The 228311-nt window shown below is 70.8% G+C and carries 201 protein-coding genes and 4 pseudogenes (2 of these 205 cut by a window edge); 89 read left to right on the forward strand and 116 right to left on the reverse strand.

The features are described from left to right. Together OIE74_RS00795 and OIE74_RS00800 are read right to left on the reverse strand one after the other, a co-directional pair. On the reverse strand, window positions 1-744 hold the 5' portion of the coding sequence (locus OIE74_RS00795) for a tetratricopeptide repeat protein (protein ID WP_329377282.1). It extends 96 nt beyond the left edge of the window; 744 of the gene's 840 nt are visible here — the first part of the coding sequence; it begins with the start codon at window positions 742-744; its stop codon lies beyond the left edge, outside the window. Between the two features lie 22 nt (window positions 745-766). Continuing rightward, entirely contained in the window at window positions 767-2323 is a 1557-nt protein-coding gene (locus OIE74_RS00800) for a carboxylesterase/lipase family protein (protein WP_329392120.1), read from the reverse strand. A gap of 558 nt (window positions 2324-2881) precedes the next feature. Between OIE74_RS00800 and OIE74_RS00805 the strand changes: the two genes are divergently transcribed. Continuing rightward, the gene (locus tag OIE74_RS00805) at window positions 2882-3793 is read left to right on the forward strand and encodes a MerR family transcriptional regulator (protein ID WP_329377284.1); all 912 of its coding nucleotides are present in this window, start codon (window positions 2882-2884) and stop codon (window positions 3791-3793) included. Here OIE74_RS00805 and OIE74_RS00810 read toward each other — a convergent pair. From OIE74_RS00810 to OIE74_RS00820, 3 genes are all read right to left on the reverse strand, one after another. Next, window positions 3715-4245: a MarR family winged helix-turn-helix transcriptional regulator gene (locus OIE74_RS00810; protein ID WP_329377286.1), complete on the reverse strand. Its 531-nt coding sequence runs from the start codon at window positions 4243-4245 to the stop codon at window positions 3715-3717. The genes OIE74_RS00805 and OIE74_RS00810 overlap by 79 nt on opposite strands. Before the next feature lie 148 nt (window positions 4246-4393). Continuing rightward, window positions 4394-4954: a 3'-5' exonuclease gene (locus OIE74_RS00815; RefSeq protein WP_329377288.1), complete on the reverse strand. Its 561-nt coding sequence runs from the start codon at window positions 4952-4954 to the stop codon at window positions 4394-4396. Next, on the reverse strand, window positions 4951-5511 hold the full coding sequence (locus tag OIE74_RS00820; RefSeq protein ID WP_329377289.1) for a DinB family protein: 561 nt from the start codon (window positions 5509-5511) through the stop codon (window positions 4951-4953). Before OIE74_RS00820 ends, OIE74_RS00815 begins: the two co-directional genes overlap by 4 nt. A 155-nt stretch (window positions 5512-5666) precedes the next feature. On the opposite strand from OIE74_RS00820, the gene OIE74_RS00825 reads away from it, so the two are divergent. Continuing rightward, the gene (locus OIE74_RS00825) at window positions 5667-6296 is read left to right on the forward strand and encodes a DUF998 domain-containing protein (protein ID WP_329377292.1); all 630 of its coding nucleotides are present in this window, start codon (window positions 5667-5669) and stop codon (window positions 6294-6296) included. A gap of 206 nt (window positions 6297-6502) precedes the next feature. Here OIE74_RS00825 and OIE74_RS00830 read toward each other — a convergent pair whose 3' ends face one another. The 3 genes and pseudogenes from OIE74_RS00830 to OIE74_RS00840 all read right to left on the reverse strand — a co-directional run bounded on the left by OIE74_RS00830 (window position 6503) and on the right by OIE74_RS00840 (window position 8889). Next, complete coding sequence (locus tag OIE74_RS00830) at window positions 6503-7645, reverse strand: AI-2E family transporter (RefSeq protein ID WP_329377294.1); 1143 nt, start codon at window positions 7643-7645, stop codon at window positions 6503-6505. Window positions 7646-7695: 50 nt separating this feature from the next. Next, a pseudogene (locus OIE74_RS00835) lies at window positions 7696-8052 on the reverse strand (aminoglycoside phosphotransferase family protein); the annotation flags it as partial. Window positions 8053-8196: 144 nt separating this feature from the next. Continuing rightward, window positions 8197-8889, reverse strand: a complete 693-nt coding sequence (locus tag OIE74_RS00840; protein WP_329377296.1) for a haloacid dehalogenase type II — start codon at window positions 8887-8889, stop codon at window positions 8197-8199. 99 nt (window positions 8890-8988) lie between these two features. On the opposite strand from OIE74_RS00840, the gene OIE74_RS00845 reads away from it, so the two are divergent. Next, the gene (locus tag OIE74_RS00845; protein WP_329377298.1) at window positions 8989-9561 is read left to right on the forward strand and encodes a CGNR zinc finger domain-containing protein; all 573 of its coding nucleotides are present in this window, start codon (window positions 8989-8991) and stop codon (window positions 9559-9561) included. On the opposite strand, the gene OIE74_RS00850 is transcribed toward OIE74_RS00845, so the two are convergent. From OIE74_RS00850 to OIE74_RS00875, 6 genes are all read right to left on the reverse strand, one after another. Next, a complete protein-coding gene (locus OIE74_RS00850; protein ID WP_329377300.1) occupies window positions 9498-10046 on the reverse strand; it encodes an AAA family ATPase in 549 nt (182 codons plus the stop codon). The two genes, OIE74_RS00845 and OIE74_RS00850, sit on opposite strands and share 64 nt — an antisense overlap. 28 nt (window positions 10047-10074) lie before the next feature. Continuing rightward, window positions 10075-11292 carry a cysteine desulfurase-like protein gene (locus OIE74_RS00855; RefSeq protein WP_329377302.1) on the reverse strand — a complete coding sequence of 406 codons (1218 nt, stop codon included), beginning with the start codon at window positions 11290-11292 and terminating at the stop codon, window positions 10075-10077. Between the two features lie 98 nt (window positions 11293-11390). Further along, window positions 11391-12269, reverse strand: coding sequence for an amidohydrolase family protein (locus OIE74_RS00860; RefSeq protein WP_329377304.1), 879 nt, complete (start codon window positions 12267-12269; stop codon window positions 11391-11393). Between the two features lie 110 nt (window positions 12270-12379). Beyond that, the gene (locus OIE74_RS00865) at window positions 12380-12619 is read right to left on the reverse strand and encodes a DUF2630 family protein (protein ID WP_329377306.1); all 240 of its coding nucleotides are present in this window, start codon (window positions 12617-12619) and stop codon (window positions 12380-12382) included. Between the two features lie 85 nt (window positions 12620-12704). Continuing rightward, a complete protein-coding gene (locus OIE74_RS00870) occupies window positions 12705-13556 on the reverse strand; it encodes an aldo/keto reductase (RefSeq protein WP_329377308.1) in 852 nt (283 codons plus the stop codon). 118 nt (window positions 13557-13674) lie between these two features. Beyond that, on the reverse strand, window positions 13675-14187 hold the full coding sequence (locus OIE74_RS00875) for a MarR family winged helix-turn-helix transcriptional regulator (RefSeq protein WP_329377310.1): 513 nt from the start codon (window positions 14185-14187) through the stop codon (window positions 13675-13677). 85 nt (window positions 14188-14272) lie between these two features. Here OIE74_RS00875 and OIE74_RS00880 point away from each other — a divergent pair, with 85 nt between their 5' ends. Next, the gene (locus OIE74_RS00880; protein WP_329377313.1) at window positions 14273-14839 is read left to right on the forward strand and encodes an NADPH-dependent FMN reductase; all 567 of its coding nucleotides are present in this window, start codon (window positions 14273-14275) and stop codon (window positions 14837-14839) included. Window positions 14840-14954: 115 nt separating this feature from the next. Here OIE74_RS00880 and OIE74_RS00885 read toward each other — a convergent pair whose 3' ends face one another. Further along, window positions 14955-16007, reverse strand: coding sequence for an aldo/keto reductase (locus OIE74_RS00885; RefSeq protein ID WP_329377315.1), 1053 nt, complete (start codon window positions 16005-16007; stop codon window positions 14955-14957). A 265-nt stretch (window positions 16008-16272) separates the two neighbouring features. Then, the gene (locus tag OIE74_RS00890; protein ID WP_329377317.1) at window positions 16273-17370 is read right to left on the reverse strand and encodes a peptidoglycan recognition protein family protein; all 1098 of its coding nucleotides are present in this window, start codon (window positions 17368-17370) and stop codon (window positions 16273-16275) included. Window positions 17371-17844: 474 nt separating this feature from the next. Between OIE74_RS00890 and OIE74_RS00895 the strand changes: the two genes are divergently transcribed. Beyond that, window positions 17845-18777 carry a hypothetical protein gene (locus OIE74_RS00895; RefSeq protein ID WP_443076334.1) on the forward strand — a complete coding sequence of 311 codons (933 nt, stop codon included), beginning with the start codon at window positions 17845-17847 and terminating at the stop codon, window positions 18775-18777. Between the two features lie 164 nt (window positions 18778-18941). Further along, entirely contained in the window at window positions 18942-20117 is a 1176-nt protein-coding gene (locus tag OIE74_RS00900; protein ID WP_329392121.1) for a lactonase family protein, read from the forward strand. Window positions 20118-20214: 97 nt separating this feature from the next. Here OIE74_RS00900 and OIE74_RS00905 read toward each other — a convergent pair whose 3' ends face one another. Next, window positions 20215-21315 (reverse strand): alkene reductase, encoded by a 1101-nt coding sequence (locus OIE74_RS00905; protein ID WP_329377321.1) that lies wholly within the window; start codon window positions 21313-21315, stop codon window positions 20215-20217. An 82-nt stretch (window positions 21316-21397) separates the two neighbouring features. On the opposite strand from OIE74_RS00905, the gene OIE74_RS00910 reads away from it, so the two are divergent. Further along, window positions 21398-21814, forward strand: a complete 417-nt coding sequence (locus OIE74_RS00910) for a MerR family transcriptional regulator (RefSeq protein ID WP_329377323.1) — start codon at window positions 21398-21400, stop codon at window positions 21812-21814. Here OIE74_RS00910 and OIE74_RS00915 read toward each other — a convergent pair. Beyond that, window positions 21811-23184, reverse strand: a complete 1374-nt coding sequence (locus OIE74_RS00915; protein WP_329377325.1) for an FUSC family protein — start codon at window positions 23182-23184, stop codon at window positions 21811-21813. The two genes, OIE74_RS00910 and OIE74_RS00915, sit on opposite strands and share 4 nt — an antisense overlap. 10 nt (window positions 23185-23194) lie before the next feature. Beyond that, window positions 23195-23668: an RrF2 family transcriptional regulator gene (locus tag OIE74_RS00920; protein WP_329377327.1), complete on the reverse strand. Its 474-nt coding sequence runs from the start codon at window positions 23666-23668 to the stop codon at window positions 23195-23197. A gap of 103 nt (window positions 23669-23771) precedes the next feature. Here OIE74_RS00920 and OIE74_RS00925 point away from each other — a divergent pair, with 103 nt between their 5' ends. After that, window positions 23772-24515, forward strand: a complete 744-nt coding sequence (locus tag OIE74_RS00925) for an SDR family oxidoreductase (protein ID WP_329377329.1) — start codon at window positions 23772-23774, stop codon at window positions 24513-24515. Between the two features lie 36 nt (window positions 24516-24551). On the opposite strand, the gene OIE74_RS00930 is transcribed toward OIE74_RS00925, so the two are convergent. Together OIE74_RS00930 and OIE74_RS00935 are read right to left on the reverse strand one after the other, a co-directional pair. Further along, entirely contained in the window at window positions 24552-25967 is a 1416-nt protein-coding gene (locus OIE74_RS00930; protein WP_443075990.1) for an MFS transporter, read from the reverse strand. Then, window positions 25964-26650 (reverse strand): winged helix-turn-helix domain-containing protein, encoded by a 687-nt coding sequence (locus OIE74_RS00935; protein WP_329377331.1) that lies wholly within the window; start codon window positions 26648-26650, stop codon window positions 25964-25966. The genes OIE74_RS00930 and OIE74_RS00935 overlap by 4 nt, the downstream gene beginning before the upstream one ends. Before the next feature lie 183 nt (window positions 26651-26833). On the opposite strand from OIE74_RS00935, the gene OIE74_RS00940 reads away from it, so the two are divergent. Continuing rightward, the gene (locus tag OIE74_RS00940; protein WP_329377333.1) at window positions 26834-27133 is read left to right on the forward strand and encodes a hypothetical protein; all 300 of its coding nucleotides are present in this window, start codon (window positions 26834-26836) and stop codon (window positions 27131-27133) included. Between the two features lie 65 nt (window positions 27134-27198). On the opposite strand, the gene OIE74_RS00945 is transcribed toward OIE74_RS00940, so the two are convergent. Then, window positions 27199-27732, reverse strand: coding sequence for a MarR family winged helix-turn-helix transcriptional regulator (locus tag OIE74_RS00945; protein WP_329377335.1), 534 nt, complete (start codon window positions 27730-27732; stop codon window positions 27199-27201). 40 nt (window positions 27733-27772) lie between these two features. On the opposite strand from OIE74_RS00945, the gene OIE74_RS00950 reads away from it, so the two are divergent. After that, entirely contained in the window at window positions 27773-28711 is a 939-nt protein-coding gene (locus OIE74_RS00950) for an EamA family transporter (RefSeq protein WP_329377337.1), read from the forward strand. A 51-nt stretch (window positions 28712-28762) separates the two neighbouring features. On the opposite strand, the gene OIE74_RS00955 is transcribed toward OIE74_RS00950, so the two are convergent. After that, window positions 28763-29542: an SDR family NAD(P)-dependent oxidoreductase gene (locus OIE74_RS00955; RefSeq protein WP_329377339.1), complete on the reverse strand. Its 780-nt coding sequence runs from the start codon at window positions 29540-29542 to the stop codon at window positions 28763-28765. Window positions 29543-29737: 195 nt separating this feature from the next. Here OIE74_RS00955 and OIE74_RS00960 point away from each other — a divergent pair, with 195 nt between their 5' ends. Continuing rightward, window positions 29738-30748 carry a LacI family DNA-binding transcriptional regulator gene (locus tag OIE74_RS00960; protein WP_329377341.1) on the forward strand — a complete coding sequence of 337 codons (1011 nt, stop codon included), beginning with the start codon at window positions 29738-29740 and terminating at the stop codon, window positions 30746-30748. Next, on the forward strand, window positions 30745-31566 hold the full coding sequence (locus OIE74_RS00965) for an MFS transporter (RefSeq protein ID WP_329392123.1): 822 nt from the start codon (window positions 30745-30747) through the stop codon (window positions 31564-31566). Before OIE74_RS00960 ends, OIE74_RS00965 begins: the two co-directional genes overlap by 4 nt. Before the next feature lie 28 nt (window positions 31567-31594). On the opposite strand, the gene OIE74_RS00970 is transcribed toward OIE74_RS00965, so the two are convergent. Both OIE74_RS00970 and OIE74_RS00975 read right to left on the reverse strand, forming a co-directional pair. Then, window positions 31595-31966 carry a VOC family protein gene (locus OIE74_RS00970; protein ID WP_329377343.1) on the reverse strand — a complete coding sequence of 124 codons (372 nt, stop codon included), beginning with the start codon at window positions 31964-31966 and terminating at the stop codon, window positions 31595-31597. Window positions 31967-32140: 174 nt separating this feature from the next. Continuing rightward, window positions 32141-32398, reverse strand: a complete 258-nt coding sequence (locus OIE74_RS00975; RefSeq protein ID WP_329377345.1) for a type B 50S ribosomal protein L31 — start codon at window positions 32396-32398, stop codon at window positions 32141-32143. A gap of 176 nt (window positions 32399-32574) precedes the next feature. Here OIE74_RS00975 and OIE74_RS00980 point away from each other — a divergent pair, with 176 nt between their 5' ends. Then, on the forward strand, window positions 32575-33168 hold the full coding sequence (locus OIE74_RS00980; RefSeq protein ID WP_329377347.1) for a GNAT family N-acetyltransferase: 594 nt from the start codon (window positions 32575-32577) through the stop codon (window positions 33166-33168). A gap of 597 nt (window positions 33169-33765) precedes the next feature. On the opposite strand, the gene OIE74_RS00985 is transcribed toward OIE74_RS00980, so the two are convergent. The 4 genes from OIE74_RS00985 to OIE74_RS01000 form a co-directional block, all read right to left on the reverse strand. Next, window positions 33766-34509 (reverse strand): 3-oxoacyl-ACP reductase family protein, encoded by a 744-nt coding sequence (locus tag OIE74_RS00985; protein WP_329377350.1) that lies wholly within the window; start codon window positions 34507-34509, stop codon window positions 33766-33768. Beyond that, window positions 34510-35460 carry an NmrA/HSCARG family protein gene (locus OIE74_RS00990; protein ID WP_329377352.1) on the reverse strand — a complete coding sequence of 317 codons (951 nt, stop codon included), beginning with the start codon at window positions 35458-35460 and terminating at the stop codon, window positions 34510-34512. It lies immediately after the preceding gene. Window positions 35461-36055: 595 nt separating this feature from the next. After that, the gene (locus OIE74_RS00995) at window positions 36056-36868 is read right to left on the reverse strand and encodes a polysaccharide deacetylase family protein (protein WP_329377355.1); all 813 of its coding nucleotides are present in this window, start codon (window positions 36866-36868) and stop codon (window positions 36056-36058) included. 178 nt (window positions 36869-37046) lie between these two features. Next, window positions 37047-37862 carry an SDR family NAD(P)-dependent oxidoreductase gene (locus OIE74_RS01000; RefSeq protein ID WP_329377356.1) on the reverse strand — a complete coding sequence of 272 codons (816 nt, stop codon included), beginning with the start codon at window positions 37860-37862 and terminating at the stop codon, window positions 37047-37049. 252 nt (window positions 37863-38114) lie between these two features. Here OIE74_RS01000 and OIE74_RS01005 point away from each other — a divergent pair, with 252 nt between their 5' ends. Both OIE74_RS01005 and OIE74_RS01010 read left to right on the forward strand, forming a co-directional pair. Then, a complete protein-coding gene (locus OIE74_RS01005) occupies window positions 38115-39230 on the forward strand; it encodes an MGDG synthase family glycosyltransferase (RefSeq protein ID WP_329377358.1) in 1116 nt (371 codons plus the stop codon). 190 nt (window positions 39231-39420) lie between these two features. Further along, window positions 39421-40551 carry a lectin gene (locus OIE74_RS01010; protein WP_329377360.1) on the forward strand — a complete coding sequence of 377 codons (1131 nt, stop codon included), beginning with the start codon at window positions 39421-39423 and terminating at the stop codon, window positions 40549-40551. 89 nt (window positions 40552-40640) lie between these two features. Here the strand turns inward: OIE74_RS01010 and OIE74_RS01015 are convergent, their stop codons facing one another. Next, on the reverse strand, window positions 40641-43928 hold the full coding sequence (locus OIE74_RS01015) for a LamG-like jellyroll fold domain-containing protein (protein ID WP_329377362.1): 3288 nt from the start codon (window positions 43926-43928) through the stop codon (window positions 40641-40643). Window positions 43929-44206: 278 nt separating this feature from the next. On the opposite strand from OIE74_RS01015, the gene thrS reads away from it, so the two are divergent. The 3 genes from thrS (at window position 44207) to nhaA (ending at window position 48478) form a co-directional block, all read left to right on the forward strand. After that, a complete protein-coding gene (gene thrS / locus OIE74_RS01020; protein ID WP_443076335.1) occupies window positions 44207-45574 on the forward strand; it encodes a threonine--tRNA ligase in 1368 nt (455 codons plus the stop codon). Between the two features lie 171 nt (window positions 45575-45745). Further along, window positions 45746-46477: a 2OG-Fe(II) oxygenase gene (locus OIE74_RS01025; protein WP_329377365.1), complete on the forward strand. Its 732-nt coding sequence runs from the start codon at window positions 45746-45748 to the stop codon at window positions 46475-46477. Window positions 46478-46582: 105 nt separating this feature from the next. Next, window positions 46583-48478 carry a Na+/H+ antiporter NhaA gene (gene nhaA / locus OIE74_RS01030; RefSeq protein WP_329377367.1) on the forward strand — a complete coding sequence of 632 codons (1896 nt, stop codon included), beginning with the start codon at window positions 46583-46585 and terminating at the stop codon, window positions 48476-48478. A 55-nt stretch (window positions 48479-48533) separates the two neighbouring features. On the opposite strand, the gene OIE74_RS01035 is transcribed toward nhaA, so the two are convergent. The 4 genes from OIE74_RS01035 to OIE74_RS01050 all read right to left on the reverse strand — a co-directional run bounded on the left by OIE74_RS01035 (window position 48534) and on the right by OIE74_RS01050 (window position 51074). Then, window positions 48534-48917: a pyridoxal-phosphate dependent enzyme gene (locus tag OIE74_RS01035; protein WP_329377369.1), complete on the reverse strand. Its 384-nt coding sequence runs from the start codon at window positions 48915-48917 to the stop codon at window positions 48534-48536. A gap of 177 nt (window positions 48918-49094) precedes the next feature. Next, entirely contained in the window at window positions 49095-49721 is a 627-nt protein-coding gene (locus OIE74_RS01040; protein ID WP_329377371.1) for a pyridoxal-phosphate dependent enzyme, read from the reverse strand. 4 nt (window positions 49722-49725) lie between these two features. Continuing rightward, complete coding sequence (locus tag OIE74_RS01045; RefSeq protein ID WP_329377373.1) at window positions 49726-50220, reverse strand: DNA-binding protein; 495 nt, start codon at window positions 50218-50220, stop codon at window positions 49726-49728. Window positions 50221-50297: 77 nt separating this feature from the next. Beyond that, window positions 50298-51074: a polysaccharide deacetylase family protein gene (locus OIE74_RS01050; RefSeq protein ID WP_329392125.1), complete on the reverse strand. Its 777-nt coding sequence runs from the start codon at window positions 51072-51074 to the stop codon at window positions 50298-50300. Between the two features lie 379 nt (window positions 51075-51453). On the opposite strand from OIE74_RS01050, the gene OIE74_RS01055 reads away from it, so the two are divergent. After that, window positions 51454-51768, forward strand: a complete 315-nt coding sequence (locus tag OIE74_RS01055) for a YkvA family protein (protein WP_329377375.1) — start codon at window positions 51454-51456, stop codon at window positions 51766-51768. 54 nt (window positions 51769-51822) lie between these two features. Continuing rightward, on the forward strand, window positions 51823-52587 hold the full coding sequence (locus OIE74_RS01060; RefSeq protein WP_329377377.1) for a YqjF family protein: 765 nt from the start codon (window positions 51823-51825) through the stop codon (window positions 52585-52587). A 124-nt stretch (window positions 52588-52711) separates the two neighbouring features. On the opposite strand, the gene OIE74_RS01065 is transcribed toward OIE74_RS01060, so the two are convergent. The 13 genes from OIE74_RS01065 to OIE74_RS01125 all read right to left on the reverse strand — a co-directional run bounded on the left by OIE74_RS01065 (window position 52712) and on the right by OIE74_RS01125 (window position 66950). Then, window positions 52712-53464 (reverse strand): carbonic anhydrase, encoded by a 753-nt coding sequence (locus OIE74_RS01065; protein WP_329377379.1) that lies wholly within the window; start codon window positions 53462-53464, stop codon window positions 52712-52714. Between the two features lie 153 nt (window positions 53465-53617). Beyond that, window positions 53618-54259 carry an alpha-ketoglutarate-dependent dioxygenase AlkB gene (locus OIE74_RS01070; protein ID WP_329377381.1) on the reverse strand — a complete coding sequence of 214 codons (642 nt, stop codon included), beginning with the start codon at window positions 54257-54259 and terminating at the stop codon, window positions 53618-53620. A 72-nt stretch (window positions 54260-54331) separates the two neighbouring features. Continuing rightward, entirely contained in the window at window positions 54332-55273 is a 942-nt protein-coding gene (locus OIE74_RS01075) for an ADP-ribosylglycohydrolase family protein (protein WP_329377383.1), read from the reverse strand. 70 nt (window positions 55274-55343) lie between these two features. Further along, window positions 55344-56318: an esterase/lipase family protein gene (locus tag OIE74_RS01080; RefSeq protein WP_329377385.1), complete on the reverse strand. Its 975-nt coding sequence runs from the start codon at window positions 56316-56318 to the stop codon at window positions 55344-55346. Between the two features lie 186 nt (window positions 56319-56504). Beyond that, a complete protein-coding gene (locus OIE74_RS01085) occupies window positions 56505-57845 on the reverse strand; it encodes an acyl-CoA dehydrogenase (RefSeq protein ID WP_329377387.1) in 1341 nt (446 codons plus the stop codon). A 142-nt stretch (window positions 57846-57987) separates the two neighbouring features. Next, window positions 57988-58446, reverse strand: coding sequence for an RrF2 family transcriptional regulator (locus tag OIE74_RS01090; protein WP_329377389.1), 459 nt, complete (start codon window positions 58444-58446; stop codon window positions 57988-57990). A 71-nt stretch (window positions 58447-58517) separates the two neighbouring features. Next, complete coding sequence (locus OIE74_RS01095) at window positions 58518-59876, reverse strand: LLM class flavin-dependent oxidoreductase (RefSeq protein WP_329377391.1); 1359 nt, start codon at window positions 59874-59876, stop codon at window positions 58518-58520. A gap of 51 nt (window positions 59877-59927) precedes the next feature. After that, a complete protein-coding gene (locus OIE74_RS01100; RefSeq protein WP_443075991.1) occupies window positions 59928-60431 on the reverse strand; it encodes a flavin reductase family protein in 504 nt (167 codons plus the stop codon). Window positions 60432-60745: 314 nt separating this feature from the next. Continuing rightward, window positions 60746-61972: an ROK family transcriptional regulator gene (locus tag OIE74_RS01105; RefSeq protein ID WP_329377395.1), complete on the reverse strand. Its 1227-nt coding sequence runs from the start codon at window positions 61970-61972 to the stop codon at window positions 60746-60748. Window positions 61973-62174: 202 nt separating this feature from the next. Further along, entirely contained in the window at window positions 62175-62993 is an 819-nt protein-coding gene (locus tag OIE74_RS01110; RefSeq protein WP_329392126.1) for a nucleotidyltransferase domain-containing protein, read from the reverse strand. A gap of 85 nt (window positions 62994-63078) precedes the next feature. Beyond that, window positions 63079-64614 carry an SDR family oxidoreductase gene (locus OIE74_RS01115; protein ID WP_329377397.1) on the reverse strand — a complete coding sequence of 512 codons (1536 nt, stop codon included), beginning with the start codon at window positions 64612-64614 and terminating at the stop codon, window positions 63079-63081. A gap of 22 nt (window positions 64615-64636) precedes the next feature. Beyond that, window positions 64637-65791, reverse strand: a complete 1155-nt coding sequence (locus tag OIE74_RS01120; protein WP_329377398.1) for a DUF475 domain-containing protein — start codon at window positions 65789-65791, stop codon at window positions 64637-64639. 37 nt (window positions 65792-65828) lie between these two features. Then, the gene (locus tag OIE74_RS01125) at window positions 65829-66950 is read right to left on the reverse strand and encodes an ABC transporter permease (protein WP_329377400.1); all 1122 of its coding nucleotides are present in this window, start codon (window positions 66948-66950) and stop codon (window positions 65829-65831) included. 211 nt (window positions 66951-67161) lie between these two features. Here OIE74_RS01125 and OIE74_RS01130 point away from each other — a divergent pair, with 211 nt between their 5' ends. Then, the gene (locus tag OIE74_RS01130) at window positions 67162-70383 is read left to right on the forward strand and encodes an alpha-L-rhamnosidase (protein ID WP_329377402.1); all 3222 of its coding nucleotides are present in this window, start codon (window positions 67162-67164) and stop codon (window positions 70381-70383) included. An 80-nt stretch (window positions 70384-70463) separates the two neighbouring features. Here the strand turns inward: OIE74_RS01130 and OIE74_RS01135 are convergent, their stop codons facing one another. Together OIE74_RS01135 and OIE74_RS01140 are read right to left on the reverse strand one after the other, a co-directional pair. Beyond that, entirely contained in the window at window positions 70464-71825 is a 1362-nt protein-coding gene (locus tag OIE74_RS01135; RefSeq protein ID WP_329377405.1) for an NAD(P)/FAD-dependent oxidoreductase, read from the reverse strand. A 74-nt stretch (window positions 71826-71899) separates the two neighbouring features. Then, entirely contained in the window at window positions 71900-72973 is a 1074-nt protein-coding gene (locus OIE74_RS01140; RefSeq protein ID WP_329377407.1) for a LacI family DNA-binding transcriptional regulator, read from the reverse strand. 141 nt (window positions 72974-73114) lie between these two features. Between OIE74_RS01140 and OIE74_RS01145 the strand changes: the two genes are divergently transcribed. The 7 genes from OIE74_RS01145 (at window position 73115) to OIE74_RS01175 (ending at window position 81786) form a co-directional block, all read left to right on the forward strand. Continuing rightward, window positions 73115-74413: an ABC transporter substrate-binding protein gene (locus tag OIE74_RS01145; RefSeq protein ID WP_329377409.1), complete on the forward strand. Its 1299-nt coding sequence runs from the start codon at window positions 73115-73117 to the stop codon at window positions 74411-74413. Between the two features lie 82 nt (window positions 74414-74495). Continuing rightward, a complete protein-coding gene (locus tag OIE74_RS01150; RefSeq protein WP_329392127.1) occupies window positions 74496-75347 on the forward strand; it encodes a carbohydrate ABC transporter permease in 852 nt (283 codons plus the stop codon). Next, window positions 75347-76165 carry a carbohydrate ABC transporter permease gene (locus OIE74_RS01155; RefSeq protein ID WP_329377411.1) on the forward strand — a complete coding sequence of 273 codons (819 nt, stop codon included), beginning with the start codon at window positions 75347-75349 and terminating at the stop codon, window positions 76163-76165. Before OIE74_RS01150 ends, OIE74_RS01155 begins: the two co-directional genes overlap by 1 nt. Then, the gene (locus tag OIE74_RS01160) at window positions 76162-78537 is read left to right on the forward strand and encodes a glycoside hydrolase family 3 N-terminal domain-containing protein (RefSeq protein ID WP_443075992.1); all 2376 of its coding nucleotides are present in this window, start codon (window positions 76162-76164) and stop codon (window positions 78535-78537) included. Before OIE74_RS01155 ends, OIE74_RS01160 begins: the two co-directional genes overlap by 4 nt. Before the next feature lie 55 nt (window positions 78538-78592). Next, the gene (locus OIE74_RS01165) at window positions 78593-80215 is read left to right on the forward strand and encodes an alkaline phosphatase D family protein (RefSeq protein WP_329377413.1); all 1623 of its coding nucleotides are present in this window, start codon (window positions 78593-78595) and stop codon (window positions 80213-80215) included. A 323-nt stretch (window positions 80216-80538) separates the two neighbouring features. Further along, entirely contained in the window at window positions 80539-81405 is an 867-nt protein-coding gene (locus OIE74_RS01170; protein ID WP_329377415.1) for a helix-turn-helix domain-containing protein, read from the forward strand. 111 nt (window positions 81406-81516) lie between these two features. Beyond that, window positions 81517-81786: a DUF6296 family protein gene (locus tag OIE74_RS01175; RefSeq protein WP_329377417.1), complete on the forward strand. Its 270-nt coding sequence runs from the start codon at window positions 81517-81519 to the stop codon at window positions 81784-81786. A gap of 241 nt (window positions 81787-82027) precedes the next feature. On the opposite strand, the gene OIE74_RS01180 is transcribed toward OIE74_RS01175, so the two are convergent. Both OIE74_RS01180 and OIE74_RS01185 read right to left on the reverse strand, forming a co-directional pair. Then, window positions 82028-83038 (reverse strand): iron-containing redox enzyme family protein, encoded by a 1011-nt coding sequence (locus OIE74_RS01180; RefSeq protein WP_329377419.1) that lies wholly within the window; start codon window positions 83036-83038, stop codon window positions 82028-82030. Between the two features lie 297 nt (window positions 83039-83335). Then, window positions 83336-84352 (reverse strand): alpha/beta fold hydrolase, encoded by a 1017-nt coding sequence (locus OIE74_RS01185; RefSeq protein WP_329377421.1) that lies wholly within the window; start codon window positions 84350-84352, stop codon window positions 83336-83338. Window positions 84353-84542: 190 nt separating this feature from the next. Here OIE74_RS01185 and OIE74_RS01190 point away from each other — a divergent pair, with 190 nt between their 5' ends. After that, entirely contained in the window at window positions 84543-84734 is a 192-nt protein-coding gene (locus OIE74_RS01190) for a toxin-antitoxin system HicB family antitoxin (protein WP_229701224.1), read from the forward strand. After that, the gene (locus tag OIE74_RS01195) at window positions 84731-85027 is read left to right on the forward strand and encodes a hypothetical protein (protein WP_329377423.1); all 297 of its coding nucleotides are present in this window, start codon (window positions 84731-84733) and stop codon (window positions 85025-85027) included. The genes OIE74_RS01190 and OIE74_RS01195 overlap by 4 nt, the downstream gene beginning before the upstream one ends. A gap of 67 nt (window positions 85028-85094) precedes the next feature. On the opposite strand, the gene OIE74_RS01200 is transcribed toward OIE74_RS01195, so the two are convergent. Then, the gene (locus tag OIE74_RS01200; RefSeq protein WP_329377425.1) at window positions 85095-86996 is read right to left on the reverse strand and encodes an RICIN domain-containing protein; all 1902 of its coding nucleotides are present in this window, start codon (window positions 86994-86996) and stop codon (window positions 85095-85097) included. Window positions 86997-87200: 204 nt separating this feature from the next. Here OIE74_RS01200 and OIE74_RS01205 point away from each other — a divergent pair, with 204 nt between their 5' ends. Beyond that, window positions 87201-87857: a TetR family transcriptional regulator C-terminal domain-containing protein gene (locus OIE74_RS01205; RefSeq protein WP_443075993.1), complete on the forward strand. Its 657-nt coding sequence runs from the start codon at window positions 87201-87203 to the stop codon at window positions 87855-87857. Between the two features lie 23 nt (window positions 87858-87880). On the opposite strand, the gene OIE74_RS01210 is transcribed toward OIE74_RS01205, so the two are convergent. After that, window positions 87881-88471: a helix-turn-helix domain-containing protein gene (locus OIE74_RS01210; protein ID WP_329377427.1), complete on the reverse strand. Its 591-nt coding sequence runs from the start codon at window positions 88469-88471 to the stop codon at window positions 87881-87883. Window positions 88472-88553: 82 nt separating this feature from the next. Here OIE74_RS01210 and OIE74_RS01215 point away from each other — a divergent pair, with 82 nt between their 5' ends. Further along, window positions 88554-90230, forward strand: coding sequence for a bifunctional NAD(P)/FAD-dependent oxidoreductase/class I SAM-dependent methyltransferase (locus tag OIE74_RS01215; protein ID WP_329377429.1), 1677 nt, complete (start codon window positions 88554-88556; stop codon window positions 90228-90230). 28 nt (window positions 90231-90258) lie between these two features. On the opposite strand, the gene OIE74_RS01220 is transcribed toward OIE74_RS01215, so the two are convergent. Both OIE74_RS01220 and OIE74_RS01225 read right to left on the reverse strand, forming a co-directional pair. Then, a complete protein-coding gene (locus tag OIE74_RS01220; RefSeq protein ID WP_329377431.1) occupies window positions 90259-90906 on the reverse strand; it encodes an HAD-IA family hydrolase in 648 nt (215 codons plus the stop codon). After that, window positions 90903-91103 carry a hypothetical protein gene (locus OIE74_RS01225; protein WP_329377433.1) on the reverse strand — a complete coding sequence of 67 codons (201 nt, stop codon included), beginning with the start codon at window positions 91101-91103 and terminating at the stop codon, window positions 90903-90905. The genes OIE74_RS01220 and OIE74_RS01225 overlap by 4 nt, the downstream gene beginning before the upstream one ends. Window positions 91104-91411: 308 nt before the next feature. Here OIE74_RS01225 and OIE74_RS01230 point away from each other — a divergent pair, with 308 nt between their 5' ends. Both OIE74_RS01230 and OIE74_RS01235 read left to right on the forward strand, forming a co-directional pair. After that, a complete protein-coding gene (locus OIE74_RS01230; RefSeq protein ID WP_329377435.1) occupies window positions 91412-91900 on the forward strand; it encodes a MarR family winged helix-turn-helix transcriptional regulator in 489 nt (162 codons plus the stop codon). Next, a complete protein-coding gene (locus OIE74_RS01235) occupies window positions 91897-93195 on the forward strand; it encodes an MFS transporter (RefSeq protein WP_329377437.1) in 1299 nt (432 codons plus the stop codon). The genes OIE74_RS01230 and OIE74_RS01235 overlap by 4 nt, the downstream gene beginning before the upstream one ends. 31 nt (window positions 93196-93226) lie before the next feature. Here OIE74_RS01235 and tpg read toward each other — a convergent pair whose 3' ends face one another. The 6 genes from tpg to OIE74_RS01265 form a co-directional block, all read right to left on the reverse strand. Further along, window positions 93227-93784 carry a telomere-protecting terminal protein Tpg gene (gene tpg / locus OIE74_RS01240; RefSeq protein ID WP_329377439.1) on the reverse strand — a complete coding sequence of 186 codons (558 nt, stop codon included), beginning with the start codon at window positions 93782-93784 and terminating at the stop codon, window positions 93227-93229. 3 nt (window positions 93785-93787) lie between these two features. Beyond that, a complete protein-coding gene (tap, locus tag OIE74_RS01245) occupies window positions 93788-95944 on the reverse strand; it encodes a telomere-associated protein Tap (protein WP_329377441.1) in 2157 nt (718 codons plus the stop codon). A gap of 115 nt (window positions 95945-96059) precedes the next feature. After that, window positions 96060-97505, reverse strand: a complete 1446-nt coding sequence (locus OIE74_RS01250) for a GH1 family beta-glucosidase (protein ID WP_329377443.1) — start codon at window positions 97503-97505, stop codon at window positions 96060-96062. 146 nt (window positions 97506-97651) lie between these two features. Continuing rightward, entirely contained in the window at window positions 97652-98581 is a 930-nt protein-coding gene (locus OIE74_RS01255; protein WP_329377445.1) for a carbohydrate ABC transporter permease, read from the reverse strand. A gap of 18 nt (window positions 98582-98599) precedes the next feature. Next, window positions 98600-99670: a carbohydrate ABC transporter permease gene (locus OIE74_RS01260; protein ID WP_329377447.1), complete on the reverse strand. Its 1071-nt coding sequence runs from the start codon at window positions 99668-99670 to the stop codon at window positions 98600-98602. Window positions 99671-99786: 116 nt separating this feature from the next. Beyond that, window positions 99787-101151 carry an ABC transporter substrate-binding protein gene (locus OIE74_RS01265; RefSeq protein WP_329377449.1) on the reverse strand — a complete coding sequence of 455 codons (1365 nt, stop codon included), beginning with the start codon at window positions 101149-101151 and terminating at the stop codon, window positions 99787-99789. Window positions 101152-101423: 272 nt separating this feature from the next. On the opposite strand from OIE74_RS01265, the gene OIE74_RS01270 reads away from it, so the two are divergent. The 3 genes from OIE74_RS01270 (at window position 101424) to OIE74_RS01280 (ending at window position 104909) form a co-directional block, all read left to right on the forward strand. Further along, on the forward strand, window positions 101424-102452 hold the full coding sequence (locus OIE74_RS01270; RefSeq protein ID WP_329377451.1) for a LacI family DNA-binding transcriptional regulator: 1029 nt from the start codon (window positions 101424-101426) through the stop codon (window positions 102450-102452). 246 nt (window positions 102453-102698) lie between these two features. Further along, on the forward strand, window positions 102699-103940 hold the full coding sequence (gene manD / locus OIE74_RS01275) for a D-mannonate dehydratase ManD (protein WP_329377453.1): 1242 nt from the start codon (window positions 102699-102701) through the stop codon (window positions 103938-103940). A gap of 129 nt (window positions 103941-104069) precedes the next feature. Then, entirely contained in the window at window positions 104070-104909 is an 840-nt protein-coding gene (locus OIE74_RS01280) for an alpha/beta fold hydrolase (RefSeq protein ID WP_329377454.1), read from the forward strand. A gap of 34 nt (window positions 104910-104943) precedes the next feature. On the opposite strand, the gene OIE74_RS01285 is transcribed toward OIE74_RS01280, so the two are convergent. From OIE74_RS01285 to OIE74_RS01295, 3 genes are all read right to left on the reverse strand, one after another. Further along, entirely contained in the window at window positions 104944-105489 is a 546-nt protein-coding gene (locus tag OIE74_RS01285; RefSeq protein WP_329377456.1) for an AAA family ATPase, read from the reverse strand. Beyond that, on the reverse strand, window positions 105486-109901 hold the full coding sequence (locus OIE74_RS01290) for a HEAT repeat domain-containing protein (protein ID WP_329377458.1): 4416 nt from the start codon (window positions 109899-109901) through the stop codon (window positions 105486-105488). Before OIE74_RS01290 ends, OIE74_RS01285 begins: the two co-directional genes overlap by 4 nt. Before the next feature lie 129 nt (window positions 109902-110030). Further along, on the reverse strand, window positions 110031-110399 hold the full coding sequence (locus OIE74_RS01295) for a DUF952 domain-containing protein (RefSeq protein ID WP_329377460.1): 369 nt from the start codon (window positions 110397-110399) through the stop codon (window positions 110031-110033). A 668-nt stretch (window positions 110400-111067) separates the two neighbouring features. On the opposite strand from OIE74_RS01295, the gene OIE74_RS01300 reads away from it, so the two are divergent. The 3 genes from OIE74_RS01300 (at window position 111068) to OIE74_RS01310 (ending at window position 113956) form a co-directional block, all read left to right on the forward strand. Then, a complete protein-coding gene (locus OIE74_RS01300) occupies window positions 111068-112273 on the forward strand; it encodes a Cmx/CmrA family chloramphenicol efflux MFS transporter (protein WP_329377462.1) in 1206 nt (401 codons plus the stop codon). 29 nt (window positions 112274-112302) lie between these two features. After that, window positions 112303-112980, forward strand: coding sequence for a nucleotidyltransferase domain-containing protein (locus tag OIE74_RS01305; RefSeq protein ID WP_329377464.1), 678 nt, complete (start codon window positions 112303-112305; stop codon window positions 112978-112980). Between the two features lie 91 nt (window positions 112981-113071). After that, window positions 113072-113956: a sigma-70 family RNA polymerase sigma factor gene (locus OIE74_RS01310; protein ID WP_329377466.1), complete on the forward strand. Its 885-nt coding sequence runs from the start codon at window positions 113072-113074 to the stop codon at window positions 113954-113956. 38 nt (window positions 113957-113994) lie between these two features. Here OIE74_RS01310 and OIE74_RS01315 read toward each other — a convergent pair whose 3' ends face one another. Beyond that, window positions 113995-114585, reverse strand: coding sequence for a TetR/AcrR family transcriptional regulator (locus tag OIE74_RS01315; protein ID WP_329377468.1), 591 nt, complete (start codon window positions 114583-114585; stop codon window positions 113995-113997). Between the two features lie 115 nt (window positions 114586-114700). Between OIE74_RS01315 and OIE74_RS01320 the strand changes: the two genes are divergently transcribed. Both OIE74_RS01320 and OIE74_RS01325 read left to right on the forward strand, forming a co-directional pair. After that, window positions 114701-115477: an SDR family NAD(P)-dependent oxidoreductase gene (locus OIE74_RS01320; protein ID WP_329377470.1), complete on the forward strand. Its 777-nt coding sequence runs from the start codon at window positions 114701-114703 to the stop codon at window positions 115475-115477. Between the two features lie 158 nt (window positions 115478-115635). After that, window positions 115636-116358, forward strand: a complete 723-nt coding sequence (locus OIE74_RS01325) for a Clp protease N-terminal domain-containing protein (protein WP_329377472.1) — start codon at window positions 115636-115638, stop codon at window positions 116356-116358. 109 nt (window positions 116359-116467) lie between these two features. Here the strand turns inward: OIE74_RS01325 and OIE74_RS01330 are convergent, their stop codons facing one another. Continuing rightward, window positions 116468-117511 carry a glutathione S-transferase family protein gene (locus OIE74_RS01330; RefSeq protein WP_329377474.1) on the reverse strand — a complete coding sequence of 348 codons (1044 nt, stop codon included), beginning with the start codon at window positions 117509-117511 and terminating at the stop codon, window positions 116468-116470. A gap of 265 nt (window positions 117512-117776) precedes the next feature. Between OIE74_RS01330 and OIE74_RS01335 the strand changes: the two genes are divergently transcribed. From OIE74_RS01335 to OIE74_RS01345, 3 genes are all read left to right on the forward strand, one after another. Next, complete coding sequence (locus OIE74_RS01335) at window positions 117777-118940, forward strand: hypothetical protein (protein WP_329377476.1); 1164 nt, start codon at window positions 117777-117779, stop codon at window positions 118938-118940. Between the two features lie 352 nt (window positions 118941-119292). After that, on the forward strand, window positions 119293-119811 hold the full coding sequence (locus tag OIE74_RS01340) for a lytic polysaccharide monooxygenase auxiliary activity family 9 protein (RefSeq protein WP_329377478.1): 519 nt from the start codon (window positions 119293-119295) through the stop codon (window positions 119809-119811). A 217-nt stretch (window positions 119812-120028) separates the two neighbouring features. Then, window positions 120029-120751 (forward strand): chitinase, encoded by a 723-nt coding sequence (locus OIE74_RS01345; RefSeq protein WP_329377480.1) that lies wholly within the window; start codon window positions 120029-120031, stop codon window positions 120749-120751. A 77-nt stretch (window positions 120752-120828) separates the two neighbouring features. Here the strand turns inward: OIE74_RS01345 and OIE74_RS01350 are convergent, their stop codons facing one another. Next, entirely contained in the window at window positions 120829-121653 is an 825-nt protein-coding gene (locus OIE74_RS01350) for an NAD(P)H-dependent oxidoreductase (protein ID WP_329377482.1), read from the reverse strand. Between the two features lie 98 nt (window positions 121654-121751). Continuing rightward, a complete protein-coding gene (locus OIE74_RS01355; RefSeq protein WP_329377484.1) occupies window positions 121752-122162 on the reverse strand; it encodes a DUF3592 domain-containing protein in 411 nt (136 codons plus the stop codon). Between the two features lie 234 nt (window positions 122163-122396). Here OIE74_RS01355 and OIE74_RS01360 point away from each other — a divergent pair, with 234 nt between their 5' ends. Both OIE74_RS01360 and OIE74_RS01365 read left to right on the forward strand, forming a co-directional pair. Beyond that, complete coding sequence (locus tag OIE74_RS01360) at window positions 122397-123191, forward strand: ABC transporter ATP-binding protein (RefSeq protein WP_329377486.1); 795 nt, start codon at window positions 122397-122399, stop codon at window positions 123189-123191. Window positions 123192-123194: 3 nt separating this feature from the next. Continuing rightward, on the forward strand, window positions 123195-124532 hold the full coding sequence (locus OIE74_RS01365; protein WP_329377488.1) for an FtsX-like permease family protein: 1338 nt from the start codon (window positions 123195-123197) through the stop codon (window positions 124530-124532). A gap of 137 nt (window positions 124533-124669) precedes the next feature. On the opposite strand, the gene OIE74_RS01370 is transcribed toward OIE74_RS01365, so the two are convergent. Beyond that, window positions 124670-124993: a hypothetical protein gene (locus OIE74_RS01370; RefSeq protein ID WP_329377490.1), complete on the reverse strand. Its 324-nt coding sequence runs from the start codon at window positions 124991-124993 to the stop codon at window positions 124670-124672. Between the two features lie 101 nt (window positions 124994-125094). Here OIE74_RS01370 and OIE74_RS01375 point away from each other — a divergent pair, with 101 nt between their 5' ends. The 4 genes from OIE74_RS01375 to OIE74_RS01390 all read left to right on the forward strand — a co-directional run bounded on the left by OIE74_RS01375 (window position 125095) and on the right by OIE74_RS01390 (window position 129757). Further along, window positions 125095-125886 (forward strand): hypothetical protein, encoded by a 792-nt coding sequence (locus OIE74_RS01375; protein WP_329377492.1) that lies wholly within the window; start codon window positions 125095-125097, stop codon window positions 125884-125886. Further along, the gene (gene cseB, locus OIE74_RS01380; RefSeq protein WP_329377494.1) at window positions 125886-126638 is read left to right on the forward strand and encodes a two-component system response regulator CseB; all 753 of its coding nucleotides are present in this window, start codon (window positions 125886-125888) and stop codon (window positions 126636-126638) included. The genes OIE74_RS01375 and cseB overlap by 1 nt, the downstream gene beginning before the upstream one ends. Before the next feature lie 2 nt (window positions 126639-126640). Beyond that, entirely contained in the window at window positions 126641-127933 is a 1293-nt protein-coding gene (locus OIE74_RS01385) for a HAMP domain-containing sensor histidine kinase (protein WP_329377496.1), read from the forward strand. A 69-nt stretch (window positions 127934-128002) separates the two neighbouring features. Beyond that, entirely contained in the window at window positions 128003-129757 is a 1755-nt protein-coding gene (locus OIE74_RS01390; RefSeq protein ID WP_329377498.1) for a transglycosylase domain-containing protein, read from the forward strand. Window positions 129758-129850: 93 nt separating this feature from the next. Here the strand turns inward: OIE74_RS01390 and OIE74_RS01395 are convergent, their stop codons facing one another. The 7 genes from OIE74_RS01395 to OIE74_RS01425 all read right to left on the reverse strand — a co-directional run bounded on the left by OIE74_RS01395 (window position 129851) and on the right by OIE74_RS01425 (window position 138653). Next, window positions 129851-130312 carry a DUF5954 family protein gene (locus OIE74_RS01395; protein WP_329377500.1) on the reverse strand — a complete coding sequence of 154 codons (462 nt, stop codon included), beginning with the start codon at window positions 130310-130312 and terminating at the stop codon, window positions 129851-129853. Between the two features lie 84 nt (window positions 130313-130396). After that, window positions 130397-131248 carry an NmrA family NAD(P)-binding protein gene (locus tag OIE74_RS01400; protein WP_329377502.1) on the reverse strand — a complete coding sequence of 284 codons (852 nt, stop codon included), beginning with the start codon at window positions 131246-131248 and terminating at the stop codon, window positions 130397-130399. Between the two features lie 142 nt (window positions 131249-131390). Beyond that, window positions 131391-132881 carry a UDP-N-acetylmuramoyl-L-alanyl-D-glutamate--2,6-diaminopimelate ligase gene (locus tag OIE74_RS01405; RefSeq protein WP_329377504.1) on the reverse strand — a complete coding sequence of 497 codons (1491 nt, stop codon included), beginning with the start codon at window positions 132879-132881 and terminating at the stop codon, window positions 131391-131393. 526 nt (window positions 132882-133407) lie between these two features. Then, window positions 133408-134424 (reverse strand): DUF2510 domain-containing protein, encoded by a 1017-nt coding sequence (locus OIE74_RS01410; protein ID WP_329377506.1) that lies wholly within the window; start codon window positions 134422-134424, stop codon window positions 133408-133410. Window positions 134425-134487: 63 nt separating this feature from the next. Beyond that, window positions 134488-135864, reverse strand: a complete 1377-nt coding sequence (locus OIE74_RS01415) for a carboxyl transferase domain-containing protein (RefSeq protein WP_329377508.1) — start codon at window positions 135862-135864, stop codon at window positions 134488-134490. Beyond that, the gene (locus OIE74_RS01420) at window positions 135857-137323 is read right to left on the reverse strand and encodes an acyl-CoA synthetase (protein ID WP_329377510.1); all 1467 of its coding nucleotides are present in this window, start codon (window positions 137321-137323) and stop codon (window positions 135857-135859) included. Before OIE74_RS01420 ends, OIE74_RS01415 begins: the two co-directional genes overlap by 8 nt. A gap of 52 nt (window positions 137324-137375) precedes the next feature. Next, on the reverse strand, window positions 137376-138653 hold the full coding sequence (locus tag OIE74_RS01425; protein ID WP_329377512.1) for an SLC13 family permease: 1278 nt from the start codon (window positions 138651-138653) through the stop codon (window positions 137376-137378). A 171-nt stretch (window positions 138654-138824) separates the two neighbouring features. Between OIE74_RS01425 and OIE74_RS01430 the strand changes: the two genes are divergently transcribed. From OIE74_RS01430 to OIE74_RS01445, 4 genes are all read left to right on the forward strand, one after another. Next, window positions 138825-139532: a FadR/GntR family transcriptional regulator gene (locus tag OIE74_RS01430; RefSeq protein ID WP_329377514.1), complete on the forward strand. Its 708-nt coding sequence runs from the start codon at window positions 138825-138827 to the stop codon at window positions 139530-139532. Window positions 139533-139883: 351 nt separating this feature from the next. After that, entirely contained in the window at window positions 139884-140525 is a 642-nt protein-coding gene (locus tag OIE74_RS01435; protein WP_329377516.1) for a histidine phosphatase family protein, read from the forward strand. Between the two features lie 222 nt (window positions 140526-140747). Further along, on the forward strand, window positions 140748-141338 hold the full coding sequence (locus OIE74_RS01440; protein WP_329392130.1) for a hypothetical protein: 591 nt from the start codon (window positions 140748-140750) through the stop codon (window positions 141336-141338). A gap of 113 nt (window positions 141339-141451) precedes the next feature. Then, a complete protein-coding gene (locus OIE74_RS01445) occupies window positions 141452-142222 on the forward strand; it encodes a fibronectin type III domain-containing protein (RefSeq protein ID WP_329377517.1) in 771 nt (256 codons plus the stop codon). Here OIE74_RS01445 and OIE74_RS01450 read toward each other — a convergent pair. Beyond that, window positions 142194-143309, reverse strand: coding sequence for a fatty acid desaturase family protein (locus OIE74_RS01450; protein ID WP_329377519.1), 1116 nt, complete (start codon window positions 143307-143309; stop codon window positions 142194-142196). The two genes, OIE74_RS01445 and OIE74_RS01450, sit on opposite strands and share 29 nt — an antisense overlap. A gap of 439 nt (window positions 143310-143748) precedes the next feature. Between OIE74_RS01450 and OIE74_RS01455 the strand changes: the two genes are divergently transcribed. The 4 genes and pseudogenes from OIE74_RS01455 to OIE74_RS01470 form a co-directional block, all read left to right on the forward strand. Further along, window positions 143749-144510, forward strand: a complete 762-nt coding sequence (locus OIE74_RS01455) for a TetR family transcriptional regulator (RefSeq protein ID WP_329377521.1) — start codon at window positions 143749-143751, stop codon at window positions 144508-144510. Between the two features lie 49 nt (window positions 144511-144559). Further along, window positions 144560-146122, forward strand: a complete 1563-nt coding sequence (locus OIE74_RS01460) for an MDR family MFS transporter (RefSeq protein WP_443076336.1) — start codon at window positions 144560-144562, stop codon at window positions 146120-146122. Between the two features lie 197 nt (window positions 146123-146319). Beyond that, window positions 146320-147696: a cytochrome P450 gene (locus OIE74_RS01465; protein WP_329377526.1), complete on the forward strand. Its 1377-nt coding sequence runs from the start codon at window positions 146320-146322 to the stop codon at window positions 147694-147696. After that, a pseudogene (locus tag OIE74_RS01470) lies at window positions 147669-148016 on the forward strand (hotdog domain-containing protein); the annotation flags it as partial. The gene OIE74_RS01465 and the pseudogene OIE74_RS01470, both read left to right, overlap by 28 nt. 85 nt (window positions 148017-148101) lie before the next feature. On the opposite strand, the gene OIE74_RS01475 reads toward OIE74_RS01470, so the two are convergent. The 4 genes and pseudogenes from OIE74_RS01475 to OIE74_RS01490 all read right to left on the reverse strand — a co-directional run bounded on the left by OIE74_RS01475 (window position 148102) and on the right by OIE74_RS01490 (window position 156021). After that, window positions 148102-151605 (reverse strand): phosphodiester glycosidase family protein, encoded by a 3504-nt coding sequence (locus OIE74_RS01475; protein ID WP_329377528.1) that lies wholly within the window; start codon window positions 151603-151605, stop codon window positions 148102-148104. 372 nt (window positions 151606-151977) lie between these two features. Beyond that, a pseudogene (locus OIE74_RS01480) lies at window positions 151978-153594 on the reverse strand (SpoIIE family protein phosphatase); the annotation flags it as partial. Window positions 153595-153799: 205 nt separating this feature from the next. Beyond that, window positions 153800-154498 (reverse strand): TetR/AcrR family transcriptional regulator, encoded by a 699-nt coding sequence (locus tag OIE74_RS01485; protein WP_329377532.1) that lies wholly within the window; start codon window positions 154496-154498, stop codon window positions 153800-153802. Next, on the reverse strand, window positions 154495-156021 hold the full coding sequence (locus tag OIE74_RS01490) for an MFS transporter (protein ID WP_329377534.1): 1527 nt from the start codon (window positions 156019-156021) through the stop codon (window positions 154495-154497). The genes OIE74_RS01485 and OIE74_RS01490 overlap by 4 nt, the downstream gene beginning before the upstream one ends. Before the next feature lie 228 nt (window positions 156022-156249). On the opposite strand from OIE74_RS01490, the gene OIE74_RS01495 reads away from it, so the two are divergent. Then, a complete protein-coding gene (locus OIE74_RS01495; protein ID WP_329377536.1) occupies window positions 156250-156528 on the forward strand; it encodes a chaplin in 279 nt (92 codons plus the stop codon). 154 nt (window positions 156529-156682) lie between these two features. Here OIE74_RS01495 and OIE74_RS01500 read toward each other — a convergent pair whose 3' ends face one another. The 5 genes from OIE74_RS01500 to OIE74_RS01520 all read right to left on the reverse strand — a co-directional run bounded on the left by OIE74_RS01500 (window position 156683) and on the right by OIE74_RS01520 (window position 160783). Beyond that, complete coding sequence (locus OIE74_RS01500; RefSeq protein ID WP_329377538.1) at window positions 156683-157549, reverse strand: tyrosinase family protein; 867 nt, start codon at window positions 157547-157549, stop codon at window positions 156683-156685. A gap of 21 nt (window positions 157550-157570) precedes the next feature. Further along, window positions 157571-158152: a tyrosinase family oxidase copper chaperone gene (locus tag OIE74_RS01505; protein ID WP_443075995.1), complete on the reverse strand. Its 582-nt coding sequence runs from the start codon at window positions 158150-158152 to the stop codon at window positions 157571-157573. 166 nt (window positions 158153-158318) lie between these two features. Beyond that, window positions 158319-159170, reverse strand: a complete 852-nt coding sequence (locus OIE74_RS01510; protein WP_443076337.1) for a glycoside hydrolase family 19 protein — start codon at window positions 159168-159170, stop codon at window positions 158319-158321. Window positions 159171-159431: 261 nt separating this feature from the next. Beyond that, window positions 159432-159953 carry a GNAT family N-acetyltransferase gene (locus OIE74_RS01515; protein ID WP_329377541.1) on the reverse strand — a complete coding sequence of 174 codons (522 nt, stop codon included), beginning with the start codon at window positions 159951-159953 and terminating at the stop codon, window positions 159432-159434. Window positions 159954-159988: 35 nt separating this feature from the next. After that, complete coding sequence (locus OIE74_RS01520; RefSeq protein WP_329377543.1) at window positions 159989-160783, reverse strand: SDR family NAD(P)-dependent oxidoreductase; 795 nt, start codon at window positions 160781-160783, stop codon at window positions 159989-159991. 198 nt (window positions 160784-160981) lie between these two features. On the opposite strand from OIE74_RS01520, the gene OIE74_RS01525 reads away from it, so the two are divergent. After that, on the forward strand, window positions 160982-161965 hold the full coding sequence (locus OIE74_RS01525) for a fibronectin type III domain-containing protein (protein WP_329377545.1): 984 nt from the start codon (window positions 160982-160984) through the stop codon (window positions 161963-161965). 216 nt (window positions 161966-162181) lie between these two features. On the opposite strand, the gene OIE74_RS01530 is transcribed toward OIE74_RS01525, so the two are convergent. Together OIE74_RS01530 and OIE74_RS01535 are read right to left on the reverse strand one after the other, a co-directional pair. Next, entirely contained in the window at window positions 162182-163252 is a 1071-nt protein-coding gene (locus OIE74_RS01530) for a DUF6397 family protein (RefSeq protein WP_329377548.1), read from the reverse strand. A 150-nt stretch (window positions 163253-163402) separates the two neighbouring features. Further along, a complete protein-coding gene (locus OIE74_RS01535; RefSeq protein ID WP_329377549.1) occupies window positions 163403-163822 on the reverse strand; it encodes a roadblock/LC7 domain-containing protein in 420 nt (139 codons plus the stop codon). 574 nt (window positions 163823-164396) lie between these two features. Here OIE74_RS01535 and OIE74_RS01540 point away from each other — a divergent pair. Beyond that, entirely contained in the window at window positions 164397-166370 is a 1974-nt protein-coding gene (locus tag OIE74_RS01540) for an ABC transporter ATP-binding protein (protein WP_329377551.1), read from the forward strand. Between the two features lie 90 nt (window positions 166371-166460). Here the strand turns inward: OIE74_RS01540 and OIE74_RS01545 are convergent, their stop codons facing one another. After that, window positions 166461-167255 (reverse strand): SigB/SigF/SigG family RNA polymerase sigma factor, encoded by a 795-nt coding sequence (locus tag OIE74_RS01545; RefSeq protein ID WP_329377553.1) that lies wholly within the window; start codon window positions 167253-167255, stop codon window positions 166461-166463. A 158-nt stretch (window positions 167256-167413) separates the two neighbouring features. After that, complete coding sequence (locus OIE74_RS01550; RefSeq protein ID WP_329377555.1) at window positions 167414-168823, reverse strand: NADP-dependent succinic semialdehyde dehydrogenase; 1410 nt, start codon at window positions 168821-168823, stop codon at window positions 167414-167416. Between the two features lie 160 nt (window positions 168824-168983). Between OIE74_RS01550 and OIE74_RS01555 the strand changes: the two genes are divergently transcribed. From OIE74_RS01555 to OIE74_RS01565, 3 genes are all read left to right on the forward strand, one after another. Beyond that, the gene (locus OIE74_RS01555) at window positions 168984-169583 is read left to right on the forward strand and encodes a class I SAM-dependent methyltransferase (RefSeq protein WP_329377557.1); all 600 of its coding nucleotides are present in this window, start codon (window positions 168984-168986) and stop codon (window positions 169581-169583) included. Window positions 169584-169710: 127 nt separating this feature from the next. After that, window positions 169711-170016 carry a hypothetical protein gene (locus OIE74_RS01560; RefSeq protein ID WP_329377559.1) on the forward strand — a complete coding sequence of 102 codons (306 nt, stop codon included), beginning with the start codon at window positions 169711-169713 and terminating at the stop codon, window positions 170014-170016. 113 nt (window positions 170017-170129) lie between these two features. Next, the gene (locus tag OIE74_RS01565) at window positions 170130-171077 is read left to right on the forward strand and encodes a hypothetical protein (RefSeq protein ID WP_329377561.1); all 948 of its coding nucleotides are present in this window, start codon (window positions 170130-170132) and stop codon (window positions 171075-171077) included. A gap of 93 nt (window positions 171078-171170) precedes the next feature. Here OIE74_RS01565 and OIE74_RS01570 read toward each other — a convergent pair whose 3' ends face one another. Continuing rightward, window positions 171171-171353 carry a hypothetical protein gene (locus OIE74_RS01570; RefSeq protein ID WP_189107215.1) on the reverse strand — a complete coding sequence of 61 codons (183 nt, stop codon included), beginning with the start codon at window positions 171351-171353 and terminating at the stop codon, window positions 171171-171173. 125 nt (window positions 171354-171478) lie between these two features. After that, complete coding sequence (locus OIE74_RS01575; protein WP_329377564.1) at window positions 171479-172558, reverse strand: fatty acid desaturase family protein; 1080 nt, start codon at window positions 172556-172558, stop codon at window positions 171479-171481. A gap of 212 nt (window positions 172559-172770) precedes the next feature. Here OIE74_RS01575 and OIE74_RS01580 point away from each other — a divergent pair, with 212 nt between their 5' ends. The 3 genes from OIE74_RS01580 (at window position 172771) to OIE74_RS01590 (ending at window position 178753) form a co-directional block, all read left to right on the forward strand. Beyond that, window positions 172771-175827, forward strand: coding sequence for a DEAD/DEAH box helicase (locus OIE74_RS01580; RefSeq protein WP_443075996.1), 3057 nt, complete (start codon window positions 172771-172773; stop codon window positions 175825-175827). Continuing rightward, window positions 175824-177164: an SWIM zinc finger family protein gene (locus tag OIE74_RS01585; protein WP_329377566.1), complete on the forward strand. Its 1341-nt coding sequence runs from the start codon at window positions 175824-175826 to the stop codon at window positions 177162-177164. Before OIE74_RS01580 ends, OIE74_RS01585 begins: the two co-directional genes overlap by 4 nt. A gap of 119 nt (window positions 177165-177283) precedes the next feature. After that, on the forward strand, window positions 177284-178753 hold the full coding sequence (locus tag OIE74_RS01590) for an aldehyde dehydrogenase family protein (protein ID WP_329377568.1): 1470 nt from the start codon (window positions 177284-177286) through the stop codon (window positions 178751-178753). Window positions 178754-178782: 29 nt separating this feature from the next. Here the strand turns inward: OIE74_RS01590 and OIE74_RS01595 are convergent, their stop codons facing one another. Beyond that, window positions 178783-179931: an ROK family transcriptional regulator gene (locus tag OIE74_RS01595; protein WP_329392134.1), complete on the reverse strand. Its 1149-nt coding sequence runs from the start codon at window positions 179929-179931 to the stop codon at window positions 178783-178785. Between the two features lie 260 nt (window positions 179932-180191). Then, a pseudogene (locus OIE74_RS01600) lies at window positions 180192-181317 on the reverse strand (alpha-mannosidase); the annotation flags it as partial. Window positions 181318-181898: 581 nt separating this feature from the next. Here OIE74_RS01600 and OIE74_RS01605 point away from each other — a divergent pair. After that, window positions 181899-182825, forward strand: coding sequence for an RNA polymerase sigma-70 factor (locus OIE74_RS01605; RefSeq protein ID WP_329377571.1), 927 nt, complete (start codon window positions 181899-181901; stop codon window positions 182823-182825). A 30-nt stretch (window positions 182826-182855) separates the two neighbouring features. On the opposite strand, the gene OIE74_RS01610 is transcribed toward OIE74_RS01605, so the two are convergent. Beyond that, complete coding sequence (locus OIE74_RS01610; RefSeq protein ID WP_329377573.1) at window positions 182856-183755, reverse strand: bifunctional helix-turn-helix transcriptional regulator/GNAT family N-acetyltransferase; 900 nt, start codon at window positions 183753-183755, stop codon at window positions 182856-182858. Window positions 183756-184328: 573 nt separating this feature from the next. Between OIE74_RS01610 and OIE74_RS01615 the strand changes: the two genes are divergently transcribed. Genes OIE74_RS01615 through OIE74_RS01640 form a run of 6 tightly spaced genes read left to right on the forward strand, consistent with a single transcriptional unit; the run spans window position 184329 to window position 190184 of the window. Continuing rightward, complete coding sequence (locus OIE74_RS01615; protein WP_329377575.1) at window positions 184329-186167, forward strand: AMP-binding protein; 1839 nt, start codon at window positions 184329-184331, stop codon at window positions 186165-186167. Further along, entirely contained in the window at window positions 186164-187303 is a 1140-nt protein-coding gene (locus OIE74_RS01620; protein ID WP_329377577.1) for a beta-ketoacyl-[acyl-carrier-protein] synthase family protein, read from the forward strand. Before OIE74_RS01615 ends, OIE74_RS01620 begins: the two co-directional genes overlap by 4 nt. Further along, window positions 187300-188319: a beta-ketoacyl synthase N-terminal-like domain-containing protein gene (locus OIE74_RS01625; protein ID WP_329377579.1), complete on the forward strand. Its 1020-nt coding sequence runs from the start codon at window positions 187300-187302 to the stop codon at window positions 188317-188319. Before OIE74_RS01620 ends, OIE74_RS01625 begins: the two co-directional genes overlap by 4 nt. A gap of 14 nt (window positions 188320-188333) precedes the next feature. After that, complete coding sequence (locus OIE74_RS01630) at window positions 188334-188591, forward strand: acyl carrier protein (RefSeq protein WP_329377581.1); 258 nt, start codon at window positions 188334-188336, stop codon at window positions 188589-188591. Further along, window positions 188588-189328: a 3-oxoacyl-ACP reductase FabG gene (gene fabG, locus OIE74_RS01635; protein WP_329377583.1), complete on the forward strand. Its 741-nt coding sequence runs from the start codon at window positions 188588-188590 to the stop codon at window positions 189326-189328. Before OIE74_RS01630 ends, fabG begins: the two co-directional genes overlap by 4 nt. Before the next feature lie 58 nt (window positions 189329-189386). Further along, complete coding sequence (locus OIE74_RS01640; protein ID WP_329377585.1) at window positions 189387-190184, forward strand: thioesterase II family protein; 798 nt, start codon at window positions 189387-189389, stop codon at window positions 190182-190184. A gap of 61 nt (window positions 190185-190245) precedes the next feature. Here OIE74_RS01640 and OIE74_RS01645 read toward each other — a convergent pair whose 3' ends face one another. Beyond that, complete coding sequence (locus tag OIE74_RS01645; protein WP_329377587.1) at window positions 190246-191451, reverse strand: hypothetical protein; 1206 nt, start codon at window positions 191449-191451, stop codon at window positions 190246-190248. A 227-nt stretch (window positions 191452-191678) separates the two neighbouring features. Between OIE74_RS01645 and OIE74_RS01650 the strand changes: the two genes are divergently transcribed. After that, window positions 191679-192644, forward strand: a complete 966-nt coding sequence (locus OIE74_RS01650) for an alpha/beta hydrolase family protein (RefSeq protein ID WP_329377588.1) — start codon at window positions 191679-191681, stop codon at window positions 192642-192644. Between the two features lie 42 nt (window positions 192645-192686). Here the strand turns inward: OIE74_RS01650 and OIE74_RS01655 are convergent, their stop codons facing one another. The 3 genes from OIE74_RS01655 to OIE74_RS01665 are packed head-to-tail and all read right to left on the reverse strand — an operon-like array spanning window position 192687 to window position 196157. Continuing rightward, complete coding sequence (locus OIE74_RS01655) at window positions 192687-193592, reverse strand: geranyl diphosphate 2-C-methyltransferase (protein WP_329377590.1); 906 nt, start codon at window positions 193590-193592, stop codon at window positions 192687-192689. A gap of 5 nt (window positions 193593-193597) precedes the next feature. After that, window positions 193598-194821: a family 2 encapsulin nanocompartment cargo protein terpene cyclase gene (locus OIE74_RS01660; protein WP_329392135.1), complete on the reverse strand. Its 1224-nt coding sequence runs from the start codon at window positions 194819-194821 to the stop codon at window positions 193598-193600. Beyond that, window positions 194745-196157 carry a family 2B encapsulin nanocompartment shell protein gene (locus tag OIE74_RS01665; RefSeq protein WP_329377592.1) on the reverse strand — a complete coding sequence of 471 codons (1413 nt, stop codon included), beginning with the start codon at window positions 196155-196157 and terminating at the stop codon, window positions 194745-194747. The genes OIE74_RS01660 and OIE74_RS01665 overlap by 77 nt, the downstream gene beginning before the upstream one ends. A gap of 366 nt (window positions 196158-196523) precedes the next feature. Between OIE74_RS01665 and OIE74_RS01670 the strand changes: the two genes are divergently transcribed. Beyond that, the gene (locus OIE74_RS01670; RefSeq protein WP_329377594.1) at window positions 196524-196844 is read left to right on the forward strand and encodes a WhiB family transcriptional regulator; all 321 of its coding nucleotides are present in this window, start codon (window positions 196524-196526) and stop codon (window positions 196842-196844) included. Window positions 196845-197071: 227 nt separating this feature from the next. Here the strand turns inward: OIE74_RS01670 and OIE74_RS01675 are convergent, their stop codons facing one another. Together OIE74_RS01675 and OIE74_RS01680 are read right to left on the reverse strand one after the other, a co-directional pair. Beyond that, window positions 197072-200032 carry a tetratricopeptide repeat protein gene (locus tag OIE74_RS01675; protein ID WP_329377597.1) on the reverse strand — a complete coding sequence of 987 codons (2961 nt, stop codon included), beginning with the start codon at window positions 200030-200032 and terminating at the stop codon, window positions 197072-197074. Then, entirely contained in the window at window positions 200029-200517 is a 489-nt protein-coding gene (locus OIE74_RS01680) for a hypothetical protein (protein WP_329377599.1), read from the reverse strand. The genes OIE74_RS01675 and OIE74_RS01680 overlap by 4 nt, the downstream gene beginning before the upstream one ends. A gap of 124 nt (window positions 200518-200641) precedes the next feature. On the opposite strand from OIE74_RS01680, the gene OIE74_RS01685 reads away from it, so the two are divergent. Further along, window positions 200642-201967 (forward strand): hypothetical protein, encoded by a 1326-nt coding sequence (locus OIE74_RS01685; protein WP_329377601.1) that lies wholly within the window; start codon window positions 200642-200644, stop codon window positions 201965-201967. A gap of 14 nt (window positions 201968-201981) precedes the next feature. Here the strand turns inward: OIE74_RS01685 and OIE74_RS01690 are convergent, their stop codons facing one another. Then, window positions 201982-202929, reverse strand: a complete 948-nt coding sequence (locus tag OIE74_RS01690; RefSeq protein ID WP_329377603.1) for a LysR family transcriptional regulator — start codon at window positions 202927-202929, stop codon at window positions 201982-201984. Window positions 202930-203013: 84 nt separating this feature from the next. Here OIE74_RS01690 and OIE74_RS01695 point away from each other — a divergent pair, with 84 nt between their 5' ends. Continuing rightward, the gene (locus OIE74_RS01695; RefSeq protein WP_329377606.1) at window positions 203014-203793 is read left to right on the forward strand and encodes a sulfite exporter TauE/SafE family protein; all 780 of its coding nucleotides are present in this window, start codon (window positions 203014-203016) and stop codon (window positions 203791-203793) included. Window position 203794: 1 nt separating this feature from the next. Further along, entirely contained in the window at window positions 203795-204262 is a 468-nt protein-coding gene (locus OIE74_RS01700) for a hypothetical protein (protein WP_329377607.1), read from the forward strand. Between the two features lie 48 nt (window positions 204263-204310). Here OIE74_RS01700 and OIE74_RS01705 read toward each other — a convergent pair whose 3' ends face one another. Then, window positions 204311-205162, reverse strand: a complete 852-nt coding sequence (locus tag OIE74_RS01705) for an oxidoreductase (RefSeq protein WP_329377609.1) — start codon at window positions 205160-205162, stop codon at window positions 204311-204313. Between the two features lie 100 nt (window positions 205163-205262). On the opposite strand from OIE74_RS01705, the gene OIE74_RS01710 reads away from it, so the two are divergent. Then, the gene (locus tag OIE74_RS01710) at window positions 205263-205844 is read left to right on the forward strand and encodes a TetR family transcriptional regulator (protein ID WP_329377611.1); all 582 of its coding nucleotides are present in this window, start codon (window positions 205263-205265) and stop codon (window positions 205842-205844) included. A gap of 4 nt (window positions 205845-205848) precedes the next feature. Here OIE74_RS01710 and OIE74_RS01715 read toward each other — a convergent pair whose 3' ends face one another. From OIE74_RS01715 to OIE74_RS01735, 5 genes are all read right to left on the reverse strand, one after another. Then, window positions 205849-207024, reverse strand: a complete 1176-nt coding sequence (locus OIE74_RS01715) for a glycerate kinase family protein (RefSeq protein ID WP_329377614.1) — start codon at window positions 207022-207024, stop codon at window positions 205849-205851. After that, entirely contained in the window at window positions 207021-208457 is a 1437-nt protein-coding gene (locus OIE74_RS01720; RefSeq protein ID WP_329377616.1) for an SLC13 family permease, read from the reverse strand. The genes OIE74_RS01715 and OIE74_RS01720 overlap by 4 nt, the downstream gene beginning before the upstream one ends. Window positions 208458-208568: 111 nt before the next feature. Further along, window positions 208569-209228 carry a response regulator transcription factor gene (locus OIE74_RS01725; RefSeq protein WP_329377618.1) on the reverse strand — a complete coding sequence of 220 codons (660 nt, stop codon included), beginning with the start codon at window positions 209226-209228 and terminating at the stop codon, window positions 208569-208571. After that, window positions 209225-210649: a sensor histidine kinase gene (locus OIE74_RS01730; protein ID WP_329377620.1), complete on the reverse strand. Its 1425-nt coding sequence runs from the start codon at window positions 210647-210649 to the stop codon at window positions 209225-209227. Before OIE74_RS01730 ends, OIE74_RS01725 begins: the two co-directional genes overlap by 4 nt. Beyond that, the gene (locus tag OIE74_RS01735; RefSeq protein ID WP_329377622.1) at window positions 210639-210953 is read right to left on the reverse strand and encodes a small hydrophilic protein; all 315 of its coding nucleotides are present in this window, start codon (window positions 210951-210953) and stop codon (window positions 210639-210641) included. The genes OIE74_RS01730 and OIE74_RS01735 overlap by 11 nt, the downstream gene beginning before the upstream one ends. A 197-nt stretch (window positions 210954-211150) precedes the next feature. Here OIE74_RS01735 and OIE74_RS01740 point away from each other — a divergent pair, with 197 nt between their 5' ends. Further along, the gene (locus tag OIE74_RS01740; protein WP_329377624.1) at window positions 211151-211447 is read left to right on the forward strand and encodes a CDGSH iron-sulfur domain-containing protein; all 297 of its coding nucleotides are present in this window, start codon (window positions 211151-211153) and stop codon (window positions 211445-211447) included. Next, complete coding sequence (locus tag OIE74_RS01745; protein ID WP_329377626.1) at window positions 211431-212459, forward strand: iron-containing redox enzyme family protein; 1029 nt, start codon at window positions 211431-211433, stop codon at window positions 212457-212459. Before OIE74_RS01740 ends, OIE74_RS01745 begins: the two co-directional genes overlap by 17 nt. A gap of 43 nt (window positions 212460-212502) precedes the next feature. Here OIE74_RS01745 and OIE74_RS01750 read toward each other — a convergent pair whose 3' ends face one another. After that, the gene (locus OIE74_RS01750; protein ID WP_329377628.1) at window positions 212503-213579 is read right to left on the reverse strand and encodes an LLM class flavin-dependent oxidoreductase; all 1077 of its coding nucleotides are present in this window, start codon (window positions 213577-213579) and stop codon (window positions 212503-212505) included. A 243-nt stretch (window positions 213580-213822) separates the two neighbouring features. Continuing rightward, window positions 213823-214059 carry a putative leader peptide gene (locus tag OIE74_RS38530; protein ID WP_443075998.1) on the reverse strand — a complete coding sequence of 79 codons (237 nt, stop codon included), beginning with the start codon at window positions 214057-214059 and terminating at the stop codon, window positions 213823-213825. A 30-nt stretch (window positions 214060-214089) separates the two neighbouring features. On the opposite strand from OIE74_RS38530, the gene OIE74_RS01755 reads away from it, so the two are divergent. Both OIE74_RS01755 and OIE74_RS01760 read left to right on the forward strand, forming a co-directional pair. After that, complete coding sequence (locus OIE74_RS01755; protein ID WP_329377631.1) at window positions 214090-215934, forward strand: serine/threonine protein kinase; 1845 nt, start codon at window positions 214090-214092, stop codon at window positions 215932-215934. A gap of 139 nt (window positions 215935-216073) precedes the next feature. Then, complete coding sequence (locus tag OIE74_RS01760; RefSeq protein WP_329377633.1) at window positions 216074-216790, forward strand: YoaK family protein; 717 nt, start codon at window positions 216074-216076, stop codon at window positions 216788-216790. Window positions 216791-216832: 42 nt separating this feature from the next. Here the strand turns inward: OIE74_RS01760 and OIE74_RS01765 are convergent, their stop codons facing one another. Next, window positions 216833-218290 (reverse strand): MFS transporter, encoded by a 1458-nt coding sequence (locus OIE74_RS01765; protein ID WP_329377635.1) that lies wholly within the window; start codon window positions 218288-218290, stop codon window positions 216833-216835. Window positions 218291-218459: 169 nt separating this feature from the next. Between OIE74_RS01765 and OIE74_RS01770 the strand changes: the two genes are divergently transcribed. The 3 genes from OIE74_RS01770 to OIE74_RS01780 all read left to right on the forward strand — a co-directional run bounded on the left by OIE74_RS01770 (window position 218460) and on the right by OIE74_RS01780 (window position 220241). After that, entirely contained in the window at window positions 218460-218915 is a 456-nt protein-coding gene (locus OIE74_RS01770; RefSeq protein ID WP_329377637.1) for a MarR family winged helix-turn-helix transcriptional regulator, read from the forward strand. A gap of 230 nt (window positions 218916-219145) precedes the next feature. After that, complete coding sequence (locus OIE74_RS01775) at window positions 219146-219523, forward strand: DUF2255 family protein (protein ID WP_329377639.1); 378 nt, start codon at window positions 219146-219148, stop codon at window positions 219521-219523. Window positions 219524-219575: 52 nt separating this feature from the next. Then, window positions 219576-220241 carry an SDR family NAD(P)-dependent oxidoreductase gene (locus OIE74_RS01780; RefSeq protein WP_329377641.1) on the forward strand — a complete coding sequence of 222 codons (666 nt, stop codon included), beginning with the start codon at window positions 219576-219578 and terminating at the stop codon, window positions 220239-220241. A 57-nt stretch (window positions 220242-220298) separates the two neighbouring features. Here the strand turns inward: OIE74_RS01780 and OIE74_RS01785 are convergent, their stop codons facing one another. Next, window positions 220299-220979 (reverse strand): SDR family oxidoreductase, encoded by a 681-nt coding sequence (locus OIE74_RS01785; protein ID WP_329377643.1) that lies wholly within the window; start codon window positions 220977-220979, stop codon window positions 220299-220301. A gap of 138 nt (window positions 220980-221117) precedes the next feature. Here OIE74_RS01785 and OIE74_RS01790 point away from each other — a divergent pair, with 138 nt between their 5' ends. After that, the gene (locus OIE74_RS01790; RefSeq protein ID WP_329377646.1) at window positions 221118-221678 is read left to right on the forward strand and encodes a TetR family transcriptional regulator; all 561 of its coding nucleotides are present in this window, start codon (window positions 221118-221120) and stop codon (window positions 221676-221678) included. A gap of 52 nt (window positions 221679-221730) precedes the next feature. Here the strand turns inward: OIE74_RS01790 and OIE74_RS01795 are convergent, their stop codons facing one another. From OIE74_RS01795 to OIE74_RS01810, 4 genes are all read right to left on the reverse strand, one after another. Then, window positions 221731-223872 (reverse strand): golvesin C-terminal-like domain-containing protein, encoded by a 2142-nt coding sequence (locus tag OIE74_RS01795; RefSeq protein WP_329377648.1) that lies wholly within the window; start codon window positions 223870-223872, stop codon window positions 221731-221733. Window positions 223873-223947: 75 nt separating this feature from the next. Then, a complete protein-coding gene (locus OIE74_RS01800; protein WP_329377650.1) occupies window positions 223948-224898 on the reverse strand; it encodes a dihydrodipicolinate synthase family protein in 951 nt (316 codons plus the stop codon). After that, the gene (locus tag OIE74_RS01805) at window positions 224898-226511 is read right to left on the reverse strand and encodes an FAD-dependent oxidoreductase (protein ID WP_329377652.1); all 1614 of its coding nucleotides are present in this window, start codon (window positions 226509-226511) and stop codon (window positions 224898-224900) included. Before OIE74_RS01805 ends, OIE74_RS01800 begins: the two co-directional genes overlap by 1 nt. Then, window positions 226508-228311: the 3' portion of an MGH1-like glycoside hydrolase domain-containing protein gene (locus OIE74_RS01810; protein ID WP_329377654.1), read on the reverse strand. Its footprint extends 530 nt past the window's final position; 1804 of the gene's 2334 nt are visible here — the last part of the coding sequence; the start codon falls outside the window, past its right edge; it ends in the stop codon at window positions 226508-226510. Before OIE74_RS01810 ends, OIE74_RS01805 begins: the two co-directional genes overlap by 4 nt.

Consider the following 228311-nt stretch of genomic DNA (forward strand, 5'->3'; position numbering starts at 1 on the left):
CCGCACCATGTCCGCCAGCAGGTTCTCGTACGCTTCCAGGGCCCCGGCCACGTCACCGGCCTCCGCCCGCATGTCGGCCATCGTGAGCCGGGTGACCAGCACGACATCGTGGTCGGGGCCCCACGCCCGTAGGCGCTCCGTCAGCACGTGCTCGTACGCCTCCACGGCGCCGGCTTCGTCGCCCTGGCGCCAGCGCACCTGGGCCAGGTGCCGCATGACCGCCGTGTCGTGGGGCTCGTCGCGCAGCGCGTCCTCGCGGGCCCGGCCCTCCAGATCGTTCATCCTCGGCAGTGGCGGCGGTACCCAGTGCTTCGTCCTCCGCCAGTGCGCCAGGTTGCGCCGGACCCATGGGATCCGGGGGTGGTCCTCGCCGAGTACGCGCACCATGTCGGACAGCAGGTGCTCGTACGTCGTACCGGCCCCGGCCACATTACCGGCCTCCGCGCGCACGGCGGCCAGGCCGAGCCGGGTGTCCAGGACCAGGGGATGGTCCGCGCCCCACGCCCGCGCCCGGACCGCGACGAGTCGCTCGTACGGTTCCACGGCGTCGGCCGCGTTCCAGGTCCGTCTGCGCCACAGGGCCAGGTGCCGGAGTTCGCGGGAGTCGTTGTCCTGCTCCTCCTCGACCAGCAGCCAGTCACGGCCTGCCCGCACCCGCTCCGGGTGCTGTTTCAGCAGCCTGCCGACCTCGCGGCTGTCCGCGAGGACGCCCAGTCCTATCGCGATCCATCGTTTCACGTTCATGTTCGCGCCTCGCGTTCTCGCCTCACTCGTGACCCGGCCGACGGACCAGTGACAGAGCCGGGAACACATGGTCCTCCCAGAGCAGACGGGAGGGCTCCTCCGGGTACGGGGTTACGGCCAGTTGGGCGTCGAAGAGTTGGGTCAGGCGCTGCGTGCTGTCGTACGCGGGCCAGCCGGGGTCGCCGTGGGCGGCGAACGCGGTCCACGCGGCGCGCATGCGCGCCGACAGCGTCTCCGCCTCCGGCGACGGGCCGTCGCCGATCAGCCCGGCGGCTTGGCCGGCGTCCAGGTTGCCGAAGACGAGCGGCACGTCCAGGCCGTGGCAGGCGCGGAGCGCGCCGCCCATGCCGGGTGCGGGCCAGTTGAGTTCGTAGACGTGGGCGCGGCCACCGCCCGCGATCTGCGCGTCCGCGAGGTGGAGGGACGGCATGCGGAACAGCCAGTCCCCGTGGACCAGTTCGTACAGCTCGTTCGGGTCGGCCGACGGGAAAGCCTCGCGGTAGCGTCGTGGGCCGTCGGGGCCGGGGGCGTACATCTGAAGGGCGGCCGACGCCTGTTCCTCGGACACCTGGCCGAGCGTGCCGTCGATCAGGCCGAACAGGCGGTGTTCGTCGCGTGTGTGGCCCGCGACGAGTTCGATGTCCCGGCCTGCGCCGTCGGCCAGTGCCTGCCATGGGGTGACGGGGAGGACATCGCCGTCGACGACGGGCGCGAACGGGATCTGCCGGTGCGCGGCCTTCCCCCAACTCCCCACCCGTTGGGCGAGCTTGGCCGTGAGGACGTCGCCCGCGCCGGACAGCCGGACCGGGTCGACGGACGACAGGTCGGCCGTCGTGGGCTTCAGCCCCAGTTCCGAGGCGCAGGCGGCGGCGGCGTCGGAGGCGAGGTCCGGGGAGAAGAACGTGCCCGGCACGCTCTGCGCGACCGCCCGGTGGAACAGCCCCCGCGCACGCCCCATCGCCATCAGCGCGGCGACCGATCCGCCGCCTGCCGACTGGCCGAAGACCGTGACCCGGTCCGGGTCCCCGCCGAAGGCGCGGATGTTGTCGCGGACCCACTCCAGCGCGGCGACCTGGTCGAGCAGTCCCCGGTTGGCCGGTGCTCCCTCGATGTGGGCGAAACCCTCGATCCCCACGCGGTAGTTGAAGGTCACCAGAACGACGCCGCCTTCGCGCGCCAGGCGACCGCCGTCGTATTCGGGCAGCCCGGACATGCCGATCACGTACGCGCCGCCCTGGATCCACACCATCACCGGCAGGCCCGCGCCGGGGCCCGGGTCGGGCGACCAGACATTGGCCGTCAGCCAGTCGTGCCCTTCCGCGTCCCACGCGGGCCCGTCCATGCCGAAGAACCCGGCCTGCGGTGGGGGTGGTCCGAACGCGAGCGCGTCCCGTTCCCCGTCCCACCCGCGCACCGCGCGCGGCGCGGCGAACCGCCGTGCGCCGACGGGCGGTTCGGCGAACGGGATCCCCCGGAAGACCGCCAGGCTCCCCTCCCGGGAGCCGCGCACCCGCCCGGCCTCCGTGCGGACGACCGGATCGGACGGGGAGTTGGACGACTGGGACACGGCAACGGACATGCCGCGGATCGTCCCACTGAACCGGAGTGTGGGTGAACCGATTTTGTCGGTGGCGAGTCGTCCGACCGAGCCGAACCGCACCCACGCGTTGGTGGGCAGCAACTCCGCGGTCCTGCTGGACGACTTCAGCGTGGACCAGCGGCGTGCGCTCCTGAACTGCGTGGTGGAGGCAGCCGGTCGGATCAAGGCCCGCGGCGGCGTGTCCCGGGCCGAGGCCTCGACCTGGCCCGAGTTGGAGGAGAGCGCGACCAGCTTCCTGCGCGGTGCGGAGCACATCAGCCCGGCTCCGCTTGTCGAGCTGGCGGAGGCTCTGGTCGATCTGGCCGCCGGCACTCTCCCTCCCGCTCCGGCCGGTCGGCAGTGGTACTACGGAACGGTGGAGGGCCCTCAGCCTGCCGTCGTGCGGATGCCCCAGCAGGAAACGACGGCCATGCGGTCATTACGAAGGGCATATTTGCTGCCATTGGCGCGGAGCGGTGTGTACGGGGTTGCACCTTCCGCAGCGGCATGTGGTCCGGTGGACCTACGTCCCGGTCCCTTGAGGAAAGGTCCCCGCTCATGCATTCGTCTTTCATGCCACCCCGCCAGGTCAAGATCGGTGACGCGGCGGCCTTCGCCGGCAGCACGCCACGGGCGATTCGCCATTACCACGAGATCGGCCTGCTCCCCGAGCCTGAGCGGGGCGGCGATGACCGCCGCCGCTACGGGTACGAGGACATGATCCGCTTGCTGTGGATCCGCAAGATGGCCGACGCCGGGATCGCCCTGGACGACATCCGTGACGCCTTCACCACCGGCACGGCTTCCGCCGGTGCGGACAGCGGAGAAGGTATCGCGGGCATCCTGGAGCGGCTGGAGGAAACCCTCGCCGAGCAGGAGGCGGAATTGCGGCGGCAACGGACCGCCGTGCAGCGGATGCGCACCGAAGGCAGCCGGATGGGCCTGCTCTCCGACTTCGTCACCGAACGCCTCAAGAGCCTGCCCGAAGGCTCCCTGCGCCAGGCGGACCTGGACACTCTGCTGGTCACTGAGCGGATCTTCGGCCCGCTCGGCGCGGCCGTCCAGGCCACCCGCTTCATCGCCCTGGCCACGCATCCCACTCTGCGGGAGGACTCCGACCGCATCGATGACGCCGAGGAGGCACTCGATGACAGCGTCGCCGTCGATGATCCACGGGTGGCTCAAGTGGCCGTCGAGCGGCACGCCTTCGAAAGCGCCCTGCACGCCGTCATCGAGGAGTCCGGCCTGGATAAGGACGACGATGCCCTCTTCGACGCGTGGGACACTTTGTACCCTGCCACCGCCGATGACGGCGAGGACGAGGCAGACCTCAGCTCCGGCAAGCGCAAGGCTGACTCCATGAGCGTGTTCGAAGCCATCGGCAAGATGCCCTACGACTTCTCCCCAGCCCGCCTGCGCTGTATGGAACTGGCGGAAGAACTATCCGCCCAAGACTCACCCGCTACCTGAAACACGGCCTGGGCCCGCTGGTGGTGGTGCGTGAACAGTTGGGTGAGCAGGCGGGTCAGGGTCCGTCTGTCCTCGGCCGAGAGCGGTTCCAACAGGGCGTCCTGCACCTGGTCGAGCGCTCGGTCCAGGCGTCGCAGTTGCCGGTCGCCCGCCGCGGTGAGTGTCACCCTGTTGCGCCTTCGGTCGTCCGGGTCGGGGGTCCGCTCGACGTACTCCTGCTCGGACAGTTCGTTGATCGCCGCTACGACGTCGCTGCGGTCCATGTTGCAGCGGCGGCCGAGTTCGGCCTGGCTGGCCACCCCGAACTCGTCCAGCGCGGCCAGGATCCGGTAGTGGTAGCCGCGCGCGCCCACCTCGCCGAAGCCCTCGGACGCCAGCCGGTGGGCGTGCACCGCCACTTGAGTGAGCAGCCAGCTCGGCTTCGTGGTCAGGTGTGCGGGGGTCTCTTCCACGGCAGCCACCCTATATTGTTGGCGTCGCCAATGAACCTCCGTACGGTTGGCAACATAACCAGCGGGCTGCGGCCTGCCTGCGCCGTGGTGCGGACCGCGCTCGTATGGATGCGGGAGAAGTGGTCCTCGCCCAGGACCGGTGCGAGTCCTAGTCGACGGGCCAGTCTCCGCGGCCGGCCAGATCCAGTACCAGTGCGGCGATGTTCCACGCGTCGTCGTCGCCCCGGTGGTGGCGGCCTTCGAGCGGGAGGCCGGCCACCGTCAGCGCCTGGGCCATACCGGGGCGTCGCCGCAGGCCGTAGGAGGCGGTGAAGGTGACCTTCGCGTTGGTGTGACGGTGGCCGAAGGGGTACTCCGTACCCGTGCGCCGGCACTGGCGGGTGAACTGGTTGCGGTCGTAGTCGCCCCAACTCGCCCATGGCAGCAGGCCTGTTCGGTGCTGTGCGGCCAGCGTCCGGCACGCCTCGGCGAACGGCAGGCCCTCCTCCACCTCGGTCTGCGTCAGCCCGGTCAGCTCCGTGCAGAACGGGCTCACCTTCGACCGGGCCGGGCTGACCAGCAGCCGGTGCTTGGCGAGGCGTTCGCCCGCGCGCAGGTCCACCACCGTGAGTCCGATCTCGATGATCTCGCTCACCTGTCCGGGCGGCGGCTGTCCCTCCCAGCACGTCGCCTCGACATCGACCACGTTCAGCAGGCGCTCCCCCGTCATTGCCCCACTCGTCCGTCGATGCACTCCCGCAGCAGATCGGCGTGCCCGCAGTGGCGGGCGTACTCGTCGATCCTGTGCACCATCAGCTCCCGGACCGCGATGCCGTCCTTCCCCAGGCGTTCGCCCAGATCCGGGTGCTCGGCGAGTTCGGCATCGGTCGCCGCCTGTTCCCGCGCCAGAGCGGAGTACGCGGCTTCGACCTCGGCCTCCTCCGCGACCGCTCCGTGGAAGTCCGCGCCCCCGTCGCCGTAGATCTTCGGCGCCGGATCACCGTCGGTGATCCAGTTGCGCCAGTCCCGCTCCACCTCGGCGAGGTGGCGGAGCAGGCCGAGCAGCGACATCGTCGACGGCGGAACCGAGCGACGGGCGAGTTGCTCCGCGTCCAGGCCCTCGCACTTCATCCGCAGGGTCGTGCGATAGTCCGTCAGGAATTCCTGGAGCGTCGCGAGCTCGCCGTCCGGACTGACTCCTTCGCTGTTGCGGGGGTCGTCGTCCGGGTCGGTCCACATGTCGGGGTAGACGGTCGCCTTGGTCCATCGTGCGGGTTGGTCACTCATACGTTCCATGTTCGCCTGAGACGCCCTGGACCCGCGAGCGCTTTACGTTCTGGTCCTACAGGTGTGCTTGTACGGCTTCCGCCACGATAGGGACGTGTTGTCCGCCGAGTGTGTGTCATCGGGAGGAGGGGGCCAGTGGTGTTTACGGTGGGGCGATGCGACGTGCCCCCTGGTGGGTCCTGCTCTCCTCGGCAGGTGCCCCTGTTTTTCTGGTCGGCGGTTGGACGATTGCGCAACGGCTGCAAGGACCGGCGTACGACCCCGCGGGAGACACACTCAGCGTGCTGGCCTCCTACGGCGCCCGCGGGTACTGGTTGATGACAGGCGTACTGATCGTGCTGGGTGCGTCGTACCTGGCCACGGCACACGGGCTGCGGGAGGCGGCGTTCCTCGGGCGGCTCGCGCTGGCCGGCGGCGGGCTGTCCGCCATGGCTCTGACGTTGGTGCCAGCGCCCATCAGTGGTGGGGCGCTGAAGCACGGGCTGGTGGCCGGCACCGGCTTCGTGCTGCTCGCGGTCTGGCCCGCTCTGGCGGCAAAGCGAGCTGGAAAGGGTGGTGGGAAAGGCGGCGGGAGGAACGTGCCGTGGGCCCTGAATTTCAAGGTGTCGGTCGCCGCGAGCGTGCTGATGTGCGCGGGCGCCGCGTGGTTCGCGGTGGAGTTGCAGAACGGGCACGCGCCGGGGGTCGCGGAGCGGGTGGTGACGTTCGTTCAGGCCGTGTGGCCGCTGGTGGTGGCCGTCTCCTGCCGGGTGTGGCGCGACAGTCCCGTAACGGCAGGTCCGTGACGGCGGATTACGTAACGGCAGCTTCAGAGCCGCCGCTCCGTGACGAAGCGCGCGTCTTCGCCGATCCGGCAGGGCACCCGTTCTGTCTCGTCCGGAACTGACACAGAGCGAACAACACCGCCCCCCTCACGTCCATGTGTGGGGGCGGCGGCGGTGTCGGGGCTGAGTGGTAGCGGTGCGATCGGCCGGACGGTGGATCTCCGTCTCTACGGCGTCGGGACAGCGTCACCGGTCGTGGCCGGAGGAACCACGGGTGCGGGCTCGCCGGTTGCAGGATCCGCTGGTTCGTCGTCGGCGAGCTGCTCGCGTACGTATGCCCAGACCACCCCTATCAACGCCGCTGCCGGTACGGCCAGCAGGCTGCCCACGATGCCCGCCAGGCTCGCACCGAGCGTCACCGCCAGCAGGATCACCGCCGCGTGGAGGCCGAGCCCCCGGCTCTGGATCATGGGCTGGAACACATTGCCTTCGAGCTGCTGCACCACGATGATGATCCCCAGCACGATCAGCGCGTCCGTCGGGCCGTTCGACACCAGCGCGATGAGCACCGCGACCAGTCCGGCGAACAGGGCGCCGACGACGGGGACGAACGCGGAGATGAACGTCAGTACGGCCAGCGGGAGTACGAGTGGTACGCCCACGATCCACAGACCGAGGCCGATGAAGACACCGTCGAGCAGGCCGACGAACGCCTGGGAGCGCACGAACGCGCCGAGGGTGTCCCAACTGCGGGCGAACACCACCGGGATGTCGGTGGCGAGCCGGCCGGGCAGCTGACGGGTCAGCCACGGCAGGAAGTTCGGTCCGTCCTTGAGGAAGAAGAACATCAGGAAGAGCGCCAGGACGGCGGTGACGACACCGTTGACCACCGTGCTCACACCCGTGACGATGCCGTTGACCACGGTGCCGACACTGCCCTGGACACGGGCCGCCGCGCTGTCGAGGGCGCCGGTGATCTCATCCTCCCCGATGTTCAGCGGCGGCCCCGAGGCCCAGTCACGCACCTTCTCGATGCCGTCGCTCACGCCGCTCGTCAACTCGCCCGACTGGGAGGCCACGGGAACAGCGATCAGCGCCACGACACCTGCGGCGACCAGGAAGAACAGCAGCATCACCACTGAGGCGGCCAGGGCGGAATGCCACCCGTGCCGACGCAGAAAGCGGGCCGCGGGCCAGGTCAGCGTGGTCAGGAGCAGACCGACGATGAGCGGCCAGACGACCGACCACATCTGCCCCAGAACCCAGAGAGCGGCCGCGGCCATCACGAGGATGACCAGCAACTCGACGGAGATACGGGCCGACGCGCGGAGCGCGGCACGTGACTTTGCGGAACTCAACGTGGCAGACATGGGGATCACCCTATGGGCTTCCCCACCACCCCTTTGCCGCCCAGGGCAGCTCAGTTGGGGTGTGTGTCCGAAGCGAGACCGGTGCGTCCGAAGACTCGGGTCTCACCCGCGGTCAGCAGCTCCGCGAGGCGGTCGGCGAAGCCGGTGAGCCGGGTCAGTCCCGGGCCGCCGCAGGCGATACGGAAGCCATGGCGGCGGCCCCAGAACGCGGCCTGGACAGCGTGGAGTTGCGCCCAGCGCCGGACGCGGGCGCGATCGAGCCGCGCGGTCTCGGTGAATACGTCGAGGACACGGTGGGCGGCCCTGCCCAGGTCGTCGGCCGCGAGGAGTGCCAGGGCGCGTGACTTGAGCAGCGTGCCCGCGTCGTACGCGGGGTCACCCACGTACCCCCTGGGGTCGACGGCCAGCCCAACACCCCAGCAACTCGTCCACGATCCGGGGCAGTTCGGCGAGCCATGCCGCTCCCGGTGCGCCTTCGCGCTCGGCCGTGGTCCGCGCGAACGTGTCCGGTACCGCGATCATTCCCGCACCTTACCGGCCGGCCCGACGCCCTACCTCGCCTCCAGCGCGACGGCCAGGTCGTCCAGTGCCTCGAACCGTCCGTCGAAGGTGTCCGTGCTCGTCGGCGGATCGCCGACCGGGCGGTGCACGTACGCCGTCCGCATGCCGGTCGCCTGCGCGCCGCGGAGGTCCCAGGCGTGGGCCGCCACCATGAGCACGCGCTCCGGTCGGCATCCCGCGGTGTCGATGGCGAGTTGGTAGACATCGGCGGAGGGTTTGTAGGCCGAGGCGGCCTCGCCGGAGAGCGCCTGGTGCCAGCGCAGACCGGCGTGGGCGCTCAGGCGCAGCAGGGCGGTGCGGCCGGCGTTGGAGAGCCCGAGGACGGGCAGTTGACCCGCGAGTCGTTCGAGGCCGGAGACGGAGTCGCCCCAGGCGGGCAGGCGCTGCCCCGCCGTGGCCAGCCGCGCGATGGCCGCCGGATCGGCGAGTCCGGCCCGGTCGGCCACCCGTCGAGCGGCCTCCGCGTCGATGGTCTCGCTGTTGGCGTAGGGGCGTTCGCCCCGCGCGACGCGTTGCTGTTCGGCCTCCACATGTCGCTGCCACAGGGTGAGCAGTCCGTCGACGGCCGCATCGTCGGCCGCGGGCAGCGCCTCGCGGATCTCGGCGCGAAGCCCGCCGGGTTCGTCGACGAGTGTGCCGAGGACATCGAAGACGACGACCTCGATGTCGCGGATCTCGGTCATGCGGTCTCCCGTTCATGGCGTGGGTCATGAGTGGCCTGCGTCACCGGTTCAGCAGGTGACGACCTTGTCATCGGTCGCGTCACCGGTCAAGATGGTGACGTGGACTTCGCGTACGTGAGCGGCGACCCGGCCCTCGATCTGGCCGGCACCGTGGTTTCTCGCCGGGACATGCCCCTCGACGGTCTGGCCGCGCCCGGGGACCTGGAGCGGTGGGTGGCCGCATGTGACGGGCTCCCGGACCGTGTGACCGCCGACCCCGCAGCCTTCGAGTCCGCGCTGTCACTGCGCGAGGCGGCCTACCGGCTCGCTCTCGACCGCGTGCTCGGCCGGTCCTTCGATCCGGGCAGCCTCAAGATCGTCAACGGCATGGCCGCCGGACCGGTGCCCTCGATCACGCTCGGCGACGCGGGACTGCGTATGTCGGGAGACCTCCGCGCGGTCCTCTCCCACATCGCCAGAAGCGCCGTCGTCGTGCTCGCGGACCCCGACGCCCACCTCAAGGAGTGCGGTCGCGCCGTCTGCACCCGCATCTACCTGGACCGCTCCCGCGGCGCCCGCCGCACCTGGTGCGGGATGGACGAGTGCGGCAACCGGGTGAAGGCGGCGGCCTACCGAGCCCGCAGACGCACGTCGACAGCCGCCGAGATCCGCGCGCCCGGCTCAACCGCCTGACGGTCAGGAGGAGGCCGGTCGAAGAGGGCCAGTTCATCGTCCGTCGGGGCCTCGAACTGCTCCGCGTACTCTTCGAGCATGTCGCGGGTGACCGGGACCGCTCCCCACGTTCCCTCTGCCGTACGCGACTTGATCCGCTCACTCAGCTCGTCGAGCGAGGCCGTGAGGTAGTGCAGCTCGACCGGGACGCCGAATTCACGGGCGGCCAGGCGCTTCTCGTCCCGTTCCCGGCGCCCCCAGAAGCCGTATTCCAGGATCACGCTACGGCCGAGCCCCAGCAGTTCCTGAGCATGGCTCCACAGGCGCTTCTCAAGACGATCCCGCGCCGGTTCGTCGTACGGGTCCAGCCCTAGGTCGGTCATCCACTCGTCCGGACACAGCCGTACGGCGGGAACGAGTTCGGCGAGGCGCTTGGCCGATGTCGTCTTTCCGGAGCCGGGCAGCCCGCAGAGAAGGATCAGTGTCGGGTGCTCGGCCGAAGTCACAGCTCTCTTCTCTCGTCTTGCGAGCGGCTCAGGAGCGGAGGAACGCCGACAGGCCCGTCATCAGTCGGTCGACGTCGTCCGCGTTGTTGTACGGGGACAGGCCCACGCGCAGGCCGCCCGTGTCTCCCAGGCCGAGATGGCGGGATGCTTCCAGCGCGTAGAACGAGCCCGCGGGTGCGTGGACCTGGGAGCGGGCGAGGAAGTGGTAGGCGTCGGACGCGCTGCGGTCGTTGAAGGTGAGCAGCGTCGTGGGAGTTCGAAGCGTCGCGCGGGAGTGCCGTGTCACGCCGTCGAGTTGGGACAGCGCCTCCTCCATCCTCTCGCACAGCGCCGTCTCGTGAACCTCGATCGCCGCGTAGGCGGACCGCAGACGCTCGCGCCGGTCTCCGGCCGTGCCGGGGGCGAGATCCGCGAGGAAGTCCACGGCGGCGCGGGTGCCCGCGAGGGCTTCGTACGGGAGGGTGCCGAGCTCGAAGCGCTCCGGTATCGCGTCGGTCGACGGCGCGAGTTTGTCCGGTCGCAGGGTTTCCAGCAGGTGCGGGGAAGCGGCGAGCACGCCGTGGTGCGGGCCGAAGAACTTGTACGGCGAGCAGACGAAAAGGTCCGCGCCGAGCGCTTCGACGTCCACCAGGGCGTGCGCGGCGAAGTGCACCCCGTCGACGTACAGCAGCGCACCCGCCCCGTGGACCAGGCCGGCCATGGCCGCCACGTCCGGCCGTGTCCCGATCAGGTTCGAGGCGGCGGTCACCGCGACCAGCCGCGTGCGGTCGGTCAGCAGGTCGCCCACTGACGCCACGGGCAGCTCGCCCGTGGCCGGATCGAAGTCCGCCCAGCGCACCACCGCACCGGCCTGGTCGGCGGCCTGTACCCAGGGGCGGATGTTGGAGTCGTGGTCCAGCCGGCTCACCACCACCTCGTCGCCGGGCGCCCAACTCCGGGCCAGCACCCGGGAGAAGTCGTACGTCAGCTGGGTGGCGCTGCGCCCGACGACGACCCCCGTCTCCCGCGCGCCCAGGAGATCGGCCATCGCCCGCCGGAACTCGCGGACGATCGTCTCGGCGTTGATCTCTCCCGGCGCCACGGAGCCCCTGACCGACAGCGGGTTGCTCAGCGCGTCCGTGACGGCCTCGATGACCGGCGTGGGCATCTGCGTGCCGCCGGGGCCGTCGAAGTGCGCGATTCCCGCTCGAAGGGCGGGAAAGCGGGCACGTACCGCGTCCACGTCGTACGTCTCGGAATCCTTCACTGCTCCCCCTCCGGGCTCGCGCTCCGGGCCGATCATCGCAGACGCCTCTGACATCGCGCCCGAAACCGCCTCCCGAAACCGCCTCCCGGGCGCGACGCCTACGGCGTCAGGTCGACTCCGTAGAACCTTTCCGCGTTCCCCCGCCAGAACGCCTCCGCCTCCTCAGGAGAGAGGCCGGACACGAGGTGGTCCGTGAGGTCCACGACGTCCGGGTATTCGAGGCGCTGGCGGGAGACGGGCCAGTCGCTCCCGAACATCACACGGTCCGTCCCGAACGTCTCGAAGAGGAAGTCGACGTACGGCTGGAAGTCGTCGGCGTGCCAGACGGGGCCGACCTCGGTGAGCATGCCGGAGATCTTGCAGTAGGTGGCGGGGCGTTCGGCGCAGCGTGCCATCCATGTACGCCACGGTTCGTCGGCGTCCCACTCGTAGTGGGGCTTGGAGAGGTGGTCGATCACGACGGGCAGTTCCGGGACGGCGTCGATGGCTTCGCAGAGGGCCGGCAGGTGTTTCGGGCGGGTGAGCGCCTCGAAGCGGCGGCCGAGGTTGCTCAGTGTGCCGAGGCTGGTACGGACCTCCGGCCGGGTGACCCACCTCGGGTCCTCGATGTCGTGGAGCATCGGGCGCAGGGCGAGGAGGTTCTCGTCGGCGGCGAGGCTTTCGAGCGTGTCGGCGGCGTCCGGCCGCGCGAGGTCCGCCCACCCCGTCACGCCGAGTACGAAGGGGGTGGACCGCGCGATGTCGAGAAGGGCCAGGGTCTCTTCGAGATTGGCCGCCGCCTGGACGGCCACCGTGCCGCCCACGTCGGTGGCCCTGACGTGAGGTTCCAGACGCTCGGGAGAGTGGTCCTCGCGCAGCACACCCCTCGAAGGCATCCACGGGAAATGACCCCGGGCGATCTGGTCGAGGCTCCAGAAGTATTGGTGCGTGTCGAGCCGGGAGCTGACGGCCGGCCGGTCGTGGGTGCTGGCTGCCATGACGGGCCGCCCTTTCCTTTATGTCGTCGTCCGCGCCTGGCGGACGGTCGGCGGTTCCGCGGCCCCTCTCCCCCGGCCTGCGGCCGCCGCCCCCGACTCCCCGGGTGCGCTCATTGCTCGTACGACTCGACCTCGGCGACCGGGCGGGGTTCGACCCGCTCCGGGTCCTCGCCGGAATCCGCCCCGGCCCTCCGCCGCCGCAGCAGGTCCCAGCACTGGTCCAGCCGCTCCTCCAACACCTTCAGCCGTGCGCGTTCCTCCGGGGCGAGGCCCTTGCCGGGGGCCCGGTCACGGAGTTGGCGTTCCTCCGCGACCAGCGTGTCGATCGTCTGCAGAATGTCGTCGGCCATCACTACCTCCGTCGGTGTCCGGACCTCCGCCGCTGCCGGGACTGCCCGCCGCCTCGGTGTCCGCCGCCCTGGTGTCCGCCGCCGCTCACAGCATCTCCAGCGGCACCGGGCCCCGGGCCGGCGGGAAAGCTTCGTCGAGGTCGGTCAGGTCGTCGTCGGTCAGGTCGAGTGCGAGCGCGGCGTGGTTCTCGCGTACGTGATCCGGCCGGCCGGCCCGGGGGATCGCGATCATGTCGCTCCGGCGAAGGACCCAGGCCAGGGCCACCTGCGCCGGTGTGGCCCGACGGCGGTGGGCCACGGTTTCGAGCGCCGGGGCGGACAGCAGCCGTCCCTGCTCGACCGGCGAGTAGGCCATGACCGGGACGCCTCTTCCCTGGCAGCCGGGCAGCAGGTCGTACTCGATTCCGCGCCGGGTGAGGTTGTAGAGGACCTGGTTCGTGGCCATCGCGTCGCCGCCGGTCACCTCCGCGAGATCCCGCAGGTCCGCCGGGTCGAAGTTGCTGACTCCCCAGTGGCGGATCTTGCCCGCTTGCCGTAGTTCCTCGAAGGCGGCGATCGTCTCCTCCAGCGGCACGGAGCCCCGCCAGTGGAGCAGGTAGAGGTCGATGCGATCGGTCCGCAGGCGCTTCAGGCTGCGCTCACACGCGTCGGCGGTCTCCGTACGGCTCGCGTTGTACGGGAGCACCTTGCTCACCAGGAAGGCTTCGTCGCGACGGCCCGAAAGGGTCTCGCCCAGCAGTTCCTCCGCGGCGCCCTGCCCGTACATCTCGGCGGTGTCGACCAGCGTGAGGCCGAGGTCCAGTCCCAGCAGCAGGGACTCCTTCTCGGACGCGCGGCGCGCCGGGTCCTGTGCCCAGCCCCAGGTGCCCTGTCCGAGCACGGGGACATGTTCTCCCGAGGGGAGCGGGACGGTGCGGACGCCCGGTGTCGGTCCCATCGCGGTCCCCTCCTCGGGCAGTCGTCGCGCCTTACGGCCACGCGAACCGTTCGTCGTCCCGTGCCCCTTCAAGGCTCTCACCAGGGCGCCGCCTGTCAACCGCGGCGGAGTTGTCCGGTCACCCGGCGGTGCCGGGGCGGGGCGGCCAGGCGCAGGGCGAGCCCATCGAGTCGCGGATGGCGGCGGAGATCGTGCCGAGCGCGCGCAGCTGGTCCGCGTCGATCGGGTCGAGGACCAGCCTGCGGACGGCCTCCACATGCGCGGGCGCGGTGGCGACGATCTTGGCATAACCGGCGTCGGTGAGGGTCGCGACCGTGACGCGGCCGTTCTCCGGCGAGGGGCTGCGGCGGACCCAGCCGCGCTTCTCCAGCGTGGACACGGCGTGGGAGAGCCGCGACAGGGAGCCGTGCGCCAGGACCGCCAGGTCGCTCATGGGCAGGGTGCGCCCGGGGGCCTCCGAGAGGCCGGCCAGGACCAGATAGCCGAAGAAGCTGATCCTGGCGTCGCTCTGGAGCTGTGCGTCCAGCGCGCTGACCAGACCGAGGAGCATTCCGCTGAACGGCACCCACGACTCCCGCTCGGCCTCGGAGAGCCACGGCGTGTCGTCTGCCGGGGGGAGCTCGTCAGTCATGGGAGCATCGTAGCCGCTTGACTTGAGACTTCAAGCGTGAGCAGGATTGGCATCGTCAGTTGACGTATCAAGTTTGGAGCATCCCATGACGTTGAAGATCGCGGTCATTCTGGGCAGCACCCGTCCTGGCCGTAACGGCGAGGCCGTCGCCAAGTGGGCCCAGGAGATCGCCGTTCAGCGCGGCGACGCGGAGTTCGAGCTCGTCGACATCGCCGACTTCAAGCTGCCGCACCTGGACGAGGCCGTCCCGCCGTCCATGGGCCAGTACGCGAACGCCCACACCCTCGCGTGGGCCGAGAAGATCGCTTCCTTCGACGGCTATCTCTTCGTCACCCCCGAGTACAACCACTCGACCTCCGGCGCACTGAAGAACGCCATCGACTTCCTCTACGGCGAGTGGAACAACAAGGCCGCCGGCTTCGTCAGCTACGGCAGCGTCGGCGGTACGCGCGCCGTCGAGCACCTGCGTCTGATCATGTCCGAGCTCCAGGTGGCCACCGTGCGGGCGCAGGTCGCGCTCTCGCTCTTCGGCGACTTCGAGAACTTCTCCACGTTCAAGCCCGGCGACCACCAGAAGGCGGCCCTGGACACCACGCTCGACCAGCTCGTCAGCTGGTCCAAGGCGCTCAAGACGGTCCGTACCGACGCCTGACGACACCGCTCGGGAGGAAGTCCGGCAGACCTGCCCCCGTAGTCTGCCGGACTCATCGCTGCCGCGGCGCTCGTCAGGCGCTCGTCACTCCGCCGGCGGCCGGTGTCGAGGCGGGTCAGTAGGTCCGGGCCGGAGCTGCGGACCTGCGGCGCCGGGACGGGTCGGCGATCGACGGAGGTACGTAACCGGCGTCCCGTCCCGACAGGTTGGTGCCCGGCGGCACGATCTCGTCGATGCGGTCCAGCACATCACGGCTGAGGCGTACCTCGTCCGCTCGCAGCTGGCTCTCCAACTGCTCGTACGTCCGGGGCCCGATGATCGCCGAGGTGACCGCCGGGTGTTCGATGACGAAGGCGACCGCCAGTTCCACCAGGGTCAGCCCCGACTCCTCGGCCAGCAGCGCGAGGCTCTCGGTAGCGTCCAGCTTGGCCGCGTTCTCGGCGGAGTTGATGTCGAAGCGCTCCGTCTGCTGGGCCGAGCGGCTGGACTCGGGCTGTGCGACGCCCTTGCGGAAGCGGCCGGACAGCCAGCCACCGGCCAGCGGACCCCAGGACAGCACCCCGAGTCCGTACCGCTGTGCCACGGGAAGCATCTCGCGCTCGATGCCGCGTGCGAGCAGGGAGTACGGGGGCTGTTCGGTCGCGACCCGTTCCCTGCCGCGCCGCTCCGCGATCCACTGCCCCTCGACGATCGCCGACGGCTCGAACGTGGAGGTACCGATGTGGCGGATCTTGCCCTGGTGGACGAGATCGCTGAGCGCGCCCAGCGTCTCGTCGAAGTCGGTGTCCGGCTCGGGCCGGTGCACCTGGTAGAGGTCGATCCAGTCGGTGTTCAGCCTGCGCAGGCTGTTCTCGACCTCCTGGATGATCCAACGCCGTGAGTTGCCACGCTCGTTGGGGCCGTCCCCGAGGGCGCCGTGGAATTTCGTCGCGAGGACGACATCGTCCCTGCGACCGCCGGCCAGCGCCTTGCCGACGACGGTCTCCGACTCGCCCGCCGAGTAGACGTCGGCGGTGTCGACGAAGTTGATGCCCGAGTCGAGCGCCCGGTGGATGATCCGGACGCTGTCGTCGTGGTCCGTGTTGCCTCGGGCCCCGAACATCATCGTGCCGAGGCAGAGGGGGCTGACCTTCACACCCGTGCGGCCGAGGTTCCGGTACTCCGTCATCGTGCGCTCCCTGGCAGAAGTCGATCAGTGAAGTCGATCACTGATGCGGATCAGTGATGTGGATCAGAAGTGGATCAGCGGGCACAGTCTCCCCCGGACCGCCGAACGTCGGCGAGTTTGTCCGGGTTGGCAACAAGACAGACATCTGACGCCCCGTCACCTGTCGGCGCATCCGAAAGGGGCCCTTCGGCGGCAAGAAGTGACTCCTGCCGCCGAAGGGCCCCTGGCGTGCGGACGGTTGGGGCCGGCGATGGACCGCCGGTGATCAGGCCAGCAGCCGCTTCCAGTCCGTCGGGGTGAGTACGCCGGCCGAGTGAGCCCTGCCCGCGCCCGCGCGGTGCAGGGTGGCCACCGCCTTCGCGACGTCCGCGTTCTCACCCGCCCTGACCTTCGGAGTGATCAGCGGCCAGATGTCGGAGCCGAGGTAGCCGGTCTCGTCCGTGCCGCTCCGGACCATGGCCGCGCAGGTGTGCCTCTCGACGTTGTGCACGTCGGCCAGCTTGACGACCGCGCGCTTGGTGGCGGCCCCGAAGACCCCGTCGACCGGTACGTCCGAGAAGCCGCGGCCACGCAGGAGGTACTGCGCGGCGCGCACCTGGGGGCCGGCGGATCCCGGGCGCAGCAGCGGCCAGACGGAGGGCCGGTCGGCCGGTGCGACACCGAGGACGCCCGCGACCGCGTCGCGCAGCTCCTGCAGTCTGCCGTAGAGCACGCCGCCGGGGCATTCGGTGGAGTTGAAGTCGCGGTGGCCCATGATGTCGGTGACCGGCCGCCCGTACTGGGTGGCGATCCACGCGACGAGCGGGACGAGGGAGTCCCAGAGCGCGGCCGGTACGTCGACCTCCGTGTAGAGGCCTTCGTTCTCGATGCCGATGACCTCGCTGTTCCGGCCGCCCACGTTCGCGCCCTGCACGTGCTGCGTGCCGCCGCGTACGACGTCGAGGCTCTGGTGCCGGCCTTCGAGGACGTACCCGCCGCGCGAGTTGGTGAACTGCTGGCCGGAGTCGCCCCAACCCTGGCCGTCCATATGGAAGTTCTGGATCGACCGGCAGATCGCCATCGCGTGCTCCAGCGAGTAGTCCTCGCTGTTGCCGGGCTCCGCGGTGTGGTGCACGACGATGTACGTCGGCACCCGGTCGAGTACGACGATCTGCTGGTTCGGGGGCCGCGCGCCCCATTCCGCGGTGGTGTAGACGCGCGGCTCGGGGGCGGCGAGCGGCGAACCGGCCTTCGCACGGCTGTCCGTGCGCACCGGAGCCGCGTGGGCCGGTCCGTTCGCGGCGAGTCCGAGGGCGCCGACGGCCGTAGCGGTCAGACCGCCCCTCAGCAGCGTTCGACGGCCGGGTCCTGACTTGGCAACCATGTCGATCTCCTTGGGAAGTGGGGGGAACGATCTCCCGGGTTCAACGACAACAGGCGTGTCGCGCAACCGACTTACGCCAGTCCGGTGGGGCGGAGTTGACGCGCGTCGACTGTCATCGACGCACCAAGACAAGCAATCCCGCCATGTCCCCGACAACCCCGTCGGGCAACCTATTCGGCGGCTTTTCCGTCGGGTGAAACTACGCGGGTCCGCGAATCGCCCGCGAGGTGACCAATCACCCCCGACCGCCTTTGCTCGCACCAATGACGGAAGCCCCTGAGAGCCGGAAATCCCGAAGACGCGTTTCCGCTCGTGACTTCTGACGGGCCGTTAGGCAGTACGAGGGAAATCTTCGGGACCCTGTCTGATCGCGCATCTTGGGGCGGTCGGATCAGACGATGATCGCGTTTCATGGCGCAGAGAAACGCGTCGGACGAGGACGGACCGTCTGAAAGCACCCATGAAAGGCTCGCCATGCCCCTTCTCCCCCGCGCTCTCCATCTCGCGAGAGGCGCCCTGGCCCTCACCTCGCTCTGCACATGTCTCGTCATCGCCGGATGCGCCGAGCCGGGGCCCGCGCCCGGCGCCGAACAGCGGGCGGAGAGCCGGGCCGCGCGGGCGGGAGCCTCCCAGAGCGGGACCAAGGCGGACGGAACGAAAGAGGACGGAACCAAAGAGGGCGGGAGCAAGGAGGGCCCGGCCACGGAGAGCAAGTCGGCCGAAGGGGGCCGGCCGGAAGGCGCCCCTGGGCGACGGGGCTCGGCGAACGAAGCGGCCCGCGGGCTCGCAGGGCAGCCCGTGGAAGCGGCCCTCGTCCGTGAGATCCCCGGTCTCGGCCCGCTCACCCGCTCCCGCGTCCCCGTCGCCAGCCGTCAGGCGCTCGTGGTCAGCGGCGAGGGCCGGAACTCGCCGAAGTCCGGCGTCGTGCTGTACGAGCGGGACGCGGACACGGGCTGGGAGCCCGTCACCAACCGCTGGCCGGCGCACAACGCGCTGCGCGGCTGGACGCACAACCACCAGGCGGACGACCTGCGTTCGCCGATCGGCGTCTTCACACTCGGCGACGCCGGAGGCCGGCTCCCCGACCCGGGGGCCAGACTCCCGTACGACGAGAGCGAGGACTTCGAGTCCCCTGGGACCGGGTTCCTGGGCGAGTCGCTGGAAGGCTCCTTCGACTACGTCGTCGCCATCGACTACAACCGCGCATCGGGGAACACCCCGCTGGACCAGACCCGCCCCCTCGGGCCCACCAAGGGCGGCGGCGTCTGGATCCATGTCGACCACGAGGGCCCCACCCAGGCCTGCGTCTCGCTGTCGAGGACGCGGATGGTCGACCTCCTGCGCAAGCTGGACCCGGCGAAGCGGCCGGTGATCGTGATGGGCGACGCCCTGGCGCTCCGCGACTGACGCCGTCGATGGGGCTCTTGCCGACGGGGGCGGGATGGCGGAAGGGTGTCTGCCACAACACCGGCAAGCACTCCCCCCACGAGTCACACGAGGTGCCCGGCATGAGAAACGACCGCACAGGAACAGAATCAGAGACGGCGACCGGAGGAACCGCACCGGCCGCGATGCCGGCCGGCGGCCCGAGCCGCCGCCGGGTCGTCGGCATATTGGCGGCGGCCGTGGCGACGGTCTCGGTGCCCGCCGCCACGGCGACCGCGACGAACCGGACCCCGGGCCGGACCGCGACCCGCCCGCGGCGAGCCCTCGCCACGGGGCCGCTGTTCATCGGTACGTACACCTCCAGCGGCGGTCCGGGCATCGGGCTCGCCTCGTACGACACGGGTACGGGGCAGATCACCGCCACCGGCACGCTCCAGGGCGTCGGCGACCCCTCGTACCTCGCCGTCCACCCCGACGGCACGACCCTGTACGCGGTCAACGAGCGCCAGGACGGCGGCGTCACCGCGATCGCGCTGGGCGAGGACGGCGGCCACACGGTCCTCGGCACGCGTAGCACAGGCGGCTCCTCGCCCTGCCATCTGTCCGTGCACCCCGGCGGACGCTGGCTCCTCAGCGCGAACTACGGCTCCGGCAACGTCGCCGTCCACCCCATCGAGTCATCGGGCGCGCTGGGCGAGCGCACCGATCTGGTCACCCACTCCGAACCGGCCCCGGGGCCCGGCCAGAACGGCCCGCACGCGCACCAGATCGTCACAGCCCCGGACGGCGGCCATGTGCTCGCCGTCGACCTCGGCACCGACAGCGTCTACACCTACCGCATCGACGAGACGGCGGGCACGCTCACCCAGGTCAGTTACGCGACGCTCCCCGCGGGCGCAGGGCCGCGGCATCTCGTCTTCCACCCGTCGGGCCAATTCGCCTATCTGGCGAACGAGTTGAACAACACGATCGCCGTCTGCGGCTACGACGCGGACAGTGGGACCCTCACTCCCGGCGAACCGCTGCCCACCGGCGCCGGGGGCGCGGGGAGCAGCTTCCCGTCCCAGCCAGTGATCACGGCCGACGGAGCGTTCGTCTTCCTCGCCAACCGTGGCCACAACAGCCTGTCCCGCTTCGCTGTGGAGGAGAACGGCGCCGGCCTGCGGCTGTTGGACACGGTGCCTGTCGGCGGTGACTATCCGAGGCAGCTCGCCCTCTCCCCCGACGGGGCCCTGCTGTTCGCCGCCAACCAGCGGTCGAACGCCGTCTCGGTCTTCCACGTCGACCAGGCGAGCGGCCAACTGGCGCCGGCGGGAGACCCGTTCGCGTCTCCGGTCGCTCTCTGCGTGCTGCCGCTCTGAGGTACGGGCCCGCCGGGCCGGCCGGTCGGTTCCGGCGGGCCCGGCCGGTCTCGTGGTCTCCGTACGACCGCCGTCCCGCCGTCCGGATCCGCCGTCGTCAGCTGCCGGCGGAGCAGAGCTCCTGCGACAGCGCCGGGTAGTCGGTGTAGCCCTCGGCCCCGTGGGTGTAGAGGTGCCGCTCGTCGACGGTGTTGAGGGGTGCGCCGACGGCGAAGCGCTCTGGAAGGTCCGGGTTGGCGATGAAGGACCTGCCGTACGAGACGAGGTCGGCGAGCCCGTCGGCGAGCACCGCCTCGCCGCCTTCGCGGGTGGTCGGGTCGTGGTTCTCACCGATGTTGGCGACGAGCGGTCCGTGCCAGCGGGGGCGCAGATCGGCGAGCGCCGGGTAGGAGTCGTTGTCGGTGAGGTGGAGGTAGAGCAGACCGAGGCCGTCGACGGCGTCCAGGAGCGCGTGGTAGACGGGGGCCGGGTCGGCCTCGGCCATGCCGAACTGGGGATTGCCCGGGGAGAGCCGCAGCGCCGTCCGCCCGGCTCCGATCGCGTCGGCGACGGCGGTGACCAGTTCGACGGGGAGGCGGATCCGGCCCTCGGTCGTACCGCCGTAGCCGTCGTTACGCAGATTGGTGTTGTCGGCGAGGAACTGGTGGATCAAGTAGCTGTTGGCGCCGTGCAGTTCGACCCCGTCGAAGCCGGCCGCCATCGCGTTCCTGGCCGCCTGCGCGTGGTCCTCGACGGCCTGCCGGATGTCGTCGTGCGTCATCTCGCGCGGCGGGAGGGGGTCGGCCTTGCCGCCGTCGCGTACGTGTACGGGGCCCGGGACCCGTACGGAGGACGGGGCGCTCGGTATGTCGCCGTCGATCCGGGACAGCGGGTGTCCGTGCCGGCCGCCGTGCATCAGCTGGGCCATGATCCGGCCCCCGGCGGCGTGCACCGCCTCCGTCACGGCCCGCCAGCCCTCGATGTGCGCCGCCGTCTCCAGGCCGGGGAGCCGCCAGCCGCTCTGGCCCCGGCTGCTGGGCCAGATGCCTTCGGTGACGATGAGCCCCGCGCCGGCGCGCTGCGCGTAGTGGTCGGCGACGACCGGCAGGGGTGTGCCGTCCACGGCCGCGCGGTGGCGGGACATGGGGGCCATCACCATACGGTTGGGCAGGCGGAGGGGGCCGAGGGAATACGGGGCGAGGAGCGTCGTTTTCGTCATGGCGGGACCGTAGGACCTCACACTGGTGTCAGGTTCAATCCCCACCACCGTCCCGGCGACGGCGCGGACCCCGGGAGGAAGCGTGAAGATCGGCGAACTGGCGCGGCGGACGGCCGTCAGCGAACGCTCCCTGCGCTACTACGAGGAGCAGGGCCTGCTCGTCTCGGCTCGTACACCCTCGGGCCATCGCACGTATCCGGAGCGGGCGGTCGACCGGGTGATCCGTATCCAGGAGCTGTTCGCGGCCGGGCTGTGCAGCGGGAAGATCGCCGAGCTGCTGCCGTGCATGCGGGACGAGGACGGCGGTCCGTCGGAGGCGGCGACGCCGTGGCTCGTCGCCGACCTGACGCGGCAGCGGGCCAGGATCGACGCGCGGATCGCCGAACTCGTCCGTACGCGGGAGGTCCTGGACGACGTCATCGTGGCCGCGTCCGGCTCATCGGTCACGTCAGAGGCATCGGCGGCGTCCGGTTCGTCACCGTCATCGGGTGGGGCCTAGGACTTGTTCTTCCTGTCGCGCCTGCCGCGCCGGCTCAGCGTCCGCCGTTTGATCCTGGGCCAGTCGACGCCGCGCAGCCACGCGGCGAACGCCGTGAGTTGAGGGTGCCGCTCGCGCTGTTCCCGGGTTGATCTGTCCAGTTCCTCCAGCAGGCGCTGGGAGCGGTGGTCGGTGTCGAGTTCGTCGAGCAGTCTGTCGATCTCCGACAGCATCGCGCCGTGCAGCTGCCACTGGCGCGGGTGCCGCTGTACGCCTTCCAGCAGCAGATTCGCCGCTCTCTCGCGGGTCGCGACGGCGGCGCTCAGGTCCCCCGCGAGGCGGTCCTCCGCCGCCTCGGCGGCCTCGCTCGCCTGGGTGGTGACCAGCACGGCGAAGCTGACGAGCGCGTCGGCGACCAGCAACAGCAGTTCCTCCAGGGCGGCTCCCACCTCCGGCGCGAAGAGGTCTTCGTCCTGACGCTCCTTGGCGAGGTCCGTGATCGTGCGGGTGAGGACGCGCAGGACCACCGCGCAGATCTCCAGCGTGTCGAGGCCGGTACGGAGCACCACCCGGTGCAGCAGGCCTTCCTTGACCCGCGGATTGAGCCGCAGGCTGTCCTCGGCCTGGCGCAGTGCGGCGTCGACCCCCGCGACGCCGTGGTCGAGCCGCCGCGCCTCGTGCAGCCGGGCCGCGGCGCGCTCGACCGGGGTGGGGGTGGTCAGTTCTTCGCCTACGTCGCGCAGCAGCCTGCGCATCTGCCGGGCGAGGCCCTCGATGGACTCCCCGGCTGCGCCCACCCAGACCGGCGGCACGAACAGCACGTTGAACAGGAGCCCCACGACCGCGCCGATCAGCGTCTCCAGGATGCGGTCCCAGGCGGTGCCCGCCGCATGGGTGACGCCGAGTACGAGCATGGCGCTGATCGCGACCTCGGGCACGAACTCGTCGACGCGGACGAGCCGGCCGGCCAGGAGCGAGGCCAGGATGATCAGCCCCAGACTCCACCACGACAACCCCACGAGGATGCTGAACGCGACGGCGATGAGCACGCCCGCGACGACGGCGTTCACCCGTCGGACGCTGGTGGTGAGCGTGGAGTAGAGAGTCACCTGGACCACGAGCAGCGCGGTGAGGGGCGCGGTCAGCGGCGCGGGTTCGCTGCTCAGCCAGAGTGCGACGAGGTAGGCGAGCGTCGCGGCCGCCGTCGAGCGCAGGGTCTGGGTGAGGGTCGGGTCCTTCCGCAGATTCAGCAGATAGGTCAACGCCCCGTGCCCGGAGCCATCCTTGTCGTCTCTGTCCGCGGCCCGCAGTCTCATGAGCAGCACCCTGCCCACAGTCGGCGCGTGGAGTCCGTACGACACGCGGCACGCGGTGTTGACGCGAGCGCTCACCGGTCAGGCGTTACGGCGTTCCGGTCAGCCGGAGGCGGGTACGGGAGGGCGCGTACGCGGGCAGCGAGGCCAGGATGTCGGCCAGGGTGACCCCGGCGAGGCTGTCGCGCCACGCCTCGTGCGCGTCCGCCATCTTCTCGGCGAGGACGCAGGTACGACGGCAATCCTCCGCGGGCAGCGCGCCTCGTCCCTGCTGGCGGATCTCCCTGCACTCGTACGGCGGTGACGTGCCGTCGACGGCCTCCACCACCTGAAGCAGGGTGATCTCGGAGGCGGGCCGCGCGAGCCGGAATCCGCCCCGTGGCCCGGTGGTCGCGGTCAGCAGGCCGGCCCTGACGAGCGTCTTCAGCTGCTTGGCGAGATACGGGGCCGGCAGGTCGTAGTACTGCGCGAGCTGCGCGGTCGACGCTCCGGCGCCCGAATCGAGCTGCGCCAGGGACGTGGCGCAGTGCAGAACCCATTCGGTGCTCACAGGCAGCTTCACGACACCGAGCCTATCGCAGATATTACAGACCTTTTTCATCCATGATTCTGTTACTGTCCGGGGGCGGGATCGTGAGAAGGACTTCGAGAGAAGAGAGAGCACCATGCGGATCGCAGTGGCCGGCGCGACCGGGAACATCGGCACCCTCACCGTGGCCGCACTCGAACGCGGCGGCCACGAGATCGTACGTATCAGCCGCTCCCTGGGCGTGGACCTGTCGACGGGCGACGGACTCGACAACGCGCTGACCGGCGTCGAAGCGGTCGTGGACGTCACCAACAGCCCCCCGGCCGACCGGGCCGGGACGGTCTCGTTCTTCGGCACCGCCACGGGCAATCTGCTGGCCGCCGAGGCGCGGGCCGGGGTACGGCACCATGTGCTGCTCTCCATCGTGGGTGTCGATCGCGTCGAGGGCAACGCGCACTACGCGGGCAAGCGGGAGCAGGAGCGCCTGGTGACGGCCGGGCCGGTGCCGTGGACGATCGTCCCCGCGGCGCAGTTCCACGACTTCGCGGCGATGGTGGCGAGTTGGACGGAGCAGGACGGTGTCGCGATGGTCGCGCCGCTGCTCATGCAGCCCATCGCGCCCGCGGACGTGGCCGGCGTCCTCGCCGAGATCGTGGCGGGTGAGCCGCGGGGGCGGTACGCCGATGTCGTCGGGCCGGACCCGCAGGACCTGGTGGACATGGCGCGGCGTACCAACGACGCTCGCGGACATACGGTGAAGCTGGTGCCGACCTGGTCGGGCATCTTCGGTCCGGAGATGGCCGGCAACGTCATGCTGGCGGGCGACAACGCCCGTATCGCACCGACCAGCTTCGACGAGTGGCTGGCGGAACAGCGGTAGAGGGCGGGCGCTTGGCGTACCCGGCGGCAGGGCCTATCACTTGACGGTTCGTGTCAGCCGAGTGCCGGATTCCGGCTCCGGGCCCGAGCCGGGCGGCCGACGCGGTGTTGGTACGACCGGGTCGTCGGCCGCGCGGCCCTTGCCGCGCAGCCGGTCCATCTCCCGCCATTCCGGGCGCAGTCCGGTGAGATTCGTCGTGAGAAAGTACACCGCCCCTCCCACCAGCAGCACCGGCGCCAGTCCGGTCAGGGCCACCGCCGCGCCCCCGAGCAGCCCGCCGAGCGGCATCCCGGACCAGGAGAGCGCGCCGCTGAGCGCCTTGACCCGGCCGAGCAGACGGCGGGGTACGCGTTCGTAACTGACCGCCGCCAGAATGGGGTTGAGGAATCCGGCGCCGAAACCACCGACCGCGAAGACGACCACCACGACCCACAGCGGTGCGGGCGAGGCGAGGATCAGCCAGCGCGGCGCGCCCGCGAGCAGGAATCCGCCGAAGAACACCACGCGGCGCCGCATCCGGTGCGCGACGCCCGCCGCTATCAGGCTGCCGCCGATCGCGGCGAGTCCGCCCGCGCCCGCGCACAGTCCGATGGCGCTCGGTCCGTTGCCCGACTCCTTGGCCCAGACGGGGAGGAGGACGGCGCTGAACGCCGCGTCCAGGAAGTTGGTGACCATGACCATCACGACGATCGTGAGGAGCAGCGGCTCGCCGCGCAGGAAGGTGAAGCCCTGGCCGAACCGCCGCCAGTAGCCCGGCTCCGTGGGTGCGTCGGTGCCGTCCTGCGGCGACGGAGTGTGCGGGACCGGGCGGCCCATGCCACGCGGCAGCACCAGCCCGATGACCACCGAACCGAGCGCGAAACAGGCCGCGTTGACGGTGAGCCCGGTCAACGGCCCGAGGACCGCGATGAGGGCGCCGCCCGCCGCCGGGCCGATGGTGGAGGCGAGCCGTTCGGTCACACCGGCGAAGCCGGTGGCCCGCTCCAGAGGTACGCGGCCGTGGTCCGCCGCCTCGGGGACCATGACGTCCTTCGCGAGATCGCCCGGTCCCCGCGCCGCGCCGATCAACGCGACGAGCACGAGCAGCAGCGGGAACGAGAGCAGGTCAGCCGCGTGGAGTACGGGTACGGCGAGGGCGGCGGCGGAGCTGACCAGGTCGGTGGTCCAGGAGATGGTCCGTGGTCCGGCCCGGTCCACCAGCGGTCCGGTGAACGCCTTCACCAGCACGTACGGCGCCATCTCGCAGAAGGCCACCACCCCCGTCCGGGTGGCACTGCCGGTGGTGACGAGAACGAACCAGGGCAGCGCGATGGCCGAGACGCGCGTACCGGTCAACGAGACCGCCATCGCCGTGAGTACACCGACGAGCGGCAGCAGCGTACGCCGCTCCGGCGGTTCCGGCGCGCCGTTGGAGCCCTTCGTCCCCGGCTCGCGTCCCCCGGGCTTCCTCACGAGGTCTCCGTTCCCCGCCGCCGTTCGGGAGCGGGGTCGCCGTCGGGAGTCTCGTCGGAGGGGTCGAGGGTGTCGGGTACGTCCAGCTCCGGCAGGATCTGGGAGATGAGGGAGACACGCTCGGCGCCCTCCGGCGCCTCGGCCGCAGTCTCCGGGCTGTCCGGCCGGTAACGGGCAACGAGCGCGTGGAGCTCCTCCCGCAGCTTCACCGTCTCCTCGGGGGTCAGCCGCAACGGCCAGTCGCTGATGTCGAAGGTGCCGCGCCACCGGTCGGGCATCGTCTGGAGTTCGCTGAGCGCCCGTTGGGTGCGCAGGGTGTACGCGGCGGCGACCGACTGGAGATACGCCAGGGCCGCCTCGGGCTCCCGTTCCGCGAGGTCGGGCTCGCGGAACCAGGTCGACCGGTGAACCGCGCGCCACCAGCGTTCCCGCGCGTTGCCGCGCTCGGTGTCCTCCTCGACGAACCCGGCGTCGCCGAGCTGGCGCAGGTGATAGCTGGCCGTACCGGAGTTGACCCCCAGCCGCTCGGCCAGCCGGGTGGCCGTCGAGGGGCCGAACTTCCGCAGGAGCCCGACCAGTTGGACCCGTACCGGATGTGCCAGGGCACGCAGCCCCTTGGCGTCCAGGACGACCGTGTTCGACTCGTGCTTGGGGCCGTGCGGGGCGTCGTGCGAATCCGTCATGCCGAGCAGCCTAGACCGCGAACAACTCTTTGCGAAGACTCCTTCGCGAAGAAATCTTTGCGAAGGGATGTGCGCGGCGGATTCTTCATGCTGGCGCCGCCGACGCGGCGGCACCAGCTACTGCTGATGCGCGGCGCTCTCCCCCGTTGTTCCATGGACGGAGGGCTGAGGAGAGGGGACGTCATGGTCACAGTGGAACTGACGCGCTTCCGGGTGGACGCGGACAAGAACGAGCTTCTGCTGGCCACCCGCCCGGCGATGCTCGCGGACTTCCGCGCGGACAGGCGGGGATTCCTCGATGCCCGGCTGGTCAGGCTGCCGGACAACGAATGGCTGGACATCATCACCTGGGAGACGCCGGAGGACTTCGCCGCGTCGCGGGACAAGGGACCGAACCGGCCGGGGATCGCCGACTTCTTCTCGGCGATCGCCGAGCTGACCAGCGCGGAGGAAGGTTCCCTGGAACAGAGCGGTGTCGAATAACACCTGAGCTCGGCCCTTGCGAGGTACGGCGCCGGCGATCGAGCTTGGGCCACCAGGAGCCCCGGTCAGTCGCGCGGGCCCTCCGTCACGGACAGCCACTTGGCCAGCAGGGATTCGAGCTGCTCGGCCTCGTCCTCCGTCAGCGCGTCGAGCAGACGGCGCTCGTTGGCCATGTGCTCGGAGAAGGCGCGATCGATCAGCTCACGGCCTGCCGGGGTCAGCGCGACGACCCTGCCGCGCCCGTCGCTGTCACTCACCCGCCGCGAGACGAGCCCGGCCCGTTCGAGCCGGTCGACGCGTTTCGTCATCGCGCCCGTGGTGACCATCGTGTGCTCGGCCAGCTCGCCGGGGGCGCGTTCGTACGGCGCGCCCGCTCGCCGCAGGGCCGCGAGGACGTCGAAGTCACCCTCCCCCAGCCCGTACTTCCGGAACACGACGCACAACTCCTCGGTGAGATACACGCTGAGGCGGTGCAGCCGCCCGATCACACCCTGCGGGCGTACGTCGACATCGGGGCGTTCACGGGCCCATTCCCGCTGAATACGGGCCACGCGGTCAACAGTGCCGATGCGGTCAATGAGGTCAAGGGATTCGGCCATGCACAGAACAATACCTTCCTAGGAAGATATTATCGCCTTCATGGAATCCACCGCCCGTTGGTCACTGGTCACCGCCCTCGCGCCCATCGCGTGGGGCACGTCGTACTTCGTCACCCAGCGCTATCTGCCGGCCGACCATCCGCTGTACGGGGCGGTGTTCCGGGCCCTGCCCGCCGGGATCCTGCTGCTGGCGCTCAGCCGGCGGCTGCCGCACGGCGCGCTGTGGTGGAAGGCGCTGGTGCTGGGCACCCTGAACATGGGCGCGTTCTTCGCCCTCGTCTACATCGCCGCGCAACTCCTGCCGGTCAGCATCGCGTCAACGGTCATGGCGACCGCGCCGGTAGTGATGATGCTGCTGGCCTGGCCGCTGCTGGCGGAGCGCCCGCAGATACTGCCGGTCGTCGGCGCCGGCATCGGTATCGCGGGCGTCTGCGTCATGCTCCTCACGAACGCGACCGGGATCGATCCGCTCGGCGTGCTCGCCTCCGTCGCGGCCATGACGATGTCGTCGGCCGGCTTCATACTCACCAAGAAGTGGTGCCCGGACGTCGACGTACTCGCCCTGACCTCGTGGCAGCTGATCGCCGGAGGGGCCGTTCTCCTGCCCGTCGCGGTCGCCGTCGAAGGGGCACCGCCGGTCCTGAACGGGAGCGCGGCGCTCGGTTTCATCTATCTGTCCGGAGTGACGACCGCTCTCGCCTTCACCGCGTGGTTCAAGGGTCTGCGACATCTGAGCGCGGGGACGGTGGGGCTCATCGGCCTCCTCAACCCGGTCACCGGCGTTCTGCTCGGCACGCTCGTCGCCGGAGACACCCTCACCGCACGCCAGGGCGCCGGGCTGGTGCTGGTGTTCGCCGGCATCGTGCTGGGACAGCCGGGCGTGACGCGCGCGGTGCGTGCCCGGCGCGCCCGCCGGTCGATGGCGGAGGCCGGTGTCGCCGCACCACCCGAACATCCACGCCCGCGCCAACAGGCCTGATTCCGGGGGCGGTTGGAGCCCGGGTCTGAGCCACCCGCAAACCGACGCCCCTCAGTGCACGTGAAATCCGCCGTCCACGAAGACCGACTGCCCCGTGACGTACGAGGAGGCCCGGCTCGCCAGGAACACGGCCGCGCCCGCGAAGTCCTCCGCCACCCCGTTGCGCCCGGTCATCGTGCGCGCGGCGAGCGCGGCCACCCGCTCGGGGTCGGACGACAGCCGTTCGTTCAGCGGCGTCATCACGAAGCCCGGCACAAGCGCGTTGCAGGTGACCCCGTACGGCGACCAGGCCTCGGCCTGCGAGCGGGTCAGCGACTCCAACGCGCCCTTGGAGACCCCGTAGACACCGCTCTGGACGAAGGCCCGGTGCGCCTGCTGGGACGTGACATGGATGATCCGTCCGAAACCGCGCTCGGCCATGCCGGGTCCGAACCGCTGCCCCAGCAGATACGGCGCCTGAAGATTCACCGCCATCGTCGCGTCCCACACGTCGTCGCCGGTCTCCCCCAGCGGAGGCCGCAGGTTGATCCCGGCGCAGTTGACGAGGGTGTCGGGTTCGCCGAAGACCTCCGCCGCCTCGTCGGCCGCCGTACGTACACCCTCGCGCGTACCGAGGTCGCCCGCCACCCATGCCGCGCGGCAGCCACGGTCCGTCAACTCATCGACAGCGGCGACCAGTTCGGCCTTCCGGCGCGCCACGATGACGACGCTCGCCCCGGCGCGGGCAAGGGCTTCGGCGATGCCCTTGCCGATGCCGGAGCTTCCACCGGTGACCAGGGCCACGCGGCCTTCCAGAGAGAAGAGCTGGGAGAGGTACGCCTGCGATTCCATCCCCGCAGATTAGATGTCGCACCAGGCTCCCGGCCTGGTGGGGGGCGCGCCCGGAGCACGGGCCGAGCGGGGAAACGGATCGGTCGAACCCCTTGACGCGGCCGGGAAGAGCCTCCAGGATCCTGTCTCGGAAACGTTTCCATGGAAACGTTTCCAGATGTCCGCCCACACGTAATCGATCCACAAGAGGCACCCATGGACAACACCGTGACCATCAAGGACGTCGCCGCACTCGCCGGCGTGTCCGTGGGCACGACGTCCCGGGTGCTCTCCGGCAACCCCTCCACCTCCCCCGCCGCCCGTGAACGCGTCCACGCCGCCGTCGCCGAACTCGGCTACCGGCCAGACGCCCGTGCGCGCTCCCTGCGTTCGGCCCGTTCGCACACGGTGGGGCTGCTCATCTCCGACGTGCGCAACCCGTTCTTCGCGGACGTCGCGCACGGCGCCGAACAGGCGGCGCTGCGCTCGTCGTACGTCACCCTCCTCGCCAACGCCAACGAGGATCCGCGGCAGCAGGACACCTACCTGGAGTCCTTCCTCACCCAGCGGGTCGACGGCATCATCATCGCTCCGCAGGGCGCGGACAGCGCCCACCTCCGGACCCTCGCCACCACCGTGCCCCTCGTCTTCGTCGACCGGACCGTCGACGGGTTCGAGGTGCCCAGCGTCACCTCCGACAACGCGCTGGGCATCGACCAGGCCGTCGCCCATCTCGCCGACCGCGGCCACACCCGCGTCGGCTACATCGGCGGCCCCCGGTCCATCTCCACCGGCCGCGCGAGACACGACGCCTTCGTGCGCGCGGTCGCCCGGCACGGTCTCGACGGCGACCCGGAGCTGATCACCTCCGGCGACTTCCGCTCGGCCAGCGGCTCGACCGCCGCCGAACGGCTGCTGTCGGGCGAGCGCCCGCCGACCGCGCTGCTCGCGGCCGACAGTCCGATGGCGGTCGGCGCGCTCGGCGCGCTGCGCCGCCGCGGCCTGCGGATCGGATCGGACATCGATCTGGTGGCCTTCGACGACATCGAATGGTTCTCCGAACTCGACCCGCCGCTCACCGTCGTCGCGCACGACGCCCAGGCCATGGGGTCGACGGCGATGGGACTCCTTCTCGACGTCATCGAGGGCCGCACACCCGAATCGGTGGTGCTTCCGACGCGCCTGGTCGTCCGGGAGTCGTCGGGCGGGACCCCCCACCGGTCATAGGCCGGGCGGCGTACGCGGCCACACCCCAGCCGGCGCCCGCCGTCCCCGACTCCACCTCCACTGCCCCGAAGCTCACGGAGTCGCCGGAGTTCGAGGAGACCAAGGCGAGCGGCCAGACGGTCAGGAACCCGCTCGTCACGGTGCTGCGAAACGACTGGCGCAACATTCTGCGGATCATCGCGCTGCGCGTCGTCGAGTCCTGCGCGTACTACCTGACGGCGACGTATCTGCTGTCGTACATCACCGACCGCGACGAGGACGACCGCGGCATCGCACTCGCGGGCATCGTGATCGCGAGTCTGCTCGCGGTGGGCACGACGGTGCTGTCCGGGGCGCTGACCGACCGGATCGGCCGGCGGAAGCTGTATCTGGCCGGGTGCCTGCTGGCGGTCGCCTTCGGCTTCCCGATGTTCCTGATGGCCAACACGGGCAATCCCGTGCTCGTGGTGCTGATCTATCTGATCGCGATCGGTGTGATCCACGCGGCGCTGACCGGTACGCAGGCGGCGTGGTTCGCCGAGCTGTTCAAGACCAACACCCGTACGTCCGGCGCCTCGTTGGGCTATCAGGTCGCGGCGTCCGTGGCCGGGTTCGCGCCGTTCCTGGCCGTGTTGCTGGCGGAGTCGTTCGACTGGGCGGGGCCGGCCGGTTTCTACGTGGTCATCGGTCTGGTGGGCCTGCTCGGCGTCGCGACGACGCGGGAGACCTGGGGTCCGCGCGAGCGCGCGGCGGCGGAGGCCGCCGACAAGGCGGTCCCGCAGCCGCGCGCGAACAGGCCGACGGCGGCAGACTCGGAGGGAGCGGCGCGCCGCTCCTGACAGCGGCGGACGCCGGCGCGGCCGGGGCTCAGCCGTGACCCGTGTCGATGACGCAGAAGCGGTTGCCCTCGGTGTCGGCGAGGACGATGAAGTCGGCGTCGTCGGGATAGCTGTCCCAGTCGACGCGTTCGGCGCCGAGGGAGATCAGACGCTCCACTTCCGCGGCCTGCTCAGCGGCGTCGCGCGCGTAGAGATCGAGGTGGACGCGGGGGTGTTCCCGCACGGGCGTCACGCTGAGCCCGAGGGAGAGGCCGGGACCGTCCCCGCGCGCGGGGACGAGGACGACCCAGTCGTCCTCCACCTCGCCGTCGCGCGGTACGTAGTCCAGCGCCCGGGTCCAGAGGTCCGCGGCGCGGCGTACGTCGGCGGCGCCCATCACGATCGTCCCGATAGTGATCATCGGGCGATGGTGTCAGAATCCGCGGGCGGTGATCAATCCGATTCGGCCGTCGGCGGCGGCGGGAAACCGCACGAGTGAATGCGACGGCACAGAAGAACCCCGGAAGCTCGATCTTCCGATCTCGCTACCGGGGTTCAAGGTCTCCGTTGTCGCGCCGACGCTTCCCGGCGCTGCTCATCCGCGCTTCGCTGCGTCGCCGTAACGGCGCTCAAATCGCTCCACACGGCCCGCGGTGTCAAGAACCTGCGAGTTACCTGTGTAGAAGGGGTGGCTCGCCGATGATGTCTCGACGTCGATGACGGGGTACCTCTTCCCGTCCTCCCACTCGATGGTCTTGTCGGAGTCGGCGGTCGACCGCGTCAGAAACGCGAAGTCGGCGGCACGGTCCCGGAATACCACCGGACGGGACACGGGGTGTATCTGAGTCTTCATATGGGGTCCTCCTGTCGCCGACCACCTGGGGCCTCTTCTCCCGCAGGTACCTACTACAACGGCGTGCGGAGGCCGGGTATTCCAGCGAATTCCGGTGGGCCACCCATGGCCGAGGAAGAGGCAGTTGACCCGCATCACCCCCGACTGACCAGGGCTTCCGGTGATATTCTCGTTATATGGCTGACCGAATACATCGGGTCACTGTCGAAGGCTCCCGGATCACCACTCCCCGGTTGGTCCTTCGACCGTGGGCGCCGGGCGACGCCGAGGCGGCGCTGCCCGTGTACGGCGTTGACAAGGTGTCCCGATGGCTGGCTCCGGCTCTTGAGCCGGTGTCCGACCTGGCGGCCATGGAGCGCCTCATAGAACGCTGGATGGCCGAGTCGGCCACTCTCGAACCTCCTCAGGGCCGGTGGGCCATCTCGCTGCGCGAGACCAGCGAGCTGATCGGAGGTGTGGCCCTGCTGCCGCTCCCGCCCTTCGGCAGCGACCTGGAGATCGGGTGGCAGCTGGCGCCCGACCTGTGGGGTCAGGGCCTGGCGGCCGAGGCCGGGCACGCCGTGGCGCATCAGGCTTTCGAGTCGGAGGCGGGCGTGGAGGAGCTGTTCGCGGTGGTACGGCCCCGGAACAGCCGCGGCGCGGCGACGGCCCGGCGGGTCGGGATGGAGTGGGTCGGCGAGACGGAGAAGTACTACAACCTGTCATTGCAGGTCTACCGTCTGCGCAGAGGCGACCTCGACGCGGGCGGCCCTATCGAAATCATGCGCTAAGGGCTGTCCCGTAATCCCTGGCGGGCGCACGACGACAGCTACGGCACCTCGCCGCGTTGTCGGAACGCCCGAATACGCCCAGTATGAAGACGCCCCTCCGCCTTGCGATGCACCGCATCTGACGCCGCGCGCTGATCCACCAGGGATTACGGGACAGCCCTTAGCCTCGCCGTTTCGGTTGGGGTGATGGTACGTCGCTGATCGTCTGCTGCCAGGTGGGCGAGGTGACTCCGTTGCTTGAGCATGGCGGAGTCCCGGCGCGGGGGTCGGGTTCTCCAGGTCTTTCGGTTCGCCGAGATCCGCAGGCGCGGGCGGCGGCTGCGGCGGAGTGAGGCGAGCGGCGACGTGCAGGTGCGGCAATGCCGTGCAGATGCGGTATGCCCTCGTCCTGGTCGAACAGGGACAGCTGGGCGCCGGGGTGCGGTCGCTCGCGGCGCACGATGGTGCCACCTTGACGCCGGAATTGGCGCAGGCGTCAAGGTGGCAGGTCCTGGCTCGAAGCCCGGATGCGGATTGACGAAGGTGCCCCACGCGACGGCACCGCCGCATGGGGCACCAAAGCCAGGCCGGCGACCTCAGCCACGGCGGTCGCTGGTGTCAGACGGTGTAGCCGCCGTCGATGTTGATCGTCGCGCCCGTCACGTAGGTCGACTCGGAGCCGGCGAGGTAGACGATCAGGCCGGTCAACTCATCGGGAGACGCAAACCGATTGGCCGGGGTCAGTCCGGTCATCAGATCGGCGTGGGCCCCTTCGGACGGATTGCTGTCTGTCGCGATCGGGCCCGGCTGGATGTTGTTGACCGTGATCGCCCTCGGCCCCAGTTCCCGCGCCAGTGCTCGGGTGAAACCGCCGATGGCCGCTTTGGTGAGGGAGTACGTCGTGCCGTTCGGGATCGGCATCCGCTCGGCGAAGACGCTGCCGATTGAGATGATCCTGCCTCCGTCGCCCATGTGCCGCAGGGCTTCCTGTGTGGCCACCCACACCGAGCGTACGTTCACCGCGACCTCTCGGTCGAAGTCGTCGACGGTAAGTTCCCCGATCGGTGCGAGGTGGGCGCCTCCGGCGTTGTTCACCAGGATGTCCAAGCGGCCGAAGGCCTCCACGGTGCCGGTGACCGTCGCGCGGACGGATTCGGCGTCTCCCGAATCGGCCGCCAACGCCACCGCCCTGCCGCCTTCCGACGTGATCTCGGCGACGACCTTGTCGGCGTGGCCGGGTGACGAGTGGTAGGTGATGGCGACAGCCGCGCCCTCACGGGCGAGGCGACGCGCGATGGCCGCACCGATGCCACGGCTCGCGCCTGTGACCAAGGCGACCTTGCCGCTGAGTGTCGCGCTCATTCACTTCACCTCGATCTTCGAGGAGTTCTCGGCCAGCCAGGCGTCAAAGTCCTTCAGTGCCGGATTGATCTCGCGCAGCCGGTTCAGATCGCGGGCGCCGGTGAACTCCTGGTCGAAGTCGCCGTAATACTGGAACATGTTGGCGATCTCCGCAGCCGCCGGGATGTCCAGGGAGCGGAAGACGTCGTAGGGCACCGAGTTGAAGCGCACCGGTTCGCCGAGCGCGGCTCCCAGCTTCTCCGCGTACTGCGCACCGGTCAGGTGGTCGCCGGCCAGGCTGATGGTGCCGCCGACGAACTGCTCACCACCCTTGAGGATGGCGTGCGCGATGCGGCCGATGTCCGCCACGTCCACCCCGGCGAGGAGCTTGCCGTCCTCCAGCGGCAGAGTCAGGGTCAGTACGCCGTCCTCGGCGCGCTGAGGGCCCATGGCCTGCAGGAAGCCCTGAAAGAAGAAGGTGGTGTTCAGGAAGGTCGTCGGCACTCCAGCCTGTGTGAAGAGCTCATTGGCCTCACCCTTGGCGTCGAAGTGCGGCACGTTGTACTTGTCCTGCAGAACGGGCATCCGTTCGTCGTCCAGCGGCAGCAGTTCGCGCGTGTCCTCGAGCGTCGACCAGACCACATGACGCAGCCCCGTGGCCTTGGCAGCCCGGACCAGCACGTTTACTTCCTCGGTCTCCTTGGCCGCCGAGCCATGCGCCCAGAAGTTGGTCACGAGGAAGGCGCCGTAAGCACCCTCGAACGCTTGGTGCACGGTCGACTCGTCGTAGAAGTCCGCCTGGACAACCTCCGCCCCGAGCTCAGCAAGCTCCTTGGCCGCAGGCGAGTTGGGGTTCCGGGTCAGCGCGCGCACCGTGAAGCCCGAATCCGGGTCGGCGAGGATCGCCCGTGCGGTGCCACCACCCTGTGCGCCCGTCGCTCCGGCGACCGCGATGACCTTCTTGTCGCTCATACCAGTAACCCCTGTCCGAGTAGAGAACCATCTAGTTGAGGTATCAACTCAATCAGGATTACGTTGATGCATCAACCTTTACCAATGAGATTCAGCCAGGTAGCGAAGGCGACGGAACCGACCGGGTCATCCATGAACTCCTGCGCTGCCCTTAAAGGGCAATTCGTCTAGATCGGACACCCTCTTACAGTCCCGATCTTGGTAACCCTGCGGTGGCTCCGGATTGAACCCTTGCAAAGCGCGGGCCGTTGAGGCGGGTGAATCTGCTGACGCCCCGGGACGAGGTGGATGTGAAAGTACGCGGTGGTCCGACCGGCAGCCTCGGCAAGATCCGCCAGCAAACGTGCCCCGGCGTGCCCGACCACCCCTGAACCGTGAGCGGAGACAGGGAGCTTGGGACGCGACCCGATAGCCTGTACGCAGAAAGTGCCCCCCGCCTGGACCGACAGAACCCCTCGACAAGGTTCGTCGTCCCAGTTCAGAAGGCACTTTCGCGATCCCACCCGACCTTCTGCCTCACTCCGACCGAAACGGCGAGGCCAGGCGTGAGGGTGGCGTCGTAAGCCAGGGCCAACAGGCCCTGCGGCGGGGCAAGTTACTCCGCCGGGATTTCGCCGGGGTCGTCCGCGAAGCCCCAGTGTTCCACCAGCGGACCCACTTCCATGCCCTCCGACCGCCAGCCGCCGACAAGGCCGGGCAGTGCCTCCAGCGTGGACCGCCAGCAGCCCGGCGCCGATGTCTGGTCCGAGTCATGGAGAAGCACCGTGCCGCCGCCCCGCAGATCGTGCCGTACGTTCGCCAGCACCGAAGCGGCGGTCGCCTCGGCGGTCCAGTCCTTGCCCCACGCCGTCCAGAGAATCGGACGCAGCCCCGTCCGCCGGGCGGCGAGCAGACGGCCGCCGGTCAGGATTCCGTAGGGCGGCCTGTACCAGAGCGGTGACGCTCCGCAGATGGAGCGCACCGTCTGTGCGGCGCGCGCGAGATCATGAGTGTCCTGGGCGGGGGTGGGCAGCCAGGGGTGGTTGTGCGTCCACCCGTGCACCGCCACCTCATGTCCCCGGCGGGTGATCTCGCGGCCGAGTCGCGGATGGCGCAGGAGAGCCGTGCCGATCATGAAGAAGGTGGCGCGGGTGTGGAGTTCGTCGAGCAGGTCGAGAAAACGCGGTGTGGACCGCGGATCCGGACCGTCGTCGAAGGTGAGTGCCACATGGTCGGCGCGGCCGACGCCGGCCAGACCGGGAAAAAAGGCTCTGCGCGGTCCCGCGAGCCACGTGCCGGCCGGTGCTATGTGGGCGGCGGCGAGTGCCAGCGCGGGAGCGGTCGTCAGCAGACGCCGGCTCGGGGTGGCCGGCCCCGGAGAGCGCGGCGCACGGCGACGTTCCCGCACTGTCCCGGAATGAACGTCCATTCGGCCTCGTCCTCCGACAGGCCTCCAGGCCGTGTCTTCGAAGTCCCGCCTGGCCCTCGGCGCCTGGCAGGCGGACGACGCCACTTCGAAGACACGGCCTCGGCCGGCTTCCTCTCCCTCCCCAAGTGTCCCAAGCTCCGCGCCGGACGGCGACCCGCGAGCGGCGAGGACGGCGCGGTCAGCCGAAGCGGGAGGCGAGGCGCCGGAAAAGACCTGGCGCCATGCCCCGCAGGCGCCGGGGCAGGCCCAGCCAGCGCGGTACGAAGACCTCGTCCCGCCCGTGCGTGAGGGCGTCCCAGAGCGCTTCGGCGACGCGTTCGGGCGCAAGCGGCCGGGGCACGCCTCTGGTGTACGGGGTCCCGCGCCGTTCGAAGAACGGGGTGTCCACGGCGGCGGGTACGACATGCAGGACGCGGACACCTGTGTCGCGCAGTTCGTAGCGGAGTGAGTCGGCGAGCGCCTCGATGCCGGCCTTCGCGGCCGAGTAGACGACCTCCTGGCGCACGCCGTAGGTACCCGCCGTGGAACCGACCAGCACGATCTGCCCCCGTCCCACGGCGAGCATGCCCGGCAGGACCAGCCGGACAAGATGTGCCGCGGCTGTCAGGTTCACCGTGAGTACCTCGTCGACGGCGGCCTCCGGCATCGACGGAAGGGATCCGGCCCAGCCGACCCCGGCGGAGACAACGAGCACGTCGATGTGCCCGACGGCGTCGAGCGCACCCGTCACCAGGCGCTCGGCCCCGGCGGACGTGGCGAGGTCCGCCCGCAGGGGAACGGACGAGGTCAGGTCGGCGATCTCTTCCAGGCGCTGTTGGTCCCGGCCGCTGACCACGACCCGCCAGCCGGGCTCGGCGGCGATCCGCCGGGCGATCGCCGCCCCGATGCCGGACGAGGCGCCGGTGACCAGGGCCGTGCGCGGGGGCGGGTGTCCGGGGCCGGAAGGGTCGCGGGCGGTGCCGGCCTGCTCGGGGCCGGAAAGGCCGGGTGCCATGGCTGCCCCTGTTCCGACTTTCGACGCTGTGAGCGGGCCGCCGCCGCGATGTGCGACTGACCAGGACAGAAGATGCGTGGCCCATGAAGTGGACTCATCGACATATGACCCGTCCCGGGGCCGCACAACCCTTGATGAGCGACGTTCACGCCAAGGGTTTCGGCCGGTCCGGGCCGGTGGGGTGTCCCGTTTGAGATCGCGCGGAGCCCGGTACATCGGGATGAGCAACAGTGAACTCGATGCGGAGCCGACATGGATCCCTCGGCCGGGAACGACGGAACGACATCCGCGGGCAGGCGTTTCCTGATCGTGAGCGCCGGCATGGGGTCGGGCCACGCGGCGGTGGCGGCCGAGCTGATGCGGCGACTGGCAGCCGCCGGGCACACCGCCGCCGGGCTGGACGTCCTCCAGCTGCTGCCCCCGGGTGTCGGGCGTGGGGTGCGGGAGTTCTACCGGGTGGCCGTCTGCCGTGTGCCCGCCGTGTACGCGGCTGTGTACGCGGTGTTCCTGCGGCCCGGCAAGGGGCCGCGCCCCGGCAACGGACCGCTCGCCGCCCTGGCCGAGAAGCGGTTTCTCCGTCTGGTCGAGGAGTGGCGGCCTGATGTGATCGTTCCGGTGTTCCATCTCGCGGCCCAGCTCACCGGGAGGCTTCGGGCCCGGGGGAGCCTGGCCGTACCGAGCGCCGTGGTGATCACGGACTTCGCGGTCCACCGGCAGTGGCTGCATCCTGGCAACGACCTCAATCTGTGCCTCACGCCCGGAATCGCCCGGGAGGTACGAGGCTCGGCGGGGCGCTCCGCCGTCGTCTCGGGCCCCCTGGTGGCGCGGCGCTTCCGCGCACCTGCGGACGCCGGGGGCTGGACGGACATCCTCGGTGGTACGGAGCGGGGACCCGTACTGATCTCGACGGGAGCCTGGGGGGCCGGAAATCATGTGCTGGAGACGGCACGAGTCATCGCCGACGCGGGTTTTCTGCCGGTCGTCCTCTGCGGCAGGAACAGCCGGCTGCGCTCGCGGGTGTCCGGGACGCCCGGTGTGCCGGCCCTCGGCTGGGTGACGGACATGCCCGGTCTGCTGGCCGCCTCGCGCGCTCTTGTCGACAACGCCGCCGGACAGACGGCTCTGGAGGCGCTGGCCGCGGGGCTTCCGGTGATCGGCTACCGGCCGATTCCCGGGCACGGCAAGGACGGGGTGCGACGGATGGCCGAGGAGGGGCTCACAGCGCACGCGACCGGTCCGCGGTCATTGATCCGGGCGCTGGACGAGGTGACGGTGCCGGGTCCCGTACGCGAACGGCGCGCCGCCGAGGCCCGGCGTCTGTTCGGCGCCGATGCCCTGCCGCACCTGGAGGATCTGGCGGGGGCGTGAGCCGACCGGCGGCCGTACGTGTACGCGTGCGTGACCTGGTGCCAACTGGCTGACTTGGCCATGCACTTGACAAGGTCTAGACCTTCCAATTCAATCCAATCGACACACCTCCCGCACATCTCCTCCTTGGCCCTGTCGCGTCGTCGGCAGGGCTCTGTGCGCCGTTGGCGCGAAGGGAAAACATTCAGAGATGTTGAGCAAATCCGGCAGAGGCCTCTCCCTCCTGCGGTCCGCGATCCTTCTCGCGGTCGCGGCCCTCATCGCCACTCTCTTCACCGCCCCGGCCGCGCAGGCCGCGGACGGCCAGATCACCGGTCTGGGCGGTAAATGCGTCGACGTCGCCGGGGCGAGCAACGCCAACGGCACCCCCGTTCAGATCTACGACTGCAACGGCACCAACGCGCAGCGCTGGTCCAACCCGGGCGACGGCACGCTGCGCGCGCTCGGCAAGTGTCTGGACGTCTCGAACAACAGCACCGCCGACGGGGCGCTCGTCCATCTGTGGGACTGCACCGGCGGCGCGAACCAGCGCTGGGCCGTCTCCGGCGCGAACGACATCGTCAACCCCCAGGCGGACAAGTGCCTGGACATCCAGAACCGCAGCACGGCGAACGGCACCCGCCTCCAGATCTGGACCTGTACGGGCCAGTCGAACCAGAAGTGGAACGCGCCCAGCGGCGGTGGCGGAAACCCCTCGCCTGGTGGATTCGTCGTCAGCGAGTCGCAGTTCAACCAGATGTTCCCGGGCCGCAACGGCTTCTACAGCTACAGCGGTCTCACCGCCGCGCTGAGCGCCTACCCGGGATTCGCCAAGACGGGCAGCGACACGGTCCAGAAGCAGGAGGCCGCGGCGTTCCTCGCGAACGTGAGCCACGAGACCGGCGGCCTCGTGCATGTGGTGGAGCAGAACACGGCCAACTACCCGCACTACTGCGACGCTTCGCAGCCGTACGGCTGCCCGGCGGGCCAGGCCGCGTACTACGGCCGCGGTCCGATCCAGCTCAGCTGGAACTTCAACTACAAGGCGGCCGGTGACGCGCTGGGCATCAACCTGCTCGCCGACCCGTGGCGGGTCCAGAACGACTCGGCCGTCGCGTGGAAGACCGGTCTCTGGTACTGGAACACCCAGAACGGTCCCGGCTCGATGACCCCGCACAACGCGATGGTCAACCAGGCCGGCTTCGGCCAGACGATCCGCTCCATCAACGGCTCGCTGGAGTGCGACGGACGCAACCCCGCGCAGGTCCAGAGCAGGATCGACAACTACCAGCGCTTCACCCAGATCCTGGGTGTCTCGCCGGGCGGCAACCTGTACTGCTGATCCGTGTCGGCAGGACGATCACACCGTGTGGCCCCGGGGGCGCTCCCCCGGGACCACACGCGGTACGGGCGCCCGTGCGTTCGCCCGCGTCAGCGCGGCAGTTCCTCCTCGTGCAGTTCCTTGACCTGACTGTCCGTCAGAGCCTTGTCGTAGACGCGCACCTGGTCGACCGATCCGTTCCAGAAGTCGCCCTTCGCACCGTCGTACTTGGCGCGGCCGACCGCCAGCGGTCCGGTGCTCACGTCGGCCGGACCCGCCGCCACGGTCGCGACGGGCGCGCCGTCGACATACAGCGTGATGTCACCGGACACCGAGTCACGCACTCCGACGAGGTGGTACCAGCGGTCCAACTCGGGCTGGGTCACCAGGCGTGCGCGGTTGCCGCCGGGGGTGCTGAACGCGAACGCGCCCTGGCCGTACTGGAGATAGAACGGATTCTCCGTACGCCGGCCATCCTGGCTGACCGCCGTCGCGTAGTTGCCGGGGAGGGCGCCGAGAGTGACCCATGCCGAGACCGAGTAGCTCTTGGTGGTGTCGACGACCGGTCCTTCGGTCTGCGCGTACTGGCCCTTTCCGTCGAAGTCCAGTGCCGTGCCGTTGACGCCCGGTGTCCAGGCGGGGTCACCGACGAGGCTCAGCGGTTTGCCGTTGGGGCCGGTGTCCCGGGACGTGGTGCCCTTGCCCTCGTCCAGCGGCCAGTGCCCGCCGCCGCTCAGCTCGTCGCGCTTGCCGGCCTCGGCGCCGGCCTTGATGACCTTCAGGTTGATGGCCCGCACCCGCGCGGGGTCGACCTTGAGCTGCCGGCGGTCGTAGGTGTAGAAGCCGTTGAGCTCGTTCTCCAGGTCGCTGACCTGGGTGTAGACGGAGCCCGACAGCTCGGCGTTCGCCGCTTCGAGGTAGAAGTCGGTGGTGTTCTGCACGTACTTCGCGGTGAGCGCGTCCTTGTCCGCCACCCCGCTGTAGATCGCCGCGGGCGGGCCGGGCCACATGTGCCCGGGGGTACGGAGCGTGAAGCCGCCGTGCTCACCGTCCATCGCGGCGCGGTGGTCGGGGAACGGGGCGTCGTTGTTCACGTAGTCGTGGTGGTCGATGATCTCGCCCTTGCCCGAATCCCCCTTGGACGAGCAGCAGTTGACACCACTGTGCGCGTTGACGATCCGGGAGGGGTCGGTCTGCTTCACCGATTCGGCGATCCGGCCGGTCTCCTCACGGTTCCACTCGCCCCAGCCCTCGTTGAAGACGATCCAGCCGATGACGGAGGGCGAGTTGTGCAGCTGCCGCATCATCTGCTTGCCCTCGTCGACGAAGGTCCGCCGCCCCGCCTCGCTGGTGATGTCGCTGGAGACGAAGTCCTGCCAGACGAGCAGACCGAGCTTGTCGGCGTGGTGGTAGAAGCGGGCCGACTCGACCTTGATGTGCTTGCGTACGGCGTTGAAGCCCAGCTTCTTCTGGGCTTCGAGGTCGAAGGCGAGCGCCGCGTCGCTGGGCTGGGTGTAGAGGCCGTCGGGCCAGAATCCCTGGTCCAGCATGGCGAGGGAGAAGACCGGCTTCCCGTTGAGCACGAGCTTCTGGTAGCCGCCGACCTCCTCGACGCCGACGGACCGCATGCCGAAGTAGCTGTCGACGCTGTCGGTGGAACGGCCGTCGGTGAGGGTGACGTCGAGGTCGTAGAGATACGGGTCGTCGGGCGTCCAGAGCCGCTGGTTCTTGACCGGGAGGCGCAGTTCGGTGCCGGGCCGGCCGCTGACCGTCGAGACGATCCTGCCCTTGGCGTCGCGTGCGACGGCCCTGACCTTGGCGTCGGGTGAGGCCTTGGCGGAGTTGACGGTGACGGCCAGGGTGCGGGACTCGATGTCGGGCGTGGTGACGAGTTCGTCGACCGCCGCCGTGGCGACCGGCTCCATCCAGACCGTCTGCCAGATGCCCGACGACTGCGTGTAGACGATGCCGCCGGGGTCGGTGGACTGCTTGCCCATCGGCTGGTTGGGGCCGTTGGTGTCCGTGACGGCGACGACGATCTCCTGGGGACCCTTGCCGTCGTTCTTGAGGGCGTCGGTGATGTCGGCGCTGAACGCCGTGTAGCCGCCGGTGTGTTCGGTGACCTGGGTGCCGTTGACCCAGACGCGGGTCGCGTAGTCGACGGCGTCGAAGTTGAGCTTCAGGCGCTTGCCGCTGCCGACCTTCCAGTTCTTCGGGACGTCCACGAGCTTGCGGTAGAACATGTGGTCCTCGTGGCGTTCGAGACCGGAGAGCTGCGACTCGACCGGGAACGGCACGATGATCTTCTCGTCCAGGTCCTTGCCGAAGACGGGCAGTTCATCCTTCTCCGCGCCCGCGAACTGCCAAGGCCCGTTGAGGTTCTTCCAGTTGTCCCGCACCTGCTGCGGACGGGGGTACTCGGGCAGCGGGTTGTTCCGGTCCAGCTTGTCGCCCCACTCGGTGGTGAGCCGGTGCGTGGAGTCGTTGGCCGCCGTGCGCATGATCTCGGGCACGGTCTCGCCGCCGGCCTGGAGGCCGCCCTGACCGTCGTAACGGAAGCTGACCCGCTGGTCCTTCTGGACCGGCGCCTTCAGCGCGACGTCCAGGGAGTAGGGGTCTCCGGGGGTGCGGGCGACGGAGGAGAGCGGCATCGGGGTCGTGTCGACCTCGACCTTCAGATGGTCCTTGACGGCGGCGATCGTGCCGCCGACCTTGGACTCGAAGGTCGCGCGCAGCCGCCGGCCGTCCTTACCGACCGCCAGGGAGACCGGGTAGATCTCGAAGTCGGCCGGCGGGGTGAACGCCGACCCGGGGACGATCTGCTTCTGGATCCCGGCGCCCGACCAGCGCAGGAACATGTTCGCGCCGCCGGTGTCCTGGAACATCTCGACCCGGATCTCCTGCGGCTCACCGGCGGTGAGCGTCACCGGTTCGCTGGTCTGCTCCCTGTCCCAGTCCGGCTCCCAGTGGTCGATCACCGCCTTGCCGCCGATCCACACCCGGAAGCCGTTGTCGCCGATCGCGTAGAAGGTGTAGTCGCCGCTCGCGGGGGCCTCGATACTGCCGGTCCAGCGAGCGGTGGTGTGCTCCGTACGACCGGTCAGCGACTCGAACGTCGTTGCCAGGCCCGGGAATTCGATCTGCGGGTCGAGGGACACTCCCCCGAGGTCGGCGAAGTCGCGCGCACCGGGCGCGGACATGCTGAAGTACTCGCCCTTGAGGCCGTGCACCTCGTCCGCGGGCGCGACGGCGGACGGGACGTCGCTGGTACCGGCGGCGGTCGCGGCCGGCGTGAAGGCGCTCGTCGGCAGGAGGAGTGCAACGGCGAGCAGGAGCGAGCGCAGCAGGGGGCGGGAGCGGAGCGGTGGGCGTGAACGGGTGGCGGGCTTGCGTCTCATGGAAGTCCTCGATGTTCTCGCGCGGACGGGGGCGGAAGGGTTTCGTCCCGGGGCATTACAACGTTGGAAAGAGTCCGCAGCGGAATGACAGCACGCGCGCTCGGCGGGTGTCCAGAGTTACGACAGAAGGTGTTCGCGGTACGCGGGTGGCGCGAGAGGGCCCGTGGTGACACGTGGTGGAGAAATCACGTTGCCGCGGGCGGGGTTTCGCCTCTACCGTCGGTCCCATGAAGCGTGCCGCCATGACGACGACGCCGGAGAGTGTCCCGGCGCGCTGACTGCTGATCCAGTTCGAAGCCCCGGGGCGGCGAGTACCCGGGGCTTCGTCACGTGGTCACTCGCTCCGCACCAGCGAGGAGACCACGATGCACGACCACCGCAGACTCGGCCGCGAATTGGGCCTGTTCGACACCGATCCGCTGATCGGCGCCGGGCTGCCGTACTGGCTGCCCGACGGCGCGACCGTACGGCACGTCCTGGAGGAGTACATCCGCGGCATGGAGCGGCGCGCCGGCTACCGGCATGTGTACTCGCCGGTGCTGGGAAAACGGGAGTTGTACGAGATCTCCGGGCACTGGGCGCACTACAAGGACGACATGTTCCCGCCGATGGATCTGGGCGGTGAAGAGTTCGTCCTGCGGCCGAGCCTCTGTCCGCACCATGCGCTGATCTACCGGTCCCGCGCCCACAGCTACCGCGAACTGCCGCTCCGGATGGCCGAGTTGGGCGGCATGTACCGCTCCGAGCTGTCCGGGGTGCTGGGCGGTCTCACCCGCGTACGGTCGATCCAGCTCAACGACGCGCACGTCTTCTGCACCCCGGACCAGGTGGCCGGAGAAGCGGGCGCCGCGCTGGAGCTGATCCGGCGGGCGTACGACGCGCTCGGCATCCGCCCGGCGCGCTTCCGGCTCTCGCTGCCGGGCCCCGGCGGGAAGTACGTGGCCGATCCGGCGCTGTGGGAGCGGTCCGCGGCGCTGCTGACCGGGGTCCTCGACGGCTCGGGCGTCGCGTACGAGGCAGTGGAGGGCGAGGCCGCGTTCTACGGTCCGAAGATCGACGTCCAGATCGCCGACGAGGCCGGGCGCGAGTCGACCCTGTCGACCGTCCAGGTCGACTTCCACCAGCCGGAGCGGTTCGACCTGAGTTATGTCGGCGCGGACGGTGCCAGGCACCGGCCCGTGATGATCCACCGCAGTGTCATCGGCAGTGTGGAGCGCGCCGTCGCACACCTCGTGGAGCGGCACGGCGGGGCGTTCCCCGGCTGGCTCGCGCCGACCCAGGTCGTGGTGCTGCCCATCTCCGACACCGAACTCCCGCAGGCCGCCGAGCTCGTGGAGCGTTGTGCGGAGCGGGGGCTGCGGGCGGAGGTTTCGGGGCCCGAGCACGGCACCCTGGGCGCGCGTATCAGGGCGGCCAGGCTGGTGCCGTACCAGGCGGTGATCGGGGCGCGGGAGGCCGCCGGGGACTCGGTGGCGCTGCGGCTGCGGGACGGGCGGCGCGTGGACGCCCTGCCGGCTGCGGAACTGCTGGACCGTGTCGGTGCGCTGGCCGGCGCGTTCAGCACCCGCCTCTGGGACGAGGAGAAGGAGGAGGGCGAGGAAGGCGGGGCAGGACCACGGTCCCGGTCCCAGGGCCGAAGCACCTGATCGCCCCGGTCGACGGGCCGGCCGCTCGGAGCGGGTCGCCGTGGCCAGGGAACGAGCGGTGAAGGGCGCCCACGCCGTGCCCAGCGTGATGTCCGGATCCCGCCGGCGGGCGCGATCTCCCGGCGGCACTCTCGGCAGCGGAACGAGAGTGACCCAAGAGGCGGAGAGACGATGAAGACCATCAACCGGGCGGGCCGGACGGGCGATCGTGTCGCCGCGCAGGACTGGGACGCGATCGCCGGGGATCTCGACGCGTACGGCAGCGCCCTCACCGGACAGCCGCTCCTCTCCCCCGCCGAGTGCCGCGCGATCTCCGCGCTGTACGAGGACGGCGAGCGGTTCCGTACGACCGTCGACATGGCCCGGCATCGATTCGGGTCCGGGCAGTACCGCTACTTCACCCACGAGCTCCCCAACCCGGTACGGGAGTTGCGTGCCGCGTTCTACCCCCGGCTGCTGCCGGTCGCGCGCGACTGGGCCGGGAAGCTGGGCCACCCCGCGCCCTGGCCCGACTCGCTGGACGAGTGGCTGACGAGGTGTCACGAGGCAGGGCAGGCCAAGTCGGCCCAGATCCTGCTCCGTTACGGCTCCGGCGACTGGAACGCCCTGCACCGGGACGTCTTCGGCGACATGGTCTTCCCGCTCCAGGTCGTCGTCGGCCTGGACGTCCCGGGAACGGACTTCAGCGGCGGCGAGTTCATCATGACCGAGCAGCGTCCGCGCACCCAGTCGCGGGGCTCGTCGGCCACGATCCCGCAGGGCCACGGGCTGGTCTTCACCACCCGCGACCGGCCCGTACGCTCCGTGCGGGGCTGGTCGAACGCGCCCATGCGGCACGGCGTGAGCACGGTGCGCTCCGGCCACCAGCACACCCTCGGGCTCGTCTTCCACGACGCCGGCTGATCCGGGCGCCGCCCGAGCCGTCCGACGCGGCGCCAGGACGCCGCGCCTGGACGGCACGCCGCAGCGTTGCCGGTCCCGGCCCGTCCGCGAGTGGAGAATCCAGAAATGACGGATTCCTCACCAGACGCCGGATTCAGCGGGCAGACGCAGAGCGACGGCCAGAGCCCCACACCGTGGCGGGCGTTCCTGCGCACCGAGACAGGCAGCGCGGCCGTTCTGCTGACCGCCGTGCTGGCCGCGCTCGCCTGGGCGAACGCCGACCTCTCGATGTACGACCGATTCTGGCGCACGCATGTGGGGCTGTCGTTCGGATCGCGGAGTCTCTCCCTCGAACTGCGCGACTGGGTCAACAGCGGCCTGATGGCGGTGTTCTTCTTCGTCGTCGGTCTTGAGGCCCGGCGCGAGCGGGACCTGGGCGAGTTGCGGGACTCGCGGCGTATCGCGCTGCCGGTGTTCGTCGGGGTCAGCGGGATGCTCGTGCCCGTCGCGATCTATCTGCTCATCAACGCCGGGGACGGCGAGATCCACGGCTGGGGCGCCGCGATGTCCACGGACACCGCGTTCGCCCTGGGCATGCTGGCTCTGCTCGGCAAGCGCCTGCCCACGGGGCTGCGTACGTTCATCCTGGCCGTGACCGTCGTCGACGACTTCGTGGCCCTCGGGGTCATCACCTTCGGATACAGCGAGAGTGTCGCGCCCGTGGCGCTGCTGGTGGCCCTCGCCATCCTCGGCGTGATCGTGCTGCTGCGTCACGAGGGCGTACGCCGGGGCGGCTGGTACGCGGTGCTGGCGACCGCCGCGTGGGTCGCCACGTGGGAGTCCGGCGTCGACCCCGTCGTGGTCGGGCTGGTGATGGGGCTGCTCACCTTCGCTTACCCCGCCGCCCGAGGCGATCTGGAGCGCGCAACCGGTCTCTTCCGCCGGTTCAGGGAGCAGCCGACACCGGAGCTCGAACGCACGGCCCGGATCGGGCTCGCGACGGCGATCTCGCCCAACGACCGGCTGCTGCGGATGTACCACCCGTGGTCCAGCTATGTGATCGTGCCGGTGTTCGCGCTGGCCAACGCCGGGATCAGGATCAGCGGTGACGAACTGTCGCAGGCGTTCACCTCCCCCGTCACGCTGGGCATCGTGTGCGCCTTCGTCGCGGGCAAGCCGATCGCGGTCCTCAGCGCCGCGTGGCTGACCGATCACTTCAGCCACGGCCGGCTGCGCCCGCCCGTCGGGTGGGGCGCGGTCGCCGCCGGCGGGACGATCGCGGGCGCCGGGTTCACGGTGTCCCTGCTGATCGCCACCCTCGCCTTCGACGGCGAGCAACTGGAGAACGCGAAGATCGGCACGCTCACCGCGCTGCTCGGCTCTTTCGTGCTGACCTGGGCCGTGAGCGCCGTGATCGGGCTGCTGCCGAAGCGGCGCCGTATCCGGGCCCTACTCGGCACCGCCGAGTCGATCATCGACCTCGCGGTCCCCGTCGATCCCGAACTCGACAAGATCCGCGGCCCGTTGGAGGCACCGGTCACGGTCGTGGAGTACGGCGACTTCGACTGCCCCTACTGCGGGAGGGCCGAGCCGGTCATCCGGGAGCTGCTGGCCGACTTCGGAGACGTGCGCTACGTGTGGCGGCACCTGCCGCTGACCGACGTGCACCCGGGCGCGATGCTCGGCGCGGAGGCGTCGGAGGCCGCCCACGACCAGGGCGCGTTCTGGGAGATGCACGATCTCCTGCTCGCACGCGAGGGCACGCTCCGGTTCGCGGAGGCACTCCGCATCGCGGACGACCTCGGTCTGGACACGGAGCGCTTCGAGCGGCATCTGCGGCGCCACAAGGGGGCGGGGCGGATCGACGACGATGTGGACTCCGCCGACCTGAGCGGGGTGTCGGGGACGCCGACGTTCTTCATCAACGGGCGGCGGCACCACGGGGCTTACGACATCGGCCACCTCTCGGCGGCGGTGCGGACCGCCCGGCAGCAGGCGGCGATCGCCGAGCCGGACTCGTGACGCGGGAGCGCCGTTGCCGTTGCCGTTGCCGTTGCCGTTGCCGTTGCCGTTGCCGTCAGGTGCTCAACGGGTCGCCGTCGACGGCGAGTTCCTCCGCCGCCCGTTCGAGGGCTTCCCGGTGGCCGAAGAGGCCGGGCAGTCCGCCCGAGTGCAGGAAGACCGTGCGCCGGCCGGGTGTGATCTCGCCCGACTCGACAGCGGCGGTCAGCCCGGCCATCGCACGGCCGGTGTAGATGGGGTCGAGCACCATGCCCTCGGTGCGGGCGGCCAGGGTCAGGGCGGTCATGGATGCCTCGGTCAGCACGGGGTAGCCGGCTCCGACCTGGTCGTGACGGATCCGCAGGGACTCCGTCGGACAGTGCGTACCGGAGAGACCGGAGGCCAGGTCCGACACGACGCGGGCGGGCTCGGCGAGGGCTCCGCAGTGGACGCCCAGCACCCGCTCGGGCCCTAGGGCGTGTTTGAGAAGTAGCGTCGTCCGCCCATTGGGCGGGGCCCACGGCGTCTGGTGCGTGCGATCGCAAGGCGGAGGATCAGCCTCGTACTGGACGTACTTGGATGACTCCGACAACGCAGCGAGCGCGCGTGCCAGGCGTCGTGGGCCAGACGGGACTTCTCAAACACGCCCTAGCGACTCGACCAGTCCGGCCATGGTGCCCCCGGAGCCGAGCGCGACCACGACGCACGCCAAGTCGGGTGCCTGGGTGAGGAGTTCCTGTCCGCACTCGACATAGCCGCGGGCGCCGAGCACGCTGGAGCCGCCGAAGGGGATCAGCGCGGGGACGGCGCCGCGGTCCCGCAGGGTGCCTGCCACATGCCGGGCGGTGGAGGCGAGTTCCTCCTTGCCGCCGTCACCGGCCCACACCACCCGCGCGCCGAACAGACCGTCGAGGGTGAGATTGCCCGACTCGGACGCTCCCGGTTCGCCGGACAGGACGAGGACGACGTCGAGCCCGAGCCGGGCGCCCGCCGCCGCGGTGAGGCGTGCGTGGTTGCTCTGCGGGGCGCCGGTCGTCACCAGGACGTCGGCGCCGTCGGCGAGCGCCGTCCCGCAGGTCCATTCGAGTTTGCGTACCTTGTTGCCACCGCCGCCGAGACCGATGAGGTCGTCGCGTTTGGCCCACAGGTCGTCGGCGCCGAGGCCGAGTGCGCGGGCCAGCCGTGGCATCGGTTCGAGCGGGGTCGGATAACTGCCGAGCGTGACGCGGGGCTGCTGCCCGTCGCCCATGGACTTGGTCACCATGGCTCTACTCTGCCCGCTCGCTCCGCGACTCGCCGGTGCCGTCGGTGGCGTGTTCCGTTGTCCGGTCCACCGCCGTACGCCCGACCAGCCGTTCGTAGCGCTGGCGGGCGGCCTGCGGGGTGCCGAGACCGAGGCCGAAGGCGACCTCCTGCCACGTCATCCCCCGGCCTCGCGCCATCTGGAGCAGCCCCGCTTCCAGTTCGTCCATGTCCCCCCGCGCGCGCGGCACCAGGCTCAGAGCCGCGGTGATGTCCGCGTGGTCGACCTCCGGCTCGTCCGCTTCCCGCTTCGCCGCCCCGCTGAGCAGGAACGACACGAGCCTGACGGCTTCGTGCGGCGCGATGACGGACGGATGCGCCTGCCTGCGGCGCTGAGCGTCGGTCGCCGCGTGCCGCTCGGCGATACGGAACAGGGACGCGTGCACACGGTGCGCACGGGCCTGGTCCGGGTCGGGAGGGCTGAAGAGGTCGGAGACGTGCTGGTCAGGAGTCGATGACATACGGCAAGCATGCGTCGGCGCACATACTGATGTCAACCATCCATGTTGAACACTCTGTTCACACCTTCCACTGGGGCTCAGGGGCGGTAGACCTCACCCGGCTCCGGGACCGCCGGAGCGAAGAGCTGAGGAACGGTCACGAACGTGAAGCCCCGCTCCTTCAACTGCCTGATGATCCCGGGCACGGCCGGAACCGTCCCGTCATAGATGTCATGGAGCAGGATGATCCCGTCGGCGGACGCGTCGTCCACGATGCGGCGCTCGATGAGGGCGGAGTCGGTCGTGGAGTAGTCCTTGGCCGTCGCGCTCCAGAGGATCTGCGAGAGACCGAGCTCGCGGGAGACGTCCGTGACGTCGCCGTTGGTACGGCCCTGGGGCGGGCGCATCAGCGTGGGCCGGCGGCCGGTGATCTTCTCGATGGCGTCCTGCGTGCGGCCGAGTTCGTCGCGTATCGCGGCCCGGTCGAGATCGGTGAGTACGCGGTGGCTCCAGGTGTGGTTGGCGACCTCGTGCCCCTCCGCCGCGATGCGGCGCACGGTGTCGGGATGGGCCAGCACATGGTTCTTGCCCAGCAGGAAGAAGGTGGCCGGCACCTTCTCCTTCTTGAGGATGTCGAGCAGCCGGGGCGTGTCCTTGCCGGGGCCGGCGTCGAAGGTGAGGGCCACGCACGTGACTTCGGCGCAGTCGACGGAGCCGTACCGCCCCTTGCCGTCACCTCCCGAATCCCCTCTGACCGTGGCGGGCGAGACGGTCTGTGTGCCACAGCCGGTGAGGGTCAGCGCGAGGGTCGCGACGACGGCGAGCGCGGCGGCGACCGTACGGCGCACGGTTGCGAACGGGCTGATTTCGGGCATGGCGGAGCCAGGTGTGGCGGTTCTGGGCATGACGGAGCTCTCTCTGTGTTCTCGCCGCGCCCCGAGAAGGGTCCGCAGGGGGCGAGTGCTTACATCCGGTTTCCGTCACCGCGAGTGGGTGCGGAATCAGCTGAATGGATCCGGGCAGGACGGAACACGCCAGGCCAGGGCGGGTCCCATGACATGCGGATCACTATACACACGATGTATACGCAGAGTTTATAGAGGTCCGGAAGGCGCCCCTCTGCGCGCACCAATACGGTGAACCCACCCAATTCGCAGGTAGCGGTGCCCAGTTACGGGAACAGGGTCCGGGACAGGCAAGGAACTGATCCGACGGACAGGCTCCTGGCCCTCGTCCGAGGAGGCCACCGAAACGATGGACGTCAACCTCACGCTCGTCCTGGCGGTCGCCGCCGTCGCGTGCCTCGCGATGCTGATCGCGACGGTCGTTCTGTTCGTCAAGGTCTTCCGGACCCGCGCGCTGCTGCGCCAGGCCGGGGTACCGCTGAGCAACCGCGCCGCGTACTGGGGTGCCCTCATCTATGTGGTGAGCCCGGTCGATCTGCTGCCCGACCCCGTCTACCTCGACGACATCGGCGTCCTGCTGCTCGCCCTGCGCTCCCTGCACGCGGTGTCGGCCAAGGCGGTGGGCGGTCCGCGACGAAGGGAGCGGCAGCGCACCGACGCGTGAGCCCTCGGGGGTACCGGCCTCCAAGCGGCGAATCGGCTCTGCGATCCTGGCGGCATGGTGTTCACCCCGTCGGCTCCCGCGCCGATCTCGGCGGATCCGCCCACCGCGTCGACCGGTCTCCTGCTCACGCAGTCCTGGCTCGATCTGGCCTTTCTGCACTGGGCGGCCGACCCCGCGGACGTGGCGCCGCTCCTGCCGCCGGGCACGGTCCCGGACACCCTGCACGGCAAGACCTACATCGGACTGGTCGCGTTCCGGATGCACCGGGTGGGCTGGTTCCGGCTGCCCGGCATTCCGTATCTGGGGACCTTTCCCGAGACCAACGTCCGTCTCTACTCGGTGGACGCGCACGGGCGCCGCGGCGTGGTCTTCCGCTCGCTCGACGCGTCGCGGCTGATACCGGTCGCGGTCGCGCGAGCGGCGTTCCGGCTGCCGTATCTCTGGTCACGCATGAGCGTCGAACGGAGCGGCGACACCTTCACGTACACCAGCAGACGGCGCTGGCCCGGCCCCCGGGGCGCGGGCAGCCGTATCGAACTGCGGGTCGGTGGGCGCCTGGAGGAGCCGAGCGAGCTCGAACACTTCCTGACCGCGCGCTGGGGCATGCACAGCACGTTCTTCGGCCGGCAGATGTATCTGCCGAACGCGCACCCGCGCTGGGCGTTGCACCACGCGGATCTCGTGGAGTGCACGGAGGATCTGGTGACGGCGGCGGGACTGCCCGCGCCTGCCGGGGACCCGGTGAGCGTGCTGTACTCGCCGGGCGTCCCGGTGAGTTTCGGACGGCCGGCGCGTCCGGGCGGCATCCCGACTCCGTGACGCGATGGGCGTCGCCGGAACAACACCCGCGTCCAGGGCCCTGAACGCGAAGGATCGCGGACGAGGAGTCCCGTCCGCGATCCTTCATGCACCGTGAAGTGGCCCTCGCCGGGCCCCTGTTCGGTCAGCTGACCCGGTGGACCAGCTGGGTGTTCAGTTCGTAGCGCGCGGCGGCGATCTCCAGCTCGCCCGTAGCCACCTTGGCGGCGAGATCCGGCTCACCCGCCAGCCGCGAACGGACCAGTTCGGCCTGCGCGCTGACCGTGGCGTCCACCCGCGCGTCGCCCTCCTGCGAGTGGTCGATCGCGGGCTTGATCTGGTCGGCTATGTACTGGATGTGGGCGGGCAGGGGCTCCCCGGTCTCCTCCGCGTGCACGGCCGCGGACACGGCGCCGCACGACTGGTGACCGAGGACGAGGACCAGCGGGATGCCGAGTTCCAGGACGCCGTACGCGACGCTGCCGAGCACGGCCTCGTCCAGGACCTCACCGGCCGAGCGGACGGTCATGAGGTCACCGAGCCCCTGGTCGAAGACCAGCTCCGGCGGAACACGGGAGTCGATGCAGCCGAGTATCAGGGCGAACGGGACCTGGCCGGAGACCAGTTCCTGCCGCACCGCCCTCGACTCGTTCGGGTGCTGCTGCTTGAAGGTGCGCCACCGGCGGTTGCCGACCGAGAGTTCGGCCAGCGCGGCGGCGGGTGTGGAGGGCCTCTTGGTACGCGAGATGGGGGTCCGGGTGACGGCGCCCGCCGGCCCGGCCCCGCCGATGAGTGCGCTTCCGGCGGCGGTCGAGAGCGCCGCGGTGGCAACGGAAGCACGGAGCAGCGCGCGGCGGCTGGTCGTCACCGGCGTCTGTGCGTGTGGGGTGATTTTCACGTACGGAAGCTAACGCCCGTAATATTAACGGACTTTCATGCATGCCAACTCTTGGTGTGCCCTTGAACATCCCTTGGCTATGCGTGATCCGAGTGTGACAACTGACGGTCTTTTCGCGACGGTCGGTTGCCGAAGAGGCCGCTGAACGCCCGGTCAGCTCACCCCGCGCGGGCGGAACTGAATGCTGATGCGCGCCCCGACGGCACGCGCGGTCTTGGGGATCGCGTGCTCCCAGGTGCGCTGACAGGAGCCGCCCATCACGATGAGGTCGCCGTGCCCGAGCGGCTGTCGGATGACGGAGCCGTGGCGCCGCCGGGGCCGTAGCGTCAGATCGCGTGGGGCGCCGACGGAGAGGATCGCGACCATGGTGTCCTCGCGGGAGCCCCGGCCGGTGCGGTCGCCGTGCCAGGCGACTCCGTCGCGGCCGTCCCGGTAGTAGCAGAGGCCGGCGCTCACGAAGGGCTCGCCCAGTTCGCCGGCGTAGTACGCGCTCAGCGCCTCGCGCGCCTCCGTGAGAACGGGATGCGGCAGCTCCTCCCGCCTCCCGTCCCGTTCTCCGTAGAAGGCGAGCAGCCTCGGCACGGCCACCACCCGCTCGTACATCTGCCGGCGCTCGGCGCGCCAGGGCACGCCGGCGGCCAGTTCCCCGTGCAGGGCGTCGGCCCCCGTGAGCCAGCCGGGGAGCAGGTCGATCCACGCGCCGTCGCCGAGCACGGTCCGCCGGACGTCCCTGAGCGGACCGAGACGGATCTCGTCGGTCTGATCGAAGAGCGACCCCTGCGCGTGTGCTGCCATGCGTCCAGCATAACCACACGCTCGAACGTATGAGCGATTACAACGTTCGGGTGCCGCGCCGCCGTGCTGTGCTCAGCCCAGGTCCTCCCGCCGCTCCAGCCACTCGCGCGGAACGGCGTCCACTCCCGTACGCGCGCCCACGATGCCGCCGGTGATGGCGCATGTGGTGTCGACGTCGCCGAAGGCCTCGGCCGTCGACCACAGCGCGGCCTCCAGGTCGTCGTGGTGGCGGACCGCCGACCAGACGGCGAACGGGACGGTGTCGTCGGCCCGGATACGCTGTCCGTTGCCGAGGATGTCCGACGCCTTCCAGGGCTCGGTACCGAAGGGCACATCCGCCGCCCGCGCCAGACCGTCCCGTACGGTGCCCTCCGGCGTGGCCTCCGCGACCGCCGCGAGCGACAGCTCACCGCGCGCCGAGAGCGCGGCGGCGACCGCGACGGCCACCGCGCCCGCTATGCCCTGCGGATGGGCATGGGTCACCTCGGCCGACAAAGCGGCCTGTTCCACGACGCGTTCGAGGTCGTCCGCGAACCAGGCGCCGAGCGGCGCGACCCGCATCGCCGCCCCGTTGCCGAGGCTCCCGCCCTCGAAGAGGGTGGGAGCCAGGGTCCGCCAACTCGCTGGTTCCGCCAGGAGTTGGGGCAGCAGGATGTGCATGCCGTGCCCGTAACCGCGCCCCGGGTCGGCGTCGAAGCCGAGCGCGAAGCAGTGGGCGAGACGGTCCTGGTCGATGAGGCCGCACTGGTCGAGGACGCGCTGGACGGCGAGCGCCATCGCCGTGTCGTCGGTCCAGTGCCAGTCGGGCTCCCGCGGCATGGTGCGGGCCTTGATCTCCGCGTACGCCTGGGGCCGGTCCCGGAAGAGCGGGAACCAGCGCTCGCCGAAGGCGTCGCCGAGGGCGAGCCCTTCGAGACTCCGGCGGGCGGCTTCGCGGCCGGTGACGGGAGAGGGCGAGGAGGGCGTTTCAGGAGTGGTGCGTGGCCGGTCCGGAGGTCGCGTCTGTGGCGTCACGCGCCCCATGGTGTCGCGCGGCCTCCGGCCGTACATCCCCTTTCCGACCACGCGTGGCCGGTGACCGCACTCAGCTGAAGCAGTTCGCCGGGCGGGCGTTCGCGGGGTCGAGGGCTCCCAGCACCATCCGGTACACCACGTCGCTGTAGGCGATCCCCAGATGCGCGCTCATGTCGACCGCGCACGCGTCCTGGAGGTCGAGGTTCTCCACCGGGGCGTCGGGGCCCGCCGCGAGGTACTGCTGGCGGTAGGGGGTGACCACTTCGTCGGTGCGTGTGACGACGGTCGTGTAGCGCACGCCGGGCATGGTGTCGCCTCCGGCATCGAGCCGTGCGTTGACGTCCGAGCCGATCGTCTGGTCCTTCGCCGCCTGTCCGGCCATCTGCGCCGTGGTGTCGAGCACCCGCAGCGACCTGGCGAGGGTCGCCATGCCGGAGGCCGTCGTCCCGTGGTTGCTCGGCGCGATGCCCACCAGCCGGTGGGTCTTCGCCGCACCGCCCTCGAACTTGAGGTACCAGCGCGGCAGCAGCCCGCCGCCCTGGGAGTGTCCGACCAGGTCGGCCTTCTCCGCCCCGGTGGCGTCCAGGACCTTGTCGACGAAGGTGGCCACCTCCTTGGCGGACTCGGGGACATGGCCTCTCGCCTTGAACACATCGCCTTCGGGCGCGCCGTAGTTGAGGGCGTAGACGCAGTAGCCGGCCTTCTTCAGTACGGGCGAGAGTCCCGACCAGTTGGCGTAGGCGTTCGCCCAGGTGCCGTGGATCAGTACGACGGGACGCGGGTGGGCGGCGCTCGGCCGGCAGGTCCAGTCGTTGGCGCCGGACGGCGACATCTCGGGAGCCGCCTGCGACCGGGTGAACGCCGCGGAGAACTCCGCCAGGCCGGTGTTGGGGGCGACCGCCGAGGCGCGGGCGGAGCCGGAGGGGAAGGAACCGGACGGAATGGAGGGGGAGGGAATGGAGGGGGACGAGGACGAGGGCGTCGCGGCCGCGACGGCGATCAGTGTGGATCCGACCAGTGCGGCGGCGGCATGTCCGAGCTTCAACAGGGCTCCCGTGCGTGAGGCCTCCGCTCGGTCCCGTACCTGGTCCCGGCCGCGTAGCTCCGGGACACGGGGCGGAGGAGGGCGTCTTTCGATGACGCCCGCCATCCGATCCCATGGGGATTCCCCCGGGCGGGATTGCCCCATCGGTGGGCGCGGAGCGCGCCGTCAGGTACGGGTGGGCCGTGCTCAGGAGCGGGCGGCGAAGGGCGGGTGCGTTCCGTTGAGGTAGTGGTCGCCGATGTCGCGCAGCCGGTGGACGGATGAGCTCTGCGCGGTCAGCGCACGGGCGTTGCGCCAGAATCTGTCGAGCGCCGGGCCACCGTCGAAGGACGTCGCCGCTTCGGTGAGTTCGAGGATGCGGGTGGTGATGTCGACGGCGGACCTGCCGGTGACGGCCTCGGCCGCGGCGACGAGGACGGCGATCTCGGCGCGTTCGTCCATGCCGATGTCCCGCCCGGTGCGCAGCCCTTGCTCCAGGGCGTCCGTCGCGCGATCCACGACGGCGGCTGCGGTGTGGGCCGCGGTCGCCAACTCCCCGTACGCGAGCAGGAGATACGGGTCCCCGCTCGGACGTACGGCATATGTGGCGGCATCAGGCGCCTCGGAGCGCGGCGCGCGCCGTACGGCCCGGCTGACGTCACGGGCCTCGGCGAGAGCGCCCTCCGCGATGCCGAGCGCCACATGGCTGAGGACGAGCCGCAGCGCGAGCGGCGCGAGCGCGGTGTACGCGGAGACGGCGTGTTCGTCGCGTGGCATCGCGCCGAGGATATGGCCGGCTTCCACGGGCACGTTGTCGAAGTCGACGCTGCCCGCGCCGGTGAGCCGCTGGCCGAGGCGGTCGTTGTCCGTGCCGGCGAGTACGCCGGGGTGGGCGGGGTTCACGAGTGCGATCAGCAGCTCGCCCGTGCGCGTGGACATCGCGCCGACGACGAGGCGGTCGGCGACGGTGACACCGGCGGCGAAGGTCCTGCTTCCGTTGAGCAGATGGCCCGACGCACTGGGCGAGAGGGTGAGTCCGGGGCCGGTCTCCGGGTCGGGGAGGTCGGTGCCGCCGCCGAGGAGCCAGCCGTGGGCGACGGCGGGCGGCTCGTGTCCGGCTGCCAGGTCTCCCCCGGTCGTACCGAAGAAGCGGCTGCTCCACGAGAGCACGTAGTGCCGCGCGATGAGCTCGCCGATGGAGCCGTCGGCCGCCGCGATCTCGCGGATCACGGCGGCGGCGGTGCGCCAGTCGGCGCCGCCGTGACCGCCGCCCACGTGGCCGCCCGGGTCGTCCGGATCGGGAGAGGGCCCGGAGGCGGGGCCGGTCAGGTTCCGGCCGGGAAGGACGGGTGGTGTCAGGAGCGCGGGCAGACCGGCTTCGCGCAGCCGTGCCACCTCGTCGTACGGCGGCTTGCCCGCCCGGTCGCGGGCGATCGCGTCGGCGGCGAGATCGTCGGCCACCTCCCGTGTGACGCGCGGCCACATGGCCTCGTCGGGCACGGTGGACTTGTGCGGGGCGGCGGTGCGAACCACGGGTTTCGTCGGCACGGTGCCGGCCACCTCCAACATCCCTAGTTTTCCCACTGGATTAGTAGGAATACTGGCACGGACTCATCGCTCCCCCAAGTGCGCGTTCATATGGTGGACTCGCGTCCCGGTCCGCGAAACCAACCGTCGGCCGGGACCTCGCTCACGGGTTGGTCCAGGCCTCCGGATCCGCCGCGAGCGCGGACACACCCTCCGGCAGCCCGGCCGAGGCCACGTCCGCCAGGGTCACCACGTCCAGGATCTGGCGGACGTTGGCCCTGAGGGCGATCCACAGCGGCAGCAGGGACTCGGCGGGGCCGGTGTACGAGAGCTCGGGCGGCCGGACCCCGCGTACCGAGACGAGAGGCCCGTCCACCGCCCGGATGACATCGGCGACGCTGATGGAGTCCGCACCCTTGGCCAGCCGATAACCGCCGTTGCCGCCCCGCCGGCTCACCACCAGCCCGCCCCGGCGCATGTCGTTGAGGATGCCTTCGAGGAACTTGTGCGGGATGTCCTGGGCGGCGGCGATCGCCTCCGCCTTGAGCGGGACCTCGTCGCCGGACATGGCGAGCTCCAGCGCGGCACGTACCGCATAGTCCGCTCTGGCTGAAATGCGCATGCGCGCAGTATCGCGTACGGCTCTGCCCCCGCTCCGGGTCCCGCCTGCCCTTTCTCTCGGACACCTCGCCGTCAGCCCGTGCCGGCGGAGCTCCCCACCGTGTCGAACAGCCGGTTGACGGGGCGCGGCAGCCCGTAGTGCTCGCGCAGCGTGGTGCCCGTGTACTCCGTACGGAAGAGGCCGCGCTCCTGGAGGATCGGCACGACCTGGTCGACGAAGGCCTCAAGGCCCGACGGGAGCAGCGCGGGCATGATGTTGAAGCCGTCCGCGGCGCCGCTGTCGTACCAGTGCTCGATGGTGTCGGCGACCTGTTCGGCGGTGCCCGCGAAGGTGCGGTGTCCGCGGCCCCCGCCGAGCCTGCCGATGAGCTGACGTACCGTCAGGCGCTCGCGTCTGCCCAGCTCCACGACCAGCGTGAAGCGGCTCTTGGCCCCTTCGATCTCGTCCTCGGTGGGAATGCCGTCGGGCAGTTCCTCGTCGAGCACCAGCCGCTCGTCGGGGACGCCGAGGAGGCGGGCCAGCTGCCGGCGGGCGTACTCGGGGACGATGTGCCGGTCCAGCTCGGCGTCCAGTTCCCGCGCGTCGGCCTCCGTGTCGCCGATCACCGGCACGATCCCCGGCAGGATCTTGATGCCGTCCGGGTCACGCCCGAAGGCCACCGCGCGCTGCTTGACGTCCTTGTGGAAGGCGACGCCCTCCTCCAGGGTCTGCTGGGCGGTGAACACCGCCTCCGCGTAGCGCGCCGCGAAGTCCTTGCCGTCCTCGCTGGATCCGGCCTGGACGAGAAGGGGGTATCCCTGCGGGGAGCGCCGTACGTTGAGCGGTCCTTCGACCCGGAAGTGGGGTCCGCGGTGCTCGATCGGCCGGACGCGTTCGGCGAGGGCGTGGACGCCGCGCTCCTTGTCGGCCACCACCGCGTCGTCGGCCCAGCTGTCCCACAACTTCGTGGCCACTTCGAGGAATTCGGCCGCCCGGAGGTAGCGCTCGTGGTGGGGCGGGGTGTCGTCCAGACCGAAGTTGCGGGCGGCGTCGGCGCCTGCCGTGGTGACGATGTTCCAGCCGGCCCGGCCGCCCGAGACATGGTCGACGGAGGCGAACCTGCGGGCCAGGTTGTACGGCTCGTTGTAGCTGGTGGACGCGGTGGCGATGAGGCCGATCCTGGTGGTGACACCGGCGAGGGCGGTCAGCAGGACGGTGGGTTCCAGGATGCTGGAGGGCCGGCGCCCCGGGTCGCCGTGCAGGACGGGCCCGTCCGCGAGGAACAGGGAGTCGAGTCTGCCGCGCTCCGCGATGCGGGCCAGATTCTTGTAGTGCTCGACGTCCGTGCCGTCGCTGGGACTCCGCGGCAGGCGCCAGGCTGCCTCGTGGTGGCCGGCGGTCATCAGGAAGGCGTTGAGGTGCAAGGGCTTACGGTCCGGGTCGCGTGACATGGGTCTTCTTCTCCTGGGGGTTACGGCCGGAGGGACGGCTGCCGGTACGGCTCAGAGCGCGAGATAGCGGCCGTCGTGGAAGAGCAACGGGCGCCGGCTCTCGTCGTGTTGGGCCTCCTCGACCCGGCCCACGACGATCCGGTGGTCGCCGGCGGGGACGAGCTGCTGGATGCTCAGCCGCAGCCAGCCGGCCGTGTCGTCGAGTACGGGGTCACCCTCCGGCAGCCGGTGCCAGGCGGTCGGCGCGGCGAACCTGTCGGCACCGCTGGTCGCGAACGTCCTTGCCAGCGGCTCCTGTTCGGCGCCGATGAAGTTGACGACAGCCGATGACGCGCGCTCGATCGTCGGCCAGGACGATCCCGAGAGGGCGATACCGAACGACACGAGCGGCGGGGCGATGGACAGGGACGTGAGCGAGGTGGCGGTAAATCCAACCGGACCGTGGCCGGCGTCAGCGGTGATGACGACGACGCCCGCCGGATATCGGCGGAATGCTTTCTTGAAGCGCTCCGGGGCAATGCCCGCCGTGAGATTCGACGACACGATGAGAGTCAACGTCTCCCCCAGGAAGAGAAGTGGGATCTGCGGAATTGGGCAGGCGGTGGCCGTGCGGGTCGTGGCCGGTGTGCGCACACGTGGGACCAGGTGAACCAGGGCGTACCGAGCGGACCGAAGGCTCTCGCCGGTGAATCGAGGGGTGGACCGTGGCGCGAGGAGAATTCAGGCGCGAAGGGAATTCAGGCGCGACAACAGAGGCAGGGCACGTACCGCGGAATCCGCTGCCGAATGGTCATGAATTCATTGTCGGCCGTGTCTTCGGGCCCGGTCAACAATGCAACTCCCTGAATTAACTCGGGCCGCGGGGCGATTCACGACACGGCCGTCAGCGCGGGCCAGGGCCCGAGCGGGTCCGCGTACAGGGCGCCCAGCGCCACGGCCGCGCCCGCCGTGGACAGCACGCTGCCGGTGAAGCTGCTTGCCACGACGGCCTGTTCGGGGTCGTCGCAGACGAGGGAGCGTTCCGCCACCTCCGCCCGCAGGTCGGCCAGACAGTGCGGAAGCTGCCCCGTGCCCGGCTCGACCACGACCAGTACCTCGGGGTCGAACATGTCCAGCAGCAGCGCCACGGCCCGGCCGACGAGCCTGGCCCTGCGGCGGAAGAGCCCGATCGCTCGCGGCTCCCCCGCCAGCGCACGGTCCAGCAGAGCGGGGAACGACCGTACGGGGTAGCCCTGTTCGGCCGCGAGCCGCACCATGGCTCCTTCGGAGACCTCCGATTCGAGGCTGCCGTCACCACCGACCGGTAGACGCGCGATGCTTCCCGCACCGTGCCGGGGCCCGAGATGCACTTCTCCGGCGGTGGCGAACGCGGCGTCGACCACCGCGCCGACGAACAGCAGCACTGCGCTCCCGCGCGTTGACGCCTGGCCGAACAGCTGCTCGGCGCGCGCCAACGCCCGTGCGTGGCTGTCCACATGGACCGGCAGCCCGGTCGCTTCGGCGAGATGGTCCCGTACGGCCACGTCCCGCCAGCCGAGTTGCGGGTGCCGCATGATCACCCCGGCCCCGGGGTCCACCCGGTGGCCGGTGGCCACACCGAGGGCCAGCGCCGAACGGCCGTCGGCGTAGGAGGCCATGAGCCGGGGCAGCCGCCCGGCCAGCGAGTCCAGCACCTGCCGCGGGTGCGGCCGGATGTCCGGGTGCGGCTGCCGGTCCTCGGCGACGACGCGGCCGCGCAGATCCATCAGGGACAGGGTCGAGTTGGTGACGGCGATGTGCGCGCCCGCGACCACGTAGCGGCCGGTGTCGATGTCCACGGGCACGTGCGGCCGACCGAGTCCGCGCGGTCCGGTGGTCTCCGGGCTCTCCCGGATCAGTCCGCGCGCGAGCAGTTGGGCGGTGTGCCCCGTGACGGACGCGGGCGAAAGACCGGTGAGGCGTGCGACGGTGCTGCGGGCGACCGGGCCGTGGTCGAGGACTGCGTTCAGCACACTCTTCGTGCCCGGCGCGCGGCGGGGTGGTGCGGTGGCCGGCGGGATGTCCGCGCGGCGTATCGGGGTGGGTGGGCGACGGACGGGCACCGGCGGCTGTCTCACGGGTGTCTTCCAGATGCTCGAAGGCTGCGGCGGCGGCCCCGGGACGCATTTGGTCGAGGGCCGGCCGGACCGCATGGGCGCTGAGTCGTCAGCCCTGGTGACACGCCGCGGAGCACACACGCTTGAGATCGATGTGACCCCGAGTCGTCAGGTGCGCGGATCGCTGCATGTCCGGCAACGTAACCGCAGCGCCCGAACCGGGTCAATCCCCGGTCGTATCGTGGACCGCGGTGACGACCTCGGTGGCCAGCCTTTCCGCGTCGTCCAGCGCGGCGGTGAGCGTGCCCGGGGTCGAGCCGAGCGCGGAGAACAGAGCCTGTGCCCGTTCGGCGAAGTCGACTGGGGCGACGGCGAGTTGTCCGGCGGCCCGGACCGCTCCCTTCTCGTTGAGCACCCAGCTTCTGTCATGGGCGTGGAGGGCGTGTACGAGGACTCCGACCGCGCGGAAGAGACAGCCGGCGACATGGAAGGCGTCGCCGCGCGCCGCGCCCTTGCGGGCACCGGCCAGGATGAACGGGGCCTCCCAGCGGGCGTTGTCGATGAGCACCCGGCGCAGCGGCTCCGGATAGTGGCGGGTCCGCTCCCGCAGGGTTCGGAGTTCCCCGCCCGGGTCGGCGAGTACGCGCCCGACGGCCAGTTCACCGGCGTAGGCGTGGGAGTACACCCCCAGGGGATGACCGGCCTGGGCACCGATCTCGAACCGCCCGGCCAGGCACTGCTCCCAGATTCGGTGCACACGGTCCAGGTCCCGGTAGATCCAGTCGACACGGTGGCCGTCGACGGTGAGCCAGGCACCGCCGTCCACCCATGGTCCCCAGCCGCCTGGCTCGGTCACCTCCACCGGCTCACCGGCCAGTTCGGCCGCGAGCAGGCGCAGAGCGGCGGTGTCCAGGGGCCGCCGGTAGTACAGGCCCAGGTCCAAGTCGGAATCGGGACGGTGCGCTCCTGTCGCCCGGCTGCCGCCCAGGCACACCCCGACGACGCCGCCCACTTCGGCCAGCCGATTCGCGATCTCCACCATGCGATCCACGCAGGCCAGTGTGCACAGTCGGACGGCTGTCGGCGACCGAGTTCCCCGGAGTTCGTGAGGGTCGGTCGCCGCGCGGCTACCCGTCGAGGACCGGCGCCGCCGTGTCCTTGCTCGCCGCCCGTGCGATGTTGCGCGCCATCCCGCCGAAGACGACGGCGTGGAACGGCGCGACGCTCCACCAGTACGCGTGCCCGAGCAGCCCGCGCGGATGGAAAAGGGCGCGCTGCCGGTAGCGCGTACGGCCCCGCTCGTCGCTCTCGACGCGCATCTCCAGCCAGGCGAGTCCGGGGAGCCGCATCTCGGCGCGCAGCCTCAGCAGCCGGCCCGGTTCGATCTCCTCGACGCGCCAGAAGTCCAGCGAGTCGCCGACCCGCAGCCGGGCGGCGTCGCGGCGTCCCCGGCGCAGCCCGACACCGCCGACGAGCCGGTCCAGCCGGGCCCGTACGGCCCAGGCCAGCGGGAAGGAGTACCAGCCGTTGTCGCCGCCGATGCCTTCGACAACCCGCCACAACGCCTCGGGGCCGACGTCCACGGTCAGTTCGCGGTGGTCCGTGTAGAGGCTGCCGCCCGCCCAGTCGGGGTCGGTCGGCAGCGGGTCGCTCGGTGCGCCGGGGACGGAGGCGGAGGACCAGCGGGTGGTCACCTGGGCGTCCTGGATCCGCCGGAGCGCCAGAGCCAGCGCCTCCTCGAAGCCGAGGGGCCCGCCGGGTGCGTCGGGGACGTACCGCGCGATGTCGTTCTCGTGGCAGACGACCTCGTGCCGGAGGGACTCGGCGAGCGGCCGGGCGATCGAGGGGGGTACGGGGGTGACCAGGCCGATCCACTGGCTGGAGAGGGCCGGTGTGAGGACCGGAACGGGCACGATCAGCCGGCGCCGGAGTCCGGCGACGGCGGCGTAACTGTGCATCATCTCCAGATAGGTGAGGACGTCGGGGCCGCCGATGTCGAAGGCGCGGCTGACGTCGGCGGGCATCCGGGCGCTGCCGACGAGATGGCGCAGGACGTCGCGTACGGCGATGGGCTGGATCCGGCTCCGTACCCAGCTCGGTGTGACCATCACCGGGAGGCGTTCGGTGAGATACCGCAGCATCTCGAAGGACGCCGAGCCGGACCCGATGATGACGGCGGCACGCAGCACGGTGGTGGGGACGCGCGAGCCGAGCAGAATGCGCCCGACCTCGGTACGGGAGCGCAGATGGGGCGAGAGATTCCGCTCGGGTACGCCGACGGGGGCCAGACCTCCCAGATAGACGATGCGCCGGACGCCCGCCGCGTGGGCCTGTTCGGCGAAGATCCGGGCTGCCTCGCGGTCGGTCCGCTCGAAGCCGGAACCGGTGCCGAGCGAGTGGACCAGGAAGTACGCGACGTCGATGCCCCGCATGGCGTCGCCGACCGAGCCGGCGTCGGTGACATCACCGCGTACGACCTCGGCCCGGCCCGCCCATACGTGGTCGCGCAGCTTCTCGGGCGTACGGGCGAGACAGCGCACCCGGTGCCCGGCGTCCAGCAGTTCCGGCACGAGCCGGCCGCCGATGTAGCCGGTGGCGCCGGTCACCAGGCAGTGGAGGGCGGGCGCCGGGTCCGGGGCGGGCGCCGGGTCGGCGTAGGTCATGGAGCCCTCCGTGGGGTACGGCTCAGGCCATGTCCGACGGGCGCGCCTCGCCCGCCGCGATCCGCCGGTTGCGCAGGACCGACGACCAGAAGGACCAGCCGATGAGGACGACACCGATGAGGCCGGTGATGATCTCGCTGATCTGGAACTGGATGGTGATGATCAGGATGACGGCGAGCGCGCCGATCGCGTAGTGCGCGCCGTGCTCCAGATAGACGTAGTCGTCGAGGGTGCCCTGGCGGACGAGGTAGACGGTGAGCGACCTGACGTACATCGCGCCGATTCCGAGGCCGAGCGCCATCAGCACGATGTCGTTGGTGATGGCGAACGCGCCGATCACTCCGTCGAAGGAGAAGGAGGCGTCGATGACTTCGAGATAGAGGAACATGAAGAAGGCGGCCTTGCCCGTGACGGCTCCGATCGAGGGGCCGCCGTTGCCGCGCCCACCGGGCGCCGTCTCCTTACCGGGCTCACGCTGCGGGATGACCTGCGCTTCGGCCTCCGCGTCCGCCTCCTCGGCGAGTCTGTTCTCGAAGAAGCTGGAGAGCCCGCCCACGAGCAGATACGTGATGAGGCCGGCGAGTCCGGCGGTGAGGACCGTCTGCGCCTTGTCGGCGTGTGCGCCGCCGTGCTGGTGGGCGTTGGTGGCGACCGTCATGGAGGCGATCAGCAGCACGATCAGCGCGAGGCAGACGGAGAGCATCTCGAACTGTCCGAGCCTGGCGAGCGGGCGTTCGATCCAGCCGAGCCACTTGATGTCGCGTTCCTCGAAGATGAAGCTGAGGAAGATCATCAGCAGGAACATGCCACCGAAGGCGGCGATCGACGGATGGGCGTCGGTGACCAGTTGCTGGTACCGGTCCTTGTCGTTGACCGCCAACTGCACCGCCTTGACGGGGCTGAGCTTGGCGGTGATCGCGACGATCAGGACGGGAAACACGAGTCTCATGCCGAACACGGCGATGAGGACGCCGATCGTGAGGAAGATCTTCTGCCAGAAGGCGCTCATCCTCTTCAGGATTCCGGCGTTGATGACCGCGTTGTCGAAGGACAGCGAGACCTCCAGCACGGTCAGGATCGCCACGACTCCGAGTGCGGCCCAGCCGTCGTAGAACACCGCCGCCGCGAGGCCGAGTGCGGTGAAGCCGAACGCCCAGCCGAATGTTTTCAGTACCACGACTCACCATGCCTTCCGCGAACATGCTAGGCGATCTTCAGCCAGGCATCGCGTTGAAAGCGCCACTTCGCGACACCCGGCCGCCGGGATGGCGGTCGCGCAGGAACCAGAACACCCCCGTCGCCAGCAGCGCCCAGCCCGCCAGCACGAGGAAGGGGAACGCCCGCTGGTCGTCGCTGAAGTACACCGCCGCGTGCTGCGCGTTGACCGAAGCGCCCGGCGGGAGCCAGCGGCCGACATGGCCGAGGAGCGAGGGCAGCAGCGGCCACGACACGGCGCCGCCCGACGACGGGTTGCCGAGGATCACCATCAGCCCCCAGGTGGGGAGCACCGCCCAGCGCCCGACCAGGGTGTTGAACATGGTGAAGACCATCCCGGACGTGAACATCGTGAGCGCCAGGATCAGCCACGACTCGGCGAACGGCAGGTTCACCGCGCCCAGTTGCCAGTCGACGCCCGCGGCGATGGCGAATCCGCCGAGCAGTCCGCTGGCGGCGATGAAACCGATCCGCTCCCCCGGATTGAGCTCCTTCGCGTGGATGCTCAGCTGGAGCGCCCCGAGGAAGCCGACGATCACGGCGGCGAGCGTGATGTAGAACAGGGCAAGCCCGCGCGGATCGCCCTTCTGGAGCGGCTTGATGTCGGTCACCCGCACCGGCACCCCGGTGGCCCGTGCCACGTGCGGCGCCGTCTCGGCGAGCAGTTCGGCGACGGAGGCTCCGGCGGCGCTCACCACGGCCAGGCCGACGCCCGCCGGACGGAACGTCAGGATCGCGAAGACCCGCTGCTCCTCGACGGCACGCCGGGCGGCGGGCCCGCTGCCGTACGGGTGCAGTTCCAGGGAGGCGCCGAGCCCCTTCTCCATACCGCTGACGAAGGCGGCCTCCTGGGCTGTCGACGGGGCGCCGACGACGGCGATGGGGATCTCGCGCGGGGTCGGGTTGGCCATGGCATACGTGTACGAGCCGGCGAACAGTCCCGCTATGCCCGCCGCGATGACGAGAATCACCAGGGCGGGCAGGAAGGGTGAGTTCCTGAACTCCGCGAATCTCTCCGCGATACCGGGCCGTCCGCCACGGGCCGGCTCCGGTCCCCCGCCGCCGGTGCTCCCGTCGGCACCGTTCCCGTGACTCCTGTCGGTCCCACTGCTCCCGGCCATGAAAGCACCGTAAACCACGCATATCGCCACCCCCGTCATCGGCGCCCCGTACAGGCGGCACCGGGTCGCTGAGGACTGAAAGGGTTCAGCGATGATGCCCAAATCCCTTCTCCGGCAGGGCAATATGCGCGCGACTCCTTGACCGACCGAGGGGGCACCCCTACTTTCACTCCAGTGAATCGATTCATTGTCGAATCTTTCTGGGGTTGACGTGATCAGTAGACGCCGCATGCTCACCACCACGACCGCAGCCGCACTGGGCACCACCCTCGCCACGGCCGCCGCACCGTCGGCGCAGGCCGCCGAGGGGACATCGGCCGGCGCCGCCGCCGGCCAGGCCCGGCCCGGAGCACTCCGGGTCAGCGCGCCGACCGTCGAGTACGTACGCAATCCGCTGGGCCTCGACTCCCCGAAGCCCAGGCTGAGCTGGCCCCTGCTGTCCGACACGCCCGGCCAGGCGCAGAGCGCGTACCAGATCCGGGTCGCCACCCGTCCCGACAGGCTGGGCGAGCCGGACGTGTGGGACAGCGGCAAGGTGGTGTCGGACCGGTCGGTGCTGGTGCCGTACGCGGGGCCCGCGCTCAAGCCCCTGACGCGGTATCACTGGTCGGTCCGGGTCTGGAACGCCGCAGGTGAGGTGTCCGGCTGGAGCGAGAGCGCCTGGTGGGAGACCGGGCTGATGAGCACGGCGGCCTGGTCCGCGCGGTGGATCGCCGCACCGGCCGCGCTCGCCGGGACACCCAGCCTCCAGGGCTCGTCCTGGATCTGGTTCCCCGAGGGCGAACCCACCGACAACCTGCCCGCCGGGACCCGTTGGTTCCGCCGCGCCGTCGACGTCCCGGCCGGTGTCACCAGTGCCCGGCTCGTGGTCGGCGCCGACGACGCGTACACCGTCCATGTGAACGGCACAGAGGTGAGCCGGACCGAACCGGACGGGCCCGCCGAGAACTGGCGCCGTCCGGCCGTCGTCGACATCACCGCCCAACTGCGCCCGGGAGCCAACGTCGTGGCGGCGTCCGCGGTCAACGCCAGTGCGAGTCCGGCCGGTTTCATCGCCGTACTGGAGCTCACCTCGGCCGACGGCACCACCACCGTCCCCACCGACGACGCCTGGCGGACGACGAACCAGGAGCCGTCCGGCGCCTGGCAGCAGGCCGGTTACGACGACAGCACCTGGTCCGCCGCGAAGAAGGGCCCCGCGTGGGGCTCCGGGCCATGGGGCAGGGTGGCGCCCGCGTTCTTCCCCGCCACCCAGCTGCGGCACGCCTTCCGGCTGGCCGACAAGCCGGTCGCGAGCGCCCGTCTCCATACGACGGCACTCGGCCACTACGAGGCGCACCTCAACGGACAGCGGGTCGGCAAGGACCAGTTCGCGCCCGGCTGGACCGACTACCGCCAAAGGGTGCAGTACCAGACGTACGACGTCACCGCGCTGGTCCGGCGGGGCGCCAACGCGCTCGGCGCGCATCTCGCGCTCGGCTGGTACGGCGGCAATCTCGGCATGTTCGGACCGCACCACTACGGCGACCGGCCCGCGCTGCTGGCCCAGTTGGAGGTCACGTACAAGGACGGGACGAGCGAGCGCGTCGTGTCGGGAGACGGCTGGCGCGCCACTTCCGGGCCCATCGTCTCGGCCGACATGCAGGCGGGCGAGGAGTACGACGCCCGGCTGGAGACCAAGGGCTGGACGTCACCGGGCTTCGACGACGCCGGCTGGCTCGCGGCCGAGCCGGTCGACGGCGTGGAGACGGAGATCGTCGCGGAGCTGGACGGCCCGGTGCGGATCACGAAGGAGCTCCCCGCCAAAAAGGTCACCCGCGTCGCCCCGGGGGTCTTCGTCTTCGACCTCGGCCAGAACATGGTCGGTTCAGTACGGCTCCGGGTGTCGGGCGAGGCGGGCACGACCGTGAGGCTGCGGCACGCCGAGGTGCTGAACCCGGACGGCTCGGTCTACACCACCAACCTCCGTACGGCGCGCGCCACCGACACCTACACCCTCAAGGGCGGGGGCGAGGAGACGTTCGAGCCGCGCTTCACCTTCCACGGTTTCCGCTACGTCGAGGTCACCGGCTTCCCGGGCACGCCGCGCGCGAGCGCGGTCACCGGCCGGGTGATGCACACGTCGGCGCCGTTCACCTTCGAGTTCGATTCCGATGTCCCCATGCTCAACCAGCTGCACAGCAACATCACTTGGGGCCAGCGCGGCAACTTCCTCTCCATCCCGACCGACACACCGGCCCGGGACGAACGGCTCGGCTGGACCGGTGACATCAATGTCTTCGCCCCCACCGCCACGTATGTCATGGAGTCCGCCCGCTTCCTCACCAAGTGGCTCCAGGACCTGCGGGACGCGCAGACCGACGCCGGCTCGTTCACGCATGTCGCCCCGGACATCGGCAACGTCGGTGACGGGTCGGCCGGTTGGGGCGACGCCGGGGTCACCGTGCCCTGGGCGCTGTACCAGGCGTACGGTGACGAGCGGATTCTCGACGCGTCGTGGGACTCGATGCCCAGATGGCTGGAGTATCTGCGCGAGCACAGCGACGGCTTTCTGCGTCCGGCGGACGGTTTCGGCGACTGGCTCAACATCGAGGACGAGACGCCCAAGGACGTCATCGCCACCGCCTACTTCGCGCACGCCGCGGATCTCACCGCACGCGTCGCACGGGTGCTGGGCAAGGATCCCGCGCCGTACGAGACGCTGTTCGGCCAGGTCCGTGACGCCTTCCGGGCGGCGTACGTGACGGCGGAGGCGAGGGTGAAGGGCGACACGCAGACGGCCTATGTGCTCGCCCTGTCGATGGATCTGCTGCCGGAGGAGGCCCGGAAGCCCGCCGCCGACCGGCTGGTGGCGCTGATCGAGGCGAAGGACTGGCATCTGTCGACCGGCTTCCTCGGCACGCCCCGGCTGCTGCCGGTGCTCACGGCCACCGGCCACAACGATGTCGCCTACCGGCTGCTGCACCGGCGCACCTTCCCCGGCTGGGGGTACCAGATCGAGAACGGCGCAACCACGATGTGGGAGCGCTGGGACTCGATCAGGCCGGACGGAAGTTTCCAGGACGCGGGGATGAACTCCTTCAACCACTACGCCTACGGCTCCGTCGGCGAGTGGATGTACGCGAACGTCGCGGGCATCGCGCCGGGCCGGCCCGGGTTCAAAGAGATCGTGATCAGGCCGCGCCCCGGTGGTGAGGTGCGGCGGGCCGGGGGCCGGTACGCGTCGGTGTACGGGCCGATCACCACCCGCTGGGAGTCGGGGCGCCGCGGCTTCGAGCTGGAGTGCTCGGTGCCGCCCAACACCACGGCGGAGGTGTGGGTACCCGCGCGGAAGGCGGGCGACGTCAGGCATCAGGGCGCGAGGTTCCTGCGGATGGAGGACGGCTGCGCGGTGTACGCGGTGGGGTCGGGGCGCCACCGGTTCACCACCTGATCCCGGGGCACCGGCGGTCCCCACCGGTCCGGCCGGGCACGGAAGGCTTCCCGTACCCGGCCGGATCCGCCCGCTTCGCGTCAGCCGCGCGCGGTCAGCGCCCGCGCGTGCTCGCGCACCTGACGTGGTGTCAGATAGACGTCCGTGTACTCGAAGTCGTGCAGCGTGGCCGGCTTCTGCGCCTGGAACCCGGTCCGTACGAAGTCGTCCCCGGCGACGGCGTTGAGCATCCAGTTGGTCAGCACCCGCGCCTTGGCGACGCTGGTCCGCAGGGACGACCAGTGGTAGCCGCGGGCGACGACCTGGGCCGGCATCCCGCGCAGTTCGACACCCATTGGCTTGGAGACGGCGTCCCTGCCGCCGAGATCGACGACGAGCCCCAGGTCCTTGTGCTCGTACCGCAGCAGCGGCTGCCGGCGCACGGTGGCGATGACGTTGTCCGCGGCCTTACGGCCCTGCCGCAGCGCGTGCTGTGCGGTCGGCGGGCAGATCGCGTCGCCGCCCTTCGTCAGGTCCGGCACGGCCGCGGCGTCGCCGAGGGCGAAGACGCCGTCGAGGCCCGTGACCCGCAGTTCGGGCGAGACGGCGAGCCGGCCGTGTACTTTCTCGGCGTCGAACGTGCCGACCAGCGGGCTCGCGACCACACCGGCCGTCCAGATGAGTGTGCGGCAGGGCAGCACCCGGCCGTCGGTGAACGTCACCTCGTCGGGCGCGGCCTTGGCGACGGACACCCCGAGCGACACCTCGATCCCGCGCCTGCGGAGGATGCCGAGGGCGGTGGCGCCGAGCCTGTCGCCGAGTTCCGGCATGAGTTTCGGGGCGATGTCGACGAGGTGCCACCTGATCTGCTGCGGGTCCAGGCGCGGATAGCGCCGCAGGGCGTTGCTGGTGACGCGCTGCAGCGAGGCGGCCGTCTCCGTGCCCGCGTAGCCGCCGCCGACCACGACGAAGCGGAGCCGCGCCTCGCGCTCCTTCTCGTCCACGCTGGCGTCCGCGAGGTCGAGTTGTGCGATGACGTGGTCGCGGATGTAGGCGGCCTCGGCGAGTGTCTTCATGCCGCGCGCGTTGTCGACGAGTCCGGGGATGTCGAACGTACGGGTGATGCTGCCGGGGGCCAGCACGATGTAGTCGTAGGGGAGGTTGACGATCTCGCCGGTGATCTTCCGGACGACGCAGATCTTCGCCTTCGGATCCACTCCGATGGCCCCGCCGGGGACGATCCGGGTGCGGTGTTTCCTGCTGCGGCGCAGTGACACCGCGACCGACTGCGGGGGCAGGACTCCCGAGGCCACCTGAGGCAGCAACGGCAGATAGAGCTGGTACGAGAACGGCGTGACCAGGCAGATCTCCGCTTCTCCCGGTACCAGTTTCCGCTCCAGGCGGCGCAGGCACGCCACCCCCGCGAAGCCCGCACCCACTACGAGAATCCTCGGTCGTGCCACGGTGTCCGTCCTTTCCCGGTCGTGCTGGGGTCGCCCTTCACCTTCCCCGGGTCAGGTTTCTCTCACGGAGGGATTCACTCCGTCGCGGACTTCACCACCGCCGTGCTGTTCCTGACGACCAGGCGCGTGCCGAACTCGATCCGGGTGTCGGCCTGGTCGGGGCGGCCGTCGGGGCGGCCGTCCGGCCGGGGGCCGCCGCTCTGGTACGCGCGCCGCAGCCGCAGCAGCATCTGGGCGGCCTCCTCGGCCATCTCCACCAGCGGCTGGTGCACGGTGGTGAGGGAGGGGCTCGACCACTGGGCGAGCGGGATGTCGTCGTACCCGACCACGGAGAGGTCCTCCGGCACCTGGACGCCGAGCACCCGCGCGGCCTCCAGTACGCCGAGCGCCTGGAGGTCGCTGCCGGCGAAGACGGCGGTCGGCGGTTCCGGCAGCCGGAGCAGTTCCATCGCGTGCTCGTAGCCCGCCTGGACATGGAAGTCGCCGAACCGCACGAGGCGTGGGGCGACCTTCACACCGGCCATCGCCATGGCGGAGCGGAAGCCGTCGAGGCGCGCGAGGGAGCAGAGCATGTCCTCGGGGCCGGTGACGACCGCGATACGGCGGTGCCCGAGGTCGAGCAGATGGCGGGTGGCGGCGAGCCCGCCTGCCCAGTTGGCCGATCCCACGGAGGGCACGTCGGGTTCCGGGTCGCCGGCCGGGTCGATGATCACGAACGGGATGGCCCGTGACCACAGCTTCTTCTTGAGCTCGTCGGGGAGGGTGGAGAAGACCAGCACCACACCGAGCGGACGGCGGCGCAGGACGCCTTCCACCCACTCGGCTCCCGGGGAGTGCCGGGTCCCGGTCTCGGTGAGTACGACGCTGACGCCGGCGCTCTTGGCGACGTTCTGCATGCCCCGGATGAGCTCCATGGACCAGGCGCTGTCCAGCTCGTGGAAGACGATCTCGATGAGCGGCGCCTCGGGGAGGGACGCCGAGGCGCGCCGGTAGCCGTGCGCCTCCAGCAGCTCCTCGACCTTGACCCGCGTCGGGGCGGAGACATCAGGGCGCCCGTTGAGGACCTTCGAAACTGTCGAAAGGGAAACACCCGCCTGGGTGGCCACCTGAGCGAGGGTGACCCGCCCCGTACTCCTGTCATCTGGCATGGACTGAAGGATAAAGCACGGCCTTGTGTAACGGTTTCGCCGAGTGATGACAGCGATGTTGACCGGCACTTGAGCGGACCTTACCGTCGCACCCCACAGAGACTTTCGGTCAGATTACCGATACTTTCGAAAGGTCGACCGATGAAGACACGAGCACGGTTCCGTCGAGCCGTCGCGGGCGGCGCGGCGCTGGCTCTGAGTCTGGGCCTGGCGGCCTGCGGCGGCGACTCCTCCTCCGGCGGTTCGGACGAGTTCCACGTACTGGTCTACGGCGATGCCACGAACAAGGTGGAGGAGCGAATCGTCGCGACGTTCAACAAGACCTCCGAGGTCAAGGCGGTCCTGGACACCGTTCCCGGCGCCGACTACCAGCAGAAGCTCCAGACGGTCATCAACACCCCGCAGGCGCCCGACGTGTTCTTCAACTGGGGCGGCGGCAGCATCAAGCCCTTCGTCGACGCGGACCTGCTGCTGCCGCTCGACGACATGATCAAGAACGAGCCGGGGCTGAAGTCGAACTTCCTCCCTTCGGTCTTCGAAACCGCGCAGGTCGACGGGAAGTCGTACGGCGTGCCGATGCGCGGCACCCAGCCGGTGCTCCTCTTCCACAACAAGAAGGTGCTCGCCGACGCCGGCGTCGAGACACCCCGCACCTGGGACGACCTGCTGGCCGCCGTGAAGACCCTGAAGGGCGAGGGCATCACGCCCATCGCTCTCGGCGGCGGCGACAGGTGGACCACGATGATGTGGTTCGAGTATCTGTACGACCGTGTCGCGGGCCCCGAGCTGTTCAAGAAGGCGCTGGCCGGTGACAAGGAGGCCTGGGCGAGCGCCGACAGCGAGAAGGCGCTGGACATGCTGAGGGAACTCATCGACGCGGGCGCCTTCGGCACCAACTACGACTCGGTCAAGTTCACCGACGGCGGCTCACCCGCCCTGGTGGCAAGCGGCAAGGCGGCCTTCGAGCTGATGGGGTCGTGGGCGTACTCCACCCAGCAGGACGCGGACCCCGACTTCGCCAAGAACGAGCTCGGTTACGGCGCCTTCCCGAGCGTCGAGGGCGGCAAGGGTGACGCGGCCAACCTCGTCGGCAACACCAACAACTTCTACTCGGTCCGCGAGTCGACCAAGCACGCGGACGCGATAGCCGAGTTCCTGAAGCTCATGTACTCGGACGAGTTCGTCGAGTCCCAACTCGCCATCGGCAATCTGCCGACCACCACGAACACCGCGAAGTTCCTGGACTCCGCCGACAACCCGGAGTACCTGAAGTACCAGTACGACTTGGTGGAGAAGGCGCCCGCGTTCCAGCTCTCGTGGGACCAGGCGTATCCCCCGAAGAACATGACGCCCATCTATGTGGCGGTCCAGCAGTTCTTCAACGGGCAGCTCGACGCGGACGGCTTCATCAAGGCCATGCAAGCCCTCACGACCACCTGAGAGGGACGTCCTTCATGGTTTCCCTCACCGCTCCCGTAGCGAAGGACGGGCACCGGCCCGCCGCCGGACCGGCCGGCCCGGTATCGGCTGGGCGCTGCCCGCCGTCCTGTTCTTCGCGCTGTTCGCCGTCGTGCCGCTGGTACTGGTGGCCGTCCTGTCCTTCACCACCTGGTCGGGCCTGGGCGCACCGGAGTTCGCCGGTTTCGACAACTGGGTCACGCTGTTCCACGACCCGGTGATGATCAAGAGTCTGTGGCTGAGCGTGCTGCTCACCGTCCTCGGGGTGCTGGTCCAGACCCCGTTGAGCATTCTGCTCGGAGTCTGGGCGGCGGGCCCGCAGCGCAACCGGGCCGTGCTGTCGGCGGTCTTCTTCGTCCCGCTGCTGCTGTCGGCGACCGCCGTCTCGGTGCTGTGGCGGGCCCTGCTCGACCCGAACTTCGGCGTCCCAGCGGAGGCGGCCTGGCTCTTCGGGGACGGCAACCTCCTCGGCAGCCGTACGGGGGCCATCTCCGTACTGGTGCTGGTGAGCGCCTGGCAGTACACCCCGCTGCACGCACTGATCTACCAGGGCGCGACGCGCGCGATCCCGGCGGTTCTCTACCAGGCGGCGGAGATCGACGGCGCGGGGCGGGTGCGCCAGTTCTTCCACGTCACCCTGCCGCAGCTGCGCAACTCCGTCATCACGTCGGTGATCCTGATGGTCGTCGGGGGGCTCACCACCTTCGACACGGTGCTGATCCTCACCCAGGGCGGACCGGGCACCGACACCACCATCAGCGCCTACTACATGTATCAAAAGGCCTTCAAGGGCTTCGAGTTCGGCGCGGGCGCGGCCATCGCGCTGCTGCTGGTCCTGGTGGCCACGGCCATCTCACTGGTCGTGGTGCGGGTCTCCGGCTACGACAGGATGGCCGGCACCAAGGAAGGCATGTGATGAGGCGCCGCCCCAACTACCTGGCGGGCGTGGGCGTCACGCTGTGGCTGTTCGTCGTCGGCCTGCCGCTGTACGTCATGCTCGGCGCCGGTGTGCAGTCGCGCCCGGACTACAACGCGGGCGGCCCGCTGGGCTTCCCCGACCACTTCACGCTCGACAACTATCTCGACAACTTCTCGAACGGGTTCGGCCGGTACTTCCTCAACACCCTGATCGTGACGGCCAGTGTGGTCGCGATCGTCCTGCTCCTCGTCCCGCCACTGGCGTTCACGATCGTCCGCAACCGGGGGCGCGCCACGTCCGGCGTCTTCCGGCTCTTCCTGCTGGGGCTGGCGATCCCCGCGCAGGCGGTGATCGTGCCCATGTTCTACGTCATCAGTGAGGCGGGGCTCTACGACAACCTCATCGGCGTCATCCTGCCGACGGCCGCGTTCTGCATGCCGGTCTGTGTGCTCATCCTGACCGGCACCATGCGCGACATCACCGACGACCTCTTCGAGGCGATGGCCATCGACGGGGCGGACGCGCGGCGGGTGTTCTTCCAGCTCGTCGTGCCGCTGTCGAAGAGCGGGCTGTCCACCGTCGTGGTGTTCGCCGCGCTCCAGGCGTGGAACGGGTTCCTCTTCCCGCTCGTGCTCACCCAGTCCGAGGAGTCCAAGGTGATCACCCTCGGTCTGTACGACTTCCAGACCCAGCACGGCGTCGAGATCCCGGGCCTGCTGGCCGCCGTGGTGCTGTCCACCGTGCCCGTCCTGCTCGTCTACCTGTTCGCCCGGCGGGCCCTGGTCCAGGGGCTGATGGGCGTCGGAGGAAAGTGACCGACAACGTGACCACCGACGCCCCCGCGAGCGAGACCGCCGCCGGGGACCGGCTCCGGGCCGACCGTAGCGCCCGCGTCGACGAGCTGATCGCCGCCATGACCCTGGCAGAGAAGCTGGCCCAGCTGTACGGCCTGTGGGCGGGCGCCTCCGCCGACGGCGCCGAAGTCGCCCCGCACCAGCACGACATGGACGAGCCGCCCGCCCTGGACGAGCTGATCCCGCACGGACTCGGCCAGCTGACCCGGCCGTTCGGCACCGTCCCCGTCGATCCCGCCCTGGGCGCACTGTCCCTGATGCGCAGTCAGGAACGGATCGTCGCGGGCAACCGGTTCGGTATTCCGGCGATGGCCCACGACGAGTGTCTGGCGGGCTTCGCAGCCTGGGGTGCCACCACCTATCCGGTCCCCCTGTCCTGGGGCGCCGCCTTCGATCCCGGACTGGTCCGGGAGATGGCGGCGGCGATCGGGAGCGACATGCGGTCGGTGGGTGTCCACCAGGGCCTCGCTCCGGTGCTGGACGTGGTGCGCGACGCGCGATGGGGCCGGGTCGAGGAGACCATCGGGGAGGACCCGTATCTGGTCGGGAGCATCGCCACCGCGTACGTCCAGGGGCTGGAGTCCACCGGTCTGGTCGCCACGCTGAAACACTTCGCCGGCTATTCGGCCTCCCGCGCCGGCCGCAATCTGGCCCCGGTGAGCATGGGGCCGAGAGAGCGCGCCGACGTCATGCTCCCGCCCTTCGAGATGGCGTTCAGGGAGAGCGGCGCACGGTCGGTGATGCACGCGTACACCGACACCGACGGTCTGCCCGCCGCGGCCGACGAGCAGTTGCTGACCGGGCTGCTCCGGGACACCTGGGGTTTCGAAGGCACCGTCGTGGCCGACTACTTCGGCATCGCGTTCCTCAAGTCCCTGCACGGGGTGGCCGCCGACTGGGGGCAGGCGGCGGCCCTGGCGCTGACCGCCGGGGTCGACGTCGAGCTGCCGACCGTGAAGACGTTCGGGCCGCCCCTGCGGAAGGCCGTAGCCGCAGGGGAGTTGACCACGAAGGTGGTCGACCGGGCCCTGCGCCGGGTGCTGACGCAGAAGGCCCAGCTCGGGCTGCTGGACCCGGACTGGAGCCCGCTGCCGCCCGCCCTGGCGGACGCCGATCTCGACGCGCCCGACCGGCTGCGCGACACCGTGAACCTGGACACCGCCGCGCACCGGGACATCTCCCGCCGCCTCGCGGAGCGATCGGTGATCCTGCTGCGCAACGACGGGGTCCTGCCGCTGGACCGGCCCGCGCGGATCGCGGTCGTGGGTCCCCAGGCCGACACGCCCACAGCGGTCCTCGGCTGCTACTCCTTCCCCGTCCATGTGGGGTCCCAGCATCCCGGCACCCCGGCCGGGGTGCAGCTGCCCACGCTGCTCCAGGCGCTGATGTCGGAGTTCCCCGGGTGCGAGATCGTCACCGCGGCCGGCTGCGCCGTCGACTCGGCGGTCACCGACGGATTCGCCGCCGCGCTGCGGGCGGTGCGCGGTGCGGACGTGATCGTCGCAGCTCTCGGCGACCGGGCGGGGCTCTTCGGCCGGGGTACGAGCGGCGAGGGCTGCGACGCGGAGTCGCTGGCCCTGCCGGGCGTGCAGCAGCAGTTGCTCGACACCCTGCTGGACACCGGTACACCGGTGGTGGTGACGCTGGTCGCGGGACGGCCGTACGCGCTGGGCGACGGGACCGTGGACGCCTCGGCCGCGATCGTGCAGACCTTCTTCCCCGGGCAGGAGGGCACGCGGGCGATAGCGGGGGTGCTGAGCGGCCGGGTCGAGCCGTCGGGCCGGCTGCCGGTGAGCGTTCCGCGGCGGCCGGGCGGGCAGCCGTCCACGTATCTGGCGGCGCGGCTGGCGCGGGCCGGCGACTCGTCCAGTGTCGATCCGACGCCCGCGTTCGCGTTCGGGCACGGGCTGACGTACACCTCGTTCGTGTGGTCCGGGCTGACCGCCGACAGTGCCGCCGCGACCGACGGCGAACTGCGGCTGTCGTTCACCGTGCGCAACACCGGGCCACGGCCTGGTACGGAAGTGGTGCAGCTGTATCTGCACGACCCGGTCGCCTCGGTCGTGCAGCCGGTCCAGCGGCTCGTGGGCTATCTGCGGGTGCCGCTGGAACCGGGCGAGACGGCGAGGATCAGCGCCGTCGTCCCCGCCGACCTGGCCTCCTTCACCGGGCGGGACGGGCGCCGGATCGTGGAGCCTGGCGAGCTGGAGCTACGGCTCGGCGCCTCCAGCGCGGACACCCGGCTCACTGCCCAGGTCACGCTGACCGGTGCCGTACGGGAGGTGGACCACACCCGTGCGCTGCACGCCCGGATGAGCCAGGAGGAGGAGTAGATCACCCTGATGCGGGGTCAGCGGACGTACATAACAGGGCATATGACTCGTCACCATGGGAAATCATCTGCCCGAATTCCGCGCCGCCGCCCGCCGTATCAACCGCCGTCAGTTCGTCACCCGCGCCGGCGCCGCGGCCGTGCTCGCCTTCGCGGCGAACATGCCGGCCGCCGGCGCGGCCACCGCCCGCCGGCTCAATCCCCGGGAGATCACCAAGGATCCCTTCACGCTGGGCGTCGCCTCGGGCGATCCGCTGCCCGTCACGGCCCTGCTCTGGACCCGGCTGGCGCCCGAGCCGTACACGGCGGACAGCGGCCTGCCGGCCGAACGGATCGAGGTGGAGTGGGAGGTCGCGTACGACGAGCGCTTCGCGCTGATCGTCGCGCGCGGTACGGCGACGGCCCACCCCGAGTTCGACCACAGCGTGCGCGTGGAGGTACCGGGGCTGTCGCCCGGCCGCTTCTACCACTACCGCTTCCGGGCCGGTACGTGGATCAGCCCGGCCGGCCGCACGCGTACCGCCCCCGCCGCGGGGGCCACGACCACCCGGCTCAGGCTGGCGACGCTGTCCTGCCAGGCCTACTACCACGGTTACTTCACCGCCTACAGGCATCTCACCGCCGAGGACCTCGATGTCGTCGTGCACCTCGGCGACTACCTCTACGAGTACGCGGTGACGGCTGCGGGCGGCGAGCGGAAGTACACCGACCGCCAACTTCCCGCGCACTACGACTCCGAGACGGTGACCCTGGACGACTACCGGCTGCGGTACGGCCTCTACAAGTCCGACCCGGACCTGATGGCCGCCCACGCCGCGCACCCGTTCATTGTCACGTGGGACGACCACGAGACGGAGAACAACTACGCGGACGAGACGCCCGAGAACGACGTGCCGCCGGAGGAGTTCCTGCTCCGCAGGGCCGCCGCCTACCGCGCGTACTGGGAGAACCAGCCGCTCCGTACCCCGCAGCAGCCCGAGGGACCGGACATGCGGCTCTACCGCCGGCTGCACTTCGGACAGCTCGCCCAGTTCGACATCCTCGACACCCGCCAGTACCGCTCCAACCAGGTGCAGGGCGCCAACTGGCAGGTCCCGGGCCCTGAGTCGAAGGACCCCAGGCGCACGATGACCGGCGAGACGCAGGAACGGTGGCTGCTCGACGGCTGGAAGAGCTCGAACGCGACCTGGAACCTGCTGGCCCAGCAGGTCACCTTCGCACAGCGGCGCGACGTGCCGAGGTCCGACTTCAAGCTGTCGATGGACGCGTGGGACGGGTACACGGCCTCCCGCAAGCGCGTCCTGGACGGTGCGAAGGCGGCCGGCCTCGACAACCTGATGGTCCTGACCGGCGATGTGCACGTCGGCTACGGCTTCGATCTCAAGGAGGACTTCGACGACCCGAAGTCCCGCGTCGTGGGAACGGAGATCGCCACAACATCGGTCAGCAGCGGTATGGACGGCGTAGACAAACCGTCCAACTGGTCCAGCCTCACCTCCGCCAACCCGCATATGAAGTACTACAACGGCCGTCGGGGGTACACCACGTTCGCGCTCACCCAGGAACGGGCGACGGTCACGTTCAACACGCTGGCTTCCGTGACCGAGCCGGGATCGGCGCTGACCAGGGCGGCGTCGTTCGTCACGGAGGCCGGTGACCCGGGATTGACGCCCGCGTGAAAAGACACCCCCTAAGCGGAGCCTCGCCCTCTGGTGGCAGGGACTCCGGAGCGACATGCTGTCGAGCATGCCCGCACCGCGCCGTAGGCCAGGGCGCACGCACGGACACACACGGACGTACGCGAACGCACGCGAACGTCCGCGAGCCCCACCCGGCCGCCCGCGCGGCCAAGATCCCGGAACGAGCTGAGGACGTTGAGACTACGGAGCACGGCGGTCACCCCGGCCGCCCGAAGACCGCGAAAGATCAACAGACCTGCCGTAGCGGTGAGTTGCTGTGGCAGACTGTCGGTCATGGCTGCGGCAGTGCTCGGGGGTGCGCGATGAGCGAGCCACGGTCGGCTCCGACGATCGGTCAGATCGTGCTGAGCAGACAGCTGTTGGCCCTGCGCGAGAAGGCGGGGCTCAGCCGGGAGCAGTCCGGTCAGCTGCTGCGGGTGACGGCGGCGACCGTCCGCCGGATGGAGATGGCGGAGGTCGGGCTCAAGGTTCCGTATCTGCAGATCCTGTTGCCCGCGTACAACGTCCCGGACGACGAGATAGACGTCTTTCTCCGGCTGGCCGACGAGGCCAACAAGCCCGGCTGGTGGCAGCGGTTCCACGATGTGCTCCCCGACTGGTTCAGCGGTTACGTCAGTCTCGAAGAGGCCGCGAAGACCATGCGCTGCTACGAGCCGCACTTCGTACCCGGACTGCTCCAGACCGAGGAGTACGCGCGGCGCATCCTGACGGCCGGCGCCCTGGGGCAGCAGCTCTCCGACCCGGCCCGGGTGGAGCGGCAGGTCGCGCTCCGGCTGGAGCGCCAGTCGCTGCTGACCCGCGCGGACGCGCCTGTCTTCTGGGCCGTGATGGACGAGACGGTACTGCGCCGGCATGTCGGTTCCGCGGATGTGATGCGCGGGCAGATCGACCGGCTGCTCGAAGCGACCGAGCTGCCGAACGTGACGCTGCAGATCGCCGAGTTCAGCGCGGGGCATCACCCGGGCACGTACAGCCCCTTCGTGCTGTTCCGCTTCGGTGTCCCCGAAGTGCGGGACATGGTCTACATCGAGTATCTGACCGGCGCGCTCTATCTGGACGAGGACGGTGAGGTCTCCGAGCACATGGAGGCTATGGACCGGATGGTGGCCCACGCGGAGTCCGCGAGCCGTACGAGGCAGCTGCTGTCCGAATTCCGCGCCGCGCTGTGACCCTGTGTGACCCCCGCGCCATGGCCTCCGGCGCCGGGCGACGGAGCAGAGGCGGGGATCGGCCGACGGGGTGACGATGGGTGGTGGTGCCTATCGCGGGAGGAGGCCCCCATGGCTTACCCGGAACGCTATGAGCTGGTGTTCGACGAGACCGCCCCCACCGACCCGGCCGATCTCACGGCCCCAGGGCCGGACACCCCGGAACGGGACGTGGTGACGGTCAGGCGTACGTCCAGGGCGGGGGCGGGGGGTTTTCCCGTCTACGAGGACGAGACGGGCATCGTGCGCGCGGAGATCAGCGACCGGGGCGAGGTGCGGATGCTGGCCAGCGGCGGCCAGCAGGCGCCCAGCACGCCGGTGACGGCGCGGTCACTCGGCTAGGGCGTGTTTGAGAAGTCCCGTCTGGCCCACGACGCTTGGCACGCGCGCTCGCTGCGTTGTCGGAGTCATCCAAGTACGTCCGGTCCATCTACGGGGCTGATCCTCCGCCTTGCGATCGCACGCACCAGACGCCGTGGGCCCCGCCCAGTGGGCGGACGACGCTACTTCTAAAACACGCCCTAGCGAAAAGCCCCCGGCCCCTCGCGGATCACCGAGGGGCCGGGGGCTTTCGCGCACCTGTTCAGCGGGGCGTACGCAGGGCGGAGAGGCCGTCGCCCCAGGCGGAGAGCAGCTTCTCGGCGAGGCGGGCGTCGAGTACGCCCGTGGCGTCGGCGCCGAAGGCCACATCCGTCTCCAGCCAGGGCTCCTCGTCCAGGAGCCCGCCGACGACCTCACGGCGGACCAGCTGCTCGTGCGTTCCGTCGCCCGCCACATGCTCGTCGTAGAAACGCGCGGCGGCCTCCCCCGCCCCCACCCGCCGCATCGCCTCCGCCAGCCGGCGCGACGCGGGCGACGCGGCCACTTCGACGGCGGCGAAGTGCCCCACGAGCGCGCCGCGGAGCGCGCGGTGGAGGCCGAACATCGACATGAGGTTGACGCTCGCCAGCATCTCCCCCGTCGCCACGTCGACGTACCGGCCGTAGGTCGTGTCCAGACCGAGGTCCGCCATGAGTCCGGCGAAGAGGCGGGAATGTATTCGATCCGCCCGGCCCCCGCCGAACTCGGCGCACTCGATCGTGGCCATCGCCGCTTTGGCCCGGCCCCGGAGCCGGGGGATCACCCAGGCGTGGGGGTCGGCCTCCTTGAGGTGGTAGACGGAGCACTGGGCGGCGTACTCGCGCAGATGCCACAGCTCGCCCTCGTCCTTGAGGTAGTGGGACGCGCTTGTCCCGTCCGGCGGTTCGACCAGGAGGTCGGCGAGGGCCTCGTCGACATCGGTGCGGCGTTTGGTGTCGGTGCGCAGCGCGTCGAGGAATCGGCGTTCGAGATCGGCGCGGAAGGCGAGGAGAGCCGGATCCCACTCCCAGGCGGGGTCGACGCCACAGAATCCGCGGTAGTGCAGTTCGTAACAGAGATAGAGCGCGAGGTGCAGGTCCTCGCCGTACGGGGCGGCATCGTCGGCTGTTCCGGTCGGTGGCAGGGGGGTCCCGGATCCGGGGCGGCCACGCAGGGCACGTACGACTCCGTAACTGAGGTCACCACGGCCCGTCGGCAGAGCGGGCCCGGTCGGCCGGACGTCGGCGTTCTCCACTGACTTCACTCCTTGACCTGATCGGACTGATCAGCGTGCTCGGTCCCATCATTCTCGCCTTTTTGCCCGGTCTGTTCCCTTTCGTGGACACCCCACCGGTGACTGCCCCCGGACCGTGGGTAACGCCCGGCCGCGCCTCGCACCCGGCCGTCGGCGTCGCCCGTTCCGGTCCGCCGGACGGCCCACGCCGCGCGGGCCCGGCGCGGTACGGGGGTGCGGCCGTTCGGGTGATCCGGACCGGCTGGGCCGGCCCCGTCGGCCTGGACCACCCGGGGCGCTCGCCGCCCGTCGCCGGGGTCAGCGCGCCGGCAGGGCGTCCAGCCACTCGGTCAGGAGGCGGTTGACCTCGTCGGCGCGCTCCTGCTGCACCCAGTGCCCGCAGCCTTCGAGAATGTGCGACGAGACCAGGCCGGGCAGGGTGGTGGGGTAGGCCTTGACGGCGTCCGACATCCACGCGAGCGACGCGTCGCGCTCGCCGCCGATGAAGAGCGAGGGCTGGGTGAGGGGGGCGCCGTGCCAGGCGGCCAGGTCCGCCCAGTCCCGGTCGATGTTGCGGTAGCGGTTGAGCGCTCCGGTCGGTCCGGTCCGCTCGAACTCGCCCGCGTAGTGGTCGAGGTCGGCCTCCGAGAGCCACGCGGGCAGGGGCCCTGCGGGGAACCGGTCGCGGAGTCTGCCGCCCCGCGCCACGAAGTAGAGGCTCCCCTCGGGCTCCGGATCCATGGTGTCGCCCGAGATCCCGGCGTAGAAGCCGGCCAGCCAGCCGCGGATGTCGGGCTCGATCTCCGCCTCCGCGCGGCCGGGCGTCTGGAAGTAGCTGACGTAGAACTCCTCGTCGCCGCCGATCCCCGCGAACACCTCGGACGGGCGGGGGCCGCCGCGAGGCGCGAACGGGACGCTTAGCAGCGCGGCGGCGGTGAAGACGTCGGGGCGCAGGAGGGCCGAGTCGGCGGCGATGTTCGACCCCCAGTCGTGGCCGACGATCGTCGCCGTCTCCTCCCCGAGTGCGTGTACGACCGCGACGTTGTCGGCGACGAGGGCGAGCATCCGGTAGTCCTCGACGGCCGACGGCTTCGACGAGCGTCCGTAGCCGCGTACGTCGATGGCCACCGCGCGATACCCGGCGGCGGCGATGGCGGGAAGCTGGTGGCGCCAGGAGTACCAGGACTCGGGGAAGCCGTGGACCAGCAGGACGAGCGGGCCGGTCCCCTGTTCCACCAGGTGGATACGGCCCCCGGGGACGTCCACCAGACGGTGTTCGGCGCCCGGCGGGGTGGGTGCGGTGGCTGCGGCGGGCGGGGTGACGGGGTCCGGCATGGCTCCTCCTCGGGGTGATCGTTTCCGCCACCATCATTCGGCGACCGCCGCGGGCCCGCCAAGAGAACTTGCCGGACCGGCAAATCGCTCGGTCACCGTGGTGCCCCGTGAGGATCCGGGACCCTTCGACCCCTGCCCGGAAAGTGCCACCACATGGTGCAACCACCGCCCGGTTGCTATGGTCGGTCGCATGACCGCCATGACGCTCCGTATCCCGGACGAGATCAACGCATCGATCAAGGCGGGGGCGGCCGCTGCCGGTCTGTCCCTCAACGCCTACATCGTGCGCGCCGCCCAGCGGCAGGCCGTGCTCGACTCCGCCCGCAGGCTCGCCTCGCTCGGCCTGGGCGAGGACCTGGGCGGCGAGGGCGACGCCCTGTGAAACGTGGTGAGATCTGGACGCTCGGCGACGGACGCAATGTCCTGATCGTCTCCCTGGACGGTCTGGAGGAGGCGTACGGAGCGGTGCTCACGGTCGTCCTGCACGATGCCGGGCGCTACCCCGACACCGCGATGTCCGTGGTGATCGACGACCCGCTGCCGTCCACGGCCGTGGCGGTCAACCTCCAGCAGTTGAGGGTCACGCGCTTCGACGGCGCGAAGCTGCTCGGCCCTGTCGACACGGCGGTGATGGAGCGCATCAGCCAGGCTCTGCGCGCGGTGCTGGATCTCTGAGAGCCGGTGCTGCCAAGAGCCGGTGGGCCCTCCATCAGGGCTCACCGGCTCTCGCTTACGAGGCCTGCTACGCCTGCGCCGCCAGCCGGAAGGTCTGGTTGGCCGCCTCCGTGCAGGGCTGCTGCGTCAGGGTGGCGCCGTTGACCGTACCGCCGCTGACGGTCAGGCACTTGTTGCTGTGTCTCGCGGCGAACCGGTAGCGGTCGGTGGTCCCGATCCGCTGCGGCTGCCACTGCTGGTTGGTACCGCCGGTGTAGCTCCACAGATGTGCGCGGGCCCCGTCGCCGGTGGCACCGACGCCCCCGTCGGTGTCCCACACCTTGCCGGCGTGCCGGTTGACCACCTGGTAGTAGCCGTCGCTGGTGGGCCGGAACTGCCAGGTCTGGTTGTTCGCCACGGGCGCCGAGCAGGACCACTGCTGGAGGCCTGTGCCGTCCGCCGTGCCCCAACCGGTCGCGTCGAGGCAGGCGTTGGTGCCGCTGTTGACCACCTGGTACCACTTCGCCGGGTCGATGGAGCCGTCGCCCGGGTTGCCGGTGTCGGTGCCGGTCCACACGAGGGTGGCGACGGCGCCCGCGGGCAGCGTGTACGTGGCGGAGCGTCCGGCGTCTGTGACGGAGAACGTGCGGGCCGCGCCCGCGCCGTTCACGACGTACGCCGCCTTGCCCCCGTCCGGGTTCTGCCAGACGACGTTCTGTACGCCGCCAGCGCCCTGACTGGTGGAGCCGATGCGCGTGGCGCCGGGCCTGACGAACTTGGTGAGATGGCCGAGGACGTAGTACTCGGCGTTGCGCGTGACCGTGCTGCCGTTGATCTCGACCACGCCGTTGCAGCGGGTGGTGCAGTGGCCCTGGTGGGGGCCGCCGCTCTGGTTCAGGGCGAGGTTCCACATGACGGTGGTCTCGCCGCCGTTGCGCATGTTGGCCACGACGAGGTTCTCGGCGTGCCACTTCAGCGTGTCGGCGAAGGTGGTGGACGGGTTGTCGCTGTCGGTTCCCGAGCACTCGGTGAAGAAGACCCGCTTGCCGGCCTGCCTGATCTGCGACTGACTGGTGGGCTGGCCGCCGTAGCAGTGGAACGCCGCGCCGATCACGCGGTTCATGCCCGGGGTCTCGGAGAAGACCTGGAGCGGGTAGTTCGGGTGGTCCCAGTTGTGGTCGTACGCGAGGAGGTTGGTCGGCAGGTTCGCCGCCGTGAGCGTACGGTCGAGCACCTTGAAGAACGCCGCCTGCTCGGACGCGGTCATGCTCATCGAGGGGTAACTGGTCGCGAACTCGGGCTCGTTCTGGACCGTGAGGTCGCTGAGTCGGAGGCCCTGCTGCTGGTATCCCTGGATCGCCTTGACCAGGTAGTCGGCGTACTGCTGGTAGCGGTCGGTGCGCAGACTGCCGCCGTTGAGGCTGTTGTTGGTCTTCATCCACGCGGGCGGTGACCAGGGGCTGCCCATGAAGCGGATGCCGGGGTTGATCGAGACGGCCTGCTTGAGGACGGGGATGATCGCCTCGTGGTCACGGCCGAGGTTGAAGTCCCCCTGGTTGTCCTCGTAGGTGTAGGCCGCGCCCTGGTTGAAGTCGGTGGCGCCCAGTGGCTGGCGCAGATAGTTGATGCCGATGCCGTCGCCCTGGGCGGAGAAGAGCGAGTTCATCAGGGCGTTCTTCTGCGTCGCCGGCAACTGGTTGATCAGATGTCCGGCCGCACCGGTGACGGACGCGCCCGCACCGGTGAACTGCTGTTCGCGCTGGCCCTGGTTGACGTTGATGTCGATGGCCTGCGGCGTGGAGTTGAAGGTGATCTGGCCGTCCGATGCCAGCTTGCGGCTTCCGTCGGCGGTGGTGATCCACACCTGGGCGGTGGGGTCGGCGGCCTGCGCCGTACCGGACGCGGTCAGTCCGAGGCTTCCGCCCAGCGTGAGCACGCTGAGGGCGGCGACGGCTCTGCGAACGACGTTTCTGTGCAGGGTTCTTCGCATGCGTGGGGGCTCCTGCCGGTTCGTGTGTCGAACGAATCGCCTGCGGCCCGGGGCGTCCCGTGCCGCGGCCGGGTGGCGCATCGGCGACATGAAAGCACGCTTACTAAGTACTTAGTAAGTCATCGGTCCGAACTTGTTTCACGCGGGCCACCGGACGGGGCCCAGGGCCGTGAGCGTGATCCGGAGAGCCGTAGACTGCGCCCGGTGAGCAACAGACGAGCGGGGGAACGGGGCGGCGCGGCGGCCGGGCCTGCCCAGCCGCGGACACCCCGCAGTCCGGGGGCGCGGCAGCGGCGCGAGGAGATCCTGCGTATCGCCATGGAGACGTTCGCCGCGCGCGGCTACAACAACGCGTCGCTGGCGGAGATCGCGGATCGCGCGGGCCTCACACAGGCGGGCGTACTGCACTACTTCCGGTCCAAGGAGCTGCTGCTCACGAGCGTCCTCGAACTGCGGGACCAGACCGACATAGAACAGCTCGGCCCCGACCGCCCCCGCGGTCTCGCCTTCCTGCGCCATCTGATCGACACCTCGCGCCGCAACGCCGAACGGGAGGGGATCGTACGGCTGTACGCGGTGCTCTCGGCGGAGAGCGTCACCGAGAACCACCCCGCGCAGGAGTACTTCCGGGACCGGTACACCGGGCTGCGGGCCTTCGTGGCGGACGCGCTGCGCGAGGCGGCCGAGGTGGGCGAGGCCCGTGAGGACCTGGACGTCGAGAATGTGGCGAACGCGATCATCGCCGTGATGGACGGGCTACAGGTGCAGTGGCTGCTGTCGCCGGGGTCGGTGGACATGGCGGCGTCGACCGAGCGCGTGGTGTCGTCGCTGCTGGCGTCCATCGCGCCCGCGAAGAACTGACGCTCAGTCAGGCAGGTCTGGGTTCACTTCTCGGCGGGCCGGGCGCGTACGTGCATCTTCTCCCCCTGCCGGCCGAAGATCGTGAGGAACTCCACCCCTTCCGGGCTCGCGTTGGCCCATCCGTGCGGGGTGCGGGTGTCGAACTCGGCGGCCTCCCCGACGCCCAGCACCAGATCGTGCTCGCCCAGCCGCAGCCGGAGCCGGCCGGCCAGGACGTAGAGCCATTCGTAGCCCTCGTGCGTCCGCTGTTCCAGTTCGCCGGTGTGCGGCGGGCCGGCCGGCATGATCTGCTTGTACGCCTGGAGCCCGCCGAGATGGCGGGTCAGGGGTACGAAGGTCATGCCGTAGCGCGTGAAGGACCGCAAGTGGACCCGGGGATCGCCGGTCGGGGGCGCGTCCACCAGCTCGTCGAGCTGCACGCCGTACGCCTTCGCGAGCGGCAGGAGCAGTTCCAGGGTCGGCTTACGGCCGCCGGACTCCAGCCGGGACAGCGTGCTGACCGAGATCCCGGTCGACTCGCTCAGCGAGGTCAGGGTCGTACCGCGGTCGCGGCGCAGGGCGCGAAGGCGCGGTCCCACACCCTTCAGGACGGTCGAGAGGTCGTCGTCAGCCATGGTCCCATTTGCCACCTCGGCAAGGAAGTTTGTCAAACGGTGGGCGTGGACGGACCATCTCCGGCAGATGGAGGTGCTTCGCATGAAGGCACAGAAAGTAGATTTCGATGTGGTGGTGATCGGTGGCGGGCCCGCCGGGCTGAGCGCGGGGCTGACCCTCGCGCGGGCACGCCGTTCGGTGCTGGTGATCGACTCCGGCGAGCCGCGCAACGCCCCTGCGTCCCATGTCCACGGCTATCTGGGACGTGAAGGCATCGCCCCGGCCGAGCTGGTGGCCGTGGGACGCGAGGAAGTGGCGGGCTACGGCGGCGAGTTCATATCCGGCAGAGTGACGGCGGTCAAGGGCTCGGTGGCCGGAGGGTTCCGTCTCGTCCTCGAAGAGGGCGCGGCGGTGGCCGAGTTGAGGGCCAGCAGGCTGCTGGTGACGACGGGGCTGGTCGACGAACTGCCGCCCGTCCCGGGCATCGCCGAGCGCTGGGGGCGCGAGGTGCTGCACTGCCCGTACTGCCACGGGTGGGAAGTGCGCGACGCGTCCATCGGCGTCCTTGCGACCGGGCCGCTCGCCGTGCACCAGGCCCAGATGTGGCGCCAGTGGACCGATGACGTGACGCTGTTCCGGCACACGGCGCCCGAATTCGACGACGAGCAGTACGAGCAGCTGGCCGCGCGCGGCATCGCCGTCGTGGACGGCGAGGTCACCGCCCTGGAGGTGACGGACGACAGACTCAGCGGGGTCACGCTGGCGGGTGGGCGGGTGATTCCGGTCCGCGCGGTGGTGGTTCCGCCGCTGTTCACGGCGCGTGGGGGCGTCCTCGCGGGGCTGGGGATCACGGCGGTCGACCGGGAGATGGCCGGCCAGGTGGTCGGCAGCGCCATCCCCACCGACCCGGCGGGCGCGACATCCGTGCCCGGCGTGTGGGCGGCGGGCAATGTCGCCGATCCTACGGAGAACGTGATCGGCTCGGCGGCGGCCGGGCTTCGGGCGGCGGCGGCGATCAACGCGGACCTGATCGCCGAGGAGACGCGGCGCGCGGTGGCGGCGAGGCAGGGCGTTGACAACACGCGGGACCGACTTGGTGAAGGAGACACATCGATGGCCCACGGTCAGACCCCGGCGGAGAACGACGCCGAAGGCGGTACGAGTGAGGAGTTCTGGGACTCGCGTTACGGAGAGAGCGAACGCATCTGGAGCGGGAACCCGAACACCGTCCTTGTCCGGGAGGTCGCCGAGCTGAAGCCTGGCCGGGCTCTGGATCTGGGCTGCGGCGAAGGGGCCGACGCGATCTGGCTCGCGGGCCGGGGATGGCAGGTGACCGCCTGCGACATCTCAGGGGTCGCCCTCGCCAAGGCGCGGCGGCACGCCGCGACGGCGGACGAGGGTGTCGCCGAGCGCATCGACTGGCAGCGGCACGATTTCGGGACGTCCTTCCCCACCGGGACGTACGACCTGGTCTCGGCGCAGTTCCTGCACTCGCCGGACGACATGCCGCGCGAGAAGATCCTGCGGGCCGCCGCGTCCGCCGTCGCGCCGGGCGGGGTGCTTCTGATCGTCGGACACGCCGGTTTCCCACCGTGGGAGACCAACCCCCACCCGGAGGTGCATCTCCCGACGCCGGACGAGGTCGTGGAGTCCCTCGAACTGCCCGACGGGGAGTGGGAATTGCTGCTCAGCGAGGAGCACGAGCGGATCCAGACCGCTCCCGACGGGCAGCCGGCCACGCGCACGGACAACGCCGTGAAGGTCCGCCGCCGCGTGTGAGGGCGCCGGGCTGACCGCTCAGGTCCTGTCAAGGGCGATGCTGTCGGGCCGGCCCGCCCAGCGCCGTCCGCAGGTCGGCGGCGCCGCGGTGAAGCACTCCGGTCATGCCGAGCGCGACGGCGGCGTCCACGTTCTCCTGCCTGTCGTCCACGAAGAGGCAGCGGTCCGGGGACACGCCGGCGCGCTCGGCGGCGATCTCGTAGATACGACGGTCCGGCTTGACCACGCCCACGCGCGCGCTGTCGACGACACTATGGGCGAGCCCGGTCAGCCCGAGCCGGGCGAGGTCCTCGTCCAGCCAGGACGTCGCGTTCGTGACGAGCACGAGCGGGCAATGCTCCCGGACGCGCCGGAGCAGGTCCACGACCGCCTCGTCGGCACGGAAGCCGGCCCAGCTGAACGCGAGCGCCAGGGCCTCGGCCTCGTACGGCGGCACGCGCGGCAGGAGCCCCCTGACGATCGAGTCGGCCCACTCCTCGCGGGTGATCCGCCCGAGGAGCAGCGGCAGGTCGTTCTCCGGGGCGAATCCGACGGACGCCGTGGTGCCCTCCGGCAGGCCCGCCGCCCGTTCAAGGCGCGTCACCTCGGCGTAGTCGTAGTGGCGGATGACGCCGTCGAGGTCGCACAGCACGGCGCCGAAGGGCCGGAACCGGGTCCCGGGCGCGTCCGCCCTCATGCGGCAGGCCTCGTCGAGCGTGCCGCCTCCACATGCGCGCGGACAAGAGGGCGGTGGTCGTCCGCCCGCCAGGCCAGGGCGAGTTGGGCGGGCGGAAGGCCGGCGCTCTCCGGCAGGGCGAGGAACGGCGCGTCCATCAGGTCGCCGAAGTAGGCAACCTCCCGCTTCGCCGGGCGGTGCGTCTCCCTCGGTCCCACGAGTTGGGCCTCCCCGGCCATCACGATCCACTGGTAGCGCCCTGGAGCCGGGCGCGTTCCCTACGGGGCCGATCGACGCGTACCCGGCCAATGTCGGCCCCATGCGGCACATGGTCAGGACGCCCGGGTCGCCCGGCTGCTCACCGTCCGCCGGACCACACCGCTGCGCCAGTCCCTCGGCCCTGACACGGTTTCCGCAACTGGGGCTACGGGTGGCGGTGTTGGTGCCGATCCGCCGTGGCCGGAGGCGGGGGCGTACGGCGGGCGGGCCCGTCCCCGAATTATCACCGCGCTGTTATATTAGCGCTATGACATCCTCCGACCCCACGGCGGTGCCCGATCCCTGGCAGCCGCTGCACAAGCTGCTCGCCGCCATGGACGCCGAGATCGAGCAGGTCTACGTCGCGCGCGGTATCGAGGGCGTACGGCCCCGGTTCGCCTATCCGCTCATCCGCCTCGCCCATACCGGGCCGCTCACCATCCGCGAGCTCGCGGCGTCCCTGGACCGTTCGCACTCGGCCATCAGCCAGACCCTCAACGCCATGCGCAAGGAAGGTCTGGTGACCTCCGAGCCGGGGCCCGACGCCCGTACCCGGCGGATCGATCTGACCGAGCGGGGCCGGTCGCTCGTGCCGTTCCTGGAGGCGGAGTGGCGGGCCACGCATGCGACGGTGGCCGAGCTGGACGCCGAGATCCCCTACGCGCTGACCGCCGCCGTCGAGGAGCTTCGGCGGGCGCTGGAGCGCCGGTCGATGCGGCAGCGGGTGCTCGACCACCTCGTCGAGCCGCGGCGGTGAAGGGGCGCGGCCGCTTCCTCGACACCCGCCCGCTGCGTGGCGGCGGGCCGTTCCGCGACCTGTGGATCGGCACCGCGGCCTCCCAACTCGGCAGCCAGATGTCCACGGTGGCGGTACTGGCCCAGGTCTGGGATCTGACCGGCAGCCCGCTGGGCACCGGCGCCATCGGGCTCGTCAGCGGTCTGGCGACGCTGCTGTTCGGGCTGCTCGGCGGCACGCTGGCTGACGCGGTCGACCGCCGTACGGTCGTACGGGCCACGACCGGCGGCCAACTGCTCGCTGCCGCCGGGCTGTGCGCCCAGGCCCTGGCGGACAACCGGAACGTCCTGCTGCTGCTCACCCTGGTCGCCGCGGGAGCCGCCTGCGCCGGGCTCGGGGCGCCCGCGCGCCGTACTCTCCCGGTCCGGCTGCTGCCGCCCGACCAGGTCGCGGCCGGGCTCGCGCTGACCAACGTCTCCTTCCAGGCGGGGATGCTCGCGGGGCCCGCGCTGGCCGGTCTGATCATCGCCCGGTGGGACTTCGCCGGCGCCTACGCCGCCCAGGCCGTGGCCGTCGCGATCTCGGCGCTCGCGGTGATACGTCTGCCGCCCATGCGCCCCGAGGGCGCCGGCACGGCGGGTGGCCGGCGCCGGCCGGAACGCGGCGGCTGGGGGGTCGTTCTGCGGCGTCCGACGCTCTGGGGCTCGCTGGCCACCGATCTGGCCGCGACGGTGTTCGCCATGCCGGTCGCGCTCTTCCCTCTGGTCAACGAGGCGCGTTTCGGCGGTGATCCGCGGACCCTCGGCCTGTTCCTCTCGGCCGTCGCGGTCGGCGGGATCATGGCCGGTCTGCTCTCCGGCACGCTGACACGACGGCGCGGCGGCGGCCTGGTCCAACTCATCGCGGCCGGGGTCTGGGGCCTGGCACTGGCCGGCTTCGGCCTGGCCGGGCCGCTCTGGTCGGCACTCTGCTGCCTGGCCCTGGCCGGGGCCGCCGACACCGTGTCGGTGATCACCCGCAGCACCCTGGTCCAGTTGGAGACCCCGGACGCGTACCGCGGGCGGGTCTCCTCCGTGGAACACGTCATCGGCGTCGCCGGCCCCGAACTCGGCAACTTCCGCGGCGGTCTTGTGGCGTCGGCCACCTCCGCCTCCTTCTCCCTGGTGACCGGCGGCCTGTTCGCCACCCTGCTGGTCGCCCTTGTGGCAGCGGTCAACGCGCCCCTGCGCGCCTACCGCCCACCATCTCCCGCACCACCGGCACCAGTTGAAGCACCCGCGGCGTCCGCCACCGAAGCGACCGGCTCCGCACTCTGACCGAGCACGCGGATCAGGGAAAGGCCGGAGCTCAGAGGCTCATCTCGATGTAGTCCAGATCGGTGAACTCGACCTGAAGGCCGGTCGCGCGGCGGCCGTTGTCCTTGAAGTACTGCTCCTGGAGCCCCTCGGCCACGATGGCGCGCAGGTCCCCCTCGTTCGCCCCCGATTCCCGCGCGGCCAGCAGCCGGGCGGCGATCTGGGGCGGCAGCAGTTCGGTGACGCGCCGCATCCTGGGGTCGTCGGTGGACCCGACCGCCGCCGTGAAGCCGAAGCGGGCGCGGGTCTCGACCACGATCCCCGTTTGTGTGGCGGCCTTCGTCATCGCCTCCTTACGGACGCGGGGCTGCCAGTCCTTCCGTACCTCTGCCGCCAGCCGTTCGGCGAGCGCGGGCCGGGGGCGCTTGAGGTCCCCCCTGACGTAACGCTCGACCGTGCGCTGGGTGCAGCCGAGCCTGCGGGCGACCGCGCGGGTCGAGCCCTTCTCCTTCTTCACGAGGAACCTCATCCGCGCCCCCGCCGTCTTCGGGATCGGGCGGGTCGCGGTGTTCTCCGCTGCCTTGGTGATGCTGTCGCCGATGATGCCCACGGCTCACTCCCCCTCGGCGACGGCGTCGACGCCGTCCTTGATGTGCCGGGCCGGGTTGAGGCCCTCGTCCAGCAACTGGGCCGCCCAGAGAAGCGGTTTGGTGCCTTCGTGCTTGACCATGCCGGGGCTGACGCCGAGCCGGAACGCGCCCGGGGCCGGCCGCCCTTCGGAGGTGCGCGGCAGCAGGTCGAGCGGGCCGGGGCTGTCGGACAGGAAGACGACGCCGTCCGAGAGCAGCGCGATCGGCAGGAGCGCGTCGTCCGCGAAGTACAGACGGCCGGCGGGCGGCGGTCCGGACTGGCCGGCCGCAGCGGTCCTGAGGAGTTTGCGGTGCATGTTGACGCGCGCGGTGGCGATGACGGCGGCGCGGATGTCGGGCCGCCAGGTGGGGCGTTCGAGTGCGGGCCAGCGCTCTCCGGGCCGGTAGGCGGCGCCCTGCGGTCGCTCGCGGAGTTTGCCGATACCGCCCTTGACGGTCGACTTGATCGCGGAGAGGACGGCGGCCAGGGCGGGATCGGCTCCCTTGTGGTTCTCCATCGCGGCGAGGAAGGCGTGCTCGTCCAGGTCGGCGGTGACGCCCAGTTCCGCCATCGTCGTCTTGTAGGCGTCGGCGAGACGCTTGTACCAGGGGTCCAGATACGGGCCGTTCTCCGGGCGCACCCACGCTTCGACGGGGCTCAGGGTGACGGGCAGGCCGTAGGTGGTGACCAGTTCGTGCGCGTACGCGACCGTCGGCGTGGCGTACCAGGCCGGTCCGGTCGGGCGGCTGCCGCGCGCGGTGAACGGGGACGGCAGGCGGGGGTCCATCTCGATGCCCGACAGGTCGATCAGCCAGCTGCCCGGCAGCGACTTGTCGAAGTCGGGCGCGGCGAGGTGGACGGGCTCGCCGAGGCCGACGGGCAGGCGGTTCGCCGCTGCGAGGAAGGCGGTGTTCACGTCGATGCCGACCGCGTACTTCCTGGCGCACTCGGCGTCGGTGAGCAACTGCGGGTCGCGGATCCAGTCGTGGGCCTCCTCGTCGATGACCTCGTCGGGGGTGCGCCGGTGGCCGCGCGGATACAGCGCGGCGACGACGGGATGTTCGTCCGGCGCCTCGGGCGGCGCGGGGTCCACGGCCCGGGTGAGGGAGCCGGGCACCGGGCCCGCCACCCAGGTGTCGCCGGCCGCGTCCTTCACCGGCCGGGTGGGCGGGCGCAGGGCGGTCATCAGTTCCAGGCCGGAGACCGCGGTGGAGCCGCACGGGGTGATGACCCGGGCTGCGTACGTGCCGAGGACGTGGGCCAGTTCGGCGGGCGGCAGGGCCGCGGTGCCCGACCAGCTGCGGGGATCGAGCGCGTCCCACGGAAGAACGGCCAGTTGCACGCACTGGCGGCGTCCTTCGCGGGCCGGGCGGTAGATACGGGCCCACGGGCCGAAGCCCCGCTTGGTCAAGGTCCACTTCGCCCTGGTGATCTGCTTGTTGACCTTGTGGTCGTCGGGCAGGCGCAGCCCGCGCCGGTCTTCGAGTACGGCGGGCAGACCGAGGCGCAGCGCGGCGGGCTCGGTGAGGACGATCAGCGGGTCGGAGTCCCTGCCGTTGCGGTGCAGTCGGGGCGCGCCGAGCCGGGCGTCGGTGAGGGCCCATTCGACGAGCGCGGGGAGGTCCTTGGCCGGGCATTCCAGGACGAGGCCGCCGACGCAGTAGGCGTTGCCGTCGCCGTCGAGAACGGCGAGGGGGCCGTTGGCGAACTGGGGGTCGGGGGCGGCGAGTTGGGCGGCGGGGACGTCCTTCCGGGGTGCGGGCCTCGGCCGGCCCGACGGCCGGTCGGCGACCGCCGGGCGGGAGGGCGCCGGTTCCGGTGTCGGCCCAGGCCCAGGCCCAGGTACCGGAGCCTGAGCCGGCTGCGGGGCCGCCTCCGGCTCCGGTTCCGCGGAGGCCAGTTGGGCCGCGATGCCCTCCAGGAGCTTCGCGTACGCGGCGCGTGTCGCCCCCTGTGGTTCGCTGCGGCCCGTCTCCCACCCCGCGACCGTCGTCCGGGTCACGCCGAGCGCCGCGGCGACCTCGGCCCGGGTGAGGCCGTAGTCGCCGCGCAGCCTCACCCGTTCCGCCGGTTCCGGCAGATGTGTGCGGCGCGGCCCCGACTTGAGGAGGGCGTCGACGGGGTCGGGCTTCCTGGGCATGCGGCACTCGCTCCTTCGCGCGTCAGCCCTGGGGCCTGTCGACGCGGGTGGTGCGGTGCCGCGGGGCCATGACGATCCGGTACATGAACCGGATCGTAGCGCGCGTGCGGAGGTTCTACCGTCCGTCGGTCACCGCGTCCGGCGGGGTGAGCGGGGACAGACTGCCGCTGCGGGTGAGTTTGGCGTACCAGTGGGCGCTTGCCTTGGGGATACGCCGCTGGGTCGCGTAGTCCACGTACACCGTGCCGAAGCGCCTGCTGTAGCCGTACCCCCACTCGTAGTTGTCGAGCAGCGACCACAGGAAGTAGCCCCGCACATCGGCCCCCGACTCGATCGCGCTGTGTACGGCGGCGAGGTGGTCGCGCAGATAGTCGATGCGCTCCGGGTCGTGGACCTCGCCGTCAGGGTTGGCGTAGTCGTCGAACGCCGCGCCGTTCTCGGTGATCATCACCGGCAGTTCCGGGTGGTCCCGCCGTACCCGCATCAGCAGCTCGTACAGACCGTCCGGGTCGATGGTCCAGCCCATGGCGGTCCGGGGTCCCGGCGTCTGGTGGAAGGCGACGTTGTCGGCGGCCGGCCACGGGCTGTGGGCGCTCGCGCCGTGTCCGTCCGACCCGTGGGCGGCCGGTCCCTCGTGGTGGGAGACGAGCGTGGGCGAGTAGTAGTTGACACCGAGGAAGTCCAGCGGCCGGTGGATGAGCGCGGTGTCGCCGTCCTGGACGAAGGACCAGTCGGTGAGGGACGAGGTGTCGGCCATGACGTCCTCGGGGTACGCGCCGTCGAGCATCGGTCCGGTGAAGACACGGTTGGCGAGTCCGTCGATCCGGCGGGCCGCGTCCAAGTCTGCGGCGCTGTCGGTCAGCGGCCGTACGTGGTGGAGGTTGAGCGTGACGGACAGCCGGGCGTCCGCCGGGAGCCGGTCGCGCAGGACCTGGACCGCGAGCCCGTGGCCGAGGTTGAGGTGGTGCGCGGCGCGCAGGGCGTCGACGGGGTCGGTACGGCCGGGGGCGTGCACCCCGGAGCCGTACCCCAGGAACGAGCTGCACCACGGTTCGTTGAGTGTGGTCCACGTCTTGACGCGGTCGCCGAGCGCGTCGGCGACGAGGGCCGCGTACTCGGCGAAGTGCTCGGCCGTGCGGCGCTCGGGCCAGCCTCCCGCGTCCTCCAGATGCTGGGGAAGGTCCCAGTGGTAGAGGGTGACGACCGGTTCGATGCCCTTGGCGAGCAGGTCGTCGGTGAGCCGGCGGTAGAAGTCGAGGCCCTCCTGGGACGCGGGTCCGCTGCCGGTGGGCTGTACGCGCGGCCAGGAGACCGAGAAGCGGTACGCGCCGACGCCGAGGTCGGCCATGAGGGCGGTGTCCTCGCGCCAGCGGTTGTAGTGGTCGGCGGCGATGTCACCGGTGTCGCCGTTGCGGACCTTGCCGGGGGTGCGGGAGTAGACGTCCCAGATGGAGGGGGTGCGGCCGGCTTCCCGTGCGGCGCCCTCGATCTGGTAGGCGGCTGTCGCGGTGCCCCAGAGGAACTCGGGCGGAAAGACTCGTACGGAGGGGGATGTGGCCACGAGGGTCCCTTTCAGGAGTTGAACTGTGTTCCGTGTGCGGGGGGTTGGGCCTTCGCGCGCTGAGGCGCGCGGGGGCGGAACCCGGGATACGGGCTCGGGCCCTGCGGGGGAGCGAGGGAGAATCGCCGGAGGAGTGCGGGCAGAGATCAGCCCTTGACCGCTCCCTGCATGATCCCGCCGACTATCTGGCGGCCGAAGACGACGAACATCGCCAGCAGCGGCAGGGTGCCCAGCAGCGCCCCCGCCATGATCACGGACTGGTCGCGCACATAGCCCGCGCTGAGCTGGGTGAGCGCGACGGGGACGGTGGGGTTGGTCATGTCGAGCGCGATGAACGGCCAGAAGAAGTCGTTCCACGCGTGCACGAACGTGATCATGAAGAGGACGGCCATGGGCGGCCGGGCGATCGGCAGCACGATGCTCCAGAAGATACGGAGCGAGTGCGCGCCGTCCAGGCGCCCCGCCTCGATGAGTTCGTCGGGCAGCGCCTCCTTGAGGTACTGCCGCATGAAGAACACCCCGACGGCGCTGACCAGCGTCGGGAAGATGACCGAAGGGAGCGTCTGCCCCCAGCCCAGCTCGGCCATCATCATGAAGAGCGGTACGACTCCGAGCTGCGGCGGCACCAGCATCGTCCCGATGACCAGCAGCAGGAGGAGGTTGCGCCCCCTGAAGCGCAGTTTGGCGAACGCGAAGCCCGCCAGGGTGGCGAAGAAGACCGTGGACAGCGCGATGACGCCGGCGACGATCAGGCTGTTGACCATCGCCTTGCCCATCGCCGCGTCCTGCCAGGCGATCCCGAGGTTCTTGAGAAGGTTCGGCCCCGGCAGGAAAGGAGGCGGGGTCTGCGCGACGCGGGTGTTGTCGGTGGAGGCTGCCACCACCGTCCAGTACAGCGGGAAGAGGGAGATGAGCGCGGCGATGCCGAGCAGAAGGTAGGCGAGTGGTCCGGCGTGGTGCGTACGGCCGGCGCCGGGGCGCAGTGCGCGGCGGAGCCGGAAGCGGCCGGAGGGCGGCGGGGCCTCGGGGGCCCGGTCGCGTGCGTCCGCCCGGACGGGTGCGGTGTCGATGGTCATGCGGCTGCTGCTCCCTGCTCAGGACGTCGCGGACGGCGTGGACTTGGCCTTCTTCTGCGGGCCCGTGGGAGCCCCTGCCGCTCGGCGCGTCCTGATTCCGTTGACGACACGCTGGAGGACGAAGACGAGGACGAGGATCAGGAACATCGCCCAGGCGATCGTCGCGGCGCGGCCCATCTGGTAGTTCTTCCAGCCCTCTTCGTAGAGGAGCAGCCCGAGCGTCTGGTACTGGTTGTCCGCTCCGCCGCTGATGCCGTTCGGACCCTGGCCGAAGATCAGCGGCTCGCCGAAGAGCTGGGTCGCGCCGATCGTGGACAGCACGATGGTGAAGACGATCGTGGCGCTGATGCCGGGGATGGTCACCTGGCGGAACTGCTGCCAGCGTGAGGCGCCGTCGATGGCCGCCGCCTCGTACAGATCCCTTGGTACCGCCTGCATGGCCGCCAGATAGAGCAGGGCGTTGTAGCCGGTCCAGCGCCAGATGACGATGGCGGAGATGGCGAACTGGGCGGGCCACTTCTGGTTCTCCCAGTCGACGTTGTCGATCCCGAAGAAGCTCAGTCCCCAGTTGATCATGCCGAAGTCACGCTCGAAGAGCATGGTGAAGACGAGCGCGGCGGCGGCGATGGAGGTGGCGTACGGGGTGAGGACCGCGACCCGGAAGAACGTCGAGCCACGGAGCCGGTAGTTGAGGAGATGGGCGAGACCGAGCGCCATCAGCAGCTGCGGGACGGTGGAGATGACACCGATGGTGAAGGTGTTGGTCAGCGCGTTCCAGAACCGGTCGTCGTCGATGAGTTCGGTGAAGTTGGCGAGTCCTCGCCACTCCATCATGTCCATGGTGGACAGCTCGACGCGGTGCAGCGAGATCCAGAAGGTGTAGATGAGCGGGTAGAGGCCGAAGGCCCCGAAGATCACGAAGAACGGGGCGATGAAGGCGTACGGCACCGCTCGCACGTCCAGCCGGTGCAGGATGTTGCGTCGCGACTGGCCGGCGGCTCCGTCGCGGCCGGCGCCCTTCCCTGCGGAGCCGTCCGGGGGCGGGGGCGGCTGCCCGTCGGTGCGGGCTGCCGGGTTGGAGGTGGCCACGCGGGCGTCCTTCCATGAGGTCTGTGTGGGGCGGTTCGGTGGAACAGGGGTTTGCGGGGGGCGTCCCGGCGGCCGGGCCGGTCGGGCCGGAGCGGCTGCCGGGACTGCCCCACGGGTCAGCGCGTGGCCTTCTCGATGCGCTCGTCCGTCGTCTTCCATGCCTCGTCCGGGCTCTTGCCCTGCGCCTCGATCAGCTGGAGGCCCGCCGAGAACGCGTCCTTGATCGTGCCGTCCTTGCGCCCGAGGACCTGCTCGTCCGGGATCTCCTTCGCCGCGTCGCCGAAGATCTGGCCGATCGGCGCGCCGCTGAAGTACTCGGACTTGCCGTTGGCCACGGCCGGAATGTCGAGCGCCGTCTTCGAGGACGGGAAGTTGCCGAGCTTCTCGAAGATGGTCGCCTGCTGTTCGGGCGCGGTCAGCCAGGCGATGAGATCGGTCGCCTCCTTCTTCACGGGGCTGTTCTCCATCACCCCGAGGAACGCGCCGCCCCAGTTGGCTCCCTTGGGCGCCTTGGCGACATCCCACTTGCCCTTGTTCGCCGGTCCCGCCTTCTCACTGATGTGCGCGAGCATCCAGGCGGGACAGACGGTCGTGGCGAACGTGCTGTTGGCCAGTCCCGGGTCCCAGCCGGGCTGGAACTGCCGCAGTTTGGCGGTCAGTCCGGACTCCGCGGCGTCGGCCGCGAGCCCCCAGGCGTCCGTGACCACGGGGTTGTCCTTGTAGATGAGCTTGCCGCTCTTGTCGTAGAACTGCTGCTCGTCGCCGTAGATCATCGCGTTGAACAGCCCGCTGGAGCTGTCCATGAAGGCGAGCTTCTTGTTCTTGGTGCCCTTCTTGAAGTCCCGGCCGACGTCGACGTACTTGGACCAGTCCCCCGCCCACAGCTTCTCGACCTCGGCGCGCTCGGTCGGCAGCCCCGCCTGCTCGAACATGTCCTTGCGGTAACAGACCGCCATCGGACCGATGTCCGTGCCGAGCCCGAGCAACTTGCCGTCCTCCGTGGTGACCTGGCTCGACTTCCACGGCAGGTAGTGGTCGAGTCCGGGCGTCTTGGACAGGTCGGCGAACTTGTCCGCCCGGGTGTCGACCAGTTCCTTGGCCCGGCCTATCTCTATGCCCTGGATGTCCTTGAGGCCACTGCCGGCGGCCAGGTGCGTCTGGAGCGCCGTGTAGTACGTCTGCTCGTCGCCGGCCACGTCGGCCTCGATGAGGATGTCGGGATTCTCGTCCATGTACTGGTCGAGGAGCCCGGTCTCCTTGAACCCCATGACGCCGAAGAGGCCCACGCTGATGACGGTCTTGCCGTCCTTCGTCTTCGCCTCGCCGGTGTCGCCGCCGCCTCCGCAACCGGCCACGAGCACGAGCGAGAGACCGGCCGCCGCGACGGCGGCGAGCGAGGGGAAGCGGTTCGGAGAACGGGACGGAACACGGGAGGGAAGAGCGGAGAGTACGGATCCGAAGCGATGACGGGCGGTGCCCATGTGCTTCCTCCTTGCGGGCGCTCGACGCGCCGAAAAGTGACTCGGTGAACACACCGGACGCGGGCCCGTCATCCGGCGAACAAGTGAGTGGGAGCGCTCCCAGTCGGTTGTGGAAGACTCTGCGGAGTACGTCGCACCGTGTCAAGAGTTGAAGACATTTCCGTTGCCCGGAGATGTCCGGCACCGAGTGGGGCGGGACGGTACGTCGCGGGCCGAGTGCCCTGCGTGGACAGGAACCGGACCGCCCTCGCGGGCAGAAGTCAGGAGAAGCGATGAGCAGCCGTAAACAGCAAGGTCAGCGGCCAACTCTTGAAGCCGTCGCCGAGCTTGCGGGGGTGGGCCGTGGGACCGTTTCCCGGGTCGTCAACGGTTCGCCCGGCGTCAGCGCGAAGGCCCGCGCCGCGGTCGAGACGGCCATCTCGCAGCTGAACTACATACCCAACCCGGCCGCGCGCAGCCTGGTCACCAGCCGGACGGACTGCCTCGCGCTGGTGATACCCGAGTCGGAGAGCCGGCTGGCGGCGGAGCCGTACTTCTCGGCGGTGATCCGCGGCGTGAGTACGGAACTGGCCGACACCGAGATGCAGTTGCTGCTCATCCTGGTCCGCGACCGGCGCGAACTCGACCGGCTCACTCGCTTCGCCGCGGCCCGCCGGGTGGACGGCGTGCTGCTGGTGTCGATCCACGACGACGACCCACTCCCGGGCCTGCTCGAAGAGATGCGGATGCCGACGGTCCTCGCGGGCCGGCGCTCGCCCGAGGAGTCCCTGAGCCATGTCCACTCCGACAACGTCGGCGGCGCCGCGACGGCCGTACGGCACCTGATCGACGGCGGGCGCACCACGATCGCGACGATCACCGGACCGCTCGACATGGACGTCGGCAACAGCAGGCTCCGGGGCTGGCGCGAGGCCCTGGCGGAGCGGGGTCTGCCGGTGGACGAACACCTCGTCGCGGTCTCGGACTTCACCGAGGAGGGCGGGCGTACGGCGATGAGCGACCTGCTCGACCGCGCCCCGGGTATCGACGCCGTCTTCGCGGCGTCGGACGTGATGGCGGTGGGCGCGCTGACCGAACTGCGTGAGCGGGGGCGGCGGGTGCCCGAGGACGTGGCGGTGATCGGCTTCGACGACTCGGTCATCGCCCGGCATACGACACCGGCGCTGACGAGTGTGCGGCAGCCCATCGAGGCGATCGGCCGTTCGATCACGAGGCTGCTCCTGGAGGAGATCGCGGAGCCCACCACAGCCCACCAACAGCTCGTGCTGCCAACGACGTTGATCCTGCGCGACTCCGCGTGACGGGGGTTCCGCGTGACGGGGGCGGGGCGAGGTGGGACGGGCCGGCACGGGGCGGGGCCGGGCCGGCACGGTGGTCGACCGCCGGGCGGTGCGATCACCGCGACCGCGCCCCGGCGGGCCGGGTCCGGCGGGAGTCGGAGCCGTAAAAGATCGAAAAGCCCTCGCCCCGTACCCTCGACGAGCCGAAACCCCTTGCGCCCGCCGTCCGTTCGCTGTCAGTTCGCCGTCCGAGAAGGGCCACCGCCCATGAAGATCCAGTCCGTCGAAACGGTCGTCACCAGCCCCGGCCGCAACTTCGTGACCCTGCGGGTGACCACGTCCGAGGGTGTCGTCGGGCTCGGCGACGCCACCCTCAACGGCCGCGAACTGGCCGTCGACGCCTATCTGCGCGAGCACATCACCCCCCTCCTGCTCGGCCGTGACGCGGGCGCGATCGAGGACACCTGGCAGTACCTGTACCGGGGCGCCTACTGGCGGCGCGGCCCGGTCACCATGGCCGCGGTCGCCGCCGTCGACATGGCCCTGTGGGACATCAAGGCCAAGACCGCGGGGATGCCGCTCTACCAACTGCTCGGCGGGCGGAGCCGACGCGGCGCGCTCGCGTACGGGCACGCGGCGGGCCGGGACATCCCGGAGCTGCTGGACTCCGTGCGCGCCGTTCTGGCACAGGGCTACCGGGCGGTCCGGATCCAGACCGGCGTACCGGGCCTGGACGCGGTGTACGGCGTGGACGGCGGCGACGCCGCGACCGGGGTCGGGCTGCGGACCGGCGGCGGGAGCGGGGCGACGGGCGACCACCCGCTGCCGTTCGAGGAGGTGTGGGACACGGCCGCCTACCTCCGCCACATCCCGGCGGTCTTCGAGGCGGTGCGCCACGAGTTCGGCCCCGAACTCCCCCTGCTCCACGACGGCCACCACCGGATGACCCCGATCGAGGCGGCGCGGCTCGGCAAGTCCCTTGAGCCGTACGGTCTGTTCTGGCTGGAGGACTGCACCCCGGCGGAGGACCAGGCGGCGCTGCGGCTCGTACGGCAGCACACCACGACCCCGCTCGCCATCGGCGAGGTCTTCAATCATGTGAACGACTACACGACGCTGCTCGGCGAGCGGCTGATCGATTACGTACGTTCCGCCGTCACCCACGCCGGAGGCATCACGGCCCTGCGCAAACTCCTCGATCTGGCGGCGGTGCACGGCGCCAAGTCCGGGATCCACGGTCCGGCCGACATCTCGCCGGTGGGGATGGCCGCCGCGATCCATCTCGACGTGGCGATCCACAACTTCGGTATCCAGGAGTACACCCGCCACTCGGCCGGCACACTGGAGGTCTTCCGGCCCTCGTACACCTTCGACGGCGGACTCCTGAATCCCTCGGAGGCTCCGGGCCTCGGGGTCGAGCTGGATCTGGAGGCCGCCGCCCGCTTCCCGTACTCCCCCGCGTATCTGCCGGTGAACCGGCTGCTGGACGGCACGGTGCACGACTGGTGAGCGGGGTGGCCGCAGTCGGGTGGGCGCAGGGGGGTGGCCGCAGCGGCGCGTGCGCCGCGGTGACCGCAGCGGGCCCGGCCGGCGAAAACCCGGTTGCCGCCGGTCGGCGCCGCTGCCAGGGTCTGCGCGATGCCTACCTTCTCCGCACCTGACACCACACAGCTCGCCTACCACGTGTACGGCGATGGCTCTCCCCTGGTCTGCCTGCCCGGCGGGCCGATGCAGTCCTGCGATTACCTCGGCGAGTTGGGCGGCCTCTCGGCGCATCGGCGGCTGATCATGCTGGATCCCCGTGGCACGGGCGGGTCCGCCGTGCCCGCGGACCCGGCGTCCTACCGGTGCGACCGGCTGGTGGCCGACGTGGACGCGCTGCGCGAGCATCTCGGACTCGACCGGATGGATCTGCTCGGTCACTCCAGCGGCGTGAATCTGGCGGCGCTGTACGTGGGCCGACACCCGGATCGCGTCGGCAGGCTCGCGCTGATCGCCCCGAGTGTCTGGGCGGTCGGTATCCCGATCCCGGGCGAGGTGCGGCGCGAGACGGTACGGCCCCGCCACGACGAACCGTGGTTCCCCGAGGCGTACGCGGCGCTGGAGGCGATCACGCGGGGCCGTGCGACCGCCGACACCTGGCAGGCCATCACGCCCTTCTCCTACGGCCGTTGGGACGAGGAGGCGCGTGCCTACGAGAGCGCCGGGGAGGCTCAGCGCAACGACGAGGCAGCGGGCGTCTTCGCCGGAGAGGGCGCTTTCGACCCTCAGTCCACGCGCGAGGCACTCGGCCGGTTCGAGCGGCCGGTGCTGCTGCTCGCGGGCGAGGTCGATCCGGGAGCGCCGCCGGCCGTCGTGACCGAGTTCGCCGGGCTGTTCCGACACGCCGAACTCGTCGTGCAGCCCGGCGCGGGGCACTTCCCCTGGCGTGACGATCCCGAGCGGTTCGTGGCGGCGACGGCGGCGTTCCTGGCCTGAACTCCCGCCGGGCGACGGGGAGTCGGGGCCGGGGTCAGATCTCGGCGCCGACCCGCTTCAGCAGGTCGTCCGCGAGGTCCGCCGTCGGCCGCTCGCCGTCCAGGAAGATCGTCCCGGTGGGCATGGTGTCCACCGCCGCCACACAGCGCACCATCCTCTCCATGACCCATTCGAGGCCGGCGGCGTCGCGCTCCGGGTCGCCGCCACCGTGTGTGACCACCCGGGCCCTGAGGCGGCGCTCCAGCACGTCCGCCGGGACCTTGAGGAAGAAGTGGTGCATGGTGACTCCGGCCGCCTCCAGCGCGCCGAAGACCTCGCTCACATAGAGCGGATGCACGAGCGTCATCGGCACGAGGACCGGCCGCTCGTACTCCTTGAGCAGCCCCAGCGCCAGCGAGACCAACTGGCTTCGCCACAGCGGCAGATCCTGGAAGTCCCCGGTCGGGACGTCCACGATGTCCCGCAGGACGAGGCCGACCTGCTCCGGGTCGTACACCAGCGCGTCGGGCCAACGGCTCGACAGCTCCGCGACCAGTGTCGTCTTGCCCGCGCCGAAAGAACCGTTCACCCAGACGATCATGTTGTTCTCTCCTCTTCCGCTGCCGTGATCCGGTCGAGCAAGGACGTGTAGAGGGACCGCCTGTCGGGCCGCGCGTGGTCGGCCGTGTGCCGGAGCGCGGGGATCACCCGCCGGCCCAGGTGCTTCAGACCGTCGGCCGCCGCGCCGCGTACGGCCGGGTGGGGATGGTCGAGCAGGGCGACGATCGCGGGGACGGCGGGCTCCCAGCCCGCGTGGGTGAGGGTGCGGACCGCCGAGCGCACCACGTCCGGCTGCGGATCGTTCAGCAGCGACGACGTGTGGCCGAGGTACGTCGCCCGGTCGAACAGCGCTCGGGACGTGCGGTGGGCGTGGAGCCGGACACGAGGCCGCGGGTGGTGCAGCAACTCGCCGATCAGCTCGCGCAGTTCGGGGTCGTCGGGGTCTGTCGAGCGGGAGCGGTCCGCGGCGAGAAGGGTGAGCGCCCGGCGGATCCGATCGGGGCTGCCGGTACGGGCCAGACGCAGCAGATCCTGGCGGGAGGGCCCGGCCGTGGGTCTTCCCCGCTCCGTCAACCGCGCTCGTACGTTGGCGTGTTGACGATCGGCGGCCGGGTCGCGCAGCGGTCCTTCGACGAGGACGAGGCTGTCGGCGACACGGTCCCGGCGCTCGGCGCGCAGCCGGCGGCGGATCTCGGTGAGCTCGGGGGTGCGGAGCACCGGACGACCGGCGAGAAGGTCCAGGAACCCCCACGCGCCCGCCATGACGCGGTCGGCGATGGTCACGGCGAGCGTGTCCGCCGGGACGGCGGCCAGGACGGGACGAACCGCTTCCGGGGCCCGCTGCCACAGCTCCAGAAGCGCGGGTACGAGCGGTTCCAGGGCCGACGGGCCGAGTCGTGAGGCCACGCGGGCCAGCCGCTCGTACCGGATCCCGCCCGGCTCCGTCTCCCCCAGCAGTGCGGCGAGCGCGCCCGCCGGTACGGCGCCGGGCGGGATCTCGACGTCGACGCGACCGTGGAGGTACGCGCGCAGAACCGCCGAACGGAGTTCGGGATCCGGCCACTTGAGCAGCGCGAGAGCCGCGGTGCGACGCCGGTCCGGATCGGGCGCGTCGAGCATGCCCAGCAGACGTGCGCGCAGGGCCGCCGAACGTGGCTGGTCCAGATCGTCCGCGCGCACCGTCCGGTTCGGTCTCCGCGTGATCGAGGTGTCGGCGTCGGTCTCCCCGAGAGTCCAGGGCGGTACGTCCAAGGGTTGGAGAGCCGTCATCCGGTCGAGCAGAGCGGACCGGGTCGCGGGATCGGCGGTCGGATACGCGTCGGCCAACGCGGCAAGTTCCGCACGGGAGTTGGTCGGGGATGCGGGTGCGTCCGGGATCCCGAACGCCTCGCGCAGTACGGCTCCCCCGGCTCGGGCGGTGGCCGCCGCGGCGAGCGCCTGGTCCAGGTCCGCGCGCACCAGCACGGCGCCGCAGCCGCGCAGCAGGCGCAACGTCGGCGCGGGCGCGACGGCGGACAGCGCACGTACCGTCGCGGCGACGGCCCGCTTCTCCACCGTCGGCAAGGTTGGTGCCACTTCTTCGAGGACGGAGACGACGTCGCGTCCGTCGTCACTAGAAGCACCCGACGTCGCCTTGTCCGTCAGGCACCTGAGCAGAAGCCCGATGTGCCGTGCGTAGGTCCGCCGCTCGTCGTCGGACAGCCGGCTCGGGCGGATTCCGACCGCCACCCTGACCAGACCCATCCGCGTGCCGGACATCGAGTCCGGCAGCGAGTCGGCAAGGGCGAGCCAGTCCGCGTGCGTCGGCCGCAGCGCGCGCAGCAGGTGGCGCGCGGGCAGCTCCCGGCGTCCGGCGATCCGCAACGCGACCGCCGGCTGCCAGCCGCCGGTCTCCAGTGCGTCGACGTCGGACAGCGCCGCCCTGCCCGCCGAGCACTCCGCGAGGCAGTCGCTCAGCAGCGTGCGGGCGCGCGGCTCCTCCGCGCGGTCGAGGGCTGCGCGCAGTGTCGCCTCGTAGGCGGCACCGAGGATGGACCGCAGCGCCTCGACGAGTGCGGTCCTGAATCCCGGATTGTCATGCCGGGCAAGCCAGTTGAGGAGCTGAGGTACGGCGACCGCGGTGCCTGCTCGGGCCAGCACTCCCGCTGCGGTCTTCTTGATGTTCATGTTCGGGTGGTCGAGGCAGGCGGCGATCGCGTCCGACGCCCAGCGCGCGCGTGTGTGGCCGAGGGCGAGCAGTGCCTGCCGTACGGTCTGGATGTCGTCGGCCGTGGTCAGGGTGATGAGGCTCGCTGAGAGCGCCTGCGCGTCGTCGCCTTCGGTGTCCTGGGCGAGCAGCGCGATCACGTGTTTGCGCACATGGGGACTGCGGTGGCGGAGCATCCGATGCACGCGGGGCCGGGTGTGCGGATACGGAACTCTGGTGAGCAGTTCGAGGAGGATCACCCGCTCGTCGTCGGTCGGCCCGGGGCGGTCGAGCAGATCGAGAACGACGGTCGCGGCCAGTGCGTTGCCGGCCGCGTCCGCGTCGGAGGCGTCGAGCAGGCAGATCGGCCGGATCCTGCGCCTGGCGTGGAGCTGTCGGCCCAACTCCCGTACCGCTTCGAGGACTTCGCCGGGTACGACCGCCTCGCCTGCGGCCGGGCCGTCAGGCTGCGGGGACTGGTCGCGGCGACGCTCGGTCAACACGCGCTCCCGCAGGGCCAGTTCGGCCACCACGTCCAGGAGGAGATCGGCGATGACCGGGATCGTACTCGCGCCGCCGTGGGCGGCGAGTCCGCACAGCGCCGTCACCGGGTCGGCCCGGTCCACGCGGGCCGCCAGGAGCGCCAGTTCGCCCTCGTCGGGACCGCCGAGATCGGCGGCGATCCGCGCGGGGAGGTCGGCGGGGCCGAGACGTACGAGGAGGGCTCGGCGCTCTGCCGCGTCCTCGGTGAGCTGCCAGAGCAGCTCAAGTGCCCGGTTCCGTACGGCGCGCAGGTGGGGAGCGATGACGCCCCCGGCGCCCCCGCCCCCGCCGCCGCTCGCCGTGAGCCCGAGTCCGTACCGCAGCGCGGCGACGGTCCGGGATCCCCCGATCGCCTCCAGGGTGTCGAGAGCGGCCCCGGGCTCCGTCTCAAGCCGCGTCAGCACCGCCTCTTCGGCGGCCGTGTGCCGCAGCGCGCGCAGCGCGTCGAAGAACGGCCGAGGGGCCGAAGTGGCCTCCAGCGCCCTGGCGATGGCGTCGCCGACCGGGATGTCGCCGGACTCCCCCATGCCCTGTCCGGCCAGCGCGACCAGCAGGTCGAGGCGGCGCGGCCACTGCGGATCATCGGCCGGGGCGTCGGTCAGCAACCGGAACATTTCCTGACGGCAGGTGAACAGGATGGTGGCGACATCGCGCGGTGCGATGGCGTGGTCGGCCAGCGCGAGGGCGATCACGGCCGGGACATCGGGGGCGGTCACGAAGTGTCCGCGCCGGTGGAGCCCGCGCAGACAGGCGATGGCGGGCTCGCCGAAGAGCAGCGGGTCGCGGGTGGCGACGGCCGTCAGCTCGTGGATGTGGTCGCGTGTCGCGAGGGAGCCGAGCAGTTCCAGGGCGCGGCGGCGCAGCCGGGGCGTCAGGTCCGGGTCGTCAACGGCCCGGCGCAGTACGCCGCTCTCGCCGTAGCGGGCGAGTGTGGTGAGCGCGGCTTCGGCCACCTCGGGTCGTACGGTCGCTTCGGCGGCGCTCAGCAGGGTGGACACGGCGGACAGGCGACCGGGCGGCAGGGGCTCCAACACCGCCCAGGGCTCGGCGAGTTCGGCCAGGGCGGCGGCGACGGTCGCGGGCGCCGCGTCGACATCGAGCAGGCGCGCCAGATGGGCCCGTACGAGCGCGGCCGACAGGACTCCGGCGTGCAGGCCTTCCCGGGCCAGTCTCAGCGACTCGCCCACCAGCACCGGATCGCCGCTGTCCAGCAGCTCCGCGATCAGTTGTCGGGGCCGGCGAGCCCCGGCGATGCCCGTCCCGCGTACGGCGTGGTGAAGCAGCTCGCCCGCGGGCTCTCGCCGGACGGTCGTCGGGTCGCCCGCGATCTCGGCGCGCAGCCAGGCGATCTGTACGCGTACGGGGAGCCGGGCCGTACGCCACGCCGGGGCTCGGCCCGCGACGGCGTAGGGCGTCGGCACGTACGGGCCGAGCCGCGCGTACAGCTCCGCCAGGACGAGAGCGTCCTCCGCCGACCAGGTCCCGGCGGCGGACAGTGCCGTGGGCAGCAGAGCACCGAGTTCCGCCGGCTCACCGACGGCGGCCCGCTCTCCGAGGAGCGCAAGCCCCAGCGACCGTACGGGGGCGTCCTCGTGCCGGAGCAGCCGCTCGAAGACGACGGGCGGGCAGCGGGCAGCGTCCACGAGCACGGACAGCCGACGCACGTCGGCCCGCCGGAGCGCGTCGTCGAAGGCTTCGTCGAGGGCTTCGTCCACCGGGGTCATCGCGATCGATCCTAGGCGCGGCGTCGATCGCCCCACCAGGGAGATTCGGCCGCCGGGAACCGGCCCCGACGTCCGCCGGTGTCAGCCAGGGTCTGTCGTTTGGATCAGGCCTGATCCAAACGACAGACCCTATGTGGCGGAGCTGTCCCGCGCGACCAGTGCCCAGCTCTCGCCGTCCTGGCTGCGGACGATGTCCATGACCTGGACCACGGCGTCACGGTTGAGGGGTCCCCGGAGCCGGGCCATCCGGAATCCGGGGCGCTGGGCGAGCGGTGACCGGGCGGGCGGTGCCACTCGGTCGACCGGGACGTCCACCCTTGTCTCGTCGATGGCCAGGACGACTCCGGCCGTGTCGTGGTTGAAGCGCGCGACCGCCAAGAGCACTGCCTCCTCGGTCGGGGAGCAGTGGACCGTGCCGTCGCGGGCGAGTGACGGCGGCGCGTAGGGCCGGTCCGGATCGGCCAGCCAGTTTTCCAGTACCGCGAAGTGATAGAGCATGGGGCGGTTATAGCTGTCCGGACGGGACCCGCGCGTCCGCACCGCCGCACTCACCGGAACGGACCATCCGCGCCTGTTCGGTGTCCGCGGTCCGTTCGTGCGGTGCGCGGAGGAGGCAGCAGCACATTGCCGGGGTGCGCCCCCAGTCTCCGTACCGTCTCGCCTTCGGCGCTCCGCACCGGTGCCACGACGCACGAACCATCGCCGCTCGCGCGTGAAGGTAGTGACCCGCTGCCCGTACCCGCACATCGTTATCCGGGTGGAGACCGCACGGCGCGGCTGGTAGTTTGCCGGTCATGACCAGCCCCGAGGCCGACAGACTCTAGCCACCGGTCGCCCGGTGGCTGATCCGCTGTCGAGTTGACGCCCGTACGACCGTGAGGGTCGTGCACGAGTGCTCGGTACGGCTGTTGCCGCCGGTCCGCCGTCGTGTGGGCCGCCTCTGAACGTCGGCACTCGCAGAGTCCCGCGTTTCCGCGTCTCCTGTTCTGTCCGGTCCGTCCTGGCCACCCTCGGTGAACTCCCAGGGCCTGCCCGACGGTTGGCAGAACTCCGCCGCGTTGCCCCCTGCGCCGTGACACGCCGTCATGCCGCCTCACGGTCGCGGCCCACCTCCCCCGCATCACATGACAGGCCGTCAATTCCTCTGCCTCCCATGGGGTTCCTTCATGCCATTCGCTGTCTACGTGCTCGGGCTCGCCGTCTTCGCCCAGGGCACCTCCGAGTTCATGCTGTCCGGGCTCGTCTCGGGCATCGCCGAGGACCTGCAGGTGTCCATCCCCGCCGCGGGGCTCCTGACCTCGGCATTCGCCGTGGGGATGGTGATCGGCGCGCCGTTGATGGCGCTCTTCAGCCGTAAGTGGCCGCGCCGCCGCGCACTGCTGATCTTCCTGACCGCCTTCGTCGCCGCGCATGTCGTCGGCGCCGTGACCCCTGGTTACGGGGTGCTGCTCGCGACCCGGATCGTCGGCGCGCTGGCCAACGCGGGATTCTGGGCGGTCGCCCTGGTCGCCGCGCTCGCGATGGTCGAGCCGGCGGCGCGGGCGCGTGCCACGTCGGTCGTGGTCGGTGGTGTCACCGTCGCCTGTGTGGTGGGCGTGCCCGCCGGGGCGCTGCTGGGTGAACACCTGGGGTGGCGGGCCGCGTTCTGGGCGGTGGCTCTCGTGTCGCTGCCCGCCCTCGTCGCGATCGTGACCTCGGTACCGGACAACAGGCCCGCGACGACCACGAGGTCCTCGGCCGCGAGCACCGGAACTCCCACCGTACGGGCGGAGTTGCGCGCCCTCACGGGCCGGCGCGTGCTGCTCACGCTGCTGACGATGGCGCTGGTCCAGGGCGCGACGTTCGGCGCCTTCTCCTACCTCGAACCGCTGGCCACCCACGTCACCGGACTCGGCGACGGATGGGTGCCCGCCCTGCTGGCGCTGTTCGGTGTGGGGTCGTTCGTCGGCGTCACCGTCTCCGGCCGTGTCGCCGACGCGCGGCGGAGCACGTTCGTCCTGGCCGGGATGGTGTCTCTCGCGCTCGGCTGGAGCGCGCTGGCGCTGGGCGCGGTGAGTCCGTTGGCGGTGGTGGCGCTCGTCCTCGTCCAGGGGATGCTCGCGTTCGGCACCGGTTCGGCGATGATCTCCCAGGTGTTCCAACTGGCGCCCGGCGCACCGACTCTGGCCGGTGCCTTCGCGACTGCGGCCTTCAACGTCGGTGCGGCGGCCGGTCCCTGGCTCGGCGGGCTCACCATCGACGCGGGCCTGGGCTTCCGGTCACCGGTGTGGGTGAGCGCGGTGCTGATGGTCCTCGCTCTGATCACGGCCGGTGTCACCCGTCTCGTTTGCTCGCCGGAACTCACGACAGCTTCAGTCGCAGTGAAAAGCTAGACCCCTCTCAATAATGAAAGGCCGCTCCTGTGCCGGTCGGCAAAGACACCTCCAGCCCGGACACGCCGCTCGGGAGGTGGGAATGCGCAGCGCCCGCCGAGGTGGTGCGGCTGTTCTCCGTCCTGCGTTGCCCGTGGTGGATCGCGGGCGGTTACGCGATCGAGTACGCCGTCGGCCATGCCTTCCGCCCCCACGGCGACATCGACGTCCTGCTGCTGCGCCGCGACCAACTCGCGGCGCAGCAGGCCCTGGTGGGCTGGGAGTGGTGGGCCGCCGATCCGCCGGGCACGCTGCGCCCCTGGGCGTCCGGCGAGACCCTGCCGGTCGGCGTCCACGACATCTGGTGCCGCCCCGGGCCCGGCGAGCCCTGGAAAATCCAGGTCATGCTCGACGAATCGCACGGCGGGGAGTGGACGTCGCGCCACGATCCCCGGGTGCGCCGCCCCGTCGGAGAGCTGGGCGTGACCTCCCCTGAAGGTGTGCCGTATCTGGCACCCGAGGTGCAGCTCTTCTACAAGGCGCGGCAGCTCCGCCCCAAGGACGAGGAGGACTTCACCGCCGTACTGCCGCTGCTGGCCCGCGACGGGCGTGACTGGCTCGCGCGGGCGATCTCCCTGGCGTACGGCCCGCAGAACCGATCCCGCACCGAAGTCTCGCATCGCCTGCATCCGTGGCTCGCGCGGCTGGAGCACGCGGGCGACCGGTGAGGTGATCGGCCGCCGCTCGTCACACCCGCCGCGTCCCACACGTCAACACGGTGAAGGAACGCACCGACGGGTGGGGTCGAGAGGTACGGCGATGGACGACAACGAATTCCTGGCGAGGCGCTTCGAGGCGCACCGCACCCATCTGCGGGCGGTGGCCTACCGGATGCTCGGTTCGCTGAGCGAGGCGGACGACGCCGTCCAGGAGACGTGGTTCAAGCTGCACCGCTCCGACACGAGCGAGGTGGAGAATCTCGGCGGCTGGCTGACGACGGTCGTGGGCCGCGTCTGCCTGGACATGCTCCGCTCGCGTAGCTCACGGCGTGAGGACCCGCTGGAGGAGCCCGTACGGCTGCCCGACCCGATCATCAGCGGCGCGGCGGGCGTGGACCCGGAACACGAGGTGCTGCTCGCGGACTCGGTCGGGCCCGCGCTGCTCGTGGTGCTCGAAGCGCTGACTCCGGCCGAGCGGCTGGCCTTCGTCCTGCATGATCTGTTCGGGGTGCCGTTCGCGGAGATCGCCCCGGTCGTCGGCCGCACCCCGGCCGCCGCGCGGCAGCTCGCCAGCCGTGCCAGGCGGCGGGTGCGGGGGGCGGCTCCGGCCCCCGACCCGGATGTCGTCAAGCAGCGCGAGGTCGTGGACGCGTTCCTCGCGGCGGCGCGGGACGGTGACTTCGACGGGCTGGTCGCGCTGCTCGACCCGGACATCGTGGTGCGTTCGGACGGCGGGACGCTGCGTCCTGGCGGTCTGGTGCGCGGCGCTGCGGCCGTCGCGGGCGGGGCGATCTTCGCGGCCCGGTTCGCCGAGGTGTCGCGGCCGGCGCTCGTCAACGGCGCGGCGGGAGTTGTCGCGACCACGGACGGGCAGCCGGTCTCGGTCATGGCGTTCACGATCTCCGGGGGAAGGATCGCCTCCATCGACATCCTCAACGACCCCGAGCGGCTGGGCCGGCTCGATCTGACGGTCCTGGACGGCTGAGCGAGGGGTGTCAACTCATGGCAGTGAGCGGGTGCGGGTCAGGCAGGGCGCCGTCGGAGCCCTTCGAGGGCCTGGGCGAGTGCCACTTCCAGGTAGTCGATCCGGTCGGTCGCCATCAGCATGCCAGCGCCGCCCGAGACGGCGGTCAGGATCGCGGTCGCCGACTCTTCGGCGTCGACGGACGCGTCGATCTCTCCCGCGTCCTTGAGTGTCCGCACCCCGGCGACGAGATGGGCGTGCCAACGGTCGTACAGGCCGGTGACGATGGTGCGCGTCGCCGGGTCCGCCATGCCGAGCTGGCTGGTCAGCGCCGAGAGCGGGCAGCGCTGCCGCTGCGCGTCGTACCTCTCGATGATCCGCCGGTGCCAGGCATCCCAGGCGTCCCAGGACGTGAGATCGCCGAGCATCGGCTGCTGGTCCGCCAGCACCTGCTCGGCCTCGTACTCGGCCACGGCAAGCAGCAGGTCGGACTTGCCGGCGGGGAAGTAGTGGAAGAGCTGGCTCTTGCTGGTGGCCGTCACCGCCCGGATGTCGTCCAGATTGACGTTGGCGACGCCCCGCTCGCGCAGCAGACCGGCCGCGCCCTCCACGATCCGCTGTCTGGTGCGGGCACCTCTGGCTGTCAACACATCGCCGAGGCTACCAACTCTGGACCGCACAGTCCATTTCACGTGTTACGTTGTGGACCAGGCGGTCCAGTCTCAGTCTGGCCCCGTCCGACTCCCACAGGAGAAGCGCACAGTCATGGGCACACGTCTGCGGAACAAGACAGCTCTCGTCACGGGATCCACCAGCAATATCGGCCGGGCGATCGCCGTCACCCTCGGGGCCGAGGGGGCGCATGTCATCGTCTCCGGCCGCAGCACGGAGCGCGGCGCCCAGGTCGTCGAGGAGATCAGATCGGCCGGCGGGCGCGCCGACTTCGTCGCCGCCGATCTCGACGGGACGTCCCGGGCGAGCCGCACGCTCGCGGAGGAGGCGACGTGCGCGCTCGGCGGGCGGATCGACATCCTCGTCAACAATGTCGGCGTCACCACGGGTGGCGCGAGCACGCCGGACACCACCGAGGCGGACCTCGACCTGGTGTACGCGGTGAACGTGAAGGCACCGTTCTTCCTCACCGCGGCGATCGCTCCCGCCATGGCGGCGGCGGGCGGCGGCGCCGTCATCAACCTCGGGTCGTGGGTGGCCCGCCTCGGCATCCCGGTGGGCAGCGGGTACGCCGCCACCAAGGGGGCGCTGGAGACCCTGACGCGGGCCTGGTCCGCCGAGTTCGGCCCGCGCGGGGTGCGCGTCAACGGCATCTCGCCCGGGGTGGTGCGCGCGCCCGAGCCGGGTGACACCGGGCCGCACCCGGCCGCCGCCATGATGAACGGCACGCCCGCCGGAACCACAGGGATGCCGGACGCGGTGGCCCAGGCAGCCGTGTATCTCGCCGGGGACGAGGCCGCTTTCGTGCACGGCACGGTGATCGACGTGGACGGCGGACGGGTGGGCGTGGCGGTCATCTCCGCCGCGTGAGCCCTGGTCGCGGACCGGCGCGGACCGGCGCGGCCCCGGGCGCCGGCAAGCAGGCGGCGGGGAGGCCCGCAACCGGTGGATCGACGAGCGGAAGGACTCGCCGATAAGATGTCAACACCGAGTTGACACCCTTACCCCTGTCAACCTACCGTTGACACATGACGCATCCCATCCGGCTCGACGATCTGATCGACGCCATCAAGAAGGTTCACACCGACGCTCTCGACCAGCTCTCCGACGCGGTCATCGCCGCGGATCATCTCGGCGACGTGGCGGATCACCTGATCGGTCACTTCGTCGATCAGGCACGACGCTCCGGCGCCTCCTGGACGGACATCGGCCGCAGCATGGGGGTCACCCGGCAGGCCGCCCAGAAGCGGTTCGTCGCGAAGGCCCAGGACGAGGGGACCGACCTCGACGCCAGCCAGGGGTTCAGCCGCTTCACCGACCGGGCCAGGAAGGTGGTGATGACCTCCCAGGAGGAGGCCCGCGCCGCCGGCAACGACCAGATCCGGACGGAACACCTCGCGCTGGGCCTGCTGAGCGAGCCCAAGGGAATCGGCGCGCTGGCCGTCTTCGCGCAGGGCGTGACGGCGGAAGCCCTGCGTGACGCGGTCGAGGCCGTCCTGCCCCCGGCCGTCGGGGAGGTGCCCGACCTCATTCCGTATGACGCGGGCGGGAAGAAGGCCCTGGAACTCACCTTCCGCGAGGCCCTGCGCCTGGGGCACAACTACATCGGCACGGAGCACATCCTGCTCGCCCTGCTCGAACAGGAGGACGGCAAGGGGGTACTCAGTGGGCTCGGTATCAACAAGCCGGCCACCGAGTCCTACGTCTCCGAGGCGCTGACCGCCATCGTCGCCGCACAGGAGAACGCCTGATCCGACCCGGCTCCGGCTGTCCCCGCCCGGTATTCCCGAGCGGTACGCCGCCGGCCCCGGCGCGCCTCCTCGCGAGCGCGCCGGGGCCGGCGGCGTACCGGCGTAATCCTCAAGGTCGTCCGGCCGCCGGGACCTCCTCGTCCGCCGGCACCGGACCGGGCGGGGTGCCGTCCCCGAAGGGCCGGCCGCCCAACTCCTCGCGGTGGTGCGGTGTCAGCCAGCCGGAGAGATCGGGTCCCAGCGGGACGATGCCGGTGGGATTCACACCCGTGTGCACCATGTAGTAGTGCCGCTTGATGTGATCGAAATCGACCGTGTCGCCGAAGCCGGGCGTCTGGTAAAGGTCCTTCACATACGCCTGGAGCACCGGATCCTCGGTCAGTTTGTTGCGGTTGCACTTGAAGTGCCCGTGGTAGACGGCGTCGAAGCGCACCAGCGTGGTGAACAGCCTGATGTCGGCGTCGGTGAGGCTGTCCCCCACCAGATACCGCTGACCGGCCAGCCGCTCCGACACCAGGTCGAGCCGGCGGAAGACATCGCGGTACGCGCGCTCGTAGTCACTCTGCTTCGTCGCGAAACCGGCCCGGTACACACCGTTGTTGACGTCCAGGTAGATACCCTCCATCACCTCGTCGATCTCGTCGCGCAGCGGCTCCGGGTACAGATCGGGCGCGCCGGGCCGGTGCAGCGCCGTCCACTCGGTCGCGAGGTCGAGCGTGATCCGCTGGTAGTCGTTGGTGACGAGTTTCCCGCTCGGTACGTCCACGATCGCCGGCACACTGACACCACCGGGGTAGTCCGTCTCGCGCGCGTCGTACGCCTCGCTGAGGAAGCGGATGCCCAGCACGGGGTCCCGGTCGTCGGGGTCGAGGCTGAAGCGCCAACTGCGCTCGTCCTGGATCGGATCGGCGATGGCGAGCGAGAGGGCGTCCTCCAGGCCGAGGAGCCGCCGGGAGACGAGGGCGCGGCTCGCCCACGGGCACGCGCGGCTCACCACCAGCCGGTAGCGACCGGCCTCCACGGGCCAGCCGTCCCGGCCGTCGGCCGTGATGCGGTCGGTGAAATGACTCCTGGAACGCTTGAAGGGCTTCTTGGCGTGCGCCGCGTTCCCCTCCCTGCCCTTGGCTTCCCTGGCGCCGGTTGCGTCGCTCATGACCATCCTTCCCCGGTGGACCCCTGAGGAGAGCCCGGGGCCGGCCTTCGACCATCGGCCGGCCGCTCTCCCCCACGGTGTCCAGCATGCGCGGAAACACCGGTACGGGCAGCGTGGACCCCTCTTATGCCGCACATAAGTACGTCCCGGATGGCGCAACACGGACAGGTGTGGGTTTGTTGTAGCGACGCGTGCGCGCTGTTCACGCACCGTGACCAACACGGTGTGTGCCTACCCGTGAAGTTCGACGCAAGGGAGCCGCGCCATGCCGCTCGACCCCACCCCCGCCAACAACGAACACCACTTCGACGAACTGCCCGACCCGGACGCCCATGGGCCCGCCGGACCGCGGGACCCGCTCGCGGAGTCCGGCGAGGAGCCCATACGCACGCTGCTCTGGACGGCCGCTACGTATCGCCCGCTGGAGGAAGTGGCAGCGCTGGTGATGCTGCTCAAGCGGACGGGTGAGGTGCCCAACCCCGGTGACGAGGCCCTGCGGGTCGCCGCCGTGGCGCGTCCGATAGACGAGGTCATGCGGCTCGTCGCCATGCTGAACGAGCCGCCGCACGAATTCGACGAGGCCGACACGACGCTGCGCGCCGCGGCCGTGGGGCGGCCGATCGAGGAGGTGGCGCAGCTGGTCTCGTACCTCGGCACCCACGAGAACGAGCCGCCCTTCGCGACCGCCCCTCAGAACGCGGACCATCGGAGGCCGGCGCCCAGAGCGTTCGGGCGGCCCGACGAGGAAGCCCGGCCCGGCGAGCCCGACACTCGCGACGACCGCCGCGAGGGCCCCATCAACCTCGTCAGCCTCGCCGACCCCATGGCCCACACCTCTCGCCGCCCCGAGCCGGAGCACGAGCCCGAGCCCGAACACGTCGCTCCGTGGATGAGCGCCCCGGCCGGTCCCCCGACCGAGGTCCCGCGCCTCGCCCCGCCGGCCGGGCCCCGCGATCGGGACCGGGAGCGCGACCGGGACCGTTCGGCTCCGTCCGCCCTGCGATCCCCTCTGCGTTCGCGGCTGCGCCGGCCCGCCGCCGTCGCGCTGCTCGCGTGCGGTGTGATCCATCTGCCCACCGACTTCGCCGGTCTTCGGTCCGGCGGCTACGCGGACGCCGTGTCCCTCGTCGTCACCGTGCTCTGCCTGATGTTCGGCGCCTGGCTCGCGGTGGCCGACACCGCGCGGATCTGGGCGGCGAGCGCGGCAACGGCCGTCGGGGCCATCGCGGCTCACACCCTGTCGAGCCTCGGCACCACCGATCTCCTCCAGAGCAGTCTGGGCGCGGAGTTCGGCTGGGCGAGTCTCGCGGCGGTGGGCTGCGCGGGGGTCACACTGGCGCTCGCGGGCTTCGCCCTGATGCTCCGCCAGAAGACAACGGAGGAGGCGCCCCTGCGGTCGCCGGCGGCGGGCAGCCCCTACGACGCCTGAGAATCCCCACCTCACACCCCGTCCCCCGTTCGCGGTCTGTCACCGGCCACGAGCGGGGGACGGTCGCGTCGCGACGCTCCATCAGCCGTTCGATCGGCCGTGACCGGGCCCTGCGGCGGTCCAACTGATCGTTCACACAAGCCTCTTGACGTGCACGCGACTGCCTGTATGGTCTAGGCCAAGTGGTAAAGACCTTTGCCGAATGCACGCGCGGATGAATGCCTTCGGAAAAGGCCGCACGCCACCGCCCTTCGCGCCTCTTGGCCCCACACCTGAGAGGCCCGCCCGCACCGTACTCATGTCCCCCCACGGACCGGTACGGAGCGGGAAGACCTGATGTGAAGGAGTACGTATGCATTCGAAGAGGAAGATGGCCGTCGCCCTCGGTGCGGTGATCGCGCCGATCGTCGCGATAAGCCTTCCCGCCGGTTCCGCGAGCGCCCACGGTTATATCTCCGACCCGCCGAGCAGGCAGGCCCAGTGTGCCGCCGGAACCGTCAGCTGCGGTGACGTCAAGTACGAGCCCCAGAGCGTGGAAGGCCCCAAGGGCCTGACCAGTTGCAGTGGCGGGAACTCCCGCTTCAGCGAACTGGACGACGACGGCAAGGGCTGGGCGGTGACCCCGATCGGCTCCAGCCAGAACTTCAACTGGAAGATCACCGCGCGGCACTCCACCAGCACCTGGCAGTACTTCGTCGGCGGCCAGAAGGTCGCGGAATTCAACGACGGCGGCGCGCAGCCCGGAGCGACGGTCACCCACAACGTCAACTTCGGCGGTCTGTCGGGCAAGCAGGAGATTCTCGCGGTCTGGAACATCGCCGACACCGCGAACGCGTTCTACGCGTGCATCGACGTGAACATCGGCGGCTGACGAATTCTCCCGCGGAGCCGGTAACCACGATCCCTCCGCCGAAGAAGCACTGACCGCCGGGCGTTCCCCCGGTGCCCCTCCCTGTGCCGGACGGTGCCCGATCCCCGCGCCGGTGAGCCCCTGATCTGCGAGAAGGGGCTCACCGGTGCCGCTCGACCCACCCCCCACACACCTGGGCCGCGGCATGTCTCCGAGGCCCTTTCAAGGAGTGAATCCCTTGCGTAAGCGCCTTATCGGCCTGTTCGCCGCGACCGCGTCGGCCGCCGCTCTCTCCCTGACGTCGCTCGCCCCTCTCTCGTCCGCCGCCGAGGAGGGCGCCGCCGACTTCATCGTCAGCGAGTCGCAGTTCAACCAGATGTTCCCGAACAAGAATCCCTTCTACACCTACGGCGGGCTGAACGCCGCGCTGAGCGCGTACCCGGGATTCACGGGAACGGGCAGTGACACCGTACGTAAGCAGGAAGCCGCGGCGTTCCTGGCGAACGTCAGTCACGAGACCGGTGGACTTGTCCATGTGGTCGAGCAGAACACCGCCAACTACCCGCACTACTGCGACGCTTCACAGCCTTACGGCTGCCCGGCCGGCACCGACAAGTACTACGGCCGCGGACCGATCCAGCTCAGCTGGAACTTCAACTACAAGGCGGCCGGGGACGCGTTGGGCATCGATCTGCTCAACAACCCCGACCTCGTGCAGAACGATTCCGCCGTCGCGTGGAAGACCGGCCTCTGGTACTGGAACACCCAGACCGGCCCCGGCACCATGACCCCCCACAACGCGATCGTGAACGGCGCCGGATTCGGCGAGACCATCCGCAGCATCAACGGCAGTATCGAATGCAACGGCGGAAACCCCGCCCAGGTGCAGAGCCGTATCGACAAGTACACCCAGTTCACCGGAATCCTCGGTGTGGAGCCGGGTGGCAACCTCAGCTGCTGACGCGGCCCTTGGGACGCGTACGAGGGGTGGCACCGCCGGTGACGGCGGTGCCACCCCTCGTCGCTGTCGCCCGCGCGCTACCGGTCGGCCTCGTCCGCGCCGCCGGTGCGCTCGCACCTCTCGTCCAGCGCGCCGGTGACGTAGTGGATATGGATGCCTTCCTCGCCCGGTGCCCGGTCCGGGCGCAGGATCAGATGCTCGTCGTAGTCGCCGCCGTTCTGACTGCGGTACGGGATCGGCTCGGTGTCGGGGATCGTCAGGAGCCTCTGCCGCAGCTGGCCCACGGCCGTCTTGTACTCCGCGTCGGAGAGTCTGACCGCGCCGTTGACGACGAGCGGCGGCACGACGGTCATGCCGGGATACCACAACGTGCCGTGCAGCAGCGGGAACAGGACGTCGTTGATGTCGCCGTGGATACCGCGCGGTCCGGTCGTCGCCGCGTTGGCTCCGACCGTCGTCAGCACCAGGGCGCGCCTGCCGACGAGTCCGCCGCTGCCGTACCGCTGGGCCCTGCCGGTCACCGGGTCGAGCACGCCCTGGGCGAAGCCCTGGATGAACAGCCGGTCGAACCAGCCCTTGAGGATCGCCGGCGGCCCGAACCACCAGAGCGGGAACTGCACGACGAGGGTGTCCGCCCACAGAAGTTTCTCCTGCTCCCGGCGGATGTCCTCGCTGAGCGTGCCGTTCTCAAGCGCGTACTGGGACTCTTCGAGGACGTCGAGCCGTTCGCCGGGGTCGTGGTGGAAGTCGCCGTGACCCACCACCGGGTTCCACTCCATGGCGTACAGGTCCGACTCGACCACCTCGTGGCCGTGTTCACGGAGCACGGCGATTCCCTCGTCGCGCAGCGCGCCGTTCAGGGAGCGCGGATCAGGGTGGGCGTACAACCAGAGCACTCGCACGGCGCGTCACCTGCCTTTCCTCGGTACGACGACGGCGTTGGCCGATTTTCCATGCTACTGCCGTGCCTTCGGAGCCTTTTGGGGACGCCCGGCTCCCGTCACATCGCCAGCCGGGCCGCCACGGAGATCCCACCGGCCATGAACCCGACGCCGACCAGCATGAACGCCCACTGCGCGCCGTGCCCGTAGCCCTCTATCCGCATCCGTTCCGGGCGCCGCGGGTCGTAGCGGATCCGGACGGGCGTTCCGGGCTTGAACCTGCCGACCCATGACCGCCCGTACGGCGACTCCACCTCCATCCGGCGGCCGTCGCCGGTGACCCACCCGACGACCGGGCGGTGGATCCGGTCGCCCTGCCCGCTGGACGTCGTCTCCAGCCGGACCACCCAGCCCGCCGCCCGTACTCCGTCGCGCCGCAGGGCGAAGATCCGCCAGAAGCCCACGAATCCGATCGTGAAGACCACGGCGCCGACAACGGCGAACCCGAGAGGGAACAGCCAACCCGACACAGAACACACTCCCTCACGGCGCCACTCACCGTCGCCGGTCAACCTACCCGCGGGTCGGAGCGGGTCGCCAGGCCCGCGGGCCCGCCCACCCCTGACTCGGCACGGCCCTCGGTACGCGGTAGGGGTGTACTCAGCAACACCCCAGACCTGGGTCGTACGCCCAATGTGCCCGCGTCCGGCGCCGCGTAACTTCTCACTCGTGGCACAGAGCGTGTCCCAGGGGAAGGAAAGACCATGTTTCGTCGTAGGAGTACGACCGGAGGGGCCAGGAGCCAGGAAGCTCTGCGCCTGGTCAAGGTCGCGAAGGTCTACGGCACGGCCGAGAACGCCGTGACCGCTCTCGACAGCGTGTCCCTGAGCCTTTCCACCGGTTCTTTCACCGCCGTCATGGGGCCATCGGGCTCCGGCAAGTCCACTCTCCTCCAGTGCGCGGCCGGTCTCGACCGGCCCGACAGCGGCCAGGTGATGGTCGACGGCGAGGAGATGACAGGCGGCAGCGAGGCGGCCCTGACCAAGTTCCGCCGCCGCCGGATCGGCTTCATCTTCCAGCAGTACAACCTCCTGCCCACCCTGACCGTCGCCCAGAACACCGTCCTGCCGCTGAAGCTCGCAGGCCGCCGTATCGACAAGGCCCGCGCCAGGGAGATCCTCACCCAGGTCGGCCTCGGTGACCGCCTCGGCCACCGGCCCGACCAGCTCTCCGGCGGCCAGCAGCAGCGCGTCGCCATCGCCCGCGCCCTGGTCACCGAGCCCAGCGTGATCTTCGCCGACGAGCCCACCGGCGCCCTCGACATCCGCAGCGCGCGAGGTGTGCTGCGGCTGCTCCAGGAGACCGTACGCATCCACGGACGCACCGTCGTCATGGTCACCCACGACCCGGTCGCCGCCTCCTTCGCGGACTCCGTACTCTTCCTCGCCGACGGCCGCCTGGCCGGACATCTCAGCAGGCCGACCGTCGACGCCGTCGCCGAACGCCTCGCGCACCTCGGAGACACCGTCAACCGTCACCAGACGCACGTGGGGGTGTGAGCGATGTTCACTCTGGCCATGCGCTCCATCGTCCAGCGCCCCGGACGCCTCATCGCGACCCTGCTCTCCGCGTTCCTCGGCTCCGTGATCATCATGTCGTTCAACTCGATGCACGACACGGCGGGCGGCGCGAACATCGACGACCGGAGCTCCGAGACCCTCACCACCGCCGCGACGGTGGTCGGCGGCTACGGCACGCTTCTCGTCTTCTTCGCCATCGCCTCCACCCTCACCGTCAACGTCCGCCAGCGCGGCGAGGAGATCGCACTCCTGCGCAGGACCGGTGCCACGCCGGCCCAGATCAAGCGGATGATCGTCGTCGAGTCGGCCGTCGTCGCGGTCGTCAGCATGCTGCTGGCGATCCTGCCCGCGAGGATCGGCGGCGAGCAGTTGCTCAACGTCTTCAAGGACACCGATCAGGTGGCCGGGAGCGTGGACTTCGTCTTCGGCCCGATCGCCCTGACCGCCGGGGTGAGCGTCGGTCTGATCGCCGCGATCGGCGCCTCGTTCCTCGCGGTCCGCCGGGCCACGAAGGCGGCGGCGGGCGGCGCGGAGCCGGGTGGCCGGGGACGTAACATCGCAGGCTTCGCGGCCCTTGCCCTCGGTATCGGCAGTGTCGGCTCCACCTTCGCGTTCGACAAGACGGACGACGCGCTCATGGCGGCCCCCGCCTACGGTGCGATTCTCATCTCCGTGGGATTCGCGGTCTTCTCACCGGTGCTGCTGAAGTTCCTGCTCGGCAAGCTGGCACGGCCGATCACGCTGCTCACCGGCGCGAGCGGTTATCTGACGGTGCACAACATGCGCCGGCGCGCCGCGCAGCTGTCCGGTGTACTCATGCCGCTGATCCTCTTCATCGGCATGGCCACGGCCACCCTCTACATGCAGGCCGTCCAGAACGACGAGCTGGACACCTCGGGCATCACCCGGTCGGTCGACGACAAGAGCCTGGAGACGCTCAACTTCGTCGTGGTCGGGATCATCGTGGTCTTCGCCTGCATCATGCTGATCAACACGCTGTACGCGGCGACCACTTACCGCACCAGGGAGTTCGGCCAGCAGCGGCTGGCCGGGGCCACTCCGTCCCAGGTACTCCGGATGGTCGCCATCGAGTCCCTGGTCCTGACCGTGACCGGCGCCTTCTTCGGCACGCTCGCCGCCGCGGCCGGAGCCGTCCCGTTCAGCGTCGTCCGGGTCGACGCGGTCCTTCCCGGCCAGGGGCCGGGGATCTGGCTGGCCATCGTCGGGATCGGTGCCGCGGCGACAGTCGTCACCAGCGTCGGTACGGCGTACCACGCACTTCGCACCCCAGCCGTCGAGGCGGTGTCGCTCGCCGCCTGATGCAACCCCCCGCTCAGGCGCGGAAGACACTCGCTCACGCCGCCAAGGGCAGTCGCATCCAGCGACTGCCCTTAGTGGCGTTCCAGCGTGCGTGCGTGCCAGACGCCGCGCGCCAGGCGGGATCTGTCAGACGCGGCCTAGGCCGACTCGGAACCGTTGATCTTCTCGATGGCCTGCCTGGCGTGTTCGCCCGGAGTGCGGCCCGCGAGCGCCGACACCGGGGCCGGCGGCGGCGCCGCGACGGGCCGGGCGGGTTCCTGCGGGGGCTTCGCGTGCGAGGCCGAGCGGCTGCGCAGCCGGTGGCTGACCGCCTCGTCGAGACTCACGGGACGCTGCATCTGGTGGGCAAGGCGGCCGGCCTCCTGGCCGAGCGCGGCGACGTCCTCCCACTGGAGGCGCACGACGAGTCGGAGCTCGGCCTCGCCGTCCGGGAGCGCTTGCAGGTTGCTGAAGTCGTTCATGGGCCGGTCTCCTCGACATGGCAGGGGCGAAGGTGCACTGAGGGATACGGGGATCTCCCCCGGCATGTTCAGGAATCCGGCCCCGGTACGCTGACCGTTCTATGCGCCGCTTCCCCCACACCGGCCCGACGCACCACGGCCGCACCGTCGTTCTCGCGGCTCTGGCCGTCGTGACGGCCCTCGCGGGTGCCGCGGGCTGCGCGGCGGAGACCGGGGCACGGGACGACGGCCCGGCGCCCGCCCTCTCGCCGCCGGTCAGCTCGGCGCCGCTGTGGCCCGACTACGCGCCACCGGTGCCACCGTCGAACGGGGACACCGAGGCCGAGCGGGCCGTCCAGCGGTACCGGCCGGTCAGGGACGTCACCGTACCGGCGGGCGGGCTGAGGAAACTGCCGGTGCGGCAGTTGCTGACGAACGACCCCAACGTGCCGGAGTTCGTACGGGCTGCGGTCCGGAACTGCCCGGGGGCCAAGTGCGGTCTGCGCGACCCCGTTTACAAGGACCTGACCGCCGACGGTCGGGACGAGCTGGTGGTGGCGCTGGACGAACCGGCCTCCGGGCTGACGCTCATCCAGGTCTACCGGGCCTCGGGCGACACCGTGCGGCCGGTGCTGATCAGCTGGGGGCCGGTGGGCCTCACCGGCGAGACCTTCGGCACGGACCTGATCCTCACGTCGGCGGGTCAGAACGGCCGGGTGACCACCCGTTACCGGTGGAACGGCGACGTGCTGACCGTCGAGAACCCGTGGAACACCTCGGACGACGCGCGGGCACCCGATCCGCTGGCGCCCGAGACCGCCGTACCGAGCGAGGCGACGCCCGTTCCACGGCCGGGTACCGGCCCGGACGCGGGCATCGGCGCCGGCACGGACAGCGAGAGGCGGGCACCGTGATGAGGTCGGCACGTCCGTCGCCCGCCACGGCGGCGGAGGCGCGTCTGCTGCTGGTCGAGGACGACGAGGTGATCCGCAACACCGTCCGGATGCTCCTCGAACGGTACGGATTCACCGTGTCCACGGCCGGCGACGGCCTCACGGGGCTGGAGATGTTCCGCGAGACGGACCCCGATCTGCTGCTTCTCGATGTCATGCTGCCCGACCTCGACGGCATCGGACTGTGCCGCCGGGTAAGGGAGTTGAGCCTGGCACCGATCCTGATGATGTCCGCGCGCGGCGACGCGCTCGATGTTGTCGCGGGGCTGGAGGCGGGCGCCGACGACTATGTGGTCAAGCCCTGCGAGAGCGCGGTCCTCGTCGCCCGTATCCGCTCCCTGCTGCGCCGGGTCTCGTTCTCGCCCGCCGCAGCGGGCCGCACCGCTGGGACCGGCGGCCGCGCGGGCGACGGCGGGCGGGTGGACTCCGCCGTGCTCGCCTTCGGCGATCTGACGGTCGACACCCGGGGCATGGAGGTACGGCGCGCCGGACAGGTTGTCGCGCTGACGCCGACCGAGCTGCGGATGCTCCTGGAGTTCGCCGGTTCGCCCGGTGTCGTGCTGGAGCGCCGGACCCTGCTGAGCCGGGTGTGGGACCACGCCTGGCACGGTGACACCCGGGTCGTCGACCTCCATGTGCAGCGCCTGCGGGCGAAGATAGGGGCCGACCGGATCGAGACGGTCCGCGGCTTCGGCTACAAGCTGCGGCGCTGACCATGCCTCTGAGATGGCGGATCGCGGCTCTGGTGGCGGCTGCCGCCTGCGCGGTCGCCGCGGCGGTCGGTGTGCTGGTGCACGAGTTCTCGCGGGACCGTGAGCTGTCGCAGGCGCGGGAGGCCGCCCGCGTCACACTCGACCGGGCGGCGGTGACGTACTCCCGTACCGGCGACGTCCAGGGGTCGGGCGCGGCCATCGACGCGCCGGGGCTGCCGGGCGGTCTGCGGAATCTGGTCGCGAAGGGGCGCCGGGGTACGGAGTTCACGACCGGGTCCGGCGGGCCCGCGATGTGGGCGGCCCGGCCCGCCGGGAGCCGGGTGCTGTCGGTGCGTGTCGACATGAGCGGCACGATGCGCGACATCGGCGCGCTCGACGCCAGCATCGTCGTGGCGGGTCTGATCACCACCGCCGTGGTACTGCCGCTGGGCGTCGTGACCGCCGCGCGGATGAGCCGCAGGCTGCGTACGGCGGCCGGTACCGCGCGCCGTATCGCCGCCGGGGATCTGGACGCGCGGATCGCGGCGGGGCCGCGGCCCCGCGACGAGATCGCCGACATCTCGAACGCCGTGGACACGATGGCCGGCGCGCTCCAGAAGCGGCTTCTCGGCGAGCAGCGCTTCACCGCCGATGTGGCGCACGAGCTGCGTACGCCGCTGATGGGGCTGGTGACGGCTGCCGAGCTGCTGCCGGAGGGTGAGGCGGCCGGGTATGTGCGTGACCGGGTGCGGGTGCTGAGCACGCTGGTCGAGGAGTTGCTGGAGATATCGAGGCTGGACGCGGGGGCCGAGCACGCGGATCTGTCGCCGTGTCCCGTCGGAACGCTGGTACGCGACGTGGTGGCGCGTGCCGGGCTGGAGGCGAAGGTCCTGGAGGAATCGGGGGCGGACGGGGAGGCCGCTTCCGTGACGACGGACTCGCGGCGGCTCGATCGCATCCTCACCAATCTGGTGGTCAACGCGCACCGCCACGGCCGGGCTCCCGTCGTGGTCACGGTGTCGGGGGACGGCAGGACCGTGGCCGTACGCGACCACGGCCCCGGCTATCCCGGGACGCTGCTCGACGACGGCCCTCAGCGCTTCCGGACCGGCGCCCGCGAGCGCGGTACGGGGCATGGGCTCGGCCTCACGATCGCACTGGGCCAGGCCCAAGTCATCGGCGCCGCACTGGAGTTCGGCAACGCACCCGACGGCGGCGCAGTCGCCACCCTGCGGCTGCCCGAGCGGACCTCTCCGGCGATCGAGGACGAACCGCCCGTCCGGGACACACGAGTTGGACCGCTGATACACGGCTGATACGTCTCCGCGCGGCGGCCGACACCTTCCTTCGCCTTGACGAAGATCTTCGGCGCCGAGGATGACGCCATGCGTATGCGTCTCCGTCGTCTCCTCACCTGGCGCAAGGCCCTGATCGCCTTCGTCACCCTGTGTCTTCTGGTCCTCGCGGCGTTCACCGTGCTGTACCTGGTCATCGACATCCCGAGACCCAACGAGCAGGTGAAGGCGCAGAGCAACGTCTATCTGTTCGCCGACGGCAGCAGACTCGCCCGTACCGGCGAGGTCAACCGCGAGTCCGTACCGCTCGACCGGGTGCCCGGGGACGTGCGGCGCGCGTTCGTCGCCGCCGAGAACAAGGACTTCTACAGCGACTCCGGTGTCTCCCTGTCCGGCACGGCGCGCGGCGTCTTCAGCACGCTGACCGGCGGCGGCAAGCAGGGCGGCTCGACCATCACCCAGCAGTACGTGAAGAACTACTACCTCAGCCAGGAGCAGACGGTCACCCGCAAGGTGAAGGAGCTGTTCATCTCCCTCAAGGTGGACCGGCACAACTCGAAGGACGACATTCTCGCGGGATATCTCAACAGCAGTTACTACGGGCGGCTCGCGTACGGCGTGCAGGCCGCCGCGCGCACGTACTACGGCAAGGAGGTCGAGGACCTCGGCGTCGAGGAGGGCGCGTACCTGGCGGCGCTGCTCCAGGCGCCCAGCCAGTACGACTGGGCCGTCGCCTCCCCCGCCGACAAGAAGAAGGCCAAGGCCCGCTGGGGCTATGTGCTGGACAACATGGTCGGCGAGGGGTGGCTCGACAAGGACGAACGGCGGCGGATGCGTTTCCCGGTGCCCGTGGCGCCCAAGGCGTCGGCGGAGCTGGCCGGGGACGCCGGCTATCTGGTGGACACCGCCCGGCGCGAGCTGATCGCCGCGGGGGTCGGTGAGCAGGAACTGGCGGGCGGCGGCTGGCGGATCACGCTGAACATCGACCCGGACAGGCAGCGGGCGCTGCGTGAGGCGGTGACCGCCGGGCTCACCTCGCCCGGCGACGCTGCGGAGCCGGAGCCGAAGGCGCCCCGGCGGGATCCCGACCGGCAGGCGGGTGCGGTGTCCGTGGATCCGGAGTCCGGGCGGATCGTGGCGCTGTACGGCGGCGACGACTACTTCAAGCACTATCTGAACAACGCGACACGCGCCGACTACCAGGCGGGCCCGACGTTCGCGCCGGTGGTTCTCGCCGCGGGGATCGAAGCCAAGAAGAACGGGCGTTCGAGGGTGGGCCGGGACATGATCAGGCAGACCGCGAAGAAGCTGGGGATGACGGCGGACCCGGCCGGCTTCGCCGCGCCGCAGGCCACGTCTCTCGGGCTGATGGGCGCGAGCCCCCTGGAGATGGCCGGGGTCCATGCCACCCTGGCCAACGACGGCAAGAAGGTCACCCCGTCGATCGTGAAGTCCGCGCGGCGCGGCGACCGGACCGTCGAACTGCCGGAAGCGACCGGCGAGCAGGCGGTCGGCAGCGCGTCCGCGCGATTCGCCCACGCCTCTGCCTCGGGGATCCCGCGGCCGGTTGGGGGCACATGGCCGGGCATGTCCGTTCCGCCGCTGACGGATGCCGCTCAGGTGGGTGGCAGTACGGGTGCCTCGGGCCACACCGACGACAGGAAAGCCGAGTGGTTCATCGGTTCGGCCCCGGAGGAGGTGACCTCGATCGCCTTGTTCGGGGAGAGCGCCAAGACGGGCAAGCAGGTCGCGCTCACCGGCATCGAGGACGACCCCACGGAGTACATCTGGAGTGTCTACCTCAAGGCGAGGGCCGCCGAACCGGCGGAGCGCGAGGGTTCTTGACGGTACGTCAGGAACGGTGTGCGCCGCCCCGCCCCACCCCCGTTCGGCGGGCGGGACGGCGTACACCGTCCGTCAATGCCGGTCGCCCCGGCGTCAGTCGCCCGCTCCGGGCCGCTCGTCCAGCTCGTCGGGGAACTCCCGGTCGCCGGCGCGGGGCGTCTGCGGGCCGTGACTCGTCATGATGACCGTCTGCTCGACCCGTACCATCCGGAACACCTCCTCCGCGATGATCACCTGGTCCTCACCACGTTCCACCGCGTCGGCCGCCCGGCCGAACCGGCCGGCGGACTCCCCCGCGTGCGCGCCGCGGACCCGCAGGACGGCGCCCAGATCGAGCCGCGCCTCCTCCTCGAAGGGCACGGCCGGGAACAACTGCCGCCAGCCGCCCTCCTCGTGGACCATGGCGGAGTAGGCCGTGTAGTGGGAGACGGACATCCGCTCCCACTCGGGACCGTCCACCCGGAACTCCTCGCGGAGTTCCTCCTCACGCTTCCCCACCTCCAGCAGCCGCCGGGCCGCCGCGTCGTCGAATCCGTCTTCTGCGCTCGCGTCCATACCTCCAGCGTGCCGCACCTCACGGCACGCGGCGCGGGGAATCAGGCAGGGCCGGTCTTCTGGACCAGTCCATGGACGCCGGGCTCAGGACCGCCAGACGCCGGTGCGGGCCGCGGCGGCGGCGAACTCGGTGAAGTCTTTGGGCTTACGGCCCAGGGCCTCTTCGACGCCGTGCACGAGGTGCGCGTTGCGCCCGTCGGTGATCAGTTCGAAAAGGTCGGCGAAGTCTTCCGGGGCGCCGACCGACACGAGCGTGTCGCGGTAGTCCTGGAGCGCGACGGGCACATAGGTGATCTCCCGGCCGGTGGCCCTGGACAGTTCTGCCGCGATCTCGGCGAAGCCGAGCAGCCGGGGTCCCGAGAGCTCGTAGGTCCTGCCGATGTGGCGGTCGTCGGTGAGCGCGGCGACGGCGACATCCGCGACGTCGTCCACGTCGACGAAGGGCTCGACCGCGTCGCCGGTCGGCAGCGCCAGCTCTCCCGAGAGCACGGGCTCCAGCAAGAAGCCCTCGTTGAAGTTCTGGCTGAACCAACTCGCCCGGACGACGGTCACGTCCCCGCCGTTGTCCCTCACCTTGCCCTCGGAGATCCTGGCGCCTTCCTCGCCCCGCCCGGAGAGCAGGACCAGCCGGCGCGCGCCCTTGGCGACGGCGCGCTCCGCGAACGCGCCGACGGCCTCGGCGGCGCCGGGGAAGGCGAGGTCCGGGTAGTAGGAGAGGTAGACGGCTCCGACGCCCTCCAGCGCGGCGTCCCAGGTGCCCGGCTCCTCCCAGACGAAGGGGATCTCACCGCTGCGCGAGGCGATACGCACCGGCAGACCGCGCTCGGCGAGCCGCGCCGCGACCCGCCGCCCGGTCTTGCCCGTACCACCGGTGACCAGGGTCGTCCTCGCGTCCGCTGCCGGCGTGTTCTCGCTGTTGTCCGTGTTCTGTGTCATGCGTCGAGTCAAGTACGGGGCGGGTCCGCGGAACATGGCCCCGAATCTCACGCGCATACGCGTGCGTCCAGGGCCCTCGGTGACTTCCGCGCCCGGTACTCCCCGTGCGGTGGTCACGGGCCAGCCGGCGGTGGACGGACAATCAGCCCTCTACGGCGGCCATTTCGCGCACGGTCGCCATGTCGCTGAACGGGATCAGCGTGTCGCCGACGGTCTGGTACGGCTCGCTGCCCTTCCCCGCGATCAGCACGATGTCGTTCCTGCCCGCCGCCGACAGGGCGAACTCGATGGCCGCGCGGCGGTCGGCGTACCGCTCGAAGCGGGTGCCGGTGGCCACCAGACCGGACGTGATCTGGTCGAGGATCGCCTCGGGGTCCTCGTGCCGGGGGTTGTCCGAGGTGAGTACGCACAGGTCGGAGTGGGTGCCCGCGATCTCGCCCATCTCCGCGCGCTTGGTGACGTCACGGTCGCCGCCGCAGCCGAACACGGTGATGACCCGCTCCGTGGCGAAGTCCCGGATGGTGCTCAGCACCTTGTCGAGCGAGTCCGGGGAATGGGCGTAGTCCACGATGACCGACGTGCCGCGCGGGGTCTCGAAGCGTTCGAAGCGCCCGGGAATCGGGGGCATCCGGTCGAGCGCCGCGACCAGCCCGCGCAGGTCGTGCCCCAGGAGATGGCAGGCGGCGACGGTCGCGAGCGCGTTGGCGACGGAGAACCGGCCGGGTACGGGGATCGCCGCCGGGTACTTGCGGCCCGCGTGGTGCAGCGTGAAGCGCGTACCGAAGGCGTCCATCGTGAGATCGGTCGCCCGGTAGTCGGCGTCGGTGTCCAGCGCGTACGTGGTCACCGCGCCGGGCATCAGCGCGCCGATCCCGGCGCCCACCGCGTCGTCCGCGTTGACGACGGCCCGTCGGCAAAGCCCTTGGAACAGGCGGAGTTTGGCGTCCCGGTAGTTCGCCATGGTGCCGTGGTCGTCCAGATGGTCCTGCGTGAGGTTGGTGAAGATGCCGATGTCGATGTACGAGTGGTCGACCCTGTGGTTCAACAGCCCCATGGACGTGGCCTCCAGAACGACGGTGCTCACGTCGCGGTCGCGCATGACACCGAGCAGGTACTGGAAGTCGGGCGACTCCGGGGTGGTGAGCACCGACCGGGGCATGGGGATCAGTTCGTCCCCGATGCGGCTGCCCGCCGTGCCGATGACACCGACCACGGCCCGCTCGGCGATCCGCAGCACGGACTCGACCATGTACGACACCGATGTCTTGCCGTTGGTCCCGGTGACGGCGACCATGTCCATCGCGAGGCCGGGGTCCCCGTGGTATCGGGAGGTGACGAGGGCGGCGGCGGTACGGGTGTCCGGGACGCGTACGACGCAGACGGCCGGGTCGGACGCCCAAGCGGCCACCGGCAGTTCGGCGGTCGCGGCTTCGACGAGTACGGCGACGGCGCCGCGTGCGAGCGCCGGTCCGACGGATTCGGAACCGCCCTCGCGGTGGCCGGGGACCGCGATGAACAGCGATCCGGGTGACACCCGGTCGGCGTCGAAACAGACTCCGGCGGTGATGACCGTATCGGGATCGCCCTGCAGAGTCTCGTGGTCGTGCCCGACGAGCAATTCGCTCAGCTTCACAGGGGATCCTCTCGAAGGTACGGCTCGGCAAGAGACGGCTCGGCCACCGTGCGGCGGCGGTCACCGTGGAGGTGCCGACGGCACGCCGGAGCGTCGCGGGGGTGGGGCGCGGGTGCGAGATGCGGGTGCGAGATGCGGAGTGCGGGTGTCGCTGGGGAGCGCGATGCGGCTCGGGAAAGCGGGCGGCTCTGCACAAGAGTGCGTTCGAGAAGAGGACGCCTCGGGGCGGAATGCCACCGGGCGTCGGAGGCCGGGAGTCGGCGTCGGCGTTGCTAGCCGTGGCCGTGCAGGGCATGGCACAGCGCGAACGAGGCCGGTCGAAGGCCCTCCGTCGCAGCGTGTGTATTACCCATGAGTGCAGTGTACGGCCCGTACGGCTGTCCCGACTCCGCCGTCCCGTGGGGAAGATGCCGGGAGCGGGCGCGAGAAGAGACACGGTGGGAGATGCGGGAACGCCCACGGCCGGTGGCCGTGGGCGTTCCGTGGGTGTTGTCCGGCCGCCGCACCGGGTGCGGGCAGCCCGCTCTCAGACCTTCTGGCCGGTGCCGCCGCCACCGCCCGCCGCGACCTTGATGCCGTCGATGATCTCGTCCAGCACAGGCAGCTTGGGGGCTTTGTCGTTGATGTCGAATCCGGAGCGCACGATGATCAGCAGGTCCTGTGCGCCGGGGGCGGGCGAGGGGAAGGCGAGCGACTGCACGTATCCGTCGTCGCCCTTGCCGGTGACGACCTTCCACCGGACCAGATAGCCCTTCTTGCCGGCGACCGTCACCGCCTCGGACTTCAACTCCGTGTGGGAGGTGATCTTTCCGTAGCTCTCACCGCCGTAGGACTCCTCGGCGTTCTTCTTGATGTCGCTCTCGGCCGCCGCCTTCGCGGTCGTGGCCTTGTTCTCCAGCGCCACCGCCGGAACGGAGTTGACCCCGCCGCGTACGCAGGACTCCTCCGGGTTTCCGGGGCACGGGTGCTCCCCGGTGCTCACTCCCGCGCCGACCGGACCCGACTGGCCGGTCCAGCCCTCGGGCACCGGGATGCTGATGCCGCTGGCCATGTCGGTGGCGTAGCCGTCCTCGGCCGGTATCTCCTGCTGGGGGCCGCCTTCCCCGCCCTCACCCTGACCCTGACCGTCCTCGCCGCCGTCGGGCGCGCCGGGGTCGCCGGGAGGCCGCTGCGACTCACCTGGGGCCGGCCGGTCCTCCTGGCCCGGCCTGCTGGGACCGGTGGAGGGGTTCGTGCTCGCCTTGTCGGCCGAGTTGTCGCCGTCGTCGCCGAGGAGGAGGAAGCCACCGACGACCGCCAGCACCACCACGGCCGCCGTGGCGGCCAGGGCGATCCGACGGCCGCGCCCGCCGGCCGGCGGAGGTGGCGCCGCCGGGTAGGGCGGGATGCCCGAACCCAGTTCGGAAGGCGCGCTCCAGGCCGCGGCCGAGTCGGGCCGGACCATCTCGGTCCAGGCCGACCCGTCCCACCACCGTTCCTGAAGCGGGCCTTCACCGTCATGTCCTGGGTCCGGATACCAGCCGGGCGGAGTCGTCTGCGTCACGCACTCACCATAGGCATATGGTCCGACAAAGCTGGTGAGAGGCCCATGAGAAATCGGCGGACTTCACGCCCCGGCCACCGGCACAATCCCGCGGATCACCCCCAGCGACACCAGGTCCTGAGGGCGCACCTTGAGCTGGCCGGCCGTCGCGCGGGTCTCTTCGGGAGGCCGTTTGAGAATCGCCGTCGCCAGTTCGGGTGCGATGACGGAGAAGTAACTGTCCGGTGTGGCCCAGGTGTTGCCCGGCGCCGCCAGAGCCAGCGCCCCGCCCGAACCTCCTTCGCCGATCAGCAGGCTGGTGACGGGCACGCGGGCGCTGGCCACGGCGGCGAACAGGTCCGCGATCGCGGCTCCCGCTCCTGCGCGTTCCGCCTCGGCGTCGTTCGCGGCGCCCGGTGTGTCGATGAGCGTGAGGACGGGCAGCCCCAGCCGGTCCGCGAGGCGGATCAGTCTGGCCGCCGTACGGTAGCCGGCCGGGAGGGTCGCCGTGCCGCACTGGGCGGCGTACGCGACCGTACGGCCGTCGCGCGTGCCGAACCCGCACAGCGTGCCGGGGTCCGTGCCGCCGGCGCGGTCGCCGTTGACCGATTCGCGGCTGGTGAAGTACGCGTCCAAGTAGGCCTCCGCACGCGGCCGTCGGGGGTCGCGGGCCAGAGTCACCGCGTCCCAACCGGTCGCGGGTGGGGCCGCGCGCCCGAGGGCGGCGGGCGGCTCGGCCGCCGGCACCGGCCCGGCACCGGCGGTGCCGCCCGTCAGCAGCCCCAGCCAGCGGCCGACCGTGTCCCTCAGCTCCTCGGGCGCCACCACCGCGTCGATATGACCCGCCGTCAGCTGCGCCTCGGCGGTGTACGCGTACGGGTCGGCGTCCGGCGGCCGTACCCGCGAGCCCGCGAAACCGATCTGGGCGCCCGGCAGGGCCAGGATCACATCGGCGCCCGCCCCGAGGGTGGCCCAGCCGCCGCCGGTCGTCGGGTCGCGCACCACCGCGATCTGTGGCAGACCGGCGGCCCTGGTGAGCGCCGACTGCCCCGCCACGCGCTGGAGTTGGAGCAGCGCGAGCATGCCTTCCTGCATGCGGCTGCCGCCGGTCGCGATCAACGAGACGACGGGCAGCCGCCGTTCACGGGCATGGGTGTACGCGGCCTCCAGCCGGTCCCCGGTGCGCTCCCCCAGCGATCCGCCGAGATAGCCGAACTCGAAGGAGATCAGGACCGCTTCGGTGCCGCCGACGCGCGCGGTGCCGCAGATGACGGACTCGTCCTCGCCGGTGCGTGAAGCGGCGCGGGCCCGGGACTCGTCGTACCCCTGCCAGCCGAGGGGGCCGTCCGGGGCGGAGGTGTCCTTCGGCGCGGGCAGTTCGGTGAAGGCGACGGGAGCGCCCTGCGGGGTCGCCCCGGCGAGGGAGGCGATCGCCTGCCGTGCGCTCATACGCTCAGTCATGGAGGGCCCGCTTCATGATCTTGCCCATGTCGTTGCGGGGCAGCGCCTGGAGATACCGCACGGTGCGCGGCCTCTTGTGCGAGGCGAGCTGCGCCGCGACGTGCGCCGCCAACTCCTCGGCGGACGGCGGGGCATCGGCCCGCACGGGGACGACCCACGCGACGATCCGCTCCCCCAGGTCCTCGTCGGGCTCCCCGGTGACGGCGGCCTCCCGCACCCCGGGATGCTCCAGCAGTACGTTCTCGATCTCGCCGGCGCCGATCTTGTAGCCGCCGCTCTTGATCAGGTCGGTGGCCTTGCGGCCGACGATACGGACGTAGCCGTCGGGGTCGCGGATCGCCATGTCGCCCGTACGGAACCAGCCGTCGTCGAAGGCGGCCTCCGTCGCGTCGGGGCGGTTCAGATACTCGGTGAAGAGGTTCGGGCCGCGTACCTGGATCTCCCCCACGGTGTCGCCGTCGTACGCGGTGATCTCGGCGCCCGCCTCGTCGACCAGCCGCAGTCCGACTCCCGCCAGCGGCACGCCGACGGTGCCGGCGCGGGGTTCGCCGTCCGCGCGCACGCTGGTGTTCATCAGGGTCTCCGTCATCCCGTAGCGCTCGATGACGCGGCGTCCGGTGGCGGCGCCGATGCGTTCGTGGTCGTGCACCGGCAGCGCGGCCGATCCGGACACCAGCAGGCGTGCGCCGGTGAGGGCCTTCGCGAGCTCGGGATCGTCGGCGAGTGCTTCGGCGATGCGGTGGTACATCGTCGGGACGCCGAAGAGCATCGTGGCTCCGGAGGACAGCTCGCGGGCCACACCGTCCGTGGAGAACCTGCCGAGATGGCGCACCGAGCCGCCGCGGCGCAGCGGGCCGAGGATCCCGAGGATCAGGCCGTGGACATGGAAGAGGGGCAGGGCGTGGACGAGCACGTCATCCTCGGTCCACCGCCAGGCGTCCTCCAGCGCGTCCAGGGTGGCGGCGACGGCGCGGCGCGGCAGGACGACGCCCTTGGGAGGTCCGGTGGTGCCCGAGGTGTAGACGATCAGCGCCGGGGATTCCGGGGACGGCTCGGCGGGCAGGGCCCGGTCGACGGTGTCCGTGGCCTCCGCGACCTCGGTGCTGCCCGTGATGTCCGTGTCGAGGCGCGCCAACTCGGCCAGGATCGGCGGCAGTTCGGCTCCGCGTTCGGCGAGGACGAGGGCCGGCGAGCTGTCCGTCACGATGTGCGTGAGCTCCCGTTCACCCGTCTTGGGGTTCACCGGCACCACGGGCACTCCCGCCAGCAGCGCGGCCACCACGCCCACCGCCGTACCGAGGGTGGGCGTGGCCCAGACGGCGACCCGTGGCGCGCCGGCGATCCTGGCGGCCAGGGCACCGGCCGCTGTGGCCAGTTCGGCGTGGCTCAGCGCCTGGTCGCCGAAGCGCAGTGCGGGCCGGGCGGAACGCGCCGCGAGGGCCGGGAAGAGAGGGGACACGCGTCGTTCTCCTTGCTGTCGACGAGTCTGACCGGTCGTCATGGTGACCGGGTCATCCGAAGCCTGGCACGACCAGCACGAGCCATACGGCCGCGGGTACCACCGCCACCACGATGCCTCCGTACACCATCAACTGCCGGAAGAAGCGGTCCCGGTCGACATCGGGCGCCGCCGCCAGTACGAGGGCGCCGTTGGTGGAGAAGGGACTGACGTCCACGACGGTCGCCGAGACGGCGAGCGCGGCGATCATGCCGACCGCCCCGATCTCCCCCTGGGCGAGGAACGGCACGGCGAGCGGGATGAGTGCGCCCATGATGCCGACGGAGGAGGCGAAGGCGGAGATGACGGCGGCTATGTAGCAGAGCAGGACGGCGGCGAGCAGCGGCACTCCGATGTCGCCGACCGCGTTGCCCGCGTACTCGATCGTGCCCATCTCCTCCAGGACACCGACGTAGGTCAGGACACCGCAGATGAGCAGCACGGTCGGCCAGGCGACCTCGGTGACCGCCTTGCGGCTCGTGTCGGGCCAGAAGGCGCTGAGGACGACGGCGAGGGTGATGGCGCTGAGCCCGGCGTCGAGGTCGAACCCGAGGACGGCGACGACGAGCGCCCCGAGGGCGGCGAGCGTGGCGATACGGGCGGGAGTGAGGCCCGAGGCATCGGCCGAAAGGGCACTGTCGGCGCCGTCCTTGTCGCGGCCGTCGCCCTCGCTGTCGAGGTCACGCCCCTTCAGCTTCAGCCCGCCGAAGAGGACGAAGATGATCGCCGCGACGATCAGGTTGACGAAGAGGGAGGCGAGGAACAGGACAAGTTCGTTCCCGGGCAGATTCTCGCGCTCCACCACCCCGTTGACGATCGAGCCGTAGATGCTGATCGGCGAGAAGCCGCCCGCCTGGGCACCGTGCACGACCAGTGCGCCCATCAGCAGCGGGCTGATGCCGTACCGCGCGGCGAAACTCAGCGCGATGGGCGCGACGATCGCGACGGCCGCCGGGCTGACGGCGCCGATGGCGGTCAGCGCTCCGGTGAGAGCGAACATCACCCAGGGTATGAGCGCGATCCGGCCGCGTACGAGCCGGATCGAGGCGTGCACCAGCCAGTCGGTGGTGCCGTTGGCGCGTGCGATGGCGAAGAGATACGTGACACCGACGAGCACCACGAACAGGTCGCCGGGAAATCCGGCGAAGATACCGTCCGCGTCCAGGTCGGCGACGAGTTCGCCGACTCCGAAGGCGGCGGCGAACGCGAGCGCGCCCATGTTGATCGAGCGGGTCGTGGCGATCACGAAGACGACCACGAGTACAAGGATCGAGATCAGTTCGGCGGACATCGGGGGCTCCCGTCCCTGGGTCCCGTTGATTACTGGCCAATCTGCATTGGCCAAGTGGCTGGACCACTTTGAACATCGGTCCAGCGAGGCGTCAAGGGATTCGACAGGAATTGGCTCAGCCACTTGGCCGCGCGGTGTTAGGCTGCGAAAGACCAGGTATGGGGGGTTCGTGTGTCCGACGCACTGCGGCCGATGACCCGGCCGCGACTGTACGAACAGGTCCTCGACAGACTCCGCCGCCATGTGGCGGACGTCGATCTGCGGGCGGGCGACCGGCTGCCGCCCGAGCGTGAACTGGCGGGGCGGCTCGGCGTCAGCCGGGCGTCGGTGAAGCAGGCCATCGTCGTCCTCGAAGTGCAGGGACTCGTCGAGGTACGGCACGGCGACGGCACCTATCTCGTCCGCGACAGCCTCGACGCCGAACCGGTCGAACGGCTCGTGGAACGCAAGCGCCGGCTGCCCGACGTACTGGAAGCGCGCGAGGCCCTGGAGACCAAACTCGCCGAACTGGCCGCCGAGCGGCGCACGGCGGAGGATCTGACCGCGATGCGGGCGGCGCTCGATCACATGGCCGCCGAGATCGAGGCGGGCGATCACGGCGTCGAGGGCGACCGGCTCTTCCACGCGGCGGTGACGGCGGCGGCGCACAGCGGTCTGCTGGCCGAATTCATGAGGTCCATCGCGGAGCAGATCACCGAGAGCCGCAACGAGTCGCTGCGCCAGCCGGGCCGGCCCCAGCGCTCACTCGCCCAGCACCGGGCGATCCTCGAAGCGATCGAGGCGCAGCGCGGGAAGGCGGCGGCGACGGCGATGCGCCGCCATGTACGGACGGTGGCGAAGGTACGGCTGCTGGACTGGGACCCGGGCGACGACGCCTGAGGCGCACCGCCGTAGCGCGTGGCCGGGCGGAAATGGGGAGCCCCGGCTGGTTCGGGGGATGGACCAGCCGGGGCCGCTCTGTGTGGTCGCGGAGTCGTCACTTTCCCCTCCGCGACCACGTAAAGATGAACGCTCAACGACGGTGCGGTGTTCCCCCTCCCCAGGTGGGGGGCTGTGAGCCGCACCACGGATACGCCCCGGCCCGCCGTGGACGGTCATTCCGGCAGCGGGGGCGCGCCCCCGGGCGCACGGAGAGCCGCGTGATGGGATCGTGGAGCCGGACCGGCGGGAGAAAGAGAGCCCGTCGACCCCGCGTCTCAGAGCCTCGGCACGAACGAACGGATAGCACCCATGGGCGAGTTGCTCCTCATCAGACACGGCGAGACCGAGTGGTCGCTGTCCGGACAGCACACCAGCTCGACGGATCTGCCGCTGACCGCCCACGGCGAGGCCCAGGCCCGCGCCCTGGTCCCCGTACTGGCCGACCGGCCGATCGGCCTGACCCTCGTCAGCCCGCTGGCCCGCGCCCGCCGTACCGCCGAACTCGCCGGGCTGCGGTCCACCCGCATCTGCCCCGACCTGCACGAATGGAACTACGGCGGCTACGAGGGCGTGACCACCGAGGAGATCCGCCGTACCCGCCCCGACTGGAATCTCTGGACGGACGGGACCATCGCCGGCCCCGGCGGGCACCCGGGCGAGAGCCCCTCGGAGGTCAGCGACCGGGCGGACAGGGTGCTCGCCGAGGTGCGCGCCGCCGCCGAACGCGCGAGTGACGAGGACGTCGCCCTGGTGGGCCACTCGCACTTCCTCCGGGTGCTCACCGCGCGCTATCTCGGGCTCACGGCGGCCCAGGGCACGCTGTTCCAGCTGGAGACGGGGACGGTGTCCCGGCTCGGTACCGAACACGGCAATCCGGTCATCACGGCATGGAATCTGGTCCTGCCCGAGAGCCTGCTGCGCACCGTCCAGGATCTGCCCGCCAGCGCCTGACAGCGGGCCGTACCCAGAACACTCGTTCACACATATGGCCCCGCCGGTCGCGAGTAACCGGCGGGGCATTGCCATATACGCCCTTCACCCCGAATGCACTTTCATGAATATGAACCTCATGAAGTTCCACTGAATCCCTTGTTGCTTGACGTGGACACTTCTAATCTGATGCGACTCCAGCGCCACGCCCCCACCGAAACGGAGAAGTGAGACGTGCCCGGAATGAAGCGCACCGTCACTGTTCTCTCGGCCGCCGCAGCGATGCTGCTGACGGCTCCGAACGCGTACGCGGAAGTCGAACCCGGAGGGTGGACCTCGACGTCTCCCTCCTTCACCGTCCAGGAGAGGGGCTGCGGCCAGGTCGACAACCTGACCTTCACCCTCACCTGCTCCACCGGCAGCGGCGACCAGCGCGCCGAGCGGAGATACGCCACCTACACCGGAGGCACCCGGCAGTTCGAGGGCTACTTCCGGATCGCGAGCATGGGCGGCACCCGCATCAGCCTCAAGCAGACGTTCAACGAATCGGCCTCCGGGCCGTTCTTCATGCTGGCCGGCGAGCGCGGCGGACGCCTGTACGCGGTCCACGGCGGCACCACCCTGTCCGACGCGGGCACGGTCGGCGCCACGGTCCGGGTGAACACCGTCCACCAGGTCGGCAGCCAGCACCGCACGTACATCAACGGCTCGCTGAAGCACAGCTACGCGAGCCCGGGGGGCAGCTTCTACGACAAGTTCGGCGCCTACCGCACGGACAGCGGGAGCGGGCCGGCCACCGTGGTGTGGAGCGGCGTCAAGTTCTGGCGCAAGTAGGGCGGTTGAGGCACTTCCCGGTCCGGTGGCCGCTTGTGTTCCGCGCGGTCACCGGACACCCGTCGACGACTCCCCGCGCACCCAGCCCGGCCCAGCCCGGAAGGACGGACGCCGTGCCTCTTCGACTCCGCGCCACGACCGCCGCCGCACTCAGCGCCTTCATCGCCCTGACGTCGGCGGGCTGTTCCTCCGCACCGGACGGGACCGAGGAGCCGGAAACCGCCGTGCGGCTGGCGGCCACGCTCGACTCGCCCATCGACGTCACACTGCGCTGGAAGGACGACGAGCCAGGCATAGCGGGGCGGACAGTGGAGTTCGCCACGGAGAAGACCGGGCCGTACACGGTGCTGGAGTTCATGCCGCCGGGCCGTACGACGTACCGCCACCCGGATCTGATGCCCCAGACGCCGTTCTACTACCGGCTGCGCCCCTACTTCGGCCCGGCGTCGGCGCCGGTGGAGGTGTCCCTGCCGCCGGGCGAGCCCTCCGAAGGTGAACTGACCGACAACCAGGAGTGGATGACTCCCCGCACCGTCAAGGGGCCGAAGGTGCGGACCGCACTGCTGACGGCCCGGGGCGCCGGCTCCGCCGAGGCCAACGCGGCGGCTGCCCCCACGGACTTCAGGCCGACCGTCATGCACGCGACCGGGATCAAGTTCACCTGGACGGACCGCGCCGCGGACGAGGACGGCCAGCTGCTGGAAGTACGACAGGCCGGCAGCAAGGGCTACCGGCCTGTCGCACTACTGGATCCGGACATCAATTCGTTCGGACTGATCACCCTGCCCGAGGAGAAGCGGGCGTCGTACCGCGTACGCGCCTTCGTCTACGGCGAGCAGTCCAACGTCGCTCATCTCACGACAGGTTCGGACCCGACGCCGTAGCCCCCGCCCTGATCGGGGCGCCCGCGTGGTGCAGGCTGCGCAGGGCCTGGCTGTACGAGGTGATCAGGCTGGTCTCCAGATAGCTGATGCCCAGCTCCTCGCAGTGCTGCCGGACGATCGGCTGCGCCTCGCGCAGCTGCGGGGACGGCATGTTCGGGAACAGGTGGTGCTCGATCTGGTAGTTGAGCCCGCCGAGGGCGATGTCGGTGAACCAACCGCCGCGCACATTGCGGGAGGTGAGCACCTGGCGCCGGAGGAAGTCCGGGCGGTCGTCGCCGGACAGGGTGGGCATTCCCTTGTGGTTGGGCGCGAAGATCGAGCCCAGGTAGAGACCGAAGAGGCACTGGTGGACGGCGAGGAAGGCGATCGCCTTGCCGGGCGGCAGCACGACGAACAGCGCTCCGAGGTAGACCGCGAAGTGCGTGAAGAGCAGGACGCCCTCCGAAGTCCGCTGCTTCAGCGAGCGGTTGGCCAGCGCGCGTACGCCGGCGACATGCAGGTTGAAGCCCTCAAGGGTGAGGAGCGGGAAGAACAGGAAAGCCTGCGAACGCCCGATGAGGCGGGGAAGCCCCTTGGCATCCTTGGCCTGCCCCTGTGTCCATACGAGGATGTCGGGGACCACGTCCGGGTCCAACTCCTCGTGGTTGGGGTTGGCATGGTGCCTGGAGTGCTTGTCCTGCCACCAGCCGTAGCCCATGCCGATGGCCAGGTTCCCGGCGATCTTGCCGGCCCGCACGCTGGCCTTGCGCAGCCGGAAGACCTGACGGTGGCCCACATCGTGGGCGACGAGCGCGACTTGGCCGAAGACGACGGCGAGGAAGGCGGCGACGGCGAGCGTCCACCAGCTGTCGCCGACGAGCGCGAAGGCGACCCAGCCGCCGGCGAACAGAGCGGTGACGATGCCCAGGCGCAGGGTGTAGTACCAGGGGCGCCGTCGCATCAGACCGGCGGCCATGATCTTCTTGGAGAGGCGCGCGAAATCGCTGCCCGTTTCCCTGCACGCCTGATTCGCGGCCTCACCCGCGAAATCGGCGCCTGGTTCCAGTACCGCGGAATCATCCACGGTACTGGCGGTGTTGACTGACATGCGGCCACGCCTTTCGAATGTGTCACGACCGTGTGCCGGTGTATGACGGCTCGGCAGGCAGGGTGGCTGGTGAGGAACACAAGCCCAGGGGGACGTCGCTGCCGGTCGTGGACGGGTGGGCAACTGCGGCACACAGCCCGATGGCTGTGTGCGGGTCGGAAGTGGACCACTCCGGCGACGCGACAACTGGGTATGGCCGCTGCGAATGCCGCTGACATCCTCACCGAGGACCAGTGCTGCTGCCCACACTCATGGGGCAGCGGGCAGTCAGGGGCTGGGGCCTCCTGCGGGTAAGTGTAACCTGCGCGCGAATTGTGCTTCTTACACCGCATGAACAAGTGCCCGCAAACAGTTTCTGAACAGCGCGGACACGGCCCCAGGGAGTTCCCCGCGCGACTCGGCGGGGAATAATTTTGCAGAGCCTGCATATTTGCATACCATGCAAAGTGTGACGACCAAGGGTCCCCGGGCAGGTCTCCGGGAGCGCAAGAAACAGGCCACGCGCGCGGCGCTGGCCGAGGCAGCCGTACGCCTGGCCGCCGAGCACGGGGCGGAGAACGTCACCGTCGAGGCCATCAGCAACGCCGCCGGTGTCTCCCCGCGGACGTTCTTCAACTACTTCGACAGCCACGACGACGCGTTCGTCATGGCGGATCCCGACATCGGGAAACGCATCCGGCGTGCGATCCGGGACGCCCCCGCCGAGCTGTCTCCCCTCGAAGCGGTACGTGAGGCCATGGCCGGCGAGCTGGCCGACCTCGAACGACAGCACGAGTTCTGGAGCCTGCGCGCCAAGGTCCTGCAGAAGTCCCCGCATCTGCTCGCCCGGGGCCTCGGCCTGCACATGGCCGAGGAGCGCGACATGGCCCGGACGATCGCCTGCCGGCTCGGCCCCAGCGCCGGTACGGACATCACGGCCGGTACCGACACCTCGGCCGGTACGGAGGCGGGGACCCCTACCGGAGCGGGCGCCGAAGCCAAGCCCTGCGACGACGCCGACATCGAGCTCTACCCCAGGCTGCTCGCCGCCGTCGCCGGCACGGCCGTACGCGTCGCCATCGAGCACTGGTACGCCCACTCCCCGCCGCTGACGTTCCCCGACATCTTCCGGGACGTCTTCACGCACCTGTCCGCCGGGCTGCCCCAGCCGGCCCCACAGACCGACGACCGTCCGTCCGACGGCCGTTCCACGGAATCGTAAGAAGGCCACCTTGACCGCAATCGAGGCGCCCGACCAGGCGCCCACCTCCATGACCAACCGACAGATCCTCCAGGCCATGTCGGGACTTATGGCCGGCATGTTCGTCGCCATCCTGGCGGGCACCGTGGTGGCCAACGCGCTGCCACGCATCATCGCCGACCTGGGCGCCAGCCAGTCCGCGTACACCTGGGTCGTCACGTCCGAACTGCTCGCGATGACCGCGACGGTGCCTCTGTGGGGCAAGCTCTCCGACCTCTACAACAAGAAGCTGCTCCTCCAGCTCTCGCTCGGCATGTTCGTCGTCGGCTCGCTGCTGGCCGGCTTCTCGCAGGGCGTCGAACTGCTCATCTTCAGCCGGGTGATGCAGGGCATCGGCGCCGGCGGTCTGACCGCGCTCGCACAGGTCGTGATGGCGGCCGTGATCCCGCCGCGCCGGCTGGGCAAGTACGCCGGCATGTTCGGCGCGGTGTTCGCCGTCGGCACCGTCGCGGGACCGCTGGTCGGTGGTGTCATGGTCGACACCTCGTGGCTCGGCTGGCGCTGGTGCTTCTTCATCGGTGTGCCGTTCGCGCTGCTGGCGATCGCGCTGCTCCAGCGCACGCTGCACCTGCCCACCGCCCGCAGGGACGTGAAGATCGACTACCTGGGCGCGTTCCTGATCGTCGCCGGTGTCTCGGCGATCCTCATCTGGACCTCCCTGGCGGGCAACCAGTTCGACTGGGCGTCCTGGCAGACGGCCGCGCTGACCGGCGGTGGTGTGCTGCTGCTCGTCGCCGCGGTCTATGTGGAGGCGCGGGTGCCCGAACCGGTCATCCCGCTCACCATCTTCCGCAACCGCACCGTCACGCTGACCACGATCGCGAGCCTGCTCGTCGGTGTCGCGATGTTCGGCGGCACCGTCTTCCTGTCCCAGTACTTCCAGATCGCCCTCGGCAAGTCGCCCACCGTGGCGGGGCTGATGGGTCTGCCGATGATCCTGGGTCTGCTCGTGTCGTCCACCGTCGCGGGCCAGATCATCAGCGCCACCGGCAAGTGGAAGGTGTATCTGATCGCGGGCGGCATCACCATGACCGCCGGTCTGGCCATGCTGTCGACCATCGACGCCAACACCGGCTTCGGGCTGCTCAGCCTTTACATGGCCGTGCTCGGAATCGGCGTCGGTCTGCTGATGCAGAATCTGGTCCTCGCGGCCCAGAACGACGTCCCCGCCGCGGAGTTGGGCGCCGCCACCTCCGTACTGTCGTTCTTCCGCAGCATGGGCGGCACGATCGGCACCAGCGTCCTGGGGGCGATTCTCGCCAACCGGGTGGCATCCGAACTGGCCAAGAGCCTGGGCACGGAGGGGACGGCGTCCGGCGGATCGAGCGATTCCGTGCCGGACGTGACAAAGCTCCCGGCGCCGATGCGGGAGATCGTCGAGCACGCGTACGGTCTGGCGACGGCGGACCTGTTCCTGGTGGCCGCCCCGTTCGCGCTGCTCTCGCTGGTGGTCGTGCTGTTCATCAAGGAGAAGCCGCTGAAGACGACCAGCGGAATGGAACGGCTCGCCGAGGAGGCCAAGCAGGCGGTGGCGGACGGCGACAAGCCGTCGTCGCCGGCGCCCGTGAGCTGAGTCCGGCGGGACCGTCCGAGGGCGGTCGTTCTTCTCGTCGCCGTCCGGTGGCGAGGAGAACGACCGCCCTCACCCGCGTTCCGGCCCGTGATCACGCGATCACGGGCCGAATGTGGTCTGGCGCCCGCCGCGCGTGGCGGCTTGGCTGGCAACCGTACGGACATCAGTACGCCTTCCCCCAGCGCCTAGGACTTCAGATGAGTACCGGTACGTCTTCCCCGACCGGCCAGGACACGCCCGCGCCGCGCCTGTCCGCCACGCCGGTGCCCGGCCCCAGGCAGCTGCCGCTGATCGGCAATCTGCCGGCCTTCTCTCGCGACCCGCTCGGCTTCTTCGCCAAGCTGCGCGGCCACGGCGACGTCGTCTCCTGGCGGCTCGGTCCGCAGCGCGCGCTGTTCCTGTCGCAGCCCGAGCACATCGGGGAACTGCTCACCGGGGTCGAGACGGACTACCGCCACCCCGAACTCGGCTGGGCCTTCAAGCTGGTGCTCGGCGAGGGCGTCGTCACCTCCGAGGGCGCCGCGTGGCGCCGTAAGCGCGCGCTGGTCCAGCCGGTGGTCCGGCCCCGGCAGGTGCGGGCCTATGCGGAGACCATGGTCGACTGCGCGTCCTCGCTGGCCGACACCTGGCAGCCGGGCAGCCACATCGACGTACGGCGGGACATGCTGGGCCTGACGCAGCGCATCGCCGTACGGACCCTCTTCGGCACGGACACGGCGGGCCGTGAGAGCACGATCGGACCGGCCATGGACATCGCGCAGGCGGCCATCGGCGCGGAGTTCCGGGGTCTCACGCTCTTTCTGCCGCCGTGGGTCCCGACGCCCGGACGGCAGCGGCTCAAGAAGGCCGTCGCGGTCATCGACAGCGAGGTGAGCCGGGTGACCGAGGAGCGGCACCGCAACGGCGCGGACCGCGACGACCTCCTGAGCAGGCTGCTCGCCGCCCGCGACGAACAGGGCGACCGGCTGACGGACAAAGAGATCCGGGACGAGGCCGTCACGCTCTACATCGGCGGCCACGAGACGACCGGTACGACGCTGACCTGGGCCTGGTACCTGCTCTCGCGCAATCCGGAGGCGCGGCGGCGTCTCGCCGACGAGCTGGCCACCGTTCTCGGCGGCCGTACGCCCGGCTTCGACGACTTCAAGGAGTTGCGCTGGACGGAGCAGATCATCAGGGAGACGCTGCGGCTCTATCCGCCCGTGTGGTTGATGACGGGCATCGCGAAGGAGGGCTCGACGCTGGGCGGGCGGGCGGTCTCGGAGGGGACGGTGCTCTGGGCGAGTCAGTGGAGCGCGCAGCGCGACGAGCGCTGGTTCGCCGAGCCGGACGCGTTCCGGCCCGAGCGGTGGGACGAGGGGGCGACGCCGGTGCCGGACCACGCGTGGTTCCCGTTCGGGGGTGGCGCCAGGGCCTGTCTCGGCGCCCGCTTCGCGACGGTCGAGGCGGTGCTGGTGCTTGCCACGCTCGCGCAGCGGTTCCGGCTTGACCTGGACCCGGGTGAGATCCCGCCCAGGACGGGCCTCACGCTCCAGCCGGGGCGCCCGGTGCGGGCGACGCTGCGGAGCGCCTGACTGTTCGCCGGGTCCGTCCCCGTGGGCGGACCCGGCGGCTCGATCCGGGGGCGCGTGGGCACGGCACGGCCCACGGCGGTTATCTCTTCCTCCTCGCGGACAGCGCCTTCGCGTGCGCGTGCAACAGCCACGGCCCGGTGACCGTCGCGGCGGGCGCCGACATCGACTTCGTACGTCCGGCTCACGAGGGTGATGTCCTGACCGCGACCGCGCGGGAGCGGACCCGGCTCGGGCGCGGCGGGATCTACGACGTCACTCTCACGCGCGGGGACGACGTGCTGGCCGAGTTCCGTGGGCGCAGCCGCGCATTGCGCGGCTGACACGGTCGCGCCTTCGGGGGGGTCCGTGCACGAAGCGGGGCCCGCATCCGGCGCCGGATGCGGGCCCCGCTTCGTGGGGTTCTCCTTACGCGGCGGGCCTCTCCGCCGCCCCGCCCGCTGCCGTCCTGCCTGCCGCGATCCGGATCTCGCCGCGTTCCGTCACGCCGTTGACCGTCACCGCGAGCGTGGCCGAGCCGCGCCGCAGCGCGGTGAGCGTCCCGGTGGCCGGGTCGAACGCCGCCACGTCACGGCGGTTGGCCTTGTCCGGGTCACCGATGTGCACGTTCGGTGAGCCCGACCAATCCGCGCTCATGGGGAAGCCGACCGGCACTTTCCTGGCCCCCTGCGTGACGGTCGCCCCGACCGCCGCCTCGTCGCCGGGCGCCAGTGTCCCTGGCGCGTCGAGCGCCAGCGCGTCGGTGTGCGCACGCGTCTGTACGGAGACCCAGTCGGGCCCGCCCTCCCACGGCTTGCGCCGCGCCTCGGACTGCTCGCTCCTGGAGACCTTGTCGACGCCGACGAGCGACCAGCCGGTGAAGCCGCCCTCGTCGGCCGGGGCCGCCGGGTTCTTCCCGGAGTTGCCGTTGATCAGATACGGAACGCCGTCGACGCGTGAGGCGTTGAAGACCCCGACATGGCTGCCGATGAAGCCGGCGCCCTTGCCGGTCGAACGGCGGAAGTCGGCGAGCCAGTTCTCCAGCAGAGCGGCCTCCTTGCGGTCGCCGAGCCGGCTGCCCTTCTGCACGGTCGGGTCGCGCGGCGGCACATGCTCGATGACCATCACGGAGCTGACGCGCGAGTCGTCGGCCGCCGCGTCCAACTGGGCGCGCAGGGCCTTGATCTGGGCGTAGCCGCCGCCACGCAGGGAGAGGCTGGAGGTGTCGAGTGTGACGAAGCGCGTGCCGCCGTGGTCGAACACCCGTTGCGCGGGGCCGAATTCGCCGACGAAGTTGTCGATCTTCCCGCCCATCACCTCGTGGTTGCCGGGCACGTAGTACCAGGGCAGTTCGTCGCCCAGCTCCTCCGTGAGCACCTGCCGTGCGAAGGCGAGGTCCGCGGGCGAGCCCTCGTCCACCAGGTCGCCGTTGACGACGAGGAAGTCGGGCTTCGCCGCCTTGATCTCACGCAGCGTGCGCCGCGCCTGCAACACGATCGCGCTGTCCGGCTCGCGGGCGACGAACTGCGCGTCGGACATCACGGCGAACTGCCAGTCCCGGCCCTCGGTCTCGGCGGCCGGGTCGATCAACGGGTCGGCGGCGGGGCGCTGTTCGGGCACGTCGACCGTGGGTGGCACCTGGGCCGTCAGCCCGTCGATGACGATCTCTCCCGTGTACTGCTTGTCGGCCGCGGTCTCCGCGAGATAGAAGCGGAACACGGACAGCGGCATCGCGGCCCCCTGCGGCACCGCGAAGGTCACCTGCCGCCAGCCGGTCCAGGTGACGTACGGCCCGCGGAGCAGCTGGTCGGATCCGGCCGCGTCCTTGAGGTGCAGCGTCGGCCAGGCACCGTTGCCGTCGCCCTTGATCCACATCTTGAAGGACTGCGGCTGGCCGGGCACGGTGATCTGCTGGGGCGGGCTCGCGTACGCGGCGCGGGTGGCCGTCGAGAGTCCGAAGTCGTACGTGAGCGTCAGACCGGTACCGGTCTGGCCCTCGGGTGTTGCCGCGACCGAACCGGCGGCGCGGGCGTGGCTGAACTTCCAGCTCGCGGCGTCGTCGAAGGCCGAGACCTGCTGCTCTTCGAGTCCGACGCTCACCGCGAGTGCGGTGGTGACGCCGTCGGCCTTCGCCGTGACGAGTCCCGCGCCGGCGCCGGTCCTGGAGGTGACGGTGAAGGAGCCCTTGCCGTCGTCGGCGATGGCGAAGAGGGCGCGGTCGTAGGTGAGTTCCACATCGCGCGGCTCCACGGGCGCGGAGGCGCCGTGCTCATCGAGGCCGACGATGCCGAAGGTGCCGGTCGCCCCGCCGTCGGCGAGGCCGACGCGCGCGGTGGTCGGCCGGATCCGCGCGAGGTCGTCGAGGACCGTCAACTCGATGGATCCGCCGGCGCGTCCGCGTTCCGCGAGGACCTCGGTGGTGCCGCTGTGGCGGGCGGTGAACAGCCCGTCGTCATCGACCCGGCCGACCGAGGGCCGTTCGGTCCGCCAGCGCGGGTCGCCCTTCGCGGGGCCGTACGTCTCGTCGTGGCCGGCCGCCGTGAGGGCGCGGGTCAGTCCGGGGAAGACACGCTCGGGGTGGCCGCCCTTGACGGGGTCGTCGCCGGGCGCGGCTGCGGCGGGCGTACGGGTCTCGACCCAGAAGCCGTCGAGGCGTCCGCTGCCGTCGGGCGCGGTGAGGGCGAGGCCGTTGGGCACGGTGCGCTCGCTGCCGTCCGACGGGGCGTTCTCCACCTGGAGGGTGTCGCTGCCGGGTTCACGGGCGACGAGTGTCGAGGAGCCGCCGCCGTCGAGGTTGAGCGCGTTGTACGCGCCGGCGTCCTTCATCATCACGGCGAGCTCGGTGAGCGTGACACCGCCGCTGTCGGCCTGCCGGCCGTCGACGGTGATCACGCGCATCTCGCTGCCGTCCTTGGAGAATCCGACGGCGGTGCGGGGCGCGGCGGTGTTGTTGCCCTGGCCCTCGTGATTCTGCGCCACTCCGTCGACGACGAGGAGTTCACGTCCGCCGACCGCGGTACGGGGCAGGGGGCCGCCGTTGGTGCGCGGGCTGTACTCCATGGTCACGGGGTCGCCGGGGCGCAGCGCCTTGAGCTGTACGGCTCCGGCCTCCCGCCCGACCAGGAGAGTGGTGCCGGGCTCGATCGGCCCGGTGCCGGGCTTGTCGGCGACGGTGACGACCTTGCCGTCCCGTACGGCGACCTCGGCGACCGGTGTCGCCGTGTCCACGGTGAGCGCGCGGTTGGCCTGGCCCCAGGCCGCGTTGTACGCGCCGATGCCGCCGGCGGGCACGTTGGCGGCGTTGTACGCGGCGAGGGGGTGCGGTCCGCCGGGCAGCGTGAGGGTGCCGTCGAAGTACAGCTCCAGGACGCGGCCTGCGTTCCCGGGGCCGATACCGACGGCCCGGTTGGCACCGGCGGCGGGCGACTGGGTGAGCGCGCCGTCCTTGATGCCGGGGCCCTGCGGCGCGCCGGTCTCGTTGATGTCGAAGAAGTCGGCGTTGATGGCCGCGACGGTGCGGCGGCCCTTGCCCGCGTCGTGTCCGGCGGCGAGCTCGGAGACGCTGCGGCGGTCCGCGACCTTGCCCGAGGAGAGGTAGTCGGCCCGGACGCCGCCGCGGTCGAGGTCGACCGAGAGCGAGTCGACGCGCAGCCATTTGTCGGATTCGAGCCGGTCGTACGAGGTGAGGCTCACGCCCGGCGCGACGGGCCGGGAACTGCGCGCGGTCTCGATGCCGTCGCCGTCCACGACGGATCTGGGCGCGCCCACCGGTCTGCTGGCCGGTGGTGGCGCGACGGGCCGCAGCACCTCGGCGGCGTTGCGGGGCCGGGGGTCGGGGGTGGAGTCGGCGACGGCGGGGCTGATGGCTCCGGCCGTCAGTGCGGTGACCGCCGCGAGCAGCACGACGGATCGGCGGGCAATGCCTGGACCCACAAGTTCTCCTGTTGTACGGGTGGTTGGCGCTGGTGGTAAGCGCTGTCAGCCGCCCAGCATCGCCGTGTGTGCCCTGGTTCGCCAGGGGTTCGCGGACACGTCGGGGCGAACAAGGGGCACCGTGGAAGTGACGTGGGACTGCCCGCGGGGCCGGGGTGGCGCCCCCGCTCCACGTAACTGATGATGCGTCAGGGAAACGCGGGGGTTGCCCGGATACGCGGCGGGGGGATGGCGTGTCACGGACCAGGAGGCCCGCAGGGCAGCGATCCCCGGCCGCTCAGTGATCACGGCCGGGGCGTCAACCTCTTGAGAAAGGCCCTAAGGGGCGCCCGTCGTGGGCCGTCCGTCGTACGCCCGGCGCTTCGGGGTCCAGCGCATCAGCAGCAGCGCCATGTCGTCGCCGCCGCCGTGCTCCCCCACCATGTCGGCCAGATGGTCGGCCAGTTCCTCGATGCCGTCCGGGCCCGCCTGTACCGCGCGTGTCAGGCGGTCGAGGCCCGCGTCGAGGGAGGCTCCCGGGCGTTCCACCAGGCCGTCGGTGTAGATGAGAAGGGTCTCGCCCGGAGTGAGGTTCGCCCGGGTCACCGGGTAGTCGGCGGCGCCGCGTCTGCCGGTGCCGTCCGCGAGTCCCAGGGGGAGGCCGCCCTTGGTGTCGAGCGTGACGCACGTGCCGTCGCCGCGGCGCACCATCGGTTCGAGGTGCCCGGCCCGGACGATCTGGAGTCCCCCTGTCGACAGGTCGACTTCGACATACGTACAGGTGGCGAAGCGCTCGGTGTCCAGTTCGTGGAGGAAGGTGGAGGCGCGGGCCATCGCCGTGGCGGGTGAGTGCTCCTCGGAGAGATACGCCCACAGCACGATCCTCAGCTGCCCCATCACGGCGGCGGCGTCCGTGTCGTGGCCCTGGACGTCGCCGATCATCAGGCCAAGCCGGTCGCCGGGCAGCGGGATCAGGTCGTACCAGTCGCCGCCGATGTCGCGCCCCGCCCTGGCCGCGCGGTAGCGGACCGCGATCCCGGCGCCGGGGACCTCGGGGATACGGTGCGGCAGCATCGCCTGCTGAAGGCTCTCGGCGAGATCGTGCTCCTGCTCGAAGAGCATCGCGCGCTGGAGGCTCTGGGCGATGCTGCTGCTGAGCGTGATGAGGAGGTTGCGCTCCTCGCCGGTGAACCCGCCGTGCCGGGGGTAGAGCATGCCGAGCACGCCGATGGGTCTGCCCTGGGCGATCAGGGGGAGATAGGCGCCCGAGGCAACCGGAAGGTGTTCGATGTGTTCCCACAGCGGGGGGTAGCAGCGCCGGAACTCGTCGCGCGAGGTGATGTAGCGGGGCCGCAGCGTGCGGACGACCTCGCTCATCGGGAACTGCCCGTCGATCCGCGTGTAACGCAGTTCCGGTACGTAGAGCCCGATACGCCCTTCGCTGACGAGATGGACGCGGCCCTTCTCGACGATGCCGAGCATCACGCTCACCGCGCCGAGGTTGCTGACCGCCTCCGTGTCCTTGAGCGCGTCGGTGACATCGTGCACGGTCGTCGCGCGGGCCAGCAGCGCGGTGACCCGGCGGACCATGCCCGTGAGCCGGCGACGGCTCTCGACCAGCTCGATGCGCTTGGCCGCCTCGTCCAGCTCCCGGGTGGCGTCGCGCACTATGCCGATCACCCGGTACGCCACGCCTTCCGCGTTGCGCAGGAGACGACCCTGGGTGTGCAGCCAGCGCAGCGATCCGTCGCGCGTGTGGATCTGGAAATACGCCCCGTAGACGTCCTTGCCGCCCTTGACCGACGGCTGGATCAGCGTGTCCAGCCGCTCCCGCTCTTCCGGCGGCACCCGGTTGGCGACGGCCATGTCGCCCTCGTACTCGTCGGGGCGCAGATCGAAGACCTCCAGCGCCCCCGGGTCCAGATGCATCGCCCTGGTGTGGAGATCGATGTCGAAGCTGCCCATGCGGTTGTAGGCGAGCGTCACAGCCGCGTCGGCCGGCCATTCCAGTCCGGACGAGTCGGTGGGCTCGCGAAGAGGACGGCCGGGCGGCTGTTCGGCACTCACGGGCCCCTCTTCCCAGTCGTGGGCACGGCAGGTCGGTCGCGGTCGGCGGCTTCTGCTATCAATTGTGCGCGCATCACCCGTATGGATCGCAAGCGGGGAATACGGGTCGGTACGTACCGTACGAGTCACCGCGAGGTTCCGCGACCGCTCAGCGGTCGGATCCGCCGGGTCCGTCGGCCTGACGGGCGCCGTCCGAGGAGGTGAGGTGCCCGGTGATCAGCAGCTGGAGGGCGGGAGCGTACAGGTCCGCCAGCTCTTCGGCGGTGGCCAGTTCGCCGGCGCCGGGGCGGTGGAGGCTGAGGGTCGCGCCGAGCCCGAGGAGCTGACCGGTGATCAGCTCCGCCCTCAGCTCACGCCGCGGCCCGTCGATGAGACCGGCCAGCCGGGCGGTGACCTGCTCACGGAAGCGCTCCCGCAGCAGGGTCCGCTCGTCCATGTTGCCGAGGGAGAAGACGACGCGGAGGAGGGGGTCGGAGAGGTTCTCGCGCCGCAGCCGGACGATGGTCAGCACGAGGTGCCGGCCGAGCTCCGGGGGCGGGGCGGCGAAAAGTCTGTCGGCGGCCGGGCCGAAGTCGGCGACGGTGTTGAAGAGCCGTTCCTTGGTACCGAAGCGCTTGACGATGAGCGAGGCGCTGACACCGGCGTCGGCGGCGATGCCGCGCATGGTCACCTCGGCGTACGGGCGCTGGGTGAAGGCGCGGCGGGCTGCCCGCAGAATCGCGAAACGCCCGGTGCCCGGGTCGGCGCCGTCCGCGCCGTCCGCTGCGTCGTCCGCCGTGAGGTCCGGGCCGGGGGCCGCGCCGGGGTCCGTCCCCTCCCCGGACGCGGCGGCAGGTCCGGTCGTCATGCGCCCTCCTCGGCGAACCTGCGGCTTGCTGCGTGCTCTTTCTCGACCGTACCCGCCTTGGGCGCCAGGGCGCGGCCCGGCAGACAGAGGGTGACCGCCAGGGCGACGACGGCCGCGCCCGCGGCGATGAGGAAGACCAGCAGATAGGCGTGGAGGGTGGGTGCGGTGCGGCCCGCGGCCTGGAAGGTGATGTTCGCGAGTACGGCGGCGACCACCGCGCTGCAGAAGGCCTGTCCGACGGACCGCATCAGGGTGTTGAGGCCGTTGGCCGCGCCGGTCTCCCCCGCCGGCACCGCGCGCATGACGAGGGCGGGCAGGGCCGAGTAGGCGATGGCGGTGCCCGCCGCCACGACGGTCGCGCCGCCGATGATCGGCCACAAGCTGTGGCTGGTGAAGAACCGCACCACGTATCCGACGGCCATCACGCCGGCGGCGAGCGCCAGAGCTGTCTTGGGGCCGTACTTCGCGGAGATCCGGGCCGAGACCGGCGACAGCGCCACCATCGCGAGACCACCGGGCAGCAGACAGAGTCCGCCGACGACTATCGACGCCCCGAGGCCGTAGCCGGTGCTCTTGGGCTCCTGCACCATCTGGGCGGTGACCAGGGAGTTCGCGTAGAAGGCGAAGCCAATGAGCAGGGCGGCGATGTTCGTCAGCAGTACGGCGGGGCGCGCGGACACCCGCAGGTCGACCATGGGGGACGTGGTGCGCAGCTCGTACGCGCCCCAGAGCAGGCCCACGGCGAGCGCGACCACGAGCAGGCCGACCGTAGGCAGGGAGGTCCAGCCCCAGTCCGCGCCCTGGGTGACGGCGAGCAGCAGACTGACGAGGATGACGGAGAGGCCGAGCGTGCCGATGGCGTCGAACCGGCCCCGGGAGCGCAGGGGCGACTCCGGGACACAGCACAGGACGAGCACGATGTCCACCAGCCCGAGGACGGCCGAGGCCCAGAACATGGTGTGCCAGTCGAAGTTCTGGACGACGAGCGCGGCGACCGGCAGTCCGACGGCCGCGCCGATGCCGAGGGTCGAGCTCATGAGGGCGACGGAGGACAGCAGCCTCGCCGGCGGGAGTTCGTCGCGCATGATGCTGATGCCGAGCGGTACGACGGCGAGCGCGGCGCCCTGGAGGGCCCGTCCTGCGATCAGCACCCCGATCTGTGAGCTGAGGGCGCACATGACCGACCCGACGACGAGCACGCCGAGCGAGGCGATGAGGACTTTGCGCTTGCCGTACATGTCGCCGACGCGGCCCAGTACGGGCGTGAAGACCGCGCCCGTCAGCAGCGTGATCGTCACGAGCCAGCTCGCCGCCGCCGGTGAGCTCCCGGTCAGGGAGGGGACGTGGGGCAGCAGGGGCACGACGAGGGTCTGCATCACGGCGACCACGACACCGCAGAAGGCGAGGACGGCCACGAGGAAGCGGCGGCGCCGCCCTTCCACGGGCTCGGGCTCCGATTCCGTCTCCGGCCCTGACTGCGACTCCGAATCCGATTCCGGCCCCGGCATGGGCGCTGCGGGCATCTGTTCTCCGTAGATGTGTGGCGACGTGGTGACCTCCGTGACGGCATGTGACAGAGGGAGGGGTGCACAAGCGTTCACCCCGAGGGTAAACACTCGTGCACCCCTTTGTCACATGCCCTTCTCTCACTAATTGGCGCAAATCCGTTACCGAGGGTGAGTTTGCGCGTTGAACGTGCGTGAAGGCCGCACATCGTGTGGCTGGGCTCGAAACGTTCAAGGAGAAACTTGATGTCGCGTATCGCGAAGGCAGCTGCTGTTCTCGCCGGCACGGGCGCCGTGCTGGCCGGCGGTGCCGGTATTGCCGCTGCCGACGCCGGCGCCGAGGCCGCGGCCGTCGGTTCGCCCGGCGTCCTTTCCGGCAACCTGCTCCAGGTGCCTGTGCACGTCCCGGTCAACCTCTGCGGCAACACCGTCGACGTGATCGGCCTGCTGAACCCGGCGTTCGGCAACACCTGCGTCAACGCCGACGGCGGCAAGAAGCACGATGGCGGCGGCTACGGCCACTGAGCCTCCGGCACCGGGCGTACGTCGTCGATGTACGCCCCCCGCGGGTTCTTGATTGAGGCATGAGGCAACGGCCTCCCGCATTTCGATGCGGGAGGCCGTTGTACGTGGCGGCCCTGGCGTCCGCGCGAGTGCCGGCGGCATCGCGGGACCGGGCTCAGGCTTCGTACCGGTACAGCGACTCGTGGCTGAGCATCTCCGACGGCTTCGTCCGCCACGGCGGCATCGGCTCGTCCAGGCTGATGGCCCGGCCCGACTGCGGATCGTCGTCGTCCAGCTTCCGCCGCGGCAGATAGGCCGACTTCGGGTGCTTCCGCTGCCAGCGGTCCCAGAGAAGGTCGATGAAGGCGTGATGGAGCCAGAAGACCGGATCGTGGGGCGCGGTCGCACCCAGCATCTGGCCACCCACCCACCGGTGGACACGGTTGTGATTGCGCCACCGTGTCTTGTCGCTGCCCGTCGTCCAGCCTTCGACGCGGTTGCGGAAACCCCTCGTGACCGTGGAGTCCCAAGGCGCGGCGTCGTAGACCGACTCGTTCATCGCCCAGGCCAGTTCGTCCTTGGTGGGCAGCGCGATCGGGGAGGTGGGGCGGCCGAAGGCGCGGGCGAGGAACTTACGCTCCAGCACCCCGTCGTCGATGGTCCAGTCGCCCGCCGAGTAGGCGAACGCCCCGGTCGTGACCTGCCCGTCGGACGAACGGCCGTCGCCGCCCAGGAAGTCCTCGGACCAGAGGGACGCGGCCGGTGTGTTGTCGGTCGTCCAGTCCCAGTACGGCACCGTCACCTTGGGGTCGATGCGCTGGAGCGCCCCCTCGAACTCCAGCAGATACTTGCGGTGCCACGGGAAGAACGACGGCGCCATGTGGCCGGTCCGGAGCCCGTCGTCGCCGTCGGCCCGGTAGTACCGGACATGCTGGCGGACGAACTCGTCGTAGCCGCCCTGGCGTTTGAGCTCCAGGACCGTGGTGACGAAGCGCTTCTTCTCCGCGCTGGTGAGATTCCGCTGATTCTTTCTGATGTGCACCGTGGAGGGTCCTCCCTGCGGTCAGTGAAGTGCCGGTCCGGCGAGCGCCAGTTGGGTGGCGCCGAGGTCGTCGACCGCCGCGCGGGCGGTCGCGAGGGCCGTCGGGAACGACTCGAAATGGTTGACCACGCTGACGTAACTGCCGTCGGCGCGACGCATGATGTGCAGGGGGCGGCCGTCGACGCGGACCCCGGCGTCCGTTCCCTGGATGCGCCGGCCGCCGTACATCTCGTCGAAGAGCTCGGCGGCCGGTGGGCCGGGCGCCTCCGCGTCCGGTGAGACCGGCGGTTTGTGGCCCGCCCGGAGGATGGGCGTCAGGGCCGCTGCCGTACCGCCGGTCACCCCGAGGGCGAACACCGCGCGCAGGAAGAGGCGTCGGGTGCGGCTCGGCGGTGAGGCGTGCGGAGGGGTATTCACTCCGGTGAACGTGACGGCGTCGGGATGCGCGTGGGGCTGGGCGTCGGGCCGGGCGTCGGGCCGGGCGTCGGGCCGGGCGTCGGGCGGTTCATGGGGCTGGTGCGACTGGGGTGGCACGAGGGCCGGGATCTCCGCGGGTCGCGCCCCTTCGAGGGGCCCCGGCTCCAGTTTGGTGCCGCCTGCCATGGCGAACCTCCACTCGTCGGCCGTACCCCGCCACACGGATGCGGCGGGATACGGACACTGATCCGGTTCGGGGCAGATGGATCACTGCCCCGAACCAGTCAACGAGGAGGTCGCAGAAGGGTTCTCTGGACTACATCCGATTGTCGTAGTGAAGCTCGGGACTGGCTCAGCAGCTGAGGTTGCCGCCGGGCGTGGTGCCGAGGATCTGGACGAAGGCCTGGTACTTGGCGATCCGGCTCTGGACCTGACCGGGGTTGCCGCCGTTGCATTCGAGACTGCCGTTGATGCTGCGGATGGTCTCGCCGAAGCCACGGCTGTTGACCATCGCGTTGTGCGGGGTCATCGTGCCGGGGCCGTTCTGGGTGTTCCAGTACCAGAGGCCGGTCTTCCAGGCCACGGCCGCGTCGTTCTGGACGAGCCAGGGGTTGCCCAGCAGGTCGATGCCCAGGGCGTCGCCCGCGGCCTTGTAGTTGAAGTTCCAGCTGAGCTGGATCGGACCGCGGCCGTAGTACGCGGCCTGGCCCGCCGGGCAGCCGTAAGACTGCGAAGTGTCGCAGTAGTGCGGGTAGTTGGCGGTGTTCTGCTCGACGATGTGGACGAGACCACCGGTCTCGTGGCTGACGTTGGCGAGGAAGGCCGCGGCCTCCTGGCGCTTGATGGTGTCGCTGCCGGTGTTCGCGAAGGCCGGGTAGGCGCTCAGCGCGGCTTTGAGACCGTTGTAGGTGTAGAAGGAATTCCGGCTCGGGAACATCTGGTTGAACTGAGCCTCGCTGACCACGAAGCCACCCGGGACGGGCGGGTCCGTCGGACCGCCACCACAGGCGCCGTTGTCGGCCCAGACGTCGACCGTGCCGGGTCTCTCGTTCTGGGTCCACCACTTCGCGGTGTAGTTACGGCCGTTGTACGACGCGGTGTCGCCGCCCCAGTAGACGGTGGACGCGTTCCAGCCGGTGACGCACGCGGCGGCGGAGGTGGCCGCCGCCGAGGTCGATGCGGGCAGGAACACCGCGAGAGCCATGGCCGAGACCAGTGCGGTGAACAGTGCAAGAATTCGCTGACGCAAACGACTCACTCCTTCGCGCGGCCGTCGGTGAGCGACGGCCGCCATGGGGGTGAGGGAACCAAACCGGAATCCTTATTACCTGTCAAGGTCTAGACCAACTGGCCAAATCCTGTCTGTCCGTCCGCAGTTCGACCGGCGGAGGGCGGTTCTCGGTACAGGTGAGCAGGACAAGTCCGTCTCGCGTGTCGTGGGCACCCCGGATCCGTGCCCGACAACTCACAACGGCCGTGGGCGGTACGGGGCCGGCGGTGCCTCAGATGTGACGCGATCTCGCCCGTCGGCCGCGGGGTGCCAGCTGTAGCGGATGTCCGGCTCGTTCTCCTCGTTGCCCCGGCCGTCGGTCTTCTCGACCGGGACGAAGCCATGGCGCTCGTAGAAACGCCGTGCCGGGCCGTTGACCTGGAACGTCCACAGGGACAAGCCCTCCGGCCGACGGCGCTTCGCCAGGTCGAGCAGCCGGGCGCCGATGCCGCACCCCCGGTGGTCCGGATCGAGGTACAGCTGGTCGACGTCCCCGCCCTCGATCACCATCATTCCGACGACCGTCTCCCCGGTGGTCGCCACCCAGGTCTCCTGGGTCGGCAGGACGATGTCCCGGATCCAGGCGTGTACCTGCTGCTCGCTGTGGGGGCGGGTGACGCTCGGGAGGGCGGCCGCGAAGGATCTCAGCCACAGTCCGGAGATGTCGGCCGCGTCGGCGGGTGTCGCGCGACGGACGACAAGCGTGTTGGTCTGCACAGCGAGCCATCCTGTCATCAATCAGAAATCAGAAATCAGGGAACGATCGAGTCGACGTATCCGCCGTCGACGCGCAGCGCGGCCCCGGTGGTCGCCGACGCGAGAGGCGAGCTGAGGTAGACGACCATGTTCGCGATCTCCTCCGGCTCGATCAGCCGCTGGATCAGAGACTGCGGCCGGTGCTTCCGCATGAACTCACGCTGAGCCTCCTCCCAGGGAACGGACTTGTCGACGAGCTCGTAGACGAAGTCCTCCACGCCGCCGGTGTGGGTGGGCCCCGCGATCACGGAGTTCACGGTGACGCCGGTGCCGGCGGCCGCCTTCGCGAAACCGCGCGAGACTCCGAGCAGCGCCGTCTTGGAGACCCCGTAGTGGATCATCTCGGCGGGGGTCACGATCGCCGAGTCGCTCGCGATGTACTGGACCCGTCCCCAGCCGCGCTCGGTCATCCGGCCGAGGCAGCCCCGTGTGAGCCGGACAGCGGACAGGACGTTGACCTCGAAGTAGCGCCGCCACTCGTCGTCGCTGATCTCCAGCGCGGGCCGGACGCCGAACACACCCAGATTGTTGATCAGGATGTCCACCTCCGGCACGGCTTCGAGGACCTGTTCCGCGCCGCCCTCGGTGGAGACGTCACCTGGCACGGCCAGGAACTCGGCGTCGGGCGACGCGGCACGCTGACTGTCGAGGGCGCCGGCGACGGACTTCTCGGAGCGCCCGTTCACCGCGACACGGGCTCCGGCACGGGCGAGCCCGGTGGCGATGGCAGCCCCGATCCCCTGGGTGGAGGCGGTGACCAGAGCGGTCTTGCCTGAGAGGTCGATCCGCACGTTCGGTTCCTTTCAGCTGTCTGGTGGGCCAAGGTCATTGTGCGCGGGGGCGGGTGCGCGGCGCGGTCGGCGCGGCCCCGGCGGTCGCCGGCTTCCGTCGAATTCGAATTCCGACGGCCACCGCCTCTTGAAGTGAACCCGACACTGTGTCATATATGTCTAGACCATTGCCCCTTGCTTTCGACGGAGGAGACGATCGTGCGACGGACCCCCACCCAGGTCGCGCTCGTTACCGCTGCCGCCCTCACTCTCGTCGCCTGCGGTGGCGGTGACGACAAGGACTCCGAGGCGCCGTCGGCGCCGACCGGCCTCAGCGTTCAGGCCGGCAGCGCACTGTCCGCACACGTCATGTGGGAAGCAGCCAAGGACAATGTCGCGGTCAGCGGCTACGTGGTGTACCGCGGCAAGGACAAGATCAAGGACGTTCCCGCCGAGAAGTTGATGATCGACATCACGGGCCTGAAGCCGTCCACCGCCTACTCGTTCTCCGTGCGGGCCAAGGACGCCGCCGGGAACCTCTCCCCGCACAGCCAGAAGAAACCTGTCACCACGCCCGCGGTGACACCCGAGGACAAAGAAGCCCCGGCACAGCCGGTGAAGCTGCGCGGCAAGCACCACGGTTCGAAGGGCGCCGAACTCACCTGGAGCGCACCGGACAAGGACCAGGGCATCACCTCGTACGACATCCTCCAGGGCGGCTCGAAGATCCACAGCGTCAGCGGCGACGCGACCAAGGCCGAGGTCACCGGGCTCCGTCCCGGCACCGACTACTCCTTCACCCTCCAGGCCCGTGACGCGGCCGACAACACCTCCCCGGCCAGCGAGCCGCTGAAGATCAGCACGCCGAAGGGCCCGGGTGACGACCCCGACACCGCGCCGATCAGCTTCAAGGTCGCGCGGCACAAGAACGCCAAGGAGGGTGCGTACTACCTCGATCTGTCGTGGCTGCCGCCCAAGGTCGACGGTGAGGTGCCCTCGTACGAGATCCATCTCAACGGGAGCCTGACCACCACGCTGGTCTGGGGCAACAAGGCGCCCGTGGGCAGGACCACCGAGAGCGTCTACGCGGGCAAGAAGCCCGGCGTCGCGTACAAGGTGAAGATCCGCGCGAAGCTGCCGGACGGAGAGTGGGGCAGCTTCTCCCCCGAACTCACCATGGTCACCGGCGAAGCCAAGCCCTGACTGGGCAGGGAGGAGCGGGGCCGGACGTGTCGGCTAGGGCGTGTTTTAGAAGTCCCGTCTGGCCCACGACGCCTGGCACGCGCGCTCGCCGCGTTGTCGGAGTCATCCAAGTACGTCCGGTCCATCTACGGGGATGATCCTCCGCCTTGCGATCGCACGCACCAGACGCCGTGGGCCCCGCCCGATGGGCGGACGACGCTACTTCTCAAACACGCCCTAGGCCGTGTCCGCGCCCCCGCCGCCGGGCACGGCAGCAGGCACGGCAGCGGCGGCAGGCGCGGTCTCCCTGCCCCGGCCCCGCCTGATCCTCAGCCGGGTCAGCAGCGGTCGGCCTCGCCCGGCACCGTGCGGGACCGGCTCAACTGTCCGTACCCGTACGGAAGTCCGTGCCGGTACGGCCGTCGATGCCGGTTCGACTGTGCCTGGCGGTTCGGCTGCCGGGGCCGGTTGGGGTGCTTCCGCCTCCATGGGACTCGTGCCGCTCGGGCGCGGCGCCTGCCGGTCCCGTCGGGCGTCGGCCAGCAGCGCGGTCAGGCTGGACCGGTGCCAGTTGATCTCGTCCGGATCGTCGGCGGTCAGCAGCCGTTGAACGGTCTCGCGCCCCGCCTCCGATCCCGGCCGGCCCGGCGCGAGGTCCGGGCGCAGCCGGTTCAGACATGCCCGCTCGTACGGATCCGGTACGAGCTCGGCGAGTTGGACCGGATCGAGCACGGAACCGACGATGGCCGCGCGCTCCCACCGGTCGTCGCTCTCGTGCAGCAGCAGACCGATACGGCGGCCACGCCAGTTGCGCGGACGGCAGTCCTCCACCGCCCCCGGCTCCTTCCCCGCCGCGCCGTCACCCTCGCTGTCGGCCTGGGGAGCACCGGTCGCCGTCCGCGGCAACCGGCCGGTCAGCAGGCCCGGTTCGCTGCTCGCGAACGCCCGTAGCTCCTCGGCCAGATAGAGCCAGACGACCGCTCGATAGCGATTGAGGTAGAACCGCACCGGCACCAGATACCCCGCACGCGCGAACCGGGTGAAGCGGCCGGGGCTGATGTCCATCAGCCCCGCCCCCTCGGCCGTACCCACCGTCCGCACCCGCTCGCGCAGCGTCTCGGGGAAGCCCGGCGCCCGCCGAAGCCGCTCGACCTCGCCACGCGCCACCCTGCGTCGGCCGCTCACGGCCCCACCGACCGTGCGGACATGCCCCAACTGTGTGGCCAGCTCGAACTCGCCCCGCCTCAGGCGCAGTTCCTGGGCCGCTCGGCCCGCGGCCAGTGTTTCCGAGATTTCCATGACAGACATCGACGGTCTCCCCCGTGAGTGATTAGCTACTCTCGGTGACAACCGTATTCCCGGGTCAAGAATCCCGCTTGCCCTGTGGATAACTCCCCCGGGGACTCCCTGACCGGACTCCTGGACCGCACTTCCAGACGGGGCTTCCGGACCGGACTCTCAGCCGTCCGTGACCGTCGAGTGCGTCGGCGCCGACTGCCGCACCGCGATGCCCAGATGCTCGCCGACACGGTTCACCATCAGAGTCATCTCATAGGCGATCTGACCGACATCGGCGTCCGCCTCGCTCAGCACACACAGACAACTGCCGTCCCCCGCGGCGGTGACGAACAGCAGCGCCTCATCGAACTCGATCATGGTCTGCCGCGCCTTGCCGGCGTTGAAGTGCCGGCCCGACCCTCGCGCGAGACTGTGCAGACCCGACGAGACGGCCGCCAGATGCTCGGCGTCCTCACGCGCCAGCCCGGAACTAGCGCCCGTCACCAGCCCGTCGTTGGACAGCACAAGCGCGTGCCGTATCGGCTCGACCCGACCGGTCAGATCCTCCAGAAGCCAGTCAAGTCCGTCTTCCAACGCCATTGATGTCCACTCTCCCCGTTCAGACAGGTACCGCGCCCTGTGCCCCGTATCTCCCCGTCGGTCGCCCAGCCTCGCGCACCGGATGCTCACGGGCAAGCGGTCCAGCGGCCTGGGAACTTCACACGGAACCGGCCGTTCCCGTCAATGGGAACGATCACCATCCGCGCGGCCGTATGCCTTCGCAATTCCTCGCCTCCGCTCCGACGGCAGATCGCTCCCCCTCCACAGGGTCCGCCACCGAGCCACCCCTTCCGTCAATTCACCACCGCAACGCAATCCCTCGATCGGGTCGCCTGTGAGTCATGACTGAAACGAACACAGGATTACGGCCACTTTCCCGGACGCCCACCCGTCGCGGGCGTCAACTCGGAAGCTCCCGCTGAGAATTCACACCGCGCACCCCGTTACGACCGCTTGATCAGCCGCGTTCATCAAACACCCGGCACATCGCCCTCGCTCCTGGAGGACCCATGAAGATCGTCTCCCCGCCGCCCTTCGTTCACCTCACGTTCGAGAGAGCGTCGGTCTCCGCCCGGCCCCTGATGTGTCAGGTTGACGCCGGGGGTGGCGCCGCGTGAGGTTGCTGAAGCGTCCGAAGCCCGCCGAGAGCGCGGTGTCCGACAGCGAACGCGAGCTGTTCGGCGGGCGGCTCCGCTACGACAGGGGCTGGGCCGACCACGAGTGGGCCTCGCTCGAACTCAGCCTGCTGTCCGCCGTGCGCGCGATGCCGCGCATGGTCGCGGGCACCCTGCGGCTCGCCTGGCGGACCGACCGTTCGGCGCTGATGACGGTCGGCGTCGCCGAGGCAGGCCAGGGGCTGACGGCAGCGCTCGGGCTGCTGGTGGTGAACTCCGTGCTCGGCTCACTCCTGGCCGTCGGAAGCGCCGCCGACCGTGTCTCCGACGCGATGCCCGCCCTGATCGCCGGCGCGCTGGTCGCCGTGGTGGGCGCGCTCCTCGCCTCGTGGTCGACCTCGGCGGCCGGCCGGCTGGAGCCGAAGGTGGAACGGGCCGCGAACGAACAGTACTTACGGGCCGCCGCACGGGTGGAACTGGAGGCGATCGAGGACGGCGAGTTCCGTCGTCTGATCGACACGGCGCAGTTCGGTCCGCCGTCGGCACGGCGGATGATCGGTGCCTGCGTCGCCACCATGAACGGGGTCATCTCGCTGCTCGCCGTGGGCGGTGTGCTGACCGTGCTCCACCCGCTGCTGCTGCCCATGCTCCTGCTGATCGCGGCGCCGCGCGGCTGGGGCGCGATGCGCGTCTCCCAGCGACGGTACGTGTCGGTGATGTCCTGGGTCGAGCATCTGCGCGCCAGCCGTCTCATTGCCGGACTGCTCATCTCCCGCTCCGCCGCGCACGAGATCCGGGTGCACGCCGTGGGCCCCTTCCTCCTCCGGCACTACCGCAACATGGCCGACAGCGCGGAGACCGAGGCGACGCGGCTGGCCAAGGACAAGGCGCTCACCGAACTGCTCGCCGCCGCGCTGTCGGGAGTCGCCGCACTCGTCACGTACGGGACGATGGCCGCGCTCATCGTGTCGGGCCGGATGGACCTGGCCGTGGCGGGCACCGCCGTGGTCGCCGTCCGTTCGGGCTCGGCGAGCCTGGGCGCCCTCGTGATGACCACGAACTCGCTGCACGAGGAGTCTCTGTACGTACGCGACATGGAGAGGTTCCTCGCCGAGGCCGCCGACAGGTCCATCCCGTCGGGCGGGCTCCCGATCCCCGAGCCGACGAGGGCGATCACTCTGGAGGGGGTCTCCTTCCGGTATCCGGACCGGGAGACGCCCGCGCTCACCGAGTTGTCCCTGGCGATCCCGATGGGCTCGGTGGTCGCCCTGGTCGGCGAGAACGGCTCCGGAAAGAGCACACTCGTGAAGCTGCTCGCGGGGCTTCATCTCCCCGACAGCGGGCGGTTGGCGTGGGACGGCGTCGACATCGCCGAGGCGGACCGGGAGCAGATCTTCGACCGGGTGTCGCTGCTCACCCAGGACTTCGAGCGCTGGCCGGTGACGGCGGCGGCGAACATCGAGATCGGCCGGCCGGAGGCCGTGGAGGGCGACCTGGAGGCGGCGGCGCGGTACTCGGGCGCCGACGCGGTCGCCGAGACTCTGCCGAACGGCTTCCAGACCCTGCTGGCCCGCGTGTTCCGCGGGGCGTCCGAACTGTCCGGCGGGCAGTGGCAGAAGTTCGGCCTGGCCCGCGCGCACTACCGGGACGCCCAGGTGATCGTGGTGGACGAGCCCACGTCGGCCCTCGACCCGGAGGCGGAGATCGCGGCCTTCGACCGGATCCGGGGACTGGCGGACGAGCGGCGGGCCGTCGTACTCGTCACGCACCGGATGTCCGGCGTGCGGTACGCGGACCTCATCTATGTACTGCACGAGGGCCGGCTGGTCGAACAGGGCAACCACGAGAGCCTGTTGGCGTTGAACGGCAGATACGCCTCGATGTTCCGCATGCAGGCGGAGCAGTACGGCCACGAGGCGGGCACCGGGACCGGCGTCCCGCAGCAGGGCGGATCGAGGGTGACACCGACCTGACCCGTGGGTCGTTCTCAGGCGCCGGACACCCCGTCCGGCGCTCCGAGGACCTGGGCGCGGCCCACCGGCCCGCGACGGCCCGTCACCGGGCTACGCGGCGTCGCGCATCACATCCCTGCGGATGCGGGCGCAGGAGTCGTTGATCAGCCTGGAGACATGCATCTGTGAGATGCCCAGGTCCTCGGCGATGCTGCTCTGCGTCATCCCACGGAAGAACCTCAGATAGAGGATCTTCTTCTCCCGGTCGGGAAGCCGGCGCAGACGCGGCTTGACCGACTCGCGGTCGATCACGGTGTCCAGCGCCTCGTCCCAGCCTCCGATGGCGTCTCCGAGCGTGGGGCCCTCCTCCGGGGAGGCCAGGCCCGCGTCGAGCGACAGCACACTGAAGCAGTCCATCGCCTCGACACCCGTGACCACGTCGTCCTCGGTCATTCCCGAGTGCAGGGCGAGCTCCTCGACGGTCGGTGCCAGCACCCCGTGCCGCTGGGCCAGTTCGTCGCGGGCGTCGCGTACGCGGCTCCGTAACTCCTGCACCCGCCGGGGCACATGGACGGACCAGAGGCGGTCGCGGAAGTGCCGCTTGAGCTCGCCGGTGATCGTGGGCACGGCGAAGCTCTCGAACGCGGTGCCCCGGTGCGGGTCGTACCGCTCCACGGCCTTCACCAGTCCGATCGCCGCGACCTGCCGCAGATCCTCCAGCGCTTCGCCCCGGTGCCGGAACCGGCCGGCCAGCCGGTCGGCCATCGGGAGCCACGCGCACACGATCTCCCCGCGCGTCCGGTGCTTCTCGGGCCCGTCAGGCAGCAGGGCGGCCCGCTCGAAGGCCTCGGAGGTGTCGGGGACGTCCTCGTGCCGCACCCGGTAGGCCATCACCCGAGGGGTCATGATGCTCCTCGCTCCTCGCTCCACGCGGCCGTCGTCACCGGGGAACGCACGGCCGGCAGCCGGGCGACGCCCGGAGCGGTACGCCGCTCCACGGACGTGCCTCCTGTCCGAAGCACGAAGTGCGTGTGCCCCTGAACACCGCAGTCAAACAAGGGGCTTCAGCGGTCGCCGTCCGGTTCGGCACCGTGCCAGACCGTCGTGACGTTGCAGAATTCGCGGATCCCGTGCTCCGACAACTCCCGCCCGTAGCCGGAGCGCTTGACGCCGCCGAAGGGAAGGGCGGGGTGGGAGGCGGTCATCCCGTTGAAGAAGACACCGCCGGCCTGGAGGTCGCGTACGAACCGCCCCGCTTCCTCGTCGTCGCGCGTCCACACGTTGGAACTCAGGCCGAACGGGGTGTCGTTGGCGACGCTCACCGCCTCGTCGAGATCCGCCACGCGGTACATCGTGGCCACCGGGCCGAAGGCCTCTTCGTGGTGGATGCGCATGTCGGCGGAGACATCCGTAAGGACGGTGGGTTCGTAGTACCAGCCACGGTTGAGCCGGTCCGGACGCTGTCCTCCGCAGCGGGCCATGGCGCCTCGGTTGACGGCGTCGTCCACCAGCTCCTCCAGGTCCGCGCGGCCCTGTTCGCTGGAGAGCGGGCCGACGTCGGTGGACTCGTCCATGGGGTCACCGACGGTCAGTTTCCGCATCCCTGCGACGAAGCGTTCACCGAACGCGTCGTAGACGTCCGCGTGCACGATGAAGCGCTTGGCCGCGATGCAGGACTGCCCGTTGTTCTGTACGCGGGCGGTCACCGCGACCCGCGCGGCCCGGTCGATGTCCGCCGACGGCATCACGATGTACGGGTCGCTGCCGCCGAGTTCGAGTACGGTCCGCTTCACCTCGTCGCCGGCGACGGCGGCGACCGAGCGCCCCGCCGGCTCGCTGCCGGTCAGGGTCGCCGCCGCCACCCGGCGGTCGCGCAGAATGCCCTCGACCGCGCCGGACCCCACGAGCAGCGTCTGGAAGCAGCCCTCGGGGAAACCCGCCCTCCTGAAGAGGTCGCCCAGATACAGCGCGGTCTGCGGGACGTTCGACGCGTGCTTCAGCAGCCCGGCGTTGCCCGCCATCAGGGCGGGAGCGGCGAACCGTACGACCTGCCAGAGCGGGAAGTTCCACGGCATGACCGCCAGTACGACGCCCAGCGGGCGGTAGCGCACGTACGCGCGTGCGGCACCGGAGTCCCGTACGTCGGCGTCCGACGGATGCTCGTCGGCGAGCAGTTCCGCCGCGTGGCGCGCGTACCAGCGCATCGACTTGGCGCACTTCGCCGCCTCCGCGCGTGCGGCGACGATCGGCTTGCCCATCTCGGTGGTCATGGTGCGGGCGATCTCGTCCTGATCCTCCTCAAGGAGGTCGGCCGCGCGGTTCATCATCGTGGCCCGGTGGTCGAAGTCCGTGAGGCGATACCGGTCGAAAGCGGTGGCCGCCGCGGCCAGCCGCCACTCGATCTCGTCGGACCCCATGGCGCCGAACGTCTTGAGGGTCTCGCCGGTGGCGGGATCGACCGTGGCGATGGGCATGGGACAGTCCTCCTCTGACTCGGTTTCTCCGACACTCGCGCGGTACGGGCGGGCCCGCAACGCGGGGGCGACGGCCGTCCGGGTACCCGGGGTGCGCCCCCGTACGCCTCCCGACCGGGCGGCAGGGCCGGGGCCGTACGCGGCGGGGGATCATGTCCCCATGGCCCACGACCACACGCATGTACAGGAATTCTTCGGCGTCCGCGCGGCGGACTGGGACGCGCGCTTCCCCGACGACGGCCCGGCCTACGCCGCCGCCGCGGCCGGGATGGGCCTGCGTCCCGGTGACAGCGTCCTGGACGCGGGCTGCGGCACCGGGAGGGCGCTGAGGGCCCTGCGCGACGTCGTGGGGCCTCGGGGCACGGTGCTGGGCGCCGATCTCACCCCCGAGATGCTCGCGGCGGCCGTACGGAGCGGTCGCGACGCGGTCGGCGCCCTGCTGCTCGCGGACGCGGCGCGTCTGCCGCTGCGCACGCACTCCCTCGACGCGGTCTTCGCCGCGGGACTGATCGCGCATCTGCCGGAGCCGGCCACGAATCTGCGGGAGCTGGCGAGGGTCGTACGCCCCGGTGGCCGTCTGGCGCTCTTCCACCCGATCGGACGCGCCGCGCTGGCCGCCCGGCAGGGGCGGCAGATCACCCCGGACGATCTGCGCGCCGAGGGCACACTGCGTCCCCTGCTCGCCGGGGCGGGCTGGCGTCTGGTCTCGTACGTGGACGAGGACGCCCGCTTCCTCGCGCTGGCCGTGCGCGAGGACTGAGCCGGAGACGACAGCCATGACGGCCGGGTAGCTCGGACTGCCACGCCGGGTGCACCATCACGTGAACGGGTATCGAACCTTGGTGGGAGGCGGGGGCCCCGAGGGATGTGCGAAAGGTGGACGGACCATGTTCGACAAGCTGCGTCGGCTGCTCGTACCGAGCAGGACCGCCACACCGGTCACCGAGCCTGCCGCGTCCCCACGTGCCCGGACACGGCAGCACAACCTGTTCGAGGCCGCTGCCTCCTTCGTGGCGGCGACCGCCGACGACGACCAGGACCGGATGGACGAGGCGTCCGGCTGGGTCTCCCCCGAGGCGCTGTCCTTCGGCGTGAGCGAGCTGGCGTGCCGTGCGGTGACGGCGCTGGCGCGTGAGCGGGACGAGTCGCCCGAGAAGGTGGCACGCACCCTCCTCGGGCTGCCCGCCGCGTGAGGGAGGGTCCCGGAGGCGCGCGGGTGGCCCCCGACCTCTCGACGGCCGGGCGGCCGACTGGCTAAGGTGCGCCGACGACTGATCGGACACGACCGTTCGGATGGGTAGGTGCCGTGACAGGTACGGACGAATCCGCCGATGAGGACGCGCTGTATGTGCTGTCGGCCGTGCTGCTGACACCGGCGCAGTTCCCCAGCGTGCTCGGCGACGACTTCCCCGAGGCGTGCGCGGCTCTCGGGCTGGAGCCGTACGACCGCGGATACGGTCTGGTGCTCGGCCAGGACGGCGGCGGCGCGCGCTGGACCGTGGCCGTCGACGATGTGTCGCTGGTGGCTGTCGCCATCGCCGCGTGGGACTGCGGTATGGAGTACGACCTGTCCCCCGACGAACGCACGGTCGTCGCGGCGCTTCCCGGCTGGCCGGTGGCCCTCTCGGTCGCGGCGCCGGGCATCCCCGCGCCGCACGATCCCGATCCGGAGCCGGGAGTGGACAACGACGGGGCGAGACCGCCGCTCACGCCGCCGGACACGACGAGCTGGGGGTCGGCGCAGCGCCGTCTCGGTGCGGACGAGATCGCGCTTCAGTGGGAAGCCTGGCGCGAACAGTTCGACTCCGAGGACGAGCATCAGCGGGCGGACGCGACTGCCGGTGACGCAGGCGGTGGCGGGGCCGGTGATGACGCGGATTCGGCCGATGACGGCGACGGCGACGGCGGTGCGGACGGGCCTCCCAACAAGAAGGCCGGGGCGGAGGCCACCCAGGACGGCGCGGACCTCGACGGCACGGAGGCCCTCCACGACGGGGTGCGGCGCGTCCTGAAGGAGCTGCGCGGCTACCTGGAGTCACCGCCTCCGCAGGGCCGGGTCCGCTCGGGCTTCGCGCCCGCCGGCGCACGGATGCTCCGGGCCGACGGCCCCGGCTGGTCCCTCGTCGCCAGGACCGACGACATCGCCTACATCCTGCTGGACGACGAACCGAACGAAGTGCTGCCGGTCGGCCGCGGGCCCGAACTGCCGAAGCTCCTGGAAGCGCTCGACGCGATCGCCGTTCGCCCGTCCTGACCTGCTCGGATCCTCACGGCGCCCCCGTACGGGCCCGGGACCGCAGGTGGGTCCCGTGTGCGTACGGGGGCTCTTGCGCCGCCCGGCGCGGGGTCAGCGGCCGATCTCCTTGCGCGTTATGCGCTTGAGCCGGCGGCGCTGCGACGGGTCGAGCATCAGATAGGCCACGGCGGGCACGCCGAGCACCACCAGCAGCGACATCCAGAATCCGATGAATGGGATCAGGAGCAGACCGACGGCCACTCCCCCGACAGCGATCTTTGCCCTACTCGACATTTTCGACGCCTCCTTCGCGGCCGAAGCCGCTCACTGCAGATAGAACGCTCGCGAACCTCCGCCAGTTCCACTATGCGGTCTCCGCGTGTCCGATGCGCCGGTGAGCGGCGATCCGTACCGCTTGGTCAGGCGGCCTCGCGCAGCGGGGCGCCGACCTCGTGCAGGTGTCCGAGTGCCTGCCGGTACGAGTCGATCAGGCCCGTCTCCACGTAGGAGACGTCCATCTCGTCGCAGTACGCGCGGACCAGCGGCTGGGCGACCCGCAGGTGCGGACGGGGCATGCTCGGGAAGAGATGGTGCTCGACCTGGTAGTTCAGACCGCCCAGGAACCAGTCGGTGACGAGCCCGCCGCGGATGTTGCGGGAGGTGAGGACCTGCCGGCGCAGATGGCCCCAGCTCGCGAACTCCTCCTCCGTCGGGATCTTCATGCCCTTGTGGTTCGGCGCGAACGCCATGCCCAGGTGGAGGCCGTAGATCATCTGGTGGATCAGGAGGAAGACGACGGCCTGGCCGACGCTGAGCGTCGTGAAGAGGAGCGCGAGGTAGGCGACGACGTGGATCACGAGCAGTGAGCCTTCGAGGAGGCGCTCACGCGGGGTCTGACGCTTGGTGGCGCGTGAGAAGACGGACCGGAATCCGTAGACCTTGAGGGCGATGCCCTCCAGGGTCGTCAGCGGGAAGAACATCACGGCCTGGTGGCGGGTGAGCCAGCGGCGGAATCCCTTGCGGTCCCCGGTCTGGTGCTGCGCGAAGACAAGGATGTCGGCGCCGACGTCCGGGTCCTTCTCCAGGTGGTTCGGGTTGGCGTGGTGCCGGTTGTGCTTGTCGTTCCACCAGTCCTGGCTCATTCCGAGCAGAAGATTGGCGTGGAAAAGCTGTACGGCGCGGTTCTTTCCGCGCGTCGCGAATATCTGTGCGTGGCCCGCGTCATGCGCGATGAACGACATCTGGGCCGAGACGAGCGCCAGTGCCGGGGCCAGGAGAAGTGCCCACCAGGACTCTCCGATCAGCACCACGCCGGTCACGATCGCCGCCAGTTCGATCAGGTTGACGGCGATGTCGCGGGCGTACCAGGCGGTCCGCCGTTCGAGGAGTCCCTTCTCCCTGACCGTCCGCAGAAGGGGCGCGAAGTCGCTGCCGCCTGTGCGGGCGGCCGCCGGGCCGGGGGTGGTGGTCTCCGCGACTTCTGCGGGGGCCTGGGGCATGTCGGTCTCCGGTCTGTAGGCCGACGATCGTGTAGATCGTTGAGGTGGAAAATGGCAGGCGTGTGAGGCCGTTCGAGTGGCGCGATCACAGCTTGATCGCGCCGACCGGGAGAAAGCTACGCGGAGTTGGGCCTCCAAAGCCATGCGGCCAACACCCCGAGGGGATGGGGGGCTATTCCCGACCTAGGGGGTGGTGCTGCCTACACCCCTACGTGGCCCATGATTCTTGTCACCGTCCGGGGCGGTCCGCGGGCGCCCGGGGCGAGGTACCCTCGGCCGCTGCACCTTCACTAGTCAAACTTGAGGAACGTGTCATCGCCGTATACAGGCCCCCTGCGGCTACGCCCTCCCAGATCGCCGAACTCGCCCGCTGCGACGCCCTGTTCCTGCCCGCCGACCCCGCCCGAGCCGGCCGGATCGCCTTCTGGCACCCGGACGGCACCGCGCTCCCCGACCGGTCCGTCGATGACCTGACCGTCGTCGGCGACGACGTGCGCCCGCGTACGGTTCCGGCGGTGTCGCTGCCCGTACGGGACGCGCTGCCCGTGCTTACCCGCGCCAGGACCGTCGCGCACGCCTCGCCCGCGGTGGCCTTCTGGGGCGCCGCGTCGCTGCTGGCCCTGCAACTCGCCGCGCGTGGCAGGCTGTTGCCCGGTCTCTCCGCGGCCGGTCATGACGCCTGGCGGGCCGGGCCCGTCGCCGCCGACGATCTGGAGCGCATCCGCGCGCTCGCCGCCTCGATGCCGCCCAGTGCCCACGCCGTACCGCTCGACGCGAGAGCGACGGGACCACTGCTGCTCCCCGAGCCCGAACGGCTGCTGCGGCGGTTCCTCGACGCGGTCGCCGACGCTGTCGTACGCACGCCCGCCGCGCCGATCGCGGCCGGATCTCCCGCATTCGCCGCGCCCGAGCCCCACCGGCTGCCCGGACTGCGCGGCTGGGCCGCCGACGTGGCCGCCGGGCACGACGCGGGCGTACGGCTGTCGCTCCGGGTCGAGCTGCCAGGTCTGGCCGCCGTACCTGACGACGCCTCTACTGAGGGCGGCTCCCCCGACGGCGACGCTTTGGGATCGGCTACGGCGTTCCGCGCCGTCCTGCAGATGCACAGCGTCAGCGATCCGACGGTCGTCGCCGACGCGGGCGAGGTATGGGCCGGTACGGGGGCCGTGGGCGGCTCGGGCGAGGCCTTCGGCCCCCGGGCCCGGATGGACGCCCTGCTGGCCCTCAGGCGGGCCGCGCGGGCCTGGCCGCCGCTGACCCCGCTCCTGTCGGCCACGGTGCCCGACGCGATCGACCTCGCCGACGAGGAGGTGACCGAGCTGCTCGGAGAGGCCTCCCGCGCGCTGGCCGCCACCGGGGTCCAGGTGCACTGGCCGAAGGCGCTGGCGCGCAAGCTGACGGCGCGCGCCGTCATCGGTCCGCCCGGCGACACGCCGGACGGAGCCGCCCGCGCCGGGGACGACACGCGCGGGGACGGAGCCTTCGACCAGGCCGGCTCGGGCCTGCCGTCCTTCCTGTCCGCCGACGCTCTGCTCGCCTTCAACTGGCGGTTCGCGCTGGGCGACCAGGAACTCACCCGCGCGGAGCTGGACCGGCTCGCCGAGGCGACACGCCCGGTCGTCCGGCTGCGCGACCAGTGGGTCCTCATCGACCCCGAGGAGGCCAGACGCGCCCGGGAGAGCCAGGACCGCAAGCTCACCCCCGTCGACGCCCTCGGAGCCGTCCTCACCGGGTCCGCAGAAGTGGACGGACGGCGTGTCGAGGTGCAGGCATCGGGGTGGCTCGCGGCGCTGCGCGACCGGCTCGCCGACCCGGAGGGCACGGACCAGGAGATCGGCCAGCCCGCGGCCCTAGCGGCGACGCTGCGCGACTACCAGCTGCGCGGCCTCAACTGGCTGCACCGGATGACCTCGCTCGGTCTGGGCGGCTGTCTCGCCGACGACATGGGCCTCGGCAAGACCATCACGGTCATCGCGCTCCATCTGCACCGCCAGAGCGACGAGTCGGCGGCGGGTCCCACCCTCGTGATCTGCCCGACGTCGCTGATGGGCAACTGGCAGCGCGAGATCGAGCGGTTCGCACCCGGCACACCGGTGCGCCGCTTCCACGGCGCGTCGCGCGGCCTGGACGCCCTCGCGGACGGCGAGTTCGTCCTCACGACGTACGGCACGATGCGCCTGGACGCGCGGAGACTCGCCGGCGCCGAGTGGGGCATGGTCGTCGCCGACGAGGCGCAGCACGTGAAGAATCCGTACTCCGCGACGGCCGGCCAGTTGCGCACCATCGGCGCCAAGGCGCGCGTCGCCCTGTCCGGCACCCCCGTGGAGAACAACCTCTCCGAACTGTGGGCGATCCTCGACTGGACGACGCCCGGTCTTCTCGGCCGGCTCGCCACCTTCCGTACGCGCTACGCGCAGGCGGTCGAGGGCGGCGACCCGGGGGCGGCGGAGCGGCTGTCCGCGCTGGTACGGCCGTTCCTGCTGCGCCGCCGCAAGTCGGACCCGGGCATCGCGCCGGAGCTGCCGCCGAAGACGGAGACCGACCGCGCGGTGTCCCTCACCACCGAGCAGGCGGGGCTCTACGAGGCCGTCGTACGCGAAACTCTCGCGGCGATCCAGGCCGCTGACGGCATGGAACGCCGTGGCCTCGTCATGAAGCTGCTGACATCGCTCAAGCAGATCTGCAACCACCCCGCGCAGTTCCTCAAGGAGGGCGAATCGCCGCGTGTCGCGGGGCGTTCGGGGAAGGTCGAGCTGCTCGACGAACTGCTCGACACGATCCTCGCGGAGGAGGCGAGCGTGCTCGTCTTCACGCAGTACGTACAGATGGCGCGGCTCCTCGAACAGCATCTGGCCGCGCGCGGCGTCCCGGCGCAGTTCCTGCACGGCGGCACACCGGTGCAGCAGCGCGAGGCCATGGTGCGACGGTTCCAGGAGGGTGAAGTGCCGGTGTTCCTGCTGTCGTTGAAGGCTGCGGGCACGGGGCTCAATCTGACCCGCGCCGAGCATGTCGTGCACTTCGACCGCTGGTGGAACCCGGCCGTCGAGGCGCAGGCGACTGACCGCGCGTACCGCATCGGCCAGAGCCGGCCGGTGCAGGTGCACCGCATGATCGCCGAGGGCACGATCGAGGACCGGATCGCCGACATGCTGGCGCGCAAGCAGCAGCTGGCGGACTCCGTCCTCGGCGCCGGCGGCGAGGCGGCACTGACCGAACTGACCGACGACGAGCTGGCCGACCTGGTCGAGCTGCGAGGGAGTGCGCGATGACCGGAGCCGGCAGTGGTGGCGGCGGTCGCGGTACGGACGGCGGGAGCGAGCGCACCTTCGCCGCCCTGCCGCCCGCGCGGGGCCGCGCCTTCGCGGAGACCTGGTGGGGGCGGGCGTGGCTGAAGGCGCTGGAGGACTCGGCGCTGGACTCGCTGCAGCTCAAGAAGGGCCGCAAGCAGGCCCGTGACGGGGCGGTCGGTGCGGTTTCCGTACGACCCGGGCGGATCACGGCCGTCGTACGGGACAGGGACGGCACGGCGCAGCGCAGCGACGTGCTGTTGCAGCAGCTCAGTACGGATGAGTGGGACCGGTTCCTCGACATGGCGGTCGAGCGCGCGGGCCACATCGCCGCGCTGCTGGACCGTGACATGCCGCCGCATCTTGTGGAGGACGCGGCGGGAGCCGGGGTCGAACTGCTGCCCGGCATCGGCGACCTGGAGCCGGAGTGCGCCTGCGACGCGTGGGATCTCTGCCCGCACACGGCGGCGCTGTGCTACCAGGTGGCGCGCCTGTTGGACGAGGATCCCTTCGTCCTCCTACTGATGCGCGGCCGGGGCGAGCGGCAACTGCTCGACGAGTTGCAGGTGCGTTCGGCGCGGGCCGCGCGGACGCGGCGGAATCCGGCCGAGGGCGCGGACGCAGCGACCGTTGAGGAGCCGGAGGGTGTACGCGCGGACGAAGCGTTCGCGGCGCGGGACATCCTCCCTCCGCTGCCGCCTCCCCCGCCGGTTCCGGAGGAGCCCGGCCCGCCGCCGTCCCTCGACACGGAGGCGGAGCCACCACCGGGGATCGACGCGGACGCCCTGGAGTTCCTGGCGGCCGACGCGGCGTCGCGCGCGCTGCGGCTGCTGATCGAGGCGCTGTCCTCCGGGCACGAACGGCAGCCGCTCGACCTGGAGTTGACGCCCGCTCAGGACGCGGTCCGGCTGGCGGCCTCGTGCGCCGATCCGTTGATAGCGGTGCGGCTCGCCGGGGGCACGGGCCGGCAGCGCGCGGAGCTGGAACTGGCGGTGGAGGCCTGGCGCCACGGCGGTGCGGCTGCTCTCGCCGTACTGGAGGACGAGTGGCAGCCGGAACCCGAGGCGCTGGCGCGCGCGAAGGCGGACCTGGCGGGGGCCTGGGAGGGCGGCGAGCGCCCGCGACTGCGGGCGGGGGCGGCGGGCCGCTGGACGGTGGTGGGAGCGGACACCCAGCTCCGCTACGGCCGCGACGGCCGCTGGTGGCCGTACCGCAAGGTCCGCTCCCGCTGGTCCCCCGCCGGCCCACCGGCCCCGGACCCGGCGTCGGCCCTGGCGGGCCTCGGTCCGGAGGGCGGACCGCAGCCAGGTCGCCCCTGAGCGCCGGGCCCACAGCGCCTTCCAGAAGGCGGGCGCCGCCTCGGCTCCTTACTGTCTGTTGAGAGAGTGCCGCAGTCGACCCTCGCGGTGCCCACTCAACCGATCCCGAGGAGTCCGCCATGCCGGAGCTGTTCATCGGTGGCAAGTGGACCACCGCCGTCGGCGGTCAGGTCCGCGAGATCCGCTGCCCGGCGGACGGCACGCTCGTCGCCACCGTGGACGAGGCAGGCCCCAAGGACGCGGCCGCCGCGGTCGAGGCCGCCCGTGACGCCTTCGACCGCGGCCCCTGGCCCGCCACGCCGACCGCCGATCGGGGCAGGCTGCTGCTGCGCGTCGCCGAACTGCTGGAGCGGGACAAGGCCGCCCTCGCGCAGGCCGAGTCCCTGGACACCGGGAAGCGGCTCGTCGAGAGCGAGTACGACATGGACGACGTCGCGAACTGCTTCCGCTACTTCGGCAGTCTGACGGCCGCCGGCGGCACCGGACGGATCGTCGACACCGGCGCCCCCGGCGTCGACAGCCGCGTCGTGCACGAACCGGTCGGCGTCTGCGGGCTGATCACCCCGTGGAACTACCCGCTGCTCCAGACCTCCTGGAAAGTGGCTCCGACGCTCGGCGCGGGCAACACGTTCGTTCTCAAGCCGAGTGAGCTGACCCCCCACACGGCGATCATGCTGATGCGGCTGCTGACGGAGGCCGGGCTGCCCGACGGCGTGGCGAATCTCGTTCTCGGCGCCGGTGCCACCGTCGGCGCGCCGCTCACCGAGGACCCGCGTGTCGACATGGTGTCGTTCACCGGCGGACTGGCCACGGGCCGCCGCGTCATGGCGGCAGCGGCGCCGACGGTGAAGAAGGTCGCCCTGGAGCTCGGCGGCAAGAATCCCAACATCGTCTTCGCGGACGCGGACTTCGACAGCGCCGTCGACTACGCGCTGACGGCGGTGTTCCTGCACTCCGGGCAGGTCTGCTCGGCCGGCGCGCGGCTGCTGGTCCAGGACGACTCGCACGACAGGTTCGTGGACGAGCTGGTGCGGCGGGCGAAAAGGATCCCGATGGGCGGCCCGTTCGACGAGCATGCCCGCACCGGACCGCTGATCTCCGCGGCGCACCGCGACAAGGTCGAGGCGTATGTGGCGGCCGGGCTCGCCGAAGGCGCCGTACTGCGCTGCGGCGGAAAGCGCCCCAGCGACCCGGAGCTGCGCAACGGGTTCTTCTACCCGCCGACCGTGCTGGACGACTGCGCTCCGGGGATGTCGGTGGTGCGTGACGAGTCGTTCGGTCCCGTTCTCACCGTCGAGCGGTTCAGGGACGAGGACGAGGCGGTGGCGCTCGCCAACGACACCGTCTACGGCCTGACCGGGGCTGTCTGGTCACAGGACGTGGGGCGCGGGCAGCGCGTGGCGTCGCGCCTGCGGGCCGGCACCGTATGGATCAACGACTTCCACCCCTACGTGCCGCAGGCCGAATGGGGCGGGATGAAGCAGTCGGGCTCCGGACGCGAGCTGGGCCCGGCCGGGCTGGCCGAGTACCAGGAGGCGAAGCACGTCTGGCGCAATCTCTCGCCGCGTCCTCAGGGATGGTTCGACTGAGCACGCCCGGCACGCCAACCGGCCCCGGTTCACCCCAGCAGCAAGGACCTCGGCTGGGCCGAGAGTGCCTGGTCCAGGACCAGGGATGCCGCTCCCACCGCCGCCACGTTCTCGCCCAGCGTGGTTGAGACGACCGTTGTCGGGTGGGTTGCCCTGACGAACGGGGACCGGGCGACCATCGGCTCGATCGTCGCGAGGAGGCGGTGGGCGAGCAGGAGCCAGGTCGGGCCGCCGAAGACGATGGTGTCGACGTCCAGGAGCGTCCCCGCCGCGCAGACTCCGCGGCCGATACGGATGGCGAGGCGCTCGATGATGCCGTCCGCCTGGGTGTCCCCATCGGCGGCGAGCGCCGCCAGCCGCTCAAGACCGCGCTGGGCGTCGGCCGGATCCAGCACCGTGTACTCGCCGCCGAGAACGCCCAGCGCGATGGCCTCGTCGACGAGCGTCCGCGTGGAGCAGGCCGCGCCGAGTCCGCCGACCTCGCCCGCGTTCCCGGAGACGCCGCGCAGCACGGTGTCCTCGACCACCAGCCCCATCCCGGAGCCGGTGCCGAGATAGAAGAAGAGCAGGTTTCGGCTTTCGGTGGCCGCCCCCGCCCAGCGCTCGGCGACGACGGCGGCCGTGACGTCCTTGTCGAGGAGCGCCGGAAGTCCGGTCGCCTCGCTGAGGCGGTCGCGCAGCGGGTAGCGCCCCCAGGCGGGCAGCTCAGGCGGGTCGACCACCCAGCCGGCGGACGCGTCTATCGGCCCCGGCGCGGCGATGCCCAGGCCCAGTACCCGCTCCTCGTCGATCCCCGACTCGGCCACCAGCGAGCGCACCGAAGCGGCCATGTCCGCGACGGTCCCGTCGGTGTCGCCGCCGCTCGGCGTGCGCTGGCTGCGATGGCCCACGACGGTGCCGAGCAGGTCCACCAGCACACAGGTGATCACGGCGGGGTCGAGATGGATTCCCACGGCGTAGCGCGAGGTCGGGACGATTTCGAGGAGGGTGCGGGGTTTGCCGCTGCCGGTGTTCTGCTTCCCCGATTCACGGGCCACGCCCTGGTCGAGCAGCCGACGGGTGATGTTCGAGACCGTCTGCGCGGACAGGCCGGTGGCCTGAGCGAGTTCGACCCGGCTCAGGCCCGCCGGGTGCCGGCGAATGGCGTCCATGATCACGGACTCGTTGAAGTCCCCCATGCGCGGCAGGTTGGTGCCGCGACGGATCGTGTGCTTCTCGGGTCTCACCGTGTGGGTGCTCAACGTTCCTCTTCCAGCCTCGGAGCGGCGGCGGTGCCGCACCGCCGCCGCTCCGAGGGCAACAGATCGATGGAAAATGGTACGACGCGGGCGGCGCGCCGGACGGACCGTGCTCAACCGCCCGACGGATCAGCTGTTCCGGCCGGTGCGACGGCAGGGCTCGGCTTGGGCGAGTTCGCCCGCGGTGAGGGACGCGTTGTAGTGTCCGGCAGCCATGCCTCGTCGTTCTCGACGCCGAACTCCTCCATGAAGAAGCGCTTGCCGTGGACGAACTGACGGGCCATCGCCTCGGACCCCGGCATGTTGGTGTCGGACTCCACCTCCCGCCGACCGGTACGAACCTGCCGTCCGCGACTGCCTTCTTGACCCGGGCGTACACCTGCGGCCGGTGCTCCTTGATCCAGGCGTACTGCTGCGCCTGCGACATGGTGAAGACGAAGCCGGGATCCTCGTCGATGAGCGCCGTCATGTTCGCGGCGGTACGGGCCACCTTGCGGACGGTCTCGCGCAGCGGCCACAGCCAGGCGGAGTCGATGTGAGCATGCCCGACAGCGCTGATGCGGTGCGCCGCGGGGGCCGCGGGCGCGGCCGGCACTCCGGCGAGTTCGTCACGCGCGGCCCCGGCCGTGCCGTTCACGTCCTGGAGGTCGACGGCGTCCTGCGCGCGGCCGACCGCGCGCAGGATCTCCCAGCGGCGCGCACCGTCGAGCGGGAGCTCCGCCATGAGTTCGCCGAGGACTTCCAGGTCCATGACCAGGTTCCACACCGTCTCGTCGAAGACGGCCAGCCGCATCTCGCCGAGCACGTACTGGATCGCCTCGCCCGCGGTCGCCCGCTCGCCCATCGACGTCGGCCTGAAGGGCACCCCGCCCGCGTCGATGTCGGGGTTGGACGCGGCCTCGACGCGCCAGTGGACCTGCTCCCCGCCGGCCACCGGTGAGCCGACGCGGACGTACGCGTTACGCGGGTGGAGGCCCTTGACGGGGGTGCCGTCGGGCAGGTGGACGAGGCCCTCGCACTGGAAACCCGGGGTCCGCGGGGTGAATCCGAGGTCGAGTACGGCCTCGACGGTACGGCCCGCCCACTCGGCGGGGACGGTTCCGGTGACCTTGAACCAGCTGGTGCCCCACGGGAGGCCCCACGGAGTGCCGGGGGCGATGGGGGTGGTCGGTGCCTTCAGCCCCTCGGCCCCACGGGGACGGGTTCGCCCGCGGTGGACCAGATCTCCACGGCCAGAGGTGTGGTGACGGGGTGGACGGCCGGCCGGATGCGTTCCCTGAGGACGCGTTCCAGACGTGCTTCGACCAGCTTCCGGTCGTCGTGCATGAAGGGGGTCTCCTGTTGCTGCGAGCGGATGCGGGGCAGTCGGGGGGCGCGGTCGGGCGGTGGGATCGGGGCGGGGCGGCGCTCGCGGGCGAACGTAAGAACCGGTGCGGAAGTTTGTCAATATGATGGACAAACTCTGAAGAGGAACAGCGTCGCGGCTTCCGCTTCATGGCAAGGCCGGAGAAGTGGCGACCAGCGAGAGAGGCTTTCCGGCCAGCTACGACGGACGCGCCCTGGTCACCCAGGGGCCAATTCCCCGCAGCTCCATTGGGGCTGTGAAGCGTATTGACCAACCCAACTCGATGGATTTACCTGCGCCCGGGTCGGCCCGCGACGGCGGCGAGGTCACCGGGCTCGTTGGCGAACAGGTTCATACGGGGTTCCATGGCAGCGTTCTCACTGGTCGGGGCGGGTGCCGGGCGGCTCGTCCGTCCGGCGTACGGCGAACACGAGATGCCGCCCGCCCGGTCCCTGTGACAGCCTGGCGATGTGACGTAGGCCACCGGTCCTGGGTGTCACAAGAGGACGGGAGCGGCGTCTTGTGCGTGACACGGCCCAGAGCGAGCAGACGGGAGCCGACTATGGACAAGCGCAGCGACCGGACGACCGGCACAGCCGGGCATCTCACGCGTGAGGACAGCGTGGACCCCGCGACCGAGGCGTTCATCACTCACCGCAATCTGCTGTTCACCGTCGCCTACGAGATGCTCGGCTCGGCCGCCGACGCCGAGGACGTCCTTCAGGAGACCTGGCTGCGCTGGGCGGACGTCGACTTCGACGCGGTCAGGGAGAAGCGCGCCCATCTCGTCCGGATCGCCACGCGCCAGGCGCTGAACCGGCTCCGCGCGCTCCGGCGGCGCAAGGAGTCGTACGTCGGGCCCTGGCTGCCGGAGCCGCTGCTGACCACGGCCGACGTGGCCGATGACGTGGAGTTGGCCGACAGCGTGTCGATGGCGATGCTGCTGGTCCTGGAGACGCTCGCGCCGACCGAGCGGGCGGTGTTTGTGCTGCGCGACGTGTTCGCTCTCGACTACGACGACATCGCCGAGGCCGTCGACGAGAGCCCGGTCGCCGTCCGTCAGATCGCCCACCGGGCGCGCGCCCACGTCGCGGCGCGCCGGCCACGCGAGACCGTCTCCCCGGCCGAGACCCGCGGCGCGCTCGCGGCCTTCCAGCAGGCGGTCGAGACGGGCGATCTGCGGCGCCTGCTGGACATGATCGCGCCGGACATCGTCCTGCTGACCGACGGCGGCGGAATCGTCCAGGCCGCGCTGGCGCCCGTGGTGGGCGCCGACCGGGTGGCTCATGTGCTGGGCAGGCTCGACGCGGGGATCGTGCTCCAGCCGGTAGAGGTGAACGGCTATCCGGCGCTCATTCTGCGACTGGGCGAGCGGATCGACACCGTCCTGGCGGCGCACATCGACGAGGGCCTGATCACCGGGCTCTATGCCGTGCGCAACCCCGAGAAGCTGTCGCGCGTGGACCGCGAGACCGCCGTGAGCCGCTGAGCGCCCAGGTGGCCGGGTGGCCCGGGGCGCTCACCCCGGCTCCGGTGCGGCGATCCGCTTCTCGAACCAGTGGTGGGCGTACGGCTCGTCGTTGAAGGCGGCGACCTCCTCGAAACCGCAGGAGTGGTACAGGCCGATCGCGGCGCTCAGCGCCCTGTTGGTGTCCAGGCGCAGTACATCGCGGCCGTGCTCGTAGGCCCGCGCCTCCAGTTCGGCGAGGAAGCGGCGGCCGAGGCCCAGGCCACGGGCCTCGGGCGCCACCCACATGCGCTTGATCTCGGCCGGGGCGCCCGCCGGCAGCTTCAGACCCGCGCAGCCGACGGGCTCACCGTGCAGCCTGGCGACGAGGAACAGACCGCGCGGCGGCCGGAGTTCACCCGCGTCGGGCAGCAGGCTCCGTACGGGATCGAAGCCCGACTCGAACCGCTCCCGCAACTCCGTGAAGTAGGACCGCAGGCAGTGCTCGGCGTCGGAGTGGCCGGGATCGACGGCTTCCACAGTGACGGTCGCGGCGGTGAGCAGCCGGTCGACCTCGGCCATGGCCGCGACGAGCCGGGTGCGCTGCGCGGTGTTGAGCGGTTCCAGCAGCGAGCCGGCCAAGTCGTCGCTCCGGCCGTCCAGTACGGCGCGCTCCGCCCGTCCCGCGTCGGTGAGCCGCACGGTGCGCACCCGTCTGTCGCGGGGCTGCGGCTCCACCGTCACCAGGCCGTCGTTCTCGAGGGAGCGCAGCAGCCTGCTGATGTATCCCGAGTCGAGTCCGAGGCGCTCTCGCAGGTGCCGTACGTCCTGCCCCTCCTCGCCGATCTCCCAGAGCAGCCGGGCCGCGCCGATGGGCCGGGCGCCGCCGAGGAAGTGGTCGTGGAGCACGCCCACGCGTTCGGTGACGGTGCGGTTGAACCGCCGTACCTGTTTGATCTGTGCCGCATCCATTCTCTGACTCTAGTCCGAGATCTCGGGCCCATCCAGCGGAATTCGCTCAATGAACCGAGGGCCGGCACCACGCCCCCTTGCCGTCCGGACAGTGAGTGCCGATTTCATTTAGCTGAAACGTGAACCAATTCCGGACGGCCTCTTCATATTCATGTCCGCGCTCGAAACGTCACCGCTCGACCCGACAGGGGCCGCTGCCCCCTGGACCGCAGTCAGACGATTTCAGGACGCGCGGGGTGGGGCCGCCCTCCGACAGGGACCCGGTTCTGGAAAGTGTTTTCCGCCATCTCTGAGTGATCGACGCACACACCGGTATTTCCCTTTTTAGCGCGGTAAGAGGGCGGGGGCTTACGCGTGTCGACGCCCCGATGAGCACCGTCCGCCATCGCCGGACGACCGGCTGGACCGACCAGTTTTAGACGTTTGCGAAATCCGCGTCCAAGGGTAGCGATCGACCTGGTTCGATTATGGCTTGTTAAGGCCGCCCGCAGTTCGGCGCGCCGCTTTGAGAACTGTGCTCAAGTGATGATTCGCCATCCTCGGCCAGTGAAGTATTTTGAGGGAGTGTCACCTGTGTCCCACATAGCGAATATCGGCACGCCACTGCAAAGGCTGCGGACGATCGTGGCCGAAGTTCTTGAAACGGACGAAGCAAGCATCGAGGACGACGCTCTCTTTTTCGAAGACCTCGGCCTCGATTCCCTGGAGAAAACCGAGGTCGTCGTCCGAGTCGAGAAAGAATTCAAGGTGAAGCTCAGCCCCGTGGACGCGGCGGCCATGCGCTGCGTGGAAGACTCCGCGGCCGTCCTGCTGGGCAAACTGAACAATCCGCCGGACACCCGCCCGGAGACCGCGCCCGAACTCGTCGGCCTTGTCGAGCGGTTGGTGGGATCCCACCTCGCCGAGGGACGTGGGGAGCGGATCGCGTACACCGACCCCGATTCCGGCGATGTCTCCTACCGAGGGCTGCACGACGCGGTCTTACGGTACGCGCGAACGCTCGCCGCTAAGGGCGCCCCCACCGGCACACGCGGACTGATCGTCGCCGACGACTCCGTCACCACGGTCGCGGCTGTCCTCGGCATGTGGTGGCACGGATTGGTGCCCGCCGTCGTCAGTCCCCTCCTCAACGACGAGGAGATCGCGTACATCGCCGACGACTGCGGGGCGAGTGTGATCCACCTCGATGCCGCGCCCAAGCGGCAACGGGCCCTGGAAACCCTCTTCTCGGAGCGAAGCCTGATCGCGGGCCAGGACATCCGCGCGGAGAGCGCGAACAGCGCGGACGACTCCCACGGCCTCCACGACCCCGACAGCTCCGACACCGGTACGGGCGAGGCCGTCCCGTGGCCGTCGGACCGCGAGGCGCTGATCCAGTACACATCGGGAAGTACGGGCCTGCCCAAGGGAGTTCGGCACAGCGCGGGCGCCATCATGGCGGCTCTGGCCGGATTCGGCTCGCTCCTCGCGCTGCGCGAGGACGACACGGTGCTCTCCACGGCGCGTATGTCCTTCGGTTACGGATTCGGCGGCACGGTGCTCTTCCCGCTCGCCGCCGGTGCGCGGGCGGTCCTCATACGCGGCAGCGTCGACCTGCACACCGTGACGGCCGCGCTCGACCAGTACCGGCCGACGGTGATGTGGTCGGTGCCGCGGCTGTACGCGGCGATCTCCGACGCCACCGCGTCCGGCGGAGGTCCCCGAACGGAATCGGTGCGGCTGTGCGTCGCCGCCGGCGAGCACCTTCCCGCCGCCCTGAGCGAGCGCATCCAGGAGACCTTCTCCGCCGAGCTGATCAACGGGCTCGGTGCGACGGAGGTACTGCACATCGTCGTGGCCACCCCCGCCGACCGGCCGATGCCAGGGACCATCGGACTGCCCGTGCCCGAGGTGCGGGCGACCATCCGTGACACCGAAGGTGTCCCGGTGGCCGACGGCGTCGAGGGCCGGCTCCACATCAGCGGCCCCACGGTCGCGCTCGGCTACATAGGCAGGCCCGACGCCGCGGCTGCCACATTCGCCGACGGCGGTGTGTACACCGGCGACATCGCGACCCGTAACGCCGACGGCACCGTGGTGCATCTGTGCCGAGCCGACGACCTGCTGAATCTGGGCGGCTACAAGGTCCCGCCCGGCGAGATCGAGGCGGTGGTACGGAGCGTCGAAGGCGTCCGGGAGTGCGTGGTGGTGGGCCAGGCCGACGCGCACGGGCTGGAACAGGCGGTTCTGTACGCCGTCGCCGAGCCCGGTTCGGACACCGATCGGATCCGCCGGTCCATCACGGCCGCGATCCGCGGTCAACTGGCGCCCTTCAAGCGGCCGGCCAGGGTGGAGTTCCTCGACAAGCTGCCGGTCACCTCCACCGGAAAGCTGGCCTCCTTCCAGCTGCGGAAGCGGGTGAGTCAGTCGTGACCTGGGACATCACCGGCACGGGTGCGATCGCCAACATCGGCGGCACACCCGGGCAGATATTCGACGCGCTCTGCGCCGGGCAGGAGACGCGCAACCCGCTCAGGGCCTTCGACAACACCAAGTACCGCACCCGCCACGCTTATGAGATCGACGACCGCGCCGGTTCACGCGACGAGCCCTGGCGGGCGACCAAGTGGCTGATCCTCGCGGTCCGGCAGGCTCTCGCCGACGCGGGTCTGTCCGATGACCTCTCCCGGACGCCGGTGCTCGTCGGTACGACGCTGCGGGAGCAGCGCAGTACGGAACTGTGGTGGACCGAGGGTGTCCCCGTCCGCCCCTCCGACCTCCACTTCGGCGGCGCCCTGCGCGAGGCGTTCGGGGCTGTCTCCACGTACACCTTCGCCAACGCCTGTTCCGCCTCGCTGTACGCACTGGGTCTGGCCACCGACATGCTCGACGGCGGCATGACCGACACGGTCGTGGTCGCGGGCTCGGACTCCCTCACCGAGAGCGCCTTCGGAATGCTGGACCGGGTGCAGAACGAATCGCCGCAAGAACTGCGGCCGTTCGATGTGACGCACAAGGGCATGCTGATGGGCGAGGGGGCGGTGGCGGTCGTCCTCCAGCGCCCGGGTACGCACGACCGGCGTCCGTCCGCGCGGCTGACCGGCGTCAGCATGAACTGCGACGCCCGGCACGCCACCGCGCCCGACCCCGACGGCGTACGCGCGGCGGTTCTCGACGCCCATCGGCGGGCCGGGGTCAGCTCCGAGGACATCGACCTGGTGATGCTGCACGGCAGCGGTACGCCGCGTAACGACGAGACCGAGGCCGCCGTCCTCTCCGAGGTGTTCGCGGGTACGGGCCACGACCGCGCCCCTTTGATGACGGCCATCAAATCCATGACGGGTCACACCCTCGGCGGATCCGGACTGCTCAGTCTGGTCGTCGCCGTGCTGGCGATGGAGCGGAGCACCGTCCCGCCGGTGTTCGGGCTCGCCGACCCCATCGAGGAGGCGGCCGGGCTCAGCCTGGTCCGTGGCGGGGCCGCCGCGGCCGACATCACGACGGCGCAGATCAACGCGTTCGGCCTGGGCGGCATCAACGCGGTCGCGCTGGTCGGGGCGGCGGCATGACCGACACCGCGATGACGCGCGCCGCGGCGGAGGAGACCGTGGTCACCGGTGTCGGGCTCGCCGTACCCGGGCTGCGGTCCGTGGGCGACCTGCTCGCCGACCGGCTGCCCGAGGACGGCTTCTTCGATCCGGTGACGGCCTTGAAGGGCCGGGAGATGCGGCACAAGGACCGCGCCTCACGGCTCGCCCTGTACGCCGCCGAACAGGCGCTCGCCGACGCCGGCCTTCTTGACGTGAAAGGGCGCCTTCTCGGGACGGGCGACGCCACCGCCGTGGTGGTCAGCTCCAACCTGGGCTCGTTGCAGACGGTCTGCGACTTCACCGACACCATCTCCCGCGAGACGGTGATCGGGCTGAGTCCCCTCGGTCTGCCGCAGACGTCGAGCAATGTCGTCGCCGGCTGGGTCGCCATCCGCTACGGGCTGCGCGGACCCAACCTCACCGTCTGCAACGGGGCCACCAGCGGTCTGGACGCCCTGCACTGGGCCCGGAACCTGATCCAGGCGGGGCGCTGTCGCCGAGCGGTCGTGGTCGGGGTCGAGCCCGCCACCGAACACGTCGACAAGCTGCTCGGCACCACGGCCCCCGACGTGGCGTGCGCCGTGGTGCTCGAATCGGCGGCCGAGGCGTCCGTACGGGTTGCCGCGCCCGCCTCCGTACGGGTTGCCGCGCCCGCCTCCGTACATAGGCCACGCGTGTACGCGCGCCTGGCGGCCTACACCCGTGGCGCCGAACTCGCGCCCACGGTCGCGGACACCGAGTCCCTGGCTCCCGCCCCCGTCGGACTCCGCCTCACCGGCGCTCCGGCACAACCGCCGACCACCGGGCCGGAAACGAACCTGGATCTCACGGCGCGACTGGGAGATTGCTCGGGCGCCCTGGGAGTACTTCAGGCCGCCGTCGCCGCCGTTCACATCCGGACGCACGGAACGAAGGCAGTGCTCGCATTCACAGGAGGCGGCGACTTCGATGACGCGGCTGCCGCCCTTCTGCTGACCGGTGGAGACACCGAATGAAAGGAAAGTCCGCAATGGAATCAGCAGTGGACGTCGAGGAACTGCGCACGATCGTCGCCGAGTCCCTCGAACTGGAACCCGAAGAGGTGGGTGACAGCGACCACTTCGCCGAGGACCTCGACATGGACTCGCTGATGGTGCTGGAGATATCGTCCCGGCTGGAGCAGCGCTACGGCATATCGGTCAAGGACTCCGCCATCGGGTCCGTCCGGAATCTTCCCGAATTGCGCGATCTGGTCGATTCCCTGCTGACCGAAGGTTCGGTGGCGTGACCGGCAAGCAGATCGCCCTGGTGAGCGGAGGTTCCCGGGGAATCGGCCGGGCGGTGGTGACCAGACTGGCCCAGGACGGATTCGACGTCGCGTTCTGCTATCGCTCCCGCTCCGACGACGCCAAGCTGACCGAGATGGAGGCGGCCGACTACGGATCCCGTGTCTTCGCCCAGCAGGTCGATGTCGCCGACGCGGACGAGAGCCGTGCCTTTCTCGCGGCGACGGAGGACGAACTCGGTCCGGTCGACGCCGTGGTGACGGCAGCCGGCATCACCCGGGACAAGCCGCTGGCGACGATGGAGGACGCGCAGTGGAATGACGTGCTGACGACCAATCTGGACGGCAATTACCACATCTGCCGTCCCGCCATAGAGCGCATGGTCAGCCGTCGGACGGGCAATCTGGTGACGCTGTCCTCGATCGCGGGCGTCCATGGAAGTGTCGGTCAGACCAACTACTCCGCCGCCAAGGCCGGGATCATCGGCTTCACCATGGCCGTGGCGAAGGAGTACGGCAGATTCGGCATCCGGGCCAACACCGTGGCGCCGGGATTCATCGAGACGGAGATGACGGCCCAGGTGTCCGACAGGGCCAGGAAGAAGTATCTCGGCCAGATCCCGCTGTCGCGGTTCGGCACCTCGGACGAGGTGGCCGATCTGGTCTCGTTCCTCCTGTCCAAGCGTGCCTCCTACATCACCGGCCAAGTCCTGGGTATCGACGGCGGGTTGGTGATGTGAGGGACCTGGCCCGCTCTCGTACGCAGGGCTCGAATCTCCGACGACGAGGAGGGTGCGAGTGAGACCCGCAGGCCCGCTCGGCCCGGTCACCCGGCGCCGGCCCGTCGACGACCCGGCGGTGCGCCTCTTCTTCTTCCACCACGCGGGCGGCTCGCATCTGCTCTACCGCGGCTGGACGCGGCATTTCCCGGAAGACTGGGACATCTGTCTGCTGGACGCGCCGGGGCGGGGGAACGCGCAGGCGCTCCCTCTCATCGGCGACTGCGCCGACCTCGTGGCCTTCTTCGACAAGGCGCTCACGCCGCTGCTGAACCGGCCGTTCGCCTTCTTCGGCCACAGTGTGGGTGCCCGTGTCGCCTACGAGTTCGCGTGCCGTCTCGCGGAGGAGGGACGCGAACTGCCCCTCTGGCTGGGGGTGTCGTCCTTCCGCGCACCGCAGCCGGGTTCGGTGGGGCCACCGCTGAGCCGCAGTCTGAGGTCCGACGCCGAGTTACGTGACTGGCTCGGGAGCACCGGCGGCATTCCGGAGCGGTTGCTGACCGACGACAACCTGTGGAAGGCGTTCGCTCCGCTCATGCGCAGCGATCTGGGACTTGCCGACAGCTGGGACCGGGACACTCTCGGACCCCCTCTGCCGGTGCCGCTGACCGTCTTCAGCGGGTCGGACGACACTGTCGTGGCGCGCCACAAGTTGGACCGCTGGCCCCAGCTGACGGACAACTTCCTTGGGACGCACACCTATTCGGGAGGGCATTTCTATCTGAACGACCACCGCGAGCCGTTGGTCGCGCGCGTCACCGAGACGGTACGCGCCCTGCTGGGCTCCCAGCCGGGCGGGGATCAGCCGGCATCCTGACAGCGCAGAGGCCCCGGACCACAAGTCCGGGGCCTTGGGCGTGCGTTGGACGCTTGTCGGCTCAGCTCGGGCTCTGGGCCCGGCGATGGCGTACGACGAGAAGGGTGCCCGTACCCACGACCGCCACCGCGGCAGCAGCGCCCGCGATCTGGAGCGTCGCGGGGAACGAGCCGGTGGCGGCCAGGTTGCCGCCGGTGGTGCTGGATCCGCTGTCACCGGCGGACGAGCCACCGGCCGAGCCGTCGGAGCCTCCGGTCGACCCCGTCGAACCGGTCGAGCCGGTGGACCCGCCGGACCCGCCGCCCGTCACGTCCAGCGTGATGTCGGCCTTGTCGTTCGCCTTGTCGGGGTCGAACGGCCGGTCACCGGCGCTCAGCGCCACCGAACCCTTGGCGCCGGCCACCTTCTTGTCGATCTTCAGCTTGAAGGTGTAGGTCTCGCCTCCGCCCTCGTCGACCCACCTCTGGCTGGTGCCGCAGGCGTACTCCTTGCCCTTGGCCTCGCAGAACCCGTGGGGTTTGACGACCGACGTCCCGGCGGGCGGCGTCACCAGGACCTTGATGAGCGGGTCCCCCTCCCTGGTCAGCACCCACGCTGGCCCGGCGTTGGCGAACCGCACCTTGAGCGTCACCGTGTCGCCGACATCGCCCTTCAGGGCCGCTCCCGTCACCTCGTAGTCCGCGGTGTTGACGGTGGTCACCGGTACGTCGACAGCCTGCTCGGTGCCTTCTCCCCCGGGCTGACGCTCCATCAGCTCCACTGCGGGCGCGGTGCCGGCCACGGGAGTCGTCGCGGCCTCGTCCAGCTCGGGTTCGCCGTCCCCGACGCTCACGCGCAGGTCGTCGTTGAGCGCGCGGTCCAGTGCCTTGATCGCGAGAGGCTTCTCCGGCGCGTAGCCGACACCGGGCTCCACGGCCTGGTCGAACTCGCACACCACGTTGGACTTGGCGGTCATCTCGTCGTAGGACGGGACCTGGTGCGCCGCGCAGTTGGCGGGAACGTCCGCGAAGCCGAGTCCCCGGGTCACGGAGTAGGAGACCCAGACCTTGTCGGCGGCCTTGGTGCCCTTGTTCGCCACGGTGACCGACTGATCGAGGCTGCTGCCCGGCTTCACCCCCTCGATCGGGGCGATGTCCCCCACGACCAGATCGGGGGCGGCCTCATCGGCGAAGGCGGCGGGAGCCGCACCCAGCGCGATCAGTCCGGCTGCGCCCAGCGCGGCGACAGCGGTACGGGAGGCACGACGGTTGTGTGGGGGAATCCGCATGGAGAGAACCTCTGTTGGGGCTTGGGCAAACCTGACATGTCCTCCAGGAGAACAGTCCTTCGGCCACTAAGACTCTCGCCGCCCCCGAACGGTTGCACGAGCGCACCTCACCACGAGGCCACGACGTCGCGGGTGGACCCGGCGAGGTGTTTGACAAAGCGGAACAGCGCTCCGTATGTTTAAACGGAACGATGCTCCGATTTTCTGTCTTCGAATGGATCCACATCATGAGTGAACCGACCTACCCGGCCGACGCCCTCAGCTCACCCTCTCCCGTCCTCTCGGTCGCTCCGGTCGTGCTGCCGGCTCCCGGCCGGGCCGTGGACCTGGCGGTACGAGTCTCCGCACCCGTAACCGGGAGCGATCTGCCGGTCATCCTCCTCTCGCACGGCCAGGGGTACTCGAACAACCTCTCCTCGATGAACGGCTACGCCCCCCTCGCCCATTTCTGGGCGGCACACGGCTTCGTCGTGATCCAGCCCACCCACCTCAGCTCCACCACCCTGAGCCTGCCTCCCGAGACGCCCGGGGCGCCTCTGTTCTGGCGCTCGCGGGCCGAGGACATGACGCGCGTACTCGACGGGCTCGACGCGATCGAGGCCGCCGTCCCGCAGCTCACCGGGCGCCTGGACCGGAGCAGGGTCGCCGTCGCCGGGCACTCGATGGGCGGGCACACCGCGAGCCTGCTGCTCGGCGCCAGGCTCACCGATCCGGACGACGGGACGGTGGTGAACCTGGCCGAGCCCCGGATCAAGGCGGGTGTGCTTCTCGCCACGACCGGCAGCGGCGGCGACGCCCTCACCGAGTACGTGGCCGAGAACCTTCCCTTCCTCCTGACCCCGGACTTCTCCATGATGGCGACGCCCACACTCGTGGTCGCCGGCGACAAGGACGCCTCCGCCCATCTGACGGTCCGGGGCCCGGACTGGCACGCCGATCCGTACGTCCTCTCCCCCGGCCCCAAGTCCCTGCTCACGCTGTTCGACGCCGAGCACGGGCTCGGCGGGGTGTCCGGATACGACGTCGCCGAGACCACCGACGAGAACCCCGAGCGGGTTTCCGCGATCCAGAAGCTCACCTGGGCCTATCTCCGCACGGAGCTCTATCCCGGGGATTCGGCGTGGAAGTCGGCGTCCGACGAACTGGCCGCCGGCCCGAACCCGCTCGGACGGGTGGAGTCCAGGGTCGGCTGACCGCGAGGCGCCCCAGGGCGCCTTGGCCGTCTAAAACACGCCCTAGACGCGGTCGGCCGCGATCAGGACGTACTGGAAGGAGCCGTCGTTGTAGGAGTTGATGAACGCTTCCTCGATGCCGGTGACCAGTGACGACGTGGCACGCAGCTCCCAGTAGGGCAGGGTGTCGGGAGTCAGGTCGACGACCGTCTGCGGTACGAGGCGGTTGTCGGCCATGGCCCGCAGATACTCCCGGCGGGAGTGGATGTTGCACTCGAAGTGCGCGTTGATCTGGGACACCCACTTGGACGGCTGGCCGTAACGGGGGTTCCAGCAGCCGGTGATGGTCACATAGCGCCCACCGGGCCGAAGGACGCGGGAGTGCTCGGCGAAGAGGTCGTGCAGGTCGACGTACATGCTCGACTCGTTGTTCCACGAGGCCGCGGCCAGCCCGGACTCGAAGGGCATGTCCAGCATGTTGCGGACGCGGGCCTGGACATGGTCCTGGATGCCGAGTTCACGGGCGCGCCGGTTGCCGAAGTCCGCCTGCTTCGCCGAGAGTGTGACGCCCTCGACCTTGCACCCGAAGCGCTGGTGGGCCATGACCATCGAACCGCCCCTGCCGCAGCCGGCGTCCACGAGCGTGTCGTCGCGCCCGATGTCGCCGAGGTGGTCCAGGAGGAGTTCGGCCTGCGCCGACTCCAGGCGGTGAAGTTCGGCGATCAGCTTCTTCTCGTACGCGCTGTCCTCGGGCCGGCCCAGGGCGTCGTGGTCGACGTCGCCGATGCCGTAGTGATGGTGGTACAGGCCGTCGACATCGCCGAGACGCAGATTCACGGGCCTCGCCTCGTGGTCCCAGTAGCGCGCGATGTCCCCCTGGTAGGGAGTCACCGGGGAGGGGATGAACACGGAGGCGCGGGTGGTGGGGGCGACGGTCGTGCGGTCAGTGCTGGTCACAGATGAGTCCATTCCTCTTACCAGAAGTCGGGCAGGCTGTAGCGGTAGGTGTTGGTCCGGTGCCAGTGGTGGTTGCCGTCGACCCAGACGGCCACTCCGCGCAGAAAGCGCTGCACGCTCGGGACGGGGCAGGCGGCGGCGAGAGCCGCGGCTGCAGACTCGAAGCCGTGCATGAGGTCGTTGTGGACCTCGACCGCCTTCAGATAGGCGTCGCGTTCGGACAGGTCCTCACGTTCGGCGATGACCACCGGCAGGTTCAGATGACGGCCGGGGGCGGCCAGTTCCTTGGTGTACGAGTACAGGTCGTTGACGATGGTGGTGGCGTTCCCCGCGAGTGCGATGACCCGCTGCATGTCGGGCCGGGCGTGCAGGTCCGCCGGCAGTTCGTATCCTCCGACGGTGTCCGTGATGGTGGGACAGGGGCGGAAGTTGTTGAACTGACGCATCGCCAGGTACTCCCACACCTCGGGGACGTGGTCCTGCTGCGCCCAGGCGCCCTCGGCGAGGTAGCCCATGTGCAGCCGGGCCATGTCGTGCCGGAGTCGGTCGGCCTGGGAGGGGCTGGCCTCCCGGGTGAAGTACTCCATGGCGGAGCGGTAGGCGCGGCGGGGCGCGTCCGACTGGAGCGACAGTGCCCACCGCGGCTCGTACTCCTCCGTCGTATGCAGGGGGTCGAGTGCGGTGTGCGCCAGCAGAAGGCGCCCGCCGAGGCCGATCGGTGAACCTCCGTGGTCCTCGCAGTAGCAGTCGTCCACCGCGTTCTCGGCGACCATCAGGCGGGTGGCGAGCATCAGATGGTCGACGGTGGGGGCGTCCGGATGGCAGGCGACCATGTAGCGCCCCACGGAGAAGCCGTCGAACTGGTCCTCCCAGTCGTCGGGATACAGGTCGACCTCGTCCAGCGCCCAGGCCTTGATCCGGCCGCTGACCTCCTCCACCCGTACGGGGTCGGGCTCCGGCACCGGGTGGTGGTAGAGACCGGGGATCGGGTTGCCTTCCGCCTGCGCCTGCGCCTGCTCCGGTTTCGGCTCCGGCGCCTCGGGGCGGGCGAAGTAGAGGCCGGACGTGCCCAGTCCGCTCGGGCCACGCAGGATCCGCTCCAGGTCTGGGCCGGGCAGGCTCAATCGCGGTGGGGAGAGTTCAGGGTCGGGCATCCATGGCTCCTTAGCCGTGCCGGCCGGCGATCTGCACGTTCTCCAGGACGCCGAGTGCGTCGGGCACGAGAACGGCGGCGGAGTAATAGGTGGAGACGAGGTAGGAGATGATCGACTTCTCGTCGATGCCCATGAACCGTACGGACAGGCCCGGTTCGAGCTCGTCGGGCAGTCCGGTCTGGCGCAGCCCGATGACGCCCTGGTTGTCCTCGCCGGTGCGCATGACCAGGATCGAGCTGGTCTTCTCCTTGGTGATGGGGATCTTGCCGCAGGGCAGGATCGGGACCCCGCGCCAGGCGGGAACCTGCTGACCGCCGAGGTCGACATGGTCCGGGTAGAGGCCGCGGCGGTTGAACTCACGGCCGATGGCCGCGATCGCCTTCGGGTGGGCGAGGAAGACCTTGGAGCCACGGCGGCGGCTGAGCAGTTCGTCGAGGTCGTCCGGGGTGGGCGGGCCGGAGTGGGGCTGGATGCGCTGCTTGAAGTCAGCGTTGTGGAGCAGACCGAACTCCCGGTTGTTGATGAGCTCGTACTCCTGGCGTTCGCGCAACGCCTCGACGGTGAGCCTGAGTTGCTCCTCGGTCTGGTTCATCGGCCCGTTGTAGAGGTCGGCGACCCGGGTGTGGACCTTCAGGACGGTCTGCGCGACGGAGAGTTCGTACTCGCGCGGTTTCAGTTCGTAGTCCACGAACGCGCCCGGCAGGTCGGCCTCGCCGGTGTGGCCGGCCGACATCGCGATCTCGGCCTCGCCGTGGCGGTTCTGCCGCTGGCGGGGAAGTGAGCCGAACCGCCGTACGTGCGCCTGGAGGCCGGGCGCGCTGGAGACCACGGCGGCGAAGTCGGCGCGGTCCAGGGTGAGCAGCGTGCCCGCGGTCTCCGCGGTGGCGGTGCAGTCCCACCGCGCGTCCGCGTCGAGGAGCGAGTTCTCACCGAAGTGGTCACCGTCCGCAAGGACGGCCACAGCCGTCTCGTCGCCGTACTTCCCGACAGAGGTCTGGCTGATGCGGCCGTGGGCGATCAGATGGATCTGCTCGGCGGGCGTACCGCGCTCGACCAGCGTTTCGCCGGCGCGGAAGTCGCGCTGGACGCACCGGTCGGCGATCGCGGTCAGCACGCCCACATCGTCGAAGCCGTGCAGCAGGGCCAGTTCGCCCAGCTCGCGGGGGATCACCCGGACAGCGGCACCGTCCTGGACGAACTCGACCCGCCCGTCTCCCACCGTGTAGCTCAGCCGTCGGTTCACCCGGTAGACGCCGCCCTTGGTCTCCACCCAGGGAAGGGTCCGCAGCAGCCAGCGGGAGGTGATCTCCTGCATCTGTGGGGCGGACTTGCTGGTGGTGGCCAGGTTACGGGCAGCCGCCGTGCTCAGGCTGGACTGCGGGGGCGAATCCAGCTGTGCCTCGGGGCCGGTGTCGACAGTCATCGAGCGAACTCTCCTTCGTAAGGGCGGTGGCCGGCACGCGGGCGTGTCCGACACCGGGAAAGAGGATGAAGCGGGGCGTATGTCTGGGAATCCGTCCAGATACCGTGGAACAGTAATCGCGGCGCACCGGCCCGGCCCCGGGAAGCCTGCGGCATTAGCTCGATTCGATGATCTTGCCGCCAACAAGGTTTGCAGGGGCGGCGGTTGGTATCCGTAAGCGGCTGTCGCGGGATCGCCGCACCAGCTCTGCCGCTGTCGCCTCACGCGCCGTACGAGCGATCATCCGAAGGAGTGATCGATCAACTGCCATCTGTCGCAACGGTAAAGCGTTTTGTAGCGTCTGACCTTCCAGGGGAAGGGGGCGCGATGAACGCACAGTTGGAGTGGAGCGGACGGGGTGCCTGCCGGGCCGTCGATCCGGACACCCTGTTCGTGCAGGGTCAGGAGCAGAACAGGGCGAAGTCCGTGTGCCTGGGGTGTCAGGTGCGTACGGAGTGCCTGGCCTATGCGCTCGACAACCGGGAGGAGTTCGGTGTCTGGGGCGGCATGACCGAACGGGAGCGCCGGGCGTTGCTACGGCGAAGGCCGACCGTCACGTCCTGGCGGGGTCTGCTGGAGACCGCCCGCAGTGAACACGACGAACCCGGGGAGGGCGAGGGCGAACAGGTGCCCGCCAGTGGGTTCTAGGGCGTGTTTTAGAAGTCCCGTCTGGCCCACGACGCCTGGCACGCGCGCTCGCTGCGTTGTCGGAGTCATCCAAGTACGTCCAGTACGAGGATGATCCTCCGCCTTGCGATCGCACGCACCAGACGCCGTGGGCCCCGCCCGATGGGCGGACGACGCTACTTCTAAAACACGCCCTAGGCCGTGCGGTCCGACGGAGTGTGTCCGACGGGGGTATGTCCGACGAGGTGTCAGCCGGCGAGGTGCCGCTTCGCCGCGCGCCGTACCTCGCGGGCGTCCCGGCGGCGGCCGAGTTCCTTGAGCATCGTGGCCAGGGTGTCCGCGACCCACAGGAGCCGCTCGCCGTACACCTCGCGGTCCTCGGTGGCGAGTGCGCGGGCCAGATCCACGGCCTGTTCCACCGTCTCGACGGCCTCGGACCGCCGCCCCGCCCACCACAGTTCCCACCCGAACTGCTTCAACTCCTCGAAGTAGGTGGGCTCGTGGGCGACCGGATCGGCGTCGGCGAGGCGGAGGTCGACGGCCAGGGCCTCCGCCAGAGTGTCCAGATCCGGAGTCGGCCCGCTCCGGGCCCGGAGCCGCAGCAGGAGGGTGAGTTCGGGACCGTGGGCCTTCACCTCCGCGACGCAGAGATGGCGGTAGAGAACGATCATGGCGTCTTCCGCGATCTCGTGGGCGCCTTGGCCGTACTCCACGTGTTCCGGGGCGCCGTGCAGGCGTCGGCGAGGATCGCTGCGCTCCTCGAACACTCCCGCCTCACGGGCCGTGGTCCCCGCCTCTTCTGGCATACCAATGGCCTGCTGGACCGTGCTGAGTACCTGAAGGGCGCCCGCCAGGTCGGCGTCGAGGGCGGCCGGATTGGCCTTGGCCCGGCGCCGGCCGATCTCCACCGCCTCGGCAGCCGCCTCCAGCGCCTCCTCACGCCAGCCACTCGTCCTGAACAGGTCTTCCGACGGGGGCAGTCCGTGGTCCCTGATCAGATCCTCTTGCGGTTTGCCGATGTTCACCAGCATCTGGGCCTTGTTGGTGAGTGCACGGGCCAGCCCGCCCTCATGGGCGGCGGGCGCGCTCCGGGCCAGGGAGCGCAGCATGCCGACGGCCCGCCGGGTCGCGGCCACCGCGGCCTCAAGGCGTAGCGCGCTGCTCAGAGAGCTGCCGAAGTTGAGCAGGGTGATCGCCAGATCACCGCCGTACTCGCCGGGCCTGGACTCCACGAGATCCGCGTACAGCTCCAGGGCTTCGGCGTCGGCCGTCAGCGCTTCGAGCCATCGGCCGGCACGGCCGAGTTCGTTGGAGTAGTTGGACAGGGTGAGTGCGAGATCGGCGATGTCGGTGTCATGGCCGGGCCGCAGACGCCGGCGTCTCAGCTCCACCGCCGACTCGATGGCGCACAGTGCCTCGTCGTAACGCCGCTCCCTGCTCAGACTGCCCGCGTGGTTGTTCAGGGCGCGGGCCAAGTCGGCTTCGTAACGGGCGGGTTCGGCGCGGGCCAGGTCACGGTAGAGCGCGACCGCGCGTTCCTCGGCGGCCAGGCTCTCGTCGTAACGGCCGGCTCCGCCGAGGCTCCAGCCGAGGTTGAGATGGACGACGGCCTGCTCCGCCGGGTCGTCCGTCGCCGCCAGCCAGTGCTCCGCGAGGCGCACGGCCAGCACGGCGGCGGCCGGGTCCAGTTCAGCGTCGTCGCGGCGGGGTATGTACGCGTTGATCTGCTCCAGCAGCCCGATGTCGATGTCGTCGAGGTTCACCAGCGTTCCCAGTGCGGCGCCGCCGGCCGCGACGGCCAGCCAGGGCGCCTCGCGCAGCAGCGGGTACAGATGGAGCGTCCCCAGGTGCGGCCAGCGGGCGGCGCCGCTCGCCAGGACGGTCATCGCGCGGCGCAGCCAGGGGGCCGGCGAGGCGCGGTCGGTGTGCGGGAGCAGTGCGTTCAGCGCGGTGGGCGCCCAGTCGTGCGCCGGGTAGTCGGCGAGGTGGCCGGGCAGGGTCAGGGCGACGAAGTCCTCGGCGAGGCGGTCGGGTGTCAGCGGTTCGAGCACCGTGCGGGGCTCGGGGTCGACGGCTGGGGTCTCCGTGGGCGGGTAGCACACGGCGTGGTCGGCGAGCACGGTCTCGGCGGGAAGCGGCAGTCCGAGCGAGGTGACCGCCACGGTGCCGGTGGGCCGTTCGACGGCGCCGGTCAGCGCGGCGGCGAAGACGGCCCGGTTCATCACACCGGGAGGTGTTTGATGGCCGGGCGTGTCGGAGAGCCGCGCCCAGTGCCGATGCTCCCGGTCGAGCAGATACGTCGTCAGGCCCGCCGCGTCGGTGGGCGGATGCCGTCCGTCGCGGTGGGCGTCCACCGCCGCCAGCGCCGCCATGTGCACGGTCAGGGTGAGCCCGAACTCGGGTCCCACCAGCGGCACGGGCGGTCCGACCGTCTCGGGCGCCGCGAGTCCGTAGCGGGCCGCGAAGGCGTCGCGCGCCGCACGGAACATTCCCGTACGGTCGTCGCGCCCCGGCTCCCCCTCGCCCTCGCCCTCGTCGGCCAGCGGTTCCAGCGTCTGCCGCGAGGTGGCCGCCTGCACGTCCGCCAGCGTCGCGCGCACGGCGGGCCACAGGGTGGTGTCGCGGGCCAGGAGCAGCACCCGGGCGGGCAGGGCGTCGTGGTGGAGCAGCGCGTTGCTGAGCAGCCAGGCCAGGTCGGGCAGCGGCCAGTGGTCCGCGTAGTCGACGATCAGCAGTACGCCTGCGGCGTTCTCCGCGCGGAGGTCCTGGCTGCCCGGCGGCGGCAGTACGGTGCCGGGCCCGTGCACGGCGGTCACGACGAGCCAGCCCGCCGCGGCCGACTCGGCGGCGAGGCGTGCGGCGAGCCGGCTCTTGCCCTGGCCGCCCGGTCCGTGGAGCCAGCGTGCCGAGAGCCGCCGGGGTGCGTCGCGCCAGCCGCGCAGCTCCCCGAGGTCGTGCGCGCGGCCGGTGAACGGCACCACCTCGTGCCGGGCACTCAGCATCCGGCTGGGCAGTTCGCGCAGCCACTCCGGGTCCGACACGGGCGGGCCCTGCCAGTTCCGCAGGACGTAGACGGGGCGGCCGTCGCCGAACACATGGATGTCCGCGCCGATCACTCCGTACGCGAAGCCGCCTTCCGCACGCACCACTTGGCGGGCGGCGGGCTCCGGGGCCGTGCCGTCGGAGCCGTTTGGTGCCGGGCCGCTCACACCGAGGAGCCGTCCCCGGACGCGCCACCCGCGGGCGCGTTGTCACCCGGATCGGCCCCGTCGGGCGTCGCGTGCCGGTGGATATGAACGCTGCTGCCGGGCCCCTGGGCGCCGAACGCCGTGCCGCCGGAATGCGCCGAGACATTCTGCGTCCAGTGCTGCTCGGTACGGGGCAGCCCGGCCGCGACCTCTTCCACCACGCGCCGCAACTCGTCGGCCGCCTCGGGGTGTTCGCGCAGAAGTGCCGCCAGGCGCCGGGCCCAGGGCCGGATCAGCTCCTCACGTACGCCCTCGGTGTCGTCCTCGCCGGCCACCAGGTGCGCGTCGCCGTCCAGTTGCACCGCGATGGCTGTCGCCTCGTCGTCGCCCCGGCGCCGGAACAGCGCCGCGACGCCGCCGCGCGCGCTCTCCCACATGCTGGTGGCCATGGCGGCCACGATCGTGGTCGCCCCCGTCATCGCCAGCACCGACATCGGATCCGTCATCGACATTCCCCCTGAAGTCCCCGTGTGTGACAGTCAGCGTAGTGCGAGGCGGCAGCACACGGAATCATGAGGGCTCCTCCTTCCGGGTGGACCGGGCGGAGTTGACGGGGAGGTGGAGTCGGGTATGGCCGGGTGCGCCATCTGGGACGACGCGGCCGGGATCGACCGGCAGGCCACCAGACATCTCCGGCCCAGGCACCGGAACGTACTCGGGGAGCTGATCACCTCGGTGCCGTTGGCGGACGGCGTACGGCTGGCGAAGCGGTACGCCGGTCTCTTCCCGGCGGACCACCGCGACGCCCCCTTCGTCGCCCGACTCGCCGCGGCGGACGAGGAGTTGGTGGCGCGGGTGACCGCGACGGCCGCGGACGCCTCGCGTTCCGTGCATCCGCTCGTCACCGGCGCCGCCGAGTGGCTGTCCTTCGGGGTCGACGCCCCCGTTCTCACCCTCACCGGCCACGAGGCCGACGGTCTCACCCGCGTCGCCCTGCTGTCCGGCGGCTCCTGGCGGGACGTCTACCTGGGTGAGCTCCATCATCACGCCGTCGCGTGCGTCGACGAGGAGAACGTCGTGGCCGTCCGTGAGGAGCCCGGAAGCGGCCGGGCGCTGGTGCACTACCGGCGTGGTGACACCCTCCACGTGTCGCACGGCAGGGCGCTGACAGGTATGCGGCCGGCGGGTACGGCCGCCGGCTTCGTCGCGGGTGCCGCGCTGGGGCCGGTCGCGGCGGTGGCCGGTCCCGAACTCGGCCCCGGCCTGGTGGACTTGAGCACGTACGGCATCGACACCGCCCACCGTCTCGCCGTCGCACCGGACGGCGGCGCGGTCGCGTTCGGCGGCAGCACGGGCATCGTGGTTCTCGACGCGGGACTGGAGCGGCTGATCGCGCGTACCGTCCTGCCGGTGCCGCACGGGCCGGTTCGCGAGCTGACGTTCACCGGAGCGGGCGAGGTCGTCGCGTGCGGCATGGACGGCGGGCTCAGCCGGTGGCGTGTCGAACCGCACGAGGCGCTTGTCCTCGCGGCGGTGGGCAACGCGCCTCTGCTGACCGGCCTGTTCGCCGTCCCGGCCTGGGGCGTGCTGGTCGCGCACGTGGGCAGCGAGGGCCGGCATCGGTTCTTCGACCCGGTGACACTCGGGCCGGCCGGCTGGCCCCGTCCCTTGATGGAGTTCCGGGATCGCCTGGGGGTGCTGCGTACTGTCGCGGCCTCGGCCAACGGCCGGTTCGCCGCCGTCGGGACGCTCGACGGCCGCACGGGCTTCGCCCTCACCGTCCACGACTTCCATCACCCGCTGGCCCGGCTTCTGCGCCCGGTGGGATCCCTGACCTCGGAGGATCACAGGGCCGTGGAGCGGATTCTCGGCGAGGGCCACCCACTCGGGCCCGGTGAACGGGTGGTGCTGGAACTGCTGGAGGCCGCCGCCGCGCACCGGATCCCGGCCGCCTGAACGCACCGCTCGCCCTACAGCTGGGTCTCGTTGGCCGGCTCTCCGGAGCCGGTGTGGGTGCCCCGTTCGGACCGTGCCGCGTCGCGCAGGTGTTCCGCGAGGGCGGCGACGGACGCCGTCCGCGAGGTCCCGGCCTTCGCGCCCCAGGCCAGCAGATGGAGCCGGCGCGCCCAGGGATCCTCCAGTTCACAGACGTCGAGCGGCCGGTCGGGGTCGACGGTGCGACGCGGTACGACGGCGAGCCCGACCCCGGCCGCGGCGAGGGCGACGAGGACGTTCAGGCCGGCGACAGTGGTGCGGTAGCGCACCACGGGGGCGTGCGGGCCGAGGTTCTTCTCGATCCAGCGGCGCAGCGAGGAGTCGGCGTCGAGCCCGACGAGGGGGTGCTCGGCGACCTCGCTGTAAGTCAGACCACTGCGCCCGGCGAGAATCCCGCCGGCCTGGCCGACCACGACGAGGGAGTCGTCGCCGAGGGGTTCCATGTCGAGGCCGGAGTCCCGGGCCTCCTCGTCGTCGATGACGATCCCCAGGTCCGCCTCGCCCTCGGTCAGCATCCGTACGGTCTGCGGGGTGCGGCTCTCGGAGACCCTGACGTCGGCGTCCGGGTGCGCGCGGAGGAACGAGACCAGGGCCCCCGGCACGAATCCCTGCATGGCGGAGCCCCCGCCCAGCAGGGTCAGCGGCGCGGCCTGGGACCGGGTGTAGCTCGCCACGGCGCTCTCCAGTCGCGCCGTCTGGGCGAGTACGTCGCGCGCGTGGCGGGCGAGCGTCGTCCCGGCCGGGGTGGGGCGCACTCCCCTGCGACCTCGGATCAGCAGAGGCACACCGGCGGTGTGTTCGAGCGCGCGTACGCGCGCGCTGGCGGACGGCAGGCTCAGATGCACCCGGCGGGCGCCTCCGGTGATAGACCCCTCCGCCAGGATGTCGAGAAAGAGCCGCAGGTCGTCCAGGTCGTAGCGCATCCACCCCAGCCTAAGGCAGGACCTTAGGCTGGGTGCGGAAATGACGCATTGTGAACCACCCGGGCGCCGGGTGATGCTCGGCGGGTGCCCGAGATAGCGCTCGTCCTGCTGGCCGGTGCCGTCGCCGGAACGCTGAACGCCGTCGGCGGCGGAGGTACCTTCGTGGCCCTGCCCGCCCTCGTGGCGGCGGGCCTGGCTCCGGTGACGGCGAACTCGTCGTCGACCATCGCCCTTGTGCCCGGCGCCCTGGCCGGGGCTTGGGTCTACCGGCGTGAACTGACCCCGGTCGGTGGGACATCCACGTCCGCGCTCACGGCGGTCAGTGTGCTCGGCGGCGCACTCGGTGCCGGTCTGCTGCTGACCCTTCCGACGGCCTCGTTCAGCGCGGCGGTGCCGTGGCTGCTCGCTTTCGCCACGGTCGTCCTCGCCTTCGGACGCCGCGTCTCCCGTGCGCTGAGCACGGCGACGGGCCGCTCGGCCACCGCCGGCATGAGCGCGCGGGCTCTGCTGATCACGCAGTTCGTCCTCGCCGTGTACGGCGGATACTTCGGCGGAGCCATAGGCATCATGATGCTGGCGGTGTGGAGCATCGGGCTCGGACTGGACACGGCGGCCGGCAACCCGATGCGGATCGCCCAGGTCGCTGCCGTCTATCTCAGCGCGACCGCGCTGTTCCTCGTCGCTTCGGACGCGCTCGGCACGCCCCTGATCCTCACCGCGATGCTGGTCGGCGGGGTGGCCGGCGGGTTCGCGGGCGCACACCTCTCCCGCCAGCTTCCCGCCCGGTTTCTGCGCGGCACCATCCTGACCGTCGCCGTCACGATGACCGTTCTCTACTTCCTGCGCGGCACGGAGGCCGGCTGACATGGCAGGCGGAGCCGAGGGCGATACGGGAGTGCCGTACACGGACGCGGCGCGGGCGAGGCTGGAGATGGCCTTCGCGGCGTACGAGCTGGCGGAACTCGCGCGCGCGGCCGTCCCGATCGGCGCGTACGAGCTGACGCCCGACGGCAGGGCCCGCTCGGCGGGCTCCGCGTCGGCCGGCGCCGCCCAAGTCCTCGCGGCGGCACGCCGGTTCCACGAAGCCGCAGCCGCGTTCGAGCGCTTCGGGGAGGGCGCGCGTTCCGGCCGGGCGGAGGCGACGGAGGCGTCTCCCGAGGCGCGCGAGGTGAGTTGGTGGCGCCCCTACCTGGCCGCCGCGCCGCTCGAAGCGGCCCGCGACCTCGACGACTGGGTGCTGCGCCACAAGGACGGGGACGGCGATCTCGGCGCGGCGCCGGTGTCCGGCGGCCTGGTCCGCCGGGCGGATCGGCGTCCGGGGAACGGCGGATGAGTCGAGCCGCGGGGACGTGGGCGGAACCGTGCTCCGCGAGTGCGGTCGTCAGACGGCCGCCTCCGCCACGGGGAACGCGGTGGAGCCGCTGACGTCGGCCCACAGCGCGGCCTCGGCGGCACGTTCGTCGGAAGCCCGCTTGGCGAAGGTGACCGCGTCGGCGCCCAGCAGCATCCGCAGCGGGGGCTCGGGGCTGTTGACGATGTCGATCAGGACTTGGGCGGCGCGGGCGGGGTCGCCCTGCTCCTTGCCCTCGTTCTCGCGGCGGTAGACGTGCATCCGTCCGACGGTCTGCTCGTAGTCGGGGCTCGGCTCGTGGAGGGTCATGGACGAGCCGCCCCAGTCGGTACGGAAGGCGCCGGGCTCGACGATGGTGACCTTGATGCCGAGGGGCCCGACCTCGGTGTTGAGGACCTGGGAGAAGCCCTCGACGGCGAACTTGGCGGTCTGGTAGGCGCCCATGCCCGCGGTGCCGCCCACGCGTCCGCCGATGGAGGAGAACTGAAGGAAGTGACCGGCGCGCCTGGCCCGCATGTGGGGCAGCGCCGCGCGGGTGACGTTGACGACGCCGAAGAGGTTGGTCTCGATCTGGGCCCGGAAGTCGGCCGGGTCCATGTCCTCGATGGACGCGGAGCCGGCGTAACCGGCGTTGTTGGCGACCACGTCGAGCGAGCCGAAGGCCTCCACCGCGGTGGCGACGGCGGCGCGAGCGGCCTCCGGGTCGTTGACGTCGAGAGCGACGGTACGGACGCGGTCGCCGTAGGTGTCGGCGAGTTCCGCGAGCTGTTCGGGCCTCCGGGCGGTGGCGACGACGTTGTCGCCGGCCTCCAGTGCCCCCTTGGCCAGCTCGTGCCCGAGACCGCGGGAGCTTCCCGTGATCAGCCAGGTGTGGCGTGCCATGATGCACTCCTTACTACCTACGTACTAGTTGGTTGGTACTTCTAGCGTGCCTCGTTCCGCACCGGTTGGCAACCTACTAGTTGGTAGGTAAGCTGGACCCATGCCCCGTAATCCGGACGCGACACGAGCCCGCATCATGAAGGCGGCGACCGACGAGTTCGCCATGTACGGGATCGCGGGTGCCCGCATGGACCGCGTCGCCGAGCGGGCCGCGAGCAGCAAGGAACGCATCTACACGTATTTCGGGAACAAGGAACAGCTCTTCGACGCCGTCTTCAGCAACTACGTGAAGGAGTCCCTCGCCGAGGTCGACTTCGACGCCCACGATCTGCCGGCGTACGCGGGCCGCATGTTCGACCACTTCGCCGACGACCCCGAGCGGCTGCGGCTGTCGACCTGGTACCGCCTGGAGCGCGCCGGGGCCACGCCTCTCCAGACCCTGATCGACACCAACGATCTCCGGGTCCGCCGCATCGCCGCGGCGCAGGACGACGGATCGGTCCCGTCCCACTTCTCGGCCGTGCAGCTGCTGGCGCTGATCCAGGCGCTGTCGACGTCCTGGGCGACGATGAACCCGGAGTTCTCGGCGCTCGCCGCGCCGATCAGCCGCCGTGAACAGCGCCGTACGGTGGTCGAGGCGGTGGCCCGCGTCGTCGGCGGCACGGGCGAGAGCGGAGCCTGAAGCCTCACGCCGCCCAGACGCCCAGCCTCGTGCCCAACTCCAGGATCCGCAGGGAGCGTTCGGTGGCATCGGCGAGGATCTCGCTGCTGCCCTCGATCGCCTCGGGCAGCGACATCGGGGCCGGCAGGATCGCGCTGTAGGCGTCGACGCCGATCGCCCGCACCAGGTGTGCGCCCGGCCCGATCGTGCCCGCGAGCACGAACACCGGCACCCCGGCCGCATGGGCCCGGCTCGCGACCTCGGCGGGGATCTTGCCCCGTACCGTCTGGTGGTCGAGCGCCCCCTCCGCCGTGATCACCAGATCGGCGCGGGCCAGCCGGGCGTCCAGGTCGAGCCGGTCGAGCAAGACCTCGAAACGGGGCAGGAGTTGGCCGCCCAGCGCGGCGAGTCCGGCTCCCAGACCACCGGACGCCCCCGTGCCGGGGGCTGTCCGCAGATCGATCCCGGGCGGCAGATCGCGGGTGAGGACCGCCGCCCAGCGCTCCAGGGCCGACGACAGCACCTCGACACCGAAGGGGGTCGCGCCCTTCTGCGGCCCGAACACCCGCGCCACACCCTGGGCACCGCACAGCACGTTGAACGGGTTGCAGGCCACGAGCAGTTCGGTGTCGGCGAGACGCCGGTCGAGCCCGGACGCGTCGACGCGGTCCAGTTCCACGAGCGCCGCGCCGCCCGGCGGAAGTTCGCGGCCCCGGCGGTCGGTCAGCCGGGCGCCCAGCGCCTGGAGCGCCCCGGCGCCCCCGTCCGACGTGCCGGAGTCCCCGCAGCCGACGAGCACGCGCCGCGCCCCCAGGTCCAGGGCGGCGCGGATCAGCTCGCCCACGCCGTACGTGGTGGTGTCCGCCGGATCACGCCGGTCGGCCGGTACGAGGGAGAGACCGGCGACCGCGGCCATCTCGACGACGGCGGTGACGGGTCCGGGGCCGTCCTCGCCGAGCAGGGCGAAGTGTGTGCGGACGGGCGCACCGACCGGGCCCGTCGCGGTACGCCGCACCAGCCGGCCGCCACCGGCGATGGCCAGCGCCTCGGCCGTCCCCTCGCCCCCGTCGACCAGCGGAATCAGATCGATGTCGGCGTCGGGGATCACGCGCAGAACGCCTTCGGCGATGGACTCGGCCACCTGGGAAGCGGAGAGGCACTCCTTGAAACCGCTGGGGGCGATGACGATGCGGTAGCTCATGGCTGGGTCTCCAGATGGACGGGCACGCCGAGCAGCGGCCAGACGGCGAGGGCGAAGAGCAGCACGAGTGCCGCGGTGAGCGGCGCGAGCACGGCCGAGAGCCGCAGGAGGTCGCGCGGGGTGTACGTGGGGGTGCCGGCGGGCAGGTCGGCGAAGAGCGCGACCGGCTTGGCGGACGCGGGGAGCGTGTGGCAGAAGCCTGCGGCGGCGGTCGAGGCGAACGCGGCGGCCACCGGATTGACGCCCGCGGCCAGCGCGGCGGCGACCACCAGGGGGACCAGCACGGACGATCTGGCGGAGCGGGACTGGAGCGCCAGGTGGGCCGCCGTACTGATCACGATCACACCGGCGAGGAACATCCACGGCGGCATCGACGCACCGCCCGGTACCCATGCCACCAGCCAGTCGGCCGCCCCCGATTCGGCGAGCGCGATGCCCATCGCCATGGTCGCGGCCATGAAGAGGAGCAGCGGCCAGGGCACCGTACGCAGACCGTCCTTGAGGCGCACCGTGCCGAGCGCCGGTGAGGAGGCGACGACGGCGCCGATGAGGGCGACCACCGCAGGCGACACCCCATGGAGCGGTTCGCTGCACCACAGCAGTACGACGGTTCCCAGCAGGAGAAGGCACCGGGCCTCCGACGGGCTGAGCGGTCCTTCGACCGGAGCGTCGGAGTGCTCCTGGATCTGCGCGGCGGTGATCCGTACGGGCCCCTTACGGTCGGCCCGGCGGGTCGTCGTCAACAGGACCAGTTCGGCGGCCAGATGGGAGGAGACCACGGCGAGCGGCAGCCCGAGGATCAGCCAGGTGACAAAGCCCAGCTCCTCCCCCGTCTGCTCCCACAGCACGCCGACGGTGATCAGATGGGCGCCGGCGCCGATCAGAGTGGCGACGGCGGAGAGCAGGATCACCGTCGGGAAGAGGAGCGCGAGCATCACCACCAGCCGGGTCCGGTCGGCGAGCGCTTTGGCGAGCGCCAGGAAGACCGGCAGGGCGAGCGCGGCACGGCCCGAGGTCGCGGGCACCGCGAAGGCCGTGACCACCAGAGCGGCCGTGGTCAGATGCACCAACTGCCGTACGGTGCCCGCTCCGCCGACCAGAAAGGCGGCGGCGCGGCCCGCGAGTCCGGTCTTGGTGACGGCGGTGGCCAGGACGAACGCGCATATCAGCAGCCAGACGATCTCGTCGCCGAGAGTCGCGAAGAGCGTCTCGCTGCTGATCACCCCGGTCGCGGTGAGCGCGAGTCCGGCGCCGAGTGCGACGTAGGTGTCGTCCACCGAGGTGGCGATCCAGCTGTACGTGGCGAGCGTGAAGACGACGAGGGTGAACCGCGCGTCACCGCTGAGACCGGGGAATCTTCCGGGCACGGCGAGCAGGGCGCAGAGACTGAGAACGGCGCAGAGGCAGCTGGTCTGCCGGAGAGACAGGGGCACGACGATCAGCCTGGGGGCGGGCCGTGAGGTCCGAATGAGCCTTGGGTGAAAGCCGCTTCATCTGCGTGCCGGCGCCGCCGGCCCCCGCGCGTCCGGTCGGGCACTTCGCGCTCATGGCATGCGGTAGCCCATCCCCCGTATCGTCTCCAGCCTCTCCGCCCCCAACTTCCGTCGCAGCGCCCGCACATAGACGTCCACGATGTTGGAGCCGGGGTCGAAGTCGTAGCCCCACACATGGGACAGGATCTGCTCGCGCGACAGCACCTGGCCGGGATGGCGCAGGAACATCTCCAGCAGCACGAACTCACGTGCCGTCAGATCCACGGTCCGCTCGTCGGCCCGTGCGCGCCGCGTCCTCAGGTCGAGACTGAGGCTGCCGCTGCGCAGCATGGTGACCTCCGGCGCGCGCGCCGCCGTACGCAGCCGGAGCCGTACCCGCGCCAGCAGTTCCTCGAAGCGGAACGGCTTGGTCATCCAGTCGTCGGCGCCGCCTTCGAGTCCCGCCACGGTGTCACGTACGGAGTCCCTGGCGGTCAGCACGATGACGGGCAGCGTGACGCGTGCCTCGCGCATCTCCCGCAGGACGGTGAATCCGTCCCGCCCCGGCAGGCCGATGTCGAGCAGCACCAGGTCGAATCCGCCGGACACGGCGTGGTGCAGTGCGGAGTCGCCGTCGTCGGCGACGGCGGTGGTGAAGCCGTTGGCCCGGAGCCCCTTCTCCACGAAGGAGGCGATCCGTTCCTCGTCCTCGGCGATCAGAATGCGGTTCATGAGCCCGTCTCCAGGATGAGTACGAAGGTGGCGCCGCCGCCGTCGGTGCGGCGCAGTTCGACCCGGCCGTGGTGGCCTTCCGCGATCGCCTTGACGATGGCCAGTCCGAGTCCGGCGCCGCTGGTGCGGGTGCCCCGGCGGGCCGTACCGCGCCGGAATCTCTCGAAGATCACCTCGGCGTCCTGCGGTGGAATGCCGGGGCCGTTGTCGGCGACGTACAGCTCGATCCGCTCGCCGTGGGTCCGTGAGCCGATCCGTATGCGCTGGCCGGGCACGGTGTGCTGGACGGCGTTCTGGGCGAGCTGGACCATCGCCTGGGTGATCCGCTGCGGATCCAGAGGCACTTCGCGGTCGGCGACCCCGTCGAGCAGCCACTCCCGCTCGCCCAGGGTCCGCGCCTTCACGAAGACGTCGGCGGTCAGCTCCGCGAGCTGGACGGGCTCCGGGCGGACGAAGTCGGGCCGCTCGGCGCGCGCGAGCAGCAGCAGGTCCTCGACGATGCGGCTCATCCGGTCGAGTTCGTCCGTGACGAGCCGTATCGTCTCCTCGCGGTCGGCCGGGTCGTCGCCCATCAGCTCCAGATGCCCGCGCACGATGGTGATGGGGGTACGGAGCTCGTGTCCCGCGTCGTCCACGAAGACCCGTTGCGCGGCGAACGCCTGCTCCAGCCGGTCGAGCATGCCGTTGAACGTCTCGGCGAGCGCGGCGATGTCGTCGCGTCCCTCCACGGGGATACGGCGCGTGAGATCCCGCTCGGTCAGCTCCGCCGCGGTCTTCCGTACGACGCGGACCGGCGCCAGGATATGGCCGGCGACGGCCCAGCCGATGCCGCTCACCAGGATCAGCGCCATGCCCGACAGGGCCAGCAGAGTCCAGAACGTCTTGTCGGCGACGGCCCGTTCGCGGTCCGCGTGCAGCGCGACCACGAAGGCGCCCGGCGGGGCGTCACCGAGCGGCCGGATGGTGACCTTGGCCCACCGCAGCTCCCCCTGCGCGCGGTGCAGGGTGCCGGAGGAGTCCTTGGAGGCCAGGATCCGGGAGAGCGCGGCGTCGTCCCGCCACAGGGCGACGTGATCGGGGAAGTCACGGCGCTGCCGGATGACGTCGGGGCGGCCCGCGGAGGAGTGGGGCAGACCCAGCAACTCCTCGTCCCGGTCCGCGTACTGACGCCGCAGAAATGTCTGGAGCAGCCTTCGCGTGTCACCGAAGCTCCGGCCGGTCTCCGGGTCCACGCCCTGCTCGACGAAGTTGGCGAACTCGCCCGTCTCCTGCGAAAGCAGCTCACCCATACGGTGTTCGACGTCCCGGTGGAGGATCGAGCGCACCGTGACGGCCACCGCCCCGAGGGCCACGGCCATCACCACGAGCAGCCACAACAGGATCCGCACGCGGGCGGTGATCCTGGGAAGGTCAACCGTCATCACCGAAGTCGTCGTCATCGTCGTCGTCACCGTCGCCGGTGGACGGTCCGGGCACGATGTCGTCGCCGGGTGGGCCGCCCGGCGAACCGGTGGGTGGACCCGTGGGCGAGCCGGTGGGCGAAGGCTCTCCGGGTCCGCTGCTCCCACGGTCGCCCGGTGTGCCGCTCGGCGTCTCGTCGAGCTGTACGCCGGGGGGCACCTTGGGCGCCTCAGGACTGTCGGTCATAGCGTAGCTGGTAGCGGCGATCCCCAGAGGGACGGCGACGACGGCCGCCAGGGCCGCGAGACGAATCGAGAAGGCCATGCGGCCCATCCTGGCGACCGGGACACGCACCAGCATGAAGCCGGGATGAGGATTTCTTCATGTGGGGCGGGGCCTCCACGGGCTCCCGGGTGGTGCGTCCGCGGCCTTCGGGGGAGCTTGGAAGGTGCGGGGGTCGTGCTCGTACGACGCACGGGCCTGCCGCGGCACGGCGGACAAGGGAAAGCTGGTGGTCAACGGTGCGTAACTCGTCCGAACACCCGCGCCCGCGCCGACGCCGTGTCTCGGTCGGCTGCGACGGGCCGGTCCTCGTGGAGGGCCCCGTGGAGGCGGTCGACGGAGCCGGGAACACCTGCGTGTCGAACCGGTTCGTCGTCGCCCTGTGTGTCTGCCGCCGCAGCCGCTCCTACCCGTGGTGCGACGCGAGCCACCGCCGCCGGGTGCGCGGGGCGGAGCGCTCCCGCCCGGCGGACGGTCCCGGAGCCGAGGACGAGGCCCCGGAGGCAGGAGGGCCCGGTGGTGACGACGTACCGTGAGTCACGCGCGCTGAGTCCGCCGCTGCCGGAAGCACGTGGCGCGGTCTCCGCCTCCGTACGTACGGCGCTGCGCGACGGAACGGCCGTCGCGCTCCCGCCGGAGTCCGTGGCGGACGCGGACCCCTTCGGTGACGATCTGCAACTGGCTCTCTACGTCCTGTACGAGCTGCACTACCAGGGATTCGACAGGGTCGACGACCGGCGGGAGTGGGACCCGGACCTGCTGCGCGTACGCCGCCGCTTGGAGGACCGGTTCCTCGGCGCCGTACGGGAGGCCGTCGCTCCGGGCGAGGGGGAGGGCGATACGGCGGACGAAGCGCTGGCCGGCCTGCTCGTCGAGCCCCTGGGCTACGACACGACGAGCATGACCCACTTCCTTCAGCGCGAAGGCACCCGCGAGCAGCTGCGCGAGTACGCGGCGCTGCGCTCGCCGTACCACCTCAAGGAAGCCGACCCGCACGCCTGGGTGCTCCCCCGGCTGCACGGCAGGGCGAAGGCGGGCATGGTGGCCGTCGAGTTCGACGAGTTCGGCGCCGGCCACCCGGAGTCCATCCACGCACGGCTCTTCGCCGATCTCATGGCGGACCTGGACCTGGAGATCCGCTACGGCCACTACGTGGACGCGACCCCCGCCGAGGCTCTGGCCTCCGTCAATCTGATGTCCACGCTCGGACTGCACCGGGCGCTGCGGGGCGCCCTCGTGGGCCATTTCGCGGTCGTGGAGGTGACGTCCTCCCCGGGGTCCCGGCGGCTGGCGCAGGCCATGCGCCGGACCGGCGCGGGCCCCGCCGCCGAGCATTTCTACGACGAGCACGTGGAGGCCGACGCCGTCCACGAACAGGTCGTCCGGCGGGAGGTCGTCGCGGGACTGCTGGCCGACGAGCCGCACCTGGAACCCGATGTCGCCTTCGGTGTCCGGGCCACCGTGCTCGTGGAGGACCGGCTGGCGGTCCGCCTGTTGAACGCGTGGCGCGCCGGCCGCAGCGCCCTGCGGCGCCCGCTGCCCCGCTGAGGCACGGGCCACCGGGACTCGGGGCATGGGACGCGGGGCGCCGTCAGGCCACCGGGGCGCGTTCCCGGAGCCGGCTGAGCAGTTGGTCGCCGATGCGGGCCACCTCCGGCCTGTACGGGGTGTCGGAGAGGACGAAGTGCGTGATGCCGAGTTCTCCGTACTTCCGCAACGCGTCGGCCACTTCGTCCGGGGAGCCGACCAGCCAGGTGGTACCCGCGCCGCCGCCTCCGACCCGCCCCGGGGCGGTGTAGAGGCAGGAGTCCAGCACCTCTCCGCGCTCCGCGAGGTCGTAGAGCCGCTGCTGGCCGACGGCTTGACGCCGTCCGTTGTCCAGCGTCGTGTCACGGATGCCGGCCAACCGGTCCACCTTGGCCTCGGCGTCGCGCCAGGCCTCCTCGCTCGTGTCACGGACCAGTGTCGTGATGCGCAGTCCGAACTCCAGCGGCGCGTGGGTACGGCCGAGGGATTCGCTGAGCTTCCTGAGACGGTCGATCCGCTCGGCCACGCCGTCGAGCGGTTCGCCCCAGAAGAGCTGGACGTCCGCCTCGGTGGCCGAGACCGCCTCGGCCGAGGCCGAGGCGCCGCCGAAGTAGAGCCTGGGGGTACGGCCGTTCTCGGCGCCGTACGGGCGCGGGCTCGCGGTGGAGCCCTCCACACCGAAGAACTCGCCGCGGAAGGTGACGTTCTCCTCCGTCCAGAGCCGGCGCACGAGTTGGAGGAACTCACGTGTGCGGTCGTACCGGCGGGCCGGGTCGCTCTCTCCGTCGCCGTACGCCCCGGCCTTGTCGAGGCCGCTGACGATGTTGACCAACAGGCGTCCGCCACTGAGCTGGTCGAGAGTGGCCGCGGCGCTCGCGAAATGCGCGGGCTGCCAGTAGCCGGGGCGTATCGCCACCAGTGGTTTGAACGTGGTGGTCCGGGCCGCCAGTGCGGTGGCAACCGTGAAGGTGTCGGGCCGGCCCCATCCCGTGCCGATGAGGGCTCCGCCCCAGCCGTGGTCCTCCGCCGCGCGGGCGATCTCGGTGGAGAAGCCGAGCGTGCCCCAGCCGTCGGTGGTGTCGTCGCCGCGGTGGCCGGGCTCGACCGTGTTGGGGATGTACCAGAGATATTCGTCGCTCATGTCGGTCCTCCGATTCACCGTCGAGCGGGCGGTCTTGCCCGCCGTGCTCGCTCAGTGGGACATCACGCGCGCCGCCGTGCGCGGGCGGCCCGCGTCAGCGGACAACCCAGGGCGCGGCACGGCGCGGTGAGAAGAAAAAGGGCCACAGGAAGGGGGATGACGCCGCGATGTCCGGTGCCCAACTGAGGGCGGACCAGGGCGAATCAGACACGGGGCAGCGCCGGACGCGACGACGCGTCGGCGTCAGGTGGACCGAGGACAGAGCGCACTGGCCGACCGCAGAAGGTCGACATGAATGCGCGTCACGAGCCTTACACCTGGATGCACGGTGCAACGGTAGGCGACGCGAAGGATCCTGGCAATGCGCGCACCCGCCGCGGCGACACGACCAGGAAAAGCCCTGTTGTTGCAGGGTTGTTGCCCTACGTGGTGAGGACACTGAAAGAAAGTCGATACGCTCCCGGTTGACTTCGGGGGCATCGGCAGGAGCCGAACTGCCGTGAACAGGGGATGATCGTCATGACAAGTACGCCTTCGGCCAACCTTTTCAAGCCGCTTGAGCAGAGCGACCCGGCCGTTGTCGGTGGCTACCGGCTCGCGGCCGTGCTCGGCACGGGCGGTATGGGCAAGGTGTATCTCTCCTACACGCCGGGCGGCCGGCCCATCGCGATCAAGGTGATCCGGCCCGAGTTCAGCGAGGACCCCGAGTTCCGGCGGCGCTTCCAGCGGGAGGTCCAGGCCGCGCAGCGGGTGCAGGGCCTCTACACCGCGCCGGTCATCGACTCCGACACCGAAGGCTCACAGCCCTGGCTGGCCACCGCGTACGTACCCGGTCCCTCTCTCGCGCACGCCGTGGCGCAGCACGGCGCGCTGCCGCTGCGGAGTGTGCTGCTGCTCACCGTCGGCGTCGCCGAGGCCCTCAACGTCATCCACGGCGCGGGCATCGTCCACCGCGACCTCAAGCCCGCCAACGTGCTTCTCGCCTCCGACGGCCCGCGCGTGATCGATTTCGGCATCGCCCGCGCCGCGGAGACCACCGCGCTCACCGGCACCGGGGTCAGCGTGGGCACCCCGGCGTTCATGGCGCCGGAACAGGCGGCGGCCGGTACGGTCGGCCCCGCCACCGACATCTTCGCCCTCGGCCAGATCGCGGCCTTCGCGGCGATCGGTTCACCGGCCTACGGTGAAGGGTCCTCGCACGCCGTGCTCTACCGGATCGTGCACGAGGATCCCGATCTCAGCCGCGTGCCGGCCGAGTTGCTGCCCCTGGTGACGCGCTGTCTGACGCGCGACCCGGACGGCCGGCCGAGCCTGACGGAGATCATCGAGCTGTGCCACCAGATCTCGCCCGAGCCGCTGCGCCAGGGCGAGGACTGGCTGCCGCAGTCGGTCGCCGGATCGATCACGGAGCGCCTGCGGCTGCCCGAACCGGCGAAGACCCCGCCGCCGCAGCCGACCGTCGCGCCGACGCCGACCCAGTTCTCGCCGCAGAATCCGGCACCTGGGGCACCGGCACCGGGGGCGGTCAACCCGTACGCGCAGACCGCGTTCTCCCCGTCCGCCGCGCCGACGCAGAACGCGCCGGGCGTTCCCGGCGCGGTGCCGCCGCCCGGCCACCCGATGCAGCCCACTCCTCCGCCGGGCTACCACACCCAGCCGACCGGTTACCACACCCCGCCCCCCGGCTACCAGACGCCGCCGCCCGTCGTTCACGCCCCCTATGTGCCGCCGCAGCAGCCCAAGCCGAAGCGGACCGGGCTGATCGTCACCGCGTCGGTCGTGGGCGCGATCGTCGTCCTCGCGGTCATCGGGTCGCTGCTGCCGAACGGATCGGGCGACGACGAGTCGAAGTCGCCCAGCGGCAACTCCAGCGAAGGCGGGAGCGCCAGCGACGGCGGTTCGGGCAGCGACGATGCCTCGGGCGGGGAGAAGAAGCGGCCCGACCCGAAGCCGGCCTCGTACAAGGGCATCGACGTGACGGAGAACTACGCGGTCATGCTCGCCGACAACCCCCCTCGGCCGCAGGAAGGTGACGTGCTCTACGGCGGCAGGGATCTGTACTACTACATGGACGGCGTGTTCTCGGACAACTGGATCGGCTCCGACAACGGGAAGTTCGTCCTGCTGAACAACTCGCAGAAGGGCTCCCTGGAGACCTGCCGCACGGAGACCCGTTACACCGAGAAGATCACCCTCGACCAGATCAGCGCCGGATCGCAGTTCTGCGTGCTGAGCGACGCGGGCCACATCGCGGTGGCGACCTACCGCGGCAAGGGCGGCACGGAAGGCTCGACCTACATCACCGTCGACCTCACGATCTGGCGCAACGCGGAAGAGCCCAAGCAGGACGACTGACACGGCTCCCGCGTTCCCGGCGGGTCTGCGCCGGACGGGTGAGCGGGCCCGTGGCAGCGGCTCGGCGTGGTGCGGGGCGGGCCCCCGCACCGTATTGGTGGCCTCTTCGGGCAGCGGACGCGGAGGCGGTGTTCACGGGGTGTCGACGACCGAACCGGTGCGTCCGGGGCGCGCCCAGTGGGGTGCGCTGATCCTGTTCGCCGGGGCTTCGGGCGCGGTGGACGTGCTGGCGTTCACCGCGCTGGGTGAGGTCTTCGCCGGTGTGATGACCGGAAACCTGGTGCTTCTGGGCCTGTCCCTGACGGGGACGGGACACGAGGGCGGGCCGGCCGCGCCGCTGCTGGCGCTGGGCGGCTATGTCGCCGGGGTCGCGGGCGTGGTGCCGTTCGCCCGGCGCCGGGCGGCGGAACCGGAGACGCGCTGGCCGCGCGCGGTCGTGCGGTGTCTCGCCGTCGAGGTCGTACTCCTCGCCGCCGTCGCCGCCGGGTGGGGCGCGGCCGACGGTGCCCCCGCGCAGCCGTGGCTCGATGTGGTGCTCGTCGCGGTCTCGGCCGCCATGGGGATGCAGTCCGCCGCGCTGGCCGGGGCGGGCGCAGCCGGCGGGCCGGGAACGTACTTCACCGGCACCCTCACCCAGGTGGTCGCGCACGCCGTCGGACCGCCGGGCGGACAGCGGGCGGATCTTGGTTCCCTGGCCCGGCTCGTCGCGCTCACCGGCGGCGCGGCCGTGAGCGCGGTCGTGAACGCGGCGTCCACGCCCTGGGCGATGGTGGTCCCACTGGCGCTGGCGCTGGCGGCGCTGGCGTGCGTGGCGGTCACCCCGCGCCAGGGGCGGACCGCCCCTCACACGCTGTAGGGCCCGGGGGGAGCGGTGCACCGGGGCACCGCTCCCCCGCTCTCACGCCTGGACCGCGGACTTCTCCGGCTCGGAGCTCGCGTGGGTCTTCTCCAGGCCGCCGGCGGCGGCTCGCACGGCCGGGATGGCGGCCGCGATAGCGGCGGAGACGAGAGCGACGCCGCAGCCGATGATCAGGCCCGTGCGGAAGCCGCTCTCCGAGGTGATGCTGAACCCGCCGGCCTCGGTCGTCATCTGCGAAAGGACCACCCCGATCACCGCCGCGCCGACGGACGTTCCCAGGGAGCGCATGAGGGCGTTGAAGCTGTTCGCCGCGGCGGTCTCGGAGAGCGGGACCGAACCCATGATGAGCGCCGGCATCGAGCCGTAGGCGAGACCCACGCCGCTGTTGATGACCATGATGGCCAGCATGATTCCCCATGCCGACCCCATCAGCGCGAGCGACAGTCCGTAGCCCGCCGCGATGACCAGGACCCCGCCGACGAGCGTGACTTTGGGGCCGTAGGCGTTGGTCAGTTTGCCGCCGAGCGGGGAGACGATCATCATCATCACGCCGCCGGGGGCCATCCAGAGACCGGCCGCGAGCATCGACTGTCCCAGGCCGTAGCCGGTGGCCTCCGGGTACTGGAGCAGCTGCGGAATCACCAGCATGCTGGCGTACATCGCGAAACCGACGAAGATCGACGCGATGTTGGTGAGAAGGACCCGGGGACGGGCCGTGGTGCGCAGGTCGACCAGCGGGTCGGTGGTACGGAGTTCCCAGGCGCCCCAGCCGACCAGGAGTACGACGGCCGCGACGAGCAGACCGAGCGTGGTGCCCGAACTCCAGCCCCAGTCGGCGCCCTTGGAGATCGCGAGCAGCAGACTGACCAGTCCGGCGCCGAGAGTGACCGCACCGATCGCGTCGAACCGCTGCCCCTTGGCGCCGGCCGGCACGTTCGGGACCAGGAACCAGATCAGCAGCGCGATGATCGTGGCGAGCACGGCGGAGCCCCAGAAGAGAACGCGCCAGTTCGCGTACTGGGCGACCGCCGCGGCGATCGGCAGGCCGAGGCCGCCGCCGATTCCCATGGAGGCGCTCACCAGGGCGATGGACGAGCTGAGCTTCTCCGTGGGAACGACGTCACGCAGCAGGGCGATGCCCAGCGGCACCATGCCCATTCCCATGCCCTGGAGGCCGCGTCCGATGATCATCGGGAGTACGGAGGACGAGAGGGCACACACCACGGAACCCGCGATCAGCGGGACCGAGCAGACGAGAAGCATGCGGCGCTTCCCGAGCAGGTCGCCCAGGCGGCCGACGACCGGCACGCAGACGGCGGCCACCAGGAGCGTCGTCGTGATCACCCAAGTGGCGTTCGAGGCCGAGGTGTTGAGGATCTTGGGCAGATCGGCGAGCAGCGGGGTGACCAGTGTCTGCATGATCGCGGCCGTGGTGCCGGCGAGCGCCAGCGTCGCGACCACACCGCCCGAGCGGGATGTGGGCTGGGGGGCGTCCATGAAAGAGGGCTCCTAGGGCTGTCTCATCCGAAACCAACATGTGCATCATACATATCATGTGTATCGAGCACTTTACGTGCACGCTGCACAAACATGAGAAGATGATGTCCGTGCCGTGCCTGCGTGATGGGACAATGGCGCGGCGAGAGAGGCAGGAGGCGACACAGGCATGGTCGGGGCCACGCACGAGGTCGAGTACGAGCAGATGCTGCTCAGCCGCCACACGTTTCTGCACCAGAAGGGCGGGCGCCGCAAGGACGGCGTACTGGAGCGCAGCGCGTACATCCTGCTCAGCCGCATTCGTCTGCAGGGACCGATGTCGATCGGCGAGCTCAGCGACGCCTTCGGACTCGACGCCTCCACCCTGAACCGGCAGACGGCGGCGGCGATGCGCGCGGGATTCGTGAAGCGCATCCCGGACCCCGACGGTGGCATGGCGCGCAAATTCCGCATCACGGACGACGGCGTACGTGTCCTCGACGAGGAGCGGGAAGGCATCGTGCAGAGTCTGAACCGGGTCATGGCAGAGTGGCCGGAAGAGGACATCGCCGCGTTCGCCGCGTATCTCAAGCGCTTCAACACCGACATCGAACGGCTCGGCGGAAGGCCCTGGCCACGCGTCTGAGCGGTGGCCGCCCGGAGGGTTCATCCATCTGGAGTAGCCGCGCGAGGGGATGCCTGCACCGGCTCCCGGGCAGGCCGGCGGTGCGGGGCGCGGCTCGGCCCGACGGGTCTCGTGGAATCAGCCCAGCCCGTTGAGGTGCGCGCCGCGGCTCATCGTTGCCAGTCTGGAACCGAGTACATCGCGCACCCGACCGAGCCGAGCCTTCCGGCCGCGCCGACAAGGAGACCCCCATGGCCAACTGGACCAAGGACGAGCTGGACAAGATCGAGCACGCCGACGAACTGCTTGTCGCCCCCTTCGAGAGCGACAACACACCGCGCCCGCCGACGACCATCTGGGTGGTCCGCGAGGGTGACGACCTGCATGTACGCGCCTTCCGCGGGCGCGGCGGAAACTGGTTCCGCGCCGCCACCGCCGGGCACGCCGGCCACATCAGCTCCGGCGGCGTGGACAAGGACGTCACCTTCGTGGAGGAGGACGACCCGGCACTCAACGACCGGATCGACCGGGCCTACCGCAGCAAGTACGGCGGCTACAGCGACAGTTATGTCGACCCCATGGTGGCCGATGGCGCCCGCGCCGCGACCCTCAAGCTCGTCCCTCGCTGAACCCGCGGCGTCATCGGGTGCGGCCCTCCGCCTCTCACGACAAGGACCCCCTATGACCACCATCGCCATCGTCGGAGCAGGCAGCGGTCTGGGCGGCGCCGTGGCGCGCCGCTTCGGGCGTGAAGGCTTCGACGTCGCCCTCCTCTCCCGCACCAAGGAGCACGTCGACGCCCTCGCCACCGAACTCGGCGGTGAAGGCGTGAACGCGCGCGGGTTCGCCGCCGACGTACACGATCCGGCCGCTCTCTCCGCCGCCCTGGACGCGGCGGCCACCGACCTCGGCACGGTCGAGGTCCTGCAGTACAGCCCGATCCCCCACCGGGACTACATGAAGCCGGTCCTGGAGACCGCTCCGGCCGACATCGAGGCACCGGTGGCGTTCTCCGTCATCGGTCCGATGACGGCCGTCCGCCAGATCCTGCCCGGGATGCGCACGCTCGGCCGTGGCACGCTGCTGTTCATCAACGGCGGCACCGCCGTCCAGCCGCACCCCGACCGCGCGGGCACCTCCATCGCTTTCGCCGGTGAGAGCGCGTACGCGCAGATGCTCCACGACGCCCTCGCGAACGAGAACATCCACGCGACGCAGCTCGTCATCCCCGGCTCGATCACCCCTGGGCATCCCCGCAAGGACCCGGCGGTGCTGGCCGACACGCTGTGGGACATGCATCAGACCCGCGGGGAGTTCCGGCGCTACGCCGAGCCCCTGGAGACCTGACCTGACCGGCGCTGACGCCGGTGGGGGTAGCGGGCGCCGGCGGGCGGCGGCCCCGGATCAGCCGGTCACCACCCCCAGGCCCTGCTTGACCTGGCGCGTCACCTCGTCGGCGAGGATCTCCGGCGTGCCCTTCTCCAGCCCCTCCAGGGCCTGGGCGGCGACGGCCGCAGGGTCGATCTTCTGGGCGGGGTCGATGTCCGCGGCCATGTCGGTGTCCATGTAGCCCACGTGCAGGGCGGACACCTGAATGCCGCGCGGCTCCAGCTCCTCCCGGACCGAGTTCGTGAGGGCCCAGGCCGCCGCCTTGCCCGCGCTGTACGCGCCGACTCCCGCCGGGTGGAACCAGGACAGCACCGAGAGGACGTTCAGGATCGAGCCGCCACCGTTGCCCTCGATGACCGGCGCGAAGGCACGGGTCACCTGAAGCGTGCCGAAGAAGTGGGTGTCCATCTCCAGGCGGACCCGGCCGAGTTCGCCCGCCACGAGGGGCGTGTGGGTGGAGATGCCCGCGTTGTTGACCAACACCGTGGCGTCGGGTGCGGCGGCAGCGGCGGCGCGGACGGACTCGGGATCGGTGATGTCCAGACGCAGCGGTACGGCGCCGGGCAGATCGACCGTCTCGGGACGGCGGGCTCCGGCGTACACCTTGGCACCACGCTCCAGGAGCTGCTCGGCGATCCGGCGGCCCAGCCCTCGGTTGGCGCCGGTGACGACCACTACGGCGTTGTTCAGATCCATGGTCCTGCCCCTTCGTCGACGGCGTACGGCCTCTTCCGGCCGTACGCCAGCCAAATTAGATTACATGCATAATCTAAAAGCGGAAGGCGTGGAGGCGTACGATAGATGTCGTCGAACATTTATTCCGGGAGGTGGCACATGGGCCGCGTATCGAAGGAACAGGCGCAGGAGAACCGCCGTCGGATCGTCGACACCGCCTCCCGCCTCTTCCGTGAACAGGGCACCGACGGAGTCAGCGTCGCCGATCTGATGAAGGCGGCCGGGCTCACCCACGGAGGCTTCTACAAGCACTTCGACTCCAAGGAAGCCCTCGTGGACGAGGCCACCGCCGTCGCGTTCGACAGCTTCGAGGAGGAGCGCGCCGCCACGCCCGGGGCCGACGACGGCGAGGAGGCCGCGAACCGCGCGTTCGTCGACGCCTATCTCTCCCCCGCCCACCGGGACGACATGGCCGGCGGCTGCCCCACGGCGGGCCTGGCCGTCGACATGGCGCGCGGCGCCGCCGGCAGCGCGGCCCGGTACACCTACGCCGAAGGGGTACGCGCCTTCGCGCGGCGGATGGCCACCGACGAGGAGGGGGACGACGGCCTCGCCCGCCTCAGCACGATGGTCGGGGCGCTGATCCTGGCCCGCGCGGTGCGCGACGACCCGCTGTCGGACGAACTCCTCGCGGCGGCACGGGCCGAGGTCGAGCGATAACCGCTCCTGCCGCCACTTCCCCGATCGCGAGCGGCCGGGGCCGGACCGGTCCTCAGGTGCGCGGGCCCAGCAGCCGGATCGCGTCGGCCACCACGGTGCCGTCGGCGTCGTTGGTCAGCTCCACCGACGTGCCGAGACCGGCCCGCAGCCGGAACTTGCCCAGCGAGACCCACGAGCCGCCGCGCGGATCGGCGGCTCCCGCCACCCGCTGGTCGACCCGGACGCTGGTGGTTCCCTCCGCGCGGACGACGGAGTACGGGGCGTTGCCCGCGCGGCTCGCACCCGGCGGGAACGACGTCTGGATCTCGTACACCCCGTCCCGCGGCACGGCCGGACGCCAGCGCACCATGCGCTCACCCGAACCGGCGGGCGCGGTGCGGTAGTTGCCCGCCCAGAAGCCGGGGTCGGCCGTCGCCGTCGGCCAGCTGCCGGTGACGACCGCGAAGCCCAGCCTGTCGTTGTCCACGACCACCTCCGCGCGTACGTCGGCGGAGCCCGGCGCCTCGACCAGGCTGAGCGAGTCGAGGCCGAGCACGGTCCCGCCGCCCCTGCCGGCGCCGGTCACCTCGCAGCGCACGGTGTGCCGCCCGGCGCGCAGCCGGGCGGTGCCGATGCGGGCCAGGTCGAAGCCGTCCGCCGACTGCGCCGTGGTGTCGATCACGTATGCGGGCAGCTTGGTGCCCCGCACGGTGACGGTGGCCAGTGCGCCGTCCGCCGAGCGGTAGTGGCGCAGGACCAGTTCGTACTCCCCGGTGCGCGGTACCCGGAAGGTGAACTCGGCCGCGCCGCCCACCTGTTCGGGGGTGAGGACCAGTCGCTCGCCGCTGCGCGCCAGCGGATCGGCGACGGCTTTCACGGTGCCGCCGGTGACCTCGCGGTCCGTGTCCGCCAGCACGATGGCCGTCTCCCGGTGGCGGGGGCCACGGCGCAGGCTGTCGCGGCCACGGGTCAGCCAGTCGAGCGAGAAGCGGCAGACGTTGACCCGGCGCGGGGCGCTCGCCAGGTCGCCGTCGCAGCCGTAGAGGAGCACGATGGTGCCGTCGGAGAGCCGGGCGAGATCCGAGTAGAAGGAACGGTTCTCGTTGATGACCCGCCGGTACCGGTACGAGATGCCCTCGTCGTAACTGACCGACACGGTCATGTTGTATCTGACGGGCGAGTCGGGGCGGCTGAACAGCACCCGGTCGGTGTCGCGGCTGCCGGGACCGCCGCTGTAGCGCAGCAGGCCGGCGTCCACCGCGTTGAACGAGCCGGTGCCGCCGTCGAACGCCGGCTGGGACCAGGTCGTACCGTCGTCCGAGCTGACGGAGACGATGCGCTGTCCTTCACCGCCCGCCGCCGCCCGGCCGTTCACGAGCACGGTGCCGTCGGAGCGCTGCACCATCCGCGCCTCGTTTATGGGGTACTTGACCTGCACGGGTACCTCGCCGGTCGCCCGCCAGGTGGCGCCGTGGTCGTCGCTGCAGATCGGCGCGACGCCGTAGTAACGCTCGGCCACGGTGTTGCCGACGATCACTCTGCGGTGGGAGCAGTTGAGCAGCAGGCGGCCGGACTTCAGCTGGAGTCCGTGGCCGGGACCGGGGCCGTGCAGAGCCCAGTTGTAGGGAAATCCGTCGAACAGCCCCGCCAGATTGCGCACTTCGCCCCAGGTCCTTCCGCTGTCCCGGCTGGAGATCACATAGAGGTCGCCGGAGTCGCCCGAGCAGGAGGTGTTCTCCGGCAGCCGGAGCGAGAGCATGTAGAAGAGGAAGACCTCCCGCGTCTCGCGGTCCACGACCAGCGCCGGGTTGCCCCAGGAATCGCCGTCGGCGGAGGTGACCAGTGCGCGGCTCGCCTCCCAGGTCCTGCCGCCGTCGGTGCTGCGGCGCAGCAGCAGATCGCGGGGCCCTGCGTCGCACACTTCGTGGCGGCCCTCGGTCACGGCGAGGATCGTGTCGTCGGGAAGGACGGCGAGCGCGTGGACGTGGTAGTTCACGAGCGGGCCATCGACGGAGTCCCAGAGAGTCTGCTCATGGAAGAAGGAGCCGTGCCGGTCGGGCGCGGCCGGCAGACCGGGCGCGGAGGACCGGCCGGCGGCGTGTGCCGTCGAACCGAGGGCCGCGGGGCCGAACGCGGCGGTCGCCGAGACGCCGGCGACACCCAGGGCGAAGGATCTGCGGTTCATGGCGGTGCGCTTGGGTCCGGTGTCGGACATGGTGAGCCACCCCTTTCGGGCGGTACGGAGGAGAGGAGCCGGCACGGACCGGATCGGGCGCGCGCCTTCGCGGGATCAGACGCGTATGAGATGCGCGTCGAGAGGAGCGAGCAGGTCGAGCAGCGTGCGGCGTTCGTCGTCGGAGCAGGGTGTGAAGGGCGCCGCGACATGCGGCGGGCAGAGCCCTCGTCCGGCCAGGACCGCCTTCACCGCCGGCACACCGGGTCGTACGGTGTGCAACGCCAGCACCTCGTCGATCACCTGCTGTGCGCGCCACGCGTCGCCGTCCCGTCCCTCGCGGTGGGCCCGGAACAGCTCGACGGCCGCCCCGGGCGCCAGGTTCGCCACTCCGGGGACGACACCGTCGGCCCCGAGCCGCAGCGCGTCGAGCGCCTGCCCCTCCGCGCCCTGGCTGACCCCGAAGTCGTCGCGTCTGCGGGCCGCGGCGAGGGCGTGGCCGAAGAGCGCGAGATCGCCCGAGCTGTCCTTGATGCCCACGAGGTGGGCGAGCTCGGTCACTTCGTCCAGCAGGGCGGGGGTCAGCGGATTGCTGTAGCGGGGGGCGTTGTAGGCGACGACGGGCACGCCGAGACCGGCCATGGCCGCGTAGTGGGTGACGATCTCGTCGTGCCTGTGGTGGAAGTAGACCGGCGGGCTGAGCACCAGCGCGTCCGGGGCAGCGGGCAGGACGGCCTCCGCCCGCGCCAGCGCCTCGGCGGTGCCGGGAGCCGTGACATTCACCAACACCGGCCCGCCGCCGGTCAGTTCACGCCAGCGTTTGGCCACCCCTGCGGCGAAGTCCCCCAGTTGGGCTGTGGGCAGCAGAGGGCCCTCACCGTTGCTGCCGAACAGCATGAGGCTCCGGGCGCCCGCCGCCGCCAGCGCGCCGAGCAGGGCGTCCGCCGCCGGGGCCGACGGGCGCCCCGGCCGGTCCATCGGTGTGACCAGCGGGACCATGACCCCGGCGAGCAAGGCGCGGCCGTCGGCCGGTCTCTTCCCGTCGGCCCCTCTGCCCTGACCGGCCATCAGTACCCCTTGACCTCGGGCCAGGTCAGTTCGACCCCGGCGCGCGTGAGTTCGTCCTGGAAGCGGCGCAGACACGCACCGTCCTCGTACACCTGCTCGACATCAAGCCGGTTGTCGAGGCAGTACGCCGCGAGCGAGCCGGCGGCTTCGCCGATGTTCCACTCGACGGGGTGCAGCCGGTAACAGCCGTTGGTGATGTGGGTGGTTCCGATGTTCTTGCACACCGGCAGCAGGTTCCGCAGCCGCACCGGGAGCAGCGCGCCCAGCGGGATCTGGAAAGGGCTGCTGGCGACGTCGATGTACGTGTCGCCGCCGGTGGACGGATGCAGGTCGATGCGGTACATCCCGATGCCGACGGAGTCGTGATGACGCACCGCGCCGTGGTCGCCCCTGACGGTGAGCGACAGATCCTGTTCGACGATCCGGCGCCGGGCGACGATCCGGCGTGACTCACGGATGTACGGCGCCTTGGCCAGCCCGTCGGCCGTACCGAACACATCGCCGCGCAGCCGCAGACCGGGCCAGCCGGTGCCGCCGTCGGGGCGCGGCGCCTCGGTCTGGAGCCAGTAGAGCATGCTCATGCTCAGCTCACGGGCCCCGGCCAGATGACGGTCCCGCTCCTTGTCGTCCACCCCGATCAGCGGTCCCGGGAGGTAGTCGATCATGGGCCAGTTGACGATGGTGACATCGCTCGCGACGAAGCCGGGCCGGTACAGCTTCCGGGAGACCACCCGGCGGAACTCCCACAGCTCCTTGTCGCCCGCGTCCTTGCTCTGGTCGGCGACGACCGGCCCCGATTCGGCGTTCGGTGTGAAGCCGCGCGGCACGGTCCGAAGCGTCCTCGGGTCGGGCGCGCTCAGGCTCAGCAGCCGGTTCGGCCACTGCGGCGGGTGGTACGCGGCCCAGCCGTCGTAGCCGGCCGGCCGGTCCACCGTGTGGTCCTCGCCCGCCAGATGGTCGACCGCGAACACCCAGGAGAACGCCTGCATGTTGGCGGGCCGCGCCTCCTCGGGCGCGCTCGGCTCGCCCGTGTCCCGGCGCGACTCGAAGCCCGTCACATGCTCGGCGCCGGTCAGCGGCAGCAGGTCGCCGAGTTCGGTCGCGTCCAGGACGTACGGCGCGGACACCTCGACCCGCGTGCCGTCCGGGCCTTCGACGACCACGGACCGTACCCGGTCGCCGTCCACGGAGGCGGCCACCGGCCGGTGGCCGTACAGGATCCGCAGCCGGCCGGCGGCCACGTACGGCGCGACCATGGCATCCAGCACGGCGGCGGCGACCCTCGGCTCGTGGCAGAGCGCGCTCACGCGCCCCTCGCCGGGGTTGAGATAGCGGCGCCGTCTGGCCTCGTCGGTGAGCGGATACCAGGTCCGGTAGTGGTCGCGGATCGCCTCGCGCAGCGCGCGGTAGGTACGGGTGGCGCCGAACTGCTCGATCCAGGCGTGCTCGTCGGGCGGCACACCCTGGCTGGTGAGCTGGCCGCCGATCCAGTCGGTCTCCTCCGTGAGCAGGACAGACCGTCCCCGGTCGAGGGCGGCCAGCGCGGCGGCCACACCGCCGAGGCCCCCGCCGACGACGAGGATGTCGGTGGCTGCCGACGTGTCCGCGCTCATGTGCCGCTCCCCTCCCGGGCGTTGCCCGCGCTGTCGGTGTCACCGCCGGTGGTGGCCGGAACCTCACGCTCGGCCGGCCCTCCGTCCGGGCCGAACGTGAAGCTCCGGGGTCCGTCCCGTACGTCCACCGGCACGGGCGGGCCGCCGCCCGGCGGAGCGATGAGCAGGTCGCCGTCGCCCTCGGCGGTCCCCGTGACGCGGTCGGGGGTCAGCCGGTAGCCCCGTACGACCACGCCCGGTGCCAGGTCCAACAGGACCTTTCCGTCCAGAGCGACGGTGAGGCGGTCTGCCGCCCGGACGTCGAGGCGGCCATCGCCGAGCGGCAGGCCGCACAGCTCGGCCGGTTCGCCCGGGTGGGCGAACCGCCAGCCGTCGGGACGCACGTCGGCCAGTTCACCGAAGGCGAGATACGCCAACAGACCTCCCCAGGCCATCAGTCCGTCCGAGCGCTTCTGAAGGCCCGTCAGATTCTCCCCGTCGACGGCCGGATAGTTCTCCCTGACATGGCCGTACTCGCGCCATTCGTCGAGAAACAGCCGCAGCAGGGCTCCCACCACCGGCCGGCTCAGCTCGGTCAACTCGTAGCGCCGCAGCCCCCGCACGGCGAGAAACGCCATCGGTGCCCAGATCCGGCCACGCCAGTAGGTCGCCGCGAAGCCGGGGTCGTTCCGGGCCACGCTGGGCAGCGGCCGTACGCCGCCCAGCGCTTCCGGGCGCAGCAGATCGGCGGCCACGGCCGCCGCACGGCCCGCCTCCGGCAGCCCGCCCAGCAGCGCGTACAGCATCGTCGGCGAGACATGCGGGTCGTGGGCGCCCGCCGCCGTGAGATTGCGGTAGCCGCCCCGCTCGCCGTCCCACAGCAGTCGGCCGGCGACCTCCTTCGCCGCCGCGGCCTCGGCGCGCAGCCGGGCGGCCGTCGCGCGCTCCCCCAGGATGCCGGCGATGTCCGCCAGAGCCTCGGCGTCGGCGATGTGCAGCGCGTTCAGTCCGACGTCGGCCAGGTCCATGGTGTGGGTCGCCGGGTCGTACAGCGACTCGTCGTACATCGGGGAATCGTCCAGGCCCGACTCCCGTTTGGCCCGGTCGAGGGTCGCCGACGCGGGGTCGCCCGCGACGGGGTCGGAGCCCCAGGCGAGCAGCCCGTGCGGCCCGCGGCGGGCCCGGGGCCACCAGTCGTGCCAGGCCAGCAGCGCCGGGAAGGTGTCTTCCAGCAGCGCGGTGTCGCGGGTCCCGGGCGACAGGCCGCCCGCCAAGTAGGCCTGATACACCGTCAGCGCGCCGACGGGCGGCTGTGAACGGTCGTCGGTACGGCCCCTTTCGTCCGAGATCCGGTTCGGGATCATGCCGGCGGCGTCGGCGTACGGAAGGATCTGCCCGAACACGCCCCGCGCGTAGTCCCGGTCGACGGCGGAGGCCGCGAGACCGGTGAAGAACGTGTCCCAGGCGTGCAGGGCCCAGGTGCCGTAGAAGCCCTTGCGCTCCGCGCAGACGAAGTCCCGCGAGGTCGGTGTCAGGACGCGGTCGATGTCGGGAGCGTGGATGGTGTTCCAGGTGACGGCCCTGGTCAGGGCATCGGCGGCATCACCAAGCCAGCCGCCCGACCGGAGCCGGGTCCGGTCGGTGGCGGCGCGGCGCGCCGCGAGGACGTCCCCGGTCTCCGCCACCGTGCCGGGCGCGCGCTCCGGCGCGATCCGTACGTCCACGGTGACGGGACCAGGGTCGTTGTCGGTCTCGTCGTCGCTCTCGGCGGGCTCGTCGGGCTCGTCGGGCCGCGTGTCGAACGCCAGCACCAGTGCGTGC

The organism is Streptomyces sp. NBC_01716 (genome assembly GCF_036248275.1).
Lineage (GTDB): Bacteria > Actinomycetota > Actinomycetes > Streptomycetales > Streptomycetaceae > Streptomyces.

Excerpts from the sequence above, each read along its gene's own strand:
- OIE74_RS00800 (WP_329392120.1), bottom strand. The coding sequence starts at position 2,323 with ATGTCCGTTGCCGTGTCCCAGTCGTCCAACTCCCCGTCCGATCCGGTC.
- OIE74_RS00805 (WP_329377284.1), top strand. The coding sequence starts at position 2,882 with ATGCATTCGTCTTTCATGCCACCCCGCCAGGTCAAGATCGGTGACGCG.
- OIE74_RS00815 (WP_329377288.1), bottom strand. The coding sequence starts at position 4,954 with ATGACGGGGGAGCGCCTGCTGAACGTGGTCGATGTCGAGGCGACGTGC.
- OIE74_RS00820 (WP_329377289.1), bottom strand. The coding sequence starts at position 5,511 with ATGAGTGACCAACCCGCACGATGGACCAAGGCGACCGTCTACCCCGAC.
- OIE74_RS00825 (WP_329377292.1), top strand. The coding sequence starts at position 5,667 with ATGCGACGTGCCCCCTGGTGGGTCCTGCTCTCCTCGGCAGGTGCCCCT.
- OIE74_RS00830 (WP_329377294.1), bottom strand. The coding sequence starts at position 7,645 with ATGTCTGCCACGTTGAGTTCCGCAAAGTCACGTGCCGCGCTCCGCGCG.
- OIE74_RS00840 (WP_329377296.1), bottom strand. The coding sequence starts at position 8,889 with ATGACCGAGATCCGCGACATCGAGGTCGTCGTCTTCGATGTCCTCGGC.
- OIE74_RS00860 (WP_329377304.1), bottom strand. The coding sequence starts at position 12,269 with ATGGCAGCCAGCACCCACGACCGGCCGGCCGTCAGCTCCCGGCTCGAC.
- OIE74_RS00865 (WP_329377306.1), bottom strand. The coding sequence starts at position 12,619 with ATGGCCGACGACATTCTGCAGACGATCGACACGCTGGTCGCGGAGGAA.
- OIE74_RS00870 (WP_329377308.1), bottom strand. The coding sequence starts at position 13,556 with ATGGGACCGACACCGGGCGTCCGCACCGTCCCGCTCCCCTCGGGAGAA.
- OIE74_RS00875 (WP_329377310.1), bottom strand. The coding sequence starts at position 14,187 with ATGACTGACGAGCTCCCCCCGGCAGACGACACGCCGTGGCTCTCCGAG.
- OIE74_RS00880 (WP_329377313.1), top strand. The coding sequence starts at position 14,273 with ATGACGTTGAAGATCGCGGTCATTCTGGGCAGCACCCGTCCTGGCCGT.
- OIE74_RS00885 (WP_329377315.1), bottom strand. The coding sequence starts at position 16,007 with ATGACGGAGTACCGGAACCTCGGCCGCACGGGTGTGAAGGTCAGCCCC.
- OIE74_RS00890 (WP_329377317.1), bottom strand. The coding sequence starts at position 17,370 with ATGGTTGCCAAGTCAGGACCCGGCCGTCGAACGCTGCTGAGGGGCGGT.
- OIE74_RS00895 (WP_443076334.1), top strand. The coding sequence starts at position 17,845 with ATGCCCCTTCTCCCCCGCGCTCTCCATCTCGCGAGAGGCGCCCTGGCC.
- OIE74_RS00900 (WP_329392121.1), top strand. The coding sequence starts at position 18,942 with ATGCCGGCCGGCGGCCCGAGCCGCCGCCGGGTCGTCGGCATATTGGCG.
- OIE74_RS00905 (WP_329377321.1), bottom strand. The coding sequence starts at position 21,315 with ATGACGAAAACGACGCTCCTCGCCCCGTATTCCCTCGGCCCCCTCCGC.
- OIE74_RS00925 (WP_329377329.1), top strand. The coding sequence starts at position 23,772 with ATGCGGATCGCAGTGGCCGGCGCGACCGGGAACATCGGCACCCTCACC.
- OIE74_RS00935 (WP_329377331.1), bottom strand. The coding sequence starts at position 26,650 with ATGACGGATTCGCACGACGCCCCGCACGGCCCCAAGCACGAGTCGAAC.
- OIE74_RS00940 (WP_329377333.1), top strand. The coding sequence starts at position 26,834 with ATGGTCACAGTGGAACTGACGCGCTTCCGGGTGGACGCGGACAAGAAC.
- OIE74_RS00945 (WP_329377335.1), bottom strand. The coding sequence starts at position 27,732 with ATGGCCGAATCCCTTGACCTCATTGACCGCATCGGCACTGTTGACCGC.
- OIE74_RS00950 (WP_329377337.1), top strand. The coding sequence starts at position 27,773 with ATGGAATCCACCGCCCGTTGGTCACTGGTCACCGCCCTCGCGCCCATC.
- OIE74_RS00955 (WP_329377339.1), bottom strand. The coding sequence starts at position 29,542 with ATGGAATCGCAGGCGTACCTCTCCCAGCTCTTCTCTCTGGAAGGCCGC.
- OIE74_RS00960 (WP_329377341.1), top strand. The coding sequence starts at position 29,738 with ATGGACAACACCGTGACCATCAAGGACGTCGCCGCACTCGCCGGCGTG.
- OIE74_RS00970 (WP_329377343.1), bottom strand. The coding sequence starts at position 31,966 with ATGATCACTATCGGGACGATCGTGATGGGCGCCGCCGACGTACGCCGC.
- OIE74_RS00975 (WP_329377345.1), bottom strand. The coding sequence starts at position 32,398 with ATGAAGACTCAGATACACCCCGTGTCCCGTCCGGTGGTATTCCGGGAC.
- OIE74_RS00980 (WP_329377347.1), top strand. The coding sequence starts at position 32,575 with ATGGCTGACCGAATACATCGGGTCACTGTCGAAGGCTCCCGGATCACC.
- OIE74_RS00985 (WP_329377350.1), bottom strand. The coding sequence starts at position 34,509 with ATGAGCGCGACACTCAGCGGCAAGGTCGCCTTGGTCACAGGCGCGAGC.
- OIE74_RS00990 (WP_329377352.1), bottom strand. The coding sequence starts at position 35,460 with ATGAGCGACAAGAAGGTCATCGCGGTCGCCGGAGCGACGGGCGCACAG.
- OIE74_RS00995 (WP_329377355.1), bottom strand. The coding sequence starts at position 36,868 with ATGGACGTTCATTCCGGGACAGTGCGGGAACGTCGCCGTGCGCCGCGC.
- OIE74_RS01000 (WP_329377356.1), bottom strand. The coding sequence starts at position 37,862 with ATGGCACCCGGCCTTTCCGGCCCCGAGCAGGCCGGCACCGCCCGCGAC.
- OIE74_RS01005 (WP_329377358.1), top strand. The coding sequence starts at position 38,115 with ATGGATCCCTCGGCCGGGAACGACGGAACGACATCCGCGGGCAGGCGT.
- OIE74_RS01010 (WP_329377360.1), top strand. The coding sequence starts at position 39,421 with ATGTTGAGCAAATCCGGCAGAGGCCTCTCCCTCCTGCGGTCCGCGATC.
- OIE74_RS01015 (WP_329377362.1), bottom strand. The coding sequence starts at position 43,928 with ATGAGACGCAAGCCCGCCACCCGTTCACGCCCACCGCTCCGCTCCCGC.
- OIE74_RS01025 (WP_329377365.1), top strand. The coding sequence starts at position 45,746 with ATGAAGACCATCAACCGGGCGGGCCGGACGGGCGATCGTGTCGCCGCG.
- nhaA (WP_329377367.1), top strand. The coding sequence starts at position 46,583 with ATGACGGATTCCTCACCAGACGCCGGATTCAGCGGGCAGACGCAGAGC.
- OIE74_RS01040 (WP_329377371.1), bottom strand. The coding sequence starts at position 49,721 with ATGGTGACCAAGTCCATGGGCGACGGGCAGCAGCCCCGCGTCACGCTC.
- OIE74_RS01045 (WP_329377373.1), bottom strand. The coding sequence starts at position 50,220 with ATGTCATCGACTCCTGACCAGCACGTCTCCGACCTCTTCAGCCCTCCC.
- OIE74_RS01050 (WP_329392125.1), bottom strand. The coding sequence starts at position 51,074 with ATGCCCGAAATCAGCCCGTTCGCAACCGTGCGCCGTACGGTCGCCGCC.
- OIE74_RS01055 (WP_329377375.1), top strand. The coding sequence starts at position 51,454 with ATGGACGTCAACCTCACGCTCGTCCTGGCGGTCGCCGCCGTCGCGTGC.
- OIE74_RS01060 (WP_329377377.1), top strand. The coding sequence starts at position 51,823 with ATGGTGTTCACCCCGTCGGCTCCCGCGCCGATCTCGGCGGATCCGCCC.
- OIE74_RS01070 (WP_329377381.1), bottom strand. The coding sequence starts at position 54,259 with ATGGCAGCACACGCGCAGGGGTCGCTCTTCGATCAGACCGACGAGATC.
- OIE74_RS01090 (WP_329377389.1), bottom strand. The coding sequence starts at position 58,446 with ATGCGCATTTCAGCCAGAGCGGACTATGCGGTACGTGCCGCGCTGGAG.
- OIE74_RS01095 (WP_329377391.1), bottom strand. The coding sequence starts at position 59,876 with ATGTCACGCGACCCGGACCGTAAGCCCTTGCACCTCAACGCCTTCCTG.
- OIE74_RS01110 (WP_329392126.1), bottom strand. The coding sequence starts at position 62,993 with ATGGTGGAGATCGCGAATCGGCTGGCCGAAGTGGGCGGCGTCGTCGGG.
- OIE74_RS01115 (WP_329377397.1), bottom strand. The coding sequence starts at position 64,614 with ATGACCTACGCCGACCCGGCGCCCGCCCCGGACCCGGCGCCCGCCCTC.
- OIE74_RS01125 (WP_329377400.1), bottom strand. The coding sequence starts at position 66,950 with ATGGCCGGGAGCAGTGGGACCGACAGGAGTCACGGGAACGGTGCCGAC.
- OIE74_RS01140 (WP_329377407.1), bottom strand. The coding sequence starts at position 72,973 with ATGCCAGATGACAGGAGTACGGGGCGGGTCACCCTCGCTCAGGTGGCC.
- OIE74_RS01145 (WP_329377409.1), top strand. The coding sequence starts at position 73,115 with ATGAAGACACGAGCACGGTTCCGTCGAGCCGTCGCGGGCGGCGCGGCG.
- OIE74_RS01155 (WP_329377411.1), top strand. The coding sequence starts at position 75,347 with ATGAGGCGCCGCCCCAACTACCTGGCGGGCGTGGGCGTCACGCTGTGG.
- OIE74_RS01165 (WP_329377413.1), top strand. The coding sequence starts at position 78,593 with ATGGGAAATCATCTGCCCGAATTCCGCGCCGCCGCCCGCCGTATCAAC.
- OIE74_RS01170 (WP_329377415.1), top strand. The coding sequence starts at position 80,539 with ATGAGCGAGCCACGGTCGGCTCCGACGATCGGTCAGATCGTGCTGAGC.
- OIE74_RS01175 (WP_329377417.1), top strand. The coding sequence starts at position 81,517 with ATGGCTTACCCGGAACGCTATGAGCTGGTGTTCGACGAGACCGCCCCC.
- OIE74_RS01185 (WP_329377421.1), bottom strand. The coding sequence starts at position 84,352 with ATGCCGGACCCCGTCACCCCGCCCGCCGCAGCCACCGCACCCACCCCG.
- OIE74_RS01190 (WP_229701224.1), top strand. The coding sequence starts at position 84,543 with ATGACCGCCATGACGCTCCGTATCCCGGACGAGATCAACGCATCGATC.
- OIE74_RS01200 (WP_329377425.1), bottom strand. The coding sequence starts at position 86,996 with ATGCGAAGAACCCTGCACAGAAACGTCGTTCGCAGAGCCGTCGCCGCC.
- OIE74_RS01210 (WP_329377427.1), bottom strand. The coding sequence starts at position 88,471 with ATGGCTGACGACGACCTCTCGACCGTCCTGAAGGGTGTGGGACCGCGC.
- OIE74_RS01215 (WP_329377429.1), top strand. The coding sequence starts at position 88,554 with ATGAAGGCACAGAAAGTAGATTTCGATGTGGTGGTGATCGGTGGCGGG.
- OIE74_RS01220 (WP_329377431.1), bottom strand. The coding sequence starts at position 90,906 with ATGAGGGCGGACGCGCCCGGGACCCGGTTCCGGCCCTTCGGCGCCGTG.
- OIE74_RS01230 (WP_329377435.1), top strand. The coding sequence starts at position 91,412 with ATGACATCCTCCGACCCCACGGCGGTGCCCGATCCCTGGCAGCCGCTG.
- tap (WP_329377441.1), bottom strand. The coding sequence starts at position 95,944 with ATGCCCAGGAAGCCCGACCCCGTCGACGCCCTCCTCAAGTCGGGGCCG.
- OIE74_RS01255 (WP_329377445.1), bottom strand. The coding sequence starts at position 98,581 with ATGACCATCGACACCGCACCCGTCCGGGCGGACGCACGCGACCGGGCC.
- OIE74_RS01265 (WP_329377449.1), bottom strand. The coding sequence starts at position 101,151 with ATGGGCACCGCCCGTCATCGCTTCGGATCCGTACTCTCCGCTCTTCCC.
- OIE74_RS01270 (WP_329377451.1), top strand. The coding sequence starts at position 101,424 with ATGAGCAGCCGTAAACAGCAAGGTCAGCGGCCAACTCTTGAAGCCGTC.
- manD (WP_329377453.1), top strand. The coding sequence starts at position 102,699 with ATGAAGATCCAGTCCGTCGAAACGGTCGTCACCAGCCCCGGCCGCAAC.
- OIE74_RS01280 (WP_329377454.1), top strand. The coding sequence starts at position 104,070 with ATGCCTACCTTCTCCGCACCTGACACCACACAGCTCGCCTACCACGTG.
- OIE74_RS01285 (WP_329377456.1), bottom strand. The coding sequence starts at position 105,489 with ATGATCGTCTGGGTGAACGGTTCTTTCGGCGCGGGCAAGACGACACTG.
- OIE74_RS01290 (WP_329377458.1), bottom strand. The coding sequence starts at position 109,901 with ATGACCCCGGTGGACGAAGCCCTCGACGAAGCCTTCGACGACGCGCTC.
- OIE74_RS01295 (WP_329377460.1), bottom strand. The coding sequence starts at position 110,399 with ATGCTCTATCACTTCGCGGTACTGGAAAACTGGCTGGCCGATCCGGAC.
- OIE74_RS01300 (WP_329377462.1), top strand. The coding sequence starts at position 111,068 with ATGCCATTCGCTGTCTACGTGCTCGGGCTCGCCGTCTTCGCCCAGGGC.
- OIE74_RS01310 (WP_329377466.1), top strand. The coding sequence starts at position 113,072 with ATGGACGACAACGAATTCCTGGCGAGGCGCTTCGAGGCGCACCGCACC.
- OIE74_RS01320 (WP_329377470.1), top strand. The coding sequence starts at position 114,701 with ATGGGCACACGTCTGCGGAACAAGACAGCTCTCGTCACGGGATCCACC.
- OIE74_RS01325 (WP_329377472.1), top strand. The coding sequence starts at position 115,636 with ATGACGCATCCCATCCGGCTCGACGATCTGATCGACGCCATCAAGAAG.
- OIE74_RS01330 (WP_329377474.1), bottom strand. The coding sequence starts at position 117,511 with ATGAGCGACGCAACCGGCGCCAGGGAAGCCAAGGGCAGGGAGGGGAAC.
- OIE74_RS01335 (WP_329377476.1), top strand. The coding sequence starts at position 117,777 with ATGCCGCTCGACCCCACCCCCGCCAACAACGAACACCACTTCGACGAA.
- OIE74_RS01340 (WP_329377478.1), top strand. The coding sequence starts at position 119,293 with ATGCATTCGAAGAGGAAGATGGCCGTCGCCCTCGGTGCGGTGATCGCG.
- OIE74_RS01360 (WP_329377486.1), top strand. The coding sequence starts at position 122,397 with ATGTTTCGTCGTAGGAGTACGACCGGAGGGGCCAGGAGCCAGGAAGCT.
- OIE74_RS01365 (WP_329377488.1), top strand. The coding sequence starts at position 123,195 with ATGTTCACTCTGGCCATGCGCTCCATCGTCCAGCGCCCCGGACGCCTC.
- OIE74_RS01370 (WP_329377490.1), bottom strand. The coding sequence starts at position 124,993 with ATGAACGACTTCAGCAACCTGCAAGCGCTCCCGGACGGCGAGGCCGAG.
- OIE74_RS01375 (WP_329377492.1), top strand. The coding sequence starts at position 125,095 with ATGCGCCGCTTCCCCCACACCGGCCCGACGCACCACGGCCGCACCGTC.
- cseB (WP_329377494.1), top strand. The coding sequence starts at position 125,886 with ATGAGGTCGGCACGTCCGTCGCCCGCCACGGCGGCGGAGGCGCGTCTG.
- OIE74_RS01385 (WP_329377496.1), top strand. The coding sequence starts at position 126,641 with ATGCCTCTGAGATGGCGGATCGCGGCTCTGGTGGCGGCTGCCGCCTGC.
- OIE74_RS01390 (WP_329377498.1), top strand. The coding sequence starts at position 128,003 with ATGCGTATGCGTCTCCGTCGTCTCCTCACCTGGCGCAAGGCCCTGATC.
- OIE74_RS01395 (WP_329377500.1), bottom strand. The coding sequence starts at position 130,312 with ATGGACGCGAGCGCAGAAGACGGATTCGACGACGCGGCGGCCCGGCGG.
- OIE74_RS01400 (WP_329377502.1), bottom strand. The coding sequence starts at position 131,248 with ATGACACAGAACACGGACAACAGCGAGAACACGCCGGCAGCGGACGCG.
- OIE74_RS01415 (WP_329377508.1), bottom strand. The coding sequence starts at position 135,864 with ATGACTGAGCGTATGAGCGCACGGCAGGCGATCGCCTCCCTCGCCGGG.
- OIE74_RS01425 (WP_329377512.1), bottom strand. The coding sequence starts at position 138,653 with ATGTCCGCCGAACTGATCTCGATCCTTGTACTCGTGGTCGTCTTCGTG.
- OIE74_RS01435 (WP_329377516.1), top strand. The coding sequence starts at position 139,884 with ATGGGCGAGTTGCTCCTCATCAGACACGGCGAGACCGAGTGGTCGCTG.
- OIE74_RS01440 (WP_329392130.1), top strand. The coding sequence starts at position 140,748 with ATGAAGCGCACCGTCACTGTTCTCTCGGCCGCCGCAGCGATGCTGCTG.
- OIE74_RS01450 (WP_329377519.1), bottom strand. The coding sequence starts at position 143,309 with ATGTCAGTCAACACCGCCAGTACCGTGGATGATTCCGCGGTACTGGAA.
- OIE74_RS01455 (WP_329377521.1), top strand. The coding sequence starts at position 143,749 with ATGCAAAGTGTGACGACCAAGGGTCCCCGGGCAGGTCTCCGGGAGCGC.
- OIE74_RS01460 (WP_443076336.1), top strand. The coding sequence starts at position 144,560 with ATGACCAACCGACAGATCCTCCAGGCCATGTCGGGACTTATGGCCGGC.
- OIE74_RS01465 (WP_329377526.1), top strand. The coding sequence starts at position 146,320 with ATGAGTACCGGTACGTCTTCCCCGACCGGCCAGGACACGCCCGCGCCG.
- OIE74_RS01485 (WP_329377532.1), bottom strand. The coding sequence starts at position 154,498 with ATGACGACCGGACCTGCCGCCGCGTCCGGGGAGGGGACGGACCCCGGC.
- OIE74_RS01490 (WP_329377534.1), bottom strand. The coding sequence starts at position 156,021 with ATGCCCGCAGCGCCCATGCCGGGGCCGGAATCGGATTCGGAGTCGCAG.
- OIE74_RS01495 (WP_329377536.1), top strand. The coding sequence starts at position 156,250 with ATGTCGCGTATCGCGAAGGCAGCTGCTGTTCTCGCCGGCACGGGCGCC.
- OIE74_RS01505 (WP_443075995.1), bottom strand. The coding sequence starts at position 158,152 with ATGGCAGGCGGCACCAAACTGGAGCCGGGGCCCCTCGAAGGGGCGCGA.
- OIE74_RS01510 (WP_443076337.1), bottom strand. The coding sequence starts at position 159,170 with ATGGCTCTCGCGGTGTTCCTGCCCGCATCGACCTCGGCGGCGGCCACC.
- OIE74_RS01530 (WP_329377548.1), bottom strand. The coding sequence starts at position 163,252 with ATGTCTGTCATGGAAATCTCGGAAACACTGGCCGCGGGCCGAGCGGCC.
- OIE74_RS01535 (WP_329377549.1), bottom strand. The coding sequence starts at position 163,822 with ATGGCGTTGGAAGACGGACTTGACTGGCTTCTGGAGGATCTGACCGGT.
- OIE74_RS01545 (WP_329377553.1), bottom strand. The coding sequence starts at position 167,255 with ATGACCCCTCGGGTGATGGCCTACCGGGTGCGGCACGAGGACGTCCCC.
- OIE74_RS01550 (WP_329377555.1), bottom strand. The coding sequence starts at position 168,823 with ATGCCCATCGCCACGGTCGATCCCGCCACCGGCGAGACCCTCAAGACG.
- OIE74_RS01555 (WP_329377557.1), top strand. The coding sequence starts at position 168,984 with ATGGCCCACGACCACACGCATGTACAGGAATTCTTCGGCGTCCGCGCG.
- OIE74_RS01560 (WP_329377559.1), top strand. The coding sequence starts at position 169,711 with ATGTTCGACAAGCTGCGTCGGCTGCTCGTACCGAGCAGGACCGCCACA.
- OIE74_RS01570 (WP_189107215.1), bottom strand. The coding sequence starts at position 171,353 with ATGTCGAGTAGGGCAAAGATCGCTGTCGGGGGAGTGGCCGTCGGTCTG.
- OIE74_RS01575 (WP_329377564.1), bottom strand. The coding sequence starts at position 172,558 with ATGCCCCAGGCCCCCGCAGAAGTCGCGGAGACCACCACCCCCGGCCCG.
- OIE74_RS01585 (WP_329377566.1), top strand. The coding sequence starts at position 175,824 with ATGACCGGAGCCGGCAGTGGTGGCGGCGGTCGCGGTACGGACGGCGGG.
- OIE74_RS01590 (WP_329377568.1), top strand. The coding sequence starts at position 177,284 with ATGCCGGAGCTGTTCATCGGTGGCAAGTGGACCACCGCCGTCGGCGGT.
- OIE74_RS01595 (WP_329392134.1), bottom strand. The coding sequence starts at position 179,931 with ATGGGGGACTTCAACGAGTCCGTGATCATGGACGCCATTCGCCGGCAC.
- OIE74_RS01605 (WP_329377571.1), top strand. The coding sequence starts at position 181,899 with ATGGACAAGCGCAGCGACCGGACGACCGGCACAGCCGGGCATCTCACG.
- OIE74_RS01610 (WP_329377573.1), bottom strand. The coding sequence starts at position 183,755 with ATGGATGCGGCACAGATCAAACAGGTACGGCGGTTCAACCGCACCGTC.
- OIE74_RS01625 (WP_329377579.1), top strand. The coding sequence starts at position 187,300 with ATGACCGACACCGCGATGACGCGCGCCGCGGCGGAGGAGACCGTGGTC.
- OIE74_RS01630 (WP_329377581.1), top strand. The coding sequence starts at position 188,334 with ATGGAATCAGCAGTGGACGTCGAGGAACTGCGCACGATCGTCGCCGAG.
- OIE74_RS01645 (WP_329377587.1), bottom strand. The coding sequence starts at position 191,451 with ATGCGGATTCCCCCACACAACCGTCGTGCCTCCCGTACCGCTGTCGCC.
- OIE74_RS01650 (WP_329377588.1), top strand. The coding sequence starts at position 191,679 with ATGAGTGAACCGACCTACCCGGCCGACGCCCTCAGCTCACCCTCTCCC.
- OIE74_RS01655 (WP_329377590.1), bottom strand. The coding sequence starts at position 193,592 with ATGGACTCATCTGTGACCAGCACTGACCGCACGACCGTCGCCCCCACC.
- OIE74_RS01665 (WP_329377592.1), bottom strand. The coding sequence starts at position 196,157 with ATGACTGTCGACACCGGCCCCGAGGCACAGCTGGATTCGCCCCCGCAG.
- OIE74_RS01670 (WP_329377594.1), top strand. The coding sequence starts at position 196,524 with ATGAACGCACAGTTGGAGTGGAGCGGACGGGGTGCCTGCCGGGCCGTC.
- OIE74_RS01680 (WP_329377599.1), bottom strand. The coding sequence starts at position 200,517 with ATGACGGATCCGATGTCGGTGCTGGCGATGACGGGGGCGACCACGATC.
- OIE74_RS01685 (WP_329377601.1), top strand. The coding sequence starts at position 200,642 with ATGGCCGGGTGCGCCATCTGGGACGACGCGGCCGGGATCGACCGGCAG.
- OIE74_RS01690 (WP_329377603.1), bottom strand. The coding sequence starts at position 202,929 with ATGCGCTACGACCTGGACGACCTGCGGCTCTTTCTCGACATCCTGGCG.
- OIE74_RS01700 (WP_329377607.1), top strand. The coding sequence starts at position 203,795 with ATGGCAGGCGGAGCCGAGGGCGATACGGGAGTGCCGTACACGGACGCG.
- OIE74_RS01705 (WP_329377609.1), bottom strand. The coding sequence starts at position 205,162 with ATGGCACGCCACACCTGGCTGATCACGGGAAGCTCCCGCGGTCTCGGG.
- OIE74_RS01710 (WP_329377611.1), top strand. The coding sequence starts at position 205,263 with ATGCCCCGTAATCCGGACGCGACACGAGCCCGCATCATGAAGGCGGCG.
- OIE74_RS01715 (WP_329377614.1), bottom strand. The coding sequence starts at position 207,024 with ATGAGCTACCGCATCGTCATCGCCCCCAGCGGTTTCAAGGAGTGCCTC.
- OIE74_RS01725 (WP_329377618.1), bottom strand. The coding sequence starts at position 209,228 with ATGAACCGCATTCTGATCGCCGAGGACGAGGAACGGATCGCCTCCTTC.
- OIE74_RS01730 (WP_329377620.1), bottom strand. The coding sequence starts at position 210,649 with ATGACGGTTGACCTTCCCAGGATCACCGCCCGCGTGCGGATCCTGTTG.
- OIE74_RS01735 (WP_329377622.1), bottom strand. The coding sequence starts at position 210,953 with ATGGCCTTCTCGATTCGTCTCGCGGCCCTGGCGGCCGTCGTCGCCGTC.
- OIE74_RS01750 (WP_329377628.1), bottom strand. The coding sequence starts at position 213,579 with ATGAGCGACGAATATCTCTGGTACATCCCCAACACGGTCGAGCCCGGC.
- OIE74_RS38530 (WP_443075998.1), bottom strand. The coding sequence starts at position 214,059 with ATGCCCCCGAAGTCAACCGGGAGCGTATCGACTTTCTTTCAGTGTCCT.
- OIE74_RS01755 (WP_329377631.1), top strand. The coding sequence starts at position 214,090 with ATGATCGTCATGACAAGTACGCCTTCGGCCAACCTTTTCAAGCCGCTT.
- OIE74_RS01765 (WP_329377635.1), bottom strand. The coding sequence starts at position 218,290 with ATGGACGCCCCCCAGCCCACATCCCGCTCGGGCGGTGTGGTCGCGACG.
- OIE74_RS01770 (WP_329377637.1), top strand. The coding sequence starts at position 218,460 with ATGGTCGGGGCCACGCACGAGGTCGAGTACGAGCAGATGCTGCTCAGC.
- OIE74_RS01775 (WP_329377639.1), top strand. The coding sequence starts at position 219,146 with ATGGCCAACTGGACCAAGGACGAGCTGGACAAGATCGAGCACGCCGAC.
- OIE74_RS01780 (WP_329377641.1), top strand. The coding sequence starts at position 219,576 with ATGACCACCATCGCCATCGTCGGAGCAGGCAGCGGTCTGGGCGGCGCC.
- OIE74_RS01785 (WP_329377643.1), bottom strand. The coding sequence starts at position 220,979 with ATGGATCTGAACAACGCCGTAGTGGTCGTCACCGGCGCCAACCGAGGG.
- OIE74_RS01790 (WP_329377646.1), top strand. The coding sequence starts at position 221,118 with ATGGGCCGCGTATCGAAGGAACAGGCGCAGGAGAACCGCCGTCGGATC.
- OIE74_RS01795 (WP_329377648.1), bottom strand. The coding sequence starts at position 223,872 with ATGTCCGACACCGGACCCAAGCGCACCGCCATGAACCGCAGATCCTTC.
- OIE74_RS01800 (WP_329377650.1), bottom strand. The coding sequence starts at position 224,898 with ATGGCCGGTCAGGGCAGAGGGGCCGACGGGAAGAGACCGGCCGACGGC.
- OIE74_RS01805 (WP_329377652.1), bottom strand. The coding sequence starts at position 226,511 with ATGAGCGCGGACACGTCGGCAGCCACCGACATCCTCGTCGTCGGCGGG.